Below are 228,069 nucleotides of genomic sequence, written 5' to 3'. Positions count from 1 at the left end.
CCGTGCCATGAGGCTGGACAGTATCGCCATGGCATCCGGTCGTTCCGGAAGTCCACCATGGATTTCCTACGCCGGATTCGGCCACTCTCCTGCTTTTCATTGCCGAAGGAACGACTACACTGAGCGCTTGTCGAGCACGAATGGTTTAACGACTGATTCATTCTTCAAGGCGAGACATCATGAGAAAGCTCGCTCTGGCGGTACTGGCATCAGCGGCAATGCTGGCAGGCGCGTCCTTTGCGCAGTCCGGCACGGGCGCATCGGGCGCGAACAGCGCCGGCGGCAGCAGCGGCGGCAGCAGCGCATCCGGCATGAGCGGTTCTTCGGGCAGCGGCGGCTCGTCGGGCGGCAGCGGTTCGGGCGGCGCGTCGGGAGCAGGCGGTTCAGGAGGCTCGGGCGGCAGCAGCGGCGCATCCGGCATGGCGGGTGGCGGCTCCGGCTCGGGTGGCGCAGGCTCGGGCGGCAGCTCCGGCGGAGCGGGTTCCCGCTGAGCCAAGGCAGTCGGTCTGGCATGGATCTGAACCGATCCCTGCCGGCGGCCGCCGCGCCATACGCGGCGGCCATCATTTTCATCGGTACTGTTCTTCCCGCTTCATCAGACGAGGCATGCCCCGATGTGCACCCGGGCCGGCGTGCACCGCTGGGCCAGGCATTCAGAACCTGCCGACTTCATGATCGCAGTCCACAGGCCTGCATCCGACGGCCAGGCATTTATGCCGGAGAAATTCCGGCGTGGCGGCGGTCCGGGTCTCCGCCTGGGCCGAGGCCTCGAAACCATCGGCCACTGTTACGTCATTGAATGTGTAGACCAGGACGTCCACCTGGACTTCCACCGGAGATACGCGAACGGTCATCATCGCTGCCTCTTGCATGTTGAACGTGAAGCCTGCCATGACCGCTCATCAGTGGCGCAGAGGGCTCTGACGATGGACCTGTCCTGCAGGCGGTATGCCTACGTTAATCCAGATGGCATGAAAGCGAAGTCGGATGAACGCCGGAGCAGATGTAGGAAGTGCGGCTGTTGCCAGTTTATCCAGCGTTGCAGGCCGCTCGCCTCATGAACCCCGGCATTGCCACGCGGGGCACGGCTGGCACGGCGATGAAGCTGACGACATCGAACGCGCCAGCCTCAGGCGGCCCGGACGCTGCCCGTGCCTGCATGCGCCGTCGCCGTGACCTGGCGCGACGCCGCGAATGCGATCCACAGCCGCATCCAGCGCAGTGCCCGCTCCCACTGTTCCGGGTCGCCCTGCGACGCGATGCGGCTTACCCTGTCAAGCGCAAGAACGGCCCGCTGCGCGGCATATTGCCGGCGCTGGGCAGTGCCGCGTCTGGCAGCGCCGCCCCCGGCCCTGCGACGGTCCGGGTCGCTATCGTCCATCGTTGCTGGCATGCGGGCCGGTTGCTGTCGATGCGCCATCGGCGCCGGCGGCGCCGTACCGGCGGCAGGCCCCTGCCATGACCAGGACTGGCCCGTGCATGGCGTCGGCCAAGGGCAGGCGTTCCATGTCGCAAGGGCCGGACGCCTTGGCGGCTTTCAATGCCCTGAGCAGGGAGAACAGCAGTTCCGACTGATCCCTGGTCTGCAGTCCCTCATGCACCATCGTGACGATGCGCTCCCTCAGCGCAGTGATTCGCTCGGCCAGGCCGGCAATATCCGTCATCAGCAGGCCGGGCATGGTCTGATCGGGCGCTCCATTCGGCATGCATGCTCCATGGATGGTCGTGAACCCGGGCCGCAGATCTGCATGGCCAGGGCAGGACAAGCAACTATATAGCGTCTCTTCATGGCGATCTGTCAGCTTGACGACATAGCAGCAGGTGGCCTATTGCGCTGCCGTGCCGGCTTGTACTGCGTCAACGCTGTTTTCAGCCGCCCCCCAGGGTGGGCGCATTCTGGTAGGGCCGCGCATCGATGGGGATATCGATCGCCAGCGTCGTGCCCCGGCCAGTGCCGCTGTCGAGCTGCACGCTGCCGCCATGGCTCTCGGCCACGCTGCGCACATACGGCAGGCCGATGCCCCAGCCGCGCTTTTCACCGTCCTTGGCCGCCTCTGCGCGGCGAAACACCTGGAACACCGTTTCGAGCTGCTCAGCCGGGATCGGCTCGCCCTCGTTATGCACCGTCAGCAGCATGCGTTCATGCTGGCTGTCGATGGCGATGCGGATCGGGGCGTCGGGCCTGCCATACTTCAATGCATTGCCAACCAGGTTTTCCACCACCCGCCTCATCGCATCCCGGTCCCACCAGCCCTCCACCGGCCCGCCCAGGATATCGAAGCGCGGACCATACACTTCCACCAGCGGATCGCAGACTTCCCTGACGATGGCGAGAATGTCGCAGCCGTCAAGATGCAGCCTCAGGCGCTCGCCGCTCTGGAACACGGCCGCATCCAGCAGGTCCTGGATCATGCGGTCCATGCGCTGGCTGTTGTCGACGATGCGCTTGGCCAGCACGCCGATGCGGGCCGGATCCTGGCTATGCGTCAGCAGTTCGGCCGCAGAGCTGATCACCTGCAGCGGATTTCTCAGGTCATGCGTGACGGTAATGATGAAGCGCTCGCGCAGCGCCGACTGCGCCAGGGCAAAGGCATTGACCGACTCCTGCATGCAGGCATCGATCGAGGCATTGATGTCATGGAATTCGCGGCCGTCGAGCGGCACGCCGTGCTGGTTCAGCACGTCGAGTATGGTCCACCTGAGCAACTGGTATTCCGCGATCACGGCCTGGTGGCTGTAGTCGGTCAGGCGCGCCCGCTCGCCCCCATGCTCGGACGCCACCGTGTTGCTGGTGACGGCATTGTCCCTGGGATAGCCGGGACTGATGGCTTCGGCGATATTGTCGTAGAGCGTGGGAAAGGTATTGATGACGATGGGATGCGGCAGGCTGGCTGCTTCCCTGACCGTGGCGCGCAAACGCTTTTCCCATTCCGCCAGCACCACGTCGCGTAGCGCCAGCATGCGCTGCGCCGTCGAGGACAGGCCCTTGTCATTCAGGTTCTTGTCGCTGGCAAGCGTCATGATGGCTTTGAAAACCGCTGTAGTCATGGTTCGATTGTATTGGGCAGCCGTAGAAGAACCGGGTGCGGCATGCGTCAGTCTTGGCCATACTCAAAGCCTTCCCTTCGGCAATGCCGGAATGAAAAAAGCCCCGCCGGGCAATGCCGTGGCGGGGCGTAAATCCATACCGTTAAGAATGGAGGAGACGCATTCATCTTAGCGGAATCGCTCCAGGCATCCAGTCGGCCAAAGCCTGAAGACGGTGTCAGACATGTCCCACTTCGGCGACGCCAACCGGCCCGCGTCAGAACCCGCTCTGATCAACCCTGTCTAATCCCTGCAGCAAAATCCTCATCGAACAGACTATCTCTTGGAGACCATGATGAACGATACGCAGAAACAGCAGCAGGGCCAGGACGCCGGCCAGCCGGCGCAGACGCCGGATGAACTGATCGGCGACCTGCCGCCTGACGCGATACAGTCGGACGCCAATGACAATTCCTTTCTCGCCGACCTGCCGGAAGATGGCAAGTCCAAACCCGGCTCGAAGGGCGGCCAGCAGGGAGGCTAGGAAAAGCTAGGAAAACGGCCGCACGCCGATCAGCCACTCGTGCAGCCGGAAGGCAAACGCCGCCCAGGCCACGCCGCCCACTGCTATCGTGGCCAGCGTGGCCGCAAGGCTGCCGGCGGGATAGCGGGTGCCGGCTGCGCGGTCGCGCTGGCGCGCGGCGCGGAAGGACAATACGGCCCAGGCCAGGAAGCTGCCGAACAGCAGCACATCGGCCAGCGTGCCGTTGGCCAGCAGATGGGCAAGGGCCCAGAGCTTGACGGACAGCACCATCGGATGATGCAGCCTGGCCTTGATGCCATTGCGCGGCACGTAGGTCGCCGCCAGCAGCACGAAGGCGAGCAGCATCAGCAGGCCGGCGATATGGCGCATGGCGACCGGCGGATTCCACAGCACGACCGGCGTCTGCCGGGCCACGCCATAACCCCATAGCAGCAGATAGAAGCCGATCAGGGACAGCACCGTATAGCCCAGCTTCCACGGGCCGGGGCCGATGCGCGCAATCTGCGCGCCGCGCCAGCCGTCGGCGACGATGCGGGTGGAATGCACACCCAGGAAAATGACGAGGCCGATCAGCAGTATGGTCATGAAGGCATGCTCCCCTGGAGGCAGGATGGTTGGGCGTTCGTCATTCTAACGTCCGGCAGGCGCGGATTTGCGGATATTCAAGAAACAGCAAGGATGCCATCGCCGCGGCGGCGTTTCCGGTTTATCTTCGGCCGGACATGGCGGCCCGCCATGCAATAACAACGATACCGGAGACACCATGCCCTTCATGCGCAATCACGCCGTCGGCGCCGTTCTGGCCGCCGGCGGCCTTGTCCTTTGCAGCCACGCCCTTGCCGTGGTCGTCACGCTTCCCAGGTACAACGTCAGCTTCGACAATGTGTCGGTCTCGGGGCTGTCCTCGGGCGGCTACATGGCGGCCCAGATGCATGTGGCGTATTCGAAGACGATCAGGAAGGGCGCGGGCGTGATCGCCGGCGGGCCGGTCTACTGCTCGCAGGGCAATGTCAATATCGCCACCGGCCCCTGCATGGCCGATACCGGCTCGCGCAACCTGCCTTACCTGATCTCGACCATCAACACCTGGTCGGGCAATGGCTACATCGACCCGACCGCCAATCTGGCCGCGTCCAGGGTCTACCTGTTCTCCGGCACCATCGATTCCACCGTGCGCCAGCCGGTGATGAACGACCTGCGCTCGATGTATGGCAACTATGTCGGCAGCGCCAGCATCACCTACAAGAACACGCTGGCGGCCGAGCATGCGGTGCCGACCGACAGCAGCGGCAATGCCTGCAGCTACAACGGCACGCCCTATGTGAACAACTGCAATTTCGACGCCGCCGGCGAGATCCTGAAATGGATACACGGCAGCCTCAACGCCAAAAATACCGGCACGCTGTCCGGCAGCTTCGTCAACTTCGACCAGCGCGCCTACTGGGGCAACGGCGACCCGACCAGCCACGGCATGGCCAATGACGGCTGGGCCTATGTGCCGGCCAGCTGCGCCACAGGTCAGCCCTGCAAGCTGCATGTGGCCTTCCATGGCTGCAAGCAGAATGCCGCCACCGTCGGCTCGCAGTTCTATGGCAACGCCGGCTACAACCGCTGGGCCGACAGCAACAACATGATCGTGCTGTATCCGCAGGCGGCCGCCACCTATGCCAATCCGAACGGCTGCTGGGACTGGTGGGGCTATGACGATGTGAACTTTCCGGCCAAGAGCGGCGGCCAGATGGTGGCGGTCAAGACCATGATCGACCGCGTCGTCAGCGGCAACGCCGCCGCACCCTATGCCTGCGCCTCCTGGTACGACAGCAACTACTGGCATGTCTACTACGGCCGCGCCTATGCCTACAACGGCAACGTGTATGCGACCAACTCCAACCAGTACCTCGGCTATTACTCCACCGCCGCCTATACCAGCGTGCGCCGCACCTCGGCCGGCTATTACGCCTACGGGAGCTGCCCGGCGTGAGGCCTTGCAGCGCGCCAGTCCGGCCCGCGCATGAGGCGCCTTGCCGATGAAGCCGGTGCGGGTCGCCAGGGCGCCGTGCCGGCTGCATTTCGCCTCGCCGGTCTGGTACGCGCTGCTGGTGTCGGCGATGTACCTGGCGCTGTTGAACCAGCGCTTCTGGCGCGAGGCGGTAGCCCTGTGCTGGCGCGGCAATGCCGGCGACCTGCCGTTTCTGGTCGCCCTGTTCCTGCTGCTGCTGTCGGGCTTTTCGCTGGCCTTGCTGCTGCTGCCGGGCCGGCGGCTGATGCATGTGGCAAGCGGTGTGCTGTTCCCGCTGGGCGCCATGGCGGCCTACACCGCCGACAGCTACGGCCTGGCCGTGGACGCCGACATGGTGCGCAGCCTGGCGCATGCCACCCGCGGCGAGGCCGGCGCGCTGCTGGGACCGCGCCTGCTGCTGTATGCGCTGCTGCTGGGCGTGCTGCCGATGTTCGTGGTGGGTTCCAGCCGGATCGCGCCGCTGCCGCTGCGCCAGCATCTGCGGCACCGGCTGCTGTTCTGCGGCGCCGCCCTGGCGCTGGCGGCCTTGCTGATGTCGGCATTCGCCGCGCGCTTTAATGTGCTGCTGCGCTCCCATGCGCCGTATCTTCTGGTGCCGGCGGCGGCGCTGCAGGGCGCGGCGCGCTATGTCGCTTCCGACCTGGCATCGTGGCGTCCGGACGGGCAGGCCAGGCAGGCGGCGCCGGCCGACGCGCCGCAGCGCCTGCCTTCTTCCCGCGGCAGCCGCCCGCTGGTGGTGTTGCTTGTGGTGGGCGAAACCGCGCGCCATGCCAGCTTCCAGCTCGGCGGCTATGCGCGGCCAACCAATCCGCTGCTCTCGGCCATGCCGGGCGTGTATTACTTTTCCAATGTCACCTCATGCGGCACGACCACCGCGGTGTCGCTGCCCTGCATGTTTTCGCCGCTGGGCCGGGACCGCTTCACCGTGGCCGGTGCGCGCGCCGTGCCGAACGCGCTGGAGCAGCTGGCCGCGGCCGGCGTGCGGGTTGCCTGGCGCGCCAATAATGCGGGCAGCTCTGTCATCAGCGCCCGGCTGCCGACGGTCACCTATCCCGCGCAGCGGCCTGGACCTGGCGCCCCACCTGCACTGTGCGATGCCGCATCCTGCCTGGACGAAGCCATGCTGGCGGGCCTGGAACAGGCGCTGGCGCAGGTCGACCGCGACAGCCTCTTCGGCTTCCACCAGATGGGCAGCCACGGGCCGGATTACTTCCGGCGCTATCCGGCCGCGGCGCAGCGCTTCAGCCCGGCCTGCCGGCGCCAGGAGCTGACCGACTGCAGCGTCGAGGAAATCCGCAATGCCTACGACAACACCATTGTCTATACCGACCGCTTCCTGGCGGCCCAGATCGCGCTGCTGGAAAGCCGCTCGGACCGCTTAGACAGCGCGCTGCTGTATCTGTCCGACCACGGCGAGTCGCTGGGCGAACAGGGCGTCTTCCTGCACGGCGCGCCGTATGCGGCAGCGCCGCAGGAGCAAAAGCGCATTCCCCTGCTGCTGTGGATGTCGGACGGCTACCAGCGGCGCATGGGCATGGACGGGCGCTGCCTGACGCGCCAGCTGGACCAGCCGTTCAGCCATGACAACGTGTACCACACCCTGCTGGGCATGATGGCCACAAGCGACCGGCATTACCGCACCGATATGGACCTGCTGGCTGGCTGCCGTGTCAGCAACTGATGCGGTGCACAAGAAATCGGCAAAACTCTTGTCGAAACGCTAAGCAAATTCCAATAAGATTTTTACAATACTTTTCCAAGCATTCGAATGTCGCACAGGGAGAGATTGTCATGCTCAAAGTCCAGTTCGCAATTGCTTTCTTCCTGCTCTCCCTGCTGCCGGTTGCCCATGCGTGGAATGAAAGGCTGCTCGGGGAAAACTGGGAACTGGCACGCCGCGAGCAACGGGAGGCGGCGTCCACCGGCGGCCTGTCGCTGAATCTGAAATCGAGCTGGCGGCAGGACCTGGAAAAATCGGGCGCGCTGAGCCGCACCGGACCTTACCGGGTTGCGCTGCCGCTGGCCTCGTTCGGCGGCGACAACGGGCCCAAGCTGCTGATGACCTACCTGCCACGGGCGCGCGACGGCCTGGGCTCCGACCGCAGCGTGATGCTGTTCCTGCGCATCAATCTCGATTAAATCCCATTCCGGCCCGGCCTGATCAGGCCGCCTGCAGGTCAGCCGCGCCCGGCTGCCTGAGCATGGCCCGGAACGACGGCTGCCGCGCCAGCAACTCCTCCACCGTACCCACGTCCTGCACCCTGCCGCCGTTCATCAGCACTACCTTGTTGAAGTGGTGCAGGAGGCTCATGCGGTGCACCGAGGCCATCACGCAGGCGTCCGGGAAGGCTTTCGATATCCGGCCCAGCACGGTTTCCTCGGTGACCGGGTCGAGCGCGCTGGTCGGCTCGTCGAGCATGATCAGCGAGGACGAGGAGGCGGCGAGCAGGCCGCGCGCCAGGCACAGCCGCTGGCGCTGGCCGCCGGACAGGTTGAAGCCGCGCTCGGTGATCGGCGTCTCCAGGCCCATGGCCATGTCGGCCATCACCGCGTCGAAGCCGCTGGCATGCACTACCCGGGCGATTTCGGCGTCGCTGTGGGCGCCGGACAGGGAAATGTTTTCCCGCACGCTGGCCTCGAACACATCTGCTTCCTGCGGTATCAGGGTGGCGATGCTGGACAGATGGCGGGTGCGGCCGTAAGCCTGGCCGTCGACATCGAAATGCTGCTGGGTCGGCGCATAGTGGCCGGCCAGCACCCGCATCAGCGTGCTCTTGCCGGAACCGCTGTGGCCGATCAGCGCAACACGGTCGCCGCGGGCTATTGTCAGCGATACATGATGCAGGCCGGCCGGCGCCTGGGCGGCACTGTCGTTGACCGCCGGATGCTCGTAGCACAGGCCCTTGACCGCCAGCTTATGCCAGCCGGCATGCACCGGCTCGCCGGCGGCCGGCATGTCGGCCGCGTTCAGGATGGCGTCGGCGCTGGCGACGTCGGTGCGGGTGCGGGCGAAGGACTGGAACTTGTCCGCAGCCGACAGCACCACGCCGCGCGCCTGCTGCGCATACTGGTGCACCAGGAACACGCTACCCAGCAGCACCACGCCGCCGCTGTGCTCGCTCGGCCAGGCGGCCGCCACCACCAGGCCCCAGGTCAGCACCAGCGACAGCAGGTCTGCCGCGCACCACTTGGCTTCCACCAGCACGATGCTCTTCTTCAGCGGCACGAACACGTCGGCCAGGCGCTGGTTCACCATCTGGCGCGAACCCTGCTGCATGCGCAGCGAAAACACGGTGGAGACATTGCCCAGGAAGTCCAGCATCTTCGACTGGTAACGACGCTCGGCCGCATTCTCGGCCGCCGCCAGGCGCATCAGCGCGCCGTCGAATCGGTGCATCAGGTAGCCCACGCCGATATAGCCGAGCAGCGCCAGTGAACCGAGCAAGGGCGAGAACAGCACCAGCGCCACCGCCGCGCCGATGAAATGCACGCCGCTCTTCAGGTAGGTGAACTGGCTTTGAGCGAAGTTGTACAGCGCCATGCTGGACTGGCCGATGCGCTGCTGCACGTCGCCCGAATGATGGCGGTCGTGCCAGGACATCGGCAGGCGCATCAGCTTGGCATACAGCGCGTCGGTGAACTGCTGGCGGATGCGCAGCGCAACCGTGCGCTCGCCAACCCGGCCCGGCCCGTGCAGCGCCCAGGCCAGCAGCGATGCGGCCAGGATGGCGCCGACATAGCCGCCGGCATGCAGCAGCGCGCCGCTCTGGTTCTGTTGCAATGCATTGATGGCCTGCGCGGCCAGCCAGGGCGAGACCAGTTCGAGCAGCGCCGCGCCGGTCAGCATCAGGCCAACCAGCACCACCTTCAGGCGGGCGCCGGCGGCATAGTGCCAGAGATTGCGGTAGAGACCGGCGCCGGCCGGAGCGGAAGAAACAGGAGAAGGCAGCATGTGAGGCAGAAAGGAGGAAGACGGCGCCAATCTTAATCAAGGGAAATAAATGCCGACGTAACAGCTTGCAACAAGGCATGACGGCCTTGGCGCCATGCTGCGCCTAAGGACAGACCGTGAACAGCTGAAAATTGCCGTACGGAACTTACATTTCATTACAAGATGGCGATGCATTGCAGGGCAATTGCCAGCCGTGAAGCCCATGCCGTGGCAAAACTGGCCATGGAATCTTCTTCCGTCGGATGTCATCCTGCTGAAGCCGCGCTGTCATGCCGGCGTAGCAAACCCTGGCTAGGATGCGCTGGTCAAAACAGCCGATCACCAGCCATGCGCTTGTCCGCCACCGCCACCCGTCCCGATGCCCGCTTTTCCCGGATTGCCCTGTCGGTCGCTTCCACGCCGGAGGATATCCGCGAAGTGCAGCGCCTGCGCTGCAAGGCGCTGGCGCATGCGATGGGCATGGACCTGCCTTCCGCGCAGCACAGCCTGGACGAGGATGCGCTCGACCCGTACTGCGACCACCTGATCGCGCGCGACCGCCGCACCCTGAAGGTGGTGGGCAGCTACCGCGTGCTCGGCCCGCGCGCGGCGGCGCGCTGCGGCAGCCTGCCTGCGGAGCAACGGTTCGACCTCGACCGTCTGCAGCACTTGCGCAGCTGCATGATGGAAGCCGGCCGCGCCTGCGTCGACCCCGACTATCACGGCAGTGGCGTGCTGATGATGCTGTGGGCCGGCCTGCGGGCAATAGAGCGCTTTGGGCCTGACTGGCTTGTCGATACCGGCCAAATTGCCCCCGGCACTGCGTTGCGGCTCTTCGCCGTAGCCCCGCTACGACTCATCGCCACGCCTTGTTCCGGAGCCAATTTGCCTCGGTCTCGCCTAAGCCAGTCAGGCCCAAAGCGCTCTGATGAAGCGCGACGGCTGCCAGTATCTGGCCGGCAGCGTATCGCTCAGCCTGGCCGACGGCGGCTACAACGCCACCGCCCTGTACCAGCGCCTGGCGCAGACCCACCTTGCGCCGCTGGAATACCGGGTGGCGCCGCGCCAGCCATTCGTGCTGCACAAATGCGAGCCCGGCCATGCGCCCAGCGTGCCGCCGATGCTGGAAGCCTATCTGCGCGGCGGTGCCTGGATAGGCGGCGAACCGGCCTGGGACCCCGATTACCACTGCGCCGAACTGTTCCTGCTGCTGCCGGTGGATGCCCTGCACCGCCGGCCCGGGCAAGCCTTGGCACCGCAGCAATGAGGCACGCCGCCGGCATGGGGAACGGCGGCGTTCCGTGGTCGAACTGGCATTGCGAAGTCAATAAAATTGTCTATGCTGTTCGTTCGCCGCACCAGTCTCTGCCGCCCCAGTCCGTTCTTCCACAAGGAGCACCACGACATGACGCCCGACATTCTGATCATTCAGGACAACGCTGGTTATCACTTGCTGCATGGCCACCTGCATCTTGCGATGGCCCTGTCCGATTCCGGCAAGGCGGTGGTTGAGGTGCCCGACCACGGCCGCGTGCTGGTGGCAAAGACCCGCGAAGGCCTGGTGGTGGAAAGCGATGGCAGGCATCTGCCGCTGCTCTACAACTGATCTGAGCCGCAATGAAGTTTCACCGGGTTGTGACCTCGCTGTGACCCGGCTGTGACCCAGTCCCATCAAACGCCTCGCAGGACGAGTCATTACAGCACCGGAATTTCCTGCCGGCACCGCCTTCGCCCCATCCGCTGATTGCAAGCAAAACCCTTCTTCTCCTTCTCTGCTGTAATCAGGCATGATTACCGCCTGGCATTGCGTGCGCATCCGATTGAACCCGCCACTGCCGCCTGACACCATATAGTTTGCCGGCCTTGCGCCGCGCGATCCCACCGCCCCAGGCCGTCACGGCCGGACTGCATCGCCAAGAGGACTGATTGAAGAAGCTCAACCCGCCGCACCGGCATGGCCTGTTTTTGAAACCCCTTGTCCTGTGGTCCGGCTGTCTGGCGCTGCTGCTGGCCGCCGCGCCGGCCAGCGCTGCCTACAAGGTCGAACTGGAAGCGCCGAAAGTCCTGCGCGAACTGCTGACCCAGCACCTGGACCTGATGCGCTACCGCGAGCGCGAGGACATCAATGCCGACCAGCTCAGGTTCATGGTGGAAACCGCGTCCGAGCAGGTGGGCGAGCTGGCCGCTACCGAAGGCTATTTCTCGCCGGTGTCGACCGTGAAGATCGATAACAGCGTCGAACCGCCGGTGGTGCGCATCAATGTCGAGGCCGGGCCGCGCACCAGCGTGACCAAAGCAGACGTAAGGGTCAGCGGCCCGGCCAGCCAGCAGGCGCCGCAGCAGGTGGCGCGGGTGGTGGACGAGTGGCCGCTGAAAGCCGGCGCGCCGTTCCGCCAGGAAGACTGGGCCAATGCCAAGGAAGCCGGCCTGCGGCTGTTGCAGGAACGGCGCTACCCGGCCGCCAGCATCGCCAGCTCGAATGCCGCCATCGATGCCGACCGCAATGAAGCCGAACTGGCCGTCGACTACCAGAGCGGCCCGCTGTTTACGCTGGGCGGTCTGCGCATCAGCGGCACCGAGCGCTATCCGGAAAGCATCATCCGCAACGTCAATCCCCTGAAACCCGGCGAGGAGTACGACGCCGGCCGGCTGCTGTCCCTGCAGCGCGCGGTGCAGCGCACGCCCTATTTCAGCAACATCGTGGTGGATGTGGCGCGCGACGCCGCCGACCCCACGCTGGCGCCGGTGGATGTGAAGGTCACCGAATACCCGACCCAGCGCATCCGCTCCGGGGTGGGTTACGCCACCGACACCGGCGCCCGTGTCGAGGGCCGCTACAGCCACAACAATGTGTTCGGACGTGCCTGGGTATTCGATGGCCAGGCCCGGGTGGAACAGAAACGCCAGAGCGGCAAGCTCGACCTTGCCATGCCGCCCGACGGCGGCGCCTGGGTCAATAGCGTCAATGCCTCGATCGAGCGCACCACGCTGGAAGGCGTGGACCTGCGCAGCCGCCGCGCCGGCGTGCGCCGCGCCCGCAGCACCGACACCGACGACTATGCCTACACGGTCCAGTACTACCGCGACCAGCTGACCCGGATCGACGGCGCCGACCTGCCGGCCAACGTGATCACGCCCGAAGGCAGCCACCAGGCGCTGGTGGCGGGCTTTGCGCGCACCCGCCGCCAGGTCGACGACCCGCTGTTTCCGCGCAAGGGCTATATCGCCTCGGTGGAGCTGGGCGTGGCGCTCAAGGGCCTGCTGACCGACCAGACCTTCTTCCGCGCCTACGGCAAGCTGCGCCGCTACTGGCCGGTTGGCCAGCGCGACCTGGTGCTGGTGCGCGGCGAACTCGGCGCCGTCATTTCCAAGGGCGGCAATGCCGCGGTGCCGGCCTCGCTCTTGTTTCGCGCCGGCGGCACCGAGTCGGTGCGCGGCTATGACTTCCAGAGCATCGGCAATGTCGAGGGCAGCACCGTCTATCCGACCCGCTACCTGGCGGTGGCCGGCGTGGAATACCAGCGCTGGTTCAATGCCACCTGGGGCGGCGCCGTGTTCTACGACGTTGGCAGCGCCACTGACAGCTGGGGCGACAGGGAACTGTTCCAGGGCGTGGGCGTGGGCGCGCGCTACCGCAGCCCGGTCGGCCCGGTGAATGTGGATGTCGGCTACGGCATACGCAACCGCAGCTTCCAGCCCCATCTCTCCCTGGGCGTGGCGTTCTGATGGCGACGCCCGAGATCGACGGCCAGACGGCCGCGCCCGCCGCAGGAGCGGGCAGCAAGGCCCCGGACAGCAAGCCGGGCAACAAGCCGGCACGCAGGCGCCGCTGGCCGGCGCGGCTGGCAATCGGCCTGCTCCTGCTGGTCCTGCTGCTGGCCGGCGCCGCGGTCAGCCTGGTGTTTACCGACTGGGGCGCGCGCAACAGCTGGAAGCTGGCAACGCGCGCGCTGGCCGGCGCACTGTCGGGCGAGATCGTCGGCGGCAGCCTGGCGCACGGCCTGGACCTGCGCGATGTCCGCTGGGGCAACCAGACCACCACGGTCACGGTCGACCGGGTGCATGGCCGCTGGCAGCTGTCGCCGCGCAAGCTGACCATCGCCGCGCTGGAGCTGGGCAAGGTCGACGTCACGGTCCGTCCGTCGAAGGAACCGTCCGAGCCGGCCAGGCTGCCGGCCAGGATCCATCTGCCGCTGGAAATCGATCTGCAAAAGCTTGCCATCGGCGAGGTGGCCATCCACCAGGGCGAGGCCACCACCACGCTCACCGACCTACTGCTGCGCGCCGGCTCCGACCGGGTGCATCACAGCCTGACGCTGGAAAAGCTGGGCACGCCCTGGGGCGCGGCGCGGGCGGCGCTGGACTTGGCCGGCGACGCGCCGTTTCCACTCAACGGCAGCGCCAGCCTCGACGGCGCCTGGCAAAAGCATGACTACCGACTCGACACCACGCTGGACGGCACGCTGCAAGCACCGGCCGTGGCGTTGAAGGCCAGCGGCGGCGGCGCGCTGCGCGGCGAGGCACGCATCGAGGCAACGCCGTTTGCGCCGATTCCCTTCAGCCGCGCCAGGGTCGCGGTCGAGCATCTGGACCTGCGCCTGTTCAGCGAGACCGCGCCGCAGGCCGACCTGCGCATCGATGCCGACATCGCGCCGGTCGCCACATCAGGCGTGGCTGGCGCGGCCACGCCCGACCTGTCGCAACTGCGGGTCGCCGGCCCGATCACGATCACCAATGCGAAGCCCGGCCCGATTGATCAGCAACTGCTGCCGCTGGCGTCATTGAAGGCCGATGCCAGCCTGACCGCCGAGGCGCAGCAGCTCACCGGGCTGGAAGCGGCGCTGCCCGGCGGCGCGCGTCTGGTTGGCGGCGGCGAACTGCGCGCCGGCGGCAACGGGGAATTCACGCTGCAGGCGCAGAACCTCGACCTGCATGCGCTGCACCGCGCGGTGCGGCCGACCCGGCTCAACGGCCCGCTGAAGGTAGCCTTGGCCGGCGAGAACCAGCAGGTGAACCTGGAACTGGAAGGCGCGCCCTTCCTGGTCCATGCCGACGCCAGCATCACGCCGCAACAGGTGGCGTTGCGCAGCGCCCGTCTCGGCGCCGGCGCGGCGCGGCTGGAAGCCAGCGGCACCCTGGGTCGCGACGAAGCCGCCGCCTATGCCGTGCAGGGCACGCTGTCCAGGTTCGATCCGGCCGCTTTCCTGGCCGCCGTGCAGCCGCCGCCGGCCAGGGGCGCCGCGACGAAAAAGCCGGCGCGCATCCCGCAGGCCGACATCAACATGCGCTTCACCGCCGAAGGAAGGCTGCAGCCGGAACTGCTGGCCAACCTGCGCTTCGACATCCAAGACAGCAGCTACGACAAGCTGCCCATGAGCGGCGGCGGCACCCTGCAGCTGGCCGGCAAGCAGCTGCCGGCGGCCGACGTGCAGCTGCTGGTGGCGGGCAACCGGGTCAGCGCCAAGGGCGGCTTCGGCGCGCCCGGCAAGCAGCTTGCGTTCGCGATCGATGCGCCGGCGCTGGAGCGGCTGGGCTTTGGCCTGGCCGGCCTGCTCAATGCGCAGGGCACCCTGGCCGGCACGCTGCAGCGGCCCACCGTGCAGGCCGATCTGCAGGCCAGGCAACTGGCCTTCGGCCAATACCGGCTGGCCCAGCTCACCGGCCGCGCCGACATGCGCGGCGTGCCCGGCGAGGATCCGGATGCCAGGGTCAAGCTGGCGCTGAATGGCCAGGGCGTGCGCGCCGGCGCGGTGCAGCTCGACCGCCTGGACGGCGACATCGACGGCACCTATGCCACCCATGCGATCCGCCTGCAGGCCGACGGCCGCGTCAACGGCAGCGCCGCCGCCGTGACGCTGGCGGCCAATGGCGCGCTGCGCCAGGAAAAGGCCGGGCTGGGCTGGGAAGGCACGGTACGCACCCTGGAAAACCGTGGCGTGCCGCGCATCTCGATGAAGCAGCCGCTGGCGCTGCGCGCCAGTCCCGGCCAGGTGACGCTGGGCGCGACCCGCATCGACATCGAGAAGGCCCTCGTCAGCCTGGACAGCCTGGACTTCCGCAGCGACGGCCCGCTGCGCTCGCAGGGCACGATCAGCGCGCTCGACATGGGCCATCTGCTCACGCTGTGGAAGCAGGTGACAGGCAGCGAACCGCCGGTCAAGACCGACCTGGTGCTGGACGCGGCCTGGAACTTCACGCTGGCCGACAGCGCTTCCGGCTTCCTGCAGGTCGAGCGCAGGAGCGGCGACCTGCAACTGCCGGCGGCGGCGCGCAACACCGCGCTGGGCCTGCGCCAGCTGAAACTGCGCGGCGACTTCGCCGGCGCCGCGCTGCGCATCAATGCCGCGCTCGACACTGGGCGCTTCGGCAATGCCGGCGCGCAGGGCCAGATCGGCCTGCAGCCGGACGGCGCGCGCCTGACCGTCGGTCCGGACTCGCCGCTGTCGATGCGCCTCAATGCCGCTTTCCCGCAACTGTCCACGCTGGGCGCACTGACCGGGCCGCGCATCGCGCTGGACGGCAAGCTGGCGGCCAACGTCAATGCCGGCGGCACGCTGGGCGCGCCGGTGCTGTCGGGCGAAATCAATGGCAGCCAGCTGGCGCTGACCCTGTACGACCAGGGCGTGCGCCTGCGCGATGGCGTGGCGAAAATTGTCCTGGCCAACAATGTCGCCGAACTGCGCGAAGTGGTGTTTCGCGGCGGCGACGGCGTGCTGCGCGCCACCGGCCGCATCCCGCTGGACCAGGCCAGTACCGACATCACCGCCACCGTGGTGGCCGAGAAGCTGCAGCTGCTGGCCGACCCGTCGGCGCAGCTCACGCTGTCGGGCCAGGCCAAGCTGGAAAACGTCGGCCGGCAGCTCCAGGCCACCGGCAAGTTCAGGGTCGATCGCGCGCTGTTCAACCTGCCGGAGAAGAGCGCGCCCAAGCTGGATGAGGACGTGGTGGTCTACCGCAACGGCGCCAAACCCAGCACCCAAGGCAGCCGCGCCAGCCCGGCGGAAAAGCCGTCCAGCCCGTTCTCGCCGGTGGTCGACGTGCAGGTGGACCTGGGCGAGAACTTCCGCTTCAAGGGTTCCGGCGCCGACCTGCGGCTGGACGGCGCGCTGTCGGTGCGCACCGGCCCCAGCCAGCCGCTGGCGGCCTATGGCACCATCCGCATCCCCGAGGGCAAGTACGAAGCCTTTGGCGCGGTGTTGGACATCGAGCGCGGCCTGCTCAACTTTACCGGCCCGCTGACCAATCCCAACATCAACATCCTGGCCATGCGCCGCCGCCAGGAAGTCGCCGCCGGCGTGCAGGTGACCGGCACGGTGCAGCAGCCGCGGGTGCAGCTGGTATCGGAGCCGAATGTGGCGGACGAGGAAAAGCTGTCCTGGCTGGTATTTGGCCACGGCGGCAGCGGCGGCGCCGGCACCAATGCGCAGACCGCGGCCCGCAGCGCGGCCACCGGCCTGCTCAACAAGCTGGGCGGAGACAAGGTAGCCAAGCGCATCGGCCTGGATGAACTGTCCTTCGGCAAGAGCGCTTATGGCATGGGGAGCGAGCAGGTGGTCAGTCTGGGCAAGAACATCAGCGAGCGGCTGGCCATTGGCTATGAGCAGAGCCTGGCCGGCGCGGCCAGCGTGCTGAAGCTGACCTACCAGCTCAGCCGCAGCTGGGCTGTGGTGCTGCGCGGCGGCCAGGTAGCCGGGCTGGATCTCTCCTATACCAGGCGGTTCGACAAGTTCGGCGAGATCAGGAGCCAGCGCTAGCGGGGGCTGGCGGGGTTGGCGGGGTTGGCGGGGTTGCCGGCGCAACCGCAGGCTGCGGGGCGCTGAGGCGACATGGCGACCAAAATCCACAGATCCGTAGGGTGCAATCCCCGAAGTGAATTGCACCGTGGACCGGGAAACCAAGAGTGAGGCCTGCGACATCGATGGTCGGGTGAAATGCGATTTGGGAAATGCGTTCCGCGACGTTGCAGTTGCAGTTGCAGTTGCAGTTGCAGTTGCAGTTGCAGTTGCAGTTGCAGTTGCAGTTGCAGTTGCAGTTGCAGTTGCAGTTGCAGTTGCAGTTGCAGTTGCAGTTGCAGTTGCAGTTGCAGTTGCAGTTGCAGTTGTTGTTGCAGTTGCAGTTGTTGTTGCAGTGAAGTCCCGTTGAGCGCGCCGTGGCGGCGATGCCTGAAGCGGATAAGGTGCGGCGTCTGTCTGAGCGAAGCGCAGCGTAGCGAGTTTAGCCGCGCCCCGCTTCAGGCGTCGCCGGCACGGGAACCCCGCGCAGCGGGGCGCGATCACCGGGTCGCCTTTTCTTGCCTACTTCTTTTGGCGAAGCAAAAGAAGTAGGTCGCCTGCCGGGGCGAACACCCGGCTTGGTCATGACGGCAGTGTATTCGTGTTGTTTTATCAGGCGTAAGGACGTCACTGCGAAGCAGCAGTTGCTTTTGACGTTTGCAGTGTATCGACCAAAGTCAAAAGCAACGACGACAGTGCTGCCCGTGCCTTGCCGGGTGACGCAAGGCGGTTGCACTGCCGTGGAGACAAGCCGGGAGTCCGTCCCGGCGGCCGGGTCACTTTTTTTGCTCCGCCAAAAAAGTAAGCAAAAAAGATGGCCCCGACGATCGCGCCCCGCTGCGCGGGGTGCCCGTGGCAGCGGTACCCGGAGCGGGGCGCGGCTAAACTCGCTGCGCTGCGCTCAGACAGACGCCGCACCTTATCCGCTCCGGGCACCGCTGCCACGGCGCGCTCAACGGGATTTCACTGCAACAACAACAACAACAACTGCAACTGCAACTGCAACAGGCACTTCAAAAGCAGCGGCAACTGGCGCTGCGAGCAACTGCAACTGCAACTACACTGCCCACTACCCGCCGCCCCATTGAACCGACACAGGCCATCGCACCCCAGGCCGCGCACGCCTACCGCCTTCCCCGTCAGGCCGCGTGCAACACCCCAGCCGCCTGCGGTGCTGCCTTCAGCTCAGCCAGCAGCGCCGCTTCCTTCTCCCGCGCCGCCTTCAGATGCCGCTCCTTCACATGACCATAACCCCGGATATCCTCCGGAATCGCCGCCAGCGCAATCACCTGCGGCAGGTTCGCGGCAGACAAGCGTGGCAACAGCGAGGCCAGCGTGTCGCGGTAATGCGCAATCAGCGCCCGCTCCGTGCGGCGCTCGGCGGTGTAGCCGAACACGTCCAGCGCGCTGCCGCGCAGGCCGCGCAGCCTGGACAGCAGCCGGAAGGCGCTCATCATCCACGGGCCGAATTCACGCTTGACCAGGTGGCCCTGGTGGTCGCGCTTGGCCAGCAGCGGCGGCGCCATGTGGAATTTCACCTTGTAGTCGCCCTCGAACATGCCGGCGATCTTGGCGGCGAATGCCGGGTCGGCATGTAGCCGTGCCACTTCATACTCGTCCTTGTAGGCCATCAGCTTGAAGTAGTAGCGCGCCACCGTCTCGGTCAGCCGCAGGGGTTTGCCGGCTTCCACCACCGCGCTCTCGGCCTGCCGCACCTGCCCAACGAAGTCGCTGTACTGGCGGGCATAGGCGGCATCCTGGTAACCGGTCAGGAAGGCGACGCGGCGGGCGATCACGTCGTCCAGCGCAGGTGAGCGCTTGAACTCGATCACCTGCGCCGGGGCGCTGGCACGCGCCAGCTTTTCCACCGACGCCAGGTCATGCGCGGCAGTGCGGCCCCAGACAAAGGCCTGGGTATTGAAGTCTACCGACACGCCGTTCAACGCGATCGCCTTCAGAATCGAGGCCTCCGCCAGCGGCACCCAGCCCTTTTGCCAGGCATAACCCAGCATGAACAGGTTGGTGGCGATCGAGTCGCCCATCAGCGCGGTGGCGATGCGGCCGGCGTCGACGAACTCGGCGCGACCGGCGCCGCAGGCGCGCTGGATGTCCTGCTGCGCGCCTGCCTCCGGGAACTGCCAGTCGGGATTGCGCACGAAGGCGGCAGTCGGCGTGCCGGTGGCGTTGATCACCGCATGCGTCCTGCCCTCGCCCATGCGCGACAGCGCGTCGCGGCCGGCAGTGACGATTTCATCGCAGCCGATCACCAGGTCCGCCGCGCCGGTACCCACCCGGGTCGAGAACAACTGGTCGGGATTATCGGCCAGGCGCACATGCGACAGCACCGGCCCGCCCTTCTGCGCCAGGCCGCTCATGTCCAGCACGGAGCAGCCCTTGCCCTCCACATGCGCGGCCATCGCCAGGATCTGGCCGACGGTCACCACGCCGGTGCCGCCAATGCCGGTCACCAGGACGCCATAAGGCTCGCGCGTCTCCGGCAGCGTCGGGTATGGCAGGCTATCCTGCGCCGGTGCTGCCGCCTTGGCCGGTTCGGCAACCGCCTTCTTCGGCTTCTTCAGCTTGCCGCCTTCCACCGTCACGAAGCTCGGGCAGAAGCCGTTGACGCAGGAATAATCCTTGTTGCAGGACGACTGGTTGATCTGGCGCTTGCGGCCGAACTCGGTTTCCAGCGGCTCGACCGACAGGCAGTTGGACTGCACGCTGCAGTCGCCGCAGCCCTCGCAGACCGCCTCGTTGATCACCACCCGCTTGGCCGGGTCCGGATACTCGTTGCGCTTGCGGCGCCGGCGCTTTTCCGAGGCGCAGGTCTGGTCATAGATCATCGCCGACACGCCCGGCTTGTCGCGCAGTTCGCGCTGCACCGCGTCGAGCTCGCTGCGATGCCGTATCGTCACGCCCGGCGCCCAGTCGATCGCGGCCGGGTATTTTTCCGGGTCGTCGGTCACCACGATGATGGGCGAGACGCCTTCGGCCGCGATCTGGCGCGAGATCATCGCCGGGTCGAGCGGGCCGTCCACATTCTGGCCGCCGGTCATGGCCACGGCGTCGTTGTACAGGATCTTGTAGGTGATGTTGACCTTGCCGGCCACCGCCGCCCGGATCGCCAAGAGGCCCGAGTGGAAATAGGTGCCGTCGCCCAGGTTGGCGAACACATGCTTTTCGCTGGTGAAGGGCGCCGCGCCGATCCAGGTGGCGCCCTCCGCGCCCATGTGGGTGAAGGTGGCGGTCTCGCGGTCCATCCACAGCGCCATGTAATGGCAGCCGATGCCGGCCAGCGCGCGGCTGCCTTCCGGCACCTTGGTCGAAGTGTTATGCGGACAGCCCGAGCAGAAATGCGGTATGCGGTCCTTGGACGGATCGGGCGCGCTCACCTTCAGCACCGCTTCCTTCGCTTCCAGGAAGGCGATGCGTTCCCTGACCTTGGCCTCGATCGGATGGCCGGCGAAATAGCGCGACACCCGGCTGGCAATCGCCCTGGCAATCTGCGCCGGATTCAATTCGTAAGTTGCCGGCAGCAGCCAGTTGCCGTGGCCTTCGTGATGGTTGCTGCTCCATTCGCCGGTGTCGTCGAACTTGCCGACCACCCGCGGACGCACATCGTCGCGCCAGTTGTACAACTCCTCCTTCAGCGCATATTCCAGGATCTGGCGCTTTTCCTCGACCACCAGGATTTCCTCCAGCCCCTGCGCGAATTCGCGTACGCCTTCGGCTTCCAGCGGCCAGGTCATGCCGACCTTGAAAAGCCGGATGCCGATGTCGCGCGCCACCTGCTCGTCGATGCCGAGGTCGGCCAGCGCCTGGCGGGTGTCGAGATAGGACTTGCCGGCGGTGATGATGCCGATCTTCGCCCGCGGGCTATCCCAGATGATGCGGTTAAGCTTGTTCACCCGGGCATAGGCCAGGGCCGCATACCATTTGTAATTGTTCATCCGCGCTTCCTGCTCCAGCACGGCATCCGGCCAGCGGATGTTCAGGCCGCCGGGCGGCAAGTCGAAGTCTTCCGGCAGCACGATCTGCACCCGGTCCGGGTCCAGGTCCACCGCGGCGCCCGACTCGACGATGTCGGTCACGCACTTCATCGACACCCACAGCCCGGTGTAGCGGCTCATCGCCCAGCCATGCAGGCCGTAGTCCAGGTATTCCTGCACCGAGGACGGATACAGCACCGGTATGCCGCAGGCCTTCAGGATGTGCTCGCTCTGGTGCGCAGTGGTGGAGGATTTGGCCGCATGGTCGTCGCCGACCAGCACCAGCACGCCGCCGTGGCGGCTGGTGCCGGCCATGTTGGCATGCTTGAAGACGTCGCCGCAGCGGTCCACGCCCGGCCCCTTGCCGTACCACATGCCGAACACCCCGTCATACAGGGCGCCCTCGAACAGGTTGACCTGCTGGGTGCCCCAGATGCTGGTGGCGGCCAGGTCTTCATTCACGCCGGGATGAAAGCGCACATGCTGGGCTTCCAGGTACTTCTTCGCCTTCATCGCGGTCTGATCCACGCTGCCCAGGGGCGAGCCGCGGTAGCCGGTAATGAAGCCGGCGGTGTTGAGGCCGGCCCGCGCATCGCGAATGCGCTGCTGCATCGGCAGCCGGATCAGCGCCTGGGTGCCAGTGATAAAGGCCCGGCCGCGTTCCAGCGTGTATTTGTCATCCAGGGAAATATCGGCGGCCGGCGATTGCCGATCCGCAGGAAGGGGTGCATTCATTCTGTCTCCAAGCCAAAAATTGTGTCTTTGGGGTGCGACGTCTCGCGGCCGACAACCCACCTTGTGGGCGGACCATCAGAGCGACCATTTTAGAGCAACATTAACATATCGCCCATTTGGGGCGTTAATCGAACTACAGCAAGGCGTTTTTGATCAACAGGCGCGTGTTCCGTACGCGGCAGCCAGCCATTGAGCAGCCATGCCGGCAAGCCCGACAGTCTGGCATGGATGGCGTATTAAATCCAACGTGGCGTGTTGAAAAGAACTGCTGGGAGGCATGATAGGGATGCCTGCCAGTGGCGGTTTGCGATTTGTCAGCCGGGGATATTGGCGCCGGCCCCGTCGCCCTACCCATCAGGCAAGTCGGAGAAATCCACCGGAGACCGGTTGCCAGGCATTCGTCAGGACGTCATGACTCGCCATCTTCCTGTCTGGCGATACTCTCCAAGGCATCGGAGTAGGCATCCGCCGCGTCCGAGCGCCCTTCACGAGCGGCTCTGGCCGCCTTGCGCAGCATCTCGTTCTTGAGATTGTCGAGGATTTTTTTGGTCTCGTCTGAAATGCCGCCGGAAATTGCCTGCAAATCATCAGGCCCGAGTTCAATCGCCGCTTTCGGGACGTCGCTTTTGAAGTCATTCTTCATTTCGTTCTCCATGGTTGACCGATATTGCAGTTCGATAGACGCGTGCCTGGATATCAGGAGCGCCCGGACGCAACATCAAGTGGGTGTGTGCGGCGCCCTATCGGTTCATCTGGCCGTTAGGGACAGTCAGTCGTGGCTGAAGCGCGTCCGGCCTGGCTGGCCAGGGAGAAACCGGAGCAAAGAGGTGCGGTGATATGTCGGGGCAAAAAGCATGGCGACGAGCTGCAGGCGCAGCGCCCAGGACGATTTGGACGGCGCCACATGATCCAGCGTTGCATACAGCAACGCCGGCAAGCGCATTAGAGCGACATGCCGGCGTTACGGAGAAAAAATCAGAAATCGCGGCGCTTCAATGATCCCGCGACAGATTGGCCAGCCATTTGGTGGCCATGCGGGCATTGGCTTTCAGGGTGTAATCCAGCATCGCCACCTGCTCTTCCACCGCTTCCTGCATCACGGTGGCCGGGCTGGCTGGCGCTAGTTTCAGGTAGGCATCCGCCTCACCGTAGGAGCGCTCGATATCCATGCCTGATTTCTTGGCAATGTGCATCATCACCCGGTTCGACGACAGGCAGTGCATGTAGAGCGTATCGACATCGGCATTGCGGCAATGGATCGCGGCGCGCTGGAACAGCTTGCTGCCGATGCCCATGCCACGCGCCTCGGCCGACACCGACACGCCGAATTCGGCGACCCGCTCCTTGGTGGTGGCGTCGCGCACCGCCGGCAGCGCCTCGCGCGGCGCGAACGCCAGGTGGCCCACGCCCATCAGCTTGAAACGGCTGTCATAGACGCCAAACACCGTGTCACGCGAAAAATTGAGCATCTGCACGTAGCGGGTGACAAGCTCATCGGGAAGCACGGTGCCAAAGCGCAGCAGGCGATCCGATTCGTTGAGACCGAGGAAATGCATCAGCAGACGACGGCGGTCACGCTCGGCCAGGGCTTTCACGCGTACCGGAAACTTCTCCGGGCCCTCTTCAGGCTCGCGCTCGGTCAAACGGGACAAGGCATTGCTTAATAGTTTCATGATTGCTCCAGGAGTCACAGCATGCTGCAACGCACAACCAATTTTAGGACAACTGTGCGAAAAATGCTGGAATCCTGTTTCTAAAACACGCTTGCTTGATGGTACTCAAGGCTTACAGAGGGAGATTCTTGGTAAGAAATAGATTGGAAGCAAGAATAACGCAGAAGCCAAATTACTCACAGGAAATCTTGCGGCTCTGTTGTTTCCTGGAAGCATATTGCAACTGCAGCAATTCTGGCCGCATGTATCGCTCCAGGAATCTGTGCCGGTTGATCGGGATGGCGTTCCCTGATTGATGCGGCTATCGCACCAGCATCCACTCCCCGCGCTGCATGCAAGGCAGCTTCCAGCCTGGATTTTTCCGTGAAAGGCTGGCTTTCATTGCCAGCCCTGGCGCGCTGCACGCATTCCGCCACATCCAGCATGTCGATGAAGCGCTGCGGCTTGCGGAAGGCGTCGCAGCGCTCCAGCAGCCGGACCACGGTATTGGCACGCAGTGCGAGCGCCTGTGCCACCGTGTCCTGCTCGCGTGCGGACATCAATGCCAGGTCGCGGCAGTCGTTCGGGATCTTCAGCCGGTGACAGATGCCGTCGGCCAGCGCCACGCTCCTAGCCGCATCGGCATGTTCGCGGGCGCCATCGGATGGCGTCTGCGCGCCCCTGCCCAGGTCCAGCATCGGCACGGCAAAGCGTACCGGCAGCGGCCGCCCCAGCCGCGCCGCCATGTCCAGCGCGCGCATCGCATGCATGCCGACGCTGCCGCGTGCCTGGTGCGTGGCCTGGACCTGCGGCACATTCCACAGGCTATCCAGCTCGGGCAGCAGGCGGGCCAGCGCGCCGCACTGCCGCAATACCTCGAACATGCGCGAAGGGTGTTGCTCCATCAGGCCGCGCGACAGTTCCTGCCAGACCCGTTCCGGCACCAGCGCATCGACCTCGCCGGCAGCCACCATGGACTGCATCAGCGCCCCGGTTTCCGGCGCGACCGTGAAGTCGGCAAAGCGGGCCGCGAAGCGCGCCAGGCGCAGGATGCGCACCGGGTCTTCGGCAAAGGCGTCCGACACATGGCGAAACACGCGGGCAGCCAGGTCGCGCTGGCCGCCGAACGGATCGATCAGGGTGCCGTCCTCGGTTTGGGCAATCGCATTGATGGTCAGGTCGCGGCGCACCAGGTCTTCTTCCAGCGTCACATCGGGCGCGGCATGGAAATGAAAGCCCTTGTAGCCCGGCGCGGTCTTGCGCTCGGTGCGGGCCAGCGCATATTCCTCGCTGGTGCGCGGATGCAGGAACACCGGAAAATCCTTGCCGACCGGGCGAAAGCCCTGGGCCAGCATTTGTTCGGGCGTGGCGCCGATCACCACATGGTCACGGTCCTGTACCGGCAATCCGAGCAGGCGGTCGCGCACCGCGCCGCCAACGACAAAGGTTTTCATGCACACTGCCTGTTATTCATCGTCGGCGTCGTCGGGCCAGGGTTCGTAGCGCTCGATCACCTCGGTCTCGGCTTCGGCTTCGCGCACCCATTGCGCCACGGCCGGATGCGCCAGCACCCGGTCGGCATAGGCCTGCAGCGCCGGCGCGAGGAAGACGCCATAGGTCTGCAGGCGGGTCACCACCGGCGCATAGTAGGCGTCGGCGATCGAGAAGTCGCCGAACAGGAACTGGTAATGGCCGAAATTGGCCAGGCAGGTTTCCCAGATTTCGCAGATGCGGCCGATGTCGCCCTGCGCTTCCGGCGTGCGGCCATGGCCCGGAAAGCGGCCGCGGATATGCATGGGCATCGCACTGCGCAGACCCGTGAAGCCGGAATGCATCTCGGCGCAGATGCTGCGCGCCAGCGCCCGCGCCACCATGTCCTGCGGCCACATGTTCTTTTCCTGGAACTGCTCGGCCAGGTATTCGCAGATGGCCAGCGAATCCCAGATCGAGGTTTCCCGCGTCACCAGCACCGGCAGGCGGCCGGAGGTGGAATACATCGCGATCTTGTTGCCGGTTTCCGGCTGCCCCAGCGGAATGCGGATTTCCTGGAACGGAATGCCGAAGGCGGTCATCACCACCCACGGCCGCATCGACCAGGAGGAGTAGTTCTTGTTGGCGATCACCAGCTTGTAGCTGTTGCTTTCAGCACTGGCCAGGGTTTCGGACAGCGTGGGGTCGAGGATGGTGGATTGCATGGGGATTCCGGGAAACAGGGAATAGGGAAAGGCGCAATGGCAGGCAGGCGACCGCGCTACCGCCAGCCGCCCTCACGTCTAGCCACGGCGCCGGACATGGTCGTAGCCCGTGGGCGAAGGCTGGGGGCCGAGGTAGAACGGCGCCACGTCTTCCGGCGCGGTGGCCATCGGCGTGGTGCCGGGCGAGGCGACATTGTCGACCCGCATCGAATCGAGATTGTCGCGGCTCATGATCGGGCCGCCGGGCGCATGCTCCAGAAACCAGGCCTGCAGCCGCGCCAGCGCCGGCGGCAAACCGATTACCGGCCGCTGATGGCCGCTGTAGCGGCCGGCCAGCCGCACCAGCTGGCGCAAGGTGTAGACCTTGGGTCCCACCAGCTCGATCACCTGGCCGAAGGTGCCACGGTCTTCCAGTGCATTGACGAAGGCCTGCACCACGTCTTCCACATACACCGGCTGGAAACGGGCGTCAGCGCCGCCCAGCGCCATCACCGGCAACAGGGCCTGCAGCCGGGCGAACATGTTCAGGAACTGGTCGCCCTCGCCGAACACGACCGATGGCCGGAAGATCGTCACCGCCATGCGCGGGTCGGACAGCGCCGCGGTCTCGCCGGCCGCCTTGGAGCGCAGATACATCGACGGGCCGTTGACCGCCGCACCCAGCGCGCTCATGTGCAGATAGCGGCGCACGCCGGCGCGGCCGCAGGCGGCCACCACCTTGCGCGGCAACTCCACATGGGCGCGGGCGAAGTCGGGGCCATATTCTGAGCCGCCCGGCCCGCGCCGGGAATGCAGCACGCCCACCAGGTTGATCACCGCGTCCACGCCCTGCATCAGCCGCGCCAGCGTGGCCTCGTCATGCACGTCCGCCTCGACCGCTTCCACATTGGGCAGCGTGATCAGTTCGCGCGCATGCACCAGCCGCCGGGTTGGCAGCGTGACGCAGCGCCCCTGCGCGGCCAGTTGCGCCACCAGCCGGCTGCCGATGAAGCCGGTGCCGCCCAGCACCAGCACGTTGCTGCAATAGGGTCCGCGCAGAATGTCCATCAGAAGGGTTCTCCGTTTTCGCTGCCTGAATAGCCTTTCGGCGCAATGGTGCCCATGCGTGCCTTGAGCGACTGCGGCGCATTCTCGAACAGCGCCGCGTAGTAGGTGGCGTTCGACATCACGTTCTTCACATAGCCGCGGGTTTCGGCGAACGGGATGGTCTCCGCGAAAATGGCGCCTTCCACCGGCCGCGTCAGCGTCGAGCGCCAGGCCTTGGGCCGCCCCGGACCAGCGTTGTAGGCGGCGGTGGCCAGCGGCTGCGAGCCATCCAGCGACTGCAGCACCATGGACAGGTAGTTCGTGCCCAGCATGATGTTGGTGCCGATCTCGTTGATGCGGGCCTGGCTGAAGTCCGCCATGCCTATCCTGCGCGCCACTTCCTTGGCCGTGGCCGGCATCAGCTGCATCAGGCCGGACGCGCCCACATGCGAGCGCGCGGTCTGGATGAAGCGCGATTCCTGCCGGATCAGGCCATACACCCACGCCTTGTCCAGGCCGAGGTCGCGGGTGGCAGGGTGCATGATGTCATGGTGCGGCGAGGGAAAGCGCTGCGTAAAGTCAAACTCGGTCTTCGTGCGGTCGGAGGTATTGACCATGCGGTCCAGCACATTGTTGCGACGGGCAAACTCGGCCGCGGCCAGCAGCTGGCGCTCGGTCATCTTGCGCAGCTGCCAGTTCCATTCGCGATAACCTTCGAAACGCATGTTCATGTCGAAGAAGCGGAAGGCGCGGCGGAAACCCTGGTTGGCCGACATGGCCGCCATGTCTTCCTCGCTGGGCGCGGCGGCGCGCGGCGGGATGGCGATCTTCTGGCCCAGCTCTTCCAGTGCCAGCTGCCCGTAGAAACCATTGACCGCGGCAATCGACTTGAACAGCGCATCGGCCTGTTCCCGCTGCCCCTGCGCCTTGCAGGCGCGGCCCAGCCAGTAGACCCAGGGGCTGTCGTCCTTCAACGCCGCCGGCATGGCTTCGATGCCGCTCCTGACCATGGCCCAGTTCCCTGCCCGCAGCGCACTGCGCACCCGCCACTGGTAGCCGTCCAGCGACATTGCCGCGCCGGTGGTTTTCTTCCAGTATTCCACCGCATCCGGCTGCAGCTTCTGCGCCGCCTGCATCGCCACCATTGCCCAGCCGGTGGCCAGCTCGCGCGGCGACAGATAGGACGAGGCGCCCAGCACTTCGGCGCCGGCCTGTTCCAGGTTGTTGCGCGCCACCCGGCCGACCGCGATCAGGAAGGCTTCATGCTGCGCACGGCTGCCGCTGGCGCTTCTGGCGATGATGGATGCCGGCTTGTCGTAGGCCTGCGCGATCAGGCCTTCCGGCGCGTCGGTGGCCAGCGCGAGCTTGCGCATCAGGTTGGGGAAATTGAATTCCGCCGCCAGCCGCACCTGGTCCCAGACATCGTCGTCATTGAACTGCCGGGTTTCCGCCAGCCGCATCACCAGCGCCGGGCAGGCCTCGCCATAATCCCGCGGCGACACCAGCAGCGCGCGGGCATCCGCCGCCACATTGTGGCCGCGCTCGATGCGCGACATCAGCGCATAGCACTTGACCTGGGTATCGTCATCCAACACGAACTGCGGATACTGCTCGTCGAAGGTGGCCCAGTCGCGCGCCCGGCCCAGTTCCAGCAGCCAGTCGTTGCGCAGCCGGTCGGCGATGGCGCTGCCTTCATGGCGCTTCAGGAAGTCGCGGATTTCCGCATTCGGCAGGTTTCTCACCTGCGGCTTGAGGCGGTAATACTCGATATAGGAAGGAATCGCATAATTGGACAGCCGCGACGACAGCTCGAACGCCTTCGCCCCGTCGTCCCGCCGCGCCGCCTCGCGCAGCGCGGCGAACATGTCATCGTCGCTGGCGAACTGCTGTGGCTGTGGTGGCTGCTGGCGTTGCTGCTGTGCTTGCTGGCGCTGCTGGGCCTGCGCGCCATGGGTGCCGAACACCGCGCAGGCAAGCACCAGCCCGGCGGTCCATTTCATCGGAAACATCAGATTGCTGCCTTATTCTTGCTCGTTTTGGGGAGCGGCTAGAATAGCACGCTCCCCCGCCCGGCTGGCCGCCGGAATTGCATCTGGACACTACTTACAACATGAACGAAAAGCAACGCTTGAGGAAGGAATTGCTGGCGGCGAGAAAGGCCATGCCGCCGGAGGAAAAGGCATGGCGGGATGCGGCGATTCGCAGGCATCTGCTGGAGTGGCTGGATGCGCATCCGGTGAAGTCGATTGGCGTGTACTGGCCGCATGCGGGGGAGCCGGATCTGACGCCGGTGTACCCGGAGTTGGTGGCGCGGGGCGTGACGCTGGCGTTACCGGTGGTCGTGGCGCGGGATGCGCCGCTGGTGTTTTATGCGTGGCGGCCGGGGGAGGCGCTGGTGAAGGATGCGCATGGGGTGATGGCGCCGGTGGGGCGCGATTGCCCGGTTGAGCCGGCGTTGCTGCTGCTGCCTTGCGTTGGGTTTAATGAAGCGGGTTATCGCTTGGGGTATGGCGGGGGGTATTACGATCGGACGCTGGCGGCGACGCCCGGGGTGCGGGCGATTGGTATCTCCTATGACGCAGGAAAACAATGCTTCAATTCGGATGAATACGATATAACCATGCAGTTGGTCTTTACTGAATTCGACGCAGGCCTTTCTTGAGCCCGACTCATTCTCTTGAAAACCGAATTACTCATAAATGACTTAATACTCGGAATTTTATCCTGTTATTTAAAATAGGAGTGGTTTTAAGAAAATTTCAAAAGATAAATTTGCTTGGCAAACTTAGGTTGTTCAATAATTAGAAGCAACTATCATTCACCAAATAAATCGAAATTTATGAAAAACGGTGCAACTGCCGGTGTGACTTTGCGCCACACCGAATTGACCTCATTTGCCGTTAGTTAGGCGATTTATGAAAGCAGTGGATAACTGGCTCTTTAATCATCGTCACAATACTGTACCTCACCTCTGAAAATCTGCGCAAACGTGGCTTGATTCTGACGTTCTTTTCTTTCCTGCCCAGAGTCTTTTGGTTGATTCAATGAGTCGTTGCAATATATAGAATTTTGGGCTTCTGTTTTCAGCTCCTTAAGAGGCTGAAACAGGGACTCAAAGAACCACCCTTCTTCTGTGTTTTCCTGGGACTCCACGGCGGCCTTCATTTTAATAATTTCATTATTAAAATTGTCTATAGCTTGGATTTTGCTTATTAATTTTTCTTCGTCGAATTCTTCATTTGGCACAGCACCAAATTTTTTATTCAAAAACTCTTTAACAAAAGACTCAGTGGTGTCTTTTCTCAAGGGATCTGAAGTGTAAAGATTCAAGTCTTCTATCAAATTATGGAGGTAAGCCACCTTTAAATGGCCAGAGGAGTTCTTCATCTCTCCATATTTCAACTGATCGATTATTTCAATAGCAGAGTGGACCGTATCATTAATCTGTTTTTTCAGAAATTTTGGGCAGATTTGGGCTGCAATTGGAATAATCACGTATTCCAACAAAAGCTTGGAACAAATAGCCGACCATGGCTGAGTGCAGAGTCGCGGCTCAGCAGAAGGGAGCTGCGTTGATCCCGTCAATACTGATCCGCCTGCTTTGCTTTCCTGCCCAACTTTGGGTTCCTTTTGTGCCGACACACCTGTTGTATTTTTCAACCCTGCCTTAGGGGTCTTTCCTAATCCCGGCACAACAAAGCAGCACAGATTCGGTGGCAGCCCATAGAGCATAATTTCCTCGCTGATGTGGTCTTACAGCGAGGTCAGTCACCAGTCTCAAAAAAAAGGTTCGTAAGGACTACGCGCTTTATGTCTTGGATGCCATAAGTGCTATCTTCCTCTATCGAATAGCAAAGAGCCTTGCATTAATCTTGGCATACCTTGTTTGAATCGCTCTGACGTTATTGCATTCACTATCCCTATAGGCAGGTACTGCCCGGGTCAGCGTAGTTGCCCGAAAACTGCTGAGTTAGCAGTAGTTCGACACTCATGCACTCAACCCCAACCTCCCCCAAATCTCCCTAGTCGCCCCCGCCTGATTCAGCGTATAGAAATGCAACCCCGGCGCCCCGCCCGCCAGCAGCTTTTCGCACAGTTGCGTCACCACATCCAGCCCGAACGCCTTCAGCGACACCGTATCGTCGCCAAACCCCGCCAATTTCAGCCGTATCCAGCGCGGAATCTCCGCGCCGCACATGTCGGAGAAGCGCATTAGCTGCGTGTAATTCATGATCGGCATGATGCCGGGCACGATGGGCGCGGTCACGCCCAGCTTTGCGGCATCCTCGACGAAGCGGAAATAGGCGTCGGGGTTATAGAAATATTGGGTGATCGCGCTGTCGGCACCGGCCTGGATCTTGCCGGCGAAGTAGCGCAGGTCGTCCTGGGCCGATCTTGCCTGGGGATGCACTTCCGGATAGGCAGCGGTCTCGATATGAAACCAGTCGCCGGTTTCCTTGCGGATGAACTCGATCAGCTGGCTGGCATAGGCGAATTCGCCGGATGAGGCGTCCAGCATGCCGTAGCCGCTGGGCAGGTCGCCACGCAATGCCACCACGCGTTTGATGCCGTTGGCCTGGTACTCGGCCAGCATCGCGCGCAGCTCGTCGCGGTTGCGGCCGATGCAGGACAGGTGCGGTGCGGCTTCATGGCCTTCGCTGGCGATTTCCAGCACGGTGTCGCGGGTGCCGGACTGGGTGGAACCGCCGGCACCGAAGGTCACGGAAAAGTAGCGTGGCTTCAGTTGCGCCAGCTCGGCACGGGTGGCGCGCAGCTTTTGCGCGCCTTCCGGCGTCTTGGGCGGGAACAGCTCTATGCTGTAAGTGTTCTCGGACATTATTTTCTCAACAGTAAGGCCGACAGGCCCCATGAAATCACGCTGTAGATCAGCGCGCCGCCCACTGCGGACCAGAAGCCGGCGACGGCAAAGCCGCTGACCAGGTTGGCCACCGCCCAGAACATCAGCCCGTTGATGATGAAGATGAACAGGCCCAGTGTCAGCAACGTGACGGGCAGCGTCAGCAGCACCAGGATGGGACGGATCAGCGTGTTGACCAGGCCCAGCAGCAAGGCGGCGATCAGGGCGGTGCCGATGTCCTGCACATACACCGTGCGCAGCAGGTAGGGCACGGCGAACAGGGAAACGGTGTTGATCAGCCAGGCAAGCAGCAGGCGCATGGTCACTCCATGGTGGGTCAATCGGCTTGAACAGACAAAAAAGGGCGGCTTGCGCCGCCCTCGGGTTCAACGCTTAGTAGCGATAGTGTTCCGGCTTGAACGGGCCTTCCTTGGAAACGCCGATGTAATCGGCCTGTTCCTTGGTCAGTTCGGTCAGCTGCGCATTGAGCTTCTTCAGCTGCAGGCGCGCCACCTTCTCGTCCAGATGCTTGGGCAGGGTATAGACGCCCACCGGATACTTGTCGGTGTTGACGAACAGTTCGATCTGGGCAATGGTCTGGTTCGCAAACGACGAGCTCATCACGTAGGACGGATGGCCGGTGCCGCAACCCAGGTTCACCAGGCGACCTTCCGCCAGCAGGATGATGCGCTTGCCGTCCGGGAAGATTACATGGTCGACCTGCGGCTTGATGTTTTCCCAAGTGTACTGGCGCAGCGCGGCGACTTCGATTTCATTGTCGAAGTGGCCGATGTTGCAGACGATGGCCTGGTCTTTCATCTTCTTCATGTGCTCATGGGTGATCACATGGTAGTTGCCGGTGGCTGTGACGAAGATGTCGGCATACTCGGCGGCATAGTCCATGGTGACGACGCGGTAGCCTTCCATCGCGGCCTGCAGGGCGCAGATCGGGTCGACTTCAGTCACCCAAACCTGGGCCGACAGCGCGCGCAGCGCCTGCGCCGAGCCCTTGCCCACGTCGCCGTAGCCGGCCACTACTGCTACCTTGCCGGCGATCATCACGTCGGTGGCGCGCTTGATGCCGTCCACCAGCGATTCGCGGCAGCCGTACAGGTTGTCGAACTTCGACTTGGTGACGGAGTCATTGACATTGATCGCCGGGAAAGCCAGCTTCAGGTCGCGGTGCATCTGGTACAGGCGGTGCACGCCGGTGGTGGTTTCCTCGGTCACGCCCTTGATCTGGGCCAGGCGGGTGGAGTACCAGCCGGGCTGGGACGCCAGGCGCTTCCTGATGGAGTTGAACAGGCAGACCTCTTCTTCCGAGCCCGGGTTGTCCAGCACCGACGCATCCTTTTCCGCGCGGGTGCCGAGGTGCAGCAGCAGCGTGGCGTCGCCGCCGTCGTCCAGGATCATGTTGGAATACTGCGCGCCTTCGGCGGTGTCGGGCCATTCGAAGATGCGGTGGGTGAATTCCCAGTAGTCGTCCAGCGACTCGCCCTTGAAGGCGAACACCGGGGTGCCGGCGTCGGCGATCGCGGCGGCGGCGTGGTCCTGGGTGGAGTAGATATTGCAGGATGCCCAGCGGACCTTGGCGCCCAGCGCTTCGAGTGTCTGGATCAGCACGGCGGTCTGGATGGTCATGTGGATCGAGCCGGTGATCCGTGCGCCTTTCAGTGGCTGGGCAGCGGCGTATTCCTCGCGAATGGCCATCAGGCCGGGCATCTCGGTTTCCGCGATGCGGATTTCCTTGTGGCCCCATGCGGCCAGGGACAGGTCGGCAACGACGTAGTCGGTGAAATTGGACTGGGATACAGCCTGGGCTTGGGAAGATTGTGGCAGGGCGCTCATCACGCCTCCTTTCTGTAGAAAATCGAGAAAAAAGTCACGTGAGCGCGGTTGCATTGTTGATTCGCCAAGCCTGGCAGAACGGGCTGGTGCAGGGTTCTGTCGCAACGCTCCTTGACGAATCGGGGATTTTAACGGAAAAGGCGGAGGATGTCAGCGGTGGACAGATGCAGATCTTCGTGGCCTTCGTGGCTTTTGTGGCGTCAGAAGCTGATGCGAGTCCTCGTAACATGCGTGGAAAGCCGCTGACGAATTCCAACGTCCCGAGTGCATTCGCGAGAACTCAAGTTTGCAAGCGTGAAGCACAGGCGCCAGCGCTCCTCCCGTTAACGATGCGGGAAGATCTTTCCGAACTGGTCCTCAAAGCGCCTCACCAAATCGGCATGGTATTGCAACATCGCGCTATCCGTAGACTCGTTTTCCTTCCAATTTTTGGAGGGACTACTTTCCACGAGATTGGCAATGAATAAACCGGCTGTTAGCGCGTTTGGCCTGCCTTTAGTAAGACTCGCTTCTGTCAGCTTTGAACGCAGGAGCTTGTCCAACTCGCCAGGAGAGGCGTTGTCCAGTTGATGCAAGGTCTGCAAGGCCCTGATGACTTCTTTCGAATTTTGGCTTGTGCTGGCGTCCAATGCCTTGTTCAACGCACTGGACAACACCCTGGGTGAGCTGGTAGCGAAGCTGGATTTCTTCGCAGCTGGTGACGTCAGGCCACTGGATCGGGAAGCGCTCGACTTGCTTGCTGTATTGGACGCCGTCCTGGAGGATCTGCACACTTGTGGCTGCGCGGATGAACCACATTTGCGTTGAAATAACGAGCGGATTAAGAAACCGACTGATCTGGTTTGCTGCGCACGTTGCGCTACAGGCGGCATTGCGGTCTTTCCCGCTGCTGCCGGTTTGAGATCATTTAATTCGAACTTGGTGTCCGCCACGGTCCGCGAAAAAAAATTACTGATGCTTGTGACAAAGGCATTCATGGTTGATCCCCTCAAGAACTCACAATCCATGTGTAATTGAAACCCAGCAGAAGGTTGCCTTCAATTCGCCGCCAGCTTCCCGCTGATCACGTTCCTTCCCGCCCAGGCCAGCATGTCGCGCCAGATCTTCTCCACCTCGGCGTCGTTCGGCATCTGCTGCGCATGCGGCAGCTCGATCGTCACGACGGGCACCTTGCGCTGTGCTCCGCCGTAATTGCCAAGCGATCCTGGATATACGCCGATCGGGTCGTAGCGCAGGCGGCCGAAGCGGGTGGGCGGGGATGCGGCGGGGCCGTCGAAGTCGAGCAGGCCGAAGGGGGCGTGCACCGAGACGATCAGGTCGGGCTGGAAGCGGCGGATTTCCTCGTCCAGCCAGCGGCTCTCGGGCTCGGACAGCGGGGTCTTGCCGGGGAAGCGGCGCGGGTCGCGGCCGGTGGTCTTGACCCAGTAGCGCTCGGTTTCGCGCTGCCATTCATGGGTGGGGAAATTGCGGTTGAGGTCGACGCCGCGGGCGTTGGTGCGGGTCTGTTTTTTGGTCAGCATGCCGTCCGGGTTCACCAGCGGCGCAATGCTCCAGCTGAACTGGCGCGCCGCCGGCGTGCCGAGATGGCGCATCCAGCGCAGGATGATGGCCGACGAGGTCGGCTCGTCGCCGTGGATGCCGCCCAGGAGCAGGATCCGGGGCGGCCTGACCTTGTCGCCGGCGGATGCCGGCACCCGCCGCACCAGCAGCGGCAGGCCCCTGACCGAGCGGCCACTGCCGGGAACGAGCTGCTGTGCCTGGCAATCTGCCGCCTTAATGCCAGGCAACACCTGGCTCAGTTGTGCGCAATGCGCAGATGGCGCTGGCGGCGGCGCTGCCTGTGCCGCCGTTGCTGCGGCACCGAACCAACCTGCAAGGAACAGCGCGGCAGCGGCGCGCACGCTTAACCGGCGTTGGCGCGCAAGGCTTCCGCCTTGTCGGTGCGCTCCCAGGAAAACTCCGGTTCCTCGCGGCCGAAATGGCCGTAGGCGGCGGTCTTGCTGTAGATCGGGCGCAGCAGGTCCAGCATCTGCACGATGCCGCGCGGGCGCAGGTCGAAATGCTCGCGCACCAGGTCGGCGATTTTTTCATCGCTGATCTTGCCGGTGCCGAAGGTGGTGACCATCACCGAGGTCGGCCTTGCCACGCCGATGGCGTAGGAGATCTGGATCTGGCAGCGCTCGGCCAGGCCCGCGGCGACGATGTTCTTGGCCACGTAGCGGCCGGCATAGGCAGCCGAGCGGTCGACCTTGGACGGGTCCTTGCCGGAGAAGGCGCCGCCGCCGTGGGGCGCTGCGCCGCCGTAGGTGTCGACGATGATCTTGCGGCCGGTCAGACCGCAGTCGCCCTGCGGGCCGCCGATGACGAAGCGGCCGGTCGGGTTGACCAGGTAGCGGGTGCCGTTGAGCCATTCCGCCGGCACCACCGGCTTGATGATCATCTCGATCACCGCTTCCTCGATCTGCTTATGCTCCATCTCGGGCGCATGCTGGGTCGACAGCACGATGGTGTCGATGCCGACCGGGCGGCCATCCACGTACTTCAGCGTGACCTGCGACTTGGCGTCCGGGCGCAGCCATGGCAGGCGGCCGTCCTTACGCAGCTGCGACTGGCGCTCGACGATGCGGTGGGCATAGTGGATCGCGGCCGGCATCAGTTCCGGGGTTTCATTGCAGGCGTAGCCGAACATCAGGCCCTGGTCGCCGGCGCCCTGGTCGAGGTCGGCGGCGCGGTCCACGCCCTGGGCGATGTCGGGCGACTGCTTGTCGTAACAGACCATCACCGCGCAGCTCTTGTAGTCGATGCCGTAGTCGGCATTGTCGTAGCCGATGCGCTTGATGGTGTCGCGCGCCACGCCGATGTAGTCGACGTTGGCATGGGTAGTGATTTCGCCGGCCAGCACAACCAGGCCGGTGTTGCACAGGGTTTCGGCGGCCACGCGGGCCTTCGGGTCCTGCTCGAAGATGGCGTCGAGGATGGCGTCGGAAATCTGGTCGGCCACCTTGTCGGGATGGCCTTCGGAGACGGATTCGGAAGTGAAGAGGTATTCGTGTGCCATGCAGGCTCCTTGAATGGTGATAGTCGTAAAGTCGCGGCCTATCGATGAGCCTGCGACGCTTTAGCGAGATTTGTAGGCCGCCTCGCAAGTTGTCTGTTAACTCGGCGGATAAAACTTCGTGCTATTTTACGCGTCTTGAAAAATTCGCGCAAAAACCTGACGCCTTCTTTAATGCTTGTCAACTTATTTCGTCTGCTGTCGCACCTGCCCCTGCCGCTGCTGCATCTGTCGGGCGCGGCGCTGGGCTGGATGGTGTATGCCGCCTCGCCTTCCTACCGCCGCCGCCTCAACGACAATCTGGCGCGCGCCGGCTACGGCCACCTGCGCCGGCGCGCCATTGCCGCGGCGGGCAAGAGCGTGATGGAGCTGCCTTTCGTCTGGCTGGCGCCGGCGCGCCGGGTGCTGCCGGTCGCCCATATCGAGAGCCTGGCGCTGCCGCGCGCGGCGCTGGCCGAAGGGCGCGGCCTGATCTTCCTGACGCCGCACCTGGGCTGCTTCGAGATCCTGGCGCAGGCGGTGTCGGAGCACATACCGCTGACGGTGCTGTACCGGCCGCCGCGCAAGGCGGCCCTGAAACCCCTGCTGGAGCAGGCCCGCGCGCGGCCGTCCATGCGGCTGGCGCCGGCCAATCTCTCGGGCGTGCGCATGCTGATGAAGGCGCTGAAGGGCGGCCAGGCGATCGGCCTGCTGCCCGACCAGGTCCCGCAGCAGGGCGAAGGCGCCTGGGCCGGCTTCTACGGCAAGCCGGCCTACACCATGACGCTGCCGGCCAAGCTGCGCCAGATGAGCGGCGCGCCCATCATCCTGGCCTATGCCGAGCGGCTGGACCATGGCCGCGGCTTCGAACTGCGCTTCGTGCGCTTCGACGAAGACCTGGCGGGCACGCCGGAGGAACAGGCGCGCAGCATCAATGCCGCGATGGAAAAGCTGATCGCGCTCTGTCCCGACCAGTACTTCTGGAGCTACAACCGCTACAAGACGCCGCCCGGCGTGGCGGCGCCAACCCCGGCGGCGGCTGGCGCATGATGAGGCTGCTGCTTGGATTGATGTGGCTGCTGCACTGGCTGCCGCTGCCGGCGCTGGGCCGCTTCGGCGAGATGGTGGGCAGCGTGCTGTTCATGGTAATGGGCGACCGTCGCCGCATCACGCTGACCAATCTGCGGCTGTGCCTGCCCGAGCTGGATGACGAGGCCCGGCTGCGCCTGGCGCGCCGCCATTTCCAGGACTATGCCCGCAGCGTGCTGGAACGCGGCGTGCTGTGGTGGGGCAGCCAGGCGCGGCTGCGCCGGCTGATACGGGTCGAGCCCGGCCTGCCGCTGGACGACATTGCCGCCGGCCCGGTGATCCTGCTGTGTCCGCATTTCGTCTGCCTGGACGTGGCCGGCGTGGCGGTGGCGCTGGATATCTCGGGCTGCTCGATGTATACCCAGCAGCGCGACCCGGTGTTCGACGCCGCGCTGCGCCGCGGCCGCAACCGCTTCCATCCGGCCGAGCTGTTTTCCCGCGAGGATGGCATCAAGCCCATCCTGCGCGCGATGAAGCGGCGCATTCCCTACTTCATGCTGCCCGACATGGACTTCGGCGAGCGCGACGCGCTGTTCGTGCCCTTCTTCGACATGCCGGCCGCCACCCTCACCGCGCCGGCCCGCATCGCCGCCGCCACCGGCGCCAGGGTCATCCCGGTGGTGGCGACCTACCTGCCCGGCTACCGCGGCTGGCGGGTGCGTTTCTACCCGGCCTGGGAAGACTATCCGGGCGAGGACCTGGCCGCCGCCACGCGCCGCATGAATGCCTTCATCGAGGACCGGGTGCGCGAGGCACCCGAGGAATATTTTTGGGCGCACAAGCGCTTCAAGACCCGCCCGCCTGGCGCTGCCGGCGTGTATGATGCCCCGTCCCCGCTGCCTGTCGCGGCAGGCGAACCGGCCGACGGCCAACAACCACAGCCATGAAACTCAAATTCACCAAGATGCACGGCGCCGGCAATGACTTCGTGGTCATCGACGCCATCCACCAGCAGATCGATTTCACGCCCGCGCAGTGGCGCCGCCTGGCCGACCGCCGTTTCGGCGTCGGCGCCGACCAGATGCTGGTGGTGGAGCGGCCGCAGTCTGCCGGCGTGGATTTTCGTTACCGGATCTATAACAGCGACGGCGGCGAGGTTGAGCAGTGCGGCAATGGCGCCCGCGCCTTCGTGCGCTATGTGACCGAAAAAGGCCTGACCGACAAGCGCGCCATCCGGGTCGAAACCCTGTCGGGCGTGATCGAGCCGCGCCTGGAAGCCGATGGCGGCATCACGGTCGACATGGGCGCGCCCATCCTGGACCCTGCCCGGGTGCCGTTCGATGCCGCAGGCCTGGAAGGCCGGCCGCAGGGCCACGACACGCTGTGGCCGCTCGACATTGATGGCGCCACGGTATGGGTTTCCGCCGTCTCGATGGGCAATCCGCATGCGGTGCAGGTGGTGGAAGACAGCGAGACCGCGCCGGTGGCCAGCCAGGGCCCGGCGATCGAGCAGCATCCGCGCTTTCCGAAACGGGTCAATGCCGGCTTCATGCAGGTTCTTGGCCGCCATGCGATCCGGCTGCGGGTGTTCGAGCGCGGCGCCGGCGAGACGCTGGCCTGCGGCACCGGCGCCTGCGCGGCGGTGGTGGCAGGCATCCGGCGCGGCCTGCTGGATACGCCGGTGAAGGTCGCGACCCGCGGCGGCGACCTGTCCATCGCCTGGGCCGGCGGCAATGCGCCGGTGCTGCTGACCGGCCCGGCCGTGACCGTGTTCGACGGCGAAATCGAACTCTGAATCAGCAATCAGCAATCAGCAATCAACGTTTCCATCGCGCTTCCGATCCATCGTCACCGACACCGAAACTCATGTCCCTCGAATCCACCGCCGTTGCCGCCTACCTTGCCAGCCATCCGGATTTCTTCGAAGAGCACAGCGAGCTGCTCGCTGCCGTCAAACTGACCAGCGGTTTTTCCGGCCGCGCCATCTCGCTGCAGGAGCGGCAGATGGAAGTGCTGCGCGAGAAGCACAAGGCGCTGGAGATGAAGCTGGCCGCGCTGATGCGCAACGGCCATGAGAACGACCAGATCGCCGGGAAATTCCATCAGTGGACCTGCAGCCTCTTGGCCAGCCGACACGACACCGAACTGCCGCGCATCCTGGTCGATGGCCTGCGCCAGCGCTTCGATGTGCCGCAGGCCACGCTGCGGCTGTGGAGCGTGGCCGCGCCGCATGCGCAGGCCTGGTTTGCCGCGCCGGCGTCGGACGACATCCGGATCTTCGCCAATGGCCTGGATGCGCCGTTCTGCGGCCCCAACAACGACTTCGAGGCGGCGTCCTGGCTGGACGAGCCAGCAGCCGTGAAATCGATCGCCATGCTGCCGTTGCGCGCGCCGGGTGCGCAGCAGAGCTTTGGCCTTTTGGTGCTAGGTTCGCCGGATGCGCAGCGTTTTTCCGAAACCATGTCGACCGACTTCCTGGTCCGCTTCGCCGGCACCGCCAGCGCCGCGCTGGGCAGCCTGCTGGGATAAGACCATGAGCGCGCAGCAGCGACAGGCCCACTACGCCGGCTACCTGCAGAACCTGGAAACCCAGCGCCGGCTGTCGCCCTACACGGTCACCGGCTACCGCCATGAACTGGCCGAACTGGAGCGCCTGATCGTGGCCGCCTTTCCGCCGCCGGCCGAGGCGCCGGCGCTGGAAGCGCTGTCGCATTTCCATATCCGCAAATTCGCTTCGCAGCTGCATGGCAGCGGTCTGCATCCGCGCTCGATCGCGCGCCGGCTCTCGGCCTGGCGCGGCTTCTACAACTGGCTGTCGGAACAGCTGCCGCTGGCATCGAACCCGGTCGATGGCATTCGTCCGCCCCGGCGCGGCAAGGCGCTGCCCAAGGCGCTGTCGGCCGACCATGCGGTGCAACTGGTGTCGCAGCCGCGGCCGGGCAGCGACCCGCAGGCGCCGAACGAGCTGTGCAACCGCGCCATGTTCGAGCTGCTCTATTCCAGCGGCCTGCGGGTGTCGGAACTGGTGTCGCTGGACGTGGCCTATGTGCGCGAGGAAGGCCACGAGTCGGCCGGCTGGGTGGACGATGCCTCCGGCGAGGTGCATGTCACCGGCAAGGGCGGCAAGAAGCGCACCGTGCCCGTTGGACGAGCCGCGCTGGAGGCGCTGCGCGCCTGGCTGCCGGCGCGCGGGGAATTGCTGCGGCCCGATTCCGGCCTGGCGCGCCATGCGCTGTTCCTGTCGGTGCGCGGCAAGCGCATGACGCCGCGCATGGTCCACAGCCGCATCAGCGCGCATGCGCTGGCGCTGGGCATCCCGTCCAACGTCCACCCGCATGTGATGCGCCATTCCTTCGCCTCGCATCTGCTGCAGTCCTCGGGCGACCTGCGGGCGGTGCAGGAAATGCTGGGCCATGCCTCGATTTCCTCGACCCAGGTCTATACCTCGCTCGACTTCATGCGCCTGGCGCAGGTGTATGATGCCGCGCATCCGCGCGCCAAGAAGCGCGACGCCTGACACCAAGGAGCGCAAGCCATGATTCCGACCACCATCCTGACCGGCTTTCTGGGCGCCGGCAAAACCACGCTGCTGAACCGGCTGCTGAAGGAGCCGCACGGGCACCGCATCGCCGTGATCGAGAACGAGTTCGGCGCCGAGAACATCGACAACGAGATCCTGGTCCAGGACAGCAACGAGCAGATCGTGGAGATGAACAACGGCTGCATCTGCTGCACGGTGCGCGGCGACCTGATCGGCGCGCTGTCCACGCTGGCCATCAGGCGCAATGCCGGCGAACTGCAGTTCGACCATGTGGTGATCGAGACCACGGGCCTGGCCAATCCCGGCCCGGTGGCGCAGACCTTCTTCATGGACGAGGAAGTCAGCCTGCATTACATGCTCGACGCGGTGATCACCATCGTCGACGCAAAACATGGCATGCAGCAGCTCGACGACCGCGAGGAGGCGCAGCGCCAGGTCGGTTTCGCCGACCGCATCCTGCTGTCCAAGACCGACCTGTGCAGCCCGGAGGAAGTGGCGCAGCTGACGGCGCGCCTGAAGCGCATCAACCCGCGCGCCCCGATCACCAGCAACAGCCTGGACGGCCTGCCGATCTCGGGCCTTCTGGACCTGCGCGGCTTCAACCTCAACGACAAGCTCGACATCGATCCCGACTTCCTGGCCGAGGCGGAGCATGTGCATGACGAGCACTGCGGGCACGACCATGGACACGGCCACGATCATGAGCATGGCGAACACTGCAACCATCACGATCATCACAACCACACCGACGACATCGCCGCCTTCGTGTTCCGCAGCCAGCGCCCGTTCGACACCGCCCGGCTGGACAACTTCCTGGGCGGGCTGATCCAGGTGTTCGGGCCGCGCATGCTGCGCTACAAGGGCATTCTTTACATGCAGGGCGCGGACCGCAAGGTAGTGTTCCAGGGCGTGCACCAGACCATGGGCTCGGATATAGGCGCGCCCTGGCTGGATGACGAGGAGCGTGGCAGCAAGATGGTGTTCATCGGCGTGAACCTGCCGCAGGATGTTTTTCTTCAAGGACTGGAACAGTGTTTGGTATAAACTGTTGCGGTTTTTTTAAACCCCGCCACGGCGCCGCGCAGAAAGGCGTATAAGGGCAGTCAGCGTGGTGGACAGTGAAGTCTGCAATCCGGTACTCATGCAGGATGACTGCCCAACAAAACGACATCTGCCGGCATTTCCTCTTTGACAGCATTCCGCATTCCGGCATACTACTGAGCAGCAACAAAACGTTTGTCCGTTTAACGGATACATTGACTAAACCGTAGTTTCGAAAGTTACCGAAGTGGCAACCAAGACAACCAAACCAACCGTCGCTGACGCGCCTCTCCTCACCGAAGAAGAAATTCTGAAAATGGGCGAGAAGGATTACATGAATGCCGCGCAGCTGGCGTTTTTCCGCGCCCGTCTGCAACAGCTTGAAAAGGACCTGCTCAAGAATGCCGGCGAAACCACGGAGCATCTGCGCGAAACCGTGCTGGTGCCCGATCCGGCGGACCGCGCGACCATCGAGGAAGAGCATGCGCTGGAACTGCGCACCCGCGACCGCGAGCGCAAGCTGCTGAAGAAGGTGCAGCAGTCGATTGCCGCCATCGACGCCGGCGACTACGGCTGGTGCGAGGAAACCGGCGAGCCGATCGGCATCCCGCGTCTCCTGGCCCGCCCGACCGCCACGCTGTCGCTGGAAGCGCAGCAGCGCCGCGAACTGAAACAGAAGCTGTACGGCGATTGAAACCCGCCCGTGTCCCCGTTACCAGCCGCAGCGCCCTGGCGCTGCTGATGCTGTGCTGCCTGCTGGCGGCGCAGTGGCTGGGACTGGGACACCGCATTGCCCATGCCGGCTGGCAGCTTGCCGGGCCGGCCCAGGTCGTCAAGGCGGGCCTCGCTGACAGCGGGCGCCAGAGCCCGACCGTCGATCCGACCCACTCCTGCGCGGCATTCGACGATGCCACGCTGCCCGCCGCGCTGTCGACGCCGCCCTACACGGCGCCGCTGCTGCCCGGCGTTGCCGTGCTGGCGTTGTGGAGCGCCTATGCCTCCTGGCAGCAGCCCTTCCACTGCCATTTCTCTTCCCGCGCGCCGCCGCTTTCCTGAACTGCCCAAACCTGTTGACCATGCCGGGCCGCTGCCGCTTTCTCCCTAGCTGCGAACAGGCCCGCATTCCCGTTTGATCCCGTTTCAGGAAATTCCATGCCATTCCAACGCTCCACGCTGGCGCGCGCCGTGTTTCTCGCCTGCGCCGCTCACGCCCCTTCCCTGCATGCCGCCGATGCGCTGCCCGAAGTCACCGTCACCACCAGCCCGCTGGCCGGCGATGAAAACGCCCAGATCCTGACGCCGGCGCGCGTCGTCTCGGGCGATGAACTGCGCAACCGCCAGGCCGGCTCGCTGGGCGAGACCCTGTCGCATGAACTGGGCGTGTCCAGTTCCGCCTTCGGCGCCGGCGCCTCGCGCCCCATCATCCGCGGGCTGGAAGGCGCCCGGGTGAAGATGCTGCAGAACGGCATGTCGATATCGGATGTGTCCACGCTGTCGAACGACCATGCGGTCGCCGCCGACAGCGCCACCGCTCGCCAGGTCGAGATCCTGCGCGGCCCGGCCTCGCTGCTGTACGGCTCGGGCGCGATCGGCGGCCTGGTCAATGTGATCAACGACCGCATCCCGACCACGCTGGCGCCGGCGCCCACCGGCGAGGCCGAGGTACGCTACGGCAGCGTCGACCGGGCGAAAAGCCTGTCGCTGTCGCTCGACGGCGCCGCCGGCGCGATCGGCCTGCATGTGGATGGCAATGTGCGCAATGCCGACGACTACCGGATTCCGGACTACCAGGTGCGCAATGACCCCTCGTCCGCCTCCGGCCGCCTGCCCAATTCCTTCTCGCGCCAGAACAGCCTCGGCGTCGGCCTGTCGACCGTGCAGTCCTGGGGCTATGTCGGCGCCTCGGTGGCCACCCTCAACAAGCGCTACGGCATACCGACCGGGGAAGGCGCGCGCATCGACCTCGACCAGACCCGCTACGACATCGACAGCCTGGTCAAAAACCCGTTTGCCGGCTTCGAAAGCGCGCGGCTGCGCCTGGGCTACACCGATTACCAGCATGACGAACTCAATGCCGACAATGTGCCGCAGACCAATTTCAGGAACCGGGCATTCGAAACACGGCTGGAACTGACCCATCAGCGCATTGCCGGCTGGCGCGGCACCTTCGGCCTGCAGGCCGACAACGAGCGCTTCTCGGCGCTGGCGGCCGATGGCAGCGGCGCGACCGTGCCGGCCACCCGGTCGCGCTCGATGGCGGGCTTTCTGGTCGAGGAACGCGACTTCGGGCCGCTGAAGGTCAGCGTCGGCGGCCGGCTGGAATCGGTCAAGCGCACGCCTGACGGCCAGCGCGAACGCAGTTTCGACCTCGGCTCCTGGTCGCTGGGCGGACTGTGGGCATTCCAGCCTGGCTACGGCCTGGGCCTGACCGGCTCGCTGGCGCAGCGCGCGCCGTCCACCGAGGAGTTGTATTCCAGCGGACCGCATGAGGCGACCCGCACCTATGACATCGGCAGTTCGTCCTTCAGGAAGGAAACCTCGCGCAACCTGGAACTGAGCCTGCAGAAGACCGAGGGCCTGGTGCGCTGGAAAACCAATCTGTTCTACAACCGCGTCAGGAACTTCGTCTATGGCGACATCACCGGACGCCAGCTCGATGACGCCGGCAATCCGGGCGACGAGCTCAACGAGCGCATCTTCCGCCAGGGCGATGCGACGATCCGCGGCGCCGAAGCGGAGATCGGCTACAACCAGCGCGGCGCAGGCTGGTCCGGCCGGCTGTTTGCCGACACCTCCCGCGGCCGGCTGGAAAATGCCGGCAATCTGCCGCTGCAGCCGGCAAGCCGCTTCGGCATCGATGTCAATTACCGGCAGGGCCCGTGGCGCGGCGGCGCCTCGCTGCTGCGGGCGCTGCGCCAGGACCGCCTGGCCAGCTTCGAGACCAGCGTCACGCCCGGCTATACCCAGCTGGATGCGAACCTGTCCTATACCCAGAACCTGGGCCGCTACGACGTGACCTGGTTCCTGCTGGCCCGCAACCTGCTGAACCAGGACATCCGCCTGTCCACCTCGGTGCTGAAGGACCAGGCGCCGCTGCCGGGCCGCAACCTGATCGTCGGCGTGCGCACGGCGTTCTAGGCGGCGCCGCGGCCAGGCTTCCCGGCCGCTTGCAAGCCCGGCATGGCTGCGTGGTATCCTTGCCGGACTTGCGTGCGGCAAGCCGTGGCTGCCACGGCACCCTTCACCGCGGCGCTCCCTCTTCGGCACAGTTCAGCAAAGGCGGCAGGACAACGTGGGACTCTTCGGTCTATTCGGCAAAAAGGATGCGCCACCGGCGCCCGGCGACAAGGACGCGCCGCGCTCCCGCACGCCGGCCGCGCCCGCGCCGCCCGATACCGAGCAGCAGCGCCAGCGCAGCCATCGCGCTTCCGATACCGCCAAAAAGATCGACGCCATCGAATCCGAGATGTCGTCCGAGTTCGTTCCTTCCCACCTGCTCACCACCAACAGCCAGACGGCGCCGCCGGAAGCCTCGCAGAACACCCTGCCCGACCTCGCCAACTCCACCGACATGCTGCTCGGTGCGGAAGTGCGCGGCCTGGGGCTGGAAGTCAATGCCTCCGAAGCCGCGCCCATCCTGGAGGAAGCGGCGATCCTGTTTGCCAACGAGCAGGACGAAGTCGCCGAGCAGATGCTGCGCATGGCGGTGGCCGAGCCCGAGGCCGGTGTCGATGCCTGGCTGATGCTGTTCGACCTGTACCAGGCCACGGGCCGGCAGACCGAGTTCGAGCATCTGTCGATCGACTATGCCCGCCGCTTCGAGACCTCGCCGCCGGCCTGGCGCAAGACGCTGCCGCCGGCATCCACCCGCCTGGCGCTGCCATCGGTGGCCTTTGCCGGCAAGCTCGACGCCAGCATCGTCAAGCTGGTGGAAAAGGTGCTCAAAATTGCTGAACAGCATCAGGCGTTGCGGCTCGAATTCGGCCGCGTGACCGAAGTCGCGCCGGTCGGCTGCGGCCTGCTGCTGCGCACGCTGAAGAAGCTGCAGCAGCATGATGTGTCCGTGATCGGCGCCAATGAGCTGACCGCGCGCATCCGTGCCATCCTGGAAGTCGGCCGTCGCGACGAAACCGAGGCGCCCTGGCTGCTGCTGCTGGAAATCCTGCGCCTGCAGAACCGCGAGCACGAGTTCGAGGAAACCAGCATCGACTACTGCATCACCTTCGAAGTCTCGCCGCCGCCGTTCGTGCCGCCGGTGCATGGCAGCAGCGCCGCGCGGGAAGATGCGGCCGAGCAGCCCGGCGGCAGCGCTTTCATGATGCCCGCCGCAGTGGACGGCCGCACCGAGCCGCTGCTGGCCGCGATTGCCCAGCATGCCGACCTGCATGATCCGCTGGTGCTCGACTGCGCGCGCCTGGACCGGGTCGATTTCAGCGCCGCGGGGCAGCTGATGATGGGACTGGCGCCGCTGGCCCGCAATGGCCGCACCATCGAAATGCACCATGTCAGCCGGCTGGTGCTGGCGCTGTTCTCGATGATCGGCCTGACCGACATCGTCCGCGTGTCGCCGCGCAAGCACTGATGCAGGCGGTGGTGCCAGCCTTGTAATTGTTCCCGGCGGCCCCATTCTTCTGATTCGGACCGGGCGCCGCCACGGGTTGCAACGCGCCCGGTCATTCATTTCAGAGGCAAGCATGGAACAATTTCACGGCACCACCATCCTTTCCGTGCGCCGCGGCAACGTGGTTGCGCTGGGCGGCGACGGCCAGGTCACGCTGGGCAATGTCGTCGTCAAGGGGACCGCGCGCAAGGTGCGCAGGCTGCACCAGGGCAAGGTGCTGGCCGGATTCGCCGGCGGCACCGCCGACGCCTTCACGCTGCTGGAGCGCTTCGAAGCCAAGCTCGACAAGCACCAGGGCAACCTGATGCGCGCCTCGGTCGAACTGGCCAAGGACTGGCGCACCGACCGCATGCTGCGGCGGCTGGAAGCGATGCTGCTGGTGGCCGACCGCGAAAGCACGCTGATCATCACCGGCAACGGCGACGTGCTGGAGCCCACCGACGGCATCGGCGCGATCGGCTCGGGCGGCGTCTATGCGCAGTCGGCCGCCAAGGCGCTGCAGGAAAACACCGACCTGTCGCCAGAAGAGATCGTCAAGCGCTCGCTGACCATCGCCGGCGAGCTGTGCATCTACACCAATCTCTCGCACATCGTCGAAACCCTGGAATAAGGCGGCCTCCGCGCCCGCCCCACGCCACCAGCACTGCAAACGGGATACAACAATGAACATGACTCCGCCGGAAATCGTTTCCGAACTCGACAAACACGTGGTGGGCCAGAGCCGCGCCAAGCGCGCGGTCGCCATTGCGCTGCGCAACCGCTGGCGCCGGCAACAGGTGCCGGATCCGCTGCGCCATGAAATCACGCCCAAGAACATCCTGATGATCGGCCCGACCGGCGTGGGCAAGACAGAAATCGCCCGCCGCCTGGCCAAGCTGGCCGACGCGCCCTTCATCAAGGTGGAAGCCACCAAGTTCACCGAGGTGGGCTATGTCGGCCGAGATGTCGACACCATCATCCGAGACCTGATCGACATCGGCATCAAGCAGACCCGCGAGAGCGAGAAGCGCAAGATGATGACCCGTGCCGAGGAAGCGGCGGAAGACCGGGTGCTGGACATCCTGCTGCCGCCTGCGCGCGACTTCGGCTTCAACAACGGTGCAGAATCGAGCAGCGACAGCAACACCCGCCAGACCTTCCGCAAGCGTCTGCGCGAGGGCTCGCTGAACGACCGTGAAATCGAGGTCGAGGTGGCCGAGGCGGCGCCGCAGATGGAAATCATGGCGCCGCCGGGCATGGAGGAAATGACGGAGCAGATCAAGTCGATGTTCTCCGGCCTGGGCAGCAACCGCAAGAAGTCGCGCAAGATGAAGATCGCCGACGCGATGAAGCTGCTGACCGAGGAAGAGGCCGGCAAGCTGGTCAACGAGGACGAGCTGAAGCAGAAGGCGATTGCCAATGTCGAGCAGAACGGCATCGTGTTCCTGGACGAGATCGACAAGATCGCCTCGCGCTCGGAAACCGGCGGCGCCGATGTCTCGCGGGCCGGCGTGCAGCGCGACCTGCTGCCGCTGGTCGAAGGCACCACCGTCAACACCAAGTACGGCATGGTCAAGACCGACCACATCCTGTTCATCGCGTCCGGCGCCTTCCATCTGTCGCGGCCGTCGGACCTGATCCCCGAGCTGCAGGGCCGTTTCCCGATCCGGGTGGAACTGGACTCGCTGTCCATCGAGGATTTCCAGCGCATCCTGACCGGCACCGATGCCTGCCTGACGCGCCAGTATGAAGCGCTGCTGGGCACCGAGGGCGTGGCGATCGAGTTCCGCGAGGACGGCATCCGCCGCCTGGCCGAGATCGCGTATTCGGTCAATGAAAAGACCGAGAACATCGGCGCCCGCCGGTTGTACACGGTGATGGAAAAGCTGCTGGAGGAAATGTCCTACTCCGCCAGCGACACCCAGGAAAAGACGCTGGTGATCGATGCCGCCTATGTCGACACCAGGCTGGGCGAGCTGGCGGTCAATGAAGACCTGTCGCGCTACGTGCTGTAACGGCAACCGGTAGAGCGCAACGGCATGGCGAACAAGGCACTGGCGAAACGGCAGAAGCTCGGCTTCCGGGTCGAACCGTCGCAGAAGGTACTTCGTGGCAGGGCAGCCGTCCGGCCGTCATCGCCTCAGCCGCAGCGGTCGACGCCTGGAGCCGGGCCGCAGCCGCAGCCGCAGCGGGCGCTGCGTGTGAAGGACAGCGGCGACGGTCGATAGCGATTGTTGCGCCGTACGGCAGCGATGGTGGCAGCTTGTGCCGCTGAGTGCGCCGTGCGGGCAATGCCCGAAGCGAACAAGGCACGGCGTTCGTAGGGTGCAATACCCCCCAGGGGCATTGCACGATGGGTCGATCAGCCAAGGCGACCGACATGACGGTCCCGGAATGCAACCACCGTGCAATGCCCTTCGGGTATTGCACCTTACGAAGCTGCACCGTTTCCGCTCCACGCATTGCCGCCATGCGCTTCGCCGCTTCCCTACGCTTGCCCTGCATTAAGCCTGACAGGCATCACACCATCAACGCCATTGACCCGTTACGGCCCGGATCTTACAAGGACGTGCTATTTTCAACTGCACGCAAGGAGCGGCCGCATCACGCATGACCGGCCCCCGGGATAAAACAATAAAGGAAACGATGCATCGGACCGAAGCCTCCGCCCTGACCCAGGAATGGACCGCCCTGCAGCACAACCATGAACAGCACGAAAGGAACAGCCTGCTGATCAAGCTGGCAGGCGTCGCCCTGCTGGCCGCCAGCCCGGCGCTGTCATTGAGCGTGCCCGCCGGCGCTGCGCTGCTGCTGGTTCTCTGGCTGCAGGAAGCCATTTTCCGCACCTTCCAGGCGCGCCTCGGCGAGCGCATCCTGCGTGTCGAGCAATTGCTGCGGGAAGACGCCACACCGTCTGCCGCGTCCTGCCAGCTGCATAGCGAATGGCTGGCATCCCGCCCCGGCACGGCCGGCCTGCTCGCCGAGTATGGGAAGAACATGCTGCGGCCTACCGTCGCCTTCCCGTATGCCGTGCTGGTGCTGATATGCCTGGGCCAGGCGGCGCTGGGTTAGCAGCCCTACTCTAGCGCCGCTCCACCATCTCGCGCAGCTTGCTGGCCAGCCGCTCCATCGCGAACGGCTTGGTGATCATTTCCATGCCGTGCTCGAGGAAGCCATTGGCGAAGGCGGCGTTTTCCGCATAGCCGGTCATGAACAGCACCTTCAGGTCCGGGCGCAGCAGGCGGGCGGCGTCGGCCAGCTGCCGGCCGTTCAGGCCGGGCAGGCCGATGTCGGTGACCAGCAGGTCGATCTTGCGGCGCGACTGCAGCAGCGCCAGGCCGCCGGGACCGTCCTCGGCTTCCAGGGCCCGGTAGCCGAGTTCATGCAGCACGTCCACGATCAGCGAGCGCACCACCTTTTCATCTTCCACCACCAGCACGATCTCGCTTTCGGCCGACAGATGGGCATCGTTGAGATGCGGCGCGTCATCCTCGCCCGGCAGCGTGCCGCGAAAGCGCGGCAGGTAGAGCTTGACCGTGGTGCCGCGCCCGACTTCGCTGTAGATGCGCACATGGCCCTCGGACTGCTGCGCAAAGCCATAGATCATCGACAGGCCCAGTCCGGTGCCCTGCCCCAGCGGCTTGGTAGTGAAGAAGGGCTCGAACGCGCGTTCCACCACGTCGGGCGGCATGCCGGTGCCGGTGTCGGTCACGCAGATGCAGGCATACTGGCCCGGCGCCAGGCCGCGCACGCCGGCCGCGTACACGTCGTCGAGATGGGCATTGCAGGTTTCCACGGTCAGCTTGCCGCCGTCGGGCATGGCGTCGCGGGCATTGATGCACAGGTTGAGAATGGCGTTTTCCAGCTGGTTGGGATCGCACAGCGTGGGCCACAAACCGCCGGCCAGCACCAGTTCGATCTGGATGCGCTCGCCCAGGGTACGCCGCAGCAGGTCTTCCATCGACGCCACCAGCGGATTGACCTTGACTGCCTTCGGGTCCAGCGGCTGGCGCCGCGAGAAGGCCAGCAGGCGATGCGTCAGCGCCGCGGCGCGGCTGGCCGAATTGATGGCGCCGGTGACGAAGCGGTCGACGCTGTCATAGCGCCCGGCGTCGATGCGCAGCTTCAGCATCTCCAGCGAGCCGGTGATGCCCTGCAGCAGATTATTGAAGTCATGCGCGATGCCGCCGGTGAGCTGGCCAACCGCATCCATCTTCTGCGCATGGCGCAGCGCCTCCTCGGTGCGGGCCAGCGCGGCCGCGGCTTCCTTCTCGGCGGTGATGTGGCGGCCGGTGGCATACACCACGCCATTGTCGTCATGCGAGGCCGACCAGGAAAACCAGCGGAAGCTGCCGTCCTTGTGCAGATAGCGGTTTTCAAACTGGTTCAGGTTTTCCCGGGAAGCCACTGCCAGCGCGGCCAGCGTGGCGTCACGGTCGGGCGGATAGATCAGTGCGTCGACATGCTTGCCGATCACTTCTTCCGGCCGGAAGCCGAGGATGCGGGTCCAGGCCGGATTGACGTTGCGGAAGTGGCCATCCGCGCCCACCACCACCAGCAGGTCCTGCGATAGATTCCAGATCCGTTCCCGTTCCAGCGTCTGCGCCTGCACCCGCTGCTCCAGCGCGGCATTGGTGCTCATCAGGATTTCCCTGGCGGCGCGCTGGTCTTCCATGTCGGTGTTGGTGCCCAGCCAGTGGGTCAGCACGCCGTCGGCGTCGCGCATCGGCAGGGCCCGCGCCAGGAACCAGCGCCAGGCGCCGTCGCGGCGGCGGATGCGGAACTCGATCTCGTAGAGCGACTCGGTCCGCAAGGCATGCTGCCAGGCCGCGCCGGCCGCGTCGATGTCGTCGGGATGGATGACCGACAGCCAGCCCTCGCCGGCCAGCGTGTCGTGGCTGCAGCCGGTATAGGCCAGCACCTGGTCGTTGAACCAGTCCAGCTCGCCATTGGGACGGGCGCTCCAGACATGATTGGGCAAGGCCTGGGCAAAGGTGCGGAAGCGTTCCTCGCTGTTGCGCAGCTGGACTTCGGCGGCATGGCGCTCGGTGACATCCTGCACCACGCCATCCATGCTGACCGGCCGGCCGGTCGCGTCGAACTGGAATTCGGCGCTGCGGGCGATCCAGCGCACGCTGCCGTCGTCGGCGCGGCGGATCCGGTACTGGGTGCGGACCGCGGCGGTGCCGGTTTCGCGGCTGGCGCGGTTGGACATCAGATGCTGGTCCTCGGGGAACGCCAGCGACTCGATGCTGCCCGCCGGCAGCCACTCCGCCGGCGCCAGCCCGAAGATGCGGCAGAATTCCGGCGTCGCCCTGATGCGCCCGGTTTCCAGGTCCACGGTGAAGACGCCGACGCCGCCGGCGGTCTGGGCGCGCTGCAGCTGGTCGTTGGAGACGGCCAGCGCGCGCGCCGCAAGATGTTCCTCCGTCCGGTCGCGCAGCACCTTGACGAAGCCGGTAACGACGCCCGACTCGTCGCGCAAAGCAGTGGTTTCGGTGCTGCCCCAGAACAGCTCGTCCGACCTGCGCCGGTGCCAGCGCTCGTCGCTTGCAGTACCGCCGGCAAGCGCCGTTTCCCGGTCATGCGCCAGCCGCCCGGCGGCCTGGTCTTCCGGATCCAGGATGCGCTCCAGCGTCTGTCCGAGCATGTCGGCCTCGGACCAGCCAAACAGCCTGCAAGCGCCCTGGTTCCAGCGCCTGACCCGGCCTTCGAGGTCGGTGGCGATGATGGCGTAGTCGATGGCGCCATCCAGGATCTGGCGGTTGCGCATCTCGCTTTCGCGCAGCTGTTCCTGGGCCAGATGCATCTCGGTGACGTCGGTGCCGTTGATCAGGATGCCGATCACTTCGCCGGCAGGATTGCGCATGGGCTGGAACAGCAGGTCCAGCACCCGCAGTTCCGGTCCGGCGCCGGGCGTGCGCATCAGGAAAACATCAACTGCGCTGGCGGCATACGGCAGGCCGCTGCGATAGACATGGTCCAGCAGGTCGAAATAGCCCTGCGCCCCGATTTCGGGCAGCACCTCGCGCACCGTGCGCCCGATCGGATCGCGATGGCCGATCAGCTGCAGGTAGCTCGGATTGACCAGTTCATACACATGCTCCGGCCCGCGCAGCACCGCCACGAAGCTGGGCGACAGGTTGAACAGCACCTGGAAGCGGTCCAGCTCGGCCAGCCGGCTGCGCTCGGCGAATACCTGGGCAGTGATCTCGGTGCAGCTGCAGAATACGCCGCCCACATTGCCGGTCTCGTCGCGCAGCGGCGCGTAGAAGAAGGAAAAATGGGTTTCTTCCGGATAACCATGGCGCTGCATGATCAGCATCAGGTCATTCATGGAAGTCGGCTCGCCGGCATAGGCCCGGTCCATGATCGGCCCCACCTCGTTGACCAGTTCGTGCCAGACATCGAAGAAGCGCCGCCCGAGCGCGGCAGGATGATGGTTGCCCAGGATCCCGGCATAGCCGTCGTTGTAGAGCAGTGAACGTTCCGGTCCCCAGACGGCGAACATCGGCTGATTCGCCGACAGCATCACGCCGACGATGGTACGCAGCGGCATCGGCCAGGTTTGCGGCCTGCCCAGGGGCGAATTGTCCCAGTCATGGTCGCGCATCATCCGACCCATCGTGCCGCCACCGGATAAAAAGCGTAAGGCCATCTGGTTTGCCTGTCGATGAAGAATAGCGAATATAGCGCGTCCGCTCATGGCGAATATTGCAACCGATCACGTGGCAGCCGGGTTGGACGTTGGTCCGGCCGCCACATTTTGCAAAAAATTGACTAGAGTCAATTAATTTATTTACAGAAACAAGCATGCTGGTCGATACTCGTGGTTAGTCCCGCCGCCGGCGGGAGCCCAATTCCATCTGCTGTGCTTCTTATGAAAAATCTGAAAATCGGATCACGTCTCGCCATTGGTTTTACCTGTGTGCTGGCCATGTTGCTGGTGCTGTCCGGCACCGCCATCTGGCGCATGCAGCATGCCGCCGACGCCACCGAGGAGCTGGTCAAGTCCAGCCTGCGCGACGAGCGCCTGCTCGGCGAATGGCGGCTTGCCATCGAACTCAATGCGGTGCGGGCCGTGGATGCGCTGCGCACTACCGATGCGGCGCATGAAAAGGCACTGGCCGCCGCGATGACGGCTTCCAGCGCCAGGGCGGAAATCGTGCAGAACGGTTTTACCGAAAGCCTCAGGCAACCGGTAATGAAGGAAAGGCTGGCCACCCTGATGGAAGCACGCAAGGCCTACACGGCATCGCGCAAGGTGGCGCTTGAGGCCAAGGCGGCGGGCAACCAGGCCCAGGCGATTGCGCATTTCGACAGCGATACCCGGCCCAGGCTGGCCGCGTATCTGGCTGCCATCCGCGCCATGGCCGAGCAGCAGACACGGCTGATCAACGAGGAAGCCGACGACATCGCCGCGCAATACCGCAAGGGTCGCGAGCTGCTGCTGATCGTCAGCGCGCTGGCGGTGCTGTCCGGCATGGGCTTCTCGGTCTACCTGACCCGCGGCATCACCCGGCCGCTGGCGCAGGCGGTGGAAGTGGCGAACCGGGTGGCCGCGGGCGACCTGTCGGGCCGCATCGAGGCGCGCAGCAATGACGAAACCGGCCAGCTGATGAAGGCGCTGGCCACGATGAACGACAATCTCGGCCAGCTGGTCAGCCAGGTTCGCAACGGCGCCGACAACATCGCCACCTCGGCCAGCGAGATTGCCTCGGGCAACATGGACCTGTCCTCGCGCACCGAGCAGCAGGCGTCCTCGCTGGAGGAAACCGCCTCGTCGATGGAAGAACTCACCTCCACGGTCAAGCAGAATGCCGACAATGCCCGCCAGGCCAACCAGCTGGCGCTCACCGCTTCCGGCGTGGCCACCCAGGGCGGCGAAGTGGTGGCCCAGGTGGTCGACACCATGGCTGCCATCGACAGTTCGTCGAAGAAGATCGTCGACATCATCGGCGTGATCGACGGCATCGCCTTCCAGACCAACATCCTGGCGCTGAATGCGGCCGTGGAAGCGGCTCGTGCCGGCGAGCAGGGCCGCGGCTTTGCGGTGGTGGCGACCGAAGTGCGCAGCCTGGCGCAGAAGAGCGCGGCGGCCGCGCGCGAGATCAAGGGCCTGATCGGCGATTCGGTGGACAAGGTCGAGGCCGGCAGCAAGCTCGTGGCGCAGGCCGGCAGCACGATCCAGGAAGTGGTGGCCAGCGTGCAGCGGGTGACCGACATCATGGCCGAGATCACGGCGGCCAGCAGCGAGCAGAGCGCCGGCATCGAGCAGGTGAACCAGGCCATCGCCCAGATGGATCAGGTGACCCAGCAGAATGCGGCGCTGGTGGAGCAGGCGGCGGCGGCGGCCGGTTCGATGCAGGAGCAGGCTGCGGGGCTGGCGGCGACGGTTGGCACGTTCAAGCTGTCGGCCACGCAGGGCACGGTTGCCAGCGTTCCATCAGTCCGGCTGCCGCAAGTCGCGCCAGCCATGCCATTGGCGCCGATTGCCCGCAGCCAGCGTGCCGTGCCGGCCATTCCGGCCAGGACGAAAGCGCCGGCAAGCCGGGTTGCCGACCAGGGTGGCGATTGGGAAGAGTTCTGAACGCCGCCATACAAGCAGGCTCGGCGCTGGCGCATTGCAGCGCTGGCTCGTCACCATGATTCAGGCAAGGCAGGCAATGCGGCCCTGTTCTGCTCACTCCTCGCCTGACAGCCTTGCAGTCAGTTGCGCGCGCCGTTGAGCATGCGCGTCAGCAGCGTCGGCCGCACCGCCGGCGATGCCTGCTCGATATGCATCGCCCATTGTTCGGCCAGCTGGCTGCAGGTGCCCTGCAGTACCGGCGCCAGTTGCGGCAACGACGCCAGCGCCTTCAGATGGCGCTCGATCACCGAAGCCAGCTTCAGGCAGGGTCCGCCTTCGCGAGCCTGGGTACTGTAATGGGACATGAGGTGCAGGGCGGCTGACACCAGCAGTTCAGGCTGGGACGCAACGGCAGACGGATCAGGAAACTCGGACGTCAGGGTGGCGGTAGGCATCATGATCATTCCTTTGCAAAAGACATGGTGGCTGGCTGCCGCACTTGCGGGGGCTGGCTGTTAAGGGCTGGATAGCCGGGAGTAGACAAGCGGCTAAAAAATTAAAGATCCGGAACCATCTGACTCCGGAAGATGAGAATTATTCTCATTTGGATTATTGACGATGATAGATCGTATTGCAAGGGGAATCGGCGGGCGGCTTGCAGGCTGCCATTTGCGCAATGCGCAACGGCGTCGCACTGGCTGATCCGGTTTACCGGTCCATCGGATGCAGCCTGGGTATCACATCGTCGCGCACGCCTTTGCGTTGCGAGCCCGGGACGAATCGGTGCCAATGCGGTTGCGGTTGCGGTTGCGGTTGCGGTTGCGGTTGCGGTTGCGGTTGCGGTTGCCGTTGCCGTTGCCGTTGCCGTTGCCGTGAAACCCCGTTGAGCGCGCCGTGTCAGCGGTGCCCGGAGCGGATAAGGTGCGGCGTCTGTCTGAGCGCAACGAAGTGAAGCGAGTTTAGCCGCGCCCCGCTCCGGGTATCGCTGACACGGGCACCCCGCGCAGCGGGGCGCGATCATCGGGGCCGCCTTTTTTGGTTACTTTTTTGGCGGAGCAAAAAAGTGACCCGGCCGCCGGGACGGACTCCCGGCTTGTCTCCACGGCAGTGCAGGCGCCTTGCGTCACCCGGCAAGGCACGGGCAGCACTGTCGCTTTGGCTTTGGCTTTGGCTTTGGAACGATAGACAAAGCCCTGGCCAGATCGACCAACCGTGCAATGCCCCTTCGGGGTATTGCACCCTACGAAAGACGCCACACCTTTTCCGCTTCAGGTACCGCCATCATGGCGCGCTCAACGGGACCAGGACCGCCACTTCAAAGGCAACCGCAGCGATCCCTGCGCCTCCAGCAAGGACAATCCCTTTACTTCGTCACCACATCCCTGTGCATCGGCGCCAACCGCGCCAGCAACCGGTTCTGCACCCGCGACGGCACCCGGTTCCGCTCCATGGCCGCCTGCAGATCCTCCACCAGCGCATTGAAATGCGCATGGTTCAGCTTCAGGTCTTCATGGATGGCCTGCATGTCCTTGCCGCTGTACCTGCACGGACCGCCGGCGACATCGCAGAACTGTTCTTCCAGCTTTTCCGCCAGGTGCTCCAGGTCGACGCCGTCGAAGGAAGCACTGATGCGGGCGTCGGCCTGCACCGCCGGCAGCAGGTCGGCCACGATGCGGCGGATGCCGGCGGCGCCGCCCAGGTCCTGGTACAGGGCATCCTCGGCGGCGAAGGCATGCAGGCTGCCCACGGTGAGCAGGACAGCGATCAGGGTGCGGAAGGATTGCATGGTCGTTAAGCGCTATGTGGAGGAATTCAGAAACCGGCCTGCAGCGACAGGTAGACGCCCTTCTGCCGGGTCGGGTTGAGGACGGTGATGTCGCCCAGCGCCACCCAGGCGGCAGTCAGCGACAGGTGCTTGGACGGAAACCAGGCCAAGAAGACATCGTAGTAATCCTTTTCCCTGTCCACCGCCAGGTTGCGCGGCTTCATCCGGTATTCGATGCCGCCCACCAGCGTGCGGCCGAACAGGTAGGCGACCGAGCCTTCCAGCATGGGCTGGTAATGGTTGCCGCGCTCGCCGCCAAAACCCAGCAGGCCCATCTGGTTGGCGCGGGTGGCGCGCAGCGTGCCGTTGATCAGCAGGCTCGTGTCCAGCAGGATGCGGGTGGCTGACAGGTAGACGTCCACGCCATGGTCGCTGGCCGCGCCCAGCTGCTTCACATTGTCGACCCCGGCTAGGCCCGACACGCCGGTATTGCGCTTGGCCATGGCGCCAACGGCGATCTGCGGCAGCCAGCTGTCCTGTTCGTAGACCGCGTCACCGGCCAGCCTGACCTTCACGCCGGCGATATCCTGCCCGATGCGCAGGCCGTCGAGCGCGCCGTCGGTGCCGCGGAAAGTCTGGCGCGCCAGCGACAACTCCACCCGGTCCGCCAGGCCGACCGCTACGCCGTGGCTGTCCAGGCCATAGTCCTGCGTCCGGATTGCGGTTGCATGCACATTGGCGCCGTAGCTGTCGCGGGTGCCGTAGCCCGTGATCAGCGCCCAGGGCGTCAGTCCGCCGCCGCCGGCGCCTTCGACCTGGCTCACGCCGCCAGTAGACAGCAGCTTGCCCAGGTCAGGCGATGGAAGATCGGCGGCGTGGCTGGCGCCGGCACAAAGGCCCAGCGCCAGAATGGCGGGCAAGGTGGTTCGCAGATGGTGAAGAAAAGACATGGCGGGGTTTGATATATTTCCTGTTTGCAATAGTAACAAACCGGATTGCGATTCCGCCAGGAATCTTTTTGCAGTGACGCCATTCGGCGACAGCCCTGATCCATGCCATCCGGCGGCGCCCCGCTATCCTTTCCGGGGCGGTTTGAGGCATACTCCTTGACGTTGACGTTGACGTTAACGTCAACTCCAGACCAATGCCCCTGCGCGCAGGCCCGAGCCGAGCGCTACAAGAATTCCGGAGACTCCATGACCGACCTGTCCGTTACCCAGAACCTTGCCGCCTGGAAGCCGGCCAACAAGGTGCGTTTCGTTACCGCCGCCTCGCTGTTCGACGGCCATGACGCGTCCATCAACATCATGCGCCGCATCCTGATGGCCAATGGCGCCGAGGTCATCCACCTGGGGCACAACCGCTCGGTCGACGATATTGTCACTGCGGCGCTGCAGGAAGACGCGCAGGGCATCGCCCTGTCCAGCTACCAGGGCGGCCATGTCGAGTACTTCAAGTACATGATCGACCTGCTCAGGCAGCGCGGCGGCGCGCATATCAAGGTGTTCGGCGGCGGCGGCGGCGTGATCGTGCCGGCCGAGATCGAGGAGCTGCATGCCTATGGCGTGACGCGCATCTTCAGCCCGGAAGACGGCCAGCGCATGGGACTGGTGGGCATGATCCAGTCCATGATCCAGGCCTGCGACACCGATCTTTCCTCCTATGCGCCGACCGCGCTGGAAGCGCTGCAGGGCGGCGACATCGCGCAGCGCCACCGGCCGCTGGCGCAGCTGATCACGGCGCTGGAAAACGGCAAGGCCAGCCCTGCCCTGCCGGCCCGGCTGCGCGAGGCGGCGGCGACGATCGCCACGCCCACGCTGGGCATCACAGGCACCGGCGGCGCCGGCAAGTCTTCCCTGACCGACGAACTGATCCGGCGCATCCGGCTCGACCAGGACGACGCGCTGAACATCGCCGTGATCTCGATCGATCCCTCGCGCCGCAAGTCGGGCGGCGCGCTGCTGGGCGACCGCATCCGCATGAATGCGATCGGCCCGTGGCAGGGCCAGAACCGGGTCTTCATGCGCTCGCTCGCCACCCGCGAGGCCGGCTCGGAAATCTCGGCCGCGCTGCCGGACGTGATCGCCGCCTGCAAGGTGGCCGGCTTCGACCTGGTGATCGTGGAGACTTCCGGCATCGGCCAGGGCGACGCCGCCATCGTGCCGCATGTGGGGCTGTCGATGTATGTGATGACGCCCGAGTTCGGCGCCGCCTCGCAGCTGGAAAAGATCGACATGCTGGACTTCGCCGACTTCGTCGCCATCAACAAGTTCGACCGCAAGGGTGCGCAGGATGCGCTGCGCGACGTGGCCAAGCAATACCAGCGCAACCGCGAGCTGTGGAGCAGCAGGACGGAAGACATGCCGGTCTACGGCACCCAGGCGTCGCGCTTCAACGACGACGGCGTGACCGCGCTCTACCAGGGCCTGCTGGCGCGCCTGAAGGACATGGGCCTGCCCGTCAAACAAGGCCGGCTGGCGCCGGTGTCGGTGCGTTACTCCTCCGGCCGCAACGCCATCGTGCCGCCGGCGCGCAGCCGCTACCTGGCCGAGATCGCCGACACCGTGCGCCGCTATCACAGCTTCGCCGGCACCCAGGTGAAACTGGCGCGCCAGCGCCAGCAGCTCGCCGAATCGGCCCGCATGCTGGCCGAGGCGCAGGCCGATGCCGATGCCGGCATGCTGTCGGCGCTGACCGACCTGGCAGACACCCGCGACGCCAGCATGGATGCCGGCGCGAAGAAGCTCCTGGCAATGTGGCCGGCCATGCAGGCCGCCTATGCCGGCGATGAATACGTGGTGAAGATCCGGGACAAGGAAATCCGCACCGGCCTGGTCCATGAGACCCTGTCTGGCAACAAGATCAGGAAGGTCGCCCTGCCGCGCTTCGAGGACCATGGCGAGATACTGCGTTTCCTGATGCTGGAGAACGTGCCCGGCTCCTTCCCCTACACCGCCGGCGTGTTTGCCTTCAAGCGCGAGAACGAGGACCCGACCCGGATGTTCGCCGGCGAGGGCGATGCCTTCCGCACCAACCGCCGCTTCAAGCTGGTGTCGCAGGGCATGGACGCCAAGCGGCTGTCCACCGCCTTCGACTCGGTCACGCTGTATGGCGCCGACCCGGCGCCGCGGCCCGACATCTACGGCAAGGTGGGCAACTCGGGCGTGTCGATCGCCACGCTGGACGACATGAAGGTGCTGTACGAAGGCTTCGACCTGTGCAGCCCGAGCACCTCGGTGTCGATGACCATCAACGGCCCGGCGCCGACAATACTGGCGATGTTCATGAACACCGCCGTCGACCAGCAGCTCGACAAGTTCCGCGCCGACAATGGCCGCGAGCCGACCGACGACGAAGCCCAGAAGATCCGCGCCTGGGTGCTGCAGAACGTGCGCGGCACGGTGCAGGCCGACATCCTGAAGGAAGACCAGGGCCAGAACACCTGCATCTTCTCCACCGAGTTCTCGCTGAAGGTGATGGGCGACATCCAGGAATACTTCGTACACCACCAGGTGCGCAACTTCTATTCGGTGTCGATCTCGGGTTACCACATCGCCGAGGCCGGCGCCAACCCGATCTCGCAGCTGGCCTTCACGCTGTCGAATGGTTTCACCTTCGTTGAAGCGTACCTGGCGCGCGGCATGCACATCGACGACTTCGCGCCCAACCTGTCCTTCTTCTTTTCCAATGGCATGGACCCGGAATACACGGTGCTGGGCCGGGTTGCGCGCCGTATCTGGGCGGTGACGATGCGCGACAAGTACGGCGCCAACGACCGTTCGCAAAAGCTGAAGTACCACATCCAGACCTCGGGCCGCTCGCTGCATGCGCAGGAAATCGACTTCAACGACATCCGCACCACGCTGCAGGCGCTGATTGCCATCTACGACAACTGCAATTCCCTGCACACCAATGCCTATGACGAGGCGATCACCACGCCGACCGACGAATCGGTGCGGCGCGCCCTGGCGATCCAGCTGATCATCAACCGCGAATGGGGCCTGGCCAGGAACGAGAACCCGAACCAGGGCAGCTACATCATCGAGCAGCTGACCGACCTGGTGGAGGAAGCGGTGCTGCAGGAGTTCGAGCGCATCGCCGAGCGCGGCGGCGTGCTGGGCGCAATGGAAACCGGCTACCAGCGCGGCAAGATTCAGGAAGAGTCGCTGCTCTACGAGCACAGGAAGCACGACGGCAGCCTGCCCATCATCGGCGTGAACACCTTCCGCAATCCGCATGCGAGCAATGCGCCGCAGCAGATCGAGCTGGCCCGCTCGACCGATGAGGAAAAGCAGTCGCAGCTCAGGCGCCTGGCCGACTTCCAGTCACGCCATGCGGCCGAGGCCCCGGCCATGCTGCAGCGGCTGCAGCAGGCGGTGATCCACGACGAGAACGTGTTCGCCACGCTCATGGACGCAGTGCGGGTGTGCTCGCTGGGACAGATCACCGAGGCGCTGTTCGAAGTGGGCGGGCAGTACCGGCGCAGCATGTAGAGTCAGAGGCGGGCGGCGTTCAGGCCGCCCGCTGGCGGCAGGGTTTCGAATGGCTGAGGAGCGGCAGGCAAAACCTGCCGCCCTTCAGCCATTCAGAAATAATGAAATGCCGTCAGGTCCGTTACCCTGTCCTCTTCACTTTCAGCGGCACGCCGCAACAGCACGGCCCCGTCCACGCAGGCATGAAGAAAGGCGAGCAGTTCCTCGTCTTCCACCCGCTTCGACGGCATGGGCGCGCAACCGATCAGGATCAGCGACCCGGACGCCGCATCGAGCCCGGTCAGCATCACGAACGGCACCGGCAGTTCCAGTTGCTGCTCCAGTATCGACTGGCACAAGGCCGGAAGGCGCGCCGGCGCCGGCCGGCCGGCCTCGACATAGATCCTGACGAAACCCGACCATTCTTCCAGACGGAACTGGACCTCCATGTCGTTCACCATCATCGACTGCTGCTCGACCACCGCCGCAGTTTCCGCTGGCGGCACGCCGGCCAGCATGCACAGCCGGCAAAGCATTGCTTCATAGTCTGCATTCATTGCCTGTTCTCCGAACCGACCACGGCAGTCACCAGGGCCGCGCCGACGATTGCGCTGGTGATTGTCACGCCGCACAGCGCGCGCGGCACGCCGGGCGCCTGCAGTATGGCGCGGCCGTAACGGCTGTCGAGCACGGCCGGCAGGATGAAGGGCGCGGCCCCGATGGCGTACGCCTCCGGCCTGGACTGCAGCCGCTCGCGCAGCGGGCGCGACGGCAGTGGCGTGGCGCGCACGGTGAGCTCGCTGCCGCGCCTGCGGTGATATGCCAGCGCCAGCATGCTGCCGGTGGTCACCGCCGCCATCTGCGCAACGAAACGGGCCAGGACGAAATTGACTGGATAACGCGCGGCGACTGCGCCGACCTGCCGTGGCAGGCGCTGGCAGAGGCCGCTCCACGCCTGCTGGCTGGCCGCCGCCATGCGGCCGCCCCAGCCCGATGGATTGGCGCACCAGGTCTCGGTCAGATGCGCCTGTAGCGCAAAGGCCGGGATGAAGGGCAGCAGGCTCAGCAGGATGCCTGTGTATTGCCGGCGGCGGCTGGGCTGCGGAGAAAAGCGCGTCTCCGCGGGCTGCATCTGCTGGTCGGCATAGATGGCGCCACAGGCCAGCAGCCGCAGTGGCTGCACGGGTGCCGGCAGGAAGGGCGCGAGCATGGTGGGAATCGTGAAGGCGCAGAAGGTGGTGCGCATGGACCGCGCCACGTAGGTTGCCGCCAGCGCGGGTTCAGGCGCCTGGTGGCGAGGGGCACGGGTGCTTGCAGGCCGGTCGGCGCGCCGTGTCGCGCCGTTGTAATCAGGAGTATTCATGACGCCGTAAGTAGCCCGGACCGCCCGCGTGCTGCACCGGAACCGTCCACATTCGATACCCTTTGCGTCGTCTCAATGGTGTGCGGCCAGCGGCCTTGGATGGAGCAGCGCAGTGGCGATGCAGGCGGCCACCACATGGCTCGCCAGCAAGGCCACCATGGCCGGCGGCAGCGTTCCGCCAGCGCGGGCGGCGGCCCTGTCGAGCCGCAACGTCAGCCAGGCCGAAGAGGCAAACGCCGGGCCGCAGGCGAGATAGGCAGCGGGATTGGCCTGGATGCGCTGCCGCAGCGACGGCATGCTGTCCGGCTGTGGCGCCGGCTCCAGCCTTGCGCCGCGCTTATGATGAAAGCATGCCGACATCAGGCTGCCGGTGCCGACCGCCAGCATCTGCGCCGTTACCCGCGCCAGCACGAAATTGATCGGATAGGCGCATGCTGCCGGCGCCAGGCGCCTCGGCATCAGGCTGCACAGGCTCTGCCAGAGCCGCCGATTGGCCGTGGCCATGCATGCGCCCGCGCTGCCGGCGCGGCTGCACCACTCATTGGTGAGCCGGGCCTGCGCATAAAAGGCGGCAATGTAAGGCGTCATGCCCAGCGTGAGCGCCGTCACTTCCTGGCCCAGTGCCGGCGCCGGCGCGAAGCGCACCTGCTGCGGCGGCTGGATCATGTCGATATAGAGGAAGCCGCCCAGCAGCGTGCGCAGCGCAAAGACGCGCGGCGGCACCAGTACCTTGACGCAGGGAGACAGCACGGTCGGCAGGCTGAAGGCGCCCAGCGTGATCCATGCGCCTTGCGCGGCATGGCGCCAGACCGGCGCGGCGGGTGGCAAACCGCTGGGCTGCGGGCTCGGGTCAGGCGTCGTTGCCTGGGCCGGCGACATGGCCGGGCGAAGGGAGAGCGGATTCATGGCGGCCTGAGTGGCGGGCATCCCCATGGCGTTGCAAGCGCCGGCGCCGCGCCGGGGCGGCCGGCGTGGGTGCCAGCCCTTCCCTGACGCTTGCGCCTGGCGATCTCTGGCCAAACTTGCCGGGCGCAAGGGCGCCAGAGACCCTTGCCAGGGCATCAAGACATCAGGGCTTCAGGGCTTGAGCACCACCTTCACGCACTCGTCCTGCTTGTCGCGGAACATTTTGTAGGCATCCGGCGCCTGCTCCAGCGGCATGCGATGGGTGATGATCACGCTCGGGTCGATCTCTCCGGCCTGCACCCGGTCCAGCAGGGGTTTCAGATAACGCTGGACATGGGTCTGGCCGGTCTTCAAGGTCAGCGAGCGGTTCATGAAGGAGCCGATCGGCATCTTGTCCAGGAAGCCGCCATAGACGCCCGGAATCGACACCACGCCGCCATTGCGGCAGGCCATCAGCGCCTCGCGCAGCGCATTCGGGCGCTCGGTTTCCAGCATCATCGCCTGCTTGACGCGGTCGTAGGCGCCCACCAGGCCGACGCCATGCGCTTCCATGCCCACCGCATCGATGCAGGCATCCGGGCCGCGGCCGCCGGTGATGGTCTTCAGCGCATCCAGCACATTGACCTCTTCATAGTTGATGGTCTCGGCGCGCGAGATCTCGCGCGCCATGCGCAGCCGCTCCGGGAAGCGGTCGATCGCGATCACCCGCTCCGCGCCCAGCAGATAGGCGCTCTGGATCGCGAATTGGCCAACCGGGCCGCAGCCCCATACCGCCACCACATGGCCGGGCCGGATGTCGCAGTTCTCCGCGGCCATGTAGCCAGTGGGCAGGATGTCGGACAGGAACAGCACCTTCTCGTCGTCCAGGCCATCGGGCACCCGGATCGGGCCGACGTCGGCATACGGCACCCGCACGTATTCCGCCTGGCCGCCGGCATAGCCGCCCGTCAGATGGGAATAGCCGAAGATGCCGGCCGGCGAATGGCCCCACATCTTTTCCGCCATCGCCGCATTGGGATTGGAGTTCTCGCACAGCGAATGCTGCTGCTCCTCGCAGAAGTAGCAGTTGCCGCAGGCAATCGGAAATGGCACCACCACCCGGTCGCCTATCTTCAGGTTGGTCACGCCGCTGCCCAGCTCCACCACCTCGCCCATGAACTCATGGCCCAGGATGTCGCCCTTTTCCATGGTGGGGATATAGCCGTCGTACAGATGCAGGTCGGACCCGCAGATGGCGGTGGACGTGATCTTCAGAATCGCGTCGCGCGGATTGAGTATCTTTGGATCGGGCACATTGTCGACCCGCACATCCTTGGCGCCATGCCAGCATAAGGCTCTCATCCCGGTACCCCTTTCTTGATCAGCTTGACCATGGTGCTGCGCGGGCCGGCCGACTGCCCTTCGGTGGTGGTGATTTCTCCGGTCTCGATGAGCTGCTTGAAGCGGCGCAGATCGGCGTCCATTTGCTGCAGCGGATTTTCGCCGAACAGTTTGGCCACCAGCGCGCCGGCCTTGCCGCCCGGCGGCTTGTACTGCATCTCGACCCGGACGATGGTGCCGCGCCCGCCCGGCGCGCGCTCGAAGCGCACCGTGCCGCCATTGTCGACATCGGCGCCTTCCACCGAATGCCAGGCCAGCAGTTCGCCCGGCTGGTCGGCGGTGATGTCGGCATGCCATTCCACGCTGGAGCCGATCGGCGCCTTTGCCTTCCAGTGCGAGCGGGTGTCGTTGATCTTGCTGACCTCCTCCAGGTGCTCCATGAATTCCGGGAAGCGGTCGAACTCGCGCCAGAAGCGGTAGCACTCGTCCGGCGACTTGTTGACCGTGATGCATTTTTCCACCGCCATCGCGCCCGATTCGGTGCTGCGCTCGCCGATGCCCTGGCGGGCCGACTGCGCCAGCGCCGCGCTCATGTCGAGCATGGCGGCAGTGGCCACGCCGGCGCCGGTCAGGGCCAGCCGGCTGCGGCGTCCGGACGAACCGGCATGCATGGCCGAGCGCGCCAGCAGGGTCAGATCGAGGCCGACGCAGGCCAGCCGCGCCAGTCCCAGCGGCGCCGGCCTGCCCTTGTTCAGGATATTGACCGCGCTGGCCACGCTGAGCGCGCCGGAAGCCCGCACCAGCGACGGATGGGCATGGATGCCGGTCGAGCGCGCCACCTGGCGCGGCGCCAGCAGCTGGGCAACGCCCAGGCCCAGGATCACCATGCCGGCGCCGGTGGCCAGCGAGGAAAGCTGATCGCGCGCTGGCGCCTCATAGCGGAACTCGTTGCCGGGCGGATGCCTGGACAGCGCGCTTCCCGGATCAAGCGCGGAGAAGTCGCGCTGCGGCGCGGCTTCCTGCTCGGTGTCGGTGCTGATGTCGTTCATTGTTTTCTCCAGGTGTGCAGGGAATCAATACTCGCCGCGTTTCTTGTTGAAATGGAAAAAGAGCCAATTAGAAGTAAGGCTCAGGCGGTAGTTCTGCCCGCGCGACGCTACCTGCGCCTGCATTGATTTGACGCATAATGGCCGCCATGGAAAACCCCGGACATTTCTGCAGCGACCTGCCCGCAGCCCTGCCTGATGAAGTCATGCAGACCCTGCTGGCCGGCAGCGCTTTCCGGCTGGAGCGCATCGTTTCCCATGGCCAGCATTCGCCGCCCGGCTTCTGGTACGACCAGGACGAGCATGAATGGGTGATGCTGCTGCAGGGTGAGGCCACGCTGCGCTTTGAAGACTTTGCGGAAGGCGACCGCCTGCTGCGCCTGACGCCCGGCATGCATGTGACGATTCCCGCGCATTGCCGGCACCGCGTGGAATGGACCACGCCGGATGCCGACAGCGTCTGGCTTGCGCTGTTCTACCGGGACGGCGAACAGCGCTGAACCGGCGCCGCCGGCGGCGGCTATACTTGCCTTCCCATACATCCTTCGTCGACACGTCCATGCACGCAGGCAAACAGCCGGCCCAGGCCACGCCAGCCGATCCGGGCCAGCAATTCGGCAAGCCGTCCGGCGGCCTGCGCGCCCGGCTCTACACCGTCATCTTCGAAGCCGACACCCGTGCCGGCCGCATCTTCGACCTGGTGCTGATCGTCGCCATCCTGGCCAGCGTGGCGGTGGTGGTGCTCGACAGCGTGCAGGCCGTGTCATCGCGCCACGGCGACGTGCTGGGCGTGCTGGAATGGTTCTTCACGCTGCTCTTCACCGCCGAATACCTGGCGCGGCTGTACTGCGTGCGGCGGCCGCTGCGCTACGCCACCAGCTTCTTCGGCGCCATCGACTTCCTGTCGGTGCTGCCCACCTATCTCGCCATGCTGATGCCAGGCGCCCATGTGCTGCTGGATGTGCGCATCCTGCGTCTCCTGCGCATCTTCCGCATTCTGAAGCTGACGTCCTATGTCGAGGAATACGGCATGCTGACCCGGGCGCTGCTGGCAAGCCGGCGCAAGATCCTGATCTTCCTGTCGGTGGTGATGATGGTGGTGCTGCTGCTGGGCACGGTGATGTACGTGGTGGAGGGGCCGGGCAATGGCTTCACCAGCATTCCGACGTCGGTGTACTGGGCTATCACGGCCGTTACCACGGTGGGCTTCGGCGACATCGTGCCCAAGACCGACATCGGCCGCGCGATCTCGTCGGTCATGATGCTGCTGGGCTGGGGCATCCTGGCGGTGCCAACCGGCATCATCAGTTCGGAAATGACCATGCAGAGCAGACTGTTCCGGACCACCACTACCCGCACCTGCCCGGAATGCCTGTCCGAAGGCCATGACACCGATGCGAAGTTCTGCAAGGATTGCGGCGCGCCGCTTCCGGCTTACCAGCGCGACCGCTGAGCCGGCGGCGTAGTGCAATGCATGCGCCGATTGTTGTAACCCGGCATCAGGCGCGATAATGGCGGCTTCCCTCTTCTGACGAATGCCATGAACATCCTGAATTCCGCGCCACTCTCGGCCAGCCAGATCGCGCAGTTTGAAGCCGATGGCTATCTGATCCTCCCGCGCATGGTGGCGCCGGCCGATTGCGAGCGCATGCTGGCGGTGACCCTGGACCACCTGGCGCGCGCAGTGCCGCCGCTGGAATATGAAGCCGACGTCGGATACGAAGGCGCACCGGCATCGCTGGATGCGCCGGGCGGCCGCACCGCGCGCCGGCTGCGCAGCGCCTGGCAGCGCGATGCCTGCTTCCATGACTGGGCCGGGAACCCGGTGCTGGTGGCCGGCCTCAGGCAGCTGCTGCGGGAAGACGTGGTGCTGACCCTGGCGCATCACAACTGCATCATGACCAAGCACCCTCACTTCGGCACCGCCACCGGCTGGCATCGCGACATCCGCTACTGGGCCTATACCCGTCCCGACCTGATCTCGGTATGGCTGGCGCTCGGCCATGAAGAGGCCGGCAATGGCGCGCTGAAGTTCATCCCCGGCTCGCACCGGATTCCACTGGAGCCGGGACAAATGGATGCGCTCGACTTCCTGCGCCCGGAAGTGCCGCAGAACCAGGCGCTGTTCGCGCGCGGCGTCGCGCCGGTGCTGGAACAGGGCGATGTGGTGCTCTTCCACAGCAAGCTGTTCCATGCCGCGGGTCGCAATGACAGTGAGCGGATGAAGGCGTCGGTGGTGTTTGCCTATCGCGGCGCATCGAATCCGCCGGTGCAGGGAACGCGTTCGGCGGCGGCGGGGGAAGTGGCGTTGTCGTGAGCTTGCGGGGTGCGGGTGCGGGGTTTCTTGAAGCGGCGCAATACCCCGCAGGGGCATTGCACCGAATCCGTCACTCTCCATGACCGGTTGTATCCGCGTCATCTCCACACCAATCCAGCGGATGCACGCCCTCTTCCACCAGGCGATGAAACGTTGAATACGGCCAGTCGACAATGCGAACGGCCAGGCCGTGTTTCAACGGATTGACATGCACATAATCGAGATGCGCCTGAAAGTCACGCTCATCCCGTATCGGGTGCTCCCAATAACGCCGCTGCCAGATTCCGCGTTCGCCCCGCTTCAGCCGATACGATGAGCGCTTCTCATCGATCGGCAATCCCTTCGAGAAAACCAGCTTGATCAGCCTCCAGCGCCGCGCGAAACCGGTGTCTTCCGGCGGCAGTTCGATCACGCAATGCAGGCGATCGGGCAATACGACCCATCCATGGATGATGAAGGGATAACGCCGCCGCACTATCTTTACGGCATTGCGGAGGAGATCGATATGGCGCGTCAACAGATCGGTGTTCCGGCGCAGCGGAGTCACCGTGAAGAAATAGGTACCGCCTGCCTGCCATAGCCGACGGTAGTAAGGCATGGGTGCTCCGCGTGCAGGGGGTTACAGGCCGGAAAGGAATCCACAGAACCGCCTTGGTAGCAGCAATGACGCGAACGTTGCAATCCCCTTTCACCCGCGCAAACGCGCTGGCGATCCGTAGGGTGGCATACCTTGAAGGGGCATTCCACGGCCTTTGCCGTTGCAGGCGCCGGGCCGGCGTTGCTACCTTGGCGGCAGCGCGTAATGCCCCTTCGGGATATTACGCCCTATGTCTTCCATGGCGCCTTCTCCCGCCACGCCTGTACCCACTCCTGCGGCATCACCTGCGCAAACGCCCCGAAATCCGCCACCAGCCCGCCCAGCCCCGCCGGCACGATCTCCACACCGTCGGTCAGCGCATGCATGCGCGTATCCAGTTCCCGCCGCACCATGGGCAGCAGCCATTCGCCATGATGCTGCCACACGCTCCCGCCCACCACGAATACCCTTGTATCCAGCGCCACCGCGACGTTGTACAACCCACGCCCGAACCACCGCGCCGCATCCTCGGCAATGGCCCGCGCCGCCGGCTCGTTGTTGCGGGCGGCGTCGAATACGTCGGCCGTGGACTGGCCCAAGCGGTTGGCCAGGTTGCGGCCCGAGATCAGCGCTTCCAGGTCGCCGCGGTTGCCGCAGCCGCATAGCGCGTCCGAAGCTTCGCTCATGAGCATGTGGCCGGCATGGCCGGTGTTGCCATGCTTGCCGTGCAGGATATGGCCGTCCACGCAGAAGCCGAAGCCGATGCCCGTGCTCCATGTCACATACACGCAATTGGGCTCGCCCTGCACCGCGCCGAAGGTGCGCTCGGCCACCAGCGCCGAGACGCAGTCATTCTCGACGGCCACCGTGGCGAACTGCGCCCGCAGCGGGCCTTCCAGCGGTATCACCACCCAGTCATTGGGCAGGTCGGCCGATTGCGCCTGGCCGCCGCAGATATTCGGCGAGGCCAGGCCCAGCATGCCGTCGACCTGCGCGAACGGCCCGGCCGACGACACGCCTACCGCCTCGATCGCCTCGCGCGGCACGCCGGCCTGGTCGCACGCCGCATGCAGCATCGCGATGCACTGGCGCGCCACCGTATCCGGCGTGCCGCTCTTGGGCGTGGGTTCAGTGACGCGGGCCAATGGGCCGTCGGCATTGGCAATGCTGGCCGCGATCTTGGTGCCGCCGATGTCCAGCGCGCTCACCAGGCTTGCTTTGTTCATGCTCGCTCCCATCAGTAAGCGTCGTCCCAGGAAATCGAGAGGCGGGCCGCGCACTGGATCAGGCCCACCATGCTGTAGGTCTGCGGGAAGTTGCCCCACATCTCGCCGCTCTCGGGCGCCACGTCTTCCGACAGCAGGCCGAGATGATTGCGGCGGTCCAGCACCTTCTCGAACAGGCTGCGCGCCCTTTCCTTCTCGCCGATCTGCGCCAGCGCCAGGATCCACCACAGGGTGCAGACCAGGAAGGCGGTTTCCGGCAGGCCGAAATCGTCTTCCTCGTCATAGCGCAGCAGGAATTCGCCGCGCTTCAGGTGCTTTTCGGTAGCGTGCACCGTGCTGGCAAAGCGCGGGTCGTCGGCCGCCAGGAACTGGAACTCGCCCATCAGCAGCAGGCTGGCATCGAGCCGGTCGCCGCCGAAGGTGGAGACGAAGCTCCCCAGTTCCTCGTTCCATGCCGACTCGCAGATCACGCGATGGATTTCCTGCGCATGGCCGCCCCAGTAGGCGGCGCGCTCGTTCAGGCCCAGGCGCGCGGCGATGGTGGCCAGCCGGTCGCAGGCGGCCCAGCACATCATGCTGGAAAAGGTATGCACCCGCTTCTGGCCGCGCAGCTCCCAGATGCCGGCATCGGGCACGTTGTAGTTCAGGATGGCCTGCTCGCCCAGGCGCTCCAGGTCCTGGAACATCTGGTGGCCGGCCGGCCGCTCCATGCGGGTGTCGAAGAAGGCATGGGTGCTGGCCATGACTGCCGCGCCGAACACGTCGTTCTGCACCTGGAAGTAGGCCGAATTGCCGACCCGTACCGGCCCCATGCCGCGATAGCCCGCCAGGTGCGGCTCCTCGCGCTCTTCCAGCACCGCCTCGCGCCGTATGCCATATACCGGCTGCAGCGGCGCATCGCGGCTGTCGGTGATGATGTTGAGGATGTAATCGAGGTAGCGCTCCATGGTGCCGGTGGCGCCCAGGCTGTTCAGGGCATTGACCACGAAATAGGCGTCGCGCAGCCAGCAGAAGCGGTAGTCCCAGTTGCGCCGGCTGTGCGGCGCTTCGGGAATCGAGGTGGTTACCGCGGCAATCACCGCGCCGGAATCGTCGAAGGCATTGAGCTTCAGGGTGATGGCGGCGCGTATCGTCACGTCCTGCCACTCGAAGGGAATCGCCAGGTTGCGCACCCAGTTGCGCCAGTAGCCCAGGGTCTGCTCGTGGAAGGAGCGGCCGACCTCGCGCGCCGAGCCGGCCACGGTTTCATCCGGCCCCATCAGCAGGGTCACCGAGTCCTGCAGGAAGAACGGCTTCTCATCGGTGATCGCGGTGATGGCGGCGTCCGTGGTCAGGCGCATGGCCTGGGCCGAGCCGACATAGGAAATATGATGCGCGCCGCAGCGGGTCTCGGCGCGCGCCCGGCCATAGTCCACCGAGGGCCGCACCCGCAGCGCAATGCGCGGCCGGCCGGCGGTGCGGCGCACGATGCGCACCAGCATCGACGGCGAGAACATGCGGCCATGCAGCCGGAAGCGCGGCGCGAAATCGGTGACTTCAATCGCATTGCCGGCATCGTCCTGGAAGCGGGTCACCAGGATGGCCGAGTTGCGCTCGTAGCGCTGCTCCACCAGGCGGGAATGCTCGAACACCACGTCGATGCTGCCATGGCCGTCTTCCTTGCGTTCGCCCTGCAGCAGCGCGCTGCACAGCGGGTCGCTGTCGAAATAGGGATAGCACCACCAGACGATGGAAGCGTTCTTGTCGATCAGTGCATTGGTGCGGGAGTTGCCGATCAGGCCGAGGTCGAGTGTATTCATGCGGGGGTCCTGTTGGAAAGTGCCTGCGACTGCCGCGCGAGCCGGCATACCAGCTCGTCCAGCAGGCGCACGATGTCCGGCATGGCCGGCAAGTGGAATTCGGCGGCGGTGTCGGGATGGGGTTCGATGCGCACCGTCAGCAGGTCGGGCCGCTTGAGACGGAACACATCCTCATCAGTGACATCGTCGCCCACATAGATCGCGCTGGCCGCGCCGGTCTGCTGCATCAGCTCTTCCAGCGCATTGCCCTTGTGGGTGGCGTCCTGCGGCATCAGGCTGTAGACATACTTGCCGGCCACGACCCGCGGCGGCGGCGACAGCGTGGCGAACAGCGCCGACAGCCGCCGCTCGGCCAGCGCCGGATCGCGCGCCATGCGGTAATGCACGGACAGCGAATAGCGCTTGTCTTCCAGACGGATGCCCGGATCGAAGCGCTGCTGGTCGCGCAGCGCCAGCTCCAGCGCCTGGCGCCATGCCGCGCAGTCGGCGGCATAGCGGCTGCTCCTGGATTCCCAGCCCGGCACGCCTTCCAGGCCATGGTTGCCGACCACGTAATGCGGCTCGAAGCCCAGCCGCTTGTGGATGTCCGTCAGCGAGCGTCCGGTGAGGATCGCCACCGGCGCCAGGCTGGTCAGGCGCACCAGCCGCTCGCGCACTTCCGGCGGCAGGCAGGCGCTGTCTGGCTGGGGCACGATGGGCGAGAGCGTGCCATCGAAGTCGAACACGCACAGCATGCCGGGCTGCACGATCTGGTCAAGGCGGCGCATGCCTGCCTGGTCGAAGAGATCGCTCATCTCACATCACCCTGCGCAACGAACGGCGGCTGTGGGAATGGATCTTGGCGGTGACGCGCTCGCGCCGGCGCAGGCGCGCCGCGTCCAGCAGCATGCGGCCGGCCCAGCGATAGACGTTGAAGTCGCGCACCAGGGTGCGCATGCTGCGCATGCGCTCGCGCTGCTCCATCTCGGGCATGGTCAGCGCCCGGTACAGCGCGTCGGCGCCCTGCTCCACATGATAGGGATTGATGATCAGCGCCTCGTGCAGCTCGCGCGCCGCGCCGGTGAACTGCGACAGGATCAGCACGCCGCGTTCGTCGTCGCGGGAAGCGATGAATTCCTTGGCCACCAGGTTCATGCCGTCATGCAGGCTGGTCACCACGCAGACATCGGCAGCGCGGTAATACCGCATCACCTGGTCCGACTCGTAATGCTCGATCTTGAGCACGATCGGATCGATCCCGCTGGCGCCGTACTTCAGGTTGACCCGCTGGGTCAGGGCGCGCACCCGCGCTTCCAGGTTCTGGTATTCCTCCAGCGAGGTGCGGCTGGGCGCAGCGATCTGCACCATGGTGAACCGTCCGGCCATGGACGGATGCAGCTCCAGCATGCGCTCCACCGCCTGCAGCCGCTCCAGGATGCCCTTGGTGTAGTCGAGACGGTCCACGCCGATGGCCATCAGGTGGTCGCGCGGCAGGCCCAGCTCGCGCCGCACCGATTCGCGCGACTGCTCGATGGTTTCGGCATACGGCTCCTCCGGCCAGGCGATCGAGATCGGATAGGGTTCGACCTGGGTCAGGTCGCCGCCATAGGAAATGGTCGAGGCTTCATGCTCGATGCGGGTTTCGAGATAACGGTCCACGGTTTCCAGGAAATTCTTGCAGTGAAAGGGCGTATGGAATCCCAGCAGTGTATTGCCCAGCAAACCTTCCAGGATTTCCTCGCGCCACGGGCAGATGCCGAAGGATTCCGGGTTGGGCCAGGGAATGTGCCAGAACATGATGATGGTGGCACGCGGCAGCTTCTCGCGCACCATGCGCGGCAGCAGCGCGAAGTGATAGTCCTGCACCAGAACCACCGGGTCCTCGGTATGGGCTTCGGCCACCACTGCATCGGCGAAGCGCTGGTTGACCTTTACATACTCGTCCCAGTCGGAAGAACGGAACACCGGCCGCACATGGGCGATATGGCATAGCGGCCACAGGCCCTCGTTGGCAAAGCCGTAGTAATAGCCCTGCTCTTCTTCCCTGGTCAGCCAGACCCGGCGCAGCGTATAGGCCGGATTCTTCGGCGGCACCGGCACCCGGTCGTGGTCGTCCACCGTCTCGCGGTCGGCGCTGCCGGCGCCATGGGCAATCCAGGTGCCGGAACAGGCACGCATCACAGGCTCCACCGCGGTGACCAGGCCGCTGGCGGGGCGGCGCACCTCGATGCCATTGGCGGTACGGGTATGGATGTAGGGCTCGCGGTTCGATACCACCAGCACTTCATCCCCGGCCAGTTCGTCATGCAGCAGCGCACGCAGCTTGTCGGCATTCCACACCGCGGCCGAGTTTTCCTGGCTGCGCCGCTCGACGTTGTACTCGTGCAGCAGGGCCCGCAGGTCGCTTACCAATGGCTGCACTTCCGGCGGCGCATAGGCGTTCTGCGACTGCGGCGCATTGACGTTCGGACGCAGCAGCCGGCGCATCGAATTGATCCAGCCGCGCCAGCTCAGGTGGGCAACGAACACCGTGATCAGCGACACCACCACCGCCAGCAGCGCAAACAGTGCGATCACATACTTCTTCGCATCGGCGCTGCGGCGCTCGATATAGCTCATGTCATGCACCAGGATCAGCTTGCCCAGGTACTGGGCGCCGCTTCTCAATGTGCTTTCGGTGACATGGATGCGCACGCCGCGCGGCAGCGTGATCAGCGACTGCCGCATCGGCTGGGCGTAGTTGCTGGGCGGGCAGCCCAGCGCATCCGGATAACCCAGGGTCTTGTAGACCACGGTGCCCTGCGGGCTGCAGAACGCCAGCGACGACAGCCGGCCTTCCTGCACCGAGCGGTCCAGCAGCTGGGCAATCCGCCGGTCTTCCCCACGGGGCACGTATTCCTGCAAGGGCTCCTGCAATGCCGACGACACCATCTGCGACCGCGCATCCAGGTCGCGCACGAACCAGCGCAGGGTCATGTCATCCACCAGCGGCACCACGGCATAGGCGAACAGGCCCAGCGCCAGGGCGAGCGGAAGGATGAAGCGGATGGATAGCCGGAAAGATTGCAGTGACATGAGCTCTTCTGTTGTTTTCCCTCTTAAACGGACAGCGCCGGATATGAACAGTTCCGACAGGGATGGCAAGCGTTCAGGCAAAGTATGCGGCAATGCAGCAGCCCGGTTGGTGCGGCATGTCACTTAGCAGGCGCATCACCGTGACGGAACGGCGATGCCAGCAATGACGCCAGTCAATATTTCAGGCTGGGTCATTCCCCTTGTCCCAGGTCAGGAGCGATGGCACGGATTTCGGCCCTGCCGTCCGCGAAAAGCGGGACATGACGGGCAGGCCGGATGACCCCGCCTTCCCTGCCTAAACGCCCGCAAGCCATCCATGTCCAAAATGGTTACCCCGCCTACTCCACCTTCAACAGGCCCTTGCGCTCCAGCAGTTGCAGCGCCTGGTGGGCCCGCTGCCGCGACGTGCTGCACAGGTAGACGATCTCTTCCTGCGAGATCTGCAGTTGCCGGCTGGCGATCGGGCGATAGCGGCGCCAGCGGTCGTGCAGAGCCAACATCGTGACAACACAAAAGTTCATGTTCCACGCAACATTACCAAGGCTCTCGCCACTGAAATACCAGCACAAGCAGGAGGTCTTATGCCTATCTTTTTCAGAACAGGAACGCTGGCAGCACTGTCCATGCAGCTCGTGCCAGCTCTCGTCGTCGCTGGCACCGCGATGTGGGATTACCAGGATGGCCATGGCCCCGCAGACTGGAGCGATCTCGACGCCGCGTATGCTTTATGCGCCAAGGGGACCCACCAGTCGCCAATTGATATCGAGAGCGTCGAGGCACAGCCGGGCCGTTCGAACTACCTGCTCACGTCCTATACGCCTGGCCCAGCGACAATCACCAACAACGGCCGCACCATCATGGTTGCTTCCCACAGCGCGGGTGGCATTCATCTTGACGGCGAGTTTTACCGACTGCTGCAATTCCACTTTCACACGCCAAGCGAAACCCGGATCGACCATAAGGAGTACATGATGGAGATGCACATGGTGCATCGTTCCAGCAAGGGCAGGCTGGCTGTGGTGGCGGTGATGCTTACGTCAGGCAGCGAGAACAAGGCGTTGAAAGCGGTGTTTCAACAACTGCCCGAGGAAAACGGGAAACCGGTTGTGCTTCACGCCTTCGACCCGACGCACCTGATTCCCCAACCGAGCGGCTACTTCTCCTATCTCGGGTCGCTGACGACGCCGCCTTGCACCGAGAACGTGGCCTGGCGAGTGATGGAAAACCCGGTGGAGATCTCGAACGAGCAATACGCCGCCTTCAAGAAGCATTACTTGAGAAACGCGCGGCCCGTGCAGCCGCTCAATGGCAGGCAGGTGTTCGAGTCCACATACTGACTGATTGCACATGCGCTTGAAGAGACGCTCAGTTGCGCCCTACCCCGCCTGAAAACCCCGCAAGCCATCCATGTCCAAGATGGTCACCCCGCCATACTCCACCTTCAGCAGGCCCTCGCGCTCCAGCAGCTGTAGCGCCTGGTTGGCGCGCTGCCGCGACGTGCTGCACAGATAGCCAATTTCCTCCTGCGAAATCTGCAGCTGCCGGCTGGCGATCGGGTTCAGGTAGGGATTGAAGAGCGACGCCAGGCAGCGGGCGACACGGGCGTCGGTTTCCAGCATGCGGTCATATTCCACCAGCGAAATGAAGAGCCCAAGGCGGGCATTGAGCTGGTTCAACAGGAAGCGGTTGAACGGGATGCTGGTATCGAGCAGCCACTGGAAAGTGGCGCGCGGCATCAACGCCAGGCGGCTGTCGCGCAGCGCCACCACGTCGTACTTGCGGTGCTCGCTGTTGAGCAGCGAACCCTCGCCGAACCAGCCGCCGGCCAGCATGCCGGTGAAGGTCACGGTCTTGCCTTCCGGCGACACGCTGCTCATCTTCAGCAGGCCATCGGTCACGCCCATCCAGTGCTCCACCGGCTCGCCCTTGCGGCAGGCGTAGCCGCCGGCTGGAATGTCGCGCTCGATCATGTCGGCTTCCACCCGCGCCATCTGCGGCGGCGTCAGGGACTTGGCCCACATGGTGTGGACCAGCACTTCCTTGAACGAGGGTCTGAGGCTGGACATGGTGCGCCGCAATATCGAAAGTGGGTGGAATTGTCCCGCGGATGACAACCAGGAACCTGTGGCGGGCCTATCATCATCGCATAAAAATTCAGCGTCACCTGCCTGGCGCCGCGTTGGCATTCTCGTAAGTCAACTGTAAGCCAGACAGGACAGACTCGGCACACGGACCATACTTTTCGAAGGTAGGCCATGGTGGAGACGACACAACAAGCGGCGGAGACGTTTCCGCGCCTGCTGCTGCGGCATGCGCAGGTGCGGCCGCAGCATCCGGCATTCCGCGAAAAGGACCTCGGTATCTGGCAGACCTGGGGCTGGGCCCAGGTGGCCGATGAAGTGCGGGCGCTGGCCTGCGGCCTGGCGGCCATCGGCTTCAAGCGCGGCATGAACCTCGCCATCGTCGGCGACAACCGTCCCCGGCTGTACTGGGCGATGTCGGCGGCCCAATGCCTGGGCGGCGTGCCGGTGCCGCTGTACCAGGACGCGCCGGCGGCCGACATGGCCTTCGTGCTGGAGAATGCCGAGATCGACTTCGCGGTGGTGGAAGACCAGGAACAGGTCGACAAGCTGCTGGAAATCAAGGAAACCGTGCCCCTCCTGTCGCACATCATCTATGACGACGAGCGCGGCATGCGGCACTATGCGCAGCCCGAACTCTGCGCCTATGAAAGGCTGCAGCAGATCGGTCGTGAATACGACCGTGCCCATCCCGACTTCTTCATCAACGAGGTGAACCAGGGCGCGCCGTCGGACGTGGCCGTGATCCTCTACACCTCCGGCACCACCGGCAAGCCCAAGGGCGTGCTGCACACCCATGCCGCGATGATCGCCACGGCCCGCGTGCTGACCGCGTTCGACCATCTCGACGAGCGCAATGACGTGCTGTGCTACCTGCCGCTGGCCTGGGTGGGCGACTTCCTGTATTCGTTTGCGATGTCGCACGTGGGCGGCTTCTGCCTGAACTGCCCGGAGTCGCCGGCCACGGTGATGACCGACTTGCGCGAGATCGGCCCCACCTATTACTTCGGCCCGCCGCGGGTGTATGAAAACATCCTCACGCAGGTGATGATCCGCATCGAGGATGCCAGCTGGTTCAAGCGCCGCATGTTCCACAGCGCGATGAAGCTGGCGCGCCGGGTAGGCATCCGCATCCTGGACAAGAAGGGCAATGTATCGCTGACGGACCGGCTGGCCTATGGCCTGGGCGAGCTGCTGGTATATGGCCCGCTGAAGAATGTGCTGGGCATGTCGCGCATCCGCACCGCCTACACCGGCGGCGAGGCGATCGGCCCCGACCTGTTCGACTTCTACCGCTCCATCGGCATCAACCTGAAGCAGCTCTATGGCATGACCGAGACCTGCGTGACCGTCTGCATGCAGGCCTCGGGCGACGTGCGCCTGGACACCGTCGGCAAGCCCATGCCCGGCGTGGAAGTGACGATTGCCGACAGTGGCGAAGTGCTGGTGCGCTCGCCCGGCCTGATGCGCGGCTACTACAAGCGGCCCGACGCCACCGCCGAAGCGATCGACGAGGCCGGCTACTTCCACACCGGCGACGCCGGCTTCTTCGATGCCGACGGCCACCTGAAGATCATCGACCGCGCCAAGGACGTGGGCAAGATGGCCGACGGCACGCTGTTTGCGCCCAAGTACATCGAGAACAAGCTGAAGTTCTTCCCCTTCATCAACATCGACATGGACGCGGTGGGCAACTGGGCCGAGCGGCGCGGCCTGGCCTACAGCGGCTATACCGACCTGGCCGCGCAGCCGGCAGTCTACGAGCTGGTGGCCGACTGCGTGGCCAGGGTCAATGCCGACCTTGCCGCCGATGCGCTGCTGTCGAACTCGCAGATCCACCGCTTCCTGATCCTGCACAAGGAACTGGACCCGGACGACGAGGAACTGACCCGCACCCGCAAGGTCAGGCGCGGCTTCATCGCCGACAAGTACGCGGTGCTGATCGAGGCGCTCTACGACGGCAGGCCATCGCAGTACATCGAGACCCAGGTGCGCTTCGAGGACGGGCGGCAGGGCATGGTCAGCGCCGACCTGAAGATCCGCGACGTCAAGCCGCATGGCCAGGCGCAGCCCGGCGGCGCGGCAACAGCCAAGGGCAAGGTCAAGGAGGCCGCATGAATGCAGTAAGCGAACCCGGCATTGCCGACTTCCCCGCGCCCGGCACCCGCCGCATCGGCGAGGTGATCCTGGACCTGAAGAGCATCTCGCTGTCCTTCGGCGGCGTCAAGGCATTGACCGACATTTCCTTCGATGTGCGCGAGCATGAGATCCGCGCCATCATCGGCCCCAACGGCGCGGGCAAGAGTTCGATGCTCAATGTGATCAACGGCGTCTATCGGCCGCAGAAGGGCGAGATCGACTACCGCGGCCAGCAGCGGCGCGTCATGAACACCTATGCCGCCGCCAAGAGCGGCATCGCGCGCACCTTCCAGAACATCGCGCTGTTCAAGGGCATGACGGTGCTGGACAACATCATGACCGGCCGCAACCTGAAGATGAAGTCCAACTTCCTGCTGCAGGCGCTGTACTGGGGCCCGGCCCAGAAGGAGGAGATCGCGCACCGCAAGGAGGTGGAAAGGGTGATCGACTTCCTGGAGATCCAGCACATCCGCAAGACGCCGGTGGGCCGCCTGCCCTATGGCCTGCAGAAGCGGGTCGAGCTCGGGCGGGCGCTGGCGGCGCAGCCCGAGATCCTGCTGCTGGACGAGCCCATGGCCGGCATGAACGTGGAAGAGAAGCAGGACATGTGCCGCTTCATCCTCGACGTCAACGACCAGTTCGGCACCACCATCGTGCTGATCGAGCATGACATGGGCGTAGTGATGGACATCTCCGACCGGGTGGTGGTGCTGGACTATGGCAGGAAGATCGCTGACGGCACGCCGGACGAGGTGCGCAGCAGCCAGGACGTGATCAATGCCTATCTCGGCGTGGCCCACTAGAACAGGGAGGCGGCATGAACATCAATTTCTTCTTCGAAGTGCTGATCGGCGGGCTGCTCTCGGGCGTGATGTATGCGCTGGTGGCGCTGGGCTTCGTGCTGATCTACAAGGCGTCCGGCGTGTTCAACTTCGCGCAGGGCGCGATGGTGTTCTTCGCGGCGCTGACCTGCGTGTCCATCGTCAACCGCTTCGGCCTGTCGCTATGGCTTGCGGTGCCGATCACGATGGCGGTGATGGTGGTGCTGGGCCTGGCGATCGAGCGGCTGGTGCTGCGGCCTCTGGTGAACCAGCCCGAGATCACGCTGTTCATGGCGACCATTGGCCTGGCCTTCTTCATCGAGGGCCTGGCCCAGATGCTGTGGGGCGCGCAGGTGCAGCGCCTGGACCTCGGCATCGAGGATGTGCCGATCGAATCGCTGATGGAGCGCTTCAATATCGTCGTGTCGCGCTTCGACCTGACGGCTGCCTTGATCTGCGGCGTGCTGGTGGCGGCGCTGGCCTTCTTCTTCTCGAAAACCAAGATCGGCCGCGCGCTGCGCGCCGTGGCCGACGACCACCAGGCCGCGCTGGCGGTGGGCATACCGCTGCAGCATATCTGGGCCATCGTCTGGGCCGTGGCCGGCTTCGTCGCGCTGGTGGCGGGCATGCTGTGGGGCGCGCGCAATGGCGTGCAGTTCTCGCTGACGTTTATCGCGCTGAAGGCCTTGCCGGTGCTGATCCTGGGCGGCTTCACCTCGGTGCCGGGCGCCATTGTCGGCGGCCTGATCATTGGCGCTTCCGAGAAAATGGCCGAGGTGTATATCGGCCCCATGGTCGGCGGCGGCATCGAAGGCTGGTTCCCTTACGTGCTGGCGCTGCTGTTTTTGCTGGTACGCCCTGAAGGCCTGTTTGGCGAACGCATCATCCGGAGGATCTGAGCATGTACTACCGCGAAGCAGGCCAGTTCAAGACCACCTATGCCGCCGACAGCCGCATCTTCCCCATCCTGCAGGACCGCGCCGGCATGCTGGTGCTGTGCGCGATCGCTTTCATCCTGGTGCCGTTCTGGGCCACGCCCTACACCTTCTCGGCGATCCTGATTCCCTTCCTGATCTTCTCGCTGGCGGCGCTGGGCCTGAACATCCTCACCGGCTATGCGGGCCAGCTGTCGCTGGGCTCGGCCGCCTTCATGGCGGTGGGCGCCTTCGCTTCCTACAACTTCGTGCTGCGCATCCCCGGCATACCGGTGCTGCTGGCCTTCGTGCTGGGCGGCCTGTGCGCGGCGCTGGTGGGCATTGCCTTCGGCCTGCCGTCGCTGCGCATCCGCGGCTTCTATCTGGCCGCCGCCACGCTGGCGACGCAGTTCTTCGTGGTCTGGTGCATGACCAAGATTCCCTGGCTGACCAACTACAGCAGCTCGGGCGTCATCACGGCGCAGAAGATCGTGATCGCCGGCTATACCTTCGACACGCCGGCCAGCAAATACCTGCTGACGCTGGCCATCGTCGCGGTGATGGCGCTGCTGGCCAAGAACATGGTGCGCTCCAATGTCGGCCGCTCGTGGATGGCGGTGCGCGACATGGACGTGGCCGCCGAGGTAATCGGCATCCGCCTGATGCGCACCAAGCTGCTGGCCTTCGCCGTCAGCTCCTTCTACTGCGGCGTGGCGGGCGCCCTGTATGCCTATGCCTACCTCGGCACGGTGGAGCCGGAAGCCTACAACCTCGACCTGTCCTTCCGCATCCTGTTCATGATCATCATCGGCGGCGTGGGCTCCATCCTCGGCTCCTTTCTGGGCGCGGCCTTCATCGTGCTCTTGCCCATCCTGCTCAACGTGGTCGCCCATGCGCTGTCGCTGCCGACCTCGGTGGCCTCGAACCTGGAGCTGATGGTGTTCGGCGCCCTGATCATCTTCTTCCTGATCGTCGAGCCGCATGGCCTGGCGCGGCTGTGGCAGATCACCAAGGAGAAACTGCGGCTCTGGCCTTTCCCGCATTGACGCTTGCCCTACCCCGTTCGCATAAAAACACGCAGCTTCGGCTGCGCAACCAAGGAGAAGACGATGAGGACCATGAAAACCGTATTGCTGGCCGCCGCCCTGGCCGGCGCCTGGGGCAGCGCGCTGGCGCAGGAACAGTATGTGCCGCTGTTGTCCTACCGTGTCGGCCCGTATGCGGCCGGCGGCACCGGCTTCTACGGCGGGGTGATCGACTACTTCAACCTGGTCAACATGAATGGCGGCATCAACGGCGTCAAGCTGACCTGGGAGGAATGCGAAACCGAGTACAACGCCTCGCGCGGCGTGGAATGCTATGAGCGCCTGAAGACGCGAAACGGCGGCGCCTCGCTGGTCGAGCCGCTGTCGACCGGCATTGCCTACGGCATCCTGGACCGCGTCGGCGCAGACAAGATCCCGATGACCACGCTGGGCTATGGCCGTTCCGATGCTGCCAACGGCAAGGTCTTTCCGTATGTGTTCCCGCTGATCACCAGTTACTGGAACCAGGCCGCCGCGATGGTCAAGTACCTGGGCGAGAAGTCGGGCGGCATGGAGAAATTGAAGGGCAAGAAGATCGTGCATCTTTATCACGACTCGGCTTATGGCAAGGAGCCGTTGCCGGTGCTGGAGGAGCAGGCCAAGCAGTATGGCTTCGAGCTGATCAAGATCCCCATTGCGCCGCCGGGCAATGACCAGCAGTCGCAATGGCTGCAGATCCGCCAGGCCAATCCCGACCATGTGATCCTGTGGGGTTTTGGCGTGATGAATGCGGTGGCCATCAAGACCGCGCAGCGCAACGGCTTCCCGCGCGAGAAGATCCTGGGCGTGTGGTGGGCCGGTTCCGAGGAAGACACCGTTCCGGCGGGTGATGCCGCCAAGGGCTACACCACGATGACCTTCAACACGCCGGGCAACTACCCGGTGCTGGACGAGATCCGCAACAAGGTGTACGCCGGCGGCAAGGGCAACCTGGAAGACAAGACCCGCGTCGGCTCGGTGTACCACATGCGCGGCGTCACCGCCGCCATCCTGTCGGTGGAGGCGATACGCAATGCCCAGGCCAAGTATGGCAAGGGCAAGACGATGACGGGCGAGCAGGTGCGCTGGGGGCTGGAGAACCTGAACGTGGATGCGGCACGGCAGAAGGAACTGGGCGCGTTCGACATGTTCCCGCCGGTGAAGACCTCCTGCGAGGATCATGAGGGATCGGGCGCGGTGAAGGTGCAGCAGTGGGATGGGAAGAAATGGGTGGCGGTGTCGAAGGATTGGGTGGTGGGCGACAAGGCCCTGACGCGCAAGCTGCTGGAGGAAAGCTCGGCCAAGTATGCGGCGGAGAAGAATATCAAGCCGGCTTGCATGGGGGCGGGGACCTGAAGGCAGGTAGCGCGGCTGGCGGCAGCCGTGCCGCAGCTCAGGCCTTGTCAAGCACGACGTGCCGGCAATGCCTGAAGCGGATAAGGTACGGCGCCGGTAGGGTGTAATACCCCGCAGGGGCATTACACCATGGGTCGATCAGGGAAGTCGGCCGGTAATGCCAGCGCGGTCTGCAAAGGCCGTGCAATGCCCTTCGGGTATTGCACCCTACGAAAGCGGTTGCCGTTGCGGTACGCGTAGCGACCGTTGCCGTTGCCGTTGCCGTTGCCGTTGCCGTTGCAGTGAAATCCCGTTGAGCGCGCCGTGTCAGCGGTGCCCGGAGCGGGAAAAGGTGCGGCGTCTGTTTGAGCGAAGCGCAGCGTAGCGAGTTTAGCCGCGCCCCGCTCCGGGTACCGCCGGCACGGGAACCCTGCGTCAGCAGGGCGCGATCACCGGGTCGCCTTTTTTTGGTTACTTTTTTTGGCGAAGCAAAAAAAGTGACCCGGCCGCCGGGACGGATTCCCGGCTTGTGTCCACGACAGTGCAATCTGATTGCGTCATCAGGGCAGGAAGACCGCACTGTCGCCTTGTCGTTAGAGGTTAAAAACTTCAACGTCAAAGGCGCTCCTTCGCTAAGGATCAACTCCGGTGACGCAATACGATTGCACTGCCGTCATGACCAGGCCGGGTGTTCGCCCCGGCGGGCGAGTTACTTTTTTTGCTTCGCCAAAAAAAGTAACCAAAAAAAGGCGACCCCGACTGTGCCGCCCCGCTGCGCGGGGTTCCCGTGCCGGCGATACCCGGAGCGGGGCGCGGCTAAACTCGCTACGCTGCGCTGCGCTGCGCTCAGACAGACGCCGCACCTTTTCCCGCTCCGGGCATCGCCGTCACGGCGGTACACAGACGGGGACCCTAACTGCAACTGCAACGGCAACGTCAACGTCAAAGGCAACTGCAACTGTCGCTGCGCGTACGTCAAAAGCAACTGCAACTGCAACCGCTCATGCCGCCAACGGCAAGTTCAGCAGCAACTTTATTTGCACCGCATTAAGTCGCCGCCACCCTGAAGGCGAACCATGCCATCTCCCTACCCCGATGCCCCGCAACGAGAGCAAACACACCATGACACCCCAAACCGATACCCCTCCCCCCTACCTCGCCGTCAACAACATCGAGGTCATCTACGACCACGTCATCCTGGTCCTGAAAGGCGTCTCCCTGCAGGTCCCGCGCGGCAGCGTCGTCGCCCTGATGGGCGGTAACGGCGCCGGCAAGTCCACCACCCTGAAAGCCATCTCCACCCTGCTGCGCGGCGAGCGCGGCGATGTCACCAAAGGCAGCGTCACCTTCGACGGCGAACGCATCGACCAGCTCACGCCGAACGCACTGGTGCAGCGCGGCCTGTCGCAGGTGATGGAAGGACGGCACTGCTTCGGCCACCTGACGATAGAGGAAAACCTGCTGACCGGCGCCTACACACGGCGGCTGTCGCGGCGCGAGCTGCAGCAGGCGCTGGACAAGGTCTATCACTACTTCCCGCGCCTGAAGGAGCGGCGCGCTTCGCAGGCGGGCTATACCTCGGGCGGCGAGCAGCAGATGTGCGCGATCGGCCGCTCGCTGATGGCGCAGCCGTCGATGATCCTGCTGGATGAACCATCGATGGGCCTGGCGCCGCAGATCGTCGAGGAAATCTTCGAGATCGTGAAGGACCTGAACAGGAAGGAAAACGTGTCCTTCCTGCTGGCCGAGCAGAACACCACGGTCGCCCTGCGCTATGCCGACTTCGGCTACATCCTGGAGAACGGCCGGGTCGTGATGGAAGGCGAGGCAACGGCGCTGGCCGCCAATGAGGATGTAAAGGAATTCTATCTTGGCGTATCGGGCGCGGGCCGCAAGAGCTTTCGCGACATGAAGTTCTACCGCCGCCGCAAGCGCTGGCTGGCCTGAAGGAGAATCGCATCATGACCGTCTACTTCGACGAACTGGAAACCCGCGACCCGCAACACCGTGAACGCGATCTGATGACGCGCCTGCCGTCGCTGATCAAGCGTGCCAAAGCCGCATCCGGCTGGGCGAGGCTGCTTGGGCACATCGATCCCGGCGATATCACCAGCCGCGCCGCGCTGGCCCAGTTGCCCGTGACACGCAAGTCCGACCTGAAGCAGTTGCAGCAGACTGAGCCGCCGTTCGGCGGAATGAATGCCACGCCGCTGCAGGCTCTTCCGCGCATCTTCATGTCGCCCGGTCCCATCTTCGACCCAGAAGGCTGCGGCGAGGACTGGTGGCGCTATGCCCGCCCCTTCCATGCACTCGGCATGCGGCGCGGCGAGCTGATACAGAACTGCTTTTCCTATCACTTCACGCCGGCCGCCTTCATGGTGGAAGGCGGCGCCAGGAAGCTGGGCTGCCCGGTGATACCCGCCGGCAGCGGCCAGACCGAAATGCAGGTGCAGGCAATCGCCGCGCTCAGGCCGCACGCCTATGCGGGCACGCCGTCCTTTCTGAAGATCATCATCGAGAAGGCGCTGGAAATGGATGCCGACATCAGCAGCCTGCGCCGCGCGCTGGTGGGCGCGGAAGCATTGCCGCCTTCGCTGCGTGCATGGCTGCAGGAACATGGCGTGCCCCATGTGCTGCAGACCTACGGCTCGGCCGACATCGGCAACATCGCCTATGAAACCATGAGCGACGGCCAGGTCCATCCAGGCATGGTGCTCGACGAGGAGATCCTGCTGGAAATCGTGCGGCCCGGCACCGGCGACCCGGTCCCTGAGGGCGAGGTGGGGGAGGTGGTGGTAACGGCCTTCAACACCGACTATCCGCTGATCCGCTTTGCCACGGGCGACCTGTCGGCCGTGTTGCCGGGCATGTCGCCCTGCGGCCGCAGCAATGTGCGCATCCGCGGCTGGCTGGGGCGGGCCGACCAGACCACCAAGGTGCGCGCCATGTTCGTGCATCCTTCGCAGGTGGCCGATGTGATGCGGCGCCATCCGCAAGTGCGCCGCGCGCGCCTGGTGGTCAGCGGGGAGATGGCCAATGACGTGATGACGCTGCTGTGCGAGGTCGACCAGCCGCAGGACAGCGGCATGGCGGCCGACATCGTCGCCAGCATCCGCGAGGTCACCAAGCTGCGCGGCGAGGTCAGGCTCCTTGCCCCCGGCACGCTGCCCAATGACGGGCGGGTGATCGAGGATGCGCGGAAATATGAATAGCATGGATGCCACGAAGGGCTGCCGGCGCCTGCAACGCGCACGCAGGCGCCACGGCGTTGCGGGCAGTAACGCACCGATGGCCGGCCGCTGAACCGGGCAATGTTCCTGGCTACTCAGACGCCCGCCGTTCAATTCCGGGCGGCGGCTTTTCTTGAGTATCCATGAACGAAAGCAAGGCATCCCTTTCCCGTGCAAACATGTATGCCCACCTTGGCGCGCAGTACTGTTTCAACATTGCATCCGAGGCCAGTTCCGGCAATTACATCGTGGGTGAACTGCACACCGAACGCACCATGCTGACGCGGGAACAGATCGCTGCACGCTGCCGCAAGCAGCGGCTTGAAGCAGGCCTGCCGGTGTATGACGCACCAAAGATCCGTTCGCGCGAGGCGCAGCCGTCGCAGCGGCATTTCTGCTGCGGCAAGCTACTGCGATGGCATCCGGGCTGTGGAACACTGCAGAAACGCTACTGCATGCGCTGACACCGCGCATTCCCGGCGCTGCGGCGAGCGCGCTGGGACAGAAGGGAACGGGAAATACCCCGGATCCTTTAGAGCGAGAAACGTTCCCTCTTGCCGGCGTTGACCGATTCGCGGAACTGGTTGAATCATTGGGCCTGCATGCAAGCTATTCCCACCAGTTTGTGCGTCTGGACACATCAGAGCCGGACAGCAGGGCCAGTTGGATGGTAACGCCTTCGCTTGATCCGGCCACGCAGGCAGTGGACGGCCTGCTTGTCTTTCTCGAGTCGGCCCAGCCTGGCAATCTACAGCAGGCCGACCAGTTGAAGATGATGCTGTCTTACCTCTTTGAACGAGGCATGCGCACCTTCACCGCAAGCCCTGACGTATTGAAGGAATTTCCCTGCAGCACGGAAGCGAACTGCGTTCCCGTGCAATCGATCTGCGACGGAAAGGTGTTGCTCGATACGGTACTGGCAACGGCAGGCAAGGGTAACGTGGTAATTCTGCCCCCGGAAGCAATCGAAGCACTCGCCAACATGCTTAGTCCGGCCTATGTCAATGCCACCTAAGACTTCGTATGGGTAAGCGCATCCCGCATGCGTGCGCTGGAGCCGCAATATCGGATCAATTGCACGGCTCAGCCATCCACCACCGGTCAAGTCAATGCGCAGCCTGGTCCGTCCGATTCCGCTTTCTCTGCGGGTGTTTTTGCCTTAGGTTACGCCGGCGGCACCGTGTTTGCCGTTCTTCTAGCAAGCTCGGTCTTCATGTGCTGGAGGGGCACCAGAGCCGCCACAGCGACAGCTTCGGTAACACACAGCCTTCCTCAACAGATCCGCAATAACAATATGGATGACCAGAAGAACGGCGAAACAAGGGGCGACATCGATTACAGAATGGAGAACATGGGCAAGGAAAAAAATGACAGGAAAGAAAAGAACGATAGGAACGAAAATACCGCGAAGCAGGACGATCTGGAAGCCACTCCCCTAGAGGCAATATCCGGTGCCGACGACAACGACTAAGAAGCTGGGCGGCAGACATATTCGACTGACGGCATGAGTCCATACCGGAAAAATCTCGCCGCGAAGCGGGGGCTAACAGCACCCCGACCCATAACGGGCAGCCCGGCAATGCCGCGTCTGCGGCGTCTGCCAAGTGGATGAGACCAGCCACGGAGAGGACCCGCAAGGCGGTGCCGCGGCCCATGCGGCCGCCTTTATGAAGCCAGTCGGGCCTGAGCTGTCTATATACCTTCCACGATAAACAGCCGTCCTATCGAATGCGCCTGCCGTATCTCCCTGGCACGGGTGTATTCCGGCGAGTTGTACCAGGCACGCGCCTGTTCCAGCGACGGATATTCCACCACCACGGTGCGCCAGTTTTCATTGTGCCCTTCATCGTTTCCCTCGCACTGGATGCGCTGGCCGCCGCGGGCCAGCCAGACGCCGCCGTACTGGGCAACGGAAGCCGTGGAAAGCGCACGGTAGTCCGCATAGCCCTCGGGATTGCTGACCTGGATTTCTGCAACGACATATGCTTTGGGCATGCTCTTCTCCTTACAGCGCCAGGCGCTGGCGCGCCGCGGCATATTCATTGGAAAGGCGTTCAACCACTTCGGCCACCGCGGGCACATCGTCCATCAGGCCCACGCCCTGGCCGGCGCCCCAGATGTCGCGCCAGGCCTTGGCCTTGGCGCCGCCGCCGGAGCCGAAATTCATCACGCTCTTGTCGGCCTGCGGCAGGTTGTCCGGGTCGAGGCCGGCGGTGACGATGGACTTCTTCAGGTAATTGCCATGCACGCCGGTAAACAGGTTGGTATAGACGATGTCGGCGGCGCTCGATTCCACAATGGCCTGGCGGTAGGCATCGTCCACATTCGACTCCTTCGTTGCCAGCCAGCGCGAGCCGATATAGGCAAAGTCCGCGCCCATCGCCTGCGCGGCCAGGATGGCGTCGCCGGTGGCGATCGACCCCGACAGCGCGATCGGGCCGCTGAAGAACTTGCGGACCTCGCCCACCAGCGCGAACGGCGACAGCGCGCCGGCATGGCCGCCCGCGCCCGCCGCCACCAGGATCAGGCCATCCACGCCCGCCTCCAGCGCCTTCTTTGCATGGCGGATCGAAATCACGTCATGCAGCACGATGCCGCCGTAGCCGTGGATCGCATCCATCATTTCCCTGGGCGGCGCGCGCAGCGAGGAAATGATGATGGGCACCCGGTGCCGCACGCAGACTTCCACGTCATGCGCCAGCCTGTCGTTGGACTGGTGAACGATCTGGTTGACGGCAATCGGGCCGATCCTGGCATCGGGATGGGCCTTGCCATATTCCGCCAGATCGTTCTGTATCTGGGTCAGCCAGGTATCGAGCAATTCGGCCGGGCGCGCATTCAGCGCCGGAAAGGAGCCGACAATGCCCGCCTTGCACTGGGCCGTCACCAGGGCCGGGCCGCTGGCGATGAACAGGGGCGAACCAATGACGGGAAGGCGCAGGTTTTGCAGCGCGACAGGCAGTGCCATGGCAACCTCACAGGATGGGATGAATGGAATGCGGATCAAGCGATCGCTGACCGGCGCTGCAGATTATAGGGCACAAAGTGGGCACAAAAAGTACGGTCGGGCCTTGCCTGGCAGGCGCTGTGCGAGACTGGCAGCGAAACGGGAGATAGGGAAAGCGCGCGTGGCGTGCTGAAGAGGAGGTTGACTGTTACCACCCGAACCGGGCTTCCGATCCGGGTTGAATGCAGGGTCAGAACTTGTACAGCAGACCTACACTGAACATGCTGATGTTGTTTTTGTCATTGATGAGCGTATCCGAGCCAAAATTCAGCCGTTCATATTCAACTCGGCCGGCAAGGTTCTTGGTGAAGTCGTACTGGAAGCCCGCACCCAGCAGCAGTCCGGTCTTATGGCCGCTGCTAGACATGCTTTCGCCCGGAAAGCCGATATCAAAGTTGCCGCGGGAATGATGCATGCCAATCTTGCCGAATAGTTGAGCCTCATTGCTTAATGGAATGATGCCAAGTCCTGCCAGGGTGAAACTCTGTATCCGGCCTTTTGCCATGAAATCCCCAACGCTTGCCTTGATCGTCCCAAAGTTGGCATAGGCGCCTTCAACCGCGAAGTTGGGAGAAAACTGATAGCCGGCAAGCAGCTTGAAATTCACGCTCGGTTCAGAGCAAGAAAGACCATCGTCGCATTTGAATTTGAAGTTTGACTTCCCCAGATTGCCGCCAACATAGAACGAAGGGTTGGCGGCTGCATCGGCAGCGATGGCCGAGGTCGCGGCAAGCGCCGGCAGCGCCAGCATCAGCGCCGAAATTATGGATTTTGCTTTCATGGATTTTCCCTGGAAGATATCCAGCGATATTGCTGGACAGACAATTCTAGGGAATATGAGTGAATGTTTCGCGGAGGCACTTAAACTGTTAATAGATAACTTTTTGTTAAGTGAAAATTTGCAACAATGTCCTTTTGTTCACCTGTTCGTCTGTTCATAGAAAATGGGCTGCTGCTGAATTGAATCGGGCAAAAACCCGGGAGAACGGACGCTCTTTCAACAATCCACCAGCACGCCCTGCTCAATCCTGGCAACGCCGGCTCTGACCAGTTGCGATGCGGTCCAGTCCGCCAGCGCCTCTTCCTCCATGCGCAGGTGCATGCGGTTCGACGTTGCCAGCAGCGGCACGTCATGCATCCACTGCCGCAGTTCCGTCAAGGGGATGCGCTTCATCTCCAGCAACCGGAACTTGACCAGCACCTTGATGCCGTTCTGCGCATTGCGCGCCGGGTCGGCCGCCAGGTAGTCCAGCCGTTTGAACGCCCGCTGCAGCGCCCCGGCCACGTCGGAAAACGGCGCGCCGTGGCCGGGAATGACCAGGCGCACATCGAGCGCGGCAATCTGCTCCAGGGTGGCACGGGTGGCGTCGAAGCCCGGCTCGCCTTCCAGTTCGGGAAAGATCACGCCGAAGCCGTTTTCCCACAGCGCGTCGGCCGAGATCAGGATGCGCTGCGCCGGGCAGTACAGGATCAGCGAATGCGGATCATGCCCCGGCGCACCCAGCACCTGCCACGCCATATCGCCCAGCGACAGCAGGTCGCCGGCCGCCATGGTGGCGTCGAAGCGAAAGCGCGGGCAGTGCTGTCCGGTGGCGCGGTAGCTCAGCGCGTCCTCGTCCCAGTCGCGCACCGCCGGCGCTTCCGCTGCCGGGATGATGGTGCGGCAGCCATGGGCTTGCTGCAGCGCGGCGTTGCCGCCGACATGGTCGGAATGGGTATGGGTGTTGAGCAGCAGGTCCAGCGGCCGGCCCTGCAGCAGGTGCGCCACCAGCTGCAGCGTCTGCGGCGTATGTGTGGCGTAGCTGCTGTCGACCAGCGCGGTCTGCTCGCGGCCGATGAACAGGATGTTATTGGACGACAGCCAGCCGCGCTGCAGCACATGCATGGAATCGGGCAGGCTCATTTTTTCATCTGGAAGGCAAGGGATATCTTGGCGAACTCGATCAGCACCGGCTTGCTGCCGCCATTGAAGGTGGCAAAGGCATTCCCGGTGCGCACCACCAGCCGCGGCGGGAACAGCCAGGTGAAGAAGGGGATGCCTATCATCTTGGCGCTGCGCACGTCGCGCCATTCGACCTGGCGGTTGAACATCCAGGTCTGCCGTATGCCGCGCTCGTCGATGATCACCACCGAGCGCAGGAACCAGTAATAGCTCACGCCCAGCATCAGCGCCGCGCCCAGCAGCAGCAGTTGCACGCCGATGCCGTATTGCAGCAGCGGATAGCGCAGCGCCACCGTGGTGCCATAACCGGCCAGCACCGCGCACAGCACGGTGGCCATCACCTTGAAGCCGGGCCCATAGGCCGGGCCGGTGACTGTCTTTTCAGGCTGGTAAAAACCGATCTGCATGGTGTCCCTTAAGCGGCATCGTCATCAAACATCGCGTTACGCCGGCGGGCGATCTCGCGCCATACCGCGCGCCGATCGGCATCCGACGCGCTGCCCCAGGCGACGATTTCTTCTATCGTGCGCTGGCAGCCGATGCACAGGCCGGTGGCGGCATCCATCTGGCAGAGGCTGATGCAGGGCGACGGCGCCGGGCCGGGCGCGTCCGGGTCGAATGCGATCATTGTGCCCGCTTCGCGGCAATGGCATTGCCGACCCGGCTGGCGGCGCGCCTGCCGAGATGGCCGGCGATGAACTGGCCGGCATCGACCACCGCATTCAGGTCCACGCCGGTCTCGATGCCCAGGCCCTGCATCAGGTAGAGCACGTCCTCGGTGGCGACATTGCCGGTGGCGCCCTTGGCATACGGGCAGCCGCCCAGGCCGGCCACCGAGGAATGGAAGATGCTGATGCCCACTTCCAGGCTGGCGTAGATGTTGGCCACCGCCTGGCCGTAGGTATCGTGGAAGTGACCCGACAGGCCGCCGATCGGAAACTCGCGGATCACGCGCGGCATCACTTCATGCACCTTCCTCGGCGTGGCCACGCCGATGGTATCGGCGATGTCGATCTCGTCGCAGCCCAGGTCGCGCAGGCGGGCCACCACGTCGGCCACCGCGTCCAGCGGCACCTCGCCCTGGTAGGGGCAGCCGAAGGCGCAGCTGACCGCGGCGCGCAGGCGCAGATTGTTCTTCTTGGTCGCTTCGGCGACGTCGCGGAAGCGCTCGATCGATTCCGCGATCGAGCAGTTGATGTTCTTCTGCGAGAAGGCTTCGGATGCCGCGCCGAAGATCACGATCTCGTCGGCGCCGGCGGCCAGCGCCGCCTCGAAGCCCTTCATGTTGGGCGCCAGCGCCGAGTACACCACGCCGGGCTTGCGGCTGATGCCGGCCATGACCTCGGTCGAGGTCGCCATCTGCGGCACCCATTTCGGCGACACGAAGGAGGCCGCCTCGATATTCGGAAAGCCGGCCGCGGTCAGCCGATTGACCAGCTCGATCTTGATCTCGGCCGGTATGGTTTCCTTTTCGTTCTGCAGGCCGTCGCGCGGACCGACCTCGACGATCTTGACCTTCTTCGGCAAATCGGGAAGTGCCATTTCAGTATCCTTTCTGTGGATCGACCACGCCGGCAATGGCTTCGCCGCGCTGCAGCTGGGCGATCTTGCCGGCGATCTGGCGCACGCTGTCGCCACGCAGGGTGACGGCGGCCGCATGCGGCGTGATGGTAATGCGCGGCTCCCGCCAGAAAGGGTGCGCCGGCGGCAGCGGCTCCTCGCGGAACACGTCCAGCGTGGCGCCGGCGATGTGGCCCGACTGCACCAGCGCCAGCAGGTCTTCCTCGACCAGGTGCGCGCCGCGCGCCACATTGACGAGATAGGCGCCCTGCGGCAGCTTCTCCAGTGTGGCACGGTTCAGGATGCCGCGGGTTTCCTCGGTCAGCGGCAGGATGCAGACCAGCACCCTGCTGGCCGCCAGGAAGGCGTCCAGCCCTTCCTCGCCGGCATGGCAGGTCACGCCGGCCACCTCCTTGGGGCTGCGGCTCCAGCCATGCAAGGGAAAGCCGAAGTCGCGCAGGCTTTGCGCGATGCGGCTGCCGAGGATGCCCAGGCCGAGGATGCCGACGGTGAAACTAAGCTTGTCATGCGGCTTCAGGAAGCGCCACTGCCCTGCCTGCTGCTGCATTGCATATTCATCGAAGCGCCGGAAATAGCGCAGCACCGCATGGCTGACGTACTCGGCCATCTGCACGCCCATGCCGGCATCGTCCAGCCGCACCACCGGCACGCCGGCCGGCAGCGCGTCGCCCAGCGCCATGATGCCGTCGACGCCGGCGCCGAGGTTGAAGATGGCCTTGAGGTCGGTGCGGCCCGACAGCATGGCGCGCGGCGGCTGCCACACCACGGCATAGTCGGCCGGCGCAGTGTCGCCTTCCTGCCAGGCGCGCACATCGGCGCCAGGGATGCTGGCGGCCAGGTCGGCCAGCCAGGGTTCCGGCCTGCCGCCGGTTGCATGGAACACTATCTTCATGATGCCTCGTTGTCTCCTCTGTTTCTTTTCAGCGGTTCTTGCCGGCTGCTTACTGTGCCGCAGCTTGCGTGACTTCGCAGCGCGCATCGGTATGCGCATGTTTGGCCTTCAGGCCCAGCCGCTCCAGCAGCGCGCGGTCTTCCTCCACTTCCGGGTTGCCCGTTACCAGCAGCTTGTCGCCGTAGAAGATGGAATTGGCGCCGGCCATGAAGCACATGGCCTGCACCGCGTCGCCAAGCTGGCGGCGGCCGGCCGACAGCCGCACCCGCGCCCTGGGCATGGTGATGCGGGCCACCGCGATGGTGCGCACGAATTCCAGCGGGTCCAGCGCATCCTGACCATACAGCGGCGTGCCCGGTACCTGCACCAGGTGGTTGATCGGCACCGATTCCGGATACGGTTCCATGTTGGCCAGCTGCGCAATCAGGCCGGCGCGCTGCAGCCGGGTCTCGCCCATGCCGACGATGCCGCCGCTGCAGACCTTGATGCCGGCGCCGCGCACCCGGCCCAGCGTGTCCAGGCGGTCCTGGTAGTCGCGGGTGCTGATGATGTTTTCATAGAACTCGGGCGCGGTGTCGAGATTGTGGTTGTAGTAGTCCAGGCCGGCGTCCTTCAAACGCTGGGCCTGGTGCTCGGCCAGCATGCCCAGCGTGACGCAGGTCTCCATCCCCAGCGCCTTGACCTCGCGCACCATTTCCTCGACATGGTCGAGGTCGCGGTCCTTGGGCTCGCGCCAGGCCGCGCCCATGCAGAAGCGGGTCGCGCCTTCGGCCTTCGCCGCCCGAGCGGCTTCCAGCACCGTGTCCAGCGGCAGGATCTTCTGCGCGGTCACGCCGGTGTCGTAGCGCGCCGCCTGCGGGCAATAGCCGCAGTCTTCCGGGCAGCCGCCGGTCTTGATCGACAGCAGCGTGGCCAGTTCCACTTCAGCCGGATCGAAATGCTCGCGATGGATCTGCTGGGCGCGCAGCATCAGCTCGTTGAACGGCAGGTCGAACAGGGCCAGCACGGCGTCTACCGGCCAGGTGTCGGCGGCAATGGGTTTGGGGCAGGCGTGGAAGGTAATCGGTTGAGCCGACATCGGTATGTCCTTTTTCAAAGTGAGGCAGCGCCTGTCCGGGGCCAGCCCGGCAGGCAGGTGAAGTCCAGGCAGGCGGCAGCGGCGGCGGCGCTGGGCTGCGCCAGCCGTGGTACCCGGCCCAGTAGCGGCGCCGGCAGCCTAGCGGCCAGCGCCTCGATATTGGCGTCCAGATGCGGCATGGCCGCAGCCGGCGTGTTGGCAACCCAGCCCGCCAGCACGAGTCCGCGCGCGGCGATCGCCTCGGCGGTCAGGAGGGCATGGTTGATGCAGCCTAGCCGCATGCCGACCACCAGCACCACCGGCAATGCCAGCAGTTGCGCCAGGTCGGCGGTGTCGAAGCCGTCGGTGAGCGGCACGCGGAATCCGCCCACGCCTTCGACCACTACCGCGTCGGCGGCAGCGGCCACCTGGCGATAACAGGCCAGCAGATGGGCCGGATCGAAGGATACGCCTTCCAGCGCCGCCGCGATGTGCGGCGCCGCGGCTTCGCGCAGCAGGTAGGGCGTGGTCCAGGCGCGCGGCAGTCCGGCGCTGTCGGCGGCGGCAAGCTGGGCCACGTCATCGTTATGCAGTTCGCCGCTACGCCACTCGGCCCCGGCGGCGATCGGCTTCATCGCGGCGGTGCGCAGGCCGGTGGCGGCGCAGGCATGGGTCAGCGCGCTGGCAACCAGGGTCTTGCCGATCTCGGTATCGGTGCCGGTGACGAACCAGGCGGGTTGATGGGTATTAGCCGACATCGCATTCCTCCTCCGCCAGCCGCAGTGCATTGGCCAAGCGCTGCATGTCTTCCAGCGCATGCGCTGCCGAGAAGGTCACCCGCAGGCGGGCGGTGTCGCGCGGCACCGTCGGCGGACGAATCGCCGGCACCCAGAAGCCGCCGCGCTGCAATGCCGCGCTGGCGGCCAGCGCGGTGCCTGATGCGCCGATGCAGACCGGCTGGATGGCGGTATCGGATGGCATCAGTTGCCAGCGTTTCAGCCGCAGCGCGGCCCGAAAGCCCGTTACCAGTTGGTTCAGATGGGCGCGGCGCCTGGCGCCCTCCTCGCCGGCGATCAATGCCAGGCTGGCCGACAGCGCATGGGCCAGCGCCGGCGGCGAGGCCGTGGTGTAGATGTAGGGACGGGCGCGCTGCACCAGCCATTCGATGACGGTGTCATGCGCCGCGACGAAGGCGCCGGACACGCCGGCGGCCTTGCCCAGCGTGCCCATGTACACCAGTTGCGGCGAGCGCAGGTTGAAATGCTCAAGCGCGCCGCGGCCGTGCGCGCCCAGCATGCCGAAGCCATGCGCATCGTCCACCACCAGCCAGGCGCCATGGCGCTCGCACAGCGCCAGCAGCTGCGGCAGCGGCGCGATGTCGCCATCCATGCTGAAGACGCTGTCGGTGACCACGATGCGGTTCTGAGCGCGGCTAGCCTTGAGCAGCGCTTCCAGCGCGTCGAGGTCGCCGTGCGGATAGATGCTGACTGCGGCGCGCGACAGCCTGGCGCCATCGATCAGTGACGCATGGTTGAGCTCTTCGGAAAACAGCTCTGTATCGCGCCCACCCAGGACCGACAGCACCGCCAGGTTGGCCATGTAGCCAGTGGAAAACAGCAGCGCTCGCGGCGCTTCCAGATGCGGCGCCAGGAAGGCCGCCAGCTCGTCCTCCAGCCTGGCATGGGCCAGGCCATGGCCGCTGATCAGGTGGGAAGCGCCGCTGCCGGCGCCATAGCGCGCCGCGCCTTCCTGCAGCGCGGCGACGATGCCCGGGTGCGAGGCCAGGCCGAGATAGTCGTTGCTGCAGAAGGCCAGCAGCGGCTGGCCGTCGGCGTCGGTATCGGGCGCGCAGCGGGTGTGCACGGTGCGCCGGCGGCGGCGCAGCGATTGCGCATCCAGCGCGTCCAGGCCGGCCTGCAGACGGTTCAACAGCTCATTCATGCGGGCACCACCTCATCCAGTACGGCCATCGAGCGCTCGGCCAGCAGCGCGGTTTCGGCCTCGTCCAGCACATAGGGCGGCATCAGGTAGACCGTGCGGCCGATCGGCCGCAGCAGCAGTTCATGCTTCAGCGCGGCGGTGAAGAAGCGGCGCGCAAAACCGGTCGGCTCGACCTTCACATCGAAGGCCCAGATCATGCCGCGGTTGCGGAAGTTGGCGATGCGCGCATCCTCCGCCAGCGGCGCCAGCGCGGCCGAGAGCCCGGCGGCGCGCTGGTGGTTACGGTTGATCACATCGTCCTCGTCGAAGATGGCCAGCGTCGCCAGCGCGGCCCGGCAGGCCAGCGGATTGCCGGTATAGGAATGGGAATGCAGGAAACCGCGCGCAGTATCGTGGTCGTAGAAAGAGCGGTAGACCGCATCGCTGCTCATCACCAGCGACAGCGGCAGGTAGCCGCCGGAGATGCCCTTGGACAGGCACAGGAAGTCGGGCCAGATGCCGGCTTGCTCGCAGGCGAAGAAGCTGCCGGTGCGGCCGCAGCCGACCGCGATCTCGTCGGCGATCAGGTGCACGCCGTAACGGTCGCAGAGCTTGCGCACTTCGCGCAGGTAGGCCGGGTCATGCATGGCCATGCCGGCCGCGCATTGCACCAGCGGCTCGACGATGATGGCCGCGATGCGGCCGGCGCGCTGCTGCAGCAGGGTTTCCAGCGCCGCGGCGGCGCGCATGGCCACCTCGACCGGCGTCTCGCCATCCAGCGCATTGCGCGCATCGGGCGTCGGCACCACATGCACGCCGCGCAGCAGCGGCCCGTAGGCATCGCGGAACAGCTTCACATCCGTCACCGCCAGCGCGCCGATGGTCTCGCCGTGATAGCTGCCCTGCAGGCAGACGAATTCCAGCTTGTCGGTATAGCCCTGGTTGCGCCAGGAGTGAAAGCTCATCTTCAGCGCAATCTCCACCGCCGACGCACCGTCGGAGGCATAGAAGCAATGCCCGAGCGCGCCGCCGGTGCGCGCCGACAGCTGCTCGGACAATCTCACCACCGGCTCATGGGTGAAGCCTGCCAGCATCGCATGTTCCAGCAGGTCGAGCTGGTCCTTCAGCGCCGCATTGATGCGGTTGTTCGCATGGCCGAACAGGTTGACCCACCAGGAACTGATGGCATCGAGATAGCGCTGCCCCTCGTGGTCGTACAGCCAGGCGCCGCGGCCATGCGATAGCGCCACCAGCGGCATGGTTTCATGGTGCTGCATCTGCGTGCAGCGATGCCATACGCTTTTCAGGCTGCGCGCCATCCATTCATCGCTGGCGTTGCTGTTCGGTGTCGTGGTCATGCCTGCCTTTCTGGAAAAGTGCCGTCAAGGTAAAACCAGCGCCCTTGTTCGCGCAGAAAGCGGCTGACTTCATGCAGGCGGTGGGCGCGTCCGCCGGTCTTGTAGCGGGCGACGAATTCGACCGTCGCCTCGTCCCCGTGTTCCTCGGCCGCCCGCAGTTCCAGCCCCAGCCAGCGGGCCGTGCCGTCGTCCTGCAGCTCGGCCAGCGGCGGCCGGGTGCGCGGATGCCAGGTCGCCGCGAGATAGTCAAAGAGGCCCAGCGCATAGGCGCTGTAGCGCGAGCGCATCAGCTCGGCCGCCGTTGGCGCCGGCGCGCCGCGATGCCAGCGGCCGCAGCAGCTGTCATAGTGCCCGCCGCCGCAGGGGCATGCCGTCGATGCGCCGCGCTGCTTCATGCCCTGGCGGCCTTTGCCGGCTTTTGCTCGACCGGCGCGCCGGCCGCTTTCCAGGCCGAGAAGCCGCCCGTGATATGCGCCACCGGCTTCAGGCCCATGGCCTGCACGGTGTCGGTGGTGAGCGCGCTGCGCCAGCCGGCGGCGCAGAAGAAGATGAACTCGCGGTCTTCGCCGAAGACCGGCTTGAAGTAGGGCGATTCCGGGTCGATCCAGAATTCGATCATGCCGCGCGGCGCATGGAAGGCGCCCGGTATCACGCCTTCCCGTTCCAGTTCACGCACGTCGCGCAGGTCGACCAGCTGCACACGCGGATCGGCCAGCTTCTGCCGTACTTCGTCAACCGTATAGGCCTTGATGCGCGATTCGGCCTGTTCCACCATGGTCTTGTAGCCTGTCGTCAGTGCCATTGCCTTAATCTCCTGTGCGTTGCAGGTCGCCCTTGAGAAAGGCGTCGAGCTGGTTGAAACGATCGAATCCCCAGAAGGATTCCCCATCCACGATCATGAAGGGCGCGCCGAACACGCCACGCGCCAGCGCATCCTGGGTTTCGGCGCGCAGCCGCTCGCGCACCGGCGCGCTGTCCTGCCCGGCCGCCAGCGCATCCGGGTCCAGGCCGATCGCGGTGCCGGCCTTGATCACTTCCTTCTCCTCGTCGATCGCCACGCCATCGACGAACATGGCGCGAAACAGCGCCTGCGCCAGCTCGATGGCGCGCGCCTCGCCGACGTGTTCGGCGGTCCACAGCATGGCGCGGGCGGCGACCTGGGTCGGCAGCGGAAAACGCGGCGGCCGATTGTACGGTATGCCGTGAAAGCGCGCAGTGCGCTCGAAATCATGGAAGGAGTACTCGCCCTTGAGCGGGTAGCTGGTCAGCGCCGCGGTGCCGACGGTGCGAAACACCACGCCCAGCAGCACCGGATGCCATTGCACCAGCCGGCCATTGTCCACCGCCAGCTGCTCGATGCGGCTGGCGGCGAAATAGGCATAGGGCGAGGAAAAGTCGAAGTAAAAGTCGATCGGTCCGGCCATGGGAGTCTCCTTGTCGTGATGGGTCGCGCTTTCAGCCCAGCGCGCGGGCAATCAGTATTTTCTGGATGTCGCTGGTTCCCTCGTAGATCTGGCAGACGCGCACATCGCGGTAGATGCGCTCGACCGGGAAATCGCTGACATAGCCGTAGCCGCCATGCACCTGGATCGCATCCGAGCAGACACGCTCGGCCATCTCGGTGGCAAACAGCTTGGCCATGGCCGCCTCCTTCAGGCAGGGCAGCCCGGCATCCTTCATGCTGGCCGCATGCAGGATCATCTGCCGCGCCGCCTCGATCTGCGTGGCCATGTCGGCCAGCCGGAACTGCACCGCCTGGTGCTCGAACAGCGTCTGGCCGAAGCTGGTGCGATCCTTTGCATACGCCAACGCCGCCTCGAACGCCGCGCGCGCCATGCCGACCGCCTGGGAGGCAATGCCGATGCGGCCGCCTTCCAGGCCGGACAGGGCAATGCGATAGCCCATGCCTTCCTCGCCGATCAGGTTCTGCGCCGGCACCCGGCAGTTCTCGAAGATGATCTGCGCGGTGTCGGAGGAGTGCTGGCCCATCTTCTCTTCCAGCCGCGCCACGATATAGCCGGGCGTGGAAGTCGGCACCCAGAATGCGCTGATGCCCTTCTTCCCCGCCTCCCTGTCCGTCACGGCCATCACGATGGCGACATCGGCATGCTTGCCGCTGGTGATGAATTGCTTCACGCCGTTGAGCACGTAATGGTCGCCATCGCGCACGGCTGTGGTCTTCAGCGACGACGCATCGCTGCCGGCATGCGGCTCGGTCAGGCAGAACGCACCCAGCATCTCGCCCTGCGCCAGCGGGCGCAGCCACTGTTGCTGCTGGGCTGGGCTGGCATACATCATGGCGATGCTGCACACCGGGCAGTTATTCACCGAGATCACGGTGGAGCTTCCGCCATCGCCGGCGGCGATCTCCTCCAGCACCAGTGCCAGCGCGACATAGTCCAGTCCCGCGCCGCCCAGTTCCTCGGGTACCGCGACCCCGAAGGCGCCGAGGGCGGCGAGTTCCTTCAGCTCTTCCTTTGGAAAATGATGCTCGCGATCCCAGCGCGCGGCGTTCGGGGCGAGCCGCTCGCGGGAGAAGGTGCGGAGCGCATCGCGGATCATCTGGTGCTGTTCTGATAGGACCATGAGAAGGTCTCCTTTCTGGTTGGTCGCGATGGCGACATCATTGATGCAGTTACGCGCAGCGACAGTTGCGGTTGCTTTTGACGTACGCGCAGCGACAGTTGCGGTTGCTTCTGCTTCTGCTTCGCCGTTGCAGTTGCCGTTGCCGTTGCCGTTGCCGTTGCAGTTGCCGTTGCCGTTGCCGTTGCAGTTGCCGTTGCCGTTGCGGTTGCCGTTGCCGTTGCCGTTGCAGTTGCCGTTGCAGTTGCCGTTGCCGTTGCAGTTGCCGTTGCCGTTGCCGTTGCAGTTGCCGTTGCCGTTGCCGTTGCAGTTGCCGTTGCCGTTGCCGTTGCAGTTGCCGTTGCAGTTGCCGTTGCAGTTGCCGTTGCCGTTGCCGTTGCCGTGAAGTCCCGTTGAGCGCGCCGTGTCAGCGGTGCCCGGAGCGGGAAAAGGTGCGGCGTCTGTCTGAGCGCAACGAAGTGGAGCGAGTTTAGCCGCGCCCCGCTCCGGGTACCGCTGACACGGGAACCCCGCGCAGCGGGGCGCGATCACCGGGTCGCCTTTTTTTGGTTACTTTTTTTGGCGAAGCAAAAAAAGTGACCCGGCCGCCGGGACGGACTCCCGGCTTGTCCCCACGGCAGTGCATCCGTCTTGCGTCACCCGGCAAGGCACGGGCAGCACTGTCGTCGTTGACGTTGACGTTGACGTTCGTCGTTACGATGCGAACTGCGAACGTCAAAAGCAACTGCTGCTTCGCAGTGACGCCTTTACGCCGGGTGAAACAACGCCACTGCACTGCCGTCATGACCAAGCCGGGTGTTCGCCCCGGCAGGCGACCTACTTCTTTTGCTTCGCCAAAAGAAGTAGGCAAGAAAAGGCGACCCGATGATCGCGCCCCGCTGCGCGGGGTCCCCGTGCCGTCGACGCCTGAAGCGGGGCGCGGCTAAACTCGCTACGCTGCGCTGCGCTCAAACAGACGCCGCACCTTATCCGCTTCAGGCATCGCCGTCACGGCGCGCTCAACGGGACCTGAACTGCCACTACAACGGCAACGTCAAAACCAACTGCAACTGTCGCTACGCGCACTTCAAATGCAACCGCACCGTCAGCCGCTTCGTAGGGTGCAATACCCGAAGGGCATTGCACCGCGTTTGCACACCGCGATGGCACTGGCGGCCTACTTCCCCGATCGACCAATGGTGTAATGCCCCTGCGGTGTATTGCACCCTACCATCCTGCAAGGCATTGCATCACCACCCCACCTGCCTCCCGGCATGATTCCAGAAGCTCCCGCTATCTTCCACACCCCGCGCCAGTATCACCTTCAACATCCCCGCCACACTATCCTCCACCGCCAGCGCGGCATTCTCCCCACCCATGTCGGTCCGCACCCAACCCGGACACATCGCCAGCAGCGTCGCCTTCGGATAATCAAACGCCGCGCTCCTGACCGCCATGTTCAGCGCGGCCTTCGAAGCACGGTAAATCCAGCCGTGGCTGCTCTCGGCTTCGCCGATGCTGCCCATGCCGCTGCTGATGACAACGAAGCGGCCAGCGGCTTCCTCCACCATCGGCGCCACCAGCGGCAGGGCCTGCATCGCGCCCAGTACGTTGGCATGCATGACCGCATCAAAGTCGGCCTGGGTCGGCGGCGCGGTCGCGGCCTGGCGGGAAGGACCGTAGATCCCGGCCACATACACCGCAAGATCCAGCCTGGCGCCATCCAGCTGCCAGCCCAGGCCGGCCAATGACTCCGGCCGGGTGACATCGAGCTGCAGGGGCACTGCACCGGCCGCCCGCAGCTCCGCCAGCCCCGCATCCGTGCGGGCGGTGGCATGCACCTGCCAGCCGGCGGCCAGCAACTGGCGCGCCAGTTCCCGGCCGATGCCGCGCGAGGCGCCCATGACCAGTGCGGCTGGCATGGCTTACATCATCTCGATGGCCATCGCGGTGGCTTCGCCGCCGCCGATGCACAGCGCCGCAACGCCACGCTTGCCGCCGGTCTTCTTCAACGCACCGATCAGGGTGACGATGATGCGCGCGCCCGATGCGCCGATCGGATGGCCCAGCGCGCAGGCGCCGCCATGGATGTTGATCTTGTCGTGCGGGATGCCATGCTCGTTCATCGCCGCCATTGCCACCGCGGCGAATGCCTCGTTGACCTCGAACAGATCGACTTCCCTGGTGTTCCAGCCAGTCTTTTCATACAGCTTGGCGATCGCGCCCACCGGGGCGGTGGTGAACAAGTTGGGTTCCTGCGAATGACGGGTGTGCGCGACGATTTTGGCCAGCGGCGTGCAGCCCAGCTTCTTCGCGGTGGATTCACGCATCAGCACCACGGCGGCGGCGCCGTCGTTGATGGAGGAGGACGAAGCGGCGGTAATGGTGCCGTCCTTCTTGAAGGCCGGCTTCAGCGCGGCGATCTTGTCCAGCTTGGCCTTGAGCGGGCCTTCGTCCTTGTCGATCACGGTATCGCCGTTGCGGCCCGGCACGGTCACCGGCGCGATTTCCCACTGGAAGGAGCCGTCGGCAGTGGCGGCCTGGGCGCGCTTGACCGAGTCGATCGCGAAGGCGTCCTGGTCGGCGCGCGAGAACTGGTACTTGGCCACGCATTCCTCGGCGAAAGTGCCCATCGAGCGGCCCTTCTCATACGCGTCTTCCAGGCCGTCCAGCATCATGTGGTCGTACATCATGCCGTGGCCGATGCGATAGCCGCTGCGCGCCTTCGGGATCAGGTAGGGCGCATTGGTCATCGATTCCATGCCGCCCGCCACCACCACGTCATTGGTGCCGGCCACGATGGAATCATGGCCATAGATCACTGCCTGCATCGCCGAGCCGCACATCTTGGACATCGTGACCGCGCCGGCCGATACCGGGATGCCGGCCTTGATCGCCGCCTGGCGCGCCGGGGCCTGGCCCTGGCCTGCCATCAGGCAGTTGCCGAACAGGACATCCTGCACCTGGTCGGCCGGCACGCCGGCGCGCTCGACCGCGGCGCGGATTGCCACTGCGCCCAGATCGCTGGCCGACAGCGAAGAAAAATCGCCCTGGAATGCGCCCATGGGGGTGCGTGCGGCGCCGACGATAACGATGGGGTCGTTCATGTTTCTCTCTCCATTAGGCAGCTTGCGCCGCCGGGTTTGTCAATGAGGATTGCGCCTGCCCTTGCTGGTGAAAACGGCAGGACTGCGGATACGGGAACACATCTTCCATGTAGCCGGAAAGTATGCGCTCCTTGCGCGCCTGCCAGTACTCGGGACTGAACAGGTCTGCATGATGCTTCAGAAAATATTTGCGCACCTTGGGATTGCCCAACAAGAAAGTGCCGAACTGCTCCGGGAACACGTCGTTCTTCGCCACCGGATACCAGGGCTCGTCCGACATTTCGTCTTCCTCGTTGCGCGGCGCGGGAATCCTGCGGAAGTTGCAGTCGGTGATGTACTCGATCTCGTCGTAGTCGTAGAACACCACGCGGCCATGGCGGGTCACGCCGAAGTTCTTGTACAGCATGTCGCCGGGGAAGATGTTGGCCGCCACCAGTTCCTTGATGGCGTTGCCGTATTCCACCACGCCATGCTCAATCGCTTCGTCGTTGCCGGCCTTGTTGGCATTGGACAGCCAGATGTTCAGCGGCGTCATGCGGCGCTCGATGTAAAGATGGCGGATGATGACCTGGCTGCCCTCTTCCTCGACCACCGAGGGTGCAACCTTCTTCAGGTCGGCCAGCAGCTCGTCGGTGATGCGCGAGCGCGGGAAGGCGACGTTGGAATATTCCAGCGTGTCGGCCATGCGGCCTACCCGGTCATGGTTCTTCACCAGCTGGTACTTTTCCTTGACCAGCGCGCGGGTGGTGTCCTTGGGCGCCGGAATGAAGTCCTTGATCACCTTGAACACGTAGGGAAAGGACGGCAGCGCGAACACCACCATCACCAGCCCGCGTATGCCGGGCGCGATGTCGATGCGGTCCGATGAGTAGCGCAGATGGTGCAGGAAGTCGCGGTAGAACAGGGCCTTGCCCTGCTTCTGCAGGCCCAGCACCGTGTAGATCTCGCTGCGCGGCTTGTTGGGCATGAGCGTGCGCAGGAAGCGCACATAGGCCGACGGCACTTCCATGTCGACCAGGAAGTAGGCGCGGGTGAAGGAGAACATCACCATCACCTGCGAGCGGTCGTACAGCACGGTGTCGACATACAGGCCGCCCTCGCCGTGCAGGATGGGCAGCACGAACGGATCCTCCCGGTTGCCGTTGATGATCTTGCCCACCGCATAGGCGGCCTTGTTGCGGTAGAACAGGCCGGCCAGCACCTGGATCTGCAGGTTGGCCTCTGCCGGCGCGGCGCCGAACAGGGCCTGCAGCCGCTCTTCGATCAGGCCGACATCGCGGTCGAGGTCGGCGAACGGGCAGGCCAGCTGGAAGTTGGTGATGATGCGCTTCAGGGTATAGCGCAGGCCGTCGGTGCCGGGGTAATAGACGCGGTAGACCGGCGTGGCTTCGTCCGGCTCGATGTAGTCGGTCGACACCGCCGGCCGCACGAAGATGAAGTCGTTGTGGAAGTAGCTGCGGTGCAGGATGTGGCAGCACACCGAGGTGAAAAAGGTCTCGGCCAGTTCGGGCTGCTTGTGATTGGTCAACAGGCCGATGTAGTGCAGCTTGACCTCGCGCCAGACGCTGTCGGTCAGGTCTTCCGGGTCGTATTCGTCTTCCAGCGCCTGCACGCATTCCTGCACCCGCCTGTCGTAGAAGGCGATGCGGTCGCGCGCGCTCTGCTGCAGCGCCAGCCAGTCGGCCTGCTCGAAAAGCTGCTTGCCCGCCATGCTGGTCCTGCGGAACAGGCGGTAGTGCTTGTCGAAGCCGTCGAGCACGGTGCGCGCGATGTCGAACGCAATCTGCGACGACAGGAGTTTCGGGAACGCGTTCTTCATGGCCCACGCCTGCTGAAAAAAGGTATCCCCGGAGTGTATCGAACTTTGCTGCACTGCCGTTTACCGGGTCTCGGCAAACAGTTCGCGGCCGATCAGCATGCGGCGGATCTCGCTGGTGCCGGCGCCGATCTCGTAGAGCTTGGCGTCGCGCCACAGCCTGCCCACCGGATACTCGTTGATGTAGCCGTTGCCGCCCAGCGCCTGGATCGCCTCGCCCGCCATCCAGGTTGCCTTCTCCGCCGAATACAGGATCGCGCCCGCCGCATCCTTCCTCAACGCGCGCACCGCCTCCGGCGTCCTGGCCCGGTCGCAGGCCTGGCCCACCGCATACACATACGCCCGGCAGGCCATCATCGTGGAATACATGTCGGCCAGCTTGCCCTGCATCAGCTGGAATTCCCCGATCGGCTGGCCAAACTGCTTCCGGTCATGCACATACGGCACCACCGCATCCATGCAGGCCGACATGATGCCCAGCGGCCCGCCCGACAATACCGTGCGCTCGTAGTCCAGCCCCGACATCAGCACGTTCACGCCGCGCCCCAGCCCGCCCAGCACATTCTCGGCCGGCACCTCGCAGTCCCGGAACACCAGCTCGCCGGTGTGCGAGCCGCGCATGCCCAGCTTGTCGAGCTTCTGCGCCACCGAGAAGCCCTTGAAGTTCTTCTCGATCAGGAAGGCCGTCATGCCGCGCGGGCCAGCCTCGATATCGTTCTTGGCATACACCACCAGCACGTCCGCATCCGGGCCGTTGGTGATCCACATCTTGCTGCCGTTGAGCACCCAGCGGTCGCCTTTGAAGTCGGCGCGCAGCTTCATCGACACCACGTCCGAGCCGGCATTGGGTTCGGACATGGCCAGCGCGCCGACATGCTCGCCGGAGATCAGTTTGGGCAGGTATTTCGCCTTTTGCTCGTCGCTGCCGTTGCGGCGGATCTGGTTGACGCACAGGTTGGAATGGGCGCCGTAGGACAGGCCGACCGAGGCCGAGGCGCGCGAGATTTCCTCCATGGCCACGATGTGGGCCAGGTAGCCCATGGCGCTGCCGCCGTACTCTTCGTCCACCGTGATGCCCAGCAGGCCCAGCTCGCCCATCTTTTTCCACAGGTCCATCGGGAACTGGTCGGTGCGGTCGATCTCGGCGGCGCGCGGCGCAATCTGGCCCTGCGCGAACTGCTGCACCGTCTCGCGCAGCGCGGCGATGTCTTCGCCATGGTCGAAGGTTAAACCCGGGAGATTGATCATTGCTGCCTCGCTGAAGGGGGAAAGGAAGGTTGGACGGGATGATACGCCGCGTTGACGTTTACGTAAACGTCAAGCCAGCATCAAGCCTGAGCACCGTGGCAGTCAGGCATTTTCGGTTTGCCGGACAGCGCGTTTGGCCGCTGTCTTTTTCGCCGGCTTTTCCTGGCCGGCCGGCTTCTCGCCAGCCAGCATGCTGCGGCACTGTTCCTCGTGGGCAGCGATTTCGGCCAGCGTGACTTCCAGGTCCTCGCGCTGCTGTTCCAGCATTTCCCGGTGCCGCGCCAGCACCAGCAGGAAACGGTTCAGCTGCGCCGCCGAATCCTTGGGCGACTCGTACATGTCGACCAGGCTCTTGATTTCAGACAGCGTCAGGCCCAGGCGCTTGCCGCGCAGCGTCAGCTTCAGCCGGGTCCGCTCGCGCGCGCTGTAGACCCGGGTGCGGCCGCCGGTGCCTTCGCGTTTCGGCGTAAGCAGGCCCTGATCCTCATAGAACCGGATGGCGCGCGGCGTGATGTCGAATTCCCGGGCAAGTTCGGTGATGGTATAGGTGGGCATGAAGTGTTCTCTGCAGAAAACGGGCTGGTGCCCTAGAATGCGCGTTCAAGTAAGTTTACGTAAACGTCAATTGACCGCCCATTGTAGGCGGGCCTGCCGCAAATGTGAATCCTGCCGCTACCGCCCGCCCCTTCCTCCCGACGCCATGAATCCTCTCGAAGCGCAACTTGACTACCCGCTGGGCGAGACCCTGCCCGACACCGGCTCCACCATCGAAATCGCGCCCGGCCTGCGCTGGCTGCGCATGGGCCTGCCCTTTGCGCTGAACCACATCAACCTGTGGCTGCTGGAAGACGAGATCGACACCGAAACCGGCCCGGTGCGCGGCTGGACCGTGATCGACTGCGGCATTTCCAGCGACGCCACCCGCGACGCATGGGAACGCATTTTCGCCACCGAGCTGCGCGGCCTGCCCATCATCCGGGTGCTGGTCACCCACTGCCATCCGGACCACGTCGGCCTGGCCGACTGGCTGTGCCGGCGCTGGAATGCGCCGCTGTGGATGAGCACCGGCGAGTTCGGCTTCGCCCGCATGATGGCGGCCTCGCTGCCGGGCGTGGAAGGCACGGCCATGGTGCCGCATTTTGCGCGCCACGGCCTGACCGACCCCGACCTGCTGGAGCAGCTCGGCGCGCGCCGCGCCTACTATGCGCGGCTGGTGCCATCGGTGCCGCAGAGCTATCGCCGGCTGCATGACGGCCAGCTGCTGCAGATCGGCGGCGACGAGTGGCGCGCCATCGCCGGCTTCGGCCATTCGCCGGAGCATATCGCGCTCTACAGCGCGAAGCGCAACATCCTGATTGCCGGCGACATGGTGCTGCCGCGCATTTCCACCAACGTCTCGGTATTCGCCGTGGAGCCTGAATCCAACCCGGTGCAGCAATACCTCGACTCGCTGTCGGCCTATGCCGACCTGCCGGACGACACCCTGGTGCTGCCCTCGCATGGCAAGCCGTTCCGCGGCCTGCATGTGCGCATCGGCCAGTTGCGCGACCACCATGCCGCCAGGCTGGACGAGGTGATGCAGGCATGCAGCGCGCCGCAGTCGGCCAGCGACATCGTGCCAATCATGTTTCCGCGCTCGCTGGACTCGCACCAGATCAGTTTTGCGATGGGCGAGGCGCTGGCGCATCTGCACAAGCTGTGGTTCGACGGCGCCCTGCGCCGCCGGCTGGATGGCGACGGCATCGTGCGCTTCCTGCGGGTATGAAACAGCCGGGCCGGAGCTGCTGACGGCGGGAAATACGACTTCGCGCAAACAACCCGACGTTACCGTTGTGCAGTCGGGTCGCATCTACCTATAGTAAAAAGGTAATGCGACCCGACATCCCTCTTTCCATTCGGTGGCGACTTTTTTTTCGGTAACGGTCACACGACCACACTGACATAAAGTAATCACGCCGAAGAGACTGACTGTCACGCCCCAACATGGAATAGTTTGCCCTAATGAAAGCCTCCATCGAACGAGAAGACTTCAGCGGCCGTCTGCAAATGGCCCTGAGGAACGCGGATTACTCACCCGACAGCCCGACGCAGCTTGCGCGGGAATTCAACATCCGATTCGCCGGAAGGCCTATCACCGTCCATGCTGCGCGCAAGTGGCTGGTGGGTGAGGCCATTCCGACGCAGGAAAAGCTGCGCACGCTTGCGCAATGGCTGGGCGTGCCCGCCGAATGGCTACGGTTTGGCGGCGGCGACGACGCGCAGACCATGGCCGGCGGCGACCCGGCATCGCGCTTCGACTCGGCCGACGTCAAGCTGATTGCGGATCTGCAGCGGCTCGACGAGCATTACCAGGTGATTGCCCGCGAAATGATAAGGATGCTGGTCCGGATCAACCGCCAGAAGTAGTTTCTGCAGTTTGGTCCAGAAGGAATGGACGTGCGACCGCACTGCATGCAGTGCCCAATTGATTGGGCACGCCACTGCCGGCCGCATTTCTAGTCCCTGAGGCTGTGCAGATAGCGCAATCCCGCGATCGCCCGGCTGCCATACCAGGACATCATCTCGCCATCCACCAGCCGCGCCGGCTTGCCGGTCTGGCGCTCGATCGCATCCACATGCGCCTCGGTAAAGCGGTAGGGCTCGGACGACAGCAGTATCTCGTCGATGCCATCGACCAGCGCGTCCGACCAGGCAAACACCGGATAACGCCTGTCATTACCCACCGCCTGCCATTGCCGCATGCCGGCCAGTTCCAGCATGCGGGCGATATAGGTATCGCGCGACAACGTCATCCACGGATCCTGCCAGATGCAATACAGCACCTGGCGCACTGGCTGCGCCGGGCATGCCGCCAGCGCGGCATATTCCTGCTCGAATTCGGCGCACAGGCGCTCGGCTGCCTGCCCCGCATGGAAAATGCCGCCCAGCAGCCGGTACAAGGCAAGGTTGTCGCGCGGCGCCAGCGGATGGGTGACGATCACATGCGGGATAAATGCTGCCAGCGCGTCCACGGTGGGCTTTTCGTTTTCATCGATGTTGACCACCAGGTGCGTCGGCGCCAGGCGGCGTATCTTTTCGATGTTCACATCCTTGGTGCCGCCCACCTTGGGTATCGCGCCCACGGTGTCGGCAGGATGGACGCAGAAGCCGGTTCGCCCGACCATCCAGCCGGCCAGCCCGAGATCGCATAACAGCTCGGTCACCGAGGGCACCAGCGACACGATGCGCGGCGCGGCGCCCGGCTCCACCGGAGCATGGCTTGCGCCAATGGCGTCGATCAGATTCATGCCCCCTCCTCCTTCTGCCGCGCCTTGCGCGGCGCCCGTGAAAATGCCAGATCGTACAGCCAGTTCGGCAGCAACCGCAGCAGCCTTGCCACCATCCCCATCTGCCAGGGAATCACGCGATAGCTCACGCCGGCGGCGACCGCATCCGCGGCGCGGGCGGCAAAGCGTTCGGTCGGCATCAGGAAGGGCATGGGATAGGCATTGGAGCGTGTCATGGGCGTGTCGATATAGCCTGGCGCGATGGTAACGACCTTGATGCCATGCCGCCGCATCTCCAGCCGCAGCGATTCGCAATAGCTGATCACAGCGGCCTTGGAAGCGCTGTAGGCGGCAGCGCCCGGCAGGCCGCGTATGCCGGCCACGCTGGCGATCCCCACCAGCCGGCAGCCAGGCCCGCCCGCCTGCGCCTGGCGCTGCATGGCGCCGATGAAGGGCGTAAAGGTGGCGACCATCGCGGTCAGGTTGGTATCCACGATGCGTTCGAAGACGGGCAGGTCTTCGGCCAGCTCGGTCAGCGTGCCGGCCGAGACGCCGGCATTGGCGATGACGATGTCGACGCCGCCGGCGGCCTGCAGGAAATCATGGGCAGCCGCTGCCAGCGCGGCATGCTCGGTCACGTCCAGCGCATATATCCGGTGCGGACCGCCGGGCAGCGAGTTTGCCAGTTCATGCAGCATGTCTGCCCTGCGCGCAACCAGGCCCAGCAGCGCGCCGCGCGTGGCATATTCCCGTGCCAGCGCCATGCCCAAGCCGCTGGAGGCGCCGGTAATGAAGACTCGTTGCATGCTGTTCCTTTGGTCGTTTCGTTGGAAAAGTTGTTTGTGGGAGATAGCGCGGAGTGATAGCTGTTGTTAGGTGCAGCGCTTTTAGGATATGGCCCGGAATGCCGTTGCAGTTGCCGTTGCAGTTGCAGTTGCAGTGAAACCCCGTTGAGCGCGCCGTGTCAGCGGTGCCCGGAGCGGGAAAAGGTGCGGCGTCTGTCTGAGTGTAGCGAAGCGGAGCGAGTTTAGCCGCGCCCCGCTCCGGGCACCGCTGACACGGGAACCCTGCGTCAGCGGGGCGCGATCACCGGGTCGCCTTTTTTTGGTTACTTTTTTTGGCGAAGCAAAAAAGTGACCCGGCCGCCGGGACGGACTCCCGGCTTGTCTCCACGGCAGTGCAGCCGCATTGCGTCACCCGGCAAGGCACGGGCAGCACTGTCGTCGTCGTCTTTGACGTTCCTCGTTACGATGCGAACTGCGAACTTCAAAAGCAACTGCTGCTTCGCAGTGACGTCTTTACGCCGGGTGAAACAAGCCCACTGCACTGTCGTCATGACCAGGCCGGGTGTTCGCCCCGGCAGGCGACCTACTTCTTTTGCTTCGCCAAAAGAAGTAGGCAAGAAAAGGCGACCCGGTGATCGCGCCCCGCTGCGCGGGGTTCCCGTGCCGTCGATGCCTGAAGCGGGGCGCGGCTAAACTCGCTACGCTGCGCTTCGCTCAGACAGACGCCGCACCTTTTCCGCTTCAGGCACCGCCGTCACGGCGCGCTCAACGGGACCTGAACGGCAACAGCCACTTCAAAAGCAACGGCAACGGCAAAACCACTGCAACTGCAACTGCAACTGCAACTGCAACTGCAACTGCAACTGCAACTGCAACTGCAACTGCAACTGCAACGTTTTGGCGCGATACCGCCGAATAAGCTCCGCCCTGCCCAACGGCCCGACCCGATACTCCTTCGCGCTGCGCGAAATGGCACCCGGCCTGCATCGTTCCATTGAAAAAGCCCGCCGTCTTTCGATCAGCGGGCCTGTTCCTCAACAAAAGGACTACTTCTTGGTCGCCTGTTCCTTCGCCGCCTTGTCCACCAGGAAGCTCGCCACCTGCAGCGCTGACTCATGCAGCACATTCTCAGGCTGCCGCCCGCCCATGGCCGCGCCGACGATGGAGGGCGAGGTCATGTAGCGGCCGTCGATGGCCAGCGTGGGCACGCCGTCGATCTTGTAGGCTTCCTGCAGCGCAGCAGCGCGCTTGGCCTTGGTCTGTACGCCGAAGGAGTTGTACACCTCCAGGAACTTGGCCTTGTCCACGCCTTGCGTTGCGATATAGTCGGCAATCGCGGCGTCGCTCTCGAGCGGCTTGCGCTCGGCGTGGATCGCATGGAAAACCTTGGGATGCAGGTCATTCAAACGGCCCATTGCTTCCAGCGTGTAGTACAGCTTCTGCTGCGGCACGAAGGAAGGACGGAAGGCAACGGGCACCCGCTTGAAGGAAATCGCATTGCCCTGCTTCTTCACCCATTCCACCAGCGACGGCTCGAGCGCGAAGCAGTGCGGGCAGGAATACCAGAAGAACTCGGTGACTTCGACCTTGCCGGCCGATTCGGTGGGCTGCGCCTTTTCCAATGTCTTGTAGTCGCTGCCGTTGGCGGGCGCCTGCGGGGACGCATGCGCCGTTGCCGCCATCACTGCCAGGCTGACCGCTGCCAGCATCTGTTTCATCAACTTCATCACCACTCCTTCTGTTTATTTGGGAACGCGAACCACGGCTACATCCACGCCGTTGTCGCTCAACCGGGAACGTACCCGGTTCATGGTTTCCAGATTACCGAACGGACCGAGCCGCACCCGGTACAGGGTGCCGTTGTCGGTCTTGCGCTCGGCGATATTGGCCGACAGGCCCATCAACGCCAGCTTGGCCTTGGCATTCTCGGCATCGTTACGCTCCAGGAATGCGCCAGCCTGCAGATAATAGGTGAATTTGTCGTCGACCGCGCCGCCGCCTTCGCTGGAGCGCTCCACCACCGGCGGCTTGGCGGCCTCGCGCGCCAGCGCGGCACGGGCTTCGGCGCGTTGCCGCGCCTCGGCCCGCTTCTGCTCCTCGCGCTGCGCCTCGGCCTTCTTCGCTTCCAGCTCGGCGTCGACCGCGGCTTCCTCGTCGCTCTTGCGCGGCACATCCTTGGCGGCCTGGCGCGCGGCTTCACGGTTGCCGTACAGCGGCTTGTTCGGGTCGGACGGCCCGGTCGGCGCGGCCGGCGGCGGCGCATTGCTGGTGTTGGGCGCAACGACCCGGTCCGGCCCCCTGTCCTGCGCCTTTTCCTGCTTGCCCAGCTTGTTGACGAAGGGCAGCGGCGTGTTCTTGATGGTGATGGCGACGCCGACCGCAATGGCCAGGCCGATGATGAGACCGATGATCAGGCCCAGCAGCGTGCCGCCGGCCTGCCTGTTGCGTTGATGGATCATGCTTCCTCGATGTTCAGACTTACATCCGGGCCGGCGCCGAGACGCCGATCAGGGCCAGGCCGTTGCGCAGTACCTGGCGGGTGGCGACCAGCAGCGCCAGGCGCGCCATGCGGGTGGGCAGGTCGTCCACCAGCACCCGTTCGGCATTGTAGTAGCTGTGCAGTTCGCCAGCCAGGTCGCGCAGGTAGAACGCCACCTGGTGCGGCCCCAGCTCTTCCATGGCTTTTTGCAGCGCTTCCGGGTATTCGGCCAGCTTCGACAGCAGCGCCGCCTCGCGCGGCGCGGTCAGCGGCGCGAGGTCGACATTGGCGAGGCCCGCCTCGTCGCCGCCCCACTGGCCCAGCACCGAGCAGATGCGGGCATGGGCATACTGCACGTAATAGACCGGGTTCTCGTCCGACTGGGCCAGCGCCAGGTCGACGTCGAACACGAACTCGGTGTCGGCTTTCCGCGAGATCAGGAAGAAGCGCACCGCGTCGCGGCCGCGGGTCAGGTCGCGCGGCGCGCTGTCGACGGCCTCGCCGGCCGACCATTCGATCAGGTCGCGCAGCGTCACATAGGAGCCGGCACGCTTGGAGATCTTGACCTCCTCGCCGTTGCGCATCACGGTCACCATCTTGTGCAGCACGTAGTCCGGATAACCGTCCGGTATGCCGATGCCGACCGCCTGCAGGCCGGCGCGCACGCGGGCGATGGTGCCGTGGTGGTCGCTGCCCTGCACGTTGATGACCTTGTGGAAGCCGCGCTCCCACTTGGTGATGTGGTAGGCCACGTCCGGCACGAAATAGGTGTAGGTGCCGTCGGACTTCTTCATCACCCGGTCCTTGTCGTCGCCGTAGTCGGTGGTGCGCAGCCACAGCGCGCCATCCTGCTCGTAGGTCTTGCCGGCCGCAACCAGCGCCGCCACCGCGCGCTCGACCCGGCCGTCGGTGTAGAGCGAGGACTCCAGGTAGTAGTTGTCGAAGGCCACGCCGAAGGCGTTGAGGTCCAGGTCCTGCTCGCGGCGCAGATAGGCCACCGCGTAGCGGCGGATCGATTCGATGTCCTCGACGTCGCCGCTGGCGCTTGCGTCGCCGATGGTGTCCCTGTTCAGGAAGTCGCGCGCGATGTCGGCGATGTAGTCGCCGTTGTAGGCATTCTCGGGCCAGCCGGCGTCGCCCGGCTTGTGGCCGCGGGCGCGGGCCTGCACCGAGTTGGCCAGCGTGGCGATCTGCACGCCGGCGTCGTTGTAATAGAACTCGCGGGTCACGTCGTAGCCCTGCGAGGCCAGCAGCGCCGACATGGCGTCGCCCAGCGCGCCCTGGCGGCCGTGGCCCACATGCAACGGACCGGTCGGGTTGGCGGACACGAATTCCACCAGCACCCGCTGGCCGGCGCCCTGCCCGCTCTGGCCATAAGCCTCGGCCTGGCGCATGATTTCCGTCACCACCGCCTGCTTCGAGGCGGCCGACAACCGCAGGTTGATGAAGCCGGGGCCGGCGATCTCGACCGCGTCCACCAGGCCCGTGCGAGCCGGGTCGGCCAGCACGGCCGCCGCCAGCGCCTGCGCCAGTTCGCGCGGATTCTTCTTCATCGGCTTGGCCAGTTGCAGTGCGATATTGCAGGCCACGTCGCCATGCGACGGGTCGCGCGGGCGCTCCAGCACGACATTCGGTTGCAGTCCGGTTCCGGCCACCAGCGGCGTCAGGGCGTTCTGGAACAGGGAAATGATCTGGTGTTTTTGGGAGGCTAGCATGGGACTCGGTTGGCGCGGGCGCATGCCCGCGGATGGCTCAAAACGCCTGATTATACTGGCTCGGGCAGCCTCAACTGTCGCGCAGGGCCGATGCAGGGGCGTAATTCCGGAGGAATTCGCGCAGCCGGAATGCCTCCGGCAGCCAGGCGGCGTCCGACAGCCTGCCATGGTCCAGCCAGACATAGGTTTCGGCAACAAGCACCGAACCGTCGGCCAGCCTGACCGGCAGCGCCTCGCGCCGGTACTCGGCGCCCTCGAAGAGATCGAGCCGGGCCAGGTCGTCCGGCCCGACATCGCGGTAGAGCAGGCCCACCACCTCCTGCCCGGACGCGGCGACGATGCCGGGATAGGCCACGCCCGGCACCGCAAAGCGGCGGTAACCCGCCAGCACGGCCGGCTCGGAGGGATAGCGGCCACTGACCAGCGGCTGCCACACTTCGGCAAACATCAGGGACCCGTAGGTAAAGACATTGGCGCTCACGCTGCTTCCTCTCTGGCTGGAGATGCAGGTCGCATGATAGCCGCTGTCGGCGGGTTGTTGCGGGGTCGTTGCGGGTGCAAGGATCGGCGCTCAGTCCGCTCCCGGCTCGAAGTCCGGCTCGAAGAAGCACCATTTCACCGTCGGCCAGCGCTGCTGTATGGTTTCCTCCACCGTGTTGATGGCCTCCACCAGCGCATGGTCGCTCGGCTGCGCATGCATGCGCGCCTGCACCGCCACCATCAGCTGCGAACCCCATTGCACCGTGATCAGGTGGATCACGCGGTCCACTTCGGGGCGCGCCAGGATATCCGCCTTGATCGCCGCATGCACTTCCGGCGCTGCGGATTCGCCGGTGATCATGCCCTTGACCTCATGGGTGATGAAAACCGCCACCACCATTAGCAGCAGGCCGACCGCGACAGTGCCGCAGGCATCCCATATCGGGTTGCCGGTCACGACCGTCAGCAGCACGGCGATGAAGGCCAGCGACAGGCCGCACAGCGCGGCAATGTCCTCGCCCGCCACCACCAGCAGTTCCGACTGCCGGGTTTCCCGGAACCAGCGGAAGAAGGGCTTGTCGCCGGACGTCTTGCGTATCTCCTTCATCGCGCCATACAGCGAGAAGCTCTCCAGCGCCACCGACACGCCCAGCACGCCAAGGGCGACATACACGTTGCTCAGCGGCTCGGGATGGCGCAGATGCTCGATGCCCTGCATGACCGAAAACGCGCCGCCGAGGAAGAACAGGAGCAGCGCCACCATCATGGCCCAGAAATAGACGACCCGGCCGTAGCCCATCGGATGGGACTCATCGGGCGGCTTCTTCGCTTCCTTCAGCCCCCGCAGCAGGAACAGCTGGTTGGTGCAGTCGGCCAGGGAATGGATGGCTTCGGCCAGCATGGCGCCGGAACCGGTATAGAAGGCTGCGGCGAACTTGGCCGCGGCGATGCCGCCATTGGCACCCAGCGCATAGAAGATGGGCTTGTTCGATGTGTCCTGCGTGGCCATGTGGTGTGCTCGCTGTTCAAAGCGTCACCTTAGCCAGACTGCGGCGCAAACGATATCGATCAACGCAAGCCGCCTTGCCGCTGCGTTTGTCCGGTTGATTGCCATCAACCCAAGCCGCCGCCGGCTGCTGCGCAGGCGGAACTTCGGTTTTCGGCAGCGCCTCTATCCATTGTGGTGATGATAAACATGGCGGTGGCCGCATGGCGCCGCATCTGACAACTGTTCAAAGGAGATTCTGATGAAGAAGCTGATACTTTCCGCCATGTGCGTGGTGGCGCTGAGCGCCTGTAGCGGCATGGATTCGTCGCGCATGGGTTCGTCACGGATGGGCTCGTCGAACATGGGTTCGTCCGGCATGGGCTCGTCCAGCACCGGCGCATCCAGCATGGGCTCCACCGGCAGCTCCGGCATGGAACAGGGCGGCACCGCCGGCGCCAACCGCGCGCAAACCACGTCAGGCGCCTACACCGCGCCCGGCACGTCCACCATGCCAGGCTCGAAAGGAACCGCCGGCACGCCAGCCGATCCGAACTCGGCCCAGCCCACCGGCGGCATGGGCGGCACGGGCATGGGCACCGGCTCGGGCAGCATGAGCCGCTGAGCCAGCCGGCTTCACTGCGGCTTTTCAGCTGTACCTGCGGCTTCGAACGCAAGCAGATAGCGCTTGCGTTCAAGGCCGCCGGCATATCCCGTGAGCCTGCCATCGCTGCCCACGATGCGATGGCACGGAATGATGATGGACAGCGGATTGCGGCCGATTGCACTTCCCACGGCCCGCACCGCCCGCGCCGCGCCGATGGCGCAGGCATGCGACAGGTAACTCGTGGTCGCGCCATACGCCACGTCCGACAGCTGGCGCCACACCGACTGCTGGAACGGCGTGCCCCGCATATCCAGGGGAAGATCGAACTGCCGCAGGCTGCCATTGAAATACGCATCCAGCTGCATTGCCGCCTGCGTCAGATGCGGATGCTCGCCTTCACGCCACCCATGTGCGCCGCGAAAGTGCCGGTGCTCCTCGAAATACAGGCCGCACAGGCCGGCATCGCTTGCCGCCAGCAGCAGCCTGCCCAGCGGGCTTTCATGCATGCGGTAATGAATCATCGCGCTTCTCCTTGTCATTGCACTTCATGCCATAGCAGCAGCGCCGCATAGCCGCGCCAAGGCGCCCAGGCAGCTGCGCGCGCCAGCAGTTGCGCTTCATTCAGACGCCCGCCTTCGATGCCGGACGCCGCCTTCTGCAGGCCGAGGTCGCCGGCCGGGAAGGCATCCGGAAAGCGCAGCCCGCGCAGCGCGATGTATTGCGCAGTCCATTCGCCGATGCCAGGCACGGTCTTCAGGCGCGCCACCACGTCGGCCAGGCTGGTGCCCGGCGCAAAGACCAGCCCGCCGGCGTTGGCGAACTGCGCCAGCGCCGACAGGGTGCGGGCGCGCGCGAGCGGCAGGCCGCAGCCGGCGATGGCTTCCACCGGCACCGCCGCCAGCTCACCGGGCAAGGGGAAATGCAGACAGGTTTCCGGAAACGGCGTATGGGCCGGCCTGCCGAAGCGTTGCGCCAGGCGGCCCGCCAGCGTGGTCGCGCCGGCCACGCTGACCTGCTGTCCCAGCACCGCCCGCACGGCCAGTTCGAAGATATCGAAAGCGCCGGGCACGCGCAGGCCGGGCGCTGCGGCGATCCTCGCTGCGAGCAGGCTGTCGCCTGCCAGTTGCGCTTCGATGGCGGTCGGATTGGCGTCGAGGTCGAACTGGCTGCGCAGCCGCGCCGCCAGCGGCATGAGCCATGGCGCCAGCGAAGCGGCCGTCTGCAGCAGCAACTGGCCGCGCTGCGGCAGATGCGACACCCGCAGCCAGCCCTGACCGCCCTGCAGCTGCACGCTGCGCAGGTAATGCAGTTCGCCGCCCTGCTCGCGCACCGCTTCCACGCCGGGCGTGGCGCGCCGCTGCAGATAGCGCAGCATCTGCTCCCAGGCATAGGGCGGCCGGTAAGCCAGCCGCAGGGTCAGCGCACCGTCCTCGATGCCATCGCCGCCGGCGCGGCGCAATGCCCCCGGCGCCATCCGGTAGCGGCTGACGAACAGCGCATTGAAGCGGCGCACGCTGCGAAAGCCCGCCGCAAACGCCACCTCGGGCATGGGCAGCAGGGTTTCCTGCAGCAGCTTCTTGGCAAACAGCAGGCGCTGGGTCTGGGCCAGCTCGACGGGCGTGACGCCAAAATGGCGCAGCAATACCCGGCGCACCTGGCGCGACGACAGCCCGACCTCGGCCGCCAGCCGTTCCAGCGCGCCGCCTTCATCGTCACCGCCTTCATTCAGTGCGCCGGCGGCAATGCGCTGCCACACCGCATAAGCCAGGTTCTGCTGGACCGCATAGGGCGCAAGTTCAGGCCGGCAGCGCAGGCAGGGACGAAAGCCCGCCGCCTCGGCGGCTGCGGCGCTGGCGAAGAATTCGCAGGAAGCGCGGCGCGGCGGGCGCACCGCGCAGACCGGGCGGCAATAGATACCGGTGGTCCTGACGCCGGTAAAGAAGACGCCGTCGAAGCGGGCGTCGCGCGCGAGCAGCGCGCGGTAGCAGCTGTCGGTGTCGGGCGGATGATCGAAGGTGGTACTCATGCAGCCGATTTATACGCGCCGCGCCAGACAGCGTCTAGCCGTTTTCGGACGCCAGTTTCGTTGCGCCGTTGAAGGGGCGGAAGCGGCGCCTGGGAGCCTGCGCGGCAGAAGGCTTTGATGCGAAACGTGCCAAAACGGCTTTATCGTTTCGCTAAAAACGAGGACAGTTTGGTAGCACCCACAAGCCCAGGGTGGCGCCCTGGGCGCCGACGGTGATGCCGAACCGGACCGTTTTCTCGCACGTTGCGGCCGCCGACCCTTCTGCCGCGCAGGCGCCTATGGCTGCTCGGCAGCCTGCGCGGCTGCCATGGTGGCCAGCGCCGCCGCCTCGGCCACCAGACGGGCTCCGGCCACGGCCGGTGCGCTGCCATCGGCCGCCGCGACCGCCGCCGCCGAAGCGCTGGCCACCGCCGAGATTGCTGCCACCGCGGTTGCTTCCTCCACCGCCGGCGAGGATTCCGGCAGCCGCTGGAAGCCGGCATGCAGGAAGCCGGCAATGGCCTGCTGCGCCGCTTCCAGGTAAGGAATCGTGCAGTGGTCGGAGCCGGCGATGGTCTGGTCCAGCGGCTGCGATGGCAGGCTGGCGACGAACCTGTCGGTATGCGCCGGCGGCACCACGTCGTCCTGCTCGGCCCGCAACACCAGGATGCGGGTCTGCAGCCGGGCGGCGAACTTCACCGATTCGAAGCGATGGCGCAGCATCCATGCCACCGGGATCGTGCGGAAGAAACGCCGGCGCGCCAGCGACACCAGCGAGTCGTATGGCGTGATCAGGGCCAGCGACGCCACCGGCCGCTGCGCCGCTACCTGCACCGCCACGCCCGAACCCAGGCTGCGCCCCACCACCGCCACCCGCCGCGCATCCACCCGGTGATGCGCGGCCAGCCAGTCCCACAGCATCGCGGCATCCTGCATGATGGCTGCCTCGCCCGGCACGCCGCTGGATTCGCCATAGCCGCGGTAATTCATCGCCAGCACCGTCATGCCCGGAAACATGCGGCTGGCGTCGCGCGCCACCCAGCTGACTTCCTCGGACCGTCCGCCGAAATACAGCACGCCGGGATGGCGGCCCGGCGCATGCGGCGTCATCAGCCAGCCGCACAGACGGGTGCCGTCGGCCGCCCGCAGCACCACGCGGCGGGTGCGGTGGCCGGCGCTGCGCGGCCGCTGGACTTCGGGTTCCCGCACGGGATTGAACACCAGGTGGGTCTGGCGGGCGAATACCACCGCCGCGAAGCCGGCCCACAGAAAGCTGGCCACGCCGGCGGCGCCGGCGATGAGCCGGCTGTCGGGCCCGGAAATGCGGCGCGCAGGCGTCACAGCCACCGCATCAGGCAAGGCTGCCATCGCGCCATCGTCGACCGCACCCGGATTTTCCTGCACCTGTGCTGCATTCTGCTCGGCCATCGCGCCCTCCTTGTCTGTTCCCTGTATTAGAGGGAAAAACAGGGCCTGCGGTTCGCCGCTACACGGTCGATTGCATCAAGAGTTTGCCAATATGACAAGCGCCACAATCCAAACAGGACTGGGTTTGACTATCCCGGCGGCCGCTGTGCGAACAGGCCCACTGCGCTACACTCCTTGCTTTCAAAACAAAACGACGATGCCATGCCTCCCGCCACTCGCGCGCCCAGCCTGAAAACCATCCTGCTCTGCACCGGCCTGATCCTCACCCTGGCCATGGGCGTGCGCCACGGCTTCGGCTTCTGGCTGCAGCCGATCTCGCAAGCCAACAACTGGACCCGGGAAACCTATTCGCTGGCCATGGCGCTGCAGAACCTGATGTGGGGCGCGTTCGGGCCGTTCGCCGGCATGGCGGTGGACCGCTGGGGCACGGCCCGCGTCGCGATCTTCGGCGCGCTGCTGTATGCGGCCGGGCTGCTGTGGATGGCCTTCGTCACCCAGCCGGTGTTGTTCGTGGCGGGCTCCGGCCTGCTGATCGGTGGCGCGCTGGCCTGCACCGCTTTTGGCGCAATGAGCGGCATCATCGGCCGCACCGCACCTGAGGAAAAACGCTCTTGGGCTTTCGGCATCTCGGGCGCGGCCAGCTCCTTCGGCCAGTTCGCGCTGATGCCGATCGAGCAGCAGCTGATCGGCGCCATGGGCTGGCAGCATGCCTTCCTGGCGCTTGCCGTGCTGGTGCTGCTGGTGATGATCCCGATGGCGACCTTCCTGCGCGAGCCCAAGCTGGCCCGCTCCGGACCGCAGCAAAGCATGCCGGAAGCGATACGCGAAGCCTTTGGCTACCGGCCCTTCCTGCTGCTGCTGGCCGGCTATTTCGTCTGCGGCTTCCAGCTGGTGTTCATCGGCGTGCACATGCCGGCTTACCTGAAGGACCGCGGCCTGACCGATCCTGGCGTGGCGGTGATGGCACTGGCCCTGATCGGCCTGTTCAACATCTTCGGTTCCTACTGGGCTGGCCGGCTCGGCGGCTGGCTGCCCAAGCGTTACCTGCTGTCGTCCATCTACCTGGCGCGGGCGGCGGCGATAACGCTGTTCCTGCTGCTGCCGCTGACGCCCCTGTCGGTCTATGTGTTCTCGGCGGCGATGGGCGTGCTGTGGCTGTCCACGGTGCCGCTGACCAATGGCGTGATCGCCGGCATCTTCGGCGTGCGCTACCTGTCGATGCTGTCGGGCTTCGTGTTCTTCTCGCACCAGGTCGGCAGCTTTCTCGGCGTCTGGCTGGGCGGCTTTCTCTTTACCCGGCAAGGCAACTACAACACGGTATGGATGATCACCATCGCACTGGGCATCTTCGCCGCGCTGATCAACCTACCGATCGACGAAAAGCCGATCGCCCGCGCGCAGGCGGTGCCTGCCTGAAGGAGCGCAGCATGCAATGGCGCCTGCTCGGATGGATTGCCATTGCGGCGCTATTGGCGCTGGTATTCCTGGCCTACCTGCGGCCAGGATTCCTCGTCGACCTGGCCAACCAGATCCTGCTGTGCATGTAGTGCCTGCTCCTCAACGGCCCGAAGCAATCTCCAGCAGCATGTCCGCCAGCGCCGCCGGCGAAGTCAGCATCGCATCATGGCCGGCGGCGATCTCGCGCCAGCCCCAGTCCGGCTGAGCGCGCAGCCGCTCGCGTAGGCCCGCCAGCGGCGCATACCAGGGATCGGTGACGGCGATATAGGTCCTGGGCAGGCCATTGCCCGGCGGATGCCGCAATGCCAGCGGCTCGGTGTAGGCCTTCAGCGGATGCGGCGTGAGCCGGCGCAGCAGCCATGCAACCTGCTGCGGGTCGGTGACGCCGAACTTGTCCGGCGCCGGGACCGCCATGCGCAGGCCTTCCGGGTCGATCGTTTTGCTGCGCTCGCGCTGCACGGCTTCCGGCAGGATGCCCAGGCCCGACTGGCCGTTCTCCACCACCAGCGCATCCAGGTAGACCAGGTGCGCGACGCGCTCCTTCATGCGCTCTGCAACGCCGCTGATCACCAGCCCGCCAAAGCTGTGCCCGACCAGCACGATGTCGGACAGCTCCTCGCATTCGATCACGGCGCAGGCATCGGCGATGAAGGTGGAAAGACCGGTGCGTTCGTCCAGCAGATGGGCACGCTCGCCCAGTCCGGTCATGGTGGGGGTGTACACCTCGTGGCCGGCGGCGCGCAGCCGCGCCGCCACGTCGCGCCAGCACCAGCCGCCATGCCAGGCGCCGTGTATCAGGACAAAGGTCATGCTGTCTCCTTTTATTGTTGGAGCACAGATGATAGGCCGACCTTGCAATCTGCGCCGCTTCTGACCGCGCGCAGCGCCCGGCCCGGTGCCGCAGTTAGAATAGGGCGATGGACAATCACCCAAGCGACATCGCACTCGCCGACCTGGAACAGGCGATCAATTACTGGCGCAACCTGCGGCCTTCGCGCGGCGAGGAGCGCTCGCTGTCGCCGGAAGTCAACCGGCTGGCCGAAGTCTATGCGCTGATGATCTACGAGCGGCTGCAGAGCCTGCCGCTTGCCCGCATCGGCCCCGACGCGCTGGCCCTGATCGAGGCCTGGCGCGCCAAGCGGGTATAAGGCGGTTCCGGGCCGCCTGGCCTGATGCCGCGGCGGCTAGCGGAATCGTTTCGGATACAGTTGCAGTTGCAGTTGCAGTTGCAGTTGCAGTTGCAGTTGCAGTTGCAGTTGCAGTTGCAGTTGCAGTTGCTTTTGAATTTGCCGTTGCAGTGAAATCCCGTTGAGCGCGCCGTGCCAGCGGTGCCCGGAGCGGGAAAAGGTGCGGCGTCTGTTTGAGTGGAGCGAAGCGGAGCGAGTTTAGCCGCGCCCCGCTCCGGGCACCGCTGGCACGGGCACCCCGCGCAGCGGGGCGCGATCACCGGGTCGCCTTTTTTTGGTTACTTTTTTTGGCGAAGCAAAAAAAGTGACCCGGCCGCCGGGACGGATTCCCGGCTTGTCCCCACGGCAGTGCATCCGTCTTGCGTCACCCGGCAAGGCACGGGCAGCACTGTCGCCTTTGCTTTTGACGTTTGTTGGCAAACTTCAAACTTCAAACTTCAAAAGCAACTGCCGCTTCGCAGTGACGCTTCACGCCGGGTGAAACAACGCCACTGCACTGCCGTCATGACCAGGCCGGGTGTTCGCCCCGGCAGGCGACCTACTTCTTTTGCTTCGCCAAAAGAAGTAGGCAAGAAAAGGCGACCCGGTGATCGCGCCCCGCTGCGCGGGGTCCCCGCGACGGCGACGCCTGAAGCGGGGCGCGGCTAAACTCGCTACGCTGCGCTGCGCTCAGACAGACGCCGCACCTTATCCGCTTCAGGCGTCGCCGTCACGGCGCGCTCAACGGGGTTTCACTGCAACTGCAACGGCCACTTCAAAGGCAACTACAACTGCAACTGCAACTGCAACTGCAACTGCAACTGCAACCGTAGCTGCCCCCCGCCCCTACGACGCCGCCTTCTCCAGATGCCGCGCCTGCCTCTGCGGCGCCGCCTTCTTGCCTTCCGGTTCAGCATGCCGCGTCTTGCCGGCATAGTCGCGTGCCATTGCCATGCGCACTTCCGGTTCCGGCCACCCCTGCAGCACCAGCCAGCGCGTGACCAGGCCTGCCAGCCGGTCCAGCGCGATGCGGTGCGTCGCATCGGTATTGGCATACAGCCAGTCAGACAGCGCCATGAAGCGATCGAACGGCGCCTCGCCCAGCACCATGTTCAGCGTATGCGCAAAGCGGCCCGAATTGGCGACCAGGTCCCAGTAGCGGGCAAAGCGCACCAGGCGCTGCATGGTGGCGAAATCGATGCGGTCGGTGGCCAGGATGGTGTAAGGCGGATGCGGGTCATAGACCATGCCGAAGGCCTCGGTGTGGCGGATGATGGGCGTGCCGCGCAGCCGCTTCAAAATGCCGAACTGGATTTCATGCGGCTTCAATGCCCACAGCTTGTCGAAGCCGCGCGCGAAGCTCTCCAGGTCTTCGCCCGGCAGGCCGGCGATCAGGTCCACATGCAGATGCGCCTCTGAATGCTGGCACAGCCATCGGATGTTCTCGGCTGCCTTCTCGTTGTTCTGGCGCCGGCTCACCAGCGTCTGCACCTCCGGATTGAAGGACTGTATGCCGATCTCGAACTGCAGCGTGCCGGCCGGGAAGCGCAGGATGCTTTCCTTCAGCGCATCCGGCAGATGGTCGGGCACCACTTCGAAGTGGGCATAGACCGGATCATCCGGATAGGCTTCCAGCTTGTCGAGGAAGAACTGCATGATGCGCAGGCTGGTCCTTACATTCAGGTTGAAGGTGCGGTCGACAAACTTGAACAGCCGCGCCCCGCGCACATGCAGGCTTTCCAGCTCGGCCAGGAAGCGCTCCAGCTCGAACGGCCAGGCGGTCTTGTCCAGCGACGACAGGCAGAACTCGCACTTGAACGGGCAGCCGCGCGAGGCTTCCACATAAAGCGTGCGGTGCGCAATGTCCTCGTCGGTATAGAGCGCATAGGGCAGCGCAATGTCCGACATCGGCGGCTGCTCGCCCGCATGCACCTTCATCAATGGCTTGGGCCCATGCAGCACTTCGCGGCACAGGCGTGGAAAGGTGATGTCGCCCCAGCCGGTCACCAGGTAATCGGCCAGCCGCACGATCTCCTGTTCGCCATGTTCATGCGAGACTTCCGGCCCGCCGAGGATGATGACCACCTCGGGTGCGACCCGCTTCAGCAGCGCCACCAGCTTCGTGGTTTCCTCGACATTCCAGATATAGACGCCAAAGCCGATGATGCGCGGCTTGTGCGCCAGCAGCTTTTCCACCAGGTCGGTGGTGCGGGCGCCGATTACGAATTCCTGCAGCGAGGTGATGGACTGCAGCTCGCCCATGTTGGCGAGCAGATAACGCAGGCCCAGCGAAGCGTGGGCGTAGCGTGCGTTGAGGGTGGAAAGCAGTATGGTCATGAGGGCAGGCGCGCGGCGAAACCGGCATTTTACGCGCCTGCCCTGCAGCCCGCTGACGGCCGGCCGTCGGCTGGCCGCGGCCTACTTGCTCATTTCCTTTTCCTGCAGCGAGCGCCACATCACCTTGCCGGTGGCGGACTTGGGCAATGCGTCCACGAACTCCACCATCTTGGGCACCTTGTAGGCCGCCATCTTGGCATGCGCCCACTGCATGATGTCTTCCGCCGTGGCTTCGGCCGCGGGCTTCTTCACGATGACCGCCTTCACGGTTTCGCCGCGGTACGGGTCGCGTGCGGCGATGATGCAGCATTCCTGCACCGCCGGATGCTGGTACATCATCGCTTCCACTTCCGCCGGCCAGACCTTGAAGCCGGATGCATTGATCATGCGCTTTAAGCGGTCGGTGAAGAAGAAGAAGCCGTCCTCGTCCATATAGCCCAGGTCGCCCGAGCGGAAGAAGCGCTTGCCGTCGATCTCGGTGAAGGCCTCGGCGGTCTTGGCCGGGTCGTTCCAGTAGCCTTCGAACACCTGCGGCCCGTTCATGATGATCTCGCCGACCTCGCCCGGCGGCAGCGTTGCCATCGTGGCCGGATCGACGATGCGGGAATCCACGCCGAACAGCGGTATGCCCAGGCACTGCTGCTTGAGCAATTGCGGCGGATTGGTGTGGGTCGCTGCGATGGTTTCAGAAAGCCCATAGCCTTCCATGTACTGCAGGCCGGTCAGGTCCAGCAGCTTCTGCGCAATCGCCGCCGGCATCGCCGCGCCGCCGCCGGACACCCGGCGCAGGCTGGAGATGTCATATTCCGGCAGCCGCGGATTGGACAGGAAGTCGATCATCATGGTCGGGATGCTGGTCCAGGCGGTCACGCCATAACGGGTGATCAGCTGGCCGGCGACGTCGCGGTCCCAGCGCGGCAGCACCACGATGCTGCCGCCATTGAAGATCGGCGCATTCATGCTGACCTGCATGCCTGTCACATGGAAGAACGGCAGCACCGCCAGCGTGACCTGGTCCGGCACCGAGGCGATCGACCAGGCGATGCTGGAGACGGCCGACGCCATCACCGAGCGATGCAGGTGCACGCAGCCCTTGGGCTTGCCGGTGGTGCCCGAGGTGTAGGGCATCACGGCCAGATCGGACGGCCCGGCCTGGTGCGGCGCCGGCGCGCGGCCAGCCTGCAGCGCATCGTGCCAGGACGCCACGCCTTCGCCCTGCAGCGCGGCGCGCGGCGCCTTCACCCAGTCCGGCACCGCCAGTTCGGTATGCCCGGGCAAGTAGTCGGAATAGGCGGCCACGATGGCATGCTTCAGGCCAGTGCTGCCGACCAGCGGCGCCAGGCGGGAAAAGATTTCTTGGGAGGTGATCGCGACCTTCGCGCCGCTGTCCTCCACGTAATGACGAAGCTCGTCGGTCATCAGCATCGGATTGACCGGCACCACCATCGCGTCGGCGCGCAGGATGGCGTAATAGGCAATGATAAATTGCGGGCTGTTCTGCATGTTGAGCAGCACACGGTCGCCGCGCTGGACGCTGCAGTCCTGCTGCAGGTAACCGGCCAGTGCCCGCACCTGCGCATCGAACTCGGCGTAGGTCAGCTTGGCATCATAGAAGATCAGCGCGGTCTTGCCGGGATAGCGGCGCGCCGAAATTTCCAGGTTGACGTAGAGACCGGTTTCCGGCGGCGTTAAAGTGGTAGGCAGGCCCGCCGGCCAGTGCTTGTAGTGAGTAGTGTTCATTGTCTCGCTCTCTCTTGTCTTAAACAGGCTGCGGGACATTATAGGACGGGGTTGGCAAAACCGCACGTTCGTTCACAAAATTTCATTTATGAAACATTTGCAGGTATTTTTACCGGATCGTGTCTCCTTCGTTCGTCTTCTCTCGCTGATGCTGGCAGTCATTGCGCTGCAGGCGACGCCGGCACTGGCCGCGCTCGACCAACCGGCCTGCGAACGGCTTAAAGCCAGCCGCGTGCTGCGCGAACCGGCGCCGGTCGGCTGCGACCGGTTGACCGTGGTGCGCTTTCCCTATATCGATTTTTCCGGCACGAGGCACGACGATGGCGAACTGATGGTGCTGGATGTCGTGGCGCCGGAAGTCAGCCAACTCTTCCATGCGCTGTACCGGCGCCGCTTTCCGCTGGCGCGGGCGCGGCTGATCGAGCAGTATGGCGGCGATGATGAAGCCTCCATGCGCGACAACAATACCTCGGCCTTCAACCAGCGCGCAGTCAGCGGCGGCGGCCCGCCCTCGCTGCATGCCTATGGCCTGGCCATCGATATCAATCCGGTGCAGAACCCTTTCCTGCAGCCTGGCGATGCCGGCGCGGTGCGGGTCAGCCCGCCAGCCGGCGCCACTTACCTGAACAGGCGCGCCAAGCGGCCTGGCAAGCCTTCCAGGGCCGGCATGGCCGAAGACGTGATCTGCCTGTTCGCCGCTGCCGGGTTTAGCGTGTGGGGCGGAGACTGGGATACGCCGCTCGATTACCAGCATTTCCAGTTCAGCCGCGAACTGGCCCAGCGGCTAGCCGCCCTGCCCGAGCGCCAGGCGCGCCAGCTGCACCTGCAGCAGATCAAGACGCCCCGCGCCTGCCTGGGAGAACATCGAACCGGGGCAGGCACGGCTTGTGCATCGATTCAGGCTCCTTAGCGCTGCAACGATTTTTGTGCACTGCACCATTTAATGCTTGACATGCAAAATCAAGCAGTTAGAATGACGATGTTGCGCTGCACAATAAACTGGTTCATGTCGTAGCACGTCTTTTTCGCCGCTGTGCCAGCGCTGATAACAGCTTCATTCACACGAGGAGAATCACATGTTTCCGAATAACGACCAGATTTCCAATGCAGCCAAGGCCAACTTCGACCAGCAGATCGCTGCCGTCACCGAGCTGACCAACAAGGCCTTCGCCAGCATCGCCCAACTGGTGGAACTGAACGTCAACGCCGCCAAGGCATCGCTGGAGCAGTCCACTGCCACCGCGCAGCGCCTGATGGCCGCCAAGGACCCGCAGGAATTCTTCGCCGTCAGCACCCAGAACCCGCCCAGCGCTGAAACCGCGATCGCCTACAGCCGCAACCTGGCCAGCATCGCCTCCAGTGCACAGGCAGAGTTCACCCGCGCCGCCGAAGCGCAAATCGCCGAGACCACCCGCAAGGTCACCGCGCTGATCGAGGACATTGCCAAGAATGCGCCGCCGGGATCGGAAAACGCGATCGCGATCCTGAAAACCGCCATCGCCAACGCCAATGCGGCGTATGAGCAGCTGACCAAGACGACCCGCCAGGCCGCCGACACCATGAACGCCAACGCCACCAACGTGGTGAACCAGTTCTCCCAGGCTGCTGAAAAGGCAACCGGCCGCGCGAAGAAGTAATCCGCCCGACGCGCATTGACAAGGACCGCTTGCGGTCCTTTTTTCTTTGCTCCCTGCAACAGCGCGCATGTAAGCTTTCGGCATATGAAAACTGCGGAGTTGCGGGATGCTGATCAATTGCGTCGCCTATCAGAACGGCAAGAAGCTCGGGGATATCCCGGTCGAGGAAATCAGCGACGCCCTCGCCCGGCCCGACTGTTTCGTCTGGGTCGGCATGGCCGACGCCACCGTGGAAGAGCTGGAATGCATGCGGGCCGAGTTCGACCTGCATCCGCTGGCGATCGAGGATGCGCTGGTCGGCCATCAGCGGCCGAAGATCGAGGAATACGGCGAATCGCTGTTTGCCGTGATGCGGCCGGTCGAGATCGTCGATGGCGAGTTGCAGATCGGGGAACTGGCCGTGTTCGTCGGCCGGAACTACGTGCTGTCGGTGCGGCGCGGCAGCAGCCACGGTTTCCACGATGTGCGCGCCCGCTGCGAGCGCGAGCCGGAGCTGCTGCGCAACGGCTCGGGCTTCGTGCTGTACGCGCTGATGGACGCGGTGGTGGACCGCTATTTCCCGGTGATGGACGCAATGGAAAACCGGCTGGAGACCATCGAGGAACAGATCTTCAACAAGGATGCGCAGCGGGCCAATATCGAGCGGCTGTATGAACTCAAGCGCAAGGTGCTGCGCTTCCGGCATGCGGTCAGCCCGCTGATCGAGACCGCCGGCAAGCTGCATGGCGGCCGGGTGCCGCCGGCGGTGCAGAATTGCGGCGACTACTTCCGCGACGTCTACGACCATCTGCACCGCATCAACATTTCCATCGACGCGATCCGCGACACCATCAACACCGCCATCCAGGTCAACCTGTCGATGGTGGCCATCGACGAGAGCGAGGTCAACAAGCGGCTTGCGGCCTGGGCCGCGATCTTTGCGGTGGCCACCGCCTTTGCCGGCATCTGGGGCATGAACTTCGAGCACATGCCGGAACTGCACTGGAAATACGGCTATCCGGCGGCGCTGGCCACGATGGTGGGCATCTGCCTCTACCTGTACCGGCGCTTTCGCAAGTCGGGCTGGTTATGACGCCGTGCGGGCTACGCCCGTGATCGACAGCGCCACCGCCTCCGCCACCCGGATGCCATCGATGCCGGCCGACATGATGCCGCCGGCATAGCCCGCGCCCTCCCCGGCCGGGAACAGGCCGCGGGTATTGATGCTCTGCAGGCTGTCGTCATGGCGGCGGATGCGGATCGGCGACGAGGTGCGGGTCTCGACGCCGGTCAGCACGGCGTCGCGCATGGCAAAGCCCTTGATCTGCCGGTCAAACATCGGCAGCGCCTCGCGCATCGCGGCAATGGCATAGTCCGGCAGCGCGGTCGACAGGTCGCCCAGCTTCACGCCCGGCTTGTAGGACGGCAGCACCGCGCCGAATTCCGTCGACGGCTTGCGCTCCAGGAAGTCGCCGACCAGTTGGCCGGGCGCGCTGTAGTCGCCGCCGCCGAGCTCGAATGCACGCGACTCCCAATGGCGCTGGAAGTCGATGCCGGCCAGCGGATGGCCGGGATAGTCCTCCGGCGTGATGCCTACCACGATGCCGGCATTGGCATTGCGCTCATTGCGCGAATACTGGCTCATGCCATTGGTGACCACGCGGCCCGGCTCGGAAGTCGCCGCCACCACGGTGCCGCCGGGGCACATGCAGAAGCTGTAGACCGAACGGCCATTGCCGCAGTGATGCACCAGCTTGTAGTCGGCCGCGCCGAGGATGGGATTGCCGGCATTCGGGCCGAAGCGGCAGCGGTCTATCAACGACTGCGGATGCTCGATCCGGAAGCCGATCGAAAACGGCTTGGCTTCCACATATACGCCCCGCTCATGCAGCATCTGGAAAGTGTCGCGGGCGCTGTGGCCCACTGCCAGCACGACATGGTCGGCCTCCAGCCGCTCGCCGCTGGAAAGATGCAGCGCGCGCATCTGGCCGTTGTCGATTTCCATGTCGGTGACCCTGGTCTCGAAGCGGATCTCGCCGCCCAGTTCCTCGATCGTGGCGCGCATCAGCTCCACCATCTTCACCAGCCTGAAGGTGCCGATGTGCGGCTTGCTGACATACATGATCTCGGGCGGCGCGTCGGCCTTGACGAACTCGGTCAGCACCTTGCGGCCGTAATGCTTCGGGTCTTTCACCTGGGTCCACAGCTTGCCGTCGGAAAAGGTGCCGGCGCCGCCTTCGCCGAACTGCACATTCGACTCCGGATGCAGCACCCGCTTGCGCCACAGGCCGAAGGTGTCCTTGGTCCGCTCGCGCACCGACTTGCCGCGCTCCAGGATGATGGGCCTGAAACCCATCTGCGCCAGGATCAGGCCGGCGAACAGGCCGCACGGCCCCATGCCGATCACTACCGGCCGCTTCGAAAGGCCGGGAGGCGCCTTGGCCACGTAGTGATAATTGGTGTCGGGCGTAGGCTGGATGGTACGTTCGCCGGCATGGCGCCGCAGCAACGCCGCTTCATCGCGCACGTCGACGTCGACGGTATAGATCAGCGAAATCGCACTCTTGCGGCGGGCGTCATAACCACGCCGGAACACCTGCAGGCCCAGCAGCGCGTCGGCGGGTATGCCCAGGCGCGCAAGCACGGCTTCCTTTAATGCAGGTTCGGGATGGTCGAGGGGGAGTTGTACATCGATGAGTCGCAGCATGCGCTTGAATCCGGTGGAAATGCACCGGTTGCGCTACATGCAACCGGTCGGCAGGCCGCTATTTTACCGCAGCGGGCCGGTCGCCTGGACCGCCCCGCCGCGGCGCGTCATGCCTCAGGCATTGCCCTTGGCGGCGCGGACCTGGTTGCGCATGGCCTTGACCTGGTCGTGGTTCTTCAGCACGCCGTTGTACTGGCGCTCGACGATGACCTTGATGTTGGCCGGCAGCGACTTGCCCAGTGCGGTCTCGTAGCTGCGCTTGGCCAGGTCCTCGCCACGCTCGCATTCATTCAGGATGGCTTCGTCGTCCTTGCCGGTCACCAGGCCCTTGATATCGACCCAGCGGCGGTGCAGCGCGCCGGCGATGCTGCTGCTGGTTTCCGGATTGCCGCCCAGGGTGCGCACTTCCTGCTGCAGTTCGGCAGCCGCTTCCGCGCAGGACTGGGCGCGGGTGGTGAAGAAGGATTTCATCTGCGCATCCTTGATGTCCTCGGCGCAGGTGCGGAAGCCCTGCTCGCCGTCCTTGCAGGTTTCAATCAGGTCGTTCAGTGTCGAGATAACGTCGTCGTTGTTCATGTCGTTTCCTTTCGTTAGGGAGAAGTTGCCGGCGCGGACAAAAGCGTGTCATGCCCGCGCCGCAAGCCTGTTAGCTATTTGCAAACGCCGTGCCATCAGAAAGAGCGCGCTATCCCCCGCAAAAGAAACGGGCGCAAAGCGCGCCCGGAAGAATTTGCCAGCAAAATGGCAGGAATTACATGTTACTTCGCCGAACTTTGGTTAGCGATAACGCTTGTCGGTACGGCATTCGTGGGTGGACAGGACCTTGCCTTTCGGATCAACCGTTTCCAGGCGCACATCGAAACCCCAGAGCCGCCCCACGTGCTTCAACACCTCATCGGTCTGCTGGCTCAATGGCCGGCGCTGGAACTGAGTATGACGCAGCGTCAGCGAACGGTCGTCGCGGGTATTGACGGCCCAGACCTGGATATTGGGTTCGCGGTTGCCCAGGTTGTACTGCGCGGCAAGCTGCTGGCGCACGTAGCGATAGCCGGCATCGTCGTGGATGGCCGAGATGGTCAGCTTGTCGTCGTGGTCGTCGTCCAGTATCGAGAAGAAGTGGAACTCCCGGATCAGCCGTGGCGACAGGTATTGCGCAATGAAGCTTTCATCCTTGAAATTGCGCATCGCGAAGTCCAGCGTCTTGCGCCAGTCGCTGCCGGCAATATCGGGGAACCAGTGGCGGTCCTCGTCATCCGGGTTTTCGCAGATGCGGCGGATATCGCGCATCATCGCAAAGCCCAGCGCATAGGGATTGATGCCGCTGTAGTAGGGGCTGTTGATCGAAGGCTGATAGACCACGTTGGTATGGCTCTGCAGAAACTCCATCATGAAGCCGTCGCTCAGGATGCCTTCATCGTAGAGCTGGTTCAGGATGGTGTAATGCCAGAAGGTGGCCCAGCCTTCGTTCATCACCTGGGTCTGGCGCTGCGGATAGAAATACTGGGAAATCTTGCGGGTGATGCGCACGATCTCGCGCTGCCAGGGCTCCAGCAAGGGCGCCGACTTCTCGATGAAGTACAGCAGGTTTTCCTGCGGCTCGCTCGGGAAGCGGGCGGCCGGCGCGGCAATCGAGGAATATGCTTCCTCCCGCCGCGGCAGGGTGCGCCACAGGTCGTTGATCTGGCTTTGCAGATACTGCTCGCGCTCGGCCTGGCGGGCGTTCTCTTCTATCATCGACAGCTTGGCCGGCCGCTTGTAGCGGTCAACGCCATAGTTCTGCAGCGCATGGCACGAGTCCAGCAGCAGTTCCACTTCCTCGACGCCATGACGCCGCTCGCACTCGGCGATGTAGTTCTTGGCGAAGAGCATGTAGTCGATGATGGCTTCCGCGTCGGTCCAGGTGCGGAACAGGTAATTGCCCTTGAAGAAGGAGTTGTGGCCGTAGGCCGCATGGGCAATCACCAGCGTCTGCATCATCAGGCTGTTTTCCTCCATCAGGTAGGCGATGCAGGGATTGGAATTGATGACGATCTCGTAGGCCAGGCCCATCTGGCCGCGACGGTAACCCTTTTCGGTCGTCAGGAAATGCTTGCCGAAGGACCAGTGGTTGTACGACACCGGCATGCCGACGGACGCATAGGCATCCATCATCTGCTCGGCGGTAATGATCTCAAGCTGGTTGGGATAGGTGTCGAGGCCGAACTCGGCGGCGACGCGGCGCACTTCCTCGTGCGCCTGTTCGATCAGTTCAATGGTCCATTCCGACTGCTCCGGCAGGCGGCGTGCATGGACGGGCTTATCTATCACTTGGCTCATGGGGCTGCCCTCATTTCGGCTGCTTCTTGAACAACTCGCGGAACACCGGGTAGATATCGGCCGGCGACTCGATTTTCTGCATTGCAAAGTGCGGATGCTGAGACGCCACCTGCGCATATTCATGCCACAGGTTCTGCGGCGCGCCGTCGGTGATTTCCACGTAGGCGTAGTACTGCACCGCCGGCAGAATGGCGCTGCTCAATATCTGCCGGCAATTGACCGAGTCCTTGTCCCAGTTGTCGCCGTCGGATGCCTGCGCCACATACACATTCCAGTCGCCGCTGGGATAGCGCTCATGCAGGATGCGCTGCAGCAAGTGCAGCGCCGACGACACCACCGTGCCGCCCGACTCGCGGGAGTTGAAGAACTCATGCTCGTCGACCTCGGTGGCGGCGGTATGGTGGCGGATGAACACCACCTCGATCTTGTCGTAGGCCCGGGTCAGGAACAGGTACAGCAGGATGAAGAAGCGCTTGGCGGTGTCCTTGCGCTGCTCATCCATTGAACCCGACACGTCCATCACGCAGAACATCACCGCCTGGCTGGATGGCTTGGGCGTCTTGACCCGGTTGCTGTAGCGTAAATCGAAGGGATCGATGAAGGGAATCGCATTGATCCGGGTTTTAAGATGCGTAATCTCGCGCCGCAGCTTGATGACTTCCGGATGCTCCTCTTCCGCCAACAGCAACAGATTCTCGAGTTCCTCCTCGGCCCGCGCCAGGCGCTTGCCATGCTTGCCGCCGATGGCAATCCGGCGCCCGAGCGCGCCGCGCAGCGAGCGCAGCACATGGATGTTGGCCGGCGTGCCGGAGGTGGTGTAGCCGGCGCGGTGGCTCTTGAACTCCGTGGTGGAAGCAAGCTGCTTCTTGACCATGTTGGGGAGCTCGAGATCCTCGAAGAAATAATTCATGAATTCTTCGCGGCTTAGCTCGAAGACGAAGTCATCTTGCGTGACTTCCTCGCTATTGCCCGATTTTCCGCCGCCACCGCCGCCACCGCCGCCACGCGGACGCGGCACCCGGTCGCCCTTCACATACTCTTCATTGCCCGGATTGACGACTTCCCAGATGCCGCCGTGGGAATGGCCAAAGGTCGGCTCGTTGACGTCCTTTGCCGGAATGGAAATCTTTTCGCCGCTGGCGATATCGGTGATGGAGCGTCCCTTGATGGCACGCTCCACCGCTTGCTTGATCTGACCCTTGTAGCGCCGCAAAAAGCGTTCGCGGTTGACTGCGGACTTGTTCTTGCTCTGCGTACGCCGATCGATGAGGTAAGTCAATATGGTCTCCTGCTCATGCTACCGAGGCAAACGCGGAACCGTCGCTTCCGGTCTACCACATCATCCTCCCGGCATTGCCGGGTTCCGATGGCGCGCGACGGGCGTCAGCGGAAGATACGTCTGGCCCTACCCCATAAACTAGCAAGAGCAGGGCCAGTCATGCAAGACCCGCGAGCAGGAAAGCCTGCCTTCTTATGAAGACTTCCTTACACGCAAATACCATTCGCACAGCAACCGCACCTGCTTGGGCGTGTAGCCCTTGGCCACCATGCGCTCGACAAACTCCTTGTGCTTGTGGGCGTCGTCCGCGCTGGCCTTGGCATTGAACGAGATCACGGGCAGGAGTTCCTCGGTGTTGGAGAACATCTTCTTCTCGATTACCGTGCGGAATTTCTCGTATCCTGTCCATGCCGGGTTCTTGCCGTTGTTCTGCGCCCTGGTACGCAACACGAAGTTGACGATCTCGTTCCGGAAGTCCTTGGGATTGGAAATGCCGGCCGGTTTTTCGATCTTTTCCAGTTCGCTGTTCAGGGAGTCGCGGTTGAAGCTCTCGCCGGTGTCGGGGTCGCGGAACTCCTGGTCCTGTATCCAGAAATCGGCGAAAGTCACATAGCGGTCGAAGATGTTCTGGCCGTACTCGGAATAGCTTTCGAGGTAGGCGGTCTGGATCTCCTTGCCGATGAACTCCACGTAACGCTGTGCCAGGTATTCCTTGATGTAGGAATAGTATTTCTGCTCCGTCTCCGGCGGGAACTGCTCGCGGCTGACCGCCTGTTCCAGCACGTACAGCAGGTGCACCGGATTGGCGGCGACCTCGGTGCTGTCGAAGTTGAAGACCTTGGACAGGATCTTGAACGCGAAGCGGGTCGACAGTCCGGTCATGCCCTCGTCCACGCCGGCATAGTCGGCGTACTCGGTGCGCGACTTGGCCTTCGGGTCGGTGTCCTTCAGGTTCTCGCCGTCATAGACCTGCATCTTGCTGAAGATGCTGGAATTCTCCGGTTCCTTCAGGCGCGACAGCACAGCGAACTGGGCCATCATCTTCAGCGTGCCGGGGGCGCAGGGCGCATCGGCCAGCGAGGAGTTGCGCACCAGCTTGTCGTAGATCTTGATCTCGTCGGTCACGCGCAGGCAGTACGGCACCTTGACGATATAGATCCGGTCCAGGAACGCTTCATTGTTCTTGTTGTTCTTGAAGGCCTTCCACTCCGATTCATTGGAGTGGGCCAGCACGACGCCGTCGAACGGTATCGCGCCAAAGCCTTCGGTGCCCTTGTAGTTGCCTTCCTGGGTGGCGGTCAGCAGCGGATGCAGCACCTTGATCGGCGCCTTGAACATTTCGACGAATTCCAGCAGGCCCTGGTTTGCCAGACACAGGCCGCCGGAGTAGCTGTAGGCATCCGGATCGTCCTGCGAATAGTCTTCGAGCTTGCGGATGTCGACCTTGCCGACCAGGGACGAGATGTCCTGGTTGTTCTCGTCGCCCGGCTCGGTCTTGGCCACTGCCACCTGGCGCAGCACCGAGGGATAGCGGCGCACGATGCGGAAGCGGTTGATGTCGCCGTTGAATTCATGCAGGCGCTTGACGGCCCAGGGACTTGGGATGGAACGCAGATAGCGGCGCGGGATGCCGTAATCCTCTTCCAGGATCACGCCGTCTTCCTGTTCATTGAACAGGCCGAGCGGCGATTCATTGACGGGCGAACCCTTGATGCAATAGAACGGAACGCTCTCCATCAGGGACTTGAGCTTTTCGGCGATCGACGACTTGCCGCCGCCGACCGGGCCCAGCAGATACAGGATCTGCTTTCGCTCTTCCAGGCCTTGTGCCGCATGGCGGAAGTAGGAGACGACCTGCTCGATAACTTCCTCGGTGCCGTAGAACTCGCGAAACGCGGGGTAAATCTTGATGACCTTGTTGGCGAAGATGCGCGACAGCCGCGGATCGTGCCGGGTGTCGAGGAGCTCGGGCTCGCCTATGGCTGCCAGCATCCTTTCAGCCGCGGTGGCGTAAGCCATGCGGTCGCGCTTGCAAAGATCCAGATACTCCTGGACCGACATCTCTTCCTCACGGGTCCTTTCATATCGTGCCGCATAGTTCTCAAAGATTTTCATTTGCATGGTTCCTTTGAAGTGAATCTATCGTCAGCTAACGCTTGTGCAGAAGCTGGCTTTCTGCCCCGCAATTCAATAATACGCGTTCTTTCTTTTGTCAGCATTGGCCCGGTCGGAAAACTTGATCTGCTTCCAGAGCCACGCCATGCATCGGACGCGCATGAGTCCATCACTGCGAAGTGCCGCGTGCCGTTGGCGCCGCGATGAAAACCGGGTTCATATTTGCATATTATCCGAATCATTGCATCAAGCATTGATGCTCTCGTCACTGGCCGGATCATTGGTTACGGCAAACGCAAACATGATGCGCTCATGTCGTTTTTCACGCCTGTCCTTCAAGGCATGCCGGGTTATCATCGCGACGTATTCACACAAGGCCGGAATAGAAAATTTATCATGGCATCTCCGCATGTGCTGCATCCGGTCTGAAACTTTGTCTTACAATTTTTCCTGTCGCAGTCATCCTCCTTTCAACCCGTCCCTGACGCCACAACCAGCCAAGTTCAATGACCCGCTCCAAGCCTGCCGCCCTGCCTGTCCCGGAACCGATTCCCTCCATCGTCGTGCGCCATTCCAAGATCCATGGCAACGGCGTATTCGCCAGACGCAAGATCCCTGCCGGCACGCTGGTGTCGGAATACATCGGCGAAATCATCACTGAAAACGAAGCGGAAAAGCGCACCGGGCTGGACCCGGAAAATCCGTATCACACGTTTTTCTTCGCCCTTGGCAACGGCAAGATGATCGATGGCGCCAGCGGCGGCAACGATGTACGCTGGATCAATCACAGCTGCGCGCCGAACTGCGAGGCCCGCGAGGAAAACAACCGCATCTTCATCTACACCCTGCGCGACATCCAGCGCGGCGAGGAACTGAACTACGACTATGGCCTGGTGCTGGAAGGCCGCCATACGCCGGCGGTGAAGCGCGCCTACCAGTGCCTGTGCGGCCAGCCGAACTGCCGCCAGACCATGCTGGCGCCCAAGCGCGGCCGTCGTCGTGCAGCCTGATGCAGCCTGATGCGGCCTCATGCAGTATTCAGCGGCAACATAACTGATATCGCAAATCGGAATTGGCGGCCAGGGCGCAAGCTTCCTATACTTCGTCCTGTCTCCTCTATGTCTCCTCATTTGATATAGATTCAGCCCGCTCCCAGAGCGGGCTTTTTTTTGCCCGCCGCCCGCGGATCGCGGCCCTGCTAAACTGCCGTCCCGACCATCTCTACTGACGCAACAAGGAACAGGCACGTGCAAGACAGTCATTACGGCGACGCGCCCAGGCGGGTCGTCATCATCGGCGGCGGGCCGGCGGGCCTGATGGCGGCCGAGACGCTGGCCGCGGCCGGCGTCGGGGTCGACCTCTATGACGCCATGCCATCGGTCGGCCGCAAATTTCTGCTGGCCGGCCGTGGCGGGCTCAACCTCACCCATTCCGAACCGTCGGAGCGTTTTCTGGGCCGCTATGGCAGCCGTCAGAGCCAGATAACGCCGCTTCTGGCCGGCTTCGATGCCAATACGTTGCGCGCCTGGTCGCACGGCCTGGGCATCGACACCTTCGTCGGCACATCGGGCCGGGTCTTCCCTACGGAAATGAAAGCTGCACCTTTATTGCGCGCCTGGCTGCACCGCTTGCGTGCGGCCGGCGTTCGCTTCCACATGCGGCATCGCTGGCTGGGCTGGGAGGACGGCGCATTGCGCTTTGCCACCGCTGATGGCGAAATACAGGTACGTGCCGATGCCACGCTGCTGGCGCTTGGCGGCGCCAGCTGGAAGCGGCTGGGCTCGGACGGCGCCTGGCTGCCCTGGCTGCGCGCGGCAGGCGTCGAGGTGATGCCGCTGCTGCCGGCCAACTGCGGCTTTGATGTGCCATGGAGTGCGCATTTCAGCGAACGTTTCGCGGGACAGCCGGTCAAGTCGGTGACGGCGACATGCGCGCTGGCCGGTGGCGCCCCACTGACGCGGCCTGGCGAATTCATGATTACCGCAACCGGCGTGGAAGGCAGCCTGATCTATGCGCTGTCGACGCCGCTGCGCGATGCCCTGATGGCAGATGGCAGCGCGCTGCTGCAATTGGACCTGGCACCCGGCAAGAGCCTGGAGCGGCTGACGGCGGAACTGCAGCATCCGCGCGGATCGCGCTCGCTGGCCAGCCATCTGCAGAGCCGGGCCGGCGTGACCGGCGTGAAGGCGGGCCTGCTGCGGGAAGCGCTGGACCGGGAGCAGATGAACGACATGACCCGGCTGGCAGCGGCGATCAAGTCGCTGCCCTTGCGGCTGGTGGCGACACGGCCCATCGATGAAGCCATCAGCAGCGCCGGCGGCGTGTGCTTTGAAGCGCTGGACGAGGGTTTGATGCTGCGCCGCCTGCCGGGCGTGTTCTGTGCCGGGGAAATGCTGGACTGGGAAGCGCCCACCGGCGGCTATCTGCTGACAGCCTGCATGGCAAGCGGCAGGGGCGCGGCGCAGGGCATGCTGCGCTGGCTGGCGCAAAGGCAGACCTGATGGCGGAAACGATGGGAATGACAGAAGAGCAAAGAACATTCGCGGTGACCATCAGTCCGCATGGCTGGCGCTTCGATGCCGCCAACAGCAAGCCCTTGCTGCGCTCGGCCGAGGCGGCCGGCATCAGGCTGCCAAGTTCCTGCCGCAATGGCACCTGCCGCGCCTGCATCTGCCGGATGACCGCGGGCCACGTGCATTACCGGATCGAATGGCCCGGCCTGTCGGCTGACGAGAAACGCGAGGGCTACATCCTGCCCTGCGTGGCTTATCCCGATGCCGACGTCACGCTGGAGAACCGGGGCGCCAGGCGTACCTGATCAGCCTTTCCAGGTGCGTTGCAGGCCGGTATCGGCATGAATCCAGCCGCCGCGTGCGTCGCCGCGGTAATAGAAGCCCACGCCGCCCTGCCGGAAGCTGCGCACCAGGCCGCCCAGCACGATCGCATCCAGGTGCGGCACCCGGATGTCCGCTGCCTTGCCATCCATGTGCAGCGATTTGCGCGCTGCCGGCACGCCCTGTTCGCGCAGCCTCTGATTCGATTCCGGCGTGCGGTAGCCCGAGAGGATCTCCAGCGGGGCCGTGATGCCGTAGCGGGCGACGAAGGCCTGGGTTCCCCACATGGTTTCCAGGAGATTGGGATCCATCGGCGCGGTCTTGCCGCCGCCGTTGACATCGCGCAGCAGGTGGCACAACTGCTGGTAGGCCGAGTCGATGACCTCGCCATCCTTCCAGTACAGCAGCCTCGCGCGCTCGCCGCTGGCCGGGCGCACGACCTCGATCACCCTGGGCTTGACCCAGAATTCCATGTCGAGCACTTCGGCGTCGAAGATATCCGGCGGCGGCTGCATGGCGGATGCGGAAGAGGACAGGCCGGCATCGGCGAACAGGCCGCCGGCGGTAAGGAACAGGCTTTTCTTGATGAAGGAACGGCGCGAGGTCATGGCGGTGATTCGGTGATTCGGTGATTCGGTTGTACGGACGAGCCCGAAAGTTTACCCGAGGGACGCCCTGGCCTGCGGGAAATTTACAATTCAGCTGCCGGCGCCACCACATTCTCGACGCTTGCATTGGCTACCGCCATGCCGCCAAGGATGAAATTGCCGCTGCCGCCGCCCCAGTCGGGCCGCAGGCGCAGCGCGATGTCGAGTGCCGGCACATGGTCGGGGTCATCCTCGTGATAACCAAGCAGGAAAATCAGGATTTCCGCATGGCCGGGCGTGGAGTAGCGCTGGAACCGCCCTTCGATCTGCACTTCATCCTGGCCGTCCGCAGCCCGGATGCTGCAGCGGCCAGCCAGTCTTTGTTCAGGCAGGCTGCCCAGCTCAAGGTTCAGCACAGGCGCCGAGGGCATCGCGCTCTGGATTGTGAGAGTCAGGGCTTGCATTTGGCCTCCATCGAAAGGAATGGAGACTCAGATGCAGCGCCACGGCATTGGTTCGCGCCGCGGCGGCCTTTTTGCGATGCGTCAGTCTTCTCGCGCCAGTGCCAGGAATTCGGTACGCATGCCAAGGTTGGGCTGCAGTTCACCCAGCATCGAGGAAGTGACGGTTTCCTCGCCAGGCGAGCGGATGCCGCGGCTTTCCATGCACATGTGGCGGCAGCGCAGCACCACGCCAACGGCCTTGGGCTCCAGGTGCGTCATCATTGCGTTGGCGATCTGTATGGTCAGGCGTTCCTGCACCTGCAGGCGCTTGGCGAAGCAGTCGACGAGCCGGGTCAGCTTGGACAGCCCGACGATTTTCCCGTTGGGCATATAGCCGATGACGGCCTTGCCAAAGAACGGCGCCATATGATGCTCGCAATGGCTATACACTGGAATATTGCGGACCACGATCAGCTCGTTGTACTGCTCGGCGCCGTCATCGAAGGTCTTGAGCAGTTCAGCCGGGTCCTGGTCATAGCCGGAGGTCCAGTGTTTCCAGGCCTTGGCGACACGGGCCGGCGTGTCAGCCAGGCCGGAGCGATTGGGGTTTTCGCCGAGACTGACCAGTAAACGGCGCCAGTCCTGTTCAGTAAATGTCTCTTCCGACATGGGAGTTCCTTCGAGCGCGCCTGCGCTCCACTTGAGTTATGAAAAATGGGGCGGCGCGTCGGGATGAAAGCGCGCCACGGGAAAGGCGCACATCCTAACCTAAATTAGGAAATTCGTTGGATTCGCGGAAAGTAAAAGTACAGGAGAGATCCGGCGCCTTGCCCGGCGCCGGGCTGATCCGGCTGGCAGCGGTGCGGCCGGTACGGCTGCTGCCGCTTTGCCAGCCGGGAAACGTGCAGACAATCAGAGGCGCGCGTCGGCAGCGGCCTTGCCAGCTTTCTTGCCAGCCGGGAGAGGAACCGAAGCCGGTGCCAACGCCTGCGCGCCATCGCGAGACTGCTTCATCGCAGCGATTTGCTGGCCCAGCGCTTCCAGGTCCATCTTGGCCTTGCGGGCCTTCCTGAACATTTCCTCTTCCTCCTCCTGCACATGATGGTCGACATACTCGCCCAGCACCGACACCTTGGCGTCCCACAGCGGATCGGACGGGTCGCCGCTTTCGATCTGGGCAATCAGGTCCTTGGCGCTGGTATGCTCCACCTCGGCTTCGTTGAGCATGTCGTCATCATCGATGGCTTCCCGCGTGGCGGGATAGAAGATCTGCTCCTCGACTTCGGCATGCAGCGTCAGCTCGGCGCAGATCTGCTGCGCCAGCGCCTGCTTGTCGGCGGACGCGCCATCTTCCTTCATCTTGTCGAACTGCTTGAACATCTTCTTGACGCGCTTGTGGTCCGCCGTCAGCAGAGCGATGGCGTCGGTTCTGGAAACCTTGGCGACCTTCTTGGCGGCAGTTTTCTTCGCAGCGGTCTTCTTGGCAGCGGTTTTCTTTGCGGCTGGCATGGCAATCTCCATCTAAGGTTTTAACGGTACGCCGTCACCGGGCGCTTCATGAGCAAAACCTGACGGCCCGAAGGCACGTCAGGTCAAAGTAATGAGGGTATTGCTTGTTTGCGTGCTTAGCGCACCGAACCGCGGCGGAACAGATTAACGATCATCAGCAGAACGACAGCGCCGAGGAAGGAAATGAACAGCGACGACAGGCTGAAATCATTCTGGTTGATGGTGCCGGTACCAAACATCGGAGCAAGCAGGAAACCGCCCAGCATGGCGCCTATGATGCCGACGACGATGTTGAGAAACATGCCTTGTTGTGCGTCGGTACGCATGACGATGCTTGCGAGCCAACCGATGATGCCGCCTACGACGAGCCAGATAATGAAATTCATGATTTCCTCCTGAGTGGTTAGTGACATAAGGGCTTATGTCCATGGAACGCAGATTAGCAGCCGCCATGAAGGGCTGATATAGGACATAGGCGCGATGCACTGTAGGAAAACGTGAATAAATGACATCCTTTTTTCCTGCAACGTTCTCCTCGTCATCAACGCATCGGCGCGCGGCCGCCCGCTTGCGCCTGCATAACAAACAATGCGCCGTCCCGCTCATTGCGAAACTTTGCACCTGGGCCCGGAGTCATTGAAGAACACCGAGGAGAATAGGGAAATGGCACAAGAGAACGAGCAGAAATGGCCAAGCAACCTGTGGATCATCCGCCATGGCCAGAGCGCCGGGAATGTGGCGCGCGACGCGGCCGAGGCGGCCGGACTGCCGCTGATCGACATTGCCGAACGCGATGTCGATGTGCCCCTGTCCGACCTCGGCGACCAGCAGGCCACCGCGGTCGGCCTGTGGTTCGCTTCCCTGCCTGAAGATCAGCGGCCCACCGTGATCCTGACCTCGCCCTATGCACGGGCCAGGACGACTGCCCGGCGCATCCTGGAGCATGGCGGCATCGACCCGGATGACGTGTCCTTCGTTGCCGACGAACGCCTGCGGGAGAAGGAATTCGGCATCCTGGACCGGCTGACCCGGCACGGCATCCTGCAGAAGTATCCGGAACTGGGCGAGCAGCGCGCGCATGTCGGCAAGTTCTACTTCCGGCCGCCCGGCGGCGAAAGCTGGTGCGACGTGATTCTGCGGCTGCGCAGCTTGCTCGACACCATCGTGCGCGAGCACCGCAGTGAAAACGTGGTCGTGGTCGGCCATCAGGTGATCGTCAATTGCTTTCGCTATCTGCTGGAACGGATGGACGAGCAGACCATCCTGGACATCGACCGCATGGGCGACGTGCCCAATTGCTCCATCACTTCCTATGCCTTCGACCGCACGCTGGGACGCAGGGGCAAGCTGGTCCCGCGCCTGGTGAACTTCGTCGTGCCGCTGCAGGAAGCCGGCGCTCCCGTTACCAGCGAGCCGGACGTGCCGGCCGCACCGAAATCCTGAGGCTTGCATGACCCAACCCGACATGACCCTGATCGACGATGCGCTGCTGCGCGACTGGCCCCTGCCCATGCCCAGCGACGGGGGCGACAAGGAAGAACGCGGCCGCCTGCTGGTGATAGGCGGTTCGCGCCAGATGCCGGGCGCCATCATCCTGGCGGCGACGGCGGCCATGCGCGCCGGCGCCGGCAAGCTCGCCATCGCCACCGGCGCCAGCGTCGCGCAGCTGGTGGCGCTGGCGATACCGGAGTCGCGCGTGATCGGCCTGCCGGAAACCAACGATGGCGGGATAGACGCTTGCGCCGCGGAGGCGCTGGCCAGCATGCGCGGCCGGCTGGATGCGGTGCTGATCGGTCCCGGCATGCAGGATGAACCCGCGATCTGCGAATTCGTCCGCGCGCTGCTGCCCATGCTGGACGGCGTGCGCGTAGTGCTCGACGCAGCCGCCATGGGCGTGGTCTGCGACGCCGCTGCTGATGACGGCGCCGGCTTTCTCGGGCGCTACGGCGCCGATGTGCTGCTGACGCCGCATGCCGGCGAAATGGCGCATCTGTCCGGCGCTTCGAAGGAGGAAATCAGCGCCGACCCGGCGCCAATGGCGCAGCGCATGGCGCGGCACTGGCAGGCCACGGTGGCGCTGAAAGGGCCAACCACTTTCATCGCCGCGCCCGAAGGCGAGACCTGGAAGCATGAAGGCGGCAATGTCGGCCTTGCCGCTTCCGGCTCGGGCGACACGCTGGCAGGCATCATCGTCGGCCTTGCGGCGCGCGGCGCCACGCTGGCGCAAGCCTGCGCCTGGGGCGTGGCACTGCATGCGCGTGCCGGCGACGCGCTGGCGCGTCGCTCCGGACCGCTGGGTTACCTGACGCGGGACCTGGCGGCGGAAGTGCCGATGCTCATGCACAAGCTCGGGGCGGGTCGGGATTGATTCATCGTAAGGCCGGGTAAGCGCGACATTGCTATGTGCGCTGCCGAACGGAAACAATTTCCGCGACGCAGCAATATGCTGGTTTTACGACAACATTGCCGGCCATGAACCCTTCCCCTTTGATCCGTCTTGCCCTCAATGGCTTGCTTGTGTGCGCTGTACTGGCCGTGCTGGCGTTGGCAAGCCAGGCATAGCGCAGGCAGCGACGCTACGATAGTGCGATTCTGAAGAACAGTGGCAAACCCAAGAATAGTGGTTCGATCCGCTTCCAGCCGCCTTCCTTACTTCGCATTTTCCGAATAAATCATTCCACTTTCTTCGCTTTTAACATCTTCTCGCCCAAGCTAACATCTTGTTGTTTCAACGACCGCCGGCGTCTTCCGGCGGCTGTCTTCGACATTGACTCGACAAGGAGCTGGGCCATGAATGATCGTTACACCGCATTGCGCCATGAAAGCGCAAGCACCGTGATGGACGGCGCGGCACACCGTGTGCTGCGCAATACCTACCTGCTGTTGTCCATGTGTTTGGGATTCGCAGCCGTGACCGCCGGCACATCCGCCGCGCTCGGGTTGCCGCATCCCGGCATCCTGCTGACGCTGCTTGGCTATTTCGGCCTGATGTTCCTGGTCACGAAAAACCGCGACAGCGGCATGGGCGTGGTCTTCCTGTTTGCCCTGACCGGCTTCATGGGCTACACGCTGGGCCCCATCATCAGCACGTACCTGAAGATGCCCAACGGCAGCCAGGTCGTGATGACAGCGCTGGGCGGCACCGCCGCGATCTTCCTGGCCATGTCGGCCTATGCGCTGACAACCAAGCGTGACCTGTCGTTCATGGGCGGCTTCCTGATGGTTGGCGTGCTGGTGGCCTTCCTGGCGGGCTTGGCGGCGCTGTTTTTGAACATGACCGCGCTGTCCCTGGCGGTGTCGGCGGTGTTCGTGCTGCTGATGTCTGGCATGATTCTGTACGAGACCAATAACATCGTGCGTGGCGGCGAGACCAATTATGTGCTGGCGACATTGTCCTTGTTCGTTTCCATCTTCAATCTCTTCACAAGCCTGCTGCACCTGCTCGGCTTTACCAGCAAGGAGTAAGCAATATGGCCGGGCGCTCCTGAGCGCCCTGGCCGGCAGGCGCCGTCCGTCTGGATGGCGCCTTTTTTATTGAATATCATCAAGGGAGAATGCCCATGCTGGAACTGCTCACCGACCCGCAGATGTGGATCGCCTTCGCCACCCTGACCGCGCTGGAGCTGGTGCTGGGTATCGACAACATCATTTTCATTTCCATCCTGGTGGACAAGCTGCCGGTGGAAAGGCGGGAGGCAGCCCGACGGATCGGCCTGTTCGCGGCAATGTTCATGCGCATCGCGCTGTTGCTGACGCTGGCCTGGATCGTCGGCATGACGGCTCCCCTGTTCTCGGTGATGGGCCAGGACATTTCCGGCCGCGACCTCGTGCTCATACTGGGCGGACTGTTCCTGCTATGGAAGAGCGTGGGCGAGATACACCAGACCATCGAGGGCGAGGAAGAGCATGGCGCCGGGCAGGCGGTCAAGGCGACCTTTGGCGCCATCATCCTCCAGATCATGGTGATCGACCTGGTGTTCTCGCTGGACTCCATCATCACCGCCGTCGGCATGGTCAATGAAGTCGCCGTGATGATTGCCGCGGTGATTGCATCGGTCGGCCTGATGATGCTGTTCGCCAGCCCGATCGGCCGCTTCGTATCGGCGCACCCGACCATCAAGATGCTGGCGCTGGCCTTCCTGGTGGTGATTGGCGTGGTGCTGATCGCCGATGGATTTGGCTATCACATGCCCAAGGGGTACATTTACACAGCCATGGCGTTTTCGCTGCTGGTGGAACTGCTCAACATGCGCATGCGCAAACGTCATACGCGTCGCTAGCAGTGCAGGCAGCGGCGCGCCTGAGGCAAGCGCAACCTTTTCCGTGCGTCCATAGTCAAATCCGGACGCTCACTTTTGAAAGGACAGGATCATGAGGCTGGATATTTACAGGCGCCCTGAAAGCAATGGCCATTTCTCCTATCTGGCAGTGCCGGAAGGCAAGCCGATTCCGGAGGAAGCGATCAGCGTCGACTGGGAAGAGGCAGACCGCGGCGTCGAAGTCGCCGATGGACAGTCTTCACTGGCCGACTTCTCGATCGACGAGCCGTTGCAGCAGATCAGCGCCAAGGGCTATGCCATCACCAGCATCAAGACCCTGGGCGACCCTACGCCCATGCCCTGAGCGATCACCCAGGCACAAGGAGCCGCCGGCGGCGGTTCCTTCGCAGTGCGTCCGCCGCGGCGCGTCACGCCAGTCACACCGTCACACCAGCCCCGTTTCATCCAGTTCCCGCTTCAGATAGGCATACAGCACCGGCGCGGCGATCACGCCCGGCACGCCGAATACCGCTTCCATCACCAGCATCGCTGCCAGCAACTCCCAGGCGCGGGCATCGATATGGGTGCCGATGATCTTGGCGTTCAGGAAGTACTCGAGCTTGTGTATCGTGATCAGAAACACCAGCGAAGCGATGGCGACATTCAGCGAATGCGACAAGCCCACCACCACCAGCACCGTATTGGAAATCAGGTTGCCGATCACGGGCAGCAGGCCAGCCACGAAGGTGATCGCAACCATGCTCTTGGACAGCGGCAGGTGTACCCCGGCCAGCGGCAGCGCAACGAACAGGAACAGCGCGGTAAAGACCGCATTGATGGCGGCGATGCGCACCTGGGCAAACACGATCTGCTCGAAGGCCTTGGCCAGCGAAACCACGCGCGCATGCAGCGCGGCGGCAAGCGGCTTGTAGTTCTTCGGTTCGGTGGTGTCGTATAGGGCCGCCATCGCGCCCACCACCATGCCGATCAGGATATGCGCCACCACCCTGCCAACCTGCTCGCCCATGCTGCGGGCTTCGACCGCGTGGTCGCGCATCCAGCGCGTCATCATGTCGCGCAGCGCGTCCACGCTGGTGGGGAGATGGCCGCGCACCCATTCCGGCAGCTGCGCCCGCGACGCCTGGATGATGTCGGCGGTCTTCTGCAGCAGAAGCGCGATCTGCTCCGGGTCGGAGACGTAGTCGACGATGGCCCAGACGCCGCCGGCCAGCACGGTCACGATCAGCCCGCTCAGCAGCGCCACAGCAATCATGCGCTGGCGCTGGTCGCTGATCTGGCGCCCCAGCACAGGCGCCAGCAGGTGCACCAGCGCATATACCAGCAGGCCGGAAAACAGCGCCGCCAGCAAGCCCTTGTACAGCACCAGCCACAGCATGATTCCGGTCAGGATGTAGGAAGCGATGACGACGGGATCGGTTGGTTTGCGCGGTGTGGTCATGGAGAGGATGTCGTGCCTGAGAGTTGTTTGCCTACCTTATACCAATCCCGCTTCCGTTCATAAAAAAAACCGCCCACGTTTTGCGTGGACGGTTTTCGATGCAGGCAAGCCGACGCCGCGAGGCGCCGGCTGCTGGAGGTCAGGACAACTGCTGGATGCCGGCCAGTGTCCAGCCACCCTGGCCCGATGCAGGCTTGGTCAGGTTCCAGACTTCGGCGAACGGCTCGGCCGGCGCGTTTTCCACTTCACGGATCATGCCGCTGAACTTGACGCTGGCCAGGTGGTCGGCGCCGCTGTTCTCGATGCCCAGCAACTGCGCATCGAGCGTGACGACGTCGGTGTGGTTGGCCGATGCCCCGCGTTCCTGGATCTGCATGCGCAATTCGGCAAACATCTCCGGCGTGGTGAACTCGCGGATGTCATTGGTATCGGCCTTGTCCCATGCGGCCTGCAGCCGGATGAAGTAGGTCTTCGCATGACGCAGGAAGGCCGGCGTATCGAAGTCGGCCGGCACGCCCCACGGCGCGCTGGCTGGCGTGGCAGCGACGGCTGCGCCACCCGCCATCGGCTCCACGGACTGCAATGCGGACGGACGACCCTGCTCAAGATGCGAGCCGATCTCCGGCGTCATCGACTGCTGCACGTCCTGTGCGCCGGCATAGGCCGGACGCAGGCCTGCATTGTCCTGGCCGCCCTGCGACTTACTGCGCACCATGCGATAGATGAACAGGCCCGCCATCACCAGCAATCCGACCATCAGGATGGTGCTGATCATGCTGGCCAGCGCGCCGCCTATGCCCATGCTGGAGAGCAGTGCGCCCAGGCCCAGACCCAGCAATGCGCCGCCCAGCATGCCTTTCCACGGACTTGCCGGCTTGGGAGGCGTTGCCGCCGGCGTCGCCGGACGGGGGGCGGCCGACTGCGCCGCTGAAGACTGGGCTGGCTGCGCCGACTGCGCCGGGCCGGCCTGATTGACGCTCTGGGACTGCTTCCCGACCGAGTTTCCGCTGCCCATGCGCTTGGCTTCCGCACTGGACAAGCCGATGCTGACCGCCATGACGGCGACCATGACGCCCATGACTACCTTTTTCATTTGCTGCTCCTCTCGTTAGCATTCAGTGTGAAGGCGGTCACACCAGCCGATTTGTTTCTGAACACTGCATCATACGCAGCACCTACCCATCAAAAAAGCGAAGTTAAATTGACTGTTTGTTCGTTAAATGCGAAGAAAAAAGCCGTGTGGGAATAGTTGCGAGAACGCTTCAAACGACTTTGTACGGCAACGAACAGACGATTGCCGACGCCATCGGCTAGCTTGTCGGGCCGATTGCCCACGATGCACTCGATGATTAGCAAACAAGGAAACCGATGAGCGACTACCTGCCGGACTGGATGCACCGGCAACTGATGCTTGCCCTGCCCTGGCTCCCTGACAGCCAGCGTTATGCCTGGCTCGATGTGTTGCTGCAGGTGATAGCAGTGCTGCTGGTCGTCGTCATCGGCGACCGCATCGGCATGCCGGTGCTGCAACGCCTGGCGCGCCACTTTCCCTTCTCGCGCCGCCTGCTCAGGCAATGCCGCCAGTCGCTGCGCGTGGCCGTATTCTTCCTGCTGCTGCAGATCATTTTCCGCGACAGCGAATCGACGCTGCGCATTGCGCCGCTCCTGCTGCACGTCACGGCGCTGCTGACCATTGCCTCGCTGACCTGGTTCTCCACCCGCGCGGTGCAGTCGATTGCCGATACCATCGTCGAGCTCAATCCGATCAACCTGGTCGACAACCTGGCTGCCCGCCGTATCCACACGCAAACCAGGGTGCTGGCCAGGTCGGTCAATGTGCTGATCATCCTGGTCGGCACCGGCATGGCGCTGATGACGCTGCCCCTGCTGCGGCAGATCGGTACCAGCCTGCTGGCATCCGCAGGCGTGGCCGGCCTGGTGGTGGGCTTTGCCGCCAAGCCGGTGCTGGGCAATCTGCTGGCCGGAATGCAGCTGGCCATCAGCCAGCCGATACGCCTGGACGATGTGGTGATCGTCGAAAACGAGTGGGGCCAGATTGAGGAAATCACCGGCACCTATGTGGTGGTGCGCATCTGGGACCAGCGCCGCATGATTGTCCCGCTGCAATGGTTTATCGAACATCCATTCCAGAACTGGACGCGCAGCAGTGCCGACCTGCTGGGCGCCGTCACGATCTGGGTGGATTACCGCATGCCGGTGGAGCCGCTGCGCGCCGAAGCGCAGCGCTTGTGCACCGGGCTGCAGGAATGGGACGGCCGGGTGTGCGTGGTGCAGGTCACGGATGCGAATGAGCGCGCAATGCAGGTGCGCGTGCTGGTCAGCGCCTCGGATGCGGGCCGCACCTTCGACCTGCGCTGCAAGGTGCGGGAAGGATTGCTCGACTTCGTGCAGCGCGCCTATCCGGATTGCCTGCCGCGGCTGCGCGCCGACACCGCCGGCGAGGACCTGGTGGCGCAGAAAGTCGCGCCAGCCTATCAGTCGAACAGATCCTGACCGGACGCTGCCTCCTGCCCGTCCAGTTCCACCGGTTCGATCAGGTGCGGGTCGCTGTTGCCCACCCGGTTGACATCCCGGCTCACCGGATGCCAGGCAAATTCCTCCGCCGGCACCGCCATCGAGCGCGCCAGCTGCTCGGCCTGCTCGGCTGGCAGGTCGGGGTCCATCCACAACCGCGCATCCTCCGGCCCGAGGACGACCGGACGGCGGTCATGCACATCGACCATCCCGGCGTCGGCGGCGGCGGTGACGATCACAAAGCCGCTGCCCTCGGGATTCTCGCGGTCCGGGCGCACATTCGTGATCGCCGCCAGAAACAGCGGCTCCTTCGTCTTGCGATGGATGTACCAGGGCTGCTTGTGGCCCGCCTTGCCGGTCCATTCATACCAGCCGTCGGCCGGCACCAGCACGCGGCCATGCAGCCACATGCTGCGGAAATACTTGCCGGTGGCTGCCTTTTCGATGCGTGCGTTGATCGCCATGGGAATGCCTTTTTCGGCGGCCCAATTGGGTCGGTAGCCCCACCGGACCGCGTCGACCATGGGGCCATCCCCGCTCATCGCATGAATCAGCCAGGGCGTGGTGCCCGGCGGGGTGTTGTAGGACGGCTGACGGCTGGCTGCTTCTTCACTCATCCTGAGCGGCAGGTCCAGCACTTTGACATAGTCCAGCGGTTTTCTGTGCTGGGTGATGCGTCCACACATGACGGCCTCCATGACGCGACGCCAAAGACGGTCGCTGAATGAATATTTGGTACAAAAACCTATTATCAAGGCGATAAGTTTTGCCGCTATGAGCAAACCGGTATTGGTACGCGTTGATTCCTGACAAAGAATTACAGGAAGGTTGCGGCCGATCAAACGGAACGGACGCGCTCGATTGTGTCTTAATGCAATTTATTGTAATTTAACATTGTTCCGGAACACCATTGAAGGCACGACAACAGTGCTACCGAAATGTCCGGACAGCGGCAGGCAACACAGAAAGCGCTGGTAGTGAATGCAGGTGATCTTAATCCGGCTCAGGAATTGGCGACCTTCAAAAATTGCACGCAGTTATTGTTTTTAATCAAAAATAAAATTAGCGATAAGGAAATTTTGCGCGTTGAACGATGTCTTTCAGACAGCACAGCGCACCATTCCCAACCTGACATTTTGAAAGTGATTTAGCCATGGCGTCCGAAAACCTTGTAACGCAGGAATCCTACAATCCCAACCATCTGCTCGACATCCTGATCGAGCGCCTGAACCTGAAAAACGATGCCGCACTTTCCCGTGCGCTGGAAGTGGCACCGCCCGTGATCAGCAAGATCCGCCATCGCCGCCTGCCGGTAGGCGCCTCGATGCTGATCCGGATGCATGAGGTCAGCACCATGAGCGTGCGCGAACTCCGCGACCTGATGGGCGACCGGCGGACCAAGTACCGGCTCAGCGACGCCCAGGGCAAGCCCAAGCCAGCGCCGGCGCAACCGGCGGGCGACAAGCCGGCCAACAGCTAGCCTGTGCCATCGGCCAGCACTGGCCGCCACCGTCGTGCGCTATCATGCCGTCACCCTGACCGGGGCTGACGGCATTTGTTTATCAGGCAGGCGAACAATCATGAATGCATGCGACTCCCGAACCGTGTCGAACGCCCGCAAGCCCCGCTGGCCCTTGCTGGCGGCTGCCTTTCTGCTCGCGCACGTGGCGGCCGATGGCCATGCGCAAACAGTGCGCGTTGAAGTCATCAGCAGGCAGCTCGATCATCCATGGGGACTGACCTTCATCGACAAGGGGCGCATGCTGGTCGCGGAGAAGGCCGGCGCGATGCGACTGGTCCAGGCCGATGGCAGCCTGGGCACGCCGCTGTCCGGTCTGCCCAGGGTCGACGCCGGCGGCCAGGGCGGCCTGCTCGACGTGCTGGCCGACAGTGGCTTTGCCCGCAACCGCCTGGTCTATTTATGCTTTTCCGAGCCGGCGGCCAATGGCCCGGGCAATTCCACCGCGCTTGCCGTGGCGCGGTTGTCCGACGATGACCGCCGCCTGGAGAACCTGAGGGTGCTGTTCAGCCAGCGGCCGAAGTTCGCCAGCAACCACCATTTCGGCTGCCGCATCGTGGAAAGCCCCGACGGCAGGCTGTTCCTGACGCTGGGCGAGCGCTTCCGGCGCATGCAGGATGCGCAGGCGCTGGACAACCATCACGGCAAGGTGGTGCGCATCAACAAGGACGGCACGGTGCCGGCCGACAATCCCTTCGTCGGCAAGGCTGGCGCGTTGCCCGAAATCTGGAGTTACGGCCATCGCAATTCGCAGGGCGCGGCCATCGGCCCCGACGGCCGGCTCTGGACCCACGAGCACGGGCCGCAAGGCGGCGACGAAATCAACCGCCCGGAGGCCGGCAGGAATTACGGCTGGCCTGTGATTACCTACGGCGAAAACTATGGCGGCGGACCGATAGGCGCGGGTCTGACCGAAAAGGCCGGCATGGAACAGCCGCTGCATTACTGGACGCCATCGATCGCGCCTTCCGGCATGGCGTTCTTGAGGAGCGACCGCTATGGCCGCGCCTGGCAGGGCAGCCTGTTTGTCGGCTCGCTCAAGTTCCGGTACCTGGACCGGCTCGAGATCCGCGACGGCCGCGTCGTGAAGGAGGAAAAATTGCTGCAAGACGCAGGACAACGAATCCGCGATGTGCGCGAAGGGCCGGACGGCCTGCTGTATGTGCTGACCGATGCATCGCCGGGCCAGCTGTTGCGCCTGGTGCCGGAGTCCTGACGCGATGCCCGGCCTGATCAAGCACCGCGGCGTGCGGATCGTCACGCTGGAAGCCGGCGACACCGTAGAGCGCCATGGCCGCCCTGGCGACATCATGATCGAGGAGCGCGGCGACGGCTGGTATCTCCATTTCATCGCAGACGACGGCAGCGCGGACAGCTACGAAGACCCTTACGACAGCTATAACAAGGCGCTGTGGGCCGCCAAGGCGGCGGCGGAGTATCAGGCCAGCGGGGAGTAAAGGACACGCAAGGACTGTCCTACATGGAAAAGAAAGGAACTCAAGGGAAATAGAGTGGCACCCAACAGTTTGGGCCGGCAATAACAGCTTTTATTCACTGTTATTGCCGGCTCCTCAAACTGGAGGACTGCATGCATAAAATTTCCTATGTCTTAGCAATTGCGTTTAGCGCTTTTTTGATGGCTGCCTGCTCCGATGGCGGATCGGATAGCGGATCGGCGCGCGACAGCCCGGCTGTATCAGCACTTCCCAAACCGACACCCTACCTGGCCGGCAAATTGGGTGTGGCCAATGGTAGCTCATCCGGCAGACAAGGCACGCTGGCGCCGCTTTCAACAACCGATCCTCGGTCCATTCTCTCGTCCGAGCAGATTGTTCAGAATCCCTGGAAGTCCAAGGGACTGACGGATCTGAAGCTGCTTGAAATGTTGCCCGAGGAAGCGAAAAATGGCCTGGCGACAGGCAAATGGTTCAAGGGCTTCCTGTATCAAAGTCCCATGAATATCAATGCCTATTTTCGTCCCGACGATAAGAATCCGGACGCACCTGGGAATAAGGACGGCGATATAAGCCTTTTCAATGCGTTCGCCTTCCCGAACAAACTCACGCTGGATGACCGCATCGGCATGGTTGCCGTCAGTTTTCCGACGCGTCGCTATGTAGCCTATAACCCGGATCCCAACATCGTTGTCTACGACCTGCGCAACCCGCTGAAGGCTGACAGCCTTATTTATGAGGTTGCTCCATCCGGCCAGCAGGACGTTCGCCTGACTTACCTGGACACAGGCGGCCAGCGTTTTGTCCGCCGCGTGAACTACTTCGATGAACTGACCATTACTACGACCTGGCAAGACGCAAACGCGACTCAGAGCATGAGCCTCATCGCAGCAGAAGGATCGCCCTATGTCACTGTCCGGTACAGGAATCTGCGCCCCATGCTGCAAGCGGGCCAGGGCAGTCTACCGCGTACTCTGACAAATTCGGATGGCACTCGGCAAATCGATCTGACCAAGCAGCAAAGCGATAATGGCATCCAGGGCGTCGCCGTCGATGAGCAGCCCATGCAGCCATTCGATGAAGCAATCGGTGCAGGCACGCCCCGGCTCACAGGAAAGAAATTTCGCTTTCTTTACTGGCTCCCCAATCGCGCACTCGCCAAGCCCGGCACCAACGACGGAACTATCGTGGCTGAGCCATCGGCATACAAGGAAGTTGTCTTTTATGCTTCCACCCCGATCACGCTGGAATGGGACAAAGCATCGCGCTCTTATGTTGCAAGCGAAAACTTCACCGGTGTCATCCGCACCGCTGCTGTGAATGATGTGCCGATGGCGGACTGGAATAATCAAACCAAGCTGGGCATTTCCGATCTGCCAGCCTTCAAGGACCGCCGCAAGATCCTCGATGCTTATGCCATGACTTTTCCGACGAAATCTGAAATCACGCTGAACCACGAGGGCGGCGAGCAAGCCACTGTGACGTTCAACTGGAAGACCGAGCGGATGGATGGCCAGGCTCCCCAAGGCAAGGATTTGCTGATGATGGGCTTCGACGCCACCCACATGCCATCCCTGCAAAACAGGAACCCGGTGGACGGCTTGGTCTATCTATCCAATTTCGGCACCATGAGTGCAAATGCAGGCGATACCTGGACGCAGAAGCTGACCATTCCAGTCATTCTGCGCAACAGCCCGACTGGAGAAAACCTGTGGCTTGGCTCCGGTCGCATCAAGGAAGCAGACAAGGACAAGCTACGCACATACCTCCTCCGGGACGCACGCCTCATGATGGGCACCGATCCTGACCAGCAAAAGAGCTATCTAAGGAACTGCAACTTCGAGTCGTATTATTGTGGCAAGTATCTGCACAACATCGCGCGACTGGCACTGATAGCACGTGAACTTGGAGAGACAGGACTGCAGCAGGAGTTGGGTGCCTACCTTGCGAAGAACCTGAAGCCGTGGTTTGAAGGTATCGACCCCAGCGATCCAGGCTATGCCGGCAGCGCGATCAAGGAAAACATCCTGTACGACACCGTCAACAACGGCATCATTACCCAGCGCGCCTTCAAAGATCAGTCTCAGGATTACTACAATGCCTGGTATGTCGACCACATGTTCCATTACGGTTATTACATCTATGCATCCGCGGTACTGGCGACGATCGATCCCAGCTGGTTAGCGCAAAACAAGGAAAGAGTTAACCTGCTGGCGCGCGACATCGCCAACCCAAGCCTGGAAGACAAACACTTCCCGCTGATGCGCACCTACGACTGGTTCAGAATGCAGAACTTTGCCGATGCCGGGCCCGATGCGAATGGGCCCAACACGGAATCGTCGAGCGAGTCAATTAACGCAAACTATGCGCTTGCCTTGTGGGGTGCCGTGATCGGCGACAGCTCCTACCAAGCCCTGGCTGCGATCATGACCGCAGGGGAAATCCGGACTGCGCAAGCGTTCTACCAGATCACCCCGGATAGCCTGCCCTTGCGGGACGCAGAACCGGTTACCGTCACCGTGAAGCTTCCCGGCGGGGAATCTGGCACGCAAACGATGGATCCAACCAAGGAAATGGTGCGAAATGTCATCCGCGCAAACAATTCTGAAACGAATGTGTTTTTCGGCCAGCGGCTCATTTTCAGAGTCGGGATACAGGCTTTGCCCATCACCCCAATCTCGGAGTATGTGATTTCGGACAAATGGGCGAAAACCCATGAGATGCGGTTGCGGAAACTGGAAGCCAACGAAACCAGCCTTTTCAACGATGCCATAGGCAGGCTGCCGACGGCGGATTCGGACTGCTTCCTTGCCATTTACGGCGGTGGAGAGTTCACCCAGCGTACGCCTGCAGAGTACTGCACCGGCGCGCTGAGGACGAGCTACAGCTGGCGGCAATCCATTATTGCGCTAAACGGCGTCAACGACGCGCAGGGCACCTATGACCGCTATCTAAGCTATGCGGAAAAACTGGAGGAGCAGCAAAGGAAATACATAAAGATGACAGCGGACGCTTTCGCACCCCAGGGTGGCGTCGTCCCCGATGTACTCAAGGATGTATCCACGCCGACCACGGATACCAATACCTTGTGGTGGTTGTCCGCCCGCAAGAGCAATTAAGACGACTGGCAGCAACGTCAACTCCGCCTTCGGGCGGAGTTTTTATTTTGGCCCTAGCGCAACGGCGAATACGACGTCGGCACCAGAAAGCTGTTCTCGATGCGTTCAACGATGATGGCCTGGGCTTCGGTCTCGGCCCGCTTGGCCAGCCATTCCGGATCGCTCGCGAAGGCGTTCCACTTCTGCTCACGTTCGGCCAGGCTGTCCCATTGCAGCAGGTAGGTCAGCGACTGATTGCTGGGGCCGATCAGGGTGGTCCAGAAACCCAGCGGCTTGATGCCGTATTTTCCCCAGAACTTCAGGGTGATGTTTTCGAAGCGGGCATTCAGCGCCGGCAGGCGGCCGGGCGCGCAATGGTAGATACGCATTTCGTGAATCATGGCGGCTTTCGATAGTCAGGTAGTCAGGTAGTCAGGTAATTGTTCTGCATTGCTGGTCCCGCCGCGGCGGGCCAGCAAGTGTAACCGGGTGTCGTCGCTTATGCTGGCCCAGGCTCAGACTTCCAGGTAAGCCTTCCGGACATCCTGGCTGGCAGCGAGCGCTTCCATGCTGCCTTCGAAGCGCAGCTGCCCCTTTTCCAGCACATAGGCGCGGTCGCTGACCAGCTCGGCGAAATGCAGGTTTTGCTCCGACAGCAGGATGGATACGCCGGCCTCCTTGAGTTCAAGAATCATCGCTGCCATCTGCTCGACGATCACCGGCGCCACGCCTTCGGAGGGTTCGTCCAGCAGCACCAGGCAGGGATTGCCCATCAGCGTGCGCGCCACCGTCAGCATCTGCTGCTCGCCGCCGCTCATCTGCCCGCCACGCCGCCCGGGCATGCCTGCCAGATTCGGGAACAGGCGGAACAGCCTGTCGACGGTCCATTCCGGAATGCCGGAGCGTGGCGGCTGGCGGCCGATCTCCAGGTTTTCCAGCACGGTCAGGTCGGTGAAGATGCGGCGATTCTCCGGCACGAAGCCCATTCCCAGCCGGGCGATCCGGAACGATGGCAATGCGGCGATATCGTGGCCCATGAAATGGATCGCGCCGCGTCGTCTTTCCAGCAGGCCCATCACCGCCTTCATCGTGGTGGACTTGCCGGCGCCATTGCGGCCCATCAGCGCCACCACCTCGCCCGGCCGCACTTCCAGTGCCAGGTCGAACAGCACCTGGGCCCGGCCATACCAGGCATTGAGGCGTTCCACCTTCAGCATGGGATCGGTCATGCCGGGCTCCGTTTTCTGCCCAGCGTGCCGGCGCCAAAATAGACTTCCTGCACCTTGGGATGGGCCTGTATCGACGGGCCGTCGCCCTCGGCAATGAGCTTGCCGCGCGCCAGCACGATGATGCGGTCGGCATAGGCGAACACCACATCCATGCTGTGCTCGGTGAACAGCACGGCGATATTGCGCTCCGCGACCAGCTTCTTGGTCAGCGCCATCAGCGCATGGCGCTCCTGCGGTGCCATGCCGGCGGTCGGCTCGTCCATCAGCAGCAGGCGCGGCGCATTGGCCAGCGCGATTGCGAGTTCAACCCGCTTCACATCGCCATAGGCCAGCACGCTGCAGGGCCGGTCGGCCTGGCTTTCCATGCCGACCTGCGCCAGCAATTGCAATGCCTCCTCGCGGTAGAAACCAGCAGCCGGACGCCACAGATGGAAGACCTTGCGCTCGCGAGACAGCAGCGCCATCTGCACGTTCTCCACCACCGTCATCGAACTGAAGGTCTCGGTGATCTGGAAAGTGCGGCCCACGCCCAGGCGCCAGATCGCGCGCGGCGCCATCGTTGTCAGTTCATGGCCGTCGAAGCGGATCGATCCGGCATCCGGCCGCAACTGTCCATTGACCATGTTGAAGCAGGTGGTCTTGCCGGCGCCGTTCGGCCCGATCAGGGCCAGCAGTTGGCCGGCCGGCAGGTCGAACGACACATCGGCGACAGCGGCCACGCCGCCATAGGACTTCTTCAGGTTGCGTACCTGCAGCAGGCTCATTGCGTGGCCTCCACACGCTCGAAGCGGCTGCGGAGGGAGCCGACCACGCCCTGCGGGAAAGCCAGCACCAGCAACAGCATCACGCCTCCCAGAAGCGCGCGCCAGTATTCGGTCTCGCGCGCCAGCAGATCCTGCAACCAGGTAAACAGCACGCCGCCGACGATGGGACCGGACAGGGTCTGCACGCCGCCCAGCAGCACCATCACCAGGCCATCCACCGAGCGGCCGACCGAGATCGTTTCCGGCGATATGCTGCCCTTGGAAAAGGCAAACAGGGCGCCAGCCACGCCGCAGAACAGGCCGGCCAGCACGAACGCCATCCACTGCACCCGCTTGACATGGATGCCGATGGCTTCACTGCGCAATGGCGAGTCGCGCCCGGCGCGCATCGCGTAGCCAAAGGGCGAAAACAGTATGCGCCGCATCAGCCAGATGCAGCCGGCGCACAGCACAAGCGTGAGGTAGAAATACGCGCCACGGCCCGCCAGCCAGGCGGCCGGCCAGATGCCGACGATGCCGTTGCTGCCGCCGGTGACTTCATCGGACTGATAGACGATGGACCAGACGATCTGCGAAAACGCCAGCGTCAGCATCGCCAGATAGACGCCGGACAGGCGCACGCAGAACCAGCCAAACAGCAGCGCGCCCAGGCCGGCGACCAGGGGCGCGGCCAGCAGCGAGGCTTCCATCGGCATGGCCAGCGCCTTGAAGAACAGGGCCGCCCCGTAGGCGCCCAGGCCGAAGTAGGCGGCATGGCCGAAGGAATGCATGCCGGCCGGCCCCATGATGAAGTGCAGGCTGGTGGCAAAGAGCGCGGCGATCAGCAGGTCGATGGACAAGGTCAGCGCATACGGGAAGCTCTGGCCTGCCAACGGCAGCATCAGCAGCAAGGCCAGCATCAGCCAGGCGGCACGGCGCAGCGCCGGCCGCGCCGGTCGCAATGGCGCCTCGATGTCGGCCGGATTGCGGCTGGCGGCCTGCGGCCGGCCCAGCAGCCCCCACGGACGCCATACCAGCACCACCGCCATGATCAGGAATTCCACCACCAGGGTCAGCCTGGAAAACGAGACGTCCGTGCCGAACAGCTGCACGGTGCCAATGCCCGCGCACACGGCCTTGGTCACGGCAATCAGCAGGGCGGCAAGATAGGCGCCGGGTACGCTGCCCATGCCGCCGACCACCACCACGACGAAGGCATCGCCTATGGTCTGCAGGTCGAGGTTCAGGCTGGCCGGCTCCAGCGGCAATTGCAGGGCGCCGCCGAGGCCGGCCAGGAAGGCGCCCAGTGCGAACACACTGGTGAAGAGCCAGGCCTGGTTCACGCCTAGCGCGGCGACCATGTCGCGGTCCTGGGTTGCGGCCCTGATCAGGGCGCCCCAGCGGGTCTTGTTGAGCAGCAGCCAGAGCCCGGCCAGCACCAGCGGACCGATCCACATCAGCAGCAGGTTGTATTGCGGGAAGCGGCGTCCGAGCAGTTCGACCGAGCCTGACAGGCCGGGGGCGCGCGAGCCCAGCAATTCCTCGGCGCCCCAGACATAAAGGGCCGCATCCTTGATCACCAGCACCAGCGCAAAGGTGGCCAGCAACTGGAACAGCTCCGGCGCCCGGTAGATGCGGCGCAGGAGCAGGATCTCCACCAGCGCGCCGATCGCCGCCACCGCCGCGGCGGCCAGCAGCACGCCGCCCCAGAAGCCCAGCGGGCTCGCGCCGAGGCGCCCAGTCAGCCACTCGGTCAGCGAGTAGGCGATGTAGAGGCCCAGCATGTACAGCGACCCATGGGCAAAGTTGACCACGCGGGTGATGCCGAAGATCAGCGACAGCCCTGCTCCCACCAGAAACAGGGAAGAGGCGCCGGCCAGGCCGTTGAGCAGCTGGATGAGAAAACTCGAAAGCGTCATGGGAGCATCATGCCTGGGGCCGCATCACGCCGGCCATGCGACTTGCCGGACCGGGCAGGAAGGAGCGACCGGCATGGGACCTGATACTGCGCACCATGCCGGGCGTGCCGCGATTCATCCGGTTTATTCGGCTGCGCGCAGGGTCTTGACTTCGGCATCGGGCGGCAGGAATTTCGCGCCATCCTTGTAAGTCGGGTTTTCCATCACGCCCTTGCCACCCTTGACCGCCAGCGTGCCGACATAGGCGCCCATGGTGGACTGATGGTCCTGCGCGCGATAGGTGATGTTGCCGAAGGGCGTATCCACCGGCAGGCCCTTGAAGGCGTCCGCCAGCTTCTCGCTGTCAGTGCTGCCGGCCTTCCTGATACCGGCCGCCATCGACATGACCGCCGAATAGCCGACCACGGAACCCAGGCGCGGATAGGTGCCGTACTTCTTCTGATAGGCGTCGAAGAATGCCTTGTGTTCCGGCGTCTGTATGCTCTGCCATGGATACCCGGTGACGATCCAGCCGGCCGGCGCCTCGTCCTTCAGCGGGTCGAGGTATTCCGGCTCGCCCGACAGCAGGCTGACGACGGCGCGGTCCTTGAACAGGCCGCGGGTGCTGCCTTCCCGCACGAACTTGGCGAGGTCGGCGGCGAACAGCACATTGAAGATCGCGTCCGGCTTCGCGTCAGCAAGCGCCTGTGTCACCGCGCCAGCATCGATCTTGCCCAGCGCTGGCGCCTGTTCCTCGACGAATTCGACATCCGGCTGCTGCTGCTTCATCAGCTTCTTGAAGGTTGCCACCGAAGACTGGCCGTATTCATAGTTGGGATACACCAGCGCCCAGCGCTTCTTCTTCAGCTTGACCGCTTCCGGCACCAGCATCGCCACCTGCATATAGGTCGAGGGACGCAGGCGGAAGGTGTAACGGTTGCCGTTCTGCCAGACGATCTTGTCCGACAGGGGCTCGGCGGCCAGGAAGAAGAATTTCTTCTGCCTGGCAAAGTCGGTCACGGCCAGGCCGGTGTTGGAAAGGAAGGTGCCCATCAGCACATCCGCCTTCTCGCGCGAGACCAGCTCTTCGGCCACCCGGACCGCATCGCCCGGATTCGCGTTGTCGTCACGGGTGAGCAGCTCGACCTTGCGGCCGAGCAGGCCGCCGCCGGCATTGACCTGCTCCAGAGCCAATTCCATGCCCTTCTTGTACGGCTCGAGGAAGGCGGCCTGGGCTTTGTAGCTGTTGATCTCGCCTATGCGGATGGCGTCGGCTGCCGCGGCGGCGCCGGCAAGGCAGCTTGCCGCGACCAGCACGGCATATCCCGCTGCATGCTTGAAGTTCATCGAGTGCTCCTGGTATCTGGGTGTGTCCGGCAACAATTGGAAGGCAGTTCCGCCTGCCCGGGTGGATGCGGTACGGCAACCAGCCGACATTCTAGAGGCTAAAGCGCATTTCGGGGTTGAGCGGTTCAGTGACATCTGTGCTCGTACGGCATCGGCACTTGCCGCGCGAGCAGGCTGGTCTGCGAAAACTTGTGAGCTTTGTTCGGATAGCTTGTACTGAATTCGCAATTGAAATAGGACTAGGTATCTCAAATCTGCGATCCCAGCCGTTCTCAATGCCCAACCTCAGGAGAAAACATGACGCGGCCCAATAAATCCAAACCAAAGACAAGCGAGAAATCCAGTGCCCGGAAAAGCAAAGGCGCCACTCCGGACGCTCTGGCAGACAAGGCGTTGCAGCAAAGGCAGCTTGATGAAATCTCCGCTGGCAAGCTCTTGGCTGAGCCGGGCAGGCAAGGACCCAGGCCTCCTTGCGACACCGATGCATGAATCCATGAAAAACATTCCAGGGCGCCGCTTTTGTACCAGGCAGCGATTTCACCGCACTACAGCTGATTGTCCCGCTCAGCTCATCGGCGGCTGACCGTTCGACGCGGTCAGCCCGCCATCCACCGGCAGATTCACGCCATTGACGAAACGCGCATCGTGGCTGGCGAGAAAGGCGATCACGTCAGCCACCTCTTCCGGCTCGGCGCCGCGTCCGAGCGGAATGCGCTCGGCAAACTTGGCCATCAGTTCCGGCTTCTGGTACATGTCCTCGGTCATGTCGGTGCGGGTCAGGCTGGGACAGACCGCGTTGACGCGGATGCCGTCGCGGCCATGGTCCATGGCCAGCGCGCGGGTGAAATTGCAGACCGCGCCCTTGGCGGCGTTGTAGATGGACAGCCCCCAGTCGCCGCCCAGGCCGGAAACCGAGGCCACATTGATGATGGCGCCGCCGCTAAGGATGAGTTGCGGGATGGCGGCGCGGCAGGCGTAGTACACGCCGTCAAGATCGGTTGACATCACCTTCTTCCAGTCGTCCGCGCTGGAGTCGGTAATCTTGCCTTCGACGGCGACGCCGGCATTGTTGACCAGCACATCCAGCCGGCCAAACTGCCGCACCGTCTCGGCCACCAGCGCCTCGACCCCGGCCTGCTGCGATACATCGGTCACCCGCACCACAGCCTTGCCGGCCGGCAGGCTGGCGGCGACCTGGTCAAGCTTATGCTGCGTACGGCCGGCCAATACCACCGTGGCACCCTCGCTGGCGAAACGCCGGGCGGTGGCGGCCCCTATGCCGGAACCGGCGCCCGTCACAATTACTACCTTGTCATTGAATCGCGTCATCATGGCTCCTGTGGTGTGAATACAGCCATATGGACGCGCAAGGGAAAGCCGGGTTCGTGGATTTGCCGGCGCATTACACTTGGGTTGTTCAGGCGCAAGAGCGCCCGGGTTCAGACCATGCCCAGAATGCGGCCTATTTCCGCGATATACGGGCTGTCCTTCAGCACTTCGTTTTCCACCGCCGCCGACATGCGCTGGAATGACGAGCGTGCCGAATGGATGTCCTCGTCGGTTGCAGCGCGTCCGGCAGAAGCATTGAGCGTCGCACGCAACACCTCCAGTTCATGCCGCAGACGCTGTATGTCCTCGCGCTCGGGCGCCCTCTCCAGCTCTTGTTCCAGATCAGAGACCAGGAGGTTAATCCGTTCAAGATTCATTTGCGCACCGGTAGACGCACTGTTTGCGCCCATGTGTTCTTCAGTCATAAAACCTCCCGTTGGGATGATGAATGCATGGAATCGAAGGCTGGCTGGCAGGATCTGGCCAGCCGGATCGGCGTCAGGATCCGTCTGCATTATAGGCGCAAGCAGCGGCTTGCCAGATGGCCGAAACGGTGGCTGCCGGGAGTAACAAGATGCCCATCAATGAATGCTGCAAGCTCGACGTGGTCTGCTGCGACCCCGAACTCTCTCTGCCTGACACGGCGGCGCTGATGCGCAAGAACCATGTGGGCGACGTGATCGTCGTGGAGACGCGCTCGGGCACAAGGACGCCGGTCGGCATTGTCACCGATCGCGACATCGTGGTGGAAACCATGGCACTGCAGCTCGACGCCACCCTGTTTACCGCGGGCGACATCATGAATACGCCACTGGTATCGGTGAAGGAAGATGCCGGCTTCGTCGAAACCCTGCGCCTGATGCGCACCCATGGCGTGCGGCGCATGCCCGTGGTGAGCGAAAACGGCGCCCTGTACGGCATGGTGACGGCGGACGACATCGTGCGGCTGCTGGCGCTGGAGCTGTCGCTGATCACCGAAGCGATGTCGGGCCAGATGGCCCATGAGCGCCGGCTGCGCAAGTAAGCCCGCCGGCAGGGACGGCTGGGAATCGGGCAAGGTTCAGGCGCCGCCCTGGCTGGACAGTATTGCCGCCACCTCGTCATCGTCCACGGCATCGAAGTCGTCATAGAACTGCCCCACCGCCGCGAAGTCCTCGGGCGCATGCAGGCACACCACCTCGTCGGCCAGTGTTTGCACCCTGGCCAGGCTGTCGGGCGCGGCCACCGGCACCGCGCAGACCAGCCTGGCCGGCCTGGCCGCGCGCACCGCATGCAGGGCGGCAATCATGGTGGCGCCGGTCGCCAGGCCATCGTCGACCACGATGACAGTGCGGCCGGCCGGATCGACCCTGGGCCGCAATGGCGTGTAGCGCTCGCGCCGTTGATGCAGCAGCGCCATCTGGCGCCTGGTTTCCTGCTCGATATAGGCCTCGTTGGCGCCAGCGGCCGCGGCCAGCGGCGAGCGATACACCCAGCCGCTTTCATCCACAGCGCCAATCGCATATTCATCGCTGAATGGCGCGCCCAGTTTGCGCACCAGGACCACATCGAGCTCACCCTGCAGCTCGCCGGCGATTCGCTGCCCCATCGGGACCGCGCCGCGCGGTATGGCCAGCACCAGCGGCCTGCCGCCGCGGTAACGATGCAGATGCTGCGCAAGCTGGCGCGCGGCATCGTCACGGTCATGAAAGAGTCGTCCTTGCTTCATGGCGATTGCGGCAGGCCGCGCTCCTCGCTGAAAATTTCAGCATAGTGAGCCGGCACGGCGCAGGCCTGTGCCAGATCAAGCGTTCAGGTGCCAGCGGAACGCATGCACGCCAATTGATTTTGGCATCGCCGAACCTATATTGGAGGCGAGGCAGCGGACACGATCCGCCGCCGCCGCCGATTGCAGGCGGATGCGGTGTTCAACAGAAACCCTTATGCATTAACGAGGAGAACATCATGGCGAACAAACTGACACGCTTCGATCCTTTTACTGACCTGACCCGTTTTGACCGCCCCTTCGGCGGCCTGCAGGAGTTGTTCGAACAGTTCGGCATGCAACCGTTCGGACGCGGCGGGCAGTCCATGCCATCGATCCGGATGGATGTCTCGGAAACGCCGGAAGCCTATACGGTAAAGGCCGATATTCCAGGCATGAAAAAAGAGGACATCAAGGTCTCGATTGAAGGCAACCAGGTCTCGATCAGCGCCGAGTCGCGTTCCGAGAAGGAAGAGAAGGAAGGCGAGACGGTGGTGCGCAGCGAGCGCAGCTTTGGCCGCCAGTCGCGCAGCTTCACGCTGGGCAGCGAGATCGACGATGCAAAAGCCAGCGCGCGCTACGAGAACGGCGTGCTGGAACTGACACTGCCCAAGCGCGGCGGCGGCAGCGGCGCCAAGCATCTTTCCATCAGCTGACCTGTGTCGAGGAAGGCCAGTGGCTTCACGGGGCTGGCGCCGAACCAGCCCCTTCATGCTCCCTGATGAATTGCAGCGTGCGTTCCCGTGTCGGGATAGCGGCCCGGCCGCCCTTGCCGGTACATTTGAGCGCCGACACCGCGCTGGCAAAGCGCATTGCCGCCTCCACCGTGCTGCCTTCGGCAATGGACAGCGCATAGGCGCCGTGGAAGACATCGCCGGCGCCGGTGGTATCGACCACCTCCACCACAAAGGCCGGCTGGCGATGCACGCCGGCTTCGTCCATCCATATCACGCCGTCGCGGCCTCTGGTGACTGCCGCGACCCGGCATCCAAGGCGGCGCACCTGTTGCAGCGCGGCCAGGCGCGCCTCGTCGCTATCGGTCGGGCCGCCGGCGAAGGCGCGCAATCCGGGCTCGGAAAAGATCGCATGGTCCACCAGCGGCAGCAGCGCGCTGAATACCTCGGCGCTGGCGATTTCGCCATCGAGCACGGTCGGGATGCGATGCGCGCGCGCCGCGGCGAAACAGAGCGCTGCCGCTTCCGGCCAGCGCACGTCGCCATGCAGTGCATCGCAGCCGGCAAGCTCTTCCAGCGACAGCCAGCCGGGATCGGCATCCAGTCCTTCGCCGCGGAAGTTGACGATCATGCGCTCGCCGTCGCCGCCTACCATGATGCCCGACACCGATGACCTGGCATTGGGCATCAGCCTGAACTGGCTGACGTCCACGCCGTAAGCGGACATTTCCGCCAGCATGACCCTGCCCGCGCTATCGTCGCCGGCACGTCCCCAGTAGGCGCATGCGCCGCCCAGTCTGGCAACGGCCACGGCGGCATTGGCCGCCATGCCGCCGCCGAGTTCCAGGTAGTCATGTGCCGGAAACTTGCCGCCGCCTGAAGGAAGACGGTCGATCAGCCAGACCCGGTCCAGCGTGGTATTTCCTACGCAAATCAGTTTGGGCTGTTTGGGCGGCATGAAATGGCTCCCATTGCTGACAGGACGACAGGCAGTCATCATGCAGGGGCGATGCGCGCAAGGCAAGCAGCGGCAACCTTGATTCGCCGCAATGCAGCGCCCGATAGCGCGGGCGTAGGCTGGCATACCGTCCCGGCATGGAGCATGCAATGGCTTACAGGGTGATCACCGTCTATCTCGACCATTCGCCTCTGCTGGCGGCGACAGTGGCGCTGGCCGCCGATATCGCCATCGCGCAGGGCGGGCATCTGATCGGTGCAGCCTCCGGTGCCGATGCGCAGGCGCCGGAAGTCCTGCAGATATTTGATAGCGTAATGCGGCGCGCCGGCGTGGCCTCGTTCGCGACCAGAACGCTGGAAGGCGACCTGGCATCCATGCTGAGCGACAGCGGGCGCTACTGCGACCTGATCGTGCTCGGCCGTCGTCCACCGGACGACCCGAATGCCGCCATGCATGTCGACTTCTGCGAGTTCGTTGCCAGGAACAGCGCCTGTCCGGTGCTGATCGCGCCGCAGGGCGGGCATCTGCATGGCATGCCACGCCAGCCCCTGGTTGCCTGGAACGGCAGCCGCATCGCCGCAAGGGCGGTGCATGCGGCCTTGCCGCTGTTGCAGCAGCCAGGCAAGGTTACGGTAGCGGTCGTCAATTCCCCCGTCGGCGCGCCGGATCAGGAAACCGCGCCGGGAGCCGACATTGCACGCTATCTGCATCACCACGCCATCGCTGTCGACCTGGTGCAGCAGACCGTGGATGTCGATGCCGGACATGCCCTGCTGGCGCTGGCGGATGCGCGCAGCAGCGATCTGCTGGTGCTGGGTGCGAACGTGCATCCGCAGTTCAGGGACGTGCTGCATCAGGGAACGACGCGCACCGTTCTGGAGGCCGGGCGCATCGCCGCGCTGCTGTATCGGTAGAGAAAATTTCAATCAGGCTGCCCGAGGATGCGGCGCAACAGGCTGTCCATGCGTTGCCAATGGCTGCCCTTCCAATAGACGCGCTTGCAAACATCGCAGCGCCGGAACGTTTGATGCAGCGCCCGCACCTGCGGCGGCAGGCCTGCCTCCACCTCGCTCTTGGCTACCGGACGCAATGGCGCATTGCAATGCAGGCACAGGGTGAAAGGCCTGGCCTGTTGCGCCAGGCGATAACGCGCCAGCACCTGCTGCGCCTGCGGCTCCGCCTTGAGCGCGCGCACATAGCAGCCATGCAGGATTTCCTTTCGGATCAGGAGATCGCGGTCGCGCGTGAGCACGATGCGCTGCTGCTGGGCCGAGATGGATGCGATCTCGGCATCATGAAAAGCGTTGTCATACAGCGTATCGAAGCCCGCCATGCGCAGCAGGCGGGCCAGGCCGCCGAGATGGGCATCGGCCACGAACAGCACCGGCGACGGCGGCGGGAGACTGCCGGGAAAGACGCTCACCCGGTCGCCTTCCTGCAGCATCTGGTCCAGCCCGGCATCGGCTTCATTGATCCTCACCAGTCCAACCTCGGTATGCGGCACGCCCAGCGCTTCAATCATGTGCTTGGCTGTGGCGGCACGGGCGCAGGGCGTGGCGAAAGCCCGATGCCGGCGTGCCGCCGGCAGAAACTCATTGAGTTCGTCGTGAAAATGGAAAGTCGCCGTGACCATGGCCGGGAGTATCGCATCCAACGCTGCAAGCGACAGGCGCCGCGTGCAGGCTGCTTGCCCCGACGCAGAACCAGTGCGGCCCGCCGGCTGCTATCCTGTGCGCCCGGCATCGATAGCTGACCACCGCGCGCCTTCGCGCCCATATTCAGGAGAAGAGATTGCATCTTGAACCGACCCCATCATTTCCCGACCTCGCCGCATTTCCCGATCTGCTGGATGGCTTCCCGGGCATCAGGCTTGCAGGCAATAACGCAGGCCAGGCCTTTATCGCGGCCCAGGGCGCGCATGTGCTGTCCTGGCGTCCGGCTGACGGACGTGAACGGCTTTACCTGTCCGCCACTACTGGCGGCCTCAGGCAGGCCGGAGAGCGCGCCGATCCGATACGTGGCGGCATACCCGTCTGCCTGCCGCAGTTTTCCGACCGCGGCCCGCTGGTCAAGCATGGTTTTGCCCGCAACCTGCCGTGGAAGCTTGCCGAGCGCAGCGCCAACACCGTGGTCCTGACCCTGCGCGACGACCCGGCCAGCCTGGCGCAATGGCCATATCCCTTTCTTGCGACCCTGACCGTGATCCAGGAACCGGACAGCCTGGAAGTGCGCCTGTCCGTTGCCAACACCGGCGACCAGCCGTTTTCCTTCAGCACCGCGCTGCATACCTATCTGCGGGTCGACGACATCCGCAACACCCGCCTGCTCGGCCTGCAAAATGTGTCCTACCAGGATGCGACCGACCATTGCGTCGTCAAGACGCAGGAGGAAGCGCAACTGGCCATCTCAAGCGAAGTTGACCGGGTCTACATGGCGCCGCCTGCCAGCCTGCAATTGATAGAGCAAGGGCATGCGCCACTGCAGATCAGCCAGCAGGGCTTTTCCGACACCGTGGTCTGGAATCCTGGCCCGGAGAAGGCGCGCGCTCTGCCGGACATGCCCGATCAGGACTGGCAACACATGCTCTGCGTCGAGGCAGCCTGCGCGGCAGCACCCGTGACGCTGCCCGCCGGCGCGGTCTGGCAAGGTAGTCAGCGTCTGAGCCTGGCTTAGGCACCTGGCTGCTTGCTGGCGTGCACAGTAGCCCGTGATACGTTCCGGCACTAGTCTTGCAACTGTGCACATTCGCCCCATCTGCAGGGTTTCAACGAGAACGATTCGCCTCGATGCTGCGTTTTCTGTCGCTATTTCTGCATGGCTTGATTGCCTTGCGTCTGCTGCCTGAACTCGGCCAGTGGCCGGTATTGTCGTCAGCGCTGGCATTAGCGCTATTGAACTCGGTGCTGCTCATGCCCATGGGTATAGGGCTGGCTTCGCGGCTGGCTGGCTTTGGGCACCGGACAACGCGTGTAGTCACCTGGCTTGCATGGGCCGGCATGGGCTTCTCGTCCACGCTGTTGATCCTGACGTTCATCCGGGAACTGGCCCTGCTGGGCACACTGGCAGCTGACTTCATCTGGCCGGGATGGCTGGACCTGGCCACCTGGCGACACCAGTCCGCGTTGACGGTTGCAGTGCTTGGCTTCCTGATCACGCTGCTCGGCTTTTCCAATGCGCGCCGGACGGCGGCCGTGGCCCGCGTAAGCATCCCGATCAGGAACCTGCCGCCTGCCCTGCAAGGATTCAGGATTGTGCAGATCAGCGACATCCATGTCGGACCAACAATACGCCGGGACTATCTGCGGCGCATAGTCGCTGCAGTCAACCGACAGCAGCCCGATATGGTTGCGATCACCGGTGACCTCGTGGATGGCAGCGTAAGGGAACTGGCGCCTCATGTCGCACCGCTGGAAGGATTGGTCTCGCGCCACGGTAGTTATTTCGTCACTGGCAACCACGAATATTATTCGGGCGCCCATGCTTGGATTGCCGAATTGCGCCGCCTGGGCATCAAGGTACTGCTCAACAGCCATGTGGTGCTGGACCATCAGGGGGCGACTGCGGTAGTGGCCGGAGTCACCGATTACAGCGCCGGTCGTTTCGACCCCGCGCATCGAAGCGACCCGCATGCTGCCATTGCCGGTGCGCCGTCTCACGCCGCAGTCAGGATAGTGCTGGCACACCAGCCGCGTAGCGCATCAGCGGCGGCTGAAGCCGGCTTCGATTTGCAGTTGTCCGGCCACACCCATGGTGGCCAGTTCATGCCTTGGAACTTTTTTGTAAAACTGCAGCAGCCTTTTGTCGCCGGGCTACACCGGCTAGGCCAACTTTGGGTCTACACCAGTCGCGGTACCGGCTACTGGGGACCTCCGAAACGGTTCGGCGCACCATCCGAAATTACGCTGATCAAGCTGGTCGCCTGCTGAACCACCGCGGCATTTCCAGCACTGCGGCGCTTGGATGGCTGATGCAGAGAGATGCTGACTGATCGTTCTGGCACCGATGCTCAACGATGACCTTCAAGAGCAGCGATCCGATGATGCCAGCGATCAGCAGAAGCACCATCAATTGAATAATGGTCAGCCCCATTTGTCTTTTCACCATGGTTTTAAATTTTTAATCTGGAAAAATTCCACCCGTCGTTAGAAATCCGGAAGCAGAAAAGGAAGGAACCGCGATGATACCGATTCACGGGACAAGTGTATGTGTTTCAAAAAATATCGGGCAAGATCAAGGTGCGGTGAAGACATCCTGCTTCGAGTGAGCAACTAAGCTGAAGCGTCACTTTCTTTGCCTTAAGAAAAATTCCCTCCCAGTGCCCCTGCGCTTGGCTAACGCAATCATTCAGCGAAAGAATGACTGGTATTGAAACTGGAAATTTTGTTTAATCGGGGAAATTGCTTATAGTCCTTCCTGTCTCCTCCACCCTCCCAAAGGATGGATTTACCCGCTGACCTGTGCAGCGGGTTTTTTTTGCCTGTTATTTACACTCATTTAAAACGCCCCGCCTTACATGGTTGATGGACGGGGATCGGTTGGTCCTGTGTGTGACAGTGCATTTGCACAAGCATTGTCTCGGTTTAAAGGTACCCTGAAAAGCAAAACCCGCGATCTCAGCGATCGCGGGTTTTCTGTCTTCTCGGCTACCCCATTGGATATGGATTTTTGTGCGTGGATGATGCAATAAACTGCATGTTTTGTCTACTACTAGATGAGCGGTTTTCCGAAAAAACCGGGCGTTACCCTCTCCCATGCTCCATTGAAAGGTGAGATTTCCTGCAATCATTTCTCAAAGCAATCTATGCATTCGGAAAGAAGCTTTAGCTATTGGCAGACAGTTCCTTGTTACTGAAATTATTAAGGCATCACTTGGTTCGATTCCGTATCTTATGTTGCTCAACCAGACCTTGACTCCCCTACCTCTCAAGAACGCCAGGACCTAATCAAACCGAAATGAATGTAACCTAAAATAGATATAACGCATCGACCAACACTCATGCTGCGCTGCATGTAGACATGTGCGCTCATTGAGTTCAATATCTCTCCTACAAAAATCCATACCCAGTGGGAAGCGATGAGACAGGGAAGCCCGCAGCCGTTTTGGCTGCGGGTCTTTCTTTTTGGAGCATCTATAGAGCGGTTTATAAATGATGGATGACTCTTGTTGGCCGCATAGAGTTAACTGCCAACAGTAACTGCTATGAGTTGATGCCTGAAAGAACGCTGCGGCTTGTGGCGTGGCTAGGAAGACACCTGTTTTCAAAATGTACGAATAGAATTTCTATTGGTAATTAGGTTTTGTATTCAAAACACCTTTCAAACCATTTATTGCAGAATCACTGTGCCAGTGTAACTAATGGTTCTGGCGAAAGCGTTCTAGCAACAGATTTTTTACACACGGTTCTTTACATTGGCGAGCGTACCGCCAAGCATGCGGCTATAAAGAAAACCTAGGTGTTGTAAAAGATTCGTCAAGTATAAGAGGGGGAGCGCAATTTTCTCCCGCGCTGGGTAGATCTGGCGCCGCTTGCCAATCAGTCGACCCTGAACTTTTCCTTGTCTTTACCCTTCAGCCAAGCAGGCATCCGCCCACGTCCGGACCAGGTATTTCCAGAATCGTCCCTGAATTGGACGTTAGAGAGTGCAGCAGCTTTACTACCCTTTCGGCGTCCAGCACTTTCAAGATCCTGAACTGTAATACCGTACTCGTTCATCAAATTTTTGATTTCCGCAATTGCACCACCGATCTCCTTCAAACGAACTTCTTCAGCGTCTTGCTTGAGCTTAGCAATTTGGTCTTGCAGTTCTTTGAACGTTGCCATTAGATAAAGTCCTTTAAAAATCACGAAGAGGAAAGGAAGTGCTTGTGTGGGTGGAAGACTATCCCATAAATAAACTATTGACAAGCTGCGTCTTGGGAGAAACTACATGAATATTCAGGTAATTTTCCTAGCCCTAAAAGATCAAATTTACAGAGCCAGACGATAAAAAGCCTTCTTTGGTGCAACCGGTTAAGCGAGACTGGGAAACTTCCCCGGTTTATCAGATGGCTAGTTAGCCAATATCATGCAAGGGGAGACTATTACTGATGTATTGAGGCCCACGACAACATTGAATTGTTGAAGATATTGCTGTGAATGGAGAGGTTTTGAGTTGCATCGCAAATACAAATCTCATTCAGGTTCGGGGATCATACTCCCCAAGCACCTAGCGAATAGTGACGCTGCTTCTAAGCGGGTTTGTCTTAAAAAGCAGAATGCAAAAGCCACTTCGAGAAGCAAACCCTGTTGGAAGCTTTTTCGAGTTCCTATTGCTCTTTATTCTTGCTTGTTGTTTTAAGAGCCAATTTTGAATGTGACAAACGAGTGCCAGGTGCACGGAATGGGCCAGTAAAGGGAGTTCAGCAGCACGCTTTCTGTGTACGTAACCAAGTCCGGCAAGCGGTCGATGCCCCTCTGCAAACAAGTGAGGCGCCAATAGGCAAACAAATGGGGCTGACTCCAGTGCAGCAAAACCAAACAAGGCACGGTTTTAAGGCCGGCTATAAACTGGATTGCCATTACTTAGTTGGCGGCCTATCTCGGCTGGTTGAAGTTGCGGCACGGTGGGACATTTTAAAAAATGCATGGGCGGAAAAGGCTCGTATTGCGCAGCAAGAACTAGTTGAAAATGCGCTCCTGGATTGTTGTCCTAGCAAACGCAGCGCTTCCGTCGCCCAAAGCAAAAACCCCCGACGCCTGCTGGCGCCGGGGGTTTTCTAATAACAGCCTGACGATGACCTACTTTCACACTGGTTGCAGCACTATCATCGGCGCAAAGTCGTTTCACGGTCCTGTTCGGGATGGGAAGGGGTGGTACCAACTCGCTATGGTCATCAGGCATGACTTGTCGGTTGTCTGTCGCGCTGCCGGCTCCTCGCCTGGCACACGCCACATCCAACCCAAAGGGAAGAAGCAGCCGCATCGCTCCTGCACTTCGCAGGGGTGATGCAACGATCAATGTCTTGTCTTGCAGGTTGTGAGTATCGGAACGTCACGCACCACACAGCGCCGCTATGCACCATCAAGGTTATAGGGACAAGCCGCACGGGCAATTAGTACTGGTTAGCTTAACGCATTACTGCGCTTCCACACCCAGCCTATCAACGTCCTGGTCTCGAACGACCCTTTAGGGGAGTCAAGCTCCCGGGAAGTCTCATCTCAAGGCGAGTTTCCCGCTTAGATGCTTTCAGCGGTTATCTCTTCCGAACTTAGCTACCCGGCAATGCCACTGGCGTGACAACCGGTACACCAGAGGTTCGTCCACTCCGGTCCTCTCGTACTAGGAGCAGCCCCCTTCAAACTTCCAACGCCCACGGCAGATAGGGACCAAACTGTCTCACGACGTTTTAAACCCAGCTCACGTACCACTTTAAATGGCGAACAGCCATACCCTTGGGACCGGCTACAGCCCCAGGATGTGATGAGCCGACATCGAGGTGCCAAACTCCCCCGTCGATATGAACTCTTGGGAGGAATCAGCCTGTTATCCCCAGAGTACCTTTTATCCGTTGAGCGATGGCCCTTCCATACAGAACCACCGGATCACTATGTCCTACTTTCGTACCTGCTCGACTTGTCAGTCTCGCAGTTAAGCACGCTTATGCCATTGCACTATGAGCACGATGTCCGACCGTACCTAGCGTACCTTCGAACTCCTCCGTTACACTTTGGGAGGAGACCGCCCCAGTCAAACTGCCTACCATGCACTGTCCCCGATCCGGATAACGGACCAAGGTTAGAACCTCAAACAAACCAGGGTGGTATTTCAAGGTTGGCTCCACGAGAACTAGCGTCCCCGCTTCAAAGCCTCCCACCTATCCTACACAGATTGGTTCAAAGTCCAATGCAAAGCTACAGTAAAGGTTCATGGGGTCTTTCCGTCTAGCCGCGGGTAGATTGCATCATCACAAACATTTCAACTTCGCTGAGTCTCGGGAGGAGACAGTGTGGCCATCGTTACGCCATTCGTGCAGGTCGGAACTTACCCGACAAGGAATTTCGCTACCTTAGGACCGTTATAGTTACGGCCGCCGTTTACTGGGACTTCAATCAAGAGCTTGCACCCCATCATTTAATCTTCCAGCACCGGGCAGGCGTCACACCCTATACGTCCACTTTCGTGTTTGCAGAGTGCTGTGTTTTTATTAAACAGTCGCAGCCACCAGTTTATTGCAACCCCGTCGCCCTTCTGGCGCAGGCCAGTCAAGCTACCAGGGCGTACCTTATCCCGAAGTTACGGTACCAATTTGCCGAGTTCCTTCTCCCGAGTTCTCTCAAGCGCCTTAGAATACTCATCTCGCCCACCTGTGTCGGTTTGCGGTACGGTCTCGTGTGACTGAAGCTTAGAGGCTTTTCTTGGAACCACTTCCGATTGCTTCGCAGCTTAAAGCCGCTGGTCTCGACCCCTTGAATTACGCCCCCGGATTTGCCTAAGGGCCTTCTACAAGTCAAGAACCGGGACATCCAACACCCGGACAACCATTCGCGATCCGTCCCCCCATCGCATCACACGACGGTGCAGGAATATTAACCTGCTTCCCATCAGCTACGCATCTCTGCCTCGCCTTAGGGGCCGACTCACCCTGCTCCGATGAACGTTGAACAGGAAACCTTGGGCTTACGGCGTGGGGGCTTTTCACCCCCATTATCGCTACTCATGTCAGCATTCGCACTTCTGATACCTCCAGCATCCTTTACAAGACACCTTCGCAGGCTTACAGAACGCTCTCCTACCATATGACGTAATGAATTACGTCATATCCGCAGCTTCGGTGACTGGCTTAGCCCCGTTACATCTTCCGCGCAGGACGACTCGATCAGTGAGCTATTACGCTTTCTTTAAAGGGTGGCTGCTTCTAAGCCAACCTCCTGACTGTTTTAGCCTTCCCACTTCGTTTTCCACTTAGCCAATCTTTGGGACCTTAGCTGGCGGTCTGGGTTGTTTCCCTCTTGACGCCGGACGTTAGCACCCGACGTCTGTCTCCCAAGCTCGCACTCATCGGTATTCGGAGTTTGCAATGGGTTGGTAAGTCGCGATGACCCCCTAGCCATAACAGTGCTCTACCCCCGATGGTGATACTTGAGGCACTACCTAAATAGTTTTCGGAGAGAACCAGCTATTTCCAAGTTTGTTTAGCCTTTCACCCCTACCCACAGCTCATCCCCTAATTTTTCAACATTAGTGGGTTCGGACCTCCAGTACCTGTTACGGCACCTTCATCCTGGCCATGAGTAGATCACTTGGTTTCGGGTCTACACCCAGCGACTGTCGCCCTGTTCGGACTCGATTTCTCTACGGCTTCCCTATGCGGTTAACCTTGCCACTGAATGTAAGTCGCTGACCCATTATACAAAAGGTACGCCGTCACCCCACGAAGGGGCTCCGACTGTTTGTATGCACACGGTTTCAGGATCTATTTCACTCCCCTTCCGGGGTTCTTTTCGCCTTTCCCTCACGGTACTGGTTCACTATCGGTCGATTACGAGTATTTAGCCTTGGAGGATGGTCCCCCCATGTTCAGACAGGATTTCACGTGTCCCGCCCTACTTGTCGCAAGCCTGGTTCCACAATCATGATTTCGCGTACGGGGCTATCACCCGCTACGGCTGCACTTTCCAGAGCATTCCACTATCACGACTGCTAAATCTTGCTGGCTGGTCCCATTTCGCTCGCCACTACTTTGGGAATCTCGGTTGATTTCTTTTCCTGCAGCTACTTAGATGTTTCAGTTCGCCGCGTTCGCTTCACACACCTATGTATTCAGTGAGTGATGACCCTTGCGGGCCGGGTTTCCCCATTCGGACATCTGCGGATCAAAGCTTGTTTGCCAGCTCCCCGCAGCTTATCGCAAGCTACTGCGTCCTTCATCGCCTGTAATCGCCAAGGCATCCACCATGTGCACTTAGTCACTTGTCCCTATAACGTTGACCTCTGGAGTCACCTCCAAAGACGTCACAGGCAAGCGCTGTGTTTCATTTGATGCATGTTTGTTTCGATACAATCACAACCCGGCAATGCTGCTTACAATGAACATGACTGCTCACTGTCTTCGCATTGCGAATTACATTGATCTTTACTACTTCTTCCACTTTGTTAAAGAACGAATACAGCCTTGTTGATTGCAATGATCAAACCTAAGTCCCGCAACGCTGTTGCTGACTTACGTTTGTACCTTGCCACAGTGTGATCAGGATAATGGTGGAGGTTGACGGGATCGAACCGACGACCCCCTGCTTGCAAAGCAGGTGCTCTCCCAGCTGAGCTAAACCCCCAGGGACTTGCCAACTTCTCGCTATGACTTCAGCGCTGCTGCCAACTGGTGGGTCTGGTTGGGCTCGAACCAACGACCCCCGCGTTATCAACACGGTGCTCTAACCAGCTGAGCTACAGACCCCGCACACGATGCGACGCCCCTGCTGCAGCGCCTTGTGTACCGATCACTTCATGACCTTGACTGTGTTTTGACTGTTCTCGTTTTGCCGAACAACCGATAAGTGTGGACACCCAACTACGTGCCTATCTCTAGAAAGGAGGTGATCCAGCCGCACCTTCCGATACGGCTACCTTGTTACGACTTCACCCCAGTCACGAATCCTACCGTGGTAAGCGCCCTCCTTGCGGTTAAGCTACCTACTTCTGGTAAAACCCGCTCCCATGGTGTGACGGGCGGTGTGTACAAGACCCGGGAACGTATTCACCGCGACATGCTGATCCGCGATTACTAGCGATTCCAACTTCATGGAGTCGAGTTGCAGACTCCAATCCGGACTACGATACACTTTCTGGGATTAGCTCCCCCTCGCGGGTTGGCGGCCCTCTGTATGTACCATTGTATGACGTGTGAAGCCCTACCCATAAGGGCCATGAGGACTTGACGTCATCCCCACCTTCCTCCGGTTTGTCACCGGCAGTCTCATTAGAGTGCCCTTTCGTAGCAACTAATGACAAGGGTTGCGCTCGTTGCGGGACTTAACCCAACATCTCACGACACGAGCTGACGACAGCCATGCAGCACCTGTGTGCAGGTTCTCTTTCGAGCACTCCCTGATCTCTCAGGGATTCCTGCCATGTCAAGGGTAGGTAAGGTTTTTCGCGTTGCATCGAATTAATCCACATCATCCACCGCTTGTGCGGGTCCCCGTCAATTCCTTTGAGTTTTAATCTTGCGACCGTACTCCCCAGGCGGTCAACTTCACGCGTTAGCTGCGTTACCAAGTCAATTAAGACCCGACAACTAGTTGACATCGTTTAGGGCGTGGACTACCAGGGTATCTAATCCTGTTTGCTCCCCACGCTTTCGTGCATGAGCGTCAGTGTTATCCCAGGGGGCTGCCTTCGCCATCGGTATTCCTCCACATCTCTACGCATTTCACTGCTACACGTGGAATTCTACCCCCTCTGACACACTCTAGCCGTGCAGTCACAAATGCAATTCCCAGGTTGAGCCCGGGGATTTCACATCTGTCTTGCACAACCGCCTGCGCACGCTTTACGCCCAGTAATTCCGATTAACGCTTGCACCCTACGTATTACCGCGGCTGCTGGCACGTAGTTAGCCGGTGCTTATTCTTCAGGTACCGTCATTAGCCCCGGGTATTAGCCAGAACCGTTTCTTCCCTGACAAAAGAGCTTTACAACCCGAAGGCCTTCTTCACTCACGCGGCATTGCTGGATCAGGGTTGCCCCCATTGTCCAAAATTCCCCACTGCTGCCTCCCGTAGGAGTCTGGGCCGTGTCTCAGTCCCAGTGTGGCTGGTCGTCCTCTCAGACCAGCTACTGATCGATGCCTTGGTAGGCTTTTACCCTACCAACTAGCTAATCAGATATCGGCCGCTCCACGAGCATGAGGTCTTGCGATCCCCCACTTTCATCCGTAGATCGTATGCGGTATTAGCTAGTCTTTCGACTAGTTATCCCCCACTCCAGGGCACGTTCCGATATGTTACTCACCCGTTCGCCACTCGCCACCAGACCGAAGTCCGTGCTGCCGTTCGACTTGCATGTGTAAGGCATGCCGCCAGCGTTCAATCTGAGCCAGGATCAAACTCTTCAGTTCAATCTCTGTTTTGTGCCATTGCTGGCAGGTTCCGAAGAACCGTCGCTCACTCAAAATACTGACAGATCGATTCTTGCGAATCGTTCTACTTCTTTGTTGTGAGCACTTGCTTGATATTTTGAGCATCCGGCGTTGCCGCCGGCGCACTTCATCAAGTGCCCACACTTATCGGTTGTTGGTTGTTAAAGAACCGGGCAATTCGGCCTGCTGCCGGCCGTCCCGTGGGACTTGCCGGCTGCTGCGAAGCGTTGTGTTCGTCAGCAACAGAGAGGCGAGATTATGTGGCATTTGCTGTTTGGCGTCAACAGTTTTTTTCGCTTTGCTTCAAAAAAACCGGACCAGCATGCTGCCTTTTTCCGCCCCCGCCGCGCTGTGCTGCGGCGGGGGACGAACTATATCAAAGGTTGCGAAAATTCGGCAAGCGCTTTTCGACGAAAGCTTTCATGCCTTCCTTCTGGTCTTCCGTGGCGAAGGTGCTGTGGAACAGGCGACGTTCATACTGCACGCCTTCGGCAAGAGTGGACTCGTAGGCGCGGTTGATGGATTCCTTGATCATCATGACAACCGGGAGGGACATCGAAGCAATGGTGCCGGCGGCGGCCAGCGCTTCGTCGAGCAGCTTGTCGGCGGCGACGACGCGCGACACCAGTCCTGCTCGTTCGGCTTCGGCGGCGTCCATCATGCGGGCAGTCAGGCACATGTCCATGGCCTTGGCTTTCGACACGGCGCGTGGCAGACGCTGGGTGCCGCCGGCGCCAGGGATGGTGCCCAGCTTGACTTCCGGCTGGCCAAACTTGGCCGTGTCGGCAGCGATGATGAAGTCGCACATCATCGCCAGCTCGCAACCACCGCCGAGGGCATAGCCGGCCACGGCTGCAATGACGGGCTTGCGTACCCGGCGCACGGTTTCCCAGTTCCGGGTGATGTAGTCGCCCTTGAATACATCCATATAGGTATAGCTGGCCATGGCGCCAATGTCGGCGCCGGCGGCAAAGGCCTTTTCGCTGCCGGTGATGACGATGCAGCCGATATTGTCGTCGCCATCGAACGACATCAATGCATGCCCCAGTTCATCCATCAATTGATCGTTGAGCGCATTGAGCGCCTTGGGCCGATTCAGGCGAACCAGTCCGACCTTGCCCTGCGTTTCCACAATGATATTTTCATATTGCATGGAGACCTCCACTGAAATGTGCCCGGATGGCCGGCGCATTGTATCTGCTTGCAGAGTGTTCAAGGATGCAGGCCTGCGCTTGCAGCCTCGCCCGCTGTGATACCGGCATTCACGCCGTGCCCGGTTTGGGCAACAGCACCCAGAGCATGCCGCGTTGCTTCATTTTCCCTGCCTTCTCGCCCGCTTCCGCGCCAAAGCCCCAGAAGTAATCGGCCCTGACCGCATTCTTGATTGCGCCGCCCGTATCCTGGGCCAGCATCATGCGCTGCAGAGGGGCATTGCTGCCGGGATGGGTGGTCGACAGGAAGACCGGCGCGCCCAGCGGGATGAAATTCGGATCGACCGCGACGGAGCGCTGCGGCGTCAGCGGAACACCCAGCGCGCCCTTTGGCCCCTTGCGCGGGTCGGTCAGCTTCTCTTCCTTGAAGAAGACATAGCCGGGATTCGCATTGAGCAGTTCCTGCTGGCGCCTGGGATTGGCTGCCAGCCAGGCCTTGATGCCCTGGGCGGATGCCTGGTCCATGGTCAATTCACCCTTGTCGACCAGATAACGGCCGATCGAGCGATAAGGGTGGCCGTTCTGATCCGCATAGGCGATGCGCACCACTTCCTTGGTATCGGCAAACTGGACGCGGCCGGAGCCCTGCACCTGAAGGAAGAAGGCATCGATCGGATTGTCCACCCACACCAGTTCGTTGCCGCTCATTGCCGTCGATTGCGTCAGTTCAGCGCGCGCCGGATAGGGAACGACCTTGTTGCCAACCAGCTTGCCGCGCAGGCGCATGTTCTTCAATTCAGGATAGACACTGCCGAGATCGATGGTCAGCAGGTCATCCGGCGCGCGGTGCAGCGGGGTCTGGTACGGGCCGCCGCGCTTGCGGGCGCCGTTGAGCAGGGGCTCGTAGTAGCCGGTGATCAGGCCGTTGTCCGTGCCGTCGGGATTGAACACTTGGTGCGGCACGAAGAATGCCTCGAAGAACGTACGGATCGCGCCAGCACTGTTGGCGTCGACCGTGCGCGCCACAGTGCAGGGCTCCTTCCAGGCGGCTCGCCTGATCATCACCTCGCAGGATGTCAGAAAGGCGGGCCATGCTTCGCGCACATCGTCGCGGTCCCAGCCGGGCATGGCGTTGAAGGCCACGGGGCGCAATACCGGACCGGCGGCCGGGGCCGGGCCTGTTGCCGGCGGCTGCGCCGGCGCAGTTTCAACCGACTTGGGCGGCGTGGTGCTGCAGGCGGCAAGAAGTGCTGTGATGACGACGGAGGATGCGAGTAAACTGAAGCGCTTGGATAACATTGGAACTCAATGGCATGTGGTTACTGATATTAGAGGCCTGCGTCGCATTTTTCCTGCTGGTATTCATCGTCTGGTGGACGATGTTTGCGGGCCGCAAACCGGACCAGCAAGTGCGCCGGCCACCACCTGATGATGACAAACCGGCTTGAACTGCGGGACGTCAGTGTAGCGTGCGCGGCAAGGACAGCACAAATTCCGCAATGGGGGCGTCAAACCGGGTGCCGTCCTCGGCAACACAGAAATAGCTGCCCGACATGGTGCCGTGCGGCGTCTTCAGGGAAGTGCCGCTGGTGTACTCGAACTGCTGTCCAGGCTGCAGCAGCGGCTGATGGCCGACCACACCGAGTCCCTTCACCTCCTCCACCTTGTCATTGGCGTCCTTGATGATCCAGTGACGGGAAATCAGCTGCGCCGCGACCTGCCCCGTATTGCGTATCGTGATGGAATAGGCGAACACGAAGCTGCCGTGTTCAGGGTCGGACTGTTTCTCCAGATACTGGGTTCTGACCGAAACGGTGAATTCATAAGCTGCCATTTGATTCCTTTGCCGGATTGATGTCTGCGCGACGCTGACGGTGCCGCGATGCCATTTTGGCAGCAGGGCCCGGCCGTGCGCGCCAAGGTAGAATAACGGATTGTTCCAATTGACGAATTCCATGGCTACTTATCGCATCGCTCCCAGCATCCTCTCCGCCGATTTTGCCCGTCTTGGCGAAGAGGTCCGCAACGTGGTCGCCGCCGGCGCCGACATCATCCACTTCGACGTGATGGACAACCACTACGTCCCCAACCTGACGATTGGGCCGCTGGTATGCGAAGCGATCCGGCCGCATGTGCAGGTGCCGATCGACGTGCATCTGATGGTCAAGCCCGTGGACCGCATCATTCCCGACTTCGCCAAGGCCGGCGCCAACATCATCACCTTTCATCCGGAAGCGTCCGAGCACATCGACCGCACGCTGCAGCTGATCCGCGACAATGGCTGCAAGGCCGGCCTGGTGTTCAACCCGGCCACGCCGCTGCATTATCTCGACCATGTGATGGACAAGCTCGACATCATCCTGCTGATGTCGGTCAACCCCGGCTTTGGCGGCCAGTCCTTCATTCCCGAAGCGCTGAAGAAGATCGCCGACGTGCGCCAGCGCATCGATGCATCCGGGCGCGACATCATGCTGGAAGTCGATGGCGGCATCAAGGTCGACAACATCGCCGCCGCGGCAAAGGCGGGCGCCGACACCTTCGTTGCCGGTTCGGCCATCTTCGGCAAGCCTGACTACAAGGCCGTGATCGATGCCATGCGCGGCCAGCTGGCTGCCGTATGAACGCGCCTGACACCCTGTTTGCCGGCATCCGCGCAGCCATCATCGACCTCGACGGCACGATGATGGATACCGCGCCGGACTTCCTGGCGGCGGTCAATGCGATGCGTGCCGAGCTTGCGCTTGCGCCGGTGGGCATCGACGTGATCACCCGCTTCGTCGGCAAGGGCACCGAGAACCTGGTGCGCAGCATCCTCGGCCTGGACCATGCGCCGGAGCAGGCGGCCGCGCATTACGAGCAGGCGTTGAATGCCTACATGCGCTCCTACAGCGCCATCAATGGCCGGCATGCGACGGTGTATCCGGGCGTGGCCGAAGGCTTGCGCGCCATGCAGCAACAGGGACTGCGCCTGGCCTGCGTAACCAACAAGCCGGTCGGCTTTGCGCTGCCGCTGCTGGAAACCGCCGGCCTGCTCGATGCATTCGAAGTGGTGTACGGCGGCGACTCGCTGCCGCGCAAGAAACCCGATCCGATGCCGCTCTTGCAGGTCTGCGCCGATTTCAGCCTGGCGCCGCGGCATGTGGTGGCCATTGGCGACTCGTCCAACGATGCCCAGGCGGCGCGCGCGGCCAACTGCCGGGTGCTCACCGTGCCTTATGGCTACAATCATGGCCAGCCTATACAAGACGTTGATTCGGATGGTATAGTCGACACGCTTTTGGATGCAGCCCGACTGATCTCAGCAGCAAATCCCAACCAACATGTCTCTCAATAAAAAACGCAGCTTATCTGCGCCGGCCGTTCCTGAGGCCTGGCCCTGGCGACGCTGGCAATCCTGGACCTGGTAGTCCCCGATTGGCTGTCGAGTGCGCTCGCATGCGCGCTCGATCACGTTTTTAACGCAAGGACCGCGCACCCATCCCTTACGCGGTCGGGAGAGAATCATGACCGAACTCGAATTCAAATCGCTGGCCGCGCAAGGCTACAACCGTATTCCGCTGATCGCTGAAGCCTTCGCCGATCTCGAAACCCCGCTGTCCCTTTACCTCAAGCTGGCGCAGCAGCAGAACGGCGGCAAGAATACCTTCCTGCTCGAATCCGTTGTCGGCGGCGAGCGCTTCGGCCGCTATTCCTTTATTGGACTGCCCGCTTCCACCCTGCTGCGCAGCTATGGCCGTCGCACCGAAGTCGTTACCAATGGCGCGGTCGTGGAAAGCGTGGACGGCAATCCGCTCGATTTCATCGCCGACTACCAGTCGCGCTTCAAGGTCGCGGTCCTGCCCGGCATGCCGCGCTTCTGTGGCGGCCTGGCGGGCTATTTCGGCTACGACACGGTGCGCCATATCGAGAAACGCCTGGCCGAGACGGCGCCCAAGGATGACCTCGGCCTGCCCGACATCCAGCTGCTGCTGACCGAGGAACTGGCCGTCATCGACAACCTCTCGGGCAAGCTCTACCTGATCGTCTATGCCGATCCAACCCAGGCCGAAGCTTTCCCGCGCGCCCGGCGCCGCCTGCACGACTTGCGCGCGATGCTGCGCCGCGCGGTCGATGCACCGGTGACGTCGGCCTCGGTACGGACCGAGTCGGTGCGCGACTTCGACAAGGCGGCTTACCTGGAGGCGGTTGCCCGGGCCAAGGAATACATCATGGCGGGCGACCTGATGCAGGTGCAGATCGGCCAGCGCATCAAGAAGCCGTATGTCGATTCGCCGCTGTCGCTGTACCGGGCGCTGCGCTCGCTCAATCCCTCGCCCTACATGTACTTCTACAACTTCGGCGACATGCATATCGTCGGCGCGTCGCCGGAAATCCTGGTGCGCAATGAAGGCACGCCGGATGGCGGCAAGAAGGTGACGATACGCCCGCTGGCCGGCACCCGGCCGCGCGGCAATACGCCCGAGCGGGATGCGGCGCTGGCAACCGAGCTGCTGGCCGACCCGAAGGAAATCGCCGAGCATGTGATGCTGATCGACCTGGCGCGCAACGACATCGGCCGCATCGCGCAGACCGGCAGCGTCAAGGTCACGGACAAGTTCGTGATCGAAAAGTATTCCCACGTACAGCACATCGTCTCCAATGTGGAAGGCGCACTGAAGCCCGGCATGTCCAATCTCGACGTGCTGCGCGCCACCTTCCCGGCCGGCACGCTGTCCGGCGCGCCCAAGGTGCGGGCGATGGAGATCATCGACGAGCTGGAGCCGACCAAGCGCGGCATCTACGGCGGCGCCTGCGGCTACCTGTCCTTTGGCGGCGAGATGGACCTGGCGATTGCGATCCGCACCGGCGTGATTAAGGACGGCATGCTGTATGTGCAGGCCGCGGCCGGCATCGTGGCCGACTCGGTGCCCGAGATGGAATGGCAGGAAACGGAAAACAAGGCGCGCGCGGTGCTGCGCGCGGCCGAGCAGGTGCAAGACGGCCTGGATGGAGGAATCTGACATGCTGCTGATGATCGACAACTACGACTCATTCACCTACAACCTGGTCCAATACTTTGGCGAGCTGGGTGAAGACGTGCGCACGGTGCGCAACGACGAAGTCACGCTGGAAGAGATCGTTGCGATGCGGCCGGAACGCATCTGCATCTCGCCCGGCCCCTGCACGCCGCATGAGGCCGGCGTCTCGGTGCCGGTGCTGCAGGAACTGGCCGGCAAGCTGCCTATCTTGGGCGTCTGTCTTGGCCACCAGGCCATCGGCGCGGCTTTCGGCGGCAAGGTGGTGCGGGCAAAGCAGGTCATGCATGGCAAGACCGACCTGCTGCATCACACCGGCGTGGGCGTGTTCAGGGGCCTGCCCGATCCGTACACCATCACCCGCTACCACTCGCTGGCCATCGAGCGCGCGTCGCTGCCGGATTGCCTGGAAGTGACGGCCTGGACCTCGGACGGCGAAATCATGGGCGTGCGCCACAAGGCGTTCGACATCGAGGGCGTGCAGTTCCATCCCGAGTCCATCCTGACCGAGCATGGCCATGAACTGCTGCAGAACTTCCTGAAACGTTAAGCGAGACCACCATGCCGATCACACCACAGGAAGCGCTGCTGCGCTGCATTGAACACCGCGAGATCTTCCATGACGAAATGCTGTCGCTGTTTCGCAGCATCATGTCGGGCGAGATGTCGCCGGTGATGGTTGCCGCCCTGACCATGGGCTTGCGGGTGAAGAAGGAAACCATCGGCGAGATCACGGCGGCGGCGCAGGTCATGCGCGAATTCGCCACCAAGGTGCCGCTGGAAGACACCAGCGGCCTGCTCGACATCGTCGGCACGGGTGGCGACGGCGCCAACACCTTCAATATTTCCACCGCCTCGATGTTCGTCGCTGCCGCCGCCGGCGCCCGGGTTGCCAAGCATGGCGGGCGCAGCGTGTCATCCTCCTCGGGCAGCGCCGATGCGCTGGAAGCGCTGGGCGCCAACATCAATCTGCAGCCGCAGCAGGTGGCCGAGTGCATTGCCGAAACCGGCATCGGCTTCATGTACGCGCCCAACCATCATGCGGCGATGAAGCATGCCGCGCCGGTGCGGCGTGAGTTAGGCGTGCGCACCATCTTCAACATCCTCGGACCGCTGACCAACCCGGCCGGCGCGCCCAATATCCTGATGGGCGTGTTCCACTCCGACCTGGTCGGCATCCAGGTGCGGGTGCTGCAGCGCCTGGGCGCGCAGCGCGCGATGGTGGTCTGGGGCCGCGACAACATGGATGAAGTCTCGCTAGGCGCGGCCACCATGGTGGGCGAACTGGTTGACGGCCAGATCCGTGAATATGAAATCCATCCTGAAGACTTCGGCCTGCAGATGATCGCCAGCCGCAACCTGAAGGTGGGCAATGCGGCGGAGTCCAGGGAAAAGATTCTGGAAGCGCTCGACAATGTGCCGGGCGCACCGCGCGACATCGTGGCGCTCAATGCAGGCACCGCCTTGTATGCCAACGGCATGGCGGCCGACATCGGTGCCGGCATGCAGATGGCGATCGACACCATGGCCTCGGGCGCTGCCCGCGCGAAGATGGAACAGTTCGTCGCCGCCACCCGGAAAATCGGCGGCGCCTGACGCGGCGCATCGTCCAGCACAGAGAAAGCAGCAACATCATGTCCGACATACTCAACAAGATCCTGTCCGTGAAGGCCGAGGAAGTGGCTGCGGCAATGCGGCAGCAGAGCCTGGCCAGCCTGCGCAATGAGGTCGAGAGCGACCGGCAGTTGCGCGACGATTTGCGCGGCTTCGAGGGCAGCCTGCGCGGCAAGATTGCCGCCGGCCGCGCCGGCGTGATCGCCGAAGTGAAGAAGGCCTCGCCGTCCAAGGGCGTGCTGCGCGCCGACTTCGATCCGGCAGCGATTGCCGTGAGCTATGAAGAACATGGCGCGGCCTGCCTGTCCGTGCTGACCGATGTGCAGTTCTTCCAAGGCGCGCCCGAGTACCTGCAGCAGGCGCGTGCCGCCTGCGAGCTGCCGGTGCTGCGCAAGGATTTCATGGTGGACCCTTACCAGGTGTACCAGGCCCGCTCCTGGGGTGCGGACGCGATATTGCTGATCGTGGCCGCGCTGGACCATGGCCTGATGGCGGAACTGGAAGCCTGCGCGCATGAGCTCGGCATGGACGTGCTGGTGGAAGTGCACGACGGCGCAGAACTCGACGCCGCGCTGCGCCTGAACACCCGGCTGCTTGGCATCAACAACCGCAATCTGCGCACCTTCGACACCTCGCTGCAGAACACGCTGGACCTGCTGCCGCGCATTCCGAAGGAGAAGCTGGTGGTCACCGAGTCCGGCATCCTGAATGCCGACGATGTCAGGCGCATGCGGGAAGCCGATGTGCATGCCTTCCTGGTGGGCGAGGCATTCATGCGGGCGGCCGATCCCGGCGCGGAACTGGCGCGCCTGTTTGGTTGATACCGTGAGCAAGCTGGCACGGCGCGCCGTGCCAGCTTGCGGTTTGCCTACTCCGCCAGCCAGGCAGCCCGCATGCGGGTGGCGGCCGCGGGTTTTGTTTCCGCCGTCAGTGTGAGCTGCGCCGCGTCATCGGCCATCAGCCTGACCGAAAACACCATCAGTTCGTCGCGCCGGAAGGCATGCACCGTCACCGTGTCGCCCACGCCGTAACGCGACATCAGCGCATCGAGATTAGCTGCGTTGACCCGCAGGCCGTCGATCGCCACCAGCAGATCGAGCGCCGACAGGCCGGCACGGTGCGCCGCGCCACCTTCATACACATTGGCCAGCTTGCACTCATTGCCTTCCTTGACCGTGCGCGCGCCCAGCGACGGCTTGCCGCCATTGCGCTTGTCGGCCACAGTGACGCCGAAAGGCGCGAGCAGCTTGTCCAGCGCGACATCGTCGGTGCCATGGATATGGCGGTCGAAGAAGCGCTTCAGGCTGACGCCGCTGACTTCCTCGAACAGGGCCAGCGCATCGCCCTCCTCCAAACCGCGTCCGCCGCTTTCGCCATCGCTGTAGAAGTCCCTGCCGTAGCGCTCCCACAGGGCGCGCATTACATCGTCCAGCGATTTCTTGCCATTGGTGGCGGCGCGTATCGTGAGGTCCAGGCCCAGGCCCACCAGCGAGCCCTTGGTGTAATAGCTGACGATGGCGTTGGGCGCGTTCTCATCCTGGCGGTAATACTTGACCCAGGCGTCGAAACTCGATTCGGCCACGCTCTGGCGGGTGCGTCCGCTGCCGCGCAATACGCCGTTGGCGGTCTTGGCCAGCAGCTTGAAATAGTCCGCCTCGCTGATCAGCCCGGCGCGCACCAGCATCAGGTCGTCGTAGTAGCTGGTGAAGCCTTCGAACAGCCATAGCAGCGAGGTATAGCCTTCGCTCTGCAGATCGTAGGGCGCAAAGGCGGCCGGCTTGATGCGCTTGACGTTCCATGTGTGGAAATACTCATGGCTGCACAGGCCCAGATAGGTGCGGTAGCCATCGGTCATTTCCTTCTTGCCCTGCACCGGCAGGTCGGCGCGCGAGCAGATCAGCGCGGTCGATGCCCGATGCTCCAGGCCGCCGTAACCGTCGCCAACCGCCAGCGTCATGAAGACATAGCGCCGCATCGGCGCGCGCCGTGTGCCGGGCTCGAACAGCCGGATCTGCGCTTCACAGACCTTCTTCAGGTCGGCGCACAGCCGGGTCAGGTCCAGGTTCGGCACTTGCCCGGTGATGACCACGTCATGCTGCACGCCATGCGCCCTGAAGGTCGCCAGCGCAAACGTGCCCAGCTCCACGGGATGGTCGATCAGCTCGTCATAATTGGCAGCCTGGTACAGGCCGAATCCATAGCGCTCGGCATCAAGTTCCGGCAATGCGGTGGCGACACGCCAGTCCGCAAACGCGGCGCCCTCGGGACGACGGATGTCGACTTCATGTGGCGCCTGCTCCTGCCCGATCACCTGCAGGAACACGCTGGTGCCGTTGAAGAAGGCATGGGTCTGGTCGAGGTGGGCGGTGCGCACCGACAGGTCCCATGCATAGACCTCATAGGTCAGCACCAGCGGGCCGTCGCAGCGGCCGGCCTGCCAGCTATGCTTGTCGGTCTTTTTCAGCGCGACCTTCCTGCCATTGGCCCTGGCTGCGATGCGCACGATGTTGCGCGCGAATTCGCGGATCATGTAGCTGCCCGGAATCCAGGCCGGCAGCATGAAGCGCTGGCCGGCGGGGTCGGGCGTGTCGACCGTGAGAACCACTTCGAACAGATGCGCGGCCGGGTCCTTGGGAAGGATGCTGTAGCGTACGGGCTGGATCATGCGCAGCGGCCCTCAGGCGTTGACGTTGACGACGAGACGGCCGCGCACCCTGCCGGCCAGGATTTCGGGCGCACGGGTCAGCGCGTCAGCCAGCGTGATCTCGCTGGTGATGGCGTCGAGCTTGGCGGGATCGAGGTCGCTTGCCAGCCGCTGCCAGGCAGCGATGCGTTTGGCGGCAGGCGCCATCACGCTGTCGATGCCGATCAGGCGCACGCCGCGCAGAATGAAGGGCGCGACCGATGCCGGAAAGTCGAGTCCCTGGGCCAGGCCGCAGGCCGTGGCCACGCCGCCATAGCGCACCTGTGCGATGGCATTGACCAGGGTATGCGAGCCGACCGAATCGACCACGCCGGCCCAGCGTTCCTTCTGCAGCGGCTTGCCGGGCGCGGACAGCGTGGCCCGGTCGATCACTTCGGCTGCGCCCAGCGATGTCAGGTAGTCGGCTTCATCGGGCTTGCCGGTGGAGGCCACCACCTGGTAGCCCCAGCCCGACAGGATGGCAATGGCCACGCTGCCCACGCCGCCCGATGCGCCGGTGACCAGGATTTCCCCGTCGCCCGGCGCCACGCCCTGCTCCCGCAGCGCCAGCGCCGACAGCATCGCGGTGTAGCCCGCCGTGCCGATCGCCATCGCGGTGCGCGAAGACATGCCCTGCGGACGCCGGATCAGCCAATCGCCTTTCAGGCGGGCGCGCTGCGCCAGGCAGCCCATGTGGGTTTCACCGACACCCCAGCCGTTGAGGATGAAGGCGTCGCCCGGCTTCCAGTCCGGATGGCTCGATGCCAGCACCTGGCCGGCGCCGTCGATGCCCGGCACCATCGGCCACTTCCTCACCACAGGCGCCTTGCCGGTGATGGCCAGGCCATCCTTGTAATTGATGGTGGAATAGTCGATGGCGACGGTGACGTCGCCGTCCGCCGGCAGTTGGGCGTCATCGAGCGACGTCAATTGGGCGGCGGTGCTGCCGTCTTCGTTCTTATTGAGCAGGATCGCATTGAACATGTCTTGTCTCCGTATCGGGAGCACCGATTATAGTGCGCAGCCGCAGATGGCGTATGGCATGCGGGCGCTACAATCGCGGCATTTGAATCATGGAAGGAGGATGCGATGAGCTCCAATGCAAAGGCCGCTCAGGGTATGATCTCGGCGCGTGAGGCGCTGCAGCGCCTGAAGGAAGGCAATCGCCGGTTTGTCGCCGATGAACGCGGCAACGACAGTTATTCGACCCAGGCCCACCGGGCCGATCTGGTCGCGGGCCAGGCGCCGTTCGCCGTGATACTCGGCTGTTCCGACTCAAGGGTGCCGGTGGAAATCATTTTCGATCAGGGACTCGGCGACCTGTTCGTGATACGGGTGGCAGGTAACATCGTTGCGCCATCGCAGGTCAGCAGCGTCGAATTTGCGGCCGAGCGTTTCGGCACGCGGCTGGTGGTCGTGCTGGGTCACACCCGCTGCGGCGCGATCGAGGCCACGCTGGACACCCTGCGGCTGCCGCCACAGCAGCGTTCGCGCGACCCGCATTCCATCGTCGACCGGGTGCGTCCCAGCGTCGAAGGCCTGCTGGAGACCGAGCTGCGGCATGACCATGGCGCGCTGGTACACCACGCCGTGCGCGCCAATATCCGCGCTTCCGCAAATCACTTGCGGCACGGCTCGCAGGTCATCGAGCAACTGGTGCAGAGCAACGGGTTGATGGTGGTAGGCGCCGAGTATTCGCTGGAAACCGGCATGGTCGATTTCTTTGATCATGCCGACCAGGACGGCCAGGAAAGCTGAAACCGCGCCGCCCTACTTGATGGAAGCCAGTTTGGCTTCCAGCCCCTTGGCGTCGATCGCGCCGGGAATGCGCGAGCCGTCGGTAAAGAAGATGGTGGGCGTGCCGGTCACGCGCAGCTTCTGTCCCAGCGCCTTGATCTTGTCGTTGGGCGTGTTGCAGGATTCCGGCGCCGCGGCTGCTGCCTTGCCGTTGAGCATCCACTCATCCCAGGCCTTGTTGCGGTCGGCCGAGCACCAGACATTCTTGGACTTCACCGCCGAGTCAGGCGACAGGATGTTGTAGAGGAAGGTGTAGACCGTCACATTGTCGACGTCCTGCAAGGTCTGGCGGAAGCGCTTGCAATAACCGCAGTTGGGATCTTCGAATACCGCGATCACCCGTTTGCCATTGCCCTTGACCGTCTTCAGCGCCGACTCCAGCGGCAGGTCGGCAAACTTGATCTTGCTGATCTCGTCGACTCTGGCCTTGGTGTAGTCCTCGGTGGTGGCGGCATCCAGGATGCGGCCCACGAACAGATACTTCGCCTGGGCATCGGTATAGAAGATGTCGCTCCCGACCCGGACTTCATAGAGGCCGCTGTAGGGCGTCCTGGTCACCGAATCGATAACGGCGCCCTCGCCCAGCTTGGGCTGGATCTGCTTCTTGATTGTCGCTTCCTGCGTGCTTTCCGCATGAGCGCAGGCAAAGCTCAGCAGCAGGCCTGCGACCACGGACAACTTCAACGATTTCATCATTTCATCAACCTTTTTTTACGGACGGCGCCAGTGGCTTGCCCATTGCATGGGATATCAGGCGCCGTTTTAGGACAGGCAATTGGTCCAGCAGGTTCAACCCGGCATTGCGCAGCACGCGTACCGGCTCGAAGTCGGTGGCAAACAGCCGCTCCAGGCCGTCGGTGGCAATCTGCATCAGCAGGATATCTTCCTTGCGTTCGCAAGCGTAACGGCGCAGCACCCGGGCGTCGCCGCAATCACGCTCGCCGCGCCCGGCCAGCACCTGCAACAAAGTAGTCACGTCGGCAAAGCCCAGGTTCATGCCATGGCCGGCCAGGGGATGCACCACATGGGCCGCATCGCCCACCAGGGCCACGCGCTGGGCAACGATCTGATGCGGGCGCATCAGCGCAAGCGGAAAGGCCCTGGCGTTTTCCGGCTGCAGCGGCGCAAGCTTGCCGAAGGGTTGCCTGGGCAGGGCAGTCAGCCGGGCAGCCAGCTGCGAGAGGGGCTGCTGCAACAGCGTATCGGCCAGTGCGTCTGGCGCGGACCAGACCAGCGACACCTGGTTACCCGGCAACGGCAGCAGCGCAATGATGCCCTCCTCCGAGGTGAACCACTGATGCGCGGCGCCATGGTGCGGGAGTTCGGTGCTGAAATTGGCCACCACCGCGCGCTGGCCATACGGCCGGTAATCCAGGCCGATATCGCATTGCGCGCGCACCCATGACTGCGCGCCGTCGGCGCCCACCACCAGCGCCGCGTGCAAAGCGGTGCCATTGTCCAGATGGATGACGGCTTCCTCGGCCTGCTGCTCCAGCCGCAATGCCCGCGCCGCGACCCGGGCCAGGTTGGGCGCGAAGCGCAGCGCGGCGTCGAGCGCGGCATTGAGGTTGCTGTCTTCGACGATCCAGGCCAGCACGCCGGCTCGCGCGCCATAGGCATCGAAGGAAAGCCGTCCGCCCGCCTGCGGCCCGTCGCCATTGACCACCATTGCATCCACGGGCGCAATGCGCGCACCATCCAGCGCATCCCATACCCGCAGCGAGGACAGCAGCGCATGCGCGACCTGGTTGAGCGCATAGACGCGCAGATCCCAGCCGGCGGATGGTGCAGCCGGCTGCCCTGTGGGCGGCGTCAGCAGGGTCACCGGTAACCCGGCCTGCGCCAGCCCGAGTGCAGCCACCTTGCCTATGATGCCGTTACCAACAACGCAGATCGTGCTCGCGGTATTCATGGATGCGGATTTTCAGAGGAGTGAAAAAGAGTGCCACCATTATAGCGGGTGCGATTGACGAATATTGCCGGCAGCACTTGCATATCACGCGAAGTTTGTTATACTGCACCGCCTTGGCCTGGTAGCTCAGTCGGTAGAGCAGAGGATTGAAAATCCTTGTGTCGGTGGTTCGATTCCGCCCCGGGCCACCAAGGATATCCCTTATAGAACGCCAACCCATGCCGGTTGGCGTTTTTGTTTGTGGTGCTGGCAGTCCTCGTGTCAGGTCTATTTCCGGTAAGCTTTCCTTACGTTGGAATAAGCAAAATACAAGCAGATTTAGGCTTGCAACAGCACTGTCAGCAAACGGCGCAGCTGCGCTGCCTGATCGCTGCTTTTGAAATGTGCTAATCGACCGATCACGCTATCCAATGGAATAATCCAAGATACGAGACCGCGAAGGACACCTTGTACGGCTTCGTGCTTCGTGAAGGCAGGATCTGCCAACAAGACGGGCGCATCGCCGGACAGCACAAACTCGCCCTCGTTGTTTATTACGAATGGCAGCACGCCAATGTGTAGCATTCTTCGACCGAAAAATACGACCAGCGCCAGTTGGTCCTGATAACGCCCGTCCGTCAGGCGCCAGAATTTTCCCTTATTGCGATTATCGCGGCTGTTGTCAGCACCAAAAAACGTACGGGCGTGCTTGGACTCAAATTGCATGTGCTGCAAAGCCGGTGCGTGCAAGGCGACCAGCGGCAAGTCTTTAAGCAACCCCTCCAAATCGACCAAAAAGAAATTTTCCAGCCAGCAGGCTTTGATGGACGGCATCTGTGTGGAGATTTCGCAAGCGATGCGGATACGGTCGGCGCTATCGCCATTGACTAAAAACGATTCCAAATTCACGAGTTTGCTCTTGTAAGTGTTTGTGGCCAGTTCTACTACGTGCCGATACTCCCGAAATGCGTTAGCGAGATTAGGCGCGTCCTGCACTTCCTGCTGGCACAGGTCCAGCCAGCGTAGGATTTCGATGCCATAATGACATCCGCAATAACGCGCAAGACAAACTCCCTGCTCGTCAGCCAAAAAAGCGGCTCCATCATCGTTATCTACTATGCAAAGCTGACCTAAACTAAAAGCCGACGGTCTCATCCGCCCCTTAGACAGGTACACAATCAATACATCAGCGCCATCTGCTTCGCGTTTTTTCCGAATCTGGCTGACATAGCGCTCAATCTGCGCGGGTTGGTCGAGTGCATCGAGCTTGTTCTCGATGATGATATGCCTTACACCATCGGTAAGGTAGAGGTCGATGTGGCTCGTCTCGCGTTGCACCGACAAGCGAGTCCAATTCAGCCAGCCAGGAAAGCCAAGGACAGCAACAAAGTGCTGCGCAAAGCGATCACCTTTGTTGTGCTTGCCACGAGGATCTAGCATTGAATACAGGAAACGAGAATGCAGCCGGACTTCGTCATTCACACTTAGCAACGCCGCGAGCAGACTGAAATCGTTTGTCCCAGCCTCACGCTGTGAGCGGCGCTCCCGATCAAAGTATTGATAGTCGGTAAAAAACTCTGCTAACAAGTCCGTTTCCCCATCGCACGCATTGCATTCAATTCATTGCATTCTAATCCGCGCAGCACAATAGGAAAGCCCTTGTCTCGAAACTTCTTATATCAGTGGTTCCATTACGCCCGGGCCACAAAGATTTTCTTACAGAGCGCAAACGCATGCAGGTTGGTGATTTTGTTTGCCGCATCAGAAGTCCTAGTATCCGGCTGTCCCTTACCTGACACGAGGTCGCATGCCTGACCGCATCGTGACCTGCAGTTCAAATCGTCTTATCCCGTGTATTGCAATATCACGTGACGAGTCCCCGGGTTGTCCATTAGTAAAAAACCGCATTATTCATGTTTGAAAATTAGCAGGCATTTGCAGAATGTCTGCTACTCCCCTGCTCTAGCGCCTGGCAAAAATTCGATCCCCGTCCGCCGGACCAGTTCTCCATAAGAGATCGGTCTATCAGCACGCGCGTCGTCAGTATTTTCAATCCAATGCGCCCACGCGCGATTTGTGGTCGCGTCATAGACCAACTTATAAAGATACTTAGGGACACGGACACTTCCAGTACCGATGGTTTGCGAACTGGCATCAAAGATCGGTCCAGTAATAACATATACGTCGCCTTGTGCCCGCATCACGTACTTCCTTGTTGCCTTTTCAATGCCCGCCCAAGCTTTTTGATTATTAACAGGCGCTTGTGGGACTATGTTGGCTAGGGAAAAGCTTTGCGCCATTGCTTGGGCCGTTGCCATATCCGCTGCAGGCGCCATGTGTCCTCGGGACCACCCGCTATGTTTATAATCCTCTAACTGCGCACGTTCAGAGAACGGCAACCTGGCATCAGCGAAAAATCGATTCGTTCGTTTTTCTCCTTTTGCGTCGTCCAATTGCTCCTTGTTAAGCCGTTCAGCAACGAACAACGGCGTTTTTGTGACGCCCGAATGAAGTACCGCAAACGCTTCATAGCAAAGCGGGCGCCCCTTAAGAGCAGAGACATCTGGAACCCGAGGAGATAATTCCGCCACAAAGAACTGGGGACAGGCCTGAAAGGTAATTTCTTTGCTGACTTCTTTGGCATTAGCAATAAAACTAGCGCTAAGCAGTAGCGCCGTTATTAAACACAGAATATTACGCATCAATAATAAAAATAATGTGAATTTAAAAAAATGACATGCCATCGTCGCGCCAGCAGGTGTTGCCTTTTGTAATATAGGCCATTTCTTATTGTGCTATACGATGCCAACCCGTGTTGTTTTGCTTAACTCATTTCAAATATCCAAGCGCTAGAACGAACTCAGCTTGTCATTCTCAAATGGCTTAATATTTCGCTATGACGGTATATCGCTGAATTGAAAACAATCTTCTCCATTCCGGCTTCTTTGCACTTCCATCGCATGAGTAAGACATTAATGAAAAATATCAGCGCGGAACTTAATATCGCCGACGGTATGATTCGCACCCAACACCGTCATTGTCACGGTCCAAGTGCGGACCATATCCAGGGTCTCCTCGGCGAACCGGCGCTGCCCCCGCCGCCCGCGCCTCTGCGCAGTTAGCAAATACACTTCTGCTCGAAGAAAACGCAGCTAGCCCATTCCCTGAAGATGTTTGCTCATTAGCTGCGGCATAAGGGCTGCGTGAAAGCATTGAGCCATTTCTACCACCATGGCAATGGTAGTCCCCGGTACTACGTTTAGTATGACACCCGTCTTTGTCCAGGCCGCCACTATGTGCCCATACGTCACTAATGAACGTAAACGCAACAAGGGCCATTAGAACAAAGAATATTGAAGGCGACGGGAAGGCTTTAAGAAAACGCATGCATGACCTTCAATCTTTTTGAGCAGCACCGAAACTCGATGTAAAACGTAACAGAAATTGCCGTATCGTAGCCAGGATTTTTCCTATACAAGTATTACAGATAATGTAAACCTGTTAAGCTCACCCAATTTACACACCAATTCGAGATGCGTGAAACTAAGCCTTTTCTTGCGCATAGAGCTACTCGCCTTTTAAAAGTCGTGCCATTCGCATAAAAAAAGACTCTACTGGCTTGCCTTCATTTATTCTATCGCTTACCTTCCTATCACTGGCAACACCCCTTTTTACACTTGTGTCAGAAACTCCTTTAGGGAGACGCTGATTTATTCTGGCTTAAAGTAGGCGCGCTGACGTTCTGCCAGAATGCGGCGTAAGTCAATCTTGGGACAGGATGATGCAGTCGAGCTTTTCTGAACTGGAATATGCAGCCAAGAAGAAGGTAACGCGGCGTGACCGCTTTCTTGCTGAGATCGAGGCTGTCACCCCATGGACCGAACTAATCACGGTGCTGGAACCGTTCTATCCGAAAGGCGATGGTCGTGGACGACCGCCTATTGGTTTAGTGCGCATGCTGCGTATGTACATCGTCCAGCAATGCTTTGGCTTGTCGGATGAAGGTATGGAAGATGCGGTCTACGACAGCCAGGCCATTCGACGGTTTATCGGCATTGACCTGAATGTCGATACCGCGCCTGATGCCACCACGTTGCTGAAGTTTCGCCGTCTGCTGGAGACCCACAGTCTCACCAAGGTCGTGTTCGATACCATCAATGGCCACCTGGCCGCGAAGGGACTGCTACTCAAGGAAGGCACGATTGTGGATGCCACGATCATTGCTGCGCCGCCTTCTACGAAGAACAAAGCGGGCGAACGCGACCCGGACATGCATCAGACAAAGAAAGGCAACGAGTGGTACTTCGGCATGAAGGCCCACATTGGCGTGGACGCCGATTCAGGGCTGGCCCACACCGTTGTGACCACCGCAGCCAATGTTAATGATGTGACCCAGGCACATGCGCTGCTGCATGGCGAAGAAACGAATGCGTTTGGCGACGCAGGCTATACCGGCGTGATCAAACGAGAAGAGAATCAGGCCAGCAAAGTAACCTGGCACGTCGGCATGAAGCCGGGTAAGCGCCGCGTTTTACCGGACACGCCACTGGGCCAGCTTCTGGAGAAAATCGAGCATGCGAAAGCAAGCATACGTGCCAAGGTCGAGCATCCGTTTCATGTAGTGAAGAATCTGTTCAGACACCGCAAGACCCGTTATCGCGGTCTGGCAAAGAACACAGCTCAATTGTTGACGCTGTTCGGCATGGCTAATCTGATGCTGGCGAAAAAACGCTTAATAGCGATCGATGCCCCAGGTGCGTCCTGAGCAAGGGAAAACGGCGAATGAAGCGGTAAAAAGGTACCTCTCCGACCAAAATGGGCCGTCTACGGAGTCCATTTCGCATTAAGCATGACCATAATCGAGCGCTCCTTACTATGAGCAATACTTCAGCGCCTCCTTAGCAAGCATATGCTTTAAATGATTTTCCATTTCTTCAAGCTTGGAGATCAATCTAGAAAGTTCCGAGTCACCATCCATAGTCATTTTGCGGCTTCAATATTGAGATAAAAAGAAAATCTCGCCGCATCACGAGCATAAACAAGCCTGGTATTTTCACGAAACCGAAGGGAGTAGCGGCAGTCAGGCTTTGCAACCAAAAGAGGAGCAAATACTTTTCTGAACTCAGCCGTTGGCAATTCTCTTACTGAGTCATAACTACGCCCGACTAATTTCAAGACATCTTCTAAATCCTGACTATTGCCTAGGAACGATATAGATGTATCGGTAGCAACTACGGTGGCTAGGGGCTTAGGAACCTTCTTATCTCCAACGGCACTAAAAAGGCAGGGAGGCTTCCCAAATCCTTCTTTAAGCTTTCGAAGTTCATCAAGTTTTGGCGATATATTCTCCGCACCGCCTGCTTGTTGAGCGACATTGACAGCTGCCATGACTTTCTCTATTCCACCAGCCTTGTCTATAAAGTCTGCGGTGCCTTTTAGCTCTTTTATGGGTGCCAAGTTGGTTAATATATCAGTAAGCTCAACAAGATTTGAGACTCCAGTAGCATTTATAATTTTTTTTACTTGCTCTTCCTTCTTCTCCCGTTCCGCTTTAAGTTCACTCTGCAAGGAATCAGCCACAACGTAAAGTACAAGACCGAAGAAGAAAACTTGAAGAAGAAAATCAATTAACGTAAAGAAAAATACATCATCTGAACGTTTCATCCAACCGACTCCGGATGTTTGGTTCGATCGATGATATTTTGCGCTACTTGAACAAGCTTATCAGTTAGAAGAGAAACGGCCTTAGAAGATCGAGCAACATCGGCTTCTAAAGCTTCTGTAGAACGTGTAATTGACGTCTTAATTCCATTAGAGGAATCTGAAAGCAGCGTCTGTGTAGTAACCACGGAATCTGATAAACCATTAAATAGCTGACGTAACGACGAAATAGATTTTTCGAGACTGTCAGCGCTTGAAACAAACTTTCCAGCTGCATCAATTGTTTTAGCTGATTCTGATGTATTCGCTGAAAGTTGCTTTGAATGCGCTACAGCTTCCTCAATAATTTCGCAAATTTGGTCTAGAGAGTCCGCTACTTCCTCGCCTATGTCTTTTAAAGCAGTAACTTGCTTCGGTAGAGTTGTGAGTTCTTGTTGAAGCCTGTCTGCTCCAACACTCGCGCTCTGAAAACTTATTGCAAGAGCATTCGCGTTTGTAGTTAGAGGAACTAGACTAGTTGTGAGACTTTGTGTATTCGTTGTTAACGGCGATAAACTAGCAGCCATTTTATGCATGCCTATTGCTAACGAATCACTTGCGGTCGCAGCATCACTTATATTGGTGACAGCAACATCCAACTTGCTAGAAGCACTAGCCAATCCTTCTAATTGCTCGGCTGCCTTCTGCGTAAGCGTACGCATATTTTTAAAAGTAGGCCCTGTATCGGTCACTACTTTGGCCACGTCAGTAAGTCCCAATACTGCCGTTGCCATTTTCTGGTTGCATTCTGCGAATGCGTCACTTGCTAAGCGAACTGACTCACTAGATTTTGAAAATATACCGTCGTTTCCGCCTAACATATCAATTTGCGAAGATAGTTTACGGAGATTTTCGTCTAAACCTGCTGAGGTCAGGATTGTTTGTTGGGTAGCTTGCGCTCCCTCACGTGACTTCAACGCAAGTTCCGCAAGCGCTTTATTCAATGATGTTGCTGCTTCTACAGTAGATTTTAGGCTTCGGGTTAACTCTTCACGCTCAGCAATAAATGATGTGTCACTAACGAGTCCGCGTATCGTAGTCAAACTGTCCCGTGCGGTCTCTAATGTAGCTTTCATTTCTTGTTTAAATTCGCTTGCAGCGTCGAGCATTGCCTTTTCAAGCGTTGTATGCGCAACTTCAGTTACTTCTGCCGTTTTCTTCATAAGATTAGTAGAAAAAGCTGTGAGTTGCTCAGATGCCATTTCAACATTGTTGACGAGTTCAATGGAACGTTTTACATAGCGGTCGAGAATGGCTTCAGGGCTTGCTTCGTCCACCATTGTAGAAATACTACTTAGATGCATGCGCGCTACCACCGCATATCCGGTCGCAAAAAGGCCAACCCCGAACTGATAAACCACTGTCTTTAAGTTTTCTGCGCCTTCATTGTTTGCGATCACTATTGCACTTATACCTAATGCTGCAACAGTTACTAGGAATCCGAAGTAGTAAACGCTGTCAATGGCAGTTTGACTAAGCCCCGTTTTCGCCTGTGGTCTCAAATAAAAAATATGATAGTAGACTAACGGCACCACGCCACCGGCCATTGTTGCAAAGGGGGACAGCTTAAATACTGTTGCCCCAACTAAAAGAATAAAAGAAACGGAAACGCATACTGACATTACTCGGAAATAGTTACGAGTCATTTTTTTCCACCGGAAGTTATTGAGCTTATTGCCGTGCCGCCAGGCAAGAAGTCAACTGTTAATGCCGCTTGCGTGCCTTTATTGTCACCAAAAAACCATGGCCACAATTTATCTCTACACTTCAGAGTCTCTTTTGACTGGTCAAGCCGTGGAATTAAATTAAGCTGTACATTGGTGTTTACAAATACAGGACGTTCCATGGCTCCCGATCGCGATTCACGGTAGCGAACTACTGTATGGACGGCCGAGGCACACTTGTACAATGAGAATTTAGAGGTGTGCTCTAGCATGTCAGAGAAAATCAGCAATGTATTCGAAGGGCTGCGAAGATAGTGACTTAGAGAGATATCTGTTAACGCTTGTGCAATCGGTGATTCTTTAGATTCACTTGGCGCTTCTGATAATGCAACACGGATTGGCGCCTCAAAATTTTTTTGAAAGCGTCGCTTAATGAGCTCAACATTTTCAATTGCCCTATTACCGCTATCAGGAGGTCTACAAAGTGTGACCAGAGGCTTCAGAGATTTTTTTGAAATATCCGATATTGTGAAAATGCTGACTCTTTCGTTCACTTTTACTTTATCGTATATATGTGCCATTGCGCGCGAAGCAATTTCATCTCGTGTTTGGTCTGTGATTTGATCTGTATAATCAAGAACGATTACGGTACTGGATGATACTTTACCAATACAATTATCGGCTCCAGGTTTGGGTTTGTTTCCAAGAGCGAACTGCACTCCGAATATCAAACCCAATGTAGCGAGTACGCCAGCAAAAAGCCATATGCCTTTCTTGTCTTTTGCACTAAGCACCAGTTTTCTCCATGCTCCTCCGATGAATCACTGTCACCGCTCTATTAATACGTTCATGAGCATCATCTTCCACATCCTTAAGAAATGCGGAAAAGGTCTGATTTAGAATTGAGGCGGACTCGCTTTGCAAGCTATGAAGTTTTCCATTAAGAGGCTCTTGGTATTTTTCTCGGAATAACTTTATACGCTCTTGAACTCGTTCTAGTTCTTCGATGTATTGCTTCGCTGCCGAATTGTCAACCATTGGCGTCAAATCGGCAATTTCTTTAAAATAGCTAGGGGGTTCAGTTGCCCTTACTGCTGTGTTTGCGTTGCGATAGGCTCCGACAAGCATAGCGAAATCACGCTGAATCGTTGCAGCCTGATTACTTAAAAGAGATTGCGCTGCACTTAGGTCTGAAATACGACGCGCCATAAGACCAATGAGTTGAGCAGGTTCATGCAACACAGCTTGAACATCGGCACGTCGATGATGTAAAAAGTCTTTAATTTTCTGACGAAGCAAATCTTGCTGCTCGATTTCTACTGATTGTGCTTGTTTTACGATGCGGTCAATTTTTCCGTAACCAGGATACTTGTCATCAAGAGTATATCCTTTGTGGAATGCCAAACCGCTTAGGACAATACCAAGTCCTAATAGGACAAAGCTGCTAAGGTCTGCAATATGCATGTCCAAAATAAAGATTTTCTTTGCTTCGCTTGCAGCATTTGCGAATCCCTCACGAACCTGCATAATGTCAGTAGGGTCGACTAATAATTGGTATTCGGAACGAAACGCGGCGAAGAGTGCGTTACAGTAAACTGCTAAAACGATAAATAGCAACAGACAACCCCAGCCTAATATTTTGCTATCAGTTGCAGTTAGATTTTTATAACGAAAGCCGTAGCCCAAGATTACTGCCCCGATCATATTTACCGCAGCCACACTTAAAGCAACAAAGAATCCTCCAAGTAGACCTTGAGCGTTCTCATAAAAAAAAGCATTTATGCATGTTTCGACAAGAGCGAGCACAGCAATGATAGCAAGGTGCAAGATGCGACTTTCAGGGTAGTCAGCTTGTGTCGAAATGTGATTCTTAGCCCTGAAATAACGCCAATCTACTTCTGCGCGCATCCGACTTTCCGTAGCGGCTACTAGCTTGCCGCGATCTTCAGACATATCTGCCTCAATTGTCATAAGCATTGAGCTATCTGACAACAACTGGTCCGCTCTATTGTTAAGCTCTACAGTTTTTTGTTGAGTGTCTGTGACCGCCCGAGCGCTTTCCGTTAGTACTCCGTCAAACAAACGCTGCTCATTAGCTAACCACTTTTCCGCGTCTGTATGAAGAGCTGCCTCATGCTGATCCATACGTAGTGAGTCGCTTGGTGGACGGTTAGCTGCAGCTTCTTTTTGCCCCTTTTTTCGGTAGACATCCAGTTGTGCGGCGATTTCGCCAGAATAGTTAGTGTAAACAGGCATAATTTCTCTTTTTCTTGGCACCAGCGGCTCTTGGCAGCCGAAGGAGTGGAACATCTCCGTCACTGAGGAAGTGTCGGATTTGAAATAAATTGTAACGTTTATTGTTGATGTTTTGCATAGTTTTCTTCCTTTTACGCTACTCGCGGGAAAGATGCAGCAAACCAGCAACGCTAAAAACGGTCGATCTTATGGACTTTGGAGCTACGTCACAGAAAACGGATGCATTTAGCAAAGACGGCTATCATTATCGTCCGCATGGACGAATTTTAAGTAGGCACTGAAGTAAGTTTCGCAGCCCTTCACTAAGGGGCGACTTGCGACATCTATATTTGCACACATCATTTTCTATCAAGTCGGAGCTGCGCCAGGTTAGAGCATTTTTAGACCTGGTAAGCGTTAGGGCTAAATTTGATGTACCTGCTTATAAGGAGAAGCTAACTATGAATGTAAATTTCCGAATCGACGGAAAGTAGGCGCATATATTCTTATATTGGCAGTACCTCACCAAAGCCCAAAGCCTTTAAAGTTCTTTGGACTTTTTCATTTCCGAGCAAACAAAAGGATCCCAATAAATGATGAAAGTTACCGCTTCGCCGACCTGGCAATGGTCCAGCCCACGTTCCTCCTCCCTTACCGGTAGTCGGCTACCGAGTACCGTCAATGTTGGTCTTATTAGACTGAAACAGACCTTCCTACCCCGCAGCCTAGATCTAGCCTTCTCGCTGAAGTACCGGCGCTGATTGACCAGCAACGCCCAGCATCAGACCAGCTAAATCCCCATGACCGCAAAGTCATGGGGATTTTTGCTTTCTGAAACACCTACATACCGCCGGAGATAACCATGACAAAAACGCTCGCCACGGATGCATCCCCACCAAGTACCGAACCATCCAATCACTCCGGTACGGCCACGCCGGAAGCCGCCATTCCGCAATCGTTCTGGCTTCTCAAGGAAGGCACGGCTCCCAAGCTGGGCGCACGTGCCGAAGGCAGCATCAGCTACAGCGTGCTCGCCTGCAAGGAACGCCGGCAGCTTTTCATCGCCATCACTGGCAACAAGGGCGGCGGATATTTTAGTAAAGAGCATGTAAGCATCTCGAAGATCGAAGCTTGTTTGGACTCCTCCTCATCCGCCAAGCCCTCTACATCAAAAACCTTCAAGGAAGCCTTCATCAGCCGCAGCAGCAACAACGCTGGATTTCTAGCCGCCGTAATGCGTCACGAAGGATTGTTAGCAGCAGCGCCGGGGGCCGAAACACAACATGTTCATTCTGGAGAGTGGGCTGCGTGGAAAAAAGCGATGCTCGCTGAAGCCGGGCAGCTGATTGAGGTCGGCATAGAGGATGCTGATAAAAAGCCGCTCCAAAACGAGCTAGTTCAGAGTCCCACGGAACACAAGAAAACACTGTCCCTCCCACGCAAGCAATAGCCACGCGCAGCATTCCTGGCGGCAGGCTTGAAAATCATCGTGAACGATCCGGAATACAAAGCGCGTTGGCAAAGTTTAACTAGGCATCAGTCGCGAACGTGAGCTGCCGCCCGCACCAACACCTCAAACAGTCCGGTTATTTACCAGCCCAAACGCCCGAGGGTCCTCCACGGATCTCCGGGCGCTTTTCATTTCAATTTACCAGCCCGATGCTTTAATTATGACCAGTAAATCGCCCTACCCCGTCCTAACTTGGGTACGCAATACCGAGCGGCGATGCGCCGCAGGTGAACCACCAATTCGCTTTTATCGGCTATCCAACTACAACTTCGTACTGCGCTTTGTCACTTACCTCAATCATTTCCTTTGCGGCCAGCCTGGGGCAAAAGGATGTATGACACCCCACCCCCGAAAGGATAAGCAATGAACTTAACATCCCTAAATTTTTCGATCATCGTCAACTGGAAGCCGAAGGGGTTTGGATGTGCCAAGGCCTGCTCATACTGTTCCTGGTCCCACTCTCCGCTTCTTCCGCACGGTGCCCAGAGCGCTGCAGACATCTCGGCTTTCATCCGCGACTGCAAGAAGTCGTTCATCACAATCAGCGGCGGTGCCGAACCGCTTTATAGGTTCGACGAGTATGGCAGTCAGCTGCTTGAGATGATTCGAACCATAAAGGCGCATGGCTTCAAGGTGCGGGTCATCACACGGGAGGTCCAGCATGTCAGCAAGCTCAGAGGCATTGTTGATCACTTCTCGGTCTCCCTGGACGCGGATGTACTGGCCCAGTTACCGCTATACCAGGGAGATTGGTCTGACATGGACGTTGAGTATTCGATGGTCATGCCGCCCCTTCCGACGCAAGAACTTGCCCTACTCCGGCCTCAGTACGCTGCCATGCGCAGCCAGCTAGGCAAGCGCCTTGTGCTGCGCGAAAACCTCAATAGCATCTACCCTGTCGACCTCACCCAGTTGTCATTCGGGCACAGCGGTATTGTGTTTGTCCCGAAGGCGCTGTGCCTCAGTAGCCGGTATCTATCCACGATTGACTGCGTCGGACACGACATCGTGCAGGATAACGAGGGATTGGCACGGTACCTGATGGGCAATCCTGACGTGTACCTGTTCGGCGGCTTCGTCAAGCATCTGGCCAATCCGGTCGTGCACATGGAGTACGGAGACATCGATGCCATTGCGCTGAGTGAGGACGTCCTGGAAACGCTCAGGAAACAATTCGCTTTCACGTTCAAAGAGACATCGCCAAACGGCGCCTACCCACGCTATTTCCTCGGCAAATCCACAAAGGCAGGAAAGACGATCCAGCTCATCCTGATGAACTCGCAGGCCGATGCACTCCGTTTCATCCACAGCGCCCAGTACGACGTGGACCGGATTGGATATAGCGACCAGCAGTTTTACTTCGATCCGGTTATGGGTGAAGGCCGCATACGCCAAGCCATCAACTCGAAACAGGTAAGCCTTGTCCCGGGCTTGCGAGACATGGGTCTCTTCCATACCCAACGCCCGCAGATCGAACAGCGGCACAAGGTCAAGCTGCTACGAAAGGGCTTCACCATTTATGACAACCACCCCAATCCATTTATCTAAAGGAATCGAACCATGCAAGCAAGAATCTATGCAACCCAAGACGCACTCGAAACAGCAGAGGCCATCAAGGACCTCGATTACCACAGCCGTATGCTGCTGACCGACGACGAGGCAGCCGATCCGTCCACAAAGCCCGGCTATTACCTTAAAAACGCCAACAAGCTGAAGTTAGCACTCCTCCCCGCAGATGCAAGGGTAGGGATCTGCCTTTCCCCAGAAGACCCCATCACATTCCGACGGCACGTCAGCATGCCTGCCAACCTGCGCGGGTGCATTTTCGAGAAGGCACCGCATCTGCCGCCTAGGTACGCCGATATCGTGACGTACTGGTCCGGAGAGCCCATCAACGCGAATGCAAGCGGTGCCGTATATTTCCAGAATCCACTTAACGAGTACATGGTGGACCTAGCCGCTATCAGTGACGCCGACGACGATCTAGCGGTCCTGGCGGCAGCGCCGGTGGACCGCCTGCTGTCGGAAGGAATCGTCGTCTGCATCAGCGGCGTCGAGGATCTGATTTCCGACCTCTCTCTGCGTCACTTCATCGAAGTCAGGATACCGGTCAGCCAAGACATGCTCGGGGTGGAGCCGGATGACTTCCGCTCGGACAAGGCGTATGACCTCAGCGCCGAACAGCAGTGCGAACGCATCTTCATCAGTGTGGCGGACATTATTTGCTCGCCGGACCGCGACCGCATCTACATAGACCTAATCCGTCACGAGCTATTCGACTACGGATTCTTCTACTGACCTGACCTGGATCATCGCTGCTTCCCTCCTATCCCTCCTCGCTTCCCTCCCACCATCTGCAATGCCCTTCTCAGCAACAAGTCCCTGAGGTCCGCATCACCCTCATCAGAAGCTACACCCAGTAAGACCCCCATAGACCAGGCTCACGACGTGTCCTGAGCAGCATCTCAGGTACGACCCGGTCGCAGCTATTAGGCGCCGATTATCGACTCCCTTTTTGGCGGTCGTTTGCAATAACGGCGACACATTGCCGGGCCCTGCTTTGGGTCACGCGAAGCGGCGACGCTCTACCAGCGCTTTCCTATTTCCTGTCTACATAACCTACTCGTACGGCAATCGCTTGCCTATACATTCTCAAAAGGATCCACATGCACTCTGCTGCTCTTGTTCTGCCAGATCAGTCCACGGTACTTTTCCCACTTGGCCAGATCGTTGCGACCCCTGGTGCGCTGCGCCTTTTGGAGCAGCATCAGGTATCTCCAATATCTCTTCTCACCCGACATGTCCAAGGCGATTGGGGCAGCATCGGCCCTGAAGATGCTGCCTCAAACAACGAGGCAATCCGTCAAGGCAGCCGTATTCTATCCAGCTACTTTGTTCATGGAGATCATCGCGTATGGATTATTACCGAATGGGATAGGTCTATTACCACCCTACTTTTGCCATGTGAATACTAAGGCGCGTGCACCACCCTGCACCCTGCCGGATGTTCCAGCATGTGCAGAGTGAAACCGCAGGTGCTGCATCTTTCTTCGTGCTGCAGTAGCGCAGGTGACTTCACTAGGTCGCGCAAGGGAAATCAATAAGGAAAGAAGCCCACTGGTCTTACGGTTTCTCCGTACGAATCTGCAACGACGGACCTCAAATCATCGCTCCGGTGCTTCCATAACTTTATGGGGGTTGCCTCCCTCCCTCCCTGCATCACGGCCGGTCCCTGCATCACGAAGCAGTTCGCGGCAGTCAGGATGAACTGCCAGCCGCCCGTGCTTTAGGGAGGGAGGGAGGCAACTTCTTATAAGGCTGAGAACAGGTACGGTGCGGGTTGACCGGAAATGGACCGGAAGCCGCCGCAGCTTGCCCCCGATATCAACCGCAGAAACCCAGACAAGTTTGCGAGTGCACGGCCTATGCAGAAGCCTTGCCTCCCCTCGCCCTCCAGACACAGGGTCTAGTGAAACCACTCCCAAGAAAAATTTTCGGAAGGACAAACAAATCTTGTTGACAACACTTTCTACCACGTAATATATTTCGGTTACGCGTGACGCACACGATCAGCGTTCTGTCGATAAAGGGCAGAAACATCGTGCCCATGACCGCGAGTTCGAGCGAGTGAATCTTGCACGAACGAACCTAGCCACTTCACCAGGCTTTATAACATTCGACAGCGTATTTTTAGCTGATCCATCGCACAGAGCTTTTCAAACGCTCTCCCGCAGCAAGAGTGCTGCCTAACACGGCCTGGGTTTCCCATTCCGTTATGGCAGTTCCTGCTGACTTCGCGACACGTTCAATCGCACCGTTCAGTAGCGCACAAAGCCCCGTTGGCACAGGATGCTTTCCTATGGCGTTATCGAACGAGCAAGCGGCTGCTACGCCCTGACCAGAGGCCGTACGTAATAACCCTCCGCAGACATGAAAAATCCCTTTCCTTGGAAAGGGCGTGCCGAACGCTTCAGGGGCGATGGCGTTTGCGCTTCCCGCTGAAGTCATGACCCTTAAACGACATGGCGGCAACGCTGCCCATTAGGAGTTGAACATGGCAAAGAACATCAGCATCACAACCAACAGCGATACCAACACCGGCAAAAGCAGCAAAAAGGTGAAATTCACGAACGCAATCTGCAAGCAACTGGCGGGGCCTTCCATTGATTCGGCCTCAAAACAGACCGAGTACACCGACACAGTCACCAGCGTGAAATTTATGGTCTCAAAGGGGGGCCGCCTGCGCACGTGGTTCATGCGCTATACCTACAATGGCCGTAAGCGCGCCATCCGCATCGGGGAGTTCCCCTTCGTAACCGTGGAGGAAGCAAGGAATCAATACATCGAGTACCGTGCGATGCTGGAAAGGAATGTCGACCCACAGGCGGCAAGCGACGTGCTCAAAGCGATGCCGACGCTCCGCGAGTTTGCGGGAGGCGAATATCTGCCCTTCGCCAAGGAGAACAAGCGATCGGCCAATATGGACGAAAGCAAGCTTCGCCTTCACATCCTGCCCGTGCTCGGCGACAAGCGGCTGTGCGACATTACACGGTACGACCTGGAGATGTACCTAACAAAGATCGCGAAGAGCCACTCGCCCGCCACCCGCAACAGGCACTTATCCTTGCTCTCTCGTATGCTTAACCTAGCAGTCGACTGGGACAGGGGTCTCGAGAAGAACCCGTGTAACGGGTTGAAGAAGCTGCGTGAGTCGAGCAATGTCGGGCGGGCTCTCAAGCCTGAAGAAATCATAAGGCTGCAGATGGCCCTCAAGGACGAACCGAACCGGCTTGCGGCTGCTGCGCTGACGCTGCTGATGTACTCGGGGCTGAGGCACATGGAAGTGCTGACACTGCGCTGGGAGCATGTTGACCTCGTGGAGAAGCAGCTGTTTCTGCCCCACACGAAGGCCGGCAAGTCACGGTACGTGTCGTTAAACGAGATAGCGATCGATACGCTGAAGGCCATCAAGCGGGTGAAGGACTGTCCGTGGGTTTTTCCCGGAAAGGATCCTAAGAAGCCCATGAATAACATCCGGAAGGCGTGGGTGCGGGCGCTTGCTGGGGCAAAGGTGAAACATGCTCGAATTCACGACCTTCGACACAGCTTTGCATCCGCCGCCGCGAGGGCTGGCCTGAGCCTATACACCATCGCGTCCATGCTAGGACATCATAGTCAGACAACCACTCAAGCGTATGCACATATCGCTAATGGTCCGGCTATGCGGAAGGCTTCGATGGATGCGGCGACAATGTTGTCCGACAACCGGTCGGGGTCGTAAAGCAAACGGCCAGCGCTTATCTAGTCTATGCGACTGCTCTTAATGCTTAAGCTGCCTGTAGCTGGCAGTTGGGTTGATCGAAGAGATTACAGCGATCGTGACGCGGTTTTCATTGATCATGGCACGCCAGGAGTATTGGCCTGGTGCGCCATTTTTTTCAGTCACCACAACAAATGAATTTTGCAAATTATTAGCAAAGGCTCTTGAAAACGGATTTCCCATTAGATACACTTTGAATCAGTAGCACCACGGAAAGCCGTTCACATTGCTGCCTGTCGCAGAACGGTATGTCCAGCAGCAATGCAAACCTAAGACAGAACGCCGCCCACTGCGCGGTCGACAACTCCCCGGGTCTTGTTCACGTAGCCTGTCGCTAGAACAAGCAAACCCAAAGGCTTCAAATACATGGACAGGCCGATACGCTATCAAGCGATCGTCCCTTTCGCCGGCAACTCAGGCAAATTATCAGATCTACCGGCCGACATGCGCGCTCCTGGTCACTCGCACGCAACGTCAATGGCCAAAGTGACCCGAGAAGCATTCTGTCAACCTGGACCTCCATCGTCGCGTGTATCGAACCAGATGCTTGCAGCGGTAAGGGAAAGCGTGCACACGGTGGCCCTCTTTCAAGCGGGCTAATTAAGCCGACGCAGGCAATGCTTCTCGATAAAGATTACGTCATGTCTTTCCATAGCTGGATGGGCTGACTGGATCTGACAGTGTAGGCACTGTGGTGCCCACCTTCAGAATCAACGCTAGCGTCGGCGTTAACTTGTCTTGGGAATCATAAAATGAACGCACTTACCGTCAACGTCGCAAAAACCTTTGCCTACAGCGTCTTCAACAGTGTTATCGATAATAAGCCGCAGCACGTGACAGCAACTTGGGCAGCTATCTGTGAAACATTAAGTACGCATGAGCTACGCGGGAATAAGAACGGGAAGGCCTTCTCTCCTGCCGAGTATGCGGACGGCAAACGACGCGGCAGCAGTAACGTGCTAAGGCTGAATCTGATTGCCGTTGACATTGATAACGGCAACATCAATGTGGTCAAGAAATATTGCGATGCTCAAGGCTGGGCATACGTCATCCATACAACGTGGAGCCACACGGCGAGCAGAGAATGCTTCCGCGTTGTGATTCAGCCGTCGCGCCCTATCCACCCACATGAATGGCCGGCAGTCTGGTCTGCACTCTACCACCCGCTAGGCGCCCAGGCCGATGTGATGACCGAGGATCTGGGCCGAGTATTTTTCCTGCCCAGCTGTCCCGAAAGTGGGAGTGCTGAGAAGTTCGTTTATATCAGCGACGGCACGACCCCTGCGGATGTCGACGCCCTGCTAGCGCTGCACCCTCAACCGATTACATCCCGTACGAAGTAAGGCTTCGCTTTGGAAGGCACCTCCCTCCCTCCCCATATCACGTTTGCCGCGCGTAATATGGGGAGGGAGGGAGGGTTACTTTCTTTAATTTGGAAATGGGGAGGAGTAAGCCATACTGCGTCAGGTGGTCTGGGTCGAAAGCTGGCACTTCAAGTCGAGAACCGTTTCCATTGATTTGGCGGCAGGTGTAGCTGATGATCACTGAGGTTAGCTCCCTTACTCGTGTCATACAATGCCAGGACAATTTTCGATAAAGCTTGCCGCTTATTTTTTTATTTAGATGTCATAACCTATTGAAAATGCTTTTCCCCTCAGATACGATTCTTTTCAGAAATACCACGGAAGGGCGTTCACAGTAGCTTGTCGCTAGAACGAGCCAACCCAAGAAACTGCACATACATAGACAGGCCGACACGTTAGCGCGTCCGTCATCTCGCCAAGCAACTGGCGCACAACTTACATACCTATCGGCCGACACGCGTGCTTTTGGTTATTTACGCGCAATGTCACACACAGGCCAAATGACCTCGAGATGCGCCTGTGGTCCATGCCTGCATGGACCACAATGCCAACGCCGAAAGGCGCTTCCCGATGATGGATCATGGCCCCTTTTGATCAGGCAAAAGGCGCGGCTCATTGCGATCTGCTAATACGATCTCAATGACTGTCACCAGATCACACATAAGTGCGTTGGCCTTTATCTAACTAATTAAGGCCAAAAGATGATTACCGCTCTGAACAACGACACGATCGACTTCTGCTTCTTTGACCACGTTAAAGACAATCAACCGCAGCCGCAATCGGTGCCTGTACCAGAATTCCTCGAATTTTTCCAAACTCATGATATCCGCGAAGAGAAAGATGGGCTCGCATTTTCCCCGGTACGGTATAAACCCGGCTCCCTGCGTTGCAGCAGTGCTGTGCTCGAGCTGACGCTTGCTGTGCTCGACGTCGACGGCGGCAACAAGGATGCTGTAGTACAGAAATGTACTGACTTGGGATGGCCCTGCATTATTGTGTCCTCCTTCAGCAATACACGGGATAAAGAGTGCTTTCGTGTGATCGTCTTTCCGTCCCGGCCAATTCAGCCCCATGAGTGGCCTAAGTTGTGGGGGGGGATGTGCCATGTGTTGAATACAGAAGCGGACAGTAACGCGCGTGACGTCGGGCGCGTGTATTACGCGCCGAGCTGTCCGAAGAGCCGCGAAGCTGATAGCTTCGTGGTCACGCTAGAAGGGACAGCGCCCATGGATGTTGACGCGCTTCTCGCCTTGGATTTTGCACCCCGCAGGGCGGGTCGCAAGAAAGGCTCAGATGGAGAGCGGCTAACCTATCGGCAGATGGCCGAGCAAGCTCTGCAAGACCTGTTTTCTGGTCCCATATGGTTCTATCATGAGAACTTCTGGCTGTACCAGAACGGATACTGGCGCATCATTGATCTGAAGATCGATGTAAAGAAGCGTGTCTTAATGAAATTTCCTGAGCTGTCCGCAACCGGTGCCAACGAGGTCGCAGAAACAGCGAAACTGCTAGCGGCTGAACACGAAAGCCAAGACCCCGATGAAGGCGGCAGTGCCGTGAAAAGCACGTCACGATGGATTTGTCTGCTGAACGGGACGCTGGACCCGGTCACAGGGGTGCTGCACAAGCACGCAATGTTCCCGCGCATCCTGTCTGGCCTCAACATCGAATGGAGCCCTGCTGCTGAGGCTCCTCGCACCATGCAATTTTTTTACGAAGCCTGGGGCCAGGAACCGGACTACCAGGAGCGGGTGGAGTTCTTCCAGGAGTTCCTGGGATATCTACTTTACCCCAGCAATAAGTTCGAAACGTTCCTTTGGTGTACCGGGTCGGGTGCAAATGGGAAAAGCGTCGCGCTTGGCATGATGGCGGACTTGGTTGGCCAAAGGAACACGTCGTATGCGCACTTAGAACGCCTCAACCGTCCAGCAGTCCGGGCGACGCTGGAAGGTAAGATGCTCAACATCTCAACAGAGATGAGTGCCGAGGCAACCCTGGCGGACGGCTACCTGAAGTCAATCACCTCAGGTGAGGCAGTGGAGACAGAGCCAAAGTACAAAGACTCTTACTCATTCGTGCCGACGGTAAAACTGGTCGCGGCGACAAATCATCTGCCGCGGCTCAAGGATACCTCGGGCGGGTTCGCGCGAAGGGCCGTTATTCTGTCCTTCAACCGCACCTTCGGGCCAGAAGAACGCGACCCGGATCTCTCGCAGAAGCTCCGTGCTGAATTACCTGGGATACTCGCCTTCGCTGTAAGGGGCCTGCAACGACTGCTTAAGCGGGGCAGATTCGTACCACCTCCGTCATCTGTCACGACGGTAGAAACATACCGCACCGAATCTGATTCGGTGTCCCTGTTCAACGAAGAGTGCTTAACGCCATGTGAGACTGGCACCCCGGTGGGCGATCTGTACGCGGCGTACCGCGAGTTCTGCGCGAGAGGCGGGTTCCATCCGACCAATGCGGCTGTCTTCGGCCGTCGGCTCACGGAACTCGGAGTCGGCAAGCTTGGCAAGTCCTGCGGTAAGCCGATCCGGGCGGCCAAGCATCGTACCGACGCGGATGACCCTGATGGAACTGGAGAGACGCCCCTGAATCTGGCTGCATCGGCCAAACCCCGCTCGGGACGTACGAAGATTAGTATCGAGGAAGCGTTCGCAAGCTTCGACGAAACCGCAGGTAACGAAGAGCATCGGCAAGAGGCTGCTTAGCCAATCGGCGCTTACAAGCCCACTGATATGAACTTGTGAGGTCGGGTACCCACGCCAGTTCCGGCGTTGGTACCCTTTTCCTATATTGACGTATAACCGGTGCATAAATCAGTCAGTACGTCGAGATTCTGACCTAGGTCTTCTCCCTGCTGCGGCAGGTCCTCCCCCCGCCTTACATATCTTTGCTTCAGATGTTTTGACTGTGCTACCACTCCACGGTTTCGACCCCGGCATCCGACAGCACACTGGTCCGTTCTGCGCCTCTTGCTATGTCACAGCTCGACCCTAAGCGGCCTGTCAGCCGGGCCGATACCGGAAATTTGCAGTGCGATTCAACGTTGGAGTTGACCGGCACTCACTGGAATTGCCCACATGGCACATGCTCACCTACCACGCTACGTGGGGCAATATCGCTGAGTGTCCCAGCCGAACGACAGGTTAGGGGGCACTTCTCGCTGAGATTACCGCGTACTCGAGCCGATATCTTCTATGATTCTCGTCCTCAGGCGTGCGGGCACGCTACAAGTGCTCAAGTCACCTTGCCTAGTGCTTCTCTGTTCTCATCCCATTGCTTACCCAGGCATCCAATGCATCCACTCGGATGAACTTGGTGGGAACCCCATACGGGGGGTGCACCATCCAATAGTGAAGCTCGCGGCTGACATAAACCTCGACATCTCTGGGAGGCACTTGCGCGGGCTTGGGCCACTTTAAGAGGTCAAACATCCTGTCTCGGTTCTTGGCCAGGAACTCTCGACGGCCGCGAATTCGGCTGTACTGACCACCTTTGTCCACGTCGCTCACGCCGAATATGCGGTCTCGCAGCCGCCGCAAGTCCTTCATTGAGTGCGCCGTCTGGTTGTACTTGCATTCCGCATAAAGTACAGTGTTCGTGGCCGGCCAGTAGGCGAGGACGTCGTAGTCCCCGACGTCCGCAAATCCCTCCTTGCGAAAACGACGGAAGAAATCTACGCCTTCAACGTGCGGGGTGTGGCGCTTAAGAATCTCCACGGCACGGTCCTCGAGCGCATCCTCAATGGACTTCTTGATGGACTTGACAACTGCCTGGACGTTTGGCCACTGGAAGTCGGCTGGGAGAACGCCGTCTCGAACGGCTGACAGCCATATGAGCTGAGACCGACTAGCGTGCTCGGCTCCCCAGACGACCTGCTCGCCGACTGGGACAAGAGGCCGAATGGCATAACGATGAAGACGCTTGCTGTGCTCCCAGAACGGGACATCACTCTCGTCGATTGCCTTACCGGGAAGGCGCCTGATGTCGGGTCCCGAAAGCGTAAGGAACGACACGATTGCAGCAGCCTCGGCCGGCGTGATTCCCTCAATGCCCTGCACGATGGCATTTGCAAGGCGGTCCGGTTCTCCTAAGTAGAACAGCGCCAAGTCGCCCCCCAAGCCATGACTCACCGGCTGGGTGAACACGGTCAGGGCCTGCAGGAGCTGCTGCAACTCGAACCCCACGTCAGCCCGGAATGCTTTCTGGAGCTCTTCGCTCACCAGAAGCTCCGCGGCTGCTCCCTCCACGGCGTCGGCATTCTTGATGCCCTCACCTAGCCTGATCCTCGCCAACTCGTGCGCGTACCCTTCCTCTTGCTCCTGCCAAGTTTCGGAGTAAAAGACCTCGGGGACGAACTGGTCGTCGATGTCTACGCCGCTTACGTCAACCTGGTTGTGCAGAACGTCGCTGGCTCCCGCAAGAACCATGTACCAGTCAACCAACCCGATAAGCTCTCGCAGGAGCTGCGGCGTGATTCGCTCCAGGCCACTCGTGGTGGAGTTGACCGTCTTCTCCAGCAGGTAGCGGTAGTTGCGAGCGGCGCTTTCAAACTCCTTCCGAGCCTCGGAGAGAGCTTCCAAGCGGTCGTAGTCGACCTGATGAACGCGGCTCTGGTGTACTCGGGTCTCGCGGATGCGCCTGGCGAGAAGTAAGCCGTCGTGCTGCTCGACACAGGCCATGGCCAGCATCTCCCTGTCCAGAGGCGCAAGCCGCTTTTCGAGATGAAGGCGAAAGCGCTCTCGAGCCGCGTCGATGCGAACCTTTGCCTCGTGCAGCTCGTAGCGGCCAGGCTCGAGCCCACTTTCCTTCATCACGACGGCCAGTGCCTTGCGCGCGAGCTTGTACTCCGTTGGTGTCGGAACGATTGGGTCAGCAAAGTCGGGCACGTCTATCGTCCGCTCCACCACCTCCAGATGGTACCGTGCGGGGCTCGCCGCAAGGCCCGCCAGTCGGGATGCGAGGTTCTGCGGGGCAGTGATGCCTAGTGACGCTGTGCAGGCGAAAAATGTCTCTTGAAGGCAGCGGGCCTCGAAGGCTGCGTTCCGCGCCCCGTTCAGACCAGCCTGTATGGCGGTTGCATGCAGTCTCAGTTCAACGCGAGCTGGGTTCCCCACGCGTCCGGTGGCAGACAGCACTATTTTCTCGAAGTTTTCCTGAGGCGCCGGGGACTGCTCTCCGTTATCACGCCCCTTCTTGGCGACGCGGCAGGCGAAGACCAGCTGCTGTCGTTGAAATAGCGCTTCCGATTGAAAGTCGCCCGCACACTCATGAAGCGCGTCGATGACCATCTGCGCGAACATGTCCGCCATCTTGGCGTCTTCGACCTCCAACCCGGGCTCCATTGTCACCGTTGCTTGGACGGTGCAGGAGCCGACTTGGGTGGAGTACGCCATCGCAGCATGGTGACGCGAGCAAAGTTCAACGACCCCCTTGGCGGTGTGGTTCACGCGCCATCCAGGAGACCCGTCCGGGAAGCGCGGCGGCGCCGACGCCCAGAACTTGGCCAGGCTACGGAAGCGCCACCCGCTGCCCCAATGCGGGTCTAGCATAATCATCGTCGGGTTGATGGCTCCCTCTACTAGGACCCCGTGCGTGTCCTTGAACGTCCCGAAGAGGTCAGCAAGCGCGCGGGAGAAGGGCGACAGCGCTCCCCGGTGTGTGTCCGCAAAACTCCAGAACTGCTCCAGCTCTTGCATGTCCTCAAGGTCATCGAAGATACTGACCAAGTCACCCAAGGGTATGACCCTCGTGGGCAGCTTGGGTGCGTCAAGCATGTTGAAACCAGTACCGGACTGCGTCAGGACGATGACTATCTGTACATCGTCCGCTCCGGGGCCGCCCTGCTCACCTCGGCCAAAAGCAAGACCCTGTCCATCGCCCATTCGCAGGTTTAGGACACCGCCGCTGCGAAGAGCTGCATAGACCGCGGAAGCAGCGGCGCCGGCGGCCTGAAGTGACTGATGGTCGCAGGTGCAGAACAGATGCACCTTTGAGCCCCCGGTGGTGGTGCAGCTGACGGTCAGGGCTGGGAATTCTTGTCGGCTGACCATCAGCCTCATCGGGCCGACGGTCACATGCCGCAGTCGGGCGGCAACATAGCGGCCAACACCCTTATGGGTATGCGCGGTGACGCCTGGTGGCCCGACTTCAGCCCAGTGGTCGATGATGACCGCTGGTCCACTCCGCAACGAGACTGGAACCCACGTTTCGCCTTGCCCTACTCCCAAGAACGGCAGGGCTCCGCCCGTGAGGACAGCGTTCCCAAACGACGCCCAAGTCAGTGGCGCCTTGTACGTACCCATGGAAGCGACCAGCTTGGCGCTTGCGTTGGCTCGCCATTTGGCGACCCGAGCGCCTGTGCTTTGGAGCGCCGCACAGCACGAGGCCCAGAATTCCTTAGGCGGCACCTCCACGTGACCGTGGTCAGGCTCCGGGATTACAGCGCCAGCCGGGCTCGGCACTGCCCCAATCAGGTCAGCGTGCAGAGCGACAGCAAAGTCCATGTCGGCCAGTGCTGCCTGGTTGCCGGCATGCGTGATGCGGAATGCCTGCACAAAGTCTGGAAGCCGCTCGACGCAGCTGCCGTAGAACATCGGCACGTAGCTATCGCCAAGGGGGACACGAACTCGGTCCCAATCTGCTTCGATGGGGAAGTCCTCTAGAGTCGGGAACTGCGGCCAGGCCGCGTAGAGCTCCGTCAGAAAGCGGGCGAATTCTTCGTGAGTCTGGATTGGCTGCGCGTCGTTCGAGTCGCTCTGAAGACCCAGGAGCACTGCCCAGGCAAACAGGTGCTTGACCGGGCTAGCCACATTCGGCGGCCAAAGGTCTGATACGGCCACTGCTACAGCGGCATCGAAGCGCACGTACTTATGTAGTACCGCCTCTACAGCCACTACGTCACGCTGGAAGTGCAAGTCGACCTCCTCCTGTTGCTCTGATCTACTGCGGAAGTCCTGCATCTGTTTTAGCAGCGACGTCGCTGCATTACTCGCCTCAGCGCGCTCCCGACGTTCATGCTTCTCGCGCGACTTCTTTCCCATATATCCCCTTGCGTCTTGCTTTAAGTTCCGCAGCACCGAAAACGAGGAAGTTTCCTCTAATCTTCAACAAACTCACGTGATTGGGGCCACCAAAGCACTTTGAACCGTCCCCAGTTCTTGAGGAGACCAGTTGGTTTCAGTCAGGCCATTTCGACCTGATCGGTTAGCTGCCGGCAATAGTTTGCCTTAACTTCTGCCAGCGGGATATAGCCAATTGGTTCGAGCGGTCGATGGTGTTATGTGAACTGCGCCTCGGGCGTCCGGCACCTGGGTGCTACCTGGGAGAGCTGAATGACTGCAATTGGCCGAACTCAGACCAATTGCTGACTCGCTATTTGATGCGAAACGGGCAGTCAGCAAGTCGGACCGCCTCAGGCACTAACCCCGGTTATTGAGTCTTGTGATCAACCGCCGATAAAAGGGATCGCTTCCAGGATTGTATCCCTCCGTTCCTCCCCAATAATTCGACCCAAGAACCATTTTCACATTCCCATAGTGCCAGTAGAGTTCCTTTGCTCTTGCGGTGGAGGTAGCACCAAGCACGCTGGCTATCCGCTTTTTCCATGGATGGTTACTGCCCATGATATTTTCGTTTCTTGCGATGAGCTTGAGAATGAAGTGCTCACCTACTATGCGGTCTAGCTTACGCACATTACAAGCGCGGTGAGCCAGTACTAGGTTCCAAATCTCGTCGTGCTGCAGCACTTGACGTGGAAGCACGTGGTCGACGTCAATGTCGCCGGGCTGCATCTCCATGCCACAGTAAAAGCAGATGTTGCCTTGATAGCCTTGGAGGAAGGAAATATTCCCGGTCAATGGCTTTCTCTTGTATGCGCCTGTTAAATAGATTTCCCGAACGTCGTTGGCTAAGCGGTAGTTGCCTGCTGCAATTGAGAAAGCACCTTCGAGCAGCCCCCATCTGGCATCTAGCTCAGCGTGGAGTGCGTTTTCCTGCTCTTCTCTTACAGTATGTAGCGCGTCTGTCAGCTCAAGGTAACGTCCGAATTCGAAGCGGTAGAACTTTCCTTGAATGCCCTCCATGCCTACAAGATTATGAAAGCGCGGAACAACATCCTCAAAGGCTGTGGCCCCTACTTCGCTGATCGCCCCGTCAAGGTTTTGCCGTATTTGGAATGAACTGAAAATCCGTTCCATAGTGGTCCGCCGCCCTGGAGTAGCTTGCTGTGGCATCCGGTCCTCAACCTCGAGGCGGGTGCGGTACTGATCGAAGAATTCAGCAGAAAGCACATCCCAGGGGACACGGTTGTATCCCTTGGCACTCATGGAAAGCAGAGTTTTACCCAGTGCGATCTTGTAAGTTGCCTGATTCAGGCCATAGAGAATCAGCGCCTTCCAGTAGTCGTTCGCGGAAAAATCATCGTGCTGTTGCATGGTAAGGGGTTCGAACACTGATCGTCGAGTTTGCTAGCTTGCACTAGTTCTCAATTACAATCTAGTGCTAGGAAATCAAGAGTTATCAGTGGATGCTACAGTAACAAGCCACCATGCCGTTGCTACTAATTCGATGATATGAGCGAGAAGAAGCTAGCTTTATGGGACCGGTTCTGTAGAGAACACAAAATACTCAACTCCGGAGTACCACTATTCTCCTGTGATGCCTCTGGAAGGGTCGCATCTGCACCTTTTGGTAAGGACGGGCGGCGCATCCTATGCAGATCGCCCGAGATGGAGGGCCTGATCCGCAAGGTCGCTTCTACCGTGATGCAGGAAGGTAGCCGTAGCGAGGGTATGCTTTACATGATGCATTGGCGGGAAAATTCAGGCAGGATCGTGCCCTTGTATATCGGCCGCGCCGGCAAGTATGGCAAGGGCGGAGGCAATATCTCGGCTAACCTACTAGGCATCGAGACGGACATGTCCAAGTTCGCCCGCTGGGGCTCGGGTTATGCATACCACATCGGTGACCTCAGCGCCGCTGCTTGTCCAGGGCATGCCTCGGAGAAGGTCGTACAGAAGTATCGCCGTTGGGCGCAGCGTCTGTTCTCGGACGCCCCCACACTGACGCCTACACTCCGCCGTCCCGTGTATTTTTGGGCCACTGCGTGGACACCGGATTCTTACAACATCTGGAACGACTTTGGTTCTTGCTTTCTCTCGTTTGAGGAGTATTTGCTGATTGGCGTAGCATCCGAGCTGTTCCCAGATGTCCTGCTCAACAACGAAGGCGTCAACTGGCCTTCTCCTCACGCGGAACTGCCCACACTTTTAGCAGAACAATGAAAAGTACTGAGTTCTATGATCGCAACGCCGACGCATTTGTTGGGGATACTGTTACAACCAACATGGATGCGATTTATGAGCGGTTCCTCCCTTTAGTTAGAACAGGAGGTTCGATTTTGGACGCCGGCTGCGGCTCAGGGCGTGACACGCTCGCTTTTGTCCAACGCGGCTACAGTGTTGATGCATTCGACGGCTCTGCCGAAATGGCACGACGCGCAAGTGCTCTCACGGGCATCAGCGTAAAACAAATGTTTTTCGAAGAACTCTTACACACATCGCTGGAGAGACGGTATGACGCAATCTGGTGTTGCGCGTCACTGCTTCACGTCAAACGCGATATATTGCCGCCAGTGTTGGCAGCATTACTCAGCACACTTGAGCCGGGTGGGGTCATGTACCTGTCCTTCAAGCATGGAGAAGTCGACCGCATCAAGGATGGCCGCTGGTTTACTGACCTTACCGAGGGAAGCTTGGAACAACTTCTACCATCTACAGCACAATGCAGGCTGCTTGAAAGTTGGATTACTGGCGACCAGCGGCCCGGACGAAGTGATACGTGGCTAAATGCAATTATAAGAAGCAGTACCCTTTGACGAATGCAGCTTATGGGAGACTGCCTCCCTCCCTCACCGGCCGGTCTTAAATCGGCAGTTTCTATGAAGCCTGTTAATCCCACAACACGTCCGTTAGACAAAATGTACCCAGAATATTTACGTTGCTTTCCATTTCTCCTGACGCCTTAGGGAGGGAGAGAGGGAGGGAGGGAGTCTTTTATAAATTTGGTACATCACATCAATAACAAAAACTCCAGTTCATCGAACTGCTTCGGTACTCCATAAGAACCACGCGCGGCCTTCCCAACAGCGCGGCGGTTCGTGTAAGCCTCTCCCATAAGGAATCTATTTAAGGAATCGGTAGATGTCATTAGGCCAAGTGCCGACCAACGAAACGCCAAAGAAGCCAAAGAAAGGTGGCTTGCCTGTTTCCTTGTAGTGCTTTGCTGCCTCAGCATAGGCTTTGTCATTTTTGAGCCGAACTTCACGGGCATCATAAGGGTCGTACCCTGCCAGCTTGGCATTTACTGCCACTGCCATGTCCATGAGAGTAGTTGTCAAATGACGAGAGATGCGGAGCCCAACACCAAAGAGCAGGATCAACTGGTAGGTGAGCACAGCTCCCACGGGAATCTTCAGCGCATAATCCGCCTCGGTCAAGCCCATGCGAAACACGAATGACAGGATACGGCCCCAAATCGGGAACACGGTGAGATCGCACCAGTTAGACCACACCCATGTGCCAGGCCCTTTATCACCAGTGAACATCGTGTACAGAAATGACATCGGGAAGATGAGTAATACGCCAATCATGTTCATCAGGAAGAAGGTCGAAGGGATTGTCCAAAATTGAACTGTGCGAAATTTCGCACCATTCTTTGCGAGCCAATACCCGAACCAAATGAACGTCAGGATGATGATGACAATTGGAATCAGGAAGATCCACCAGGCTCCGCCGCCTGCATCGTGGTTTCCCTCTTTTTCGAAATCATATTCGTCAACATCCATTTTCACCCTCTGCACATGTTTGGTTTCCCCGGAAGAACGTGGCTATTTTTATCGGTCGCAATCGCCAAGATCCGGTTTTGAGATTCGAAGAAGCCACGCACCACTAGAAAGACCTGTTATTTGTGCCCACCCGTGACAATCGGGTCGACATCTTCGTCCCACGACACCGCGAATTGCACATTTGCCCACTTCGGATTGTTCATGTCCCATGGATTGGCCGGATCTTTCCGGGGACGGCGGAATCCATAGAGCAGGCATGAAAGGTTTAATGCCAATAGCCGTTGCACTTCCTTCTCGCAATCAGCAGCACACAGCACTGGCGCGTGCGTGAAGAAGTCGTCATCCTCCCAGGGAGATTGCGCACTGAAAACGCGCCAGAAATATTTGTACATACTTGGGTTTCCTTGCGGAGCAGGTGAACCGCTTGCGTAATAGACGTTAGCGTTTGCTCCGTCGGTGGCTTTCTCGAGGTTTTTATAGGTTGGGTGCATCATGTTAGGTGCAGATCTATAACGGTTTAAAAAGATAATTGGGGCAGCACGGCACGCCAATTTTTGGCGCTTGCGCGGCGATCTGGTGGACTGTCGTAACCCACACTACGCAAGCTGCCCCAATTTCGGTTGTTATCGTTGGGACGAAGCGAACCATTCAAAGGGTCAGTACACAAAGCCAATTCCTGACGATTTGCGCTCTTTCAGACGGCACTCTGTTTCCACGGCAGCCACCAATTCGGCCGGTGAGACGATCGGTGCGAACCGATGCCGCCGGGCGACGGTTGCAAAGTCGCCGGGCGTGGCTGAGCGCAAATGGCGTACCTGTTCGAGTTCGGTGAGTTCAGGTGCAGTCAGGGAAAGAGCTTTGCAGTAGCTTTCAAGCAGCGTAGCAGCCTGGTTCGGCAGCAGGAAATCGAAAGCGATCTTCAGATCGAACCGACGCAGTGCGGCTGGATCCAGACCATCCATCAGGTTGGTCGAGGCAACGAATACCCCAGAAAACGACTCCAGCTGCGTCAACATTTCGTTGACCATCGTCGCTTCCCAAGACTGTCGGGCGTGGGCGCGGTCCTGCAGAAAACTGTCCACTTCGTCGATCAGCAACAGCGCGTTGTCGCGCTCAGCTTGACGGAATGCCCCTGCAATGTTTTTCTCGCTTTCGCCTACCCATTTTGACATCAATTCGGATGCGCTATACAGCGTGAGCGGCATTCCCAAGTACTGAGCCAGCCAGCGACCATAGGCCGTCTTGCCTGTCCCGGGCGGGCCGTACAAACAGAGCCTGCCCGATCGGGTCTTGGCCAAGCCGTCGGCCAGCCGGCACAGGTCAACGTTCGCATTGATGAGCGACGCGTCATAGCCAGCCGGCAGGCGGTTCGCATCGCCTACGCGTAGCGGCGAGTGTCCCTGCGCCTCGAGTGACTGATCGACCAGATATTGCAATGCCCGCGTGGCCCCGGTTGCGTCAAACTGGTCATGGATCGACCGCACGACAGAGGCGGCCCTGCTGATTACCGCCGGGGCTACTACCTCCGATTCTGCCAGCCGCTTGATGGCCTGATCATCGAGCAGGTCGTTACACGTAACGCGCACGATGCGTTCGCGCTGTGCACGCGGTGGGATCGGCACCTCAATCACCATATCAAAGCGCCGCATGAAGGCCGCATCAATTCCGTCGATAGAATTCGATAGCCACAGCGTGGGCACCTTGTTTTGCTCCAGCGTGCGGTTAAGCCAGGCCTTACGACGTTGGGCTGTGCTTTTCCTACCAAACGGGCCATCCCCATTGTCGAATACGTCTTCTACCTCGTCGAACAAGATCATGGCCTTGCGCTGGCAAAAGAAACTTTGCGCAGCGCGGTAAGCGCGCAGCCGGCGTTCGCCGTTGACCGGATCACCGTCTGCGTCTTCGCTTGCCACCTCAAACAGCTCGCATTCGAGGGCTGCAGCCAATGCACGCGCCAGCTCACTTTTCCCCATACCCGGCGCGCCGTGGAAAAACACGTTCACCCCGGTGAGCCCGGACGACAAGGCGTTTGCAAGATAAGGCCTGAGCAGCGCCAAAGCCTGGTCGAGATGACCGTAGTCCTTCAATGTGAGACTCGCCGGCTTGCTCGAACTGATCGTGTCGCGCAACAGGCAAATTGGATCGGCCTCAAACGCCACAATGTGATCGACGAAGCTCCCCGACAGGACATCCAGTTTGGAGCGAAGGTAATCATTGGTGCCGCGGTCTACTGCCAGCAGGCCGGAGCGCGCCAGGACTCCGTGCGGGCTAATCGATGCTCGCACGTCGTCGGCATTCAGGTCGAGCAGCCTTGCCAGTGTGTCGATCACCTTGAGCGAATTGAGCAAACCGAGAGTGTCAGCGCTATCGTCGAGGAGGCGATCCTGATGCAGCATCGCTGCAAATTCGAGGATCCGGGCGTCAGTTGGCGACAGGCCGACCAACTCGCCGAGGCGTGCCATGTTCACGACCAGCGTGTCTGGCAAGCGTGCCGCAGCAGCATTTTCCTCAGCCATGCGGTGCAGTTCCCGAAGCTTTTTGTGCACGGCGGAAGGATTGAAGTCGAGTTCGTCATTATCGAGCCAGGCGCCGACACCGACTGCGCGCGCCAAGGCACTGTTGGAAAAGCCGCTACGTGAGACAAGCACTTTGTGGCCACCCAATGGAACGAGCATGCGCAAAATCCACAACCTCGACAGTGCATCGACAGGATTGGAATCACTGAACTCACGGGGTTTTGAAGACATGGGATTTTCCTTAGCTAAAGAGCTCATATTGACGTGTAGCTGCGACAAACCATGTCGCTAAGAGATTTAATATTGCATCATGGAAATATTCTCTTTATCATGGTTTCTTTATGGAAATAGGTGCAATGAATATCTTTCGTGCAGTTCCTCGTGATGGTTTTAACCCGAACCGAGTTTATGAATGGCGGGATGGCCAGCGCCTACCTGGGAATGTGCCGTACCTCGTCGACAATTTATGGGAATTCACACGGCCGGAAGAAAAGCCGTCGCGTCGACGTGCTGTCTATGCAAGCCCGACCGTCGAACTGGCGCTGGACAGTGCGAGTGCCGGCGGACTACCCCGGGACAAGTACATTCCATGTCAAATAGCGTTCCGAATGCTCCCTGAGGTCTTCCAATTGTCGGTCCCTGATGCACGCCACCATCTCGATGTGAAAAGACTGCAAAGACTCGTGCACGGCAAACTGGCAAACTGGAGCGAGCGCGGCCTGGACAGCAAACTTGCCCTGGCGCCGCTATTTTTGCCTGGCACGACGCGCGAAGAACTGAGCGCAGCAATGAAAAACAATTCGGAATTGCGGCACATAGTTAAGGAGGCTGCAGCTGCCGTGACCATGTGGCGGGACGCTCCTGACACTCTACGCGGTGAGATCATCTTCGAAGTCGACGAAGCCAACGCTTATACCTTGCGACCGGTATAGGTCAACCCAGTGGCAACCAACCAGTTTTCCCTCCTGAGACAATGGCAAATGCTACGGTTCATTCCCCGAGCACCGTCCAAGATTTCAGTCAGGGACCTGTGCGACAAGCTGCGGGACGCAGATTTTCCCGTCACCAGCCGTACTGTCCAGCGTGACTTGCTGGAGCTGTCAGCCGTCTTTCCGCTTGCTGTTGACGATCGGACAAAGCCGTTTGGCTGGAGTTGGCAGCGTGATGCGCCCAGCTTCGACCTGCCAGGTCTAACGGTCCCGGAAGCGCTGACACTCACGCTCGTCGAGCAGCATCTTCGCGACCAGTTGCCGCCGATTGCACTCGATGCGCTACAACCACATTTTCACTCGGCGGCGAGGATACTGTCACTGGCCGACGGAATGAAGATATCTACGAGCTGGCTGCATAAGGTACGGACAATCGCACCGCTGCAGCCTTTACAGCCCCCAGCGATTGACGAAGATTGCCAACGGACGATCTATCTCGCGCTGATGAGAGATCAGCAGCTTAAGTTGCACTATAAGAAGCGGAATGCCGCAGAGGAAACCGTGTATGAGTCAGTGCACCCTCTAGCAATTATTCAAAGAGGCGGACTCATTTATTTAGTATGCATTTTTGCCGGCCATGACGATGTGAAAACGCTGGCACTACATCGTGTGCGGCATGCACACATGACCAGTGAGTCAGCCAGAAGAAAACCGGGTTTTGATCTCGACCAGTTCATTGCGTCTGGAGAGCTTGGCTTTCGTACAGGCGAACCAATTATTTTGCGTGCCACATTTACACGTACCGCTGGAGAACACCTGTACGAAACGCCCCTGTCCTCTGATCAGATATTGGAAGTGGGAGAGCAAGGGACCCTTACGCTCACAGCCACCGTTGCGGCGACGCGTACGCTCGTTTTTTGGCTGACCGGGTTTGGTTCAGGCGTCGTGGTGCACGAGCCAGTGCAGTTACGGGCAGAGATGAAGGAAATCGCTCTAAGGATGGCGACAGCTTATTCGCAATCGCCTTGACCTCCAGAGCACGGTATCAATTTTATTTAAATTGGAAAGCTACTTATGTACGAGGCAATGCAAACTCTATTCGGCTATGGTCATGCGGGAGCGCGATTCTGGGTTGTCGGACTTGAGGAACATTGTGACAACGCGGCCGATATCCAGCAACGCATCGAGGTTCGCACCGCTAATCCACAAACCTTTTTGGACATCGAGGCGTTCCACATCGCAGTTCAGGGCGCGATGCCTGCCATCGAGCGCGTGTCGGTCTGGCGTATCGCACGTGAAATATATCGCGGCGTTTATGACGCTGATACTGAGATCGGCAGGTTAGACCCGCAAATAAGCGATCTATTATTGAGCGAAATTTTGCCGCTGCCACGATCACAGACGAATCAATGGCCAGCCGTATACCATCAATGGTTTGCGACATCGAACGAGTATGTCGTTGATGCCTTGCTTCACACGGTTCCTCGACTCATCAACATGGTTAAAGAGCACAGTCCGGAAGTTGTGATCCTGCATGGTAAGACGCAACACGACGGATGGATTGAAGCAGATCCGGAGTTGAAATCTGGCTGGAAGAGCGAACCTGTCGTGGACCAACCTAAACACACAGTGCTGTGGCGTTTTCTCAATAACACGCTTTTGGTACGCACGAACAACTTGGTTAATACCGGGTTTGTCCGTTTCGGCCCTGCGCAGATCAATCAACTAGTGGAGCTGATACACAGGGAGGTCGGGCTCGAGGCTCATTAGCTTGATAGCGAATGTTAGTCTTAACAAAAAGATGATTCATGCGGAAGAATGGGCTTCAGATGGGGAATTGGTGCCGCAACATTTGAAGGGAGTATCGTGGGACGATTACAAATAGAGTTTGCATGTAATGTTCAGCTCTTTCGCTTTAAGTTTCGCAAAAGGCGCGTCCTTCACTACGCCTAAGCATATGAGCATGAAAATGGGTTCAACTTGATCGTGTACCCATTCCGGCGAACATATTTATGCGATGATTCCATTTAAATTTTGCGGAGAAAAAATGGCTGGGATGATCGATGAAATGCAATCTCTATTTGATATTGCTTCTGCTGGGGCAAAGGCGCTCGTCATAGAACCACAGGGTCCGTCACACCAATTTGCCGCGGCTACCTTGTACGGTCGAATACTGGAAACAAGTAACTCTTGCCTTATTCTTATCCGAGCGGGTGATGATGTAGCTATTCCGATTATCACACGGGCATTGCTTGATGCCTATGTGGACCTGATTAT

General features: G+C 62.0%; 206 protein-coding genes, 3 tRNA genes, 3 rRNA genes and 1 riboswitch (1 of these 213 cut by a window edge). Of the genes, 92 read left to right on the top strand and 120 right to left on the bottom strand.

Annotated features, from left to right (window positions below; translation table 11 throughout):
* Positions 1-179 precede the first annotated feature (179 nt).
* Positions 180-491, top strand: a complete 312-nt coding sequence (locus KTQ42_RS16620) for a hypothetical protein (RefSeq protein WP_217346496.1) — start codon at positions 180-182, stop codon at positions 489-491.
* 162 nt (positions 492-653) lie between these two features.
* Here KTQ42_RS16620 and KTQ42_RS16615 read toward each other — a convergent pair whose 3' ends face one another.
* The 4 genes from KTQ42_RS16615 to KTQ42_RS16600 form a co-directional block, all read right to left on the bottom strand.
* Complete coding sequence (locus KTQ42_RS16615; protein ID WP_217346495.1) at positions 654-893, bottom strand: hypothetical protein; 240 nt, start codon at positions 891-893, stop codon at positions 654-656.
* A 236-nt stretch (positions 894-1,129) separates the two neighbouring features.
* Positions 1,130-1,393, bottom strand: a complete 264-nt coding sequence (locus KTQ42_RS16610; RefSeq protein ID WP_217346494.1) for a hypothetical protein — start codon at positions 1,391-1,393, stop codon at positions 1,130-1,132.
* Positions 1,371-1,706 (bottom strand): hypothetical protein, encoded by a 336-nt coding sequence (locus KTQ42_RS16605; protein ID WP_217346493.1) that lies wholly within the window; start codon positions 1,704-1,706, stop codon positions 1,371-1,373. The genes KTQ42_RS16610 and KTQ42_RS16605 overlap by 23 nt, the downstream gene beginning before the upstream one ends.
* 163 nt (positions 1,707-1,869) lie before the next feature.
* Complete coding sequence (locus KTQ42_RS16600) at positions 1,870-3,021, bottom strand: HAMP domain-containing sensor histidine kinase (RefSeq protein WP_249222795.1); 1,152 nt, start codon at positions 3,019-3,021, stop codon at positions 1,870-1,872.
* Between KTQ42_RS16600 and KTQ42_RS16595 the strand changes: the two genes are divergently transcribed.
* Complete coding sequence (locus tag KTQ42_RS16595) at positions 3,020-3,220, top strand: hypothetical protein (RefSeq protein ID WP_217346492.1); 201 nt, start codon at positions 3,020-3,022, stop codon at positions 3,218-3,220. The genes KTQ42_RS16600 and KTQ42_RS16595 overlap by 2 nt on opposite strands.
* Before the next feature lie 159 nt (positions 3,221-3,379).
* Positions 3,380-3,571 (top strand): hypothetical protein, encoded by a 192-nt coding sequence (locus KTQ42_RS16590; protein WP_217346491.1) that lies wholly within the window; start codon positions 3,380-3,382, stop codon positions 3,569-3,571.
* 6 nt (positions 3,572-3,577) lie between these two features.
* On the opposite strand, the gene KTQ42_RS16585 is transcribed toward KTQ42_RS16590, so the two are convergent.
* Positions 3,578-4,156 (bottom strand): NnrU family protein, encoded by a 579-nt coding sequence (locus KTQ42_RS16585; protein WP_217346490.1) that lies wholly within the window; start codon positions 4,154-4,156, stop codon positions 3,578-3,580.
* 178 nt (positions 4,157-4,334) lie between these two features.
* Here KTQ42_RS16585 and KTQ42_RS16580 point away from each other — a divergent pair, with 178 nt between their 5' ends.
* The 3 genes from KTQ42_RS16580 to KTQ42_RS16570 all read left to right on the top strand — a co-directional run bounded on the left by KTQ42_RS16580 (position 4,335) and on the right by KTQ42_RS16570 (position 7,730).
* On the top strand, positions 4,335-5,552 hold the full coding sequence (locus KTQ42_RS16580; protein WP_217346489.1) for a PHB depolymerase family esterase: 1,218 nt from the start codon (positions 4,335-4,337) through the stop codon (positions 5,550-5,552).
* Positions 5,553-5,598: 46 nt separating this feature from the next.
* A complete protein-coding gene (locus tag KTQ42_RS16575) occupies positions 5,599-7,272 on the top strand; it encodes a sulfatase-like hydrolase/transferase (RefSeq protein WP_249222965.1) in 1,674 nt (557 codons plus the stop codon).
* Between the two features lie 110 nt (positions 7,273-7,382).
* Positions 7,383-7,730, top strand: coding sequence for a hypothetical protein (locus KTQ42_RS16570; RefSeq protein ID WP_217346487.1), 348 nt, complete (start codon positions 7,383-7,385; stop codon positions 7,728-7,730).
* Between the two features lie 22 nt (positions 7,731-7,752).
* On the opposite strand, the gene KTQ42_RS16565 is transcribed toward KTQ42_RS16570, so the two are convergent.
* Both KTQ42_RS16565 and KTQ42_RS24000 read right to left on the bottom strand, forming a co-directional pair.
* Positions 7,753-9,543, bottom strand: coding sequence for an ABC transporter ATP-binding protein (locus tag KTQ42_RS16565; protein ID WP_217346486.1), 1,791 nt, complete (start codon positions 9,541-9,543; stop codon positions 7,753-7,755).
* Positions 9,544-9,861: 318 nt separating this feature from the next.
* Complete coding sequence (locus tag KTQ42_RS24000; protein WP_249222794.1) at positions 9,862-10,329, bottom strand: hypothetical protein; 468 nt, start codon at positions 10,327-10,329, stop codon at positions 9,862-9,864.
* 121 nt (positions 10,330-10,450) lie between these two features.
* Between KTQ42_RS24000 and KTQ42_RS23995 the strand changes: the two genes are divergently transcribed.
* The 5 genes from KTQ42_RS23995 (at position 10,451) to KTQ42_RS16545 (ending at position 17,664) form a co-directional block, all read left to right on the top strand.
* Positions 10,451-10,789: a hypothetical protein gene (locus KTQ42_RS23995; RefSeq protein WP_249222793.1), complete on the top strand. Its 339-nt coding sequence runs from the start codon at positions 10,451-10,453 to the stop codon at positions 10,787-10,789.
* A 138-nt stretch (positions 10,790-10,927) separates the two neighbouring features.
* The gene (locus KTQ42_RS23990; RefSeq protein WP_249222792.1) at positions 10,928-11,128 is read left to right on the top strand and encodes a hypothetical protein; all 201 of its coding nucleotides are present in this window, start codon (positions 10,928-10,930) and stop codon (positions 11,126-11,128) included.
* Between the two features lie 320 nt (positions 11,129-11,448).
* Positions 11,449-13,248, top strand: a complete 1,800-nt coding sequence (locus KTQ42_RS16555) for an autotransporter assembly complex family protein (RefSeq protein WP_349292157.1) — start codon at positions 11,449-11,451, stop codon at positions 13,246-13,248.
* Entirely contained in the window at positions 13,248-17,276 is a 4,029-nt protein-coding gene (locus KTQ42_RS16550) for a translocation/assembly module TamB domain-containing protein (protein ID WP_217346484.1), read from the top strand. The genes KTQ42_RS16555 and KTQ42_RS16550 overlap by 1 nt, the downstream gene beginning before the upstream one ends.
* A 127-nt stretch (positions 17,277-17,403) precedes the next feature.
* Complete coding sequence (locus KTQ42_RS16545; RefSeq protein WP_217346483.1) at positions 17,404-17,664, top strand: hypothetical protein; 261 nt, start codon at positions 17,404-17,406, stop codon at positions 17,662-17,664.
* A gap of 769 nt (positions 17,665-18,433) precedes the next feature.
* Here the strand turns inward: KTQ42_RS16545 and KTQ42_RS16540 are convergent.
* From KTQ42_RS16540 to KTQ42_RS16510, 7 genes are all read right to left on the bottom strand, one after another.
* Positions 18,434-22,018: an indolepyruvate ferredoxin oxidoreductase family protein gene (locus tag KTQ42_RS16540; RefSeq protein ID WP_217346482.1), complete on the bottom strand. Its 3,585-nt coding sequence runs from the start codon at positions 22,016-22,018 to the stop codon at positions 18,434-18,436.
* A gap of 409 nt (positions 22,019-22,427) precedes the next feature.
* Positions 22,428-22,661: a hypothetical protein gene (locus tag KTQ42_RS16535; RefSeq protein WP_217346481.1), complete on the bottom strand. Its 234-nt coding sequence runs from the start codon at positions 22,659-22,661 to the stop codon at positions 22,428-22,430.
* 349 nt (positions 22,662-23,010) lie between these two features.
* A complete protein-coding gene (locus tag KTQ42_RS16530; protein WP_217346480.1) occupies positions 23,011-23,691 on the bottom strand; it encodes a GNAT family N-acetyltransferase in 681 nt (226 codons plus the stop codon).
* Between the two features lie 176 nt (positions 23,692-23,867).
* A complete protein-coding gene (locus tag KTQ42_RS16525) occupies positions 23,868-25,124 on the bottom strand; it encodes a multifunctional CCA addition/repair protein (protein WP_217346479.1) in 1,257 nt (418 codons plus the stop codon).
* Between the two features lie 12 nt (positions 25,125-25,136).
* Positions 25,137-25,865: a glutathione S-transferase family protein gene (locus KTQ42_RS16520; RefSeq protein WP_217346478.1), complete on the bottom strand. Its 729-nt coding sequence runs from the start codon at positions 25,863-25,865 to the stop codon at positions 25,137-25,139.
* Between the two features lie 78 nt (positions 25,866-25,943).
* Positions 25,944-26,912, bottom strand: coding sequence for a complex I NDUFA9 subunit family protein (locus KTQ42_RS16515; RefSeq protein ID WP_217346477.1), 969 nt, complete (start codon positions 26,910-26,912; stop codon positions 25,944-25,946).
* Entirely contained in the window at positions 26,912-28,900 is a 1,989-nt protein-coding gene (locus KTQ42_RS16510) for a lytic transglycosylase domain-containing protein (RefSeq protein ID WP_217346476.1), read from the bottom strand. Before KTQ42_RS16510 ends, KTQ42_RS16515 begins: the two co-directional genes overlap by 1 nt.
* A 101-nt stretch (positions 28,901-29,001) precedes the next feature.
* On the opposite strand from KTQ42_RS16510, the gene KTQ42_RS16505 reads away from it, so the two are divergent.
* Positions 29,002-29,553 (top strand): 5-formyltetrahydrofolate cyclo-ligase, encoded by a 552-nt coding sequence (locus KTQ42_RS16505; protein WP_217346475.1) that lies wholly within the window; start codon positions 29,002-29,004, stop codon positions 29,551-29,553.
* Positions 29,554-29,831: 278 nt separating this feature from the next.
* Here KTQ42_RS16505 and KTQ42_RS16500 read toward each other — a convergent pair whose 3' ends face one another.
* From KTQ42_RS16500 to metK, 7 genes are all read right to left on the bottom strand, one after another.
* Positions 29,832-30,623 carry a hypothetical protein gene (locus KTQ42_RS16500; RefSeq protein ID WP_217346474.1) on the bottom strand — a complete coding sequence of 264 codons (792 nt, stop codon included), beginning with the start codon at positions 30,621-30,623 and terminating at the stop codon, positions 29,832-29,834.
* A 256-nt stretch (positions 30,624-30,879) separates the two neighbouring features.
* Positions 30,880-31,728 carry a methylenetetrahydrofolate reductase [NAD(P)H] gene (gene metF / locus KTQ42_RS16495; protein WP_217346473.1) on the bottom strand — a complete coding sequence of 283 codons (849 nt, stop codon included), beginning with the start codon at positions 31,726-31,728 and terminating at the stop codon, positions 30,880-30,882.
* On the bottom strand, positions 31,728-32,069 hold the full coding sequence (locus tag KTQ42_RS16490; protein WP_217346472.1) for a phage holin family protein: 342 nt from the start codon (positions 32,067-32,069) through the stop codon (positions 31,728-31,730). The genes metF and KTQ42_RS16490 overlap by 1 nt, the downstream gene beginning before the upstream one ends.
* Before the next feature lie 73 nt (positions 32,070-32,142).
* Positions 32,143-33,597, bottom strand: a complete 1,455-nt coding sequence (gene ahcY, locus KTQ42_RS16485; RefSeq protein WP_217346471.1) for an adenosylhomocysteinase — start codon at positions 33,595-33,597, stop codon at positions 32,143-32,145.
* Positions 33,598-33,630: 33 nt separating this feature from the next.
* Positions 33,631-33,716, bottom strand: a riboswitch (S-adenosyl-L-homocysteine riboswitch).
* A gap of 204 nt (positions 33,717-33,920) precedes the next feature.
* Positions 33,921-34,574: a hypothetical protein gene (locus KTQ42_RS16480; RefSeq protein WP_217346470.1), complete on the bottom strand. Its 654-nt coding sequence runs from the start codon at positions 34,572-34,574 to the stop codon at positions 33,921-33,923.
* A 60-nt stretch (positions 34,575-34,634) separates the two neighbouring features.
* Entirely contained in the window at positions 34,635-35,384 is a 750-nt protein-coding gene (locus tag KTQ42_RS16475; RefSeq protein ID WP_249222791.1) for a M14 family murein peptide amidase A, read from the bottom strand.
* 116 nt (positions 35,385-35,500) lie between these two features.
* Complete coding sequence (metK, locus tag KTQ42_RS16470) at positions 35,501-36,655, bottom strand: methionine adenosyltransferase (RefSeq protein ID WP_217346469.1); 1,155 nt, start codon at positions 36,653-36,655, stop codon at positions 35,501-35,503.
* A 171-nt stretch (positions 36,656-36,826) separates the two neighbouring features.
* Here metK and KTQ42_RS16465 point away from each other — a divergent pair, with 171 nt between their 5' ends.
* From KTQ42_RS16465 to KTQ42_RS16405, 13 genes are all read left to right on the top strand, one after another.
* Positions 36,827-37,681 (top strand): lysophospholipid acyltransferase family protein, encoded by an 855-nt coding sequence (locus KTQ42_RS16465; protein ID WP_217346468.1) that lies wholly within the window; start codon positions 36,827-36,829, stop codon positions 37,679-37,681.
* Positions 37,681-38,607, top strand: a complete 927-nt coding sequence (locus tag KTQ42_RS16460; RefSeq protein WP_217347010.1) for a lipid A biosynthesis acyltransferase — start codon at positions 37,681-37,683, stop codon at positions 38,605-38,607. The genes KTQ42_RS16465 and KTQ42_RS16460 overlap by 1 nt, the downstream gene beginning before the upstream one ends.
* Positions 38,604-39,455: a diaminopimelate epimerase gene (gene dapF / locus KTQ42_RS16455; protein ID WP_217346467.1), complete on the top strand. Its 852-nt coding sequence runs from the start codon at positions 38,604-38,606 to the stop codon at positions 39,453-39,455. The genes KTQ42_RS16460 and dapF overlap by 4 nt, the downstream gene beginning before the upstream one ends.
* A gap of 71 nt (positions 39,456-39,526) precedes the next feature.
* The gene (locus KTQ42_RS16450) at positions 39,527-40,189 is read left to right on the top strand and encodes a DUF484 family protein (protein WP_217346466.1); all 663 of its coding nucleotides are present in this window, start codon (positions 39,527-39,529) and stop codon (positions 40,187-40,189) included.
* A 4-nt stretch (positions 40,190-40,193) separates the two neighbouring features.
* Entirely contained in the window at positions 40,194-41,177 is a 984-nt protein-coding gene (locus KTQ42_RS16445) for a tyrosine recombinase XerC (RefSeq protein WP_217346465.1), read from the top strand.
* A gap of 18 nt (positions 41,178-41,195) precedes the next feature.
* Entirely contained in the window at positions 41,196-42,245 is a 1,050-nt protein-coding gene (locus KTQ42_RS16440) for a GTP-binding protein (RefSeq protein ID WP_217346464.1), read from the top strand.
* 331 nt (positions 42,246-42,576) lie between these two features.
* The gene (gene dksA / locus KTQ42_RS16435) at positions 42,577-42,936 is read left to right on the top strand and encodes an RNA polymerase-binding protein DksA (protein ID WP_249222790.1); all 360 of its coding nucleotides are present in this window, start codon (positions 42,577-42,579) and stop codon (positions 42,934-42,936) included.
* Complete coding sequence (locus KTQ42_RS16430; RefSeq protein WP_217346463.1) at positions 42,933-43,298, top strand: hypothetical protein; 366 nt, start codon at positions 42,933-42,935, stop codon at positions 43,296-43,298. The genes dksA and KTQ42_RS16430 overlap by 4 nt, the downstream gene beginning before the upstream one ends.
* Positions 43,299-43,394: 96 nt before the next feature.
* Entirely contained in the window at positions 43,395-45,380 is a 1,986-nt protein-coding gene (locus KTQ42_RS16425; RefSeq protein WP_217346462.1) for a TonB-dependent receptor, read from the top strand.
* A gap of 154 nt (positions 45,381-45,534) precedes the next feature.
* A complete protein-coding gene (locus KTQ42_RS24370) occupies positions 45,535-46,824 on the top strand; it encodes an STAS domain-containing protein (RefSeq protein ID WP_217346461.1) in 1,290 nt (429 codons plus the stop codon).
* 112 nt (positions 46,825-46,936) lie between these two features.
* The gene (gene hslV, locus KTQ42_RS16415; RefSeq protein WP_194715554.1) at positions 46,937-47,473 is read left to right on the top strand and encodes an ATP-dependent protease subunit HslV; all 537 of its coding nucleotides are present in this window, start codon (positions 46,937-46,939) and stop codon (positions 47,471-47,473) included.
* A 52-nt stretch (positions 47,474-47,525) separates the two neighbouring features.
* A complete protein-coding gene (gene hslU / locus KTQ42_RS16410; protein WP_217346460.1) occupies positions 47,526-48,857 on the top strand; it encodes an ATP-dependent protease ATPase subunit HslU in 1,332 nt (443 codons plus the stop codon).
* Positions 48,858-49,488: 631 nt separating this feature from the next.
* Entirely contained in the window at positions 49,489-49,914 is a 426-nt protein-coding gene (locus tag KTQ42_RS16405; protein ID WP_217346459.1) for a hypothetical protein, read from the top strand.
* 10 nt (positions 49,915-49,924) lie between these two features.
* Here the strand turns inward: KTQ42_RS16405 and KTQ42_RS16400 are convergent, their stop codons facing one another.
* On the bottom strand, positions 49,925-53,500 hold the full coding sequence (locus KTQ42_RS16400) for a PAS domain S-box protein (RefSeq protein ID WP_217346458.1): 3,576 nt from the start codon (positions 53,498-53,500) through the stop codon (positions 49,925-49,927).
* 222 nt (positions 53,501-53,722) lie between these two features.
* Here KTQ42_RS16400 and KTQ42_RS16395 point away from each other — a divergent pair, with 222 nt between their 5' ends.
* Entirely contained in the window at positions 53,723-55,432 is a 1,710-nt protein-coding gene (locus KTQ42_RS16395; protein WP_217346457.1) for a methyl-accepting chemotaxis protein, read from the top strand.
* A gap of 119 nt (positions 55,433-55,551) precedes the next feature.
* Here KTQ42_RS16395 and KTQ42_RS16390 read toward each other — a convergent pair whose 3' ends face one another.
* From KTQ42_RS16390 to KTQ42_RS16380, 3 genes are all read right to left on the bottom strand, one after another.
* Positions 55,552-55,866, bottom strand: coding sequence for a hypothetical protein (locus KTQ42_RS16390; RefSeq protein ID WP_217347009.1), 315 nt, complete (start codon positions 55,864-55,866; stop codon positions 55,552-55,554).
* A 908-nt stretch (positions 55,867-56,774) separates the two neighbouring features.
* On the bottom strand, positions 56,775-57,197 hold the full coding sequence (locus tag KTQ42_RS16385; protein ID WP_217346456.1) for a group 1 truncated hemoglobin: 423 nt from the start codon (positions 57,195-57,197) through the stop codon (positions 56,775-56,777).
* 26 nt (positions 57,198-57,223) lie between these two features.
* On the bottom strand, positions 57,224-58,126 hold the full coding sequence (locus tag KTQ42_RS16380; protein WP_217346455.1) for a DUF3034 family protein: 903 nt from the start codon (positions 58,124-58,126) through the stop codon (positions 57,224-57,226).
* Between the two features lie 246 nt (positions 58,127-58,372).
* On the opposite strand from KTQ42_RS16380, the gene icmF reads away from it, so the two are divergent.
* Complete coding sequence (gene icmF, locus KTQ42_RS16375) at positions 58,373-61,669, top strand: fused isobutyryl-CoA mutase/GTPase IcmF (RefSeq protein ID WP_217346454.1); 3,297 nt, start codon at positions 58,373-58,375, stop codon at positions 61,667-61,669.
* Between the two features lie 92 nt (positions 61,670-61,761).
* Here the strand turns inward: icmF and KTQ42_RS16370 are convergent, their stop codons facing one another.
* The 5 genes from KTQ42_RS16370 to KTQ42_RS16350 form a co-directional block, all read right to left on the bottom strand.
* A complete protein-coding gene (locus KTQ42_RS16370; RefSeq protein WP_217346453.1) occupies positions 61,762-62,205 on the bottom strand; it encodes a hypothetical protein in 444 nt (147 codons plus the stop codon).
* Positions 62,202-63,011, bottom strand: coding sequence for a hypothetical protein (locus tag KTQ42_RS16365; RefSeq protein WP_217346452.1), 810 nt, complete (start codon positions 63,009-63,011; stop codon positions 62,202-62,204). The genes KTQ42_RS16370 and KTQ42_RS16365 overlap by 4 nt, the downstream gene beginning before the upstream one ends.
* A gap of 72 nt (positions 63,012-63,083) precedes the next feature.
* Positions 63,084-63,917: a hypothetical protein gene (locus tag KTQ42_RS16360; protein ID WP_217346451.1), complete on the bottom strand. Its 834-nt coding sequence runs from the start codon at positions 63,915-63,917 to the stop codon at positions 63,084-63,086.
* A gap of 171 nt (positions 63,918-64,088) precedes the next feature.
* Positions 64,089-65,258, bottom strand: a complete 1,170-nt coding sequence (locus KTQ42_RS16355; RefSeq protein WP_217346450.1) for a zinc-dependent alcohol dehydrogenase — start codon at positions 65,256-65,258, stop codon at positions 64,089-64,091.
* The gene (locus tag KTQ42_RS16350) at positions 65,255-66,286 is read right to left on the bottom strand and encodes an SRPBCC family protein (RefSeq protein ID WP_217346449.1); all 1,032 of its coding nucleotides are present in this window, start codon (positions 66,284-66,286) and stop codon (positions 65,255-65,257) included. Before KTQ42_RS16350 ends, KTQ42_RS16355 begins: the two co-directional genes overlap by 4 nt.
* 146 nt (positions 66,287-66,432) lie before the next feature.
* On the opposite strand from KTQ42_RS16350, the gene KTQ42_RS16345 reads away from it, so the two are divergent.
* From KTQ42_RS16345 to KTQ42_RS16335, 3 genes are all read left to right on the top strand, one after another.
* The gene (locus KTQ42_RS16345) at positions 66,433-66,783 is read left to right on the top strand and encodes a cupin domain-containing protein (RefSeq protein ID WP_217346448.1); all 351 of its coding nucleotides are present in this window, start codon (positions 66,433-66,435) and stop codon (positions 66,781-66,783) included.
* Between the two features lie 59 nt (positions 66,784-66,842).
* Positions 66,843-67,736: an ion transporter gene (locus tag KTQ42_RS16340; protein ID WP_217346447.1), complete on the top strand. Its 894-nt coding sequence runs from the start codon at positions 66,843-66,845 to the stop codon at positions 67,734-67,736.
* An 87-nt stretch (positions 67,737-67,823) separates the two neighbouring features.
* Entirely contained in the window at positions 67,824-68,600 is a 777-nt protein-coding gene (locus tag KTQ42_RS16335) for a phytanoyl-CoA dioxygenase family protein (protein WP_217346446.1), read from the top strand.
* A 70-nt stretch (positions 68,601-68,670) separates the two neighbouring features.
* On the opposite strand, the gene KTQ42_RS16330 is transcribed toward KTQ42_RS16335, so the two are convergent.
* The 6 genes from KTQ42_RS16330 to KTQ42_RS24365 all read right to left on the bottom strand — a co-directional run bounded on the left by KTQ42_RS16330 (position 68,671) and on the right by KTQ42_RS24365 (position 75,777).
* The gene (locus KTQ42_RS16330) at positions 68,671-69,198 is read right to left on the bottom strand and encodes a transposase (protein WP_217346445.1); all 528 of its coding nucleotides are present in this window, start codon (positions 69,196-69,198) and stop codon (positions 68,671-68,673) included.
* Positions 69,199-69,425: 227 nt separating this feature from the next.
* Positions 69,426-70,403, bottom strand: a complete 978-nt coding sequence (locus tag KTQ42_RS16325; protein WP_249222789.1) for an ROK family protein — start codon at positions 70,401-70,403, stop codon at positions 69,426-69,428.
* An 11-nt stretch (positions 70,404-70,414) separates the two neighbouring features.
* The gene (locus KTQ42_RS16320; RefSeq protein ID WP_217346443.1) at positions 70,415-72,202 is read right to left on the bottom strand and encodes a glycoside hydrolase family 15 protein; all 1,788 of its coding nucleotides are present in this window, start codon (positions 72,200-72,202) and stop codon (positions 70,415-70,417) included.
* Positions 72,199-72,996 carry a trehalose-phosphatase gene (gene otsB / locus KTQ42_RS16315; protein ID WP_217346442.1) on the bottom strand — a complete coding sequence of 266 codons (798 nt, stop codon included), beginning with the start codon at positions 72,994-72,996 and terminating at the stop codon, positions 72,199-72,201. The genes KTQ42_RS16320 and otsB overlap by 4 nt, the downstream gene beginning before the upstream one ends.
* Before the next feature lies 1 nt (position 72,997).
* Positions 72,998-75,256, bottom strand: coding sequence for a trehalose-6-phosphate synthase (locus KTQ42_RS16310; RefSeq protein WP_217346441.1), 2,259 nt, complete (start codon positions 75,254-75,256; stop codon positions 72,998-73,000).
* 338 nt (positions 75,257-75,594) lie between these two features.
* A complete protein-coding gene (locus KTQ42_RS24365) occupies positions 75,595-75,777 on the bottom strand; it encodes a hypothetical protein (RefSeq protein WP_217346440.1) in 183 nt (60 codons plus the stop codon).
* A gap of 60 nt (positions 75,778-75,837) precedes the next feature.
* On the opposite strand from KTQ42_RS24365, the gene KTQ42_RS16300 reads away from it, so the two are divergent.
* Complete coding sequence (locus KTQ42_RS16300; RefSeq protein WP_249222788.1) at positions 75,838-76,593, top strand: carbonic anhydrase family protein; 756 nt, start codon at positions 75,838-75,840, stop codon at positions 76,591-76,593.
* A 39-nt stretch (positions 76,594-76,632) separates the two neighbouring features.
* Here the strand turns inward: KTQ42_RS16300 and KTQ42_RS16295 are convergent, their stop codons facing one another.
* A complete protein-coding gene (locus KTQ42_RS16295) occupies positions 76,633-77,322 on the bottom strand; it encodes a Crp/Fnr family transcriptional regulator (protein WP_217346439.1) in 690 nt (229 codons plus the stop codon).
* A 189-nt stretch (positions 77,323-77,511) separates the two neighbouring features.
* Here KTQ42_RS16295 and KTQ42_RS16290 point away from each other — a divergent pair, with 189 nt between their 5' ends.
* From KTQ42_RS16290 to KTQ42_RS16245, 10 genes are all read left to right on the top strand, one after another.
* Positions 77,512-79,455: an AMP-binding protein gene (locus KTQ42_RS16290; protein WP_217346438.1), complete on the top strand. Its 1,944-nt coding sequence runs from the start codon at positions 77,512-77,514 to the stop codon at positions 79,453-79,455.
* Positions 79,452-80,279 carry an ABC transporter ATP-binding protein gene (locus tag KTQ42_RS16285; RefSeq protein ID WP_217346437.1) on the top strand — a complete coding sequence of 276 codons (828 nt, stop codon included), beginning with the start codon at positions 79,452-79,454 and terminating at the stop codon, positions 80,277-80,279. The genes KTQ42_RS16290 and KTQ42_RS16285 overlap by 4 nt, the downstream gene beginning before the upstream one ends.
* Before the next feature lie 20 nt (positions 80,280-80,299).
* On the top strand, positions 80,300-81,196 hold the full coding sequence (locus tag KTQ42_RS16280) for a branched-chain amino acid ABC transporter permease (RefSeq protein ID WP_217347007.1): 897 nt from the start codon (positions 80,300-80,302) through the stop codon (positions 81,194-81,196).
* Between the two features lie 2 nt (positions 81,197-81,198).
* The gene (locus KTQ42_RS16275; RefSeq protein ID WP_217346436.1) at positions 81,199-82,257 is read left to right on the top strand and encodes a branched-chain amino acid ABC transporter permease; all 1,059 of its coding nucleotides are present in this window, start codon (positions 81,199-81,201) and stop codon (positions 82,255-82,257) included.
* A gap of 63 nt (positions 82,258-82,320) precedes the next feature.
* Positions 82,321-83,631, top strand: coding sequence for an ABC transporter substrate-binding protein (locus tag KTQ42_RS16270; RefSeq protein WP_217346435.1), 1,311 nt, complete (start codon positions 82,321-82,323; stop codon positions 83,629-83,631).
* Positions 83,632-84,732: 1,101 nt separating this feature from the next.
* The gene (locus KTQ42_RS16265) at positions 84,733-85,557 is read left to right on the top strand and encodes an ABC transporter ATP-binding protein (RefSeq protein ID WP_217346434.1); all 825 of its coding nucleotides are present in this window, start codon (positions 84,733-84,735) and stop codon (positions 85,555-85,557) included.
* 14 nt (positions 85,558-85,571) lie between these two features.
* Positions 85,572-86,822 carry an AMP-binding protein gene (locus tag KTQ42_RS16260; protein WP_217346433.1) on the top strand — a complete coding sequence of 417 codons (1,251 nt, stop codon included), beginning with the start codon at positions 85,572-85,574 and terminating at the stop codon, positions 86,820-86,822.
* Positions 86,823-86,983: 161 nt separating this feature from the next.
* A complete protein-coding gene (locus KTQ42_RS16255; protein WP_217346432.1) occupies positions 86,984-87,304 on the top strand; it encodes a hypothetical protein in 321 nt (106 codons plus the stop codon).
* Positions 87,256-87,855 (top strand): hypothetical protein, encoded by a 600-nt coding sequence (locus KTQ42_RS16250; RefSeq protein ID WP_217346431.1) that lies wholly within the window; start codon positions 87,256-87,258, stop codon positions 87,853-87,855. Before KTQ42_RS16255 ends, KTQ42_RS16250 begins: the two co-directional genes overlap by 49 nt.
* A 27-nt stretch (positions 87,856-87,882) precedes the next feature.
* Positions 87,883-88,311, top strand: a complete 429-nt coding sequence (locus tag KTQ42_RS16245; RefSeq protein WP_217346430.1) for a hypothetical protein — start codon at positions 87,883-87,885, stop codon at positions 88,309-88,311.
* A gap of 221 nt (positions 88,312-88,532) precedes the next feature.
* Here the strand turns inward: KTQ42_RS16245 and KTQ42_RS16240 are convergent, their stop codons facing one another.
* From KTQ42_RS16240 to KTQ42_RS16165, 16 genes are all read right to left on the bottom strand, one after another.
* Entirely contained in the window at positions 88,533-88,835 is a 303-nt protein-coding gene (locus tag KTQ42_RS16240) for a DUF1330 domain-containing protein (RefSeq protein WP_217346429.1), read from the bottom strand.
* A 10-nt stretch (positions 88,836-88,845) separates the two neighbouring features.
* The gene (locus KTQ42_RS16235; protein WP_217346428.1) at positions 88,846-89,808 is read right to left on the bottom strand and encodes a nitronate monooxygenase family protein; all 963 of its coding nucleotides are present in this window, start codon (positions 89,806-89,808) and stop codon (positions 88,846-88,848) included.
* A 229-nt stretch (positions 89,809-90,037) separates the two neighbouring features.
* Positions 90,038-90,628 carry an outer membrane beta-barrel protein gene (locus tag KTQ42_RS16230; RefSeq protein WP_217346427.1) on the bottom strand — a complete coding sequence of 197 codons (591 nt, stop codon included), beginning with the start codon at positions 90,626-90,628 and terminating at the stop codon, positions 90,038-90,040.
* A 216-nt stretch (positions 90,629-90,844) separates the two neighbouring features.
* Positions 90,845-91,750 (bottom strand): MBL fold metallo-hydrolase, encoded by a 906-nt coding sequence (locus KTQ42_RS16225; protein WP_249222786.1) that lies wholly within the window; start codon positions 91,748-91,750, stop codon positions 90,845-90,847.
* Positions 91,747-92,196 carry a hypothetical protein gene (locus KTQ42_RS16220; protein ID WP_217346426.1) on the bottom strand — a complete coding sequence of 150 codons (450 nt, stop codon included), beginning with the start codon at positions 92,194-92,196 and terminating at the stop codon, positions 91,747-91,749. Before KTQ42_RS16220 ends, KTQ42_RS16225 begins: the two co-directional genes overlap by 4 nt.
* An 8-nt stretch (positions 92,197-92,204) precedes the next feature.
* On the bottom strand, positions 92,205-92,417 hold the full coding sequence (locus KTQ42_RS16215) for a DUF1289 domain-containing protein (RefSeq protein ID WP_217346425.1): 213 nt from the start codon (positions 92,415-92,417) through the stop codon (positions 92,205-92,207).
* Complete coding sequence (locus KTQ42_RS16210) at positions 92,414-93,331, bottom strand: hydroxymethylglutaryl-CoA lyase (RefSeq protein ID WP_217346424.1); 918 nt, start codon at positions 93,329-93,331, stop codon at positions 92,414-92,416. The genes KTQ42_RS16215 and KTQ42_RS16210 overlap by 4 nt, the downstream gene beginning before the upstream one ends.
* Before the next feature lies 1 nt (position 93,332).
* Complete coding sequence (locus KTQ42_RS16205; protein WP_217346423.1) at positions 93,333-94,262, bottom strand: glyoxylate/hydroxypyruvate reductase A; 930 nt, start codon at positions 94,260-94,262, stop codon at positions 93,333-93,335.
* A 49-nt stretch (positions 94,263-94,311) separates the two neighbouring features.
* Positions 94,312-95,340 carry a biotin synthase BioB gene (gene bioB, locus KTQ42_RS16200; protein ID WP_217346422.1) on the bottom strand — a complete coding sequence of 343 codons (1,029 nt, stop codon included), beginning with the start codon at positions 95,338-95,340 and terminating at the stop codon, positions 94,312-94,314.
* A gap of 14 nt (positions 95,341-95,354) precedes the next feature.
* Positions 95,355-96,077, bottom strand: coding sequence for a dethiobiotin synthase (bioD, locus tag KTQ42_RS16195; protein WP_217346421.1), 723 nt, complete (start codon positions 96,075-96,077; stop codon positions 95,355-95,357).
* On the bottom strand, positions 96,067-97,260 hold the full coding sequence (gene bioF, locus KTQ42_RS16190; protein ID WP_217346420.1) for an 8-amino-7-oxononanoate synthase: 1,194 nt from the start codon (positions 97,258-97,260) through the stop codon (positions 96,067-96,069). Before bioF ends, bioD begins: the two co-directional genes overlap by 11 nt.
* A complete protein-coding gene (locus KTQ42_RS16185; protein ID WP_217346419.1) occupies positions 97,257-98,597 on the bottom strand; it encodes an adenosylmethionine--8-amino-7-oxononanoate transaminase in 1,341 nt (446 codons plus the stop codon). The genes bioF and KTQ42_RS16185 overlap by 4 nt, the downstream gene beginning before the upstream one ends.
* Positions 98,594-98,992 carry a YchJ family metal-binding protein gene (locus KTQ42_RS16180; protein WP_217346418.1) on the bottom strand — a complete coding sequence of 133 codons (399 nt, stop codon included), beginning with the start codon at positions 98,990-98,992 and terminating at the stop codon, positions 98,594-98,596. The genes KTQ42_RS16185 and KTQ42_RS16180 overlap by 4 nt, the downstream gene beginning before the upstream one ends.
* Positions 98,989-99,399 (bottom strand): rhodanese-like domain-containing protein, encoded by a 411-nt coding sequence (locus KTQ42_RS16175; protein ID WP_217346417.1) that lies wholly within the window; start codon positions 99,397-99,399, stop codon positions 98,989-98,991. The genes KTQ42_RS16180 and KTQ42_RS16175 overlap by 4 nt, the downstream gene beginning before the upstream one ends.
* Before the next feature lie 4 nt (positions 99,400-99,403).
* The gene (locus KTQ42_RS16170) at positions 99,404-100,021 is read right to left on the bottom strand and encodes a 2-hydroxychromene-2-carboxylate isomerase (protein ID WP_217346416.1); all 618 of its coding nucleotides are present in this window, start codon (positions 100,019-100,021) and stop codon (positions 99,404-99,406) included.
* A 31-nt stretch (positions 100,022-100,052) separates the two neighbouring features.
* Positions 100,053-101,183 (bottom strand): acyl-CoA dehydrogenase family protein, encoded by a 1,131-nt coding sequence (locus tag KTQ42_RS16165; protein WP_217346415.1) that lies wholly within the window; start codon positions 101,181-101,183, stop codon positions 100,053-100,055.
* A gap of 40 nt (positions 101,184-101,223) precedes the next feature.
* Here KTQ42_RS16165 and KTQ42_RS16160 point away from each other — a divergent pair, with 40 nt between their 5' ends.
* Positions 101,224-101,565, top strand: coding sequence for a hypothetical protein (locus KTQ42_RS16160; RefSeq protein ID WP_217346414.1), 342 nt, complete (start codon positions 101,224-101,226; stop codon positions 101,563-101,565).
* 844 nt (positions 101,566-102,409) lie between these two features.
* Here KTQ42_RS16160 and KTQ42_RS16155 read toward each other — a convergent pair.
* The 5 genes from KTQ42_RS16155 to KTQ42_RS16135 all read right to left on the bottom strand — a co-directional run bounded on the left by KTQ42_RS16155 (position 102,410) and on the right by KTQ42_RS16135 (position 107,885).
* Positions 102,410-103,081, bottom strand: a complete 672-nt coding sequence (locus KTQ42_RS16155; RefSeq protein WP_217346413.1) for an SDR family oxidoreductase — start codon at positions 103,079-103,081, stop codon at positions 102,410-102,412.
* A gap of 3 nt (positions 103,082-103,084) precedes the next feature.
* Positions 103,085-104,266: an acetyl-CoA C-acetyltransferase gene (locus tag KTQ42_RS16150; RefSeq protein ID WP_217346412.1), complete on the bottom strand. Its 1,182-nt coding sequence runs from the start codon at positions 104,264-104,266 to the stop codon at positions 103,085-103,087.
* Positions 104,267-104,279: 13 nt separating this feature from the next.
* Entirely contained in the window at positions 104,280-106,085 is a 1,806-nt protein-coding gene (gene aceK, locus KTQ42_RS16145) for a bifunctional isocitrate dehydrogenase kinase/phosphatase (protein ID WP_217346411.1), read from the bottom strand.
* A 60-nt stretch (positions 106,086-106,145) separates the two neighbouring features.
* A complete protein-coding gene (locus tag KTQ42_RS16140) occupies positions 106,146-107,330 on the bottom strand; it encodes an isovaleryl-CoA dehydrogenase (RefSeq protein ID WP_217346410.1) in 1,185 nt (394 codons plus the stop codon).
* 102 nt (positions 107,331-107,432) lie between these two features.
* Entirely contained in the window at positions 107,433-107,885 is a 453-nt protein-coding gene (locus KTQ42_RS16135) for a MerR family DNA-binding transcriptional regulator (RefSeq protein WP_217346409.1), read from the bottom strand.
* Between the two features lie 145 nt (positions 107,886-108,030).
* Here KTQ42_RS16135 and KTQ42_RS16130 point away from each other — a divergent pair, with 145 nt between their 5' ends.
* Together KTQ42_RS16130 and KTQ42_RS16125 are read left to right on the top strand one after the other, a co-directional pair.
* The gene (locus tag KTQ42_RS16130) at positions 108,031-109,095 is read left to right on the top strand and encodes an MBL fold metallo-hydrolase (protein WP_217346408.1); all 1,065 of its coding nucleotides are present in this window, start codon (positions 108,031-108,033) and stop codon (positions 109,093-109,095) included.
* 236 nt (positions 109,096-109,331) lie between these two features.
* Positions 109,332-109,736 (top strand): hypothetical protein, encoded by a 405-nt coding sequence (locus KTQ42_RS16125; RefSeq protein WP_194715457.1) that lies wholly within the window; start codon positions 109,332-109,334, stop codon positions 109,734-109,736.
* An 89-nt stretch (positions 109,737-109,825) separates the two neighbouring features.
* Here the strand turns inward: KTQ42_RS16125 and KTQ42_RS16120 are convergent, their stop codons facing one another.
* The 7 genes from KTQ42_RS16120 to KTQ42_RS16090 form a co-directional block, all read right to left on the bottom strand.
* Positions 109,826-110,617, bottom strand: a complete 792-nt coding sequence (locus KTQ42_RS16120) for a helical backbone metal receptor (RefSeq protein ID WP_217346407.1) — start codon at positions 110,615-110,617, stop codon at positions 109,826-109,828.
* Positions 110,614-111,402 carry an SDR family oxidoreductase gene (locus KTQ42_RS16115; protein ID WP_217346406.1) on the bottom strand — a complete coding sequence of 263 codons (789 nt, stop codon included), beginning with the start codon at positions 111,400-111,402 and terminating at the stop codon, positions 110,614-110,616. Before KTQ42_RS16115 ends, KTQ42_RS16120 begins: the two co-directional genes overlap by 4 nt.
* Before the next feature lie 1,025 nt (positions 111,403-112,427).
* The gene (locus KTQ42_RS16110; RefSeq protein ID WP_217346405.1) at positions 112,428-113,108 is read right to left on the bottom strand and encodes a thiol:disulfide interchange protein DsbA/DsbL; all 681 of its coding nucleotides are present in this window, start codon (positions 113,106-113,108) and stop codon (positions 112,428-112,430) included.
* Positions 113,109-113,123: 15 nt separating this feature from the next.
* Positions 113,124-113,840 carry an SPOR domain-containing protein gene (locus KTQ42_RS16105; RefSeq protein WP_217346404.1) on the bottom strand — a complete coding sequence of 239 codons (717 nt, stop codon included), beginning with the start codon at positions 113,838-113,840 and terminating at the stop codon, positions 113,124-113,126.
* A gap of 19 nt (positions 113,841-113,859) precedes the next feature.
* The gene (gene argS / locus KTQ42_RS16100) at positions 113,860-115,575 is read right to left on the bottom strand and encodes an arginine--tRNA ligase (RefSeq protein WP_217346403.1); all 1,716 of its coding nucleotides are present in this window, start codon (positions 115,573-115,575) and stop codon (positions 113,860-113,862) included.
* A 70-nt stretch (positions 115,576-115,645) separates the two neighbouring features.
* On the bottom strand, positions 115,646-116,056 hold the full coding sequence (locus KTQ42_RS16095) for a gamma-glutamylcyclotransferase family protein (RefSeq protein WP_217346402.1): 411 nt from the start codon (positions 116,054-116,056) through the stop codon (positions 115,646-115,648).
* A gap of 90 nt (positions 116,057-116,146) precedes the next feature.
* Complete coding sequence (locus KTQ42_RS16090) at positions 116,147-117,064, bottom strand: cation diffusion facilitator family transporter (RefSeq protein WP_217346401.1); 918 nt, start codon at positions 117,062-117,064, stop codon at positions 116,147-116,149.
* Between the two features lie 238 nt (positions 117,065-117,302).
* On the opposite strand from KTQ42_RS16090, the gene KTQ42_RS16085 reads away from it, so the two are divergent.
* Complete coding sequence (locus KTQ42_RS16085) at positions 117,303-117,665, top strand: hypothetical protein (RefSeq protein ID WP_217346400.1); 363 nt, start codon at positions 117,303-117,305, stop codon at positions 117,663-117,665.
* 11 nt (positions 117,666-117,676) lie between these two features.
* On the opposite strand, the gene KTQ42_RS16080 is transcribed toward KTQ42_RS16085, so the two are convergent.
* From KTQ42_RS16080 to KTQ42_RS16070, 3 genes are all read right to left on the bottom strand, one after another.
* Entirely contained in the window at positions 117,677-118,168 is a 492-nt protein-coding gene (locus tag KTQ42_RS16080) for a methylated-DNA--[protein]-cysteine S-methyltransferase (RefSeq protein WP_217346399.1), read from the bottom strand.
* Between the two features lie 14 nt (positions 118,169-118,182).
* The gene (locus KTQ42_RS16075; RefSeq protein WP_217346398.1) at positions 118,183-119,673 is read right to left on the bottom strand and encodes an AlkA N-terminal domain-containing protein; all 1,491 of its coding nucleotides are present in this window, start codon (positions 119,671-119,673) and stop codon (positions 118,183-118,185) included.
* A gap of 276 nt (positions 119,674-119,949) precedes the next feature.
* Positions 119,950-121,080 carry an alpha/beta fold hydrolase gene (locus KTQ42_RS16070; protein ID WP_249222785.1) on the bottom strand — a complete coding sequence of 377 codons (1,131 nt, stop codon included), beginning with the start codon at positions 121,078-121,080 and terminating at the stop codon, positions 119,950-119,952.
* A 201-nt stretch (positions 121,081-121,281) separates the two neighbouring features.
* Between KTQ42_RS16070 and KTQ42_RS16065 the strand changes: the two genes are divergently transcribed.
* Positions 121,282-122,496 carry an MFS transporter gene (locus tag KTQ42_RS16065; protein WP_217346397.1) on the top strand — a complete coding sequence of 405 codons (1,215 nt, stop codon included), beginning with the start codon at positions 121,282-121,284 and terminating at the stop codon, positions 122,494-122,496.
* A 141-nt stretch (positions 122,497-122,637) separates the two neighbouring features.
* Here KTQ42_RS16065 and KTQ42_RS16060 read toward each other — a convergent pair whose 3' ends face one another.
* The gene (locus KTQ42_RS16060; RefSeq protein WP_217346396.1) at positions 122,638-123,348 is read right to left on the bottom strand and encodes an alpha/beta hydrolase; all 711 of its coding nucleotides are present in this window, start codon (positions 123,346-123,348) and stop codon (positions 122,638-122,640) included.
* Positions 123,349-123,455: 107 nt separating this feature from the next.
* Here KTQ42_RS16060 and KTQ42_RS16055 point away from each other — a divergent pair, with 107 nt between their 5' ends.
* Entirely contained in the window at positions 123,456-123,686 is a 231-nt protein-coding gene (locus KTQ42_RS16055) for a DUF3717 domain-containing protein (RefSeq protein WP_217346395.1), read from the top strand.
* Between the two features lie 864 nt (positions 123,687-124,550).
* On the opposite strand, the gene KTQ42_RS16050 is transcribed toward KTQ42_RS16055, so the two are convergent.
* Both KTQ42_RS16050 and KTQ42_RS16045 read right to left on the bottom strand, forming a co-directional pair.
* The gene (locus tag KTQ42_RS16050) at positions 124,551-126,041 is read right to left on the bottom strand and encodes a DUF4080 domain-containing protein (RefSeq protein WP_217346394.1); all 1,491 of its coding nucleotides are present in this window, start codon (positions 126,039-126,041) and stop codon (positions 124,551-124,553) included.
* 81 nt (positions 126,042-126,122) lie between these two features.
* On the bottom strand, positions 126,123-127,781 hold the full coding sequence (locus tag KTQ42_RS16045; protein WP_217346393.1) for a long-chain fatty acid--CoA ligase: 1,659 nt from the start codon (positions 127,779-127,781) through the stop codon (positions 126,123-126,125).
* Between the two features lie 88 nt (positions 127,782-127,869).
* On the opposite strand from KTQ42_RS16045, the gene KTQ42_RS16040 reads away from it, so the two are divergent.
* From KTQ42_RS16040 to corA, 3 genes are all read left to right on the top strand, one after another.
* Positions 127,870-128,691 (top strand): M15 family metallopeptidase, encoded by an 822-nt coding sequence (locus tag KTQ42_RS16040; protein ID WP_249222784.1) that lies wholly within the window; start codon positions 127,870-127,872, stop codon positions 128,689-128,691.
* A gap of 166 nt (positions 128,692-128,857) precedes the next feature.
* Entirely contained in the window at positions 128,858-129,418 is a 561-nt protein-coding gene (gene phaP, locus KTQ42_RS16035) for a TIGR01841 family phasin (RefSeq protein WP_217346392.1), read from the top strand.
* Positions 129,419-129,524: 106 nt separating this feature from the next.
* Positions 129,525-130,490 carry a magnesium/cobalt transporter CorA gene (gene corA, locus KTQ42_RS16030; protein WP_217346391.1) on the top strand — a complete coding sequence of 322 codons (966 nt, stop codon included), beginning with the start codon at positions 129,525-129,527 and terminating at the stop codon, positions 130,488-130,490.
* Here the strand turns inward: corA and KTQ42_RS16025 are convergent.
* From KTQ42_RS16025 to KTQ42_RS16005, 5 genes are all read right to left on the bottom strand, one after another.
* Complete coding sequence (locus tag KTQ42_RS16025) at positions 130,485-132,104, bottom strand: NAD(P)/FAD-dependent oxidoreductase (protein ID WP_217346390.1); 1,620 nt, start codon at positions 132,102-132,104, stop codon at positions 130,485-130,487. The genes corA and KTQ42_RS16025 overlap by 6 nt on opposite strands.
* Positions 132,105-132,218: 114 nt before the next feature.
* Entirely contained in the window at positions 132,219-132,680 is a 462-nt protein-coding gene (locus KTQ42_RS16020; protein ID WP_217346389.1) for a PA2169 family four-helix-bundle protein, read from the bottom strand.
* A gap of 201 nt (positions 132,681-132,881) precedes the next feature.
* Entirely contained in the window at positions 132,882-134,420 is a 1,539-nt protein-coding gene (locus KTQ42_RS16015) for a SpoVR family protein (protein ID WP_249222783.1), read from the bottom strand.
* A gap of 10 nt (positions 134,421-134,430) precedes the next feature.
* Positions 134,431-135,699, bottom strand: coding sequence for a YeaH/YhbH family protein (locus KTQ42_RS16010; protein ID WP_217346387.1), 1,269 nt, complete (start codon positions 135,697-135,699; stop codon positions 134,431-134,433).
* A gap of 192 nt (positions 135,700-135,891) precedes the next feature.
* On the bottom strand, positions 135,892-137,814 hold the full coding sequence (locus KTQ42_RS16005; RefSeq protein WP_194715157.1) for a PrkA family serine protein kinase: 1,923 nt from the start codon (positions 137,812-137,814) through the stop codon (positions 135,892-135,894).
* Positions 137,815-138,320: 506 nt separating this feature from the next.
* On the opposite strand from KTQ42_RS16005, the gene KTQ42_RS16000 reads away from it, so the two are divergent.
* The 3 genes from KTQ42_RS16000 to KTQ42_RS15990 all read left to right on the top strand — a co-directional run bounded on the left by KTQ42_RS16000 (position 138,321) and on the right by KTQ42_RS15990 (position 140,632).
* On the top strand, positions 138,321-138,824 hold the full coding sequence (locus KTQ42_RS16000; RefSeq protein ID WP_217346386.1) for an SET domain-containing protein-lysine N-methyltransferase: 504 nt from the start codon (positions 138,321-138,323) through the stop codon (positions 138,822-138,824).
* A gap of 237 nt (positions 138,825-139,061) precedes the next feature.
* Positions 139,062-140,315, top strand: coding sequence for a TIGR03862 family flavoprotein (locus KTQ42_RS15995; RefSeq protein WP_349292156.1), 1,254 nt, complete (start codon positions 139,062-139,064; stop codon positions 140,313-140,315).
* A 17-nt stretch (positions 140,316-140,332) separates the two neighbouring features.
* Positions 140,333-140,632 (top strand): 2Fe-2S iron-sulfur cluster-binding protein, encoded by a 300-nt coding sequence (locus tag KTQ42_RS15990; protein WP_217346385.1) that lies wholly within the window; start codon positions 140,333-140,335, stop codon positions 140,630-140,632.
* On the opposite strand, the gene KTQ42_RS15985 is transcribed toward KTQ42_RS15990, so the two are convergent.
* The 5 genes from KTQ42_RS15985 to KTQ42_RS15965 form a co-directional block, all read right to left on the bottom strand.
* On the bottom strand, positions 140,633-141,256 hold the full coding sequence (locus KTQ42_RS15985) for a DUF882 domain-containing protein (protein ID WP_217346384.1): 624 nt from the start codon (positions 141,254-141,256) through the stop codon (positions 140,633-140,635). It lies immediately after the preceding gene.
* A gap of 83 nt (positions 141,257-141,339) precedes the next feature.
* On the bottom strand, positions 141,340-141,699 hold the full coding sequence (locus KTQ42_RS15980) for a DUF1842 domain-containing protein (protein ID WP_217346383.1): 360 nt from the start codon (positions 141,697-141,699) through the stop codon (positions 141,340-141,342).
* A gap of 81 nt (positions 141,700-141,780) precedes the next feature.
* Entirely contained in the window at positions 141,781-142,347 is a 567-nt protein-coding gene (folE, locus tag KTQ42_RS15975; RefSeq protein ID WP_217346382.1) for a GTP cyclohydrolase I FolE, read from the bottom strand.
* A 243-nt stretch (positions 142,348-142,590) separates the two neighbouring features.
* Positions 142,591-143,187: a hemerythrin domain-containing protein gene (locus tag KTQ42_RS15970; RefSeq protein WP_217346381.1), complete on the bottom strand. Its 597-nt coding sequence runs from the start codon at positions 143,185-143,187 to the stop codon at positions 142,591-142,593.
* Positions 143,188-143,303: 116 nt separating this feature from the next.
* Positions 143,304-143,573 (bottom strand): GlsB/YeaQ/YmgE family stress response membrane protein, encoded by a 270-nt coding sequence (locus KTQ42_RS15965; RefSeq protein WP_217346380.1) that lies wholly within the window; start codon positions 143,571-143,573, stop codon positions 143,304-143,306.
* Positions 143,574-143,850: 277 nt separating this feature from the next.
* Here KTQ42_RS15965 and KTQ42_RS15960 point away from each other — a divergent pair, with 277 nt between their 5' ends.
* The 5 genes from KTQ42_RS15960 to KTQ42_RS15940 all read left to right on the top strand — a co-directional run bounded on the left by KTQ42_RS15960 (position 143,851) and on the right by KTQ42_RS15940 (position 147,810).
* Complete coding sequence (locus KTQ42_RS15960) at positions 143,851-144,630, top strand: histidine phosphatase family protein (protein ID WP_217346379.1); 780 nt, start codon at positions 143,851-143,853, stop codon at positions 144,628-144,630.
* Positions 144,631-144,637: 7 nt separating this feature from the next.
* Positions 144,638-145,555, top strand: a complete 918-nt coding sequence (locus KTQ42_RS15955; protein WP_217346378.1) for an NAD(P)H-hydrate dehydratase — start codon at positions 144,638-144,640, stop codon at positions 145,553-145,555.
* Positions 145,556-145,977: 422 nt separating this feature from the next.
* Positions 145,978-146,652 (top strand): Bax inhibitor-1/YccA family protein, encoded by a 675-nt coding sequence (locus KTQ42_RS15950; protein ID WP_217346377.1) that lies wholly within the window; start codon positions 145,978-145,980, stop codon positions 146,650-146,652.
* A gap of 95 nt (positions 146,653-146,747) precedes the next feature.
* Positions 146,748-147,467: a TerC family protein gene (locus KTQ42_RS15945; RefSeq protein WP_217346376.1), complete on the top strand. Its 720-nt coding sequence runs from the start codon at positions 146,748-146,750 to the stop codon at positions 147,465-147,467.
* 91 nt (positions 147,468-147,558) lie between these two features.
* A complete protein-coding gene (locus KTQ42_RS15940) occupies positions 147,559-147,810 on the top strand; it encodes a DUF6139 family protein (protein WP_217346375.1) in 252 nt (83 codons plus the stop codon).
* An 81-nt stretch (positions 147,811-147,891) separates the two neighbouring features.
* Here the strand turns inward: KTQ42_RS15940 and KTQ42_RS15935 are convergent, their stop codons facing one another.
* Positions 147,892-148,905, bottom strand: coding sequence for an AI-2E family transporter (locus tag KTQ42_RS15935; protein ID WP_217346374.1), 1,014 nt, complete (start codon positions 148,903-148,905; stop codon positions 147,892-147,894).
* Between the two features lie 139 nt (positions 148,906-149,044).
* On the bottom strand, positions 149,045-149,998 hold the full coding sequence (locus tag KTQ42_RS15930) for a Tim44-like domain-containing protein (protein WP_217346373.1): 954 nt from the start codon (positions 149,996-149,998) through the stop codon (positions 149,045-149,047).
* A 275-nt stretch (positions 149,999-150,273) separates the two neighbouring features.
* Here KTQ42_RS15930 and KTQ42_RS15925 point away from each other — a divergent pair, with 275 nt between their 5' ends.
* Entirely contained in the window at positions 150,274-151,419 is a 1,146-nt protein-coding gene (locus tag KTQ42_RS15925; RefSeq protein WP_217346372.1) for a mechanosensitive ion channel domain-containing protein, read from the top strand.
* Here the strand turns inward: KTQ42_RS15925 and KTQ42_RS15920 are convergent.
* Entirely contained in the window at positions 151,401-152,126 is a 726-nt protein-coding gene (locus KTQ42_RS15920; protein WP_217346371.1) for an SOS response-associated peptidase, read from the bottom strand. The two genes, KTQ42_RS15925 and KTQ42_RS15920, sit on opposite strands and share 19 nt — an antisense overlap.
* Positions 152,127-152,593: 467 nt before the next feature.
* Here KTQ42_RS15920 and KTQ42_RS15915 point away from each other — a divergent pair, with 467 nt between their 5' ends.
* From KTQ42_RS15915 to KTQ42_RS15900, 4 genes are all read left to right on the top strand, one after another.
* On the top strand, positions 152,594-152,920 hold the full coding sequence (locus KTQ42_RS15915) for a hypothetical protein (RefSeq protein ID WP_217346370.1): 327 nt from the start codon (positions 152,594-152,596) through the stop codon (positions 152,918-152,920).
* A gap of 100 nt (positions 152,921-153,020) precedes the next feature.
* Positions 153,021-154,175 carry a PQQ-dependent sugar dehydrogenase gene (locus KTQ42_RS15910; protein WP_217346369.1) on the top strand — a complete coding sequence of 385 codons (1,155 nt, stop codon included), beginning with the start codon at positions 153,021-153,023 and terminating at the stop codon, positions 154,173-154,175.
* Between the two features lie 4 nt (positions 154,176-154,179).
* Entirely contained in the window at positions 154,180-154,416 is a 237-nt protein-coding gene (locus tag KTQ42_RS15905; RefSeq protein ID WP_249222782.1) for a hypothetical protein, read from the top strand.
* Between the two features lie 131 nt (positions 154,417-154,547).
* On the top strand, positions 154,548-157,532 hold the full coding sequence (locus KTQ42_RS15900) for a glycosyl hydrolase (RefSeq protein WP_217346368.1): 2,985 nt from the start codon (positions 154,548-154,550) through the stop codon (positions 157,530-157,532).
* 53 nt (positions 157,533-157,585) lie between these two features.
* On the opposite strand, the gene KTQ42_RS15895 is transcribed toward KTQ42_RS15900, so the two are convergent.
* The 5 genes from KTQ42_RS15895 to KTQ42_RS15875 form a co-directional block, all read right to left on the bottom strand.
* Positions 157,586-157,912 (bottom strand): NIPSNAP family protein, encoded by a 327-nt coding sequence (locus tag KTQ42_RS15895; RefSeq protein ID WP_217346367.1) that lies wholly within the window; start codon positions 157,910-157,912, stop codon positions 157,586-157,588.
* A gap of 114 nt (positions 157,913-158,026) precedes the next feature.
* Positions 158,027-158,740 carry an ABC transporter ATP-binding protein gene (locus KTQ42_RS15890; RefSeq protein ID WP_217346366.1) on the bottom strand — a complete coding sequence of 238 codons (714 nt, stop codon included), beginning with the start codon at positions 158,738-158,740 and terminating at the stop codon, positions 158,027-158,029.
* Positions 158,737-159,504, bottom strand: coding sequence for an ABC transporter ATP-binding protein (locus KTQ42_RS15885; RefSeq protein ID WP_217346365.1), 768 nt, complete (start codon positions 159,502-159,504; stop codon positions 158,737-158,739). The genes KTQ42_RS15890 and KTQ42_RS15885 overlap by 4 nt, the downstream gene beginning before the upstream one ends.
* The gene (locus KTQ42_RS15880; RefSeq protein WP_217346364.1) at positions 159,501-161,402 is read right to left on the bottom strand and encodes an ABC transporter permease; all 1,902 of its coding nucleotides are present in this window, start codon (positions 161,400-161,402) and stop codon (positions 159,501-159,503) included. The genes KTQ42_RS15885 and KTQ42_RS15880 overlap by 4 nt, the downstream gene beginning before the upstream one ends.
* 123 nt (positions 161,403-161,525) lie before the next feature.
* Positions 161,526-162,728 (bottom strand): ABC transporter substrate-binding protein, encoded by a 1,203-nt coding sequence (locus KTQ42_RS15875; RefSeq protein ID WP_217346363.1) that lies wholly within the window; start codon positions 162,726-162,728, stop codon positions 161,526-161,528.
* A gap of 297 nt (positions 162,729-163,025) precedes the next feature.
* Between KTQ42_RS15875 and KTQ42_RS15870 the strand changes: the two genes are divergently transcribed.
* On the top strand, positions 163,026-163,217 hold the full coding sequence (locus tag KTQ42_RS15870) for a hypothetical protein (RefSeq protein WP_217346362.1): 192 nt from the start codon (positions 163,026-163,028) through the stop codon (positions 163,215-163,217).
* 75 nt (positions 163,218-163,292) lie between these two features.
* On the opposite strand, the gene KTQ42_RS15865 is transcribed toward KTQ42_RS15870, so the two are convergent.
* Entirely contained in the window at positions 163,293-164,057 is a 765-nt protein-coding gene (locus KTQ42_RS15865) for an SDR family oxidoreductase (RefSeq protein ID WP_217347001.1), read from the bottom strand.
* Positions 164,058-164,167: 110 nt separating this feature from the next.
* A complete protein-coding gene (locus KTQ42_RS15860) occupies positions 164,168-164,482 on the bottom strand; it encodes a hypothetical protein (RefSeq protein ID WP_217346361.1) in 315 nt (104 codons plus the stop codon).
* Between the two features lie 149 nt (positions 164,483-164,631).
* Between KTQ42_RS15860 and KTQ42_RS15855 the strand changes: the two genes are divergently transcribed.
* Positions 164,632-165,081 (top strand): CBS domain-containing protein, encoded by a 450-nt coding sequence (locus tag KTQ42_RS15855; protein WP_217346360.1) that lies wholly within the window; start codon positions 164,632-164,634, stop codon positions 165,079-165,081.
* Between the two features lie 36 nt (positions 165,082-165,117).
* Here the strand turns inward: KTQ42_RS15855 and KTQ42_RS15850 are convergent, their stop codons facing one another.
* A complete protein-coding gene (locus tag KTQ42_RS15850; protein WP_217346359.1) occupies positions 165,118-165,765 on the bottom strand; it encodes a phosphoribosyltransferase family protein in 648 nt (215 codons plus the stop codon).
* A gap of 236 nt (positions 165,766-166,001) precedes the next feature.
* Here KTQ42_RS15850 and KTQ42_RS15845 point away from each other — a divergent pair, with 236 nt between their 5' ends.
* Positions 166,002-166,457, top strand: a complete 456-nt coding sequence (locus KTQ42_RS15845) for an Hsp20/alpha crystallin family protein (protein WP_217346358.1) — start codon at positions 166,002-166,004, stop codon at positions 166,455-166,457.
* Between the two features lie 25 nt (positions 166,458-166,482).
* Here the strand turns inward: KTQ42_RS15845 and KTQ42_RS15840 are convergent, their stop codons facing one another.
* A complete protein-coding gene (locus KTQ42_RS15840) occupies positions 166,483-167,433 on the bottom strand; it encodes a sugar kinase (protein WP_217346357.1) in 951 nt (316 codons plus the stop codon).
* 149 nt (positions 167,434-167,582) lie between these two features.
* Here KTQ42_RS15840 and KTQ42_RS15835 point away from each other — a divergent pair, with 149 nt between their 5' ends.
* A complete protein-coding gene (locus KTQ42_RS15835) occupies positions 167,583-168,347 on the top strand; it encodes a universal stress protein (RefSeq protein ID WP_217346356.1) in 765 nt (254 codons plus the stop codon).
* Between the two features lie 8 nt (positions 168,348-168,355).
* On the opposite strand, the gene KTQ42_RS15830 is transcribed toward KTQ42_RS15835, so the two are convergent.
* Complete coding sequence (locus KTQ42_RS15830) at positions 168,356-169,066, bottom strand: Mut7-C ubiquitin/RNAse domain-containing protein (protein WP_217346355.1); 711 nt, start codon at positions 169,064-169,066, stop codon at positions 168,356-168,358.
* A gap of 158 nt (positions 169,067-169,224) precedes the next feature.
* Between KTQ42_RS15830 and KTQ42_RS15825 the strand changes: the two genes are divergently transcribed.
* Complete coding sequence (locus KTQ42_RS15825) at positions 169,225-170,106, top strand: D-hexose-6-phosphate mutarotase (protein ID WP_217346354.1); 882 nt, start codon at positions 169,225-169,227, stop codon at positions 170,104-170,106.
* A 113-nt stretch (positions 170,107-170,219) separates the two neighbouring features.
* The gene (locus KTQ42_RS15820) at positions 170,220-171,359 is read left to right on the top strand and encodes a metallophosphoesterase (RefSeq protein WP_217346353.1); all 1,140 of its coding nucleotides are present in this window, start codon (positions 170,220-170,222) and stop codon (positions 171,357-171,359) included.
* On the opposite strand, the gene KTQ42_RS15815 is transcribed toward KTQ42_RS15820, so the two are convergent.
* Together KTQ42_RS15815 and KTQ42_RS15810 are read right to left on the bottom strand one after the other, a co-directional pair.
* Positions 171,340-171,522, bottom strand: a complete 183-nt coding sequence (locus KTQ42_RS15815; RefSeq protein ID WP_217346352.1) for a hypothetical protein — start codon at positions 171,520-171,522, stop codon at positions 171,340-171,342. The genes KTQ42_RS15820 and KTQ42_RS15815 overlap by 20 nt on opposite strands.
* A 1,445-nt stretch (positions 171,523-172,967) precedes the next feature.
* Positions 172,968-173,255, bottom strand: coding sequence for an H-NS histone family protein (locus KTQ42_RS15810; protein ID WP_217346351.1), 288 nt, complete (start codon positions 173,253-173,255; stop codon positions 172,968-172,970).
* A gap of 666 nt (positions 173,256-173,921) precedes the next feature.
* Here KTQ42_RS15810 and KTQ42_RS15805 point away from each other — a divergent pair.
* Positions 173,922-174,194: a hypothetical protein gene (locus KTQ42_RS15805; protein ID WP_217346350.1), complete on the top strand. Its 273-nt coding sequence runs from the start codon at positions 173,922-173,924 to the stop codon at positions 174,192-174,194.
* A gap of 5 nt (positions 174,195-174,199) precedes the next feature.
* On the opposite strand, the gene rrf is transcribed toward KTQ42_RS15805, so the two are convergent.
* The 7 genes from rrf to KTQ42_RS15770 form a co-directional block, all read right to left on the bottom strand.
* Positions 174,200-174,312, bottom strand: a 5S ribosomal RNA gene (gene rrf / locus KTQ42_RS15800).
* A 193-nt stretch (positions 174,313-174,505) separates the two neighbouring features.
* A 23S ribosomal RNA gene (locus KTQ42_RS15795) occupies positions 174,506-177,390 on the bottom strand.
* A 280-nt stretch (positions 177,391-177,670) separates the two neighbouring features.
* A tRNA-Ala gene (locus KTQ42_RS15790) sits at positions 177,671-177,746 on the bottom strand.
* 45 nt (positions 177,747-177,791) lie between these two features.
* Positions 177,792-177,868 (bottom strand) — tRNA-Ile (locus tag KTQ42_RS15785).
* Between the two features lie 132 nt (positions 177,869-178,000).
* Positions 178,001-179,530 (bottom strand): 16S ribosomal RNA (locus KTQ42_RS15780).
* The 16S, 23S and 5S rRNA genes sit together here with 2 tRNA genes alongside, the layout of an rRNA operon.
* A gap of 397 nt (positions 179,531-179,927) precedes the next feature.
* A complete protein-coding gene (locus KTQ42_RS15775) occupies positions 179,928-180,704 on the bottom strand; it encodes an enoyl-CoA hydratase (protein WP_217346349.1) in 777 nt (258 codons plus the stop codon).
* 109 nt (positions 180,705-180,813) lie between these two features.
* Positions 180,814-182,001, bottom strand: a complete 1,188-nt coding sequence (locus KTQ42_RS15770; RefSeq protein ID WP_217346348.1) for a murein transglycosylase A — start codon at positions 181,999-182,001, stop codon at positions 180,814-180,816.
* On the opposite strand from KTQ42_RS15770, the gene KTQ42_RS15765 reads away from it, so the two are divergent.
* Positions 182,001-182,150, top strand: a complete 150-nt coding sequence (locus KTQ42_RS15765; RefSeq protein ID WP_217347050.1) for a hypothetical protein — start codon at positions 182,001-182,003, stop codon at positions 182,148-182,150. The genes KTQ42_RS15770 and KTQ42_RS15765 overlap by 1 nt on opposite strands.
* Before the next feature lie 11 nt (positions 182,151-182,161).
* Here KTQ42_RS15765 and apaG read toward each other — a convergent pair whose 3' ends face one another.
* Positions 182,162-182,536 (bottom strand): Co2+/Mg2+ efflux protein ApaG, encoded by a 375-nt coding sequence (apaG, locus tag KTQ42_RS15760; RefSeq protein WP_217346347.1) that lies wholly within the window; start codon positions 182,534-182,536, stop codon positions 182,162-182,164.
* Between the two features lie 121 nt (positions 182,537-182,657).
* Here apaG and rpe point away from each other — a divergent pair, with 121 nt between their 5' ends.
* The 6 genes from rpe (at position 182,658) to trpC (ending at position 188,152) form a co-directional block, all read left to right on the top strand.
* Complete coding sequence (gene rpe, locus KTQ42_RS15755) at positions 182,658-183,323, top strand: ribulose-phosphate 3-epimerase (RefSeq protein WP_217346346.1); 666 nt, start codon at positions 182,658-182,660, stop codon at positions 183,321-183,323.
* The gene (locus KTQ42_RS15750) at positions 183,320-184,036 is read left to right on the top strand and encodes a phosphoglycolate phosphatase (RefSeq protein WP_217346345.1); all 717 of its coding nucleotides are present in this window, start codon (positions 183,320-183,322) and stop codon (positions 184,034-184,036) included. The genes rpe and KTQ42_RS15750 overlap by 4 nt, the downstream gene beginning before the upstream one ends.
* Before the next feature lie 169 nt (positions 184,037-184,205).
* On the top strand, positions 184,206-185,702 hold the full coding sequence (trpE, locus tag KTQ42_RS15745) for an anthranilate synthase component I (protein ID WP_217346344.1): 1,497 nt from the start codon (positions 184,206-184,208) through the stop codon (positions 185,700-185,702).
* 1 nt (position 185,703) lies between these two features.
* Positions 185,704-186,267, top strand: a complete 564-nt coding sequence (locus KTQ42_RS15740; protein ID WP_217346343.1) for an aminodeoxychorismate/anthranilate synthase component II — start codon at positions 185,704-185,706, stop codon at positions 186,265-186,267.
* Between the two features lie 11 nt (positions 186,268-186,278).
* Positions 186,279-187,313: an anthranilate phosphoribosyltransferase gene (gene trpD, locus KTQ42_RS15735; protein ID WP_217346342.1), complete on the top strand. Its 1,035-nt coding sequence runs from the start codon at positions 186,279-186,281 to the stop codon at positions 187,311-187,313.
* A 38-nt stretch (positions 187,314-187,351) separates the two neighbouring features.
* Positions 187,352-188,152, top strand: a complete 801-nt coding sequence (gene trpC, locus KTQ42_RS15730; protein WP_217346341.1) for an indole-3-glycerol phosphate synthase TrpC — start codon at positions 187,352-187,354, stop codon at positions 188,150-188,152.
* A 47-nt stretch (positions 188,153-188,199) separates the two neighbouring features.
* Here the strand turns inward: trpC and KTQ42_RS15725 are convergent, their stop codons facing one another.
* Together KTQ42_RS15725 and KTQ42_RS15720 are read right to left on the bottom strand one after the other, a co-directional pair.
* Positions 188,200-189,996, bottom strand: coding sequence for a M61 family metallopeptidase (locus tag KTQ42_RS15725; RefSeq protein ID WP_217346340.1), 1,797 nt, complete (start codon positions 189,994-189,996; stop codon positions 188,200-188,202).
* Between the two features lie 12 nt (positions 189,997-190,008).
* A complete protein-coding gene (locus KTQ42_RS15720; RefSeq protein WP_217346339.1) occupies positions 190,009-190,998 on the bottom strand; it encodes an MDR family oxidoreductase in 990 nt (329 codons plus the stop codon).
* 135 nt (positions 190,999-191,133) lie between these two features.
* Here KTQ42_RS15720 and KTQ42_RS15715 point away from each other — a divergent pair, with 135 nt between their 5' ends.
* A complete protein-coding gene (locus tag KTQ42_RS15715; RefSeq protein WP_217347000.1) occupies positions 191,134-191,772 on the top strand; it encodes a carbonic anhydrase in 639 nt (212 codons plus the stop codon).
* Positions 191,773-191,784: 12 nt separating this feature from the next.
* Here KTQ42_RS15715 and KTQ42_RS15710 read toward each other — a convergent pair whose 3' ends face one another.
* Together KTQ42_RS15710 and KTQ42_RS15705 are read right to left on the bottom strand one after the other, a co-directional pair.
* Positions 191,785-192,507 carry a DsbC family protein gene (locus KTQ42_RS15710; protein WP_217346338.1) on the bottom strand — a complete coding sequence of 241 codons (723 nt, stop codon included), beginning with the start codon at positions 192,505-192,507 and terminating at the stop codon, positions 191,785-191,787.
* 4 nt (positions 192,508-192,511) lie between these two features.
* Complete coding sequence (locus tag KTQ42_RS15705) at positions 192,512-193,723, bottom strand: FAD-dependent monooxygenase (RefSeq protein WP_217346337.1); 1,212 nt, start codon at positions 193,721-193,723, stop codon at positions 192,512-192,514.
* A gap of 115 nt (positions 193,724-193,838) precedes the next feature.
* Between KTQ42_RS15705 and KTQ42_RS15700 the strand changes: the two genes are divergently transcribed.
* Positions 193,839-193,914, top strand: a tRNA-Phe gene (locus KTQ42_RS15700).
* 127 nt (positions 193,915-194,041) lie between these two features.
* Here KTQ42_RS15700 and KTQ42_RS15695 read toward each other — a convergent pair.
* From KTQ42_RS15695 to KTQ42_RS15685, 3 genes are all read right to left on the bottom strand, one after another.
* A complete protein-coding gene (locus KTQ42_RS15695) occupies positions 194,042-195,289 on the bottom strand; it encodes a PD-(D/E)XK nuclease family protein (RefSeq protein ID WP_217346336.1) in 1,248 nt (415 codons plus the stop codon).
* Between the two features lie 362 nt (positions 195,290-195,651).
* Complete coding sequence (locus KTQ42_RS15690; protein ID WP_249222780.1) at positions 195,652-196,446, bottom strand: DNA/RNA non-specific endonuclease; 795 nt, start codon at positions 196,444-196,446, stop codon at positions 195,652-195,654.
* Positions 196,447-196,699: 253 nt separating this feature from the next.
* Complete coding sequence (locus tag KTQ42_RS15685) at positions 196,700-197,041, bottom strand: excalibur calcium-binding domain-containing protein (protein ID WP_249222961.1); 342 nt, start codon at positions 197,039-197,041, stop codon at positions 196,700-196,702.
* Positions 197,042-197,483: 442 nt separating this feature from the next.
* On the opposite strand from KTQ42_RS15685, the gene KTQ42_RS15680 reads away from it, so the two are divergent.
* Positions 197,484-198,467 carry an IS5 family transposase gene (locus tag KTQ42_RS15680; protein ID WP_217346998.1) on the top strand — a complete coding sequence of 328 codons (984 nt, stop codon included), beginning with the start codon at positions 197,484-197,486 and terminating at the stop codon, positions 198,465-198,467.
* A 215-nt stretch (positions 198,468-198,682) separates the two neighbouring features.
* Here the strand turns inward: KTQ42_RS15680 and KTQ42_RS15675 are convergent, their stop codons facing one another.
* From KTQ42_RS15675 to KTQ42_RS15660, 4 genes are read right to left on the bottom strand one after another with little or no spacing between them, the layout of a single operon-like run.
* Complete coding sequence (locus tag KTQ42_RS15675) at positions 198,683-199,366, bottom strand: hypothetical protein (RefSeq protein ID WP_217346334.1); 684 nt, start codon at positions 199,364-199,366, stop codon at positions 198,683-198,685.
* Complete coding sequence (locus KTQ42_RS15670; RefSeq protein WP_217346333.1) at positions 199,363-201,048, bottom strand: hypothetical protein; 1,686 nt, start codon at positions 201,046-201,048, stop codon at positions 199,363-199,365. Before KTQ42_RS15670 ends, KTQ42_RS15675 begins: the two co-directional genes overlap by 4 nt.
* Complete coding sequence (locus KTQ42_RS15665) at positions 201,045-201,860, bottom strand: hypothetical protein (protein ID WP_217346332.1); 816 nt, start codon at positions 201,858-201,860, stop codon at positions 201,045-201,047. The genes KTQ42_RS15670 and KTQ42_RS15665 overlap by 4 nt, the downstream gene beginning before the upstream one ends.
* Positions 201,853-203,376: a hypothetical protein gene (locus KTQ42_RS15660; RefSeq protein WP_217346331.1), complete on the bottom strand. Its 1,524-nt coding sequence runs from the start codon at positions 203,374-203,376 to the stop codon at positions 201,853-201,855. The genes KTQ42_RS15665 and KTQ42_RS15660 overlap by 8 nt, the downstream gene beginning before the upstream one ends.
* Positions 203,377-204,163: 787 nt before the next feature.
* Here KTQ42_RS15660 and KTQ42_RS15655 point away from each other — a divergent pair.
* From KTQ42_RS15655 to KTQ42_RS15630, 6 genes are all read left to right on the top strand, one after another.
* Entirely contained in the window at positions 204,164-204,751 is a 588-nt protein-coding gene (locus KTQ42_RS15655; protein WP_217346330.1) for a hypothetical protein, read from the top strand.
* A gap of 423 nt (positions 204,752-205,174) precedes the next feature.
* On the top strand, positions 205,175-206,359 hold the full coding sequence (locus tag KTQ42_RS15650) for a radical SAM protein (RefSeq protein ID WP_217346329.1): 1,185 nt from the start codon (positions 205,175-205,177) through the stop codon (positions 206,357-206,359).
* A gap of 12 nt (positions 206,360-206,371) precedes the next feature.
* Positions 206,372-207,109: a hypothetical protein gene (locus KTQ42_RS15645; RefSeq protein WP_217346328.1), complete on the top strand. Its 738-nt coding sequence runs from the start codon at positions 206,372-206,374 to the stop codon at positions 207,107-207,109.
* A gap of 1,756 nt (positions 207,110-208,865) precedes the next feature.
* The gene (locus tag KTQ42_RS15640; protein ID WP_217346327.1) at positions 208,866-210,092 is read left to right on the top strand and encodes a site-specific integrase; all 1,227 of its coding nucleotides are present in this window, start codon (positions 208,866-208,868) and stop codon (positions 210,090-210,092) included.
* Between the two features lie 791 nt (positions 210,093-210,883).
* On the top strand, positions 210,884-211,474 hold the full coding sequence (locus KTQ42_RS15635) for a hypothetical protein (RefSeq protein ID WP_217346326.1): 591 nt from the start codon (positions 210,884-210,886) through the stop codon (positions 211,472-211,474).
* Positions 211,475-212,196: 722 nt separating this feature from the next.
* The gene (locus tag KTQ42_RS15630; RefSeq protein ID WP_217346325.1) at positions 212,197-214,209 is read left to right on the top strand and encodes a phage/plasmid primase, P4 family; all 2,013 of its coding nucleotides are present in this window, start codon (positions 212,197-212,199) and stop codon (positions 214,207-214,209) included.
* Positions 214,210-214,752: 543 nt separating this feature from the next.
* On the opposite strand, the gene KTQ42_RS15625 is transcribed toward KTQ42_RS15630, so the two are convergent.
* Both KTQ42_RS15625 and KTQ42_RS15620 read right to left on the bottom strand, forming a co-directional pair.
* Complete coding sequence (locus KTQ42_RS15625) at positions 214,753-218,544, bottom strand: hypothetical protein (protein ID WP_217346324.1); 3,792 nt, start codon at positions 218,542-218,544, stop codon at positions 214,753-214,755.
* A gap of 378 nt (positions 218,545-218,922) precedes the next feature.
* Positions 218,923-219,936 (bottom strand): HNH endonuclease domain-containing protein, encoded by a 1,014-nt coding sequence (locus tag KTQ42_RS15620; RefSeq protein WP_217346323.1) that lies wholly within the window; start codon positions 219,934-219,936, stop codon positions 218,923-218,925.
* Between the two features lie 294 nt (positions 219,937-220,230).
* Between KTQ42_RS15620 and KTQ42_RS15615 the strand changes: the two genes are divergently transcribed.
* Positions 220,231-220,785 carry a hypothetical protein gene (locus KTQ42_RS15615; protein ID WP_217346322.1) on the top strand — a complete coding sequence of 185 codons (555 nt, stop codon included), beginning with the start codon at positions 220,231-220,233 and terminating at the stop codon, positions 220,783-220,785.
* Entirely contained in the window at positions 220,782-221,378 is a 597-nt protein-coding gene (locus tag KTQ42_RS15610; protein ID WP_217346321.1) for a class I SAM-dependent methyltransferase, read from the top strand. The genes KTQ42_RS15615 and KTQ42_RS15610 overlap by 4 nt, the downstream gene beginning before the upstream one ends.
* Positions 221,379-221,684: 306 nt before the next feature.
* Here the strand turns inward: KTQ42_RS15610 and KTQ42_RS15605 are convergent, their stop codons facing one another.
* The 3 genes from KTQ42_RS15605 to KTQ42_RS15595 form a co-directional block, all read right to left on the bottom strand.
* Positions 221,685-222,347 carry a hypothetical protein gene (locus tag KTQ42_RS15605; protein WP_217346320.1) on the bottom strand — a complete coding sequence of 221 codons (663 nt, stop codon included), beginning with the start codon at positions 222,345-222,347 and terminating at the stop codon, positions 221,685-221,687.
* Between the two features lie 116 nt (positions 222,348-222,463).
* The gene (locus KTQ42_RS15600; protein ID WP_217346319.1) at positions 222,464-222,841 is read right to left on the bottom strand and encodes a hypothetical protein; all 378 of its coding nucleotides are present in this window, start codon (positions 222,839-222,841) and stop codon (positions 222,464-222,466) included.
* Positions 222,842-223,003: 162 nt separating this feature from the next.
* Complete coding sequence (locus KTQ42_RS15595; RefSeq protein WP_217346318.1) at positions 223,004-225,094, bottom strand: ATP-binding protein; 2,091 nt, start codon at positions 225,092-225,094, stop codon at positions 223,004-223,006.
* A gap of 125 nt (positions 225,095-225,219) precedes the next feature.
* On the opposite strand from KTQ42_RS15595, the gene KTQ42_RS15590 reads away from it, so the two are divergent.
* From KTQ42_RS15590 to KTQ42_RS15575, 4 genes are all read left to right on the top strand, one after another.
* A complete protein-coding gene (locus KTQ42_RS15590) occupies positions 225,220-225,795 on the top strand; it encodes a hypothetical protein (protein WP_217346317.1) in 576 nt (191 codons plus the stop codon).
* Positions 225,796-225,804: 9 nt separating this feature from the next.
* Entirely contained in the window at positions 225,805-226,821 is a 1,017-nt protein-coding gene (locus KTQ42_RS15585) for a WYL domain-containing protein (RefSeq protein ID WP_217346316.1), read from the top strand.
* Between the two features lie 45 nt (positions 226,822-226,866).
* Positions 226,867-227,562: a hypothetical protein gene (locus KTQ42_RS15580; protein ID WP_217346315.1), complete on the top strand. Its 696-nt coding sequence runs from the start codon at positions 226,867-226,869 to the stop codon at positions 227,560-227,562.
* Between the two features lie 277 nt (positions 227,563-227,839).
* On the top strand, positions 227,840-228,069 hold the beginning of the coding sequence (locus KTQ42_RS15575) for a DUF5677 domain-containing protein (protein ID WP_217346314.1). 517 nt of this gene lie beyond the right edge of the window; only the first 230 of its 747 coding nucleotides appear in the window; it begins with the start codon at positions 227,840-227,842; the stop codon falls past the right edge of the window.

Origin of the sequence: Noviherbaspirillum sp. L7-7A (assembly GCF_019052805.1) — a bacterium.
Taxonomy (GTDB): domain Bacteria; phylum Pseudomonadota; class Gammaproteobacteria; order Burkholderiales; family Burkholderiaceae_D; genus Noviherbaspirillum_A.
This window is presented reverse-complemented; position numbering and strand designations above follow the sequence as displayed.

Coding starts and splice junctions, on each gene's coding strand:
- KTQ42_RS16620 (WP_217346496.1), top strand. CDS start 180: ATGAGAAAGCTCGCTCTGGCGGTACTGGCATCAGCGGCAATGCTGGCA.
- KTQ42_RS16615 (WP_217346495.1), bottom strand. CDS start 893: ATGGCAGGCTTCACGTTCAACATGCAAGAGGCAGCGATGATGACCGTT.
- KTQ42_RS16610 (WP_217346494.1), bottom strand. CDS start 1,393: ATGCCAGCAACGATGGACGATAGCGACCCGGACCGTCGCAGGGCCGGG.
- KTQ42_RS16605 (WP_217346493.1), bottom strand. CDS start 1,706: ATGCCGAATGGAGCGCCCGATCAGACCATGCCCGGCCTGCTGATGACG.
- KTQ42_RS16595 (WP_217346492.1), top strand. CDS start 3,020: ATGATGGCTTTGAAAACCGCTGTAGTCATGGTTCGATTGTATTGGGCA.
- KTQ42_RS16600 (WP_249222795.1), bottom strand. CDS start 3,021: ATGACGCTTGCCAGCGACAAGAACCTGAATGACAAGGGCCTGTCCTCG.
- KTQ42_RS16590 (WP_217346491.1), top strand. CDS start 3,380: ATGATGAACGATACGCAGAAACAGCAGCAGGGCCAGGACGCCGGCCAG.
- KTQ42_RS16585 (WP_217346490.1), bottom strand. CDS start 4,156: ATGACCATACTGCTGATCGGCCTCGTCATTTTCCTGGGTGTGCATTCC.
- KTQ42_RS16580 (WP_217346489.1), top strand. CDS start 4,335: ATGCCCTTCATGCGCAATCACGCCGTCGGCGCCGTTCTGGCCGCCGGC.
- KTQ42_RS16575 (WP_249222965.1), top strand. CDS start 5,599: ATGAAGCCGGTGCGGGTCGCCAGGGCGCCGTGCCGGCTGCATTTCGCC.
- KTQ42_RS16570 (WP_217346487.1), top strand. CDS start 7,383: ATGCTCAAAGTCCAGTTCGCAATTGCTTTCTTCCTGCTCTCCCTGCTG.
- KTQ42_RS16565 (WP_217346486.1), bottom strand. CDS start 9,543: ATGCTGCCTTCTCCTGTTTCTTCCGCTCCGGCCGGCGCCGGTCTCTAC.
- KTQ42_RS23995 (WP_249222793.1), top strand. CDS start 10,451: ATGAAGCGCGACGGCTGCCAGTATCTGGCCGGCAGCGTATCGCTCAGC.
- KTQ42_RS23990 (WP_249222792.1), top strand. CDS start 10,928: ATGACGCCCGACATTCTGATCATTCAGGACAACGCTGGTTATCACTTG.
- KTQ42_RS16550 (WP_217346484.1), top strand. CDS start 13,248: ATGGCGACGCCCGAGATCGACGGCCAGACGGCCGCGCCCGCCGCAGGA.
- KTQ42_RS16540 (WP_217346482.1), bottom strand. CDS start 22,018: ATGAATGCACCCCTTCCTGCGGATCGGCAATCGCCGGCCGCCGATATT.
- KTQ42_RS16535 (WP_217346481.1), bottom strand. CDS start 22,661: ATGAAGAATGACTTCAAAAGCGACGTCCCGAAAGCGGCGATTGAACTC.
- KTQ42_RS16530 (WP_217346480.1), bottom strand. CDS start 23,691: ATGAAACTATTAAGCAATGCCTTGTCCCGTTTGACCGAGCGCGAGCCT.
- KTQ42_RS16525 (WP_217346479.1), bottom strand. CDS start 25,124: ATGAAAACCTTTGTCGTTGGCGGCGCGGTGCGCGACCGCCTGCTCGGA.
- KTQ42_RS16520 (WP_217346478.1), bottom strand. CDS start 25,865: ATGCAATCCACCATCCTCGACCCCACGCTGTCCGAAACCCTGGCCAGT.
- KTQ42_RS16515 (WP_217346477.1), bottom strand. CDS start 26,912: ATGGACATTCTGCGCGGACCCTATTGCAGCAACGTGCTGGTGCTGGGC.
- KTQ42_RS16510 (WP_217346476.1), bottom strand. CDS start 28,900: ATGTTTCCGATGAAATGGACCGCCGGGCTGGTGCTTGCCTGCGCGGTG.
- KTQ42_RS16505 (WP_217346475.1), top strand. CDS start 29,002: ATGAACGAAAAGCAACGCTTGAGGAAGGAATTGCTGGCGGCGAGAAAG.
- KTQ42_RS16500 (WP_217346474.1), bottom strand. CDS start 30,623: ATGCTCTATGGGCTGCCACCGAATCTGTGCTGCTTTGTTGTGCCGGGA.
- metF (WP_217346473.1), bottom strand. CDS start 31,728: ATGTCCGAGAACACTTACAGCATAGAGCTGTTCCCGCCCAAGACGCCG.
- KTQ42_RS16490 (WP_217346472.1), bottom strand. CDS start 32,069: ATGCGCCTGCTGCTTGCCTGGCTGATCAACACCGTTTCCCTGTTCGCC.
- ahcY (WP_217346471.1), bottom strand. CDS start 33,597: ATGAGCGCCCTGCCACAATCTTCCCAAGCCCAGGCTGTATCCCAGTCC.
- KTQ42_RS16480 (WP_217346470.1), bottom strand. CDS start 34,574: ATGAATGCCTTTGTCACAAGCATCAGTAATTTTTTTTCGCGGACCGTG.
- metK (WP_217346469.1), bottom strand. CDS start 36,655: ATGGCACACGAATACCTCTTCACTTCCGAATCCGTCTCCGAAGGCCAT.
- KTQ42_RS16465 (WP_217346468.1), top strand. CDS start 36,827: ATGCTTGTCAACTTATTTCGTCTGCTGTCGCACCTGCCCCTGCCGCTG.
- KTQ42_RS16460 (WP_217347010.1), top strand. CDS start 37,681: ATGAGGCTGCTGCTTGGATTGATGTGGCTGCTGCACTGGCTGCCGCTG.
- dapF (WP_217346467.1), top strand. CDS start 38,604: ATGAAACTCAAATTCACCAAGATGCACGGCGCCGGCAATGACTTCGTG.
- KTQ42_RS16450 (WP_217346466.1), top strand. CDS start 39,527: ATGTCCCTCGAATCCACCGCCGTTGCCGCCTACCTTGCCAGCCATCCG.
- KTQ42_RS16445 (WP_217346465.1), top strand. CDS start 40,194: ATGAGCGCGCAGCAGCGACAGGCCCACTACGCCGGCTACCTGCAGAAC.
- KTQ42_RS16440 (WP_217346464.1), top strand. CDS start 41,196: ATGATTCCGACCACCATCCTGACCGGCTTTCTGGGCGCCGGCAAAACC.
- dksA (WP_249222790.1), top strand. CDS start 42,577: ATGAATGCCGCGCAGCTGGCGTTTTTCCGCGCCCGTCTGCAACAGCTT.
- KTQ42_RS16425 (WP_217346462.1), top strand. CDS start 43,395: ATGCCATTCCAACGCTCCACGCTGGCGCGCGCCGTGTTTCTCGCCTGC.
- hslV (WP_194715554.1), top strand. CDS start 46,937: ATGGAACAATTTCACGGCACCACCATCCTTTCCGTGCGCCGCGGCAAC.
- hslU (WP_217346460.1), top strand. CDS start 47,526: ATGAACATGACTCCGCCGGAAATCGTTTCCGAACTCGACAAACACGTG.
- KTQ42_RS16405 (WP_217346459.1), top strand. CDS start 49,489: ATGCATCGGACCGAAGCCTCCGCCCTGACCCAGGAATGGACCGCCCTG.
- KTQ42_RS16400 (WP_217346458.1), bottom strand. CDS start 53,500: ATGGCCTTACGCTTTTTATCCGGTGGCGGCACGATGGGTCGGATGATG.
- KTQ42_RS16395 (WP_217346457.1), top strand. CDS start 53,723: ATGAAAAATCTGAAAATCGGATCACGTCTCGCCATTGGTTTTACCTGT.
- KTQ42_RS16390 (WP_217347009.1), bottom strand. CDS start 55,866: ATGCCTACCGCCACCCTGACGTCCGAGTTTCCTGATCCGTCTGCCGTT.
- KTQ42_RS16385 (WP_217346456.1), bottom strand. CDS start 57,197: ATGCAATCCTTCCGCACCCTGATCGCTGTCCTGCTCACCGTGGGCAGC.
- KTQ42_RS16380 (WP_217346455.1), bottom strand. CDS start 58,126: ATGTCTTTTCTTCACCATCTGCGAACCACCTTGCCCGCCATTCTGGCG.
- icmF (WP_217346454.1), top strand. CDS start 58,373: ATGACCGACCTGTCCGTTACCCAGAACCTTGCCGCCTGGAAGCCGGCC.
- KTQ42_RS16370 (WP_217346453.1), bottom strand. CDS start 62,205: ATGAATGCAGACTATGAAGCAATGCTTTGCCGGCTGTGCATGCTGGCC.
- KTQ42_RS16365 (WP_217346452.1), bottom strand. CDS start 63,011: ATGAATACTCCTGATTACAACGGCGCGACACGGCGCGCCGACCGGCCT.
- KTQ42_RS16360 (WP_217346451.1), bottom strand. CDS start 63,917: ATGAATCCGCTCTCCCTTCGCCCGGCCATGTCGCCGGCCCAGGCAACG.
- KTQ42_RS16355 (WP_217346450.1), bottom strand. CDS start 65,258: ATGAGAGCCTTATGCTGGCATGGCGCCAAGGATGTGCGGGTCGACAAT.
- KTQ42_RS16350 (WP_217346449.1), bottom strand. CDS start 66,286: ATGAACGACATCAGCACCGACACCGAGCAGGAAGCCGCGCCGCAGCGC.
- KTQ42_RS16345 (WP_217346448.1), top strand. CDS start 66,433: ATGGAAAACCCCGGACATTTCTGCAGCGACCTGCCCGCAGCCCTGCCT.
- KTQ42_RS16340 (WP_217346447.1), top strand. CDS start 66,843: ATGCACGCAGGCAAACAGCCGGCCCAGGCCACGCCAGCCGATCCGGGC.
- KTQ42_RS16335 (WP_217346446.1), top strand. CDS start 67,824: ATGAACATCCTGAATTCCGCGCCACTCTCGGCCAGCCAGATCGCGCAG.
- KTQ42_RS16330 (WP_217346445.1), bottom strand. CDS start 69,198: ATGCCTTACTACCGTCGGCTATGGCAGGCAGGCGGTACCTATTTCTTC.
- KTQ42_RS16325 (WP_249222789.1), bottom strand. CDS start 70,403: ATGAACAAAGCAAGCCTGGTGAGCGCGCTGGACATCGGCGGCACCAAG.
- KTQ42_RS16320 (WP_217346443.1), bottom strand. CDS start 72,202: ATGAATACACTCGACCTCGGCCTGATCGGCAACTCCCGCACCAATGCA.
- otsB (WP_217346442.1), bottom strand. CDS start 72,996: ATGAGCGATCTCTTCGACCAGGCAGGCATGCGCCGCCTTGACCAGATC.
- KTQ42_RS16310 (WP_217346441.1), bottom strand. CDS start 75,256: ATGTCACTGCAATCTTTCCGGCTATCCATCCGCTTCATCCTTCCGCTC.
- KTQ42_RS24365 (WP_217346440.1), bottom strand. CDS start 75,777: ATGAACTTTTGTGTTGTCACGATGTTGGCTCTGCACGACCGCTGGCGC.
- KTQ42_RS16300 (WP_249222788.1), top strand. CDS start 75,838: ATGCCTATCTTTTTCAGAACAGGAACGCTGGCAGCACTGTCCATGCAG.
- KTQ42_RS16295 (WP_217346439.1), bottom strand. CDS start 77,322: ATGTCCAGCCTCAGACCCTCGTTCAAGGAAGTGCTGGTCCACACCATG.
- KTQ42_RS16290 (WP_217346438.1), top strand. CDS start 77,512: ATGGTGGAGACGACACAACAAGCGGCGGAGACGTTTCCGCGCCTGCTG.
- KTQ42_RS16285 (WP_217346437.1), top strand. CDS start 79,452: ATGAATGCAGTAAGCGAACCCGGCATTGCCGACTTCCCCGCGCCCGGC.
- KTQ42_RS16275 (WP_217346436.1), top strand. CDS start 81,199: ATGTACTACCGCGAAGCAGGCCAGTTCAAGACCACCTATGCCGCCGAC.
- KTQ42_RS16270 (WP_217346435.1), top strand. CDS start 82,321: ATGAGGACCATGAAAACCGTATTGCTGGCCGCCGCCCTGGCCGGCGCC.
- KTQ42_RS16265 (WP_217346434.1), top strand. CDS start 84,733: ATGACACCCCAAACCGATACCCCTCCCCCCTACCTCGCCGTCAACAAC.
- KTQ42_RS16260 (WP_217346433.1), top strand. CDS start 85,572: ATGACCGTCTACTTCGACGAACTGGAAACCCGCGACCCGCAACACCGT.
- KTQ42_RS16255 (WP_217346432.1), top strand. CDS start 86,984: ATGAACGAAAGCAAGGCATCCCTTTCCCGTGCAAACATGTATGCCCAC.
- KTQ42_RS16250 (WP_217346431.1), top strand. CDS start 87,256: ATGGCATCCGGGCTGTGGAACACTGCAGAAACGCTACTGCATGCGCTG.
- KTQ42_RS16245 (WP_217346430.1), top strand. CDS start 87,883: ATGCGTGCGCTGGAGCCGCAATATCGGATCAATTGCACGGCTCAGCCA.
- KTQ42_RS16240 (WP_217346429.1), bottom strand. CDS start 88,835: ATGCCCAAAGCATATGTCGTTGCAGAAATCCAGGTCAGCAATCCCGAG.
- KTQ42_RS16235 (WP_217346428.1), bottom strand. CDS start 89,808: ATGGCACTGCCTGTCGCGCTGCAAAACCTGCGCCTTCCCGTCATTGGT.
- KTQ42_RS16230 (WP_217346427.1), bottom strand. CDS start 90,628: ATGAAAGCAAAATCCATAATTTCGGCGCTGATGCTGGCGCTGCCGGCG.
- KTQ42_RS16225 (WP_249222786.1), bottom strand. CDS start 91,750: ATGAGCCTGCCCGATTCCATGCATGTGCTGCAGCGCGGCTGGCTGTCG.
- KTQ42_RS16220 (WP_217346426.1), bottom strand. CDS start 92,196: ATGCAGATCGGTTTTTACCAGCCTGAAAAGACAGTCACCGGCCCGGCC.
- KTQ42_RS16215 (WP_217346425.1), bottom strand. CDS start 92,417: ATGATCGCATTCGACCCGGACGCGCCCGGCCCGGCGCCGTCGCCCTGC.
- KTQ42_RS16210 (WP_217346424.1), bottom strand. CDS start 93,331: ATGGCACTTCCCGATTTGCCGAAGAAGGTCAAGATCGTCGAGGTCGGT.
- KTQ42_RS16205 (WP_217346423.1), bottom strand. CDS start 94,262: ATGAAGATAGTGTTCCATGCAACCGGCGGCAGGCCGGAACCCTGGCTG.
- bioB (WP_217346422.1), bottom strand. CDS start 95,340: ATGTCGGCTCAACCGATTACCTTCCACGCCTGCCCCAAACCCATTGCC.
- bioD (WP_217346421.1), bottom strand. CDS start 96,077: ATGTCGGCTAATACCCATCAACCCGCCTGGTTCGTCACCGGCACCGAT.
- bioF (WP_217346420.1), bottom strand. CDS start 97,260: ATGAATGAGCTGTTGAACCGTCTGCAGGCCGGCCTGGACGCGCTGGAT.
- KTQ42_RS16185 (WP_217346419.1), bottom strand. CDS start 98,597: ATGACCACGACACCGAACAGCAACGCCAGCGATGAATGGATGGCGCGC.
- KTQ42_RS16180 (WP_217346418.1), bottom strand. CDS start 98,992: ATGAAGCAGCGCGGCGCATCGACGGCATGCCCCTGCGGCGGCGGGCAC.
- KTQ42_RS16175 (WP_217346417.1), bottom strand. CDS start 99,399: ATGGCACTGACGACAGGCTACAAGACCATGGTGGAACAGGCCGAATCG.
- KTQ42_RS16170 (WP_217346416.1), bottom strand. CDS start 100,021: ATGGCCGGACCGATCGACTTTTACTTCGACTTTTCCTCGCCCTATGCC.
- KTQ42_RS16165 (WP_217346415.1), bottom strand. CDS start 101,183: ATGGTCCTATCAGAACAGCACCAGATGATCCGCGATGCGCTCCGCACC.
- KTQ42_RS16155 (WP_217346413.1), bottom strand. CDS start 103,081: ATGCCAGCCGCACTGGTCATGGGCGCCTCGCGCGGCATCGGCCGGGAA.
- KTQ42_RS16150 (WP_217346412.1), bottom strand. CDS start 104,266: ATGAACGACCCCATCGTTATCGTCGGCGCCGCACGCACCCCCATGGGC.
- aceK (WP_217346411.1), bottom strand. CDS start 106,085: ATGAAGAACGCGTTCCCGAAACTCCTGTCGTCGCAGATTGCGTTCGAC.
- KTQ42_RS16140 (WP_217346410.1), bottom strand. CDS start 107,330: ATGATCAATCTCCCGGGTTTAACCTTCGACCATGGCGAAGACATCGCC.
- KTQ42_RS16135 (WP_217346409.1), bottom strand. CDS start 107,885: ATGCCCACCTATACCATCACCGAACTTGCCCGGGAATTCGACATCACG.
- KTQ42_RS16130 (WP_217346408.1), top strand. CDS start 108,031: ATGAATCCTCTCGAAGCGCAACTTGACTACCCGCTGGGCGAGACCCTG.
- KTQ42_RS16125 (WP_194715457.1), top strand. CDS start 109,332: ATGAAAGCCTCCATCGAACGAGAAGACTTCAGCGGCCGTCTGCAAATG.
- KTQ42_RS16120 (WP_217346407.1), bottom strand. CDS start 110,617: ATGAATCTGATCGACGCCATTGGCGCAAGCCATGCTCCGGTGGAGCCG.
- KTQ42_RS16115 (WP_217346406.1), bottom strand. CDS start 111,402: ATGCAACGAGTCTTCATTACCGGCGCCTCCAGCGGCTTGGGCATGGCG.
- KTQ42_RS16110 (WP_217346405.1), bottom strand. CDS start 113,108: ATGAAGTTGATGAAACAGATGCTGGCAGCGGTCAGCCTGGCAGTGATG.
- KTQ42_RS16105 (WP_217346404.1), bottom strand. CDS start 113,840: ATGATCCATCAACGCAACAGGCAGGCCGGCGGCACGCTGCTGGGCCTG.
- argS (WP_217346403.1), bottom strand. CDS start 115,575: ATGCTAGCCTCCCAAAAACACCAGATCATTTCCCTGTTCCAGAACGCC.
- KTQ42_RS16090 (WP_217346401.1), bottom strand. CDS start 117,064: ATGGCCACGCAGGACACATCGAACAAGCCCATCTTCTATGCGCTGGGT.
- KTQ42_RS16085 (WP_217346400.1), top strand. CDS start 117,303: ATGAAGAAGCTGATACTTTCCGCCATGTGCGTGGTGGCGCTGAGCGCC.
- KTQ42_RS16080 (WP_217346399.1), bottom strand. CDS start 118,168: ATGATTCATTACCGCATGCATGAAAGCCCGCTGGGCAGGCTGCTGCTG.
- KTQ42_RS16075 (WP_217346398.1), bottom strand. CDS start 119,673: ATGAGTACCACCTTCGATCATCCGCCCGACACCGACAGCTGCTACCGC.
- KTQ42_RS16070 (WP_249222785.1), bottom strand. CDS start 121,080: ATGGCCGAGCAGAATGCAGCACAGGTGCAGGAAAATCCGGGTGCGGTC.
- KTQ42_RS16065 (WP_217346397.1), top strand. CDS start 121,282: ATGCCTCCCGCCACTCGCGCGCCCAGCCTGAAAACCATCCTGCTCTGC.
- KTQ42_RS16060 (WP_217346396.1), bottom strand. CDS start 123,348: ATGACCTTTGTCCTGATACACGGCGCCTGGCATGGCGGCTGGTGCTGG.
- KTQ42_RS16055 (WP_217346395.1), top strand. CDS start 123,456: ATGGACAATCACCCAAGCGACATCGCACTCGCCGACCTGGAACAGGCG.
- KTQ42_RS16050 (WP_217346394.1), bottom strand. CDS start 126,041: ATGACCATACTGCTTTCCACCCTCAACGCACGCTACGCCCACGCTTCG.
- KTQ42_RS16045 (WP_217346393.1), bottom strand. CDS start 127,781: ATGAACACTACTCACTACAAGCACTGGCCGGCGGGCCTGCCTACCACT.
- KTQ42_RS16040 (WP_249222784.1), top strand. CDS start 127,870: ATGAAACATTTGCAGGTATTTTTACCGGATCGTGTCTCCTTCGTTCGT.
- phaP (WP_217346392.1), top strand. CDS start 128,858: ATGTTTCCGAATAACGACCAGATTTCCAATGCAGCCAAGGCCAACTTC.
- corA (WP_217346391.1), top strand. CDS start 129,525: ATGCTGATCAATTGCGTCGCCTATCAGAACGGCAAGAAGCTCGGGGAT.
- KTQ42_RS16025 (WP_217346390.1), bottom strand. CDS start 132,104: ATGCTGCGACTCATCGATGTACAACTCCCCCTCGACCATCCCGAACCT.
- KTQ42_RS16020 (WP_217346389.1), bottom strand. CDS start 132,680: ATGAACAACGACGACGTTATCTCGACACTGAACGACCTGATTGAAACC.
- KTQ42_RS16015 (WP_249222783.1), bottom strand. CDS start 134,420: ATGAGCCAAGTGATAGATAAGCCCGTCCATGCACGCCGCCTGCCGGAG.
- KTQ42_RS16005 (WP_194715157.1), bottom strand. CDS start 137,814: ATGAAAATCTTTGAGAACTATGCGGCACGATATGAAAGGACCCGTGAG.
- KTQ42_RS16000 (WP_217346386.1), top strand. CDS start 138,321: ATGACCCGCTCCAAGCCTGCCGCCCTGCCTGTCCCGGAACCGATTCCC.
- KTQ42_RS15990 (WP_217346385.1), top strand. CDS start 140,333: ATGACAGAAGAGCAAAGAACATTCGCGGTGACCATCAGTCCGCATGGC.
- KTQ42_RS15985 (WP_217346384.1), bottom strand. CDS start 141,256: ATGACCTCGCGCCGTTCCTTCATCAAGAAAAGCCTGTTCCTTACCGCC.
- KTQ42_RS15980 (WP_217346383.1), bottom strand. CDS start 141,699: ATGCAAGCCCTGACTCTCACAATCCAGAGCGCGATGCCCTCGGCGCCT.
- folE (WP_217346382.1), bottom strand. CDS start 142,347: ATGTCGGAAGAGACATTTACTGAACAGGACTGGCGCCGTTTACTGGTC.
- KTQ42_RS15970 (WP_217346381.1), bottom strand. CDS start 143,187: ATGCCAGCCGCAAAGAAAACCGCTGCCAAGAAGACCGCTGCGAAGAAA.
- KTQ42_RS15965 (WP_217346380.1), bottom strand. CDS start 143,573: ATGAATTTCATTATCTGGCTCGTCGTAGGCGGCATCATCGGTTGGCTC.
- KTQ42_RS15960 (WP_217346379.1), top strand. CDS start 143,851: ATGGCACAAGAGAACGAGCAGAAATGGCCAAGCAACCTGTGGATCATC.
- KTQ42_RS15955 (WP_217346378.1), top strand. CDS start 144,638: ATGACCCAACCCGACATGACCCTGATCGACGATGCGCTGCTGCGCGAC.
- KTQ42_RS15950 (WP_217346377.1), top strand. CDS start 145,978: ATGAATGATCGTTACACCGCATTGCGCCATGAAAGCGCAAGCACCGTG.
- KTQ42_RS15945 (WP_217346376.1), top strand. CDS start 146,748: ATGCTGGAACTGCTCACCGACCCGCAGATGTGGATCGCCTTCGCCACC.
- KTQ42_RS15940 (WP_217346375.1), top strand. CDS start 147,559: ATGAGGCTGGATATTTACAGGCGCCCTGAAAGCAATGGCCATTTCTCC.
- KTQ42_RS15935 (WP_217346374.1), bottom strand. CDS start 148,905: ATGACCACACCGCGCAAACCAACCGATCCCGTCGTCATCGCTTCCTAC.
- KTQ42_RS15930 (WP_217346373.1), bottom strand. CDS start 149,998: ATGAAAAAGGTAGTCATGGGCGTCATGGTCGCCGTCATGGCGGTCAGC.
- KTQ42_RS15925 (WP_217346372.1), top strand. CDS start 150,274: ATGAGCGACTACCTGCCGGACTGGATGCACCGGCAACTGATGCTTGCC.
- KTQ42_RS15920 (WP_217346371.1), bottom strand. CDS start 152,126: ATGTGTGGACGCATCACCCAGCACAGAAAACCGCTGGACTATGTCAAA.
- KTQ42_RS15915 (WP_217346370.1), top strand. CDS start 152,594: ATGGCGTCCGAAAACCTTGTAACGCAGGAATCCTACAATCCCAACCAT.
- KTQ42_RS15910 (WP_217346369.1), top strand. CDS start 153,021: ATGAATGCATGCGACTCCCGAACCGTGTCGAACGCCCGCAAGCCCCGC.
- KTQ42_RS15905 (WP_249222782.1), top strand. CDS start 154,180: ATGCCCGGCCTGATCAAGCACCGCGGCGTGCGGATCGTCACGCTGGAA.
- KTQ42_RS15900 (WP_217346368.1), top strand. CDS start 154,548: ATGCATAAAATTTCCTATGTCTTAGCAATTGCGTTTAGCGCTTTTTTG.
- KTQ42_RS15895 (WP_217346367.1), bottom strand. CDS start 157,912: ATGATTCACGAAATGCGTATCTACCATTGCGCGCCCGGCCGCCTGCCG.
- KTQ42_RS15890 (WP_217346366.1), bottom strand. CDS start 158,740: ATGACCGATCCCATGCTGAAGGTGGAACGCCTCAATGCCTGGTATGGC.
- KTQ42_RS15885 (WP_217346365.1), bottom strand. CDS start 159,504: ATGAGCCTGCTGCAGGTACGCAACCTGAAGAAGTCCTATGGCGGCGTG.
- KTQ42_RS15880 (WP_217346364.1), bottom strand. CDS start 161,402: ATGACGCTTTCGAGTTTTCTCATCCAGCTGCTCAACGGCCTGGCCGGC.
- KTQ42_RS15875 (WP_217346363.1), bottom strand. CDS start 162,728: ATGAACTTCAAGCATGCAGCGGGATATGCCGTGCTGGTCGCGGCAAGC.
- KTQ42_RS15870 (WP_217346362.1), top strand. CDS start 163,026: ATGACGCGGCCCAATAAATCCAAACCAAAGACAAGCGAGAAATCCAGT.
- KTQ42_RS15865 (WP_217347001.1), bottom strand. CDS start 164,057: ATGACGCGATTCAATGACAAGGTAGTAATTGTGACGGGCGCCGGTTCC.
- KTQ42_RS15860 (WP_217346361.1), bottom strand. CDS start 164,482: ATGACTGAAGAACACATGGGCGCAAACAGTGCGTCTACCGGTGCGCAA.
- KTQ42_RS15855 (WP_217346360.1), top strand. CDS start 164,632: ATGCCCATCAATGAATGCTGCAAGCTCGACGTGGTCTGCTGCGACCCC.
- KTQ42_RS15850 (WP_217346359.1), bottom strand. CDS start 165,765: ATGAAGCAAGGACGACTCTTTCATGACCGTGACGATGCCGCGCGCCAG.
- KTQ42_RS15845 (WP_217346358.1), top strand. CDS start 166,002: ATGGCGAACAAACTGACACGCTTCGATCCTTTTACTGACCTGACCCGT.
- KTQ42_RS15840 (WP_217346357.1), bottom strand. CDS start 167,433: ATGCCGCCCAAACAGCCCAAACTGATTTGCGTAGGAAATACCACGCTG.
- KTQ42_RS15835 (WP_217346356.1), top strand. CDS start 167,583: ATGGCTTACAGGGTGATCACCGTCTATCTCGACCATTCGCCTCTGCTG.
- KTQ42_RS15830 (WP_217346355.1), bottom strand. CDS start 169,066: ATGGTCACGGCGACTTTCCATTTTCACGACGAACTCAATGAGTTTCTG.
- KTQ42_RS15820 (WP_217346353.1), top strand. CDS start 170,220: ATGCTGCGTTTTCTGTCGCTATTTCTGCATGGCTTGATTGCCTTGCGT.
- KTQ42_RS15815 (WP_217346352.1), bottom strand. CDS start 171,522: ATGGGGCTGACCATTATTCAATTGATGGTGCTTCTGCTGATCGCTGGC.
- KTQ42_RS15810 (WP_217346351.1), bottom strand. CDS start 173,255: ATGGCAACGTTCAAAGAACTGCAAGACCAAATTGCTAAGCTCAAGCAA.
- KTQ42_RS15805 (WP_217346350.1), top strand. CDS start 173,922: ATGGGGCTGACTCCAGTGCAGCAAAACCAAACAAGGCACGGTTTTAAG.
- KTQ42_RS15775 (WP_217346349.1), bottom strand. CDS start 180,704: ATGCAATATGAAAATATCATTGTGGAAACGCAGGGCAAGGTCGGACTG.
- KTQ42_RS15770 (WP_217346348.1), bottom strand. CDS start 182,001: ATGTTATCCAAGCGCTTCAGTTTACTCGCATCCTCCGTCGTCATCACA.
- apaG (WP_217346347.1), bottom strand. CDS start 182,536: ATGGCAGCTTATGAATTCACCGTTTCGGTCAGAACCCAGTATCTGGAG.
- rpe (WP_217346346.1), top strand. CDS start 182,658: ATGGCTACTTATCGCATCGCTCCCAGCATCCTCTCCGCCGATTTTGCC.
- KTQ42_RS15750 (WP_217346345.1), top strand. CDS start 183,320: ATGAACGCGCCTGACACCCTGTTTGCCGGCATCCGCGCAGCCATCATC.
- trpE (WP_217346344.1), top strand. CDS start 184,206: ATGACCGAACTCGAATTCAAATCGCTGGCCGCGCAAGGCTACAACCGT.
- KTQ42_RS15740 (WP_217346343.1), top strand. CDS start 185,704: ATGCTGCTGATGATCGACAACTACGACTCATTCACCTACAACCTGGTC.
- trpD (WP_217346342.1), top strand. CDS start 186,279: ATGCCGATCACACCACAGGAAGCGCTGCTGCGCTGCATTGAACACCGC.
- trpC (WP_217346341.1), top strand. CDS start 187,352: ATGTCCGACATACTCAACAAGATCCTGTCCGTGAAGGCCGAGGAAGTG.
- KTQ42_RS15725 (WP_217346340.1), bottom strand. CDS start 189,996: ATGATCCAGCCCGTACGCTACAGCATCCTTCCCAAGGACCCGGCCGCG.
- KTQ42_RS15720 (WP_217346339.1), bottom strand. CDS start 190,998: ATGTTCAATGCGATCCTGCTCAATAAGAACGAAGACGGCAGCACCGCC.
- KTQ42_RS15715 (WP_217347000.1), top strand. CDS start 191,134: ATGATCTCGGCGCGTGAGGCGCTGCAGCGCCTGAAGGAAGGCAATCGC.
- KTQ42_RS15710 (WP_217346338.1), bottom strand. CDS start 192,507: ATGATGAAATCGTTGAAGTTGTCCGTGGTCGCAGGCCTGCTGCTGAGC.
- KTQ42_RS15705 (WP_217346337.1), bottom strand. CDS start 193,723: ATGAATACCGCGAGCACGATCTGCGTTGTTGGTAACGGCATCATAGGC.
- KTQ42_RS15690 (WP_249222780.1), bottom strand. CDS start 196,446: ATGGCATGTCATTTTTTTAAATTCACATTATTTTTATTATTGATGCGT.
- KTQ42_RS15685 (WP_249222961.1), bottom strand. CDS start 197,041: ATGGCCCTTGTTGCGTTTACGTTCATTAGTGACGTATGGGCACATAGT.
- KTQ42_RS15680 (WP_217346998.1), top strand. CDS start 197,484: ATGCAGTCGAGCTTTTCTGAACTGGAATATGCAGCCAAGAAGAAGGTA.
- KTQ42_RS15675 (WP_217346334.1), bottom strand. CDS start 199,366: ATGAAACGTTCAGATGATGTATTTTTCTTTACGTTAATTGATTTTCTT.
- KTQ42_RS15670 (WP_217346333.1), bottom strand. CDS start 201,048: ATGACTCGTAACTATTTCCGAGTAATGTCAGTATGCGTTTCCGTTTCT.
- KTQ42_RS15660 (WP_217346331.1), bottom strand. CDS start 203,376: ATGTTCCACTCCTTCGGCTGCCAAGAGCCGCTGGTGCCAAGAAAAAGA.
- KTQ42_RS15655 (WP_217346330.1), top strand. CDS start 204,164: ATGACAAAAACGCTCGCCACGGATGCATCCCCACCAAGTACCGAACCA.
- KTQ42_RS15650 (WP_217346329.1), top strand. CDS start 205,175: ATGAACTTAACATCCCTAAATTTTTCGATCATCGTCAACTGGAAGCCG.
- KTQ42_RS15645 (WP_217346328.1), top strand. CDS start 206,372: ATGCAAGCAAGAATCTATGCAACCCAAGACGCACTCGAAACAGCAGAG.
- KTQ42_RS15640 (WP_217346327.1), top strand. CDS start 208,866: ATGGCAAAGAACATCAGCATCACAACCAACAGCGATACCAACACCGGC.
- KTQ42_RS15635 (WP_217346326.1), top strand. CDS start 210,884: ATGAACGCACTTACCGTCAACGTCGCAAAAACCTTTGCCTACAGCGTC.
- KTQ42_RS15630 (WP_217346325.1), top strand. CDS start 212,197: ATGATTACCGCTCTGAACAACGACACGATCGACTTCTGCTTCTTTGAC.
- KTQ42_RS15625 (WP_217346324.1), bottom strand. CDS start 218,544: ATGGGAAAGAAGTCGCGCGAGAAGCATGAACGTCGGGAGCGCGCTGAG.
- KTQ42_RS15620 (WP_217346323.1), bottom strand. CDS start 219,936: ATGCAACAGCACGATGATTTTTCCGCGAACGACTACTGGAAGGCGCTG.
- KTQ42_RS15615 (WP_217346322.1), top strand. CDS start 220,231: ATGGAGGGCCTGATCCGCAAGGTCGCTTCTACCGTGATGCAGGAAGGT.
- KTQ42_RS15610 (WP_217346321.1), top strand. CDS start 220,782: ATGAAAAGTACTGAGTTCTATGATCGCAACGCCGACGCATTTGTTGGG.
- KTQ42_RS15605 (WP_217346320.1), bottom strand. CDS start 222,347: ATGGATGTTGACGAATATGATTTCGAAAAAGAGGGAAACCACGATGCA.
- KTQ42_RS15600 (WP_217346319.1), bottom strand. CDS start 222,841: ATGATGCACCCAACCTATAAAAACCTCGAGAAAGCCACCGACGGAGCA.
- KTQ42_RS15595 (WP_217346318.1), bottom strand. CDS start 225,094: ATGTCTTCAAAACCCCGTGAGTTCAGTGATTCCAATCCTGTCGATGCA.
- KTQ42_RS15590 (WP_217346317.1), top strand. CDS start 225,220: ATGAATATCTTTCGTGCAGTTCCTCGTGATGGTTTTAACCCGAACCGA.
- KTQ42_RS15580 (WP_217346315.1), top strand. CDS start 226,867: ATGTACGAGGCAATGCAAACTCTATTCGGCTATGGTCATGCGGGAGCG.